We start from the raw sequence: 230,686 nt of genomic DNA, 5'->3' as shown, positions 1-230,686 counted from the left end.
GGCGCTCAGCAGGCCCTGGTTCAGCGCGAGCAGGCCGCGGGTCAGCAGCAGCTCCTCCTGCAGGCGGTCCGCGTCCGCGGTCCCCGGTCCCCCTACCGCGAGGTCACGCGAGTCCACCGCGGTCGCGGCGGCGCTCGAGGCCCGCAGCACGAGGCGCGACGGGCTCTTGGTGCGCTGCGGCACCGCCCTGCCGGCCAGCAGGTCGACCAGCACCTGCGCGGCCGCCCGGCCCTGCTCCCCCAGGGGCTGCACGCAGCTGCTCAGCGGCGGGTTCGCGCTGGCCGCGGCGGCCGTGTCGTCGAAGCCGACCACGGCGACGTCCTCGGGCACCCGCAGCCCCCGCACGCGCAGCGCGTCCATCGCGCCGACGGCCATCTCGTCGTTGGCGGCGAAGACGGCGTCCGGAGGGGCAGCGCCCTCCGCGGCGAGCCGGTCCAGCAGCGACGCGGTGCGGCGGTAGGCCACCTCGCGGGAGAAGTGCGCCCTCAGCACGCTCAGGGACCCCGCCGGCAGCCCGCGCGCGGCCAGCGCCGCGGCGAAGGCGTGCTCGCGCTCGTCGCTGTCGGGGTTGCCGCGCGGCCCGGCGAGCATCAGCACCCGGCGGCGGCCGAGGTCCAGGAGGTGGTGGGCCACCTCCGTGGCGCTGGCGGCGTTGTCGCACCCGACGTCGGGAGCGTCCCGGCCGGTGCCGCCCAGGGTCACCACCGGCAGGCCGGCCACCTGGCGCAGCACCTCCTCGACGCCGCTCTCCCCCGTCGCCGGGTCGACCAGTGCGGTCATGGCGACGGCGTCGAGGGTGCCCGCGCTCGCGAGGCGGTGCAGCCACGACGAGCTGTGCTCGACGGCGCCCTGGGGCAGCACGAGCAGGAGCAGCGAGCCGCCGTGGGCGTGCACGACCTCGGCCATGCCCGCGGCGACGGGCAGCACGTAGTCCTCGAGGCGGTTCACCACCAGCCCGATGCGCATCCGTCCCCTCCGTCGCGGCGTTGCGCTGGCATCGGCACCGCGGGCCCCCGCCTTGAGCCCGCTGCGGCGCCTGTCAGGACGAGTCGGTCAGCGCGCGGCCAGCGCACCCTTGAGGCTGTCGCGCAGCCGGCCGCTCGGCCCGCCCGGCGGGACGATGACCATCGCGCCACCGCTGGCCGCTGCGGCGGCCGCGCCGCTGAGCGCGTCGGCGAAGGACTCCCCGCTGGCCAGCCACAGCGCCGACGGCGGCGGGCCGGCCTCGAGCACGGCGGCGGCCGTCTCGTACCGGGTCGTCCCGGCCAGGCGCTGCACGCCACCGCCGGTGACCGCGGCCACCTGGCGCAGCACGTCGTCGGAGACCGCCACCGGGCCACCGAGGACGACGACGCGCGCCGGCCGCCACTGCGCCAGCTGCTCGACCGTGGTGGCCGGCAGGTAGCGCGAGGTGGTCAGCAGCAGCGGCGCGCCGCTGCGCCCCGCGGCGCCGGAGGCGCTGAGGGCGTCGGGGAAGGCCTGCCCGGAGGCGAGGAACACCGTGGTCGGCGGGGCGCCCGCGGAGGGGCCCGCCGCGAGCGCGCCGAGGGCCACCCCGCGCGCGGTGGCGTAGCGGTCCTCACCGGAGACGCGCTGCACCACCGCGCCCGTCGCCTGCCGCACCTGCTCCAGCGCCGCGTCGCTGACGGCCTTCGGCCCGCCGGTGACCGTGACCGTGCGCGGGCGCAGCCGCGCCAGCTCCGCGAGCACCGGCGCGGGCACGCCGTCCGGGCGCGTCAGCAGCACCGGGGCGGAGCTGCCCGCCGCGGCGGCGGCCGCCCCCAGGGCGTCGGCGAAGTCCGTGCCGGTGGCGAGGTAGGCGCGGTCCGCGCCGCCGGGGAACGCCCGCGCGGAGATCCGCGCGCTGGTCGCGTAGGCGTCGGCGCCGGTGAGCCGCTCCACCGGCAGGCCGCCCGCCAGCGACGCCAGCGCGGCGTCGCTGAACAGCTCCGGCCCGCCGACCGCCACGACCGACGTCGCCGTCCCCGGCCCCATCGGCGGCGTCGTCGGCGGCGTCGTGCCGGTGGCCGCGGTGCTCACGCGCAGCAGGCGGTCGGTGGTGCCGGCGGCGGCGGGGTTGCCCAGGCGCGAGGCGTTGGCCACGAGCGCCGAGCCCACCTGCGCCGGGGTGAGCGCGGGGTTGGCGCCGAGCAGCACCGCGGCCGCACCGGCGACCAGCGGTGAGGCCTGGGAGGTGCCGCTGACCACCACGCCGCTGGTGTCGCCGTCCGCGGCGGCGGTGAGGATGCGGTCACCCGGGGCGAGGACGTCCACGCAGGGCCCGCGGTTGGAGAAGCCGGCCAGGGCGTCCCCGGCGGTGGTCGCGCCCACGGTGATCACCGACGGCTCGCGGGCGGGGCTGACCCTGCACGCGTCACTGCCCTCGTTGCCGGCCGCGACCACCACGGTGATGCCGTCGGCCACCGCGGCGCGCACCGCGCGGTCGACGGCGTCCGAGCTCGGGCCGCCCATGCTGATGTTGAGCACCGCGGGCGCGCCGTCGGGGTGGTCGGCGACGGCCCACGCGACGGCGGCGACGATCGAGCTGCCCAGGGCGGAGCCGTCGCAGGCACCCACCCGCAGCGGCACGAGCGTCGCCTGCTGCGCGACGCCGACCTGCGTGCCCGCCAGCACCGCGGCCACGCCGGTGCCGTGGCCGTTGCAGTCGGCGGTGGTGCCGCTGCCGGAGAAGTCCGCGCCGGGGCGCACCCGCCCGGCGACGAGGACGTGGCTGGCGCGCAGGCCGGAGTCGACCACGTACGCCGTCACCCCGGCCCCCGCGCCCGGCGCCAGGTACTGCCCGTCGAGCGGCAGCGAGGGCTGGTCGAGGCGGTCCAGGTGCCACGGCAGCGGGACGGCGGCCGGCCTGAGGGCGCCGGCCGCCTGCGCGAACGGCTCGGCCACGGGGTGGAAGACGGCGTCGCGCTCCACCGACTCCGTGGCCTCCAGCGCCTCGAGCCGGTCGGCGCGGGCGCTGGTGGTGCGCACCACCACGGTGGAGGTCTCCTCGTGCACCGCGACGACGTCGCCCAGCCGGTCGGCCGCCGCTGCCGCCTGCGCGACGTCGGCGGGGTCGTCGACGACGACGACGACGAACGTCTCGGTCGGCGCAGGGTCCGCCCACGCCGCGCTCGGGGCCGCCAGGGCCACGAGCAGTGCTGCGGCGGGCAGGGCACGGGCGGCGCGAGGTGTCACACCGAGGCATCGACACCCGCAGCACCTGGCAGCAGGCGGCGCCGCCCGCTCCACCCATCAGGCCCACTCCCCGTGATCATGGGCTTCCGCCACCCCGTGCCAAGTGCGGCCAGACGGGTGACGGGCGCCGCCACGGGATTCCCCGCGCTGACCTGCGGACATCCGCCGCTCACAGCGCCGGCCTCGCCGTGCGGCAGTGCTCTGTCGCGCTCAACTGGATTCCTGTCGTCCCCGACACAGTGGGGGAGCCGTCCAGCAGCGGGCGGCTCCGAGCGCCGGAGGACTGATGAGCCAGCACCTCAGCACCACGCCCCGCACCGCTCCCCCGCACGCCCGCCGCCGCGAGCCGCAGCGCTGCGCCGGCCACACCCCCCGGCCTCGTTGGGGCGCCGTCGCGCTGCTGGTCGCCGGCTGCGGCCTGCTCGGCACGGGCGCCTTCGCCTCGTGGCAGGCCACCGCGTCCGCCAGCAGCGCCACCATGAGGGCCGCCACCGTGGGCGCCACGGTCGTCGGCGCCACCGGCGGCCAGCTCACCACCCCGGTCTCCGAGCTGCTGCCCGGTGACTGGCTGTACCGCTACGTCGACGTCACCAACACCAGCTCCGTCGCCGGGGCGTTCACCGGCTCGGTCTCCTCCACCGCCCTGGGCAGCGGGCTGACCGTGGCCGTCGACTCCTGCTCGGCGGACTGGAACCCGGCCACGGCCGCGTGCCCCGGCACGCAGAGCGCCCTGGCCTCGGGTCCCCTCACCTCGGCGCTGGCCGTGACGCACGGCTCGCTGGCGCCCGGGGCCGTGCAGCACGTCCGCTACAAGGTCACCGTCGACTCCTCGGCGCCCGCCTCGATGATGGGCACCAGCGGGGCTCTGACCATGGCCGTGGTCGCCGACCTGGTGGGCGGCCGTGACCGCACGACGGGCTGAGCGCGGTCCGCTCCGCCGCGCCGCGGCCGCCGCGCTCGCGGGGGTCGTGGCCGGGGGTGCCGTGGCGGCCTCCGCCACCCCGGCCACCGCCGGCTGGCGGGCGCGCGGCAGCGCCAGCACCGCTGCGCTCTCCCTGGCCACCCTCAGCAGCCGCCTCGACCTGCGGCCCACCAGCGGGCCGGTCACCCCCCAGGGCGACTCCTACAGCGCCGAGGCGCTGCTCGCCGCGGGCCCCGTCCACCTCGACGCCGTCAACACCTCCAGCGTGCCGGCGGTGGTGACCGTCAGCGTCACCACCGGTGGCCTGGCCAACCTCGTCCTCACCGTGCGCGGCTGCGACTCCCCGTGGACCGCGGCCGGGACCTGCGCCGCCGGTGAGACGAGCGTCTCGACGGCGCCCGTCGTCCTCGGCTCCACCAGCACCGCCACCGCCGTGGTGACCCTGCCACGAGACGGCAGGCGCCACCTGCGCGTGGGCAGCACGCTGACGGTCGGGGCAGGAGCGTCCGTCGTCGTGCGCACCAGCGCCGGGCGCACCGGCGCGCCGCGCGACAGGACCGGCGGATGACCGAGGCCGCGCGCTGGCGCCGGCGCCTGACCACCGGCGTCATCGTCGCCGGGCTCGTCGCCGTCGGGGCGCTGCAGCTGGCGGGCTGGCGCGCCGTGCCCGTGCTCTCCGGCTCGATGACGCCGTACGCCGCCGTCGGCGCGCTGGTGGTCACCGCGCCGGTGGCGCCGGCGGACCTGGCGGTGGGCGACGTCGTGGCCTTCGCCCCGCCAGCCCTCTACGCCCGCGGACGGCACCCCGTCCTGCACCGCGTCACCTCGCTGGAGCAGGTCGGCGGCTCGCTGGCGATGACCACCCGCGGTGACGCCAACCCCGAGGCCGACCCGTGGCGCATCGACCTCACCGGCGCACAGGTGAGCCGCGCGCTGGTGGTGCTCCCGCGGGCCGGCTGGCTGCTCATGGGCGGCCCGCTCCCGGCCGTGGCCCTGCTGCTGGGCGCGACCGCGCTGGTCCACGGCGCGGCTGCCGTGCGGAGGCGCCGGTGCCCGTGCACCCCCGCGGGACGCCGCGGCCGTCACGTCCTCGGACGACCCGTGCCAGCGGCCGGACCCGCCACCGCCCCGGCGCCCCCGACGCTCGACGTGAGGTCGGTCGAGCCGGCACGGGTGCGGCTGCCCGCCCCGCGCCGGCCCCACGCCGAGGAGCTGTCACCCCGCTCCCCGGACCGCCGGAGGCGGTGAACGGCGGCCTCAGCCCCTGACCGCTGCGCCGAAGGCGGTCGCCACCGACAGCGGCACGGCCTTCTGGCCACCGAACACCACGGTGGTGCTCGGCCGGCTGCTCGGGAGGGCCGCCAGCGCCTTCACGACTGCGGGGTCGAGCTCCCCGCCGTGGTTGAGCAGCAGCGGCCCGACCAGGGAGCCCATCGCCGTCGAGCCGACCAGGGCGTCTGGCCAGTCGGTGCCGGTCGCCAGGCCCACCACGTCGGTGCGCGCCCCGGCAGCGGTGTCGAGGGCCACGAAGCGCTCGGCCACCCGCCGCGCGGTGTCGTACCTGTCACTGCCGACGACGGCGGCGGCCGCTGCCGTGCGCCCGGCGTCTCCGCCTAGGCTCGCGGCGGCCTTCGCCGCGGCACCGCCCACGGGCACGGTGCGCGCGCCCGTGGGGTCCATGGCCTGCAGCAGCGCCCGGGTGGTGGCCGGCAGCTGCTCGTCCTTGGAGAGCACGATCAGCCCGCCGGTGCGCCGCGCGAGCGGGACGACCACCAGGGCGTCGGGGTAGTCGGCGCCGGTGACGAGGTAGATCGGGATGCCGGCGGAGGCGGTCATCTGGTCGGCCAAGCGCTGGGACAGCTCGGTCGCCGTCTCGTACCGGTCCTCCCCGCCGATGCGCTCGGTGCGGCCCGGGGCGATCTGCTCCAGCGCCGAGAAGACGGCGGGGCTGATGGCGTTCTCGCGCCCGGTCACCACGATGGAGCCGCCGGAGGCCAGCGAGCGCCGCACCTCGGCCTCCACGGCCGGGTCCAGCCTCTTGCCCGGCGTCAGGAGCAGCACGCCGCCCCTCTCGGCGGCGTACCGCGCGCCGCCCGCGGAGTCGGCGTAGGAGCTGGCCGAGGAGATCACCACCACCGGCACCGAGCCGGCCCGCGGGAACAGCTTCCGCGACGTGTCCACGGAGGTGGCCACGCGGTCCTCACCGGAGAAGCGGTGGGCCCCGGGGTCGGGCACGACGACGGTGCTGGGCACCTTCGGGCGCGCGGGCGTGGGCACGGACTGGGGCGTGAAGTCGCGGTCGCGCCCGTTGCCGCTGGCCGACCCCGACGACGCGCTGGGCACCGGCGTCGCGGAGCGCGAGGGCTCCCCGGTCGGCGCCGGAGCCGACGACGACGGCGAAGAGGACGACGACGACCCGCCGGTCGGCTCGCCGGTCGTCTCGCCCGTCGGCGACCCCGTCGGCTCGCCGGTCGGCGACCCCGTCGGCTCGCCGGTCGGCGACCCCGTCGGCTCGCCGGTCGGCGACTCGGACGGCTCGCCGGTCGGCGACCCCGTCGTCTCGCCCGGCGGCTCCTCGCTCGGGGCTGCACACCCGGGAGCGGCCGGGGCCGAGGCGCCCTGCGACGGCTCCGACGCCAGCTCCACCTCCTCGGCCAGCAGCTGCACCGGCCCCACGGGGCCGTCGCCGTCGGGACTGCTCGCGCCGTCGCCCTCCTCGGGGGTGGACGTTCCTCCCGAGTCCTCCAGCGGGATGCCGTAGACGGCGTTCGCAGCGGTGTCGGAGGCGAGGACGGTGAGCCCGTCACCGGCCAGGCCGCCGGGCTGCGACAGGTCGGCGGTGAGTCCGGTCCAGCGCAGCGGGTCGTCACCGAGCTCGGCCGTGACCAGCGCGTGCGTCGCGGCGTCGGCGGCCACCAGGTGGGTCGGTCCCTCCCGGGAGGCGACCGCCAGCGCGACCGGCTCGTCCAGGGCCGGGTCGTCGCTGGAGACGGTCCTGAGCTCGCGGGCCTCGTCGGGCGCCCCGTCGGTGATGACGTACACCTGGTGGTTGGCGGCGTCGGCCACGTACAGCTCGGGACGGGACTCGCCGCCCTCGGCGATCGCCAGCGCCGACGGCGCGGACAGTCCGGCGGTCAGGGCGTCCACGGTCTGCGACAGCTGCGGGCGGCCGTCGCCGCCGGGCGCGCAGCCGGTGCCCGCGACGACGAAGAGGCGCCCCGCCGTGCCGCCCAGCGCGAGCGGCTCGTCGGTGGTGCCGTCACCGTCACTGCCGCCGTCCCCGTCGCCGGCCGACCCACCGGTGGTCTGCTCGGTGAGCTCGTCCGACCCGGGCTCGGGGGTGTCAGCAGCCGGCGAGACGGGGTCCGCCGGGGTCGAGGTGGACTCCTCGTCGGTCGGGGTGGGGACGGCACCGTCCGCAGGTGCCTCCTCCGGCGGGGTCGTGCCGCTGGGGGTGGACGTGCCGGAGGTCTCCTGCGGGCTGGAGGACGACGAGGACGACGGCGGGGAGCCCGCACCGGGCTTGCCCGGCGCCTCGGGCTTGCCCGGCGCCTCGGGCTTGCCCGGCGCCTCGGGCTTGCCCGGCCCTGCGGGCGTCGGGTGGGCTGCGGGCGTGGCGGGGTCCGCGGGGGTCGCCGGCGTGGCCGACGTCCCAGCGCCTCCAGGCGAGGCGGGCTCCGCGGGGGTCGCGGGCCGTGCGCCGCCTGCCGGCCCCGCGGGCCCCACGCGCGCGGCCCGCAGCGGCACCGCGGAGGGGAGCTCGGGACCGGTGCGGTCGGCGACGTCGACCACGAGCACCTGGTGGGCGCCGGCGTCAGCGATGTACAGCTGCTCGCCGTCGCGGGTGACGGCGAGCGCGGTGGGGGTGTGCAGCGGCGTCTCGTCGGCCTTCGCGCCGTGCTGGGGCAGTCCCGGCTCGCCGGTGCCGGCCACGGTCGTGACGTCGCGGGAGGTCCTGTCGACCATGAAGACGCGGTGGGCGTCGGAGTCGGCGATGAAGACGTCGCCGGCTCGGTCGACGGCGACCGCCGTGGGTCGCTGCAGCCGGGGCTCCGTCCTCGACCCGAAGCACCAGTCCGGCTGCTCGGAGGGCGCCTCGGGGCCCGCCACGAGCACGCAGGTGCCGTCCCTGCTGGTGCGCAGCACGCGCTGGTGGCCGGTGTCGGCGACGTAGCGCACGCCCTGGTTCACCGCGACGCCGGTCGGTCCGTCGAGGAGGGGCGCGGCCAGGTCACCACCCCCGGCGTGGGCCTCTCCCCCGAGGAGCACCTGCAGCTGCCCCGCGGCGCCGCTCACCGGGTCGAGCCCGGCCCCGTCGTCAGGCCGGCAGCCGCTCAGCAGCGGCAGGGTCAGGGCCACGGTGAGAGCCAGAGCTCGTCGTCCGTGGAGGCGGGTGGTGCTGCTGCCGGCGGTGGCGCGCACGGGGGGCCTGCTCTCGTCGGGTGGTGCTCCGGTGGGACGGCCGGAGGAGCGCGCGAGGAGCGGCGCGGCCATCGGCTCGCACCCGACGCTAGGTCGCCGATCATGGTCGGCGTGGGAGGCGCGCTGGCGTGTCGATCACCACGACGGACGGGGAAGCTGCAGGTCAGAGGCCTGTGAGTACCATGAGTCACCTGTGACGGAAGGGGCGCCCGAGGCTCGTCACCTCGGGCCCTGCACCGCCAGACGGCAGTCCGGCCACCGGAGGGCGGCGCTCCGGGAGCGCGGCGGCCGCGACCCCACCGACGCCTCGTCCGCGACGGGCCCTCGCCCGTCCGGTGGCCCTTCAGGAGTTCACCCGCACGGCCGATGACTGTGTGGTGCTGACCCCTGCCTCCCGCCTGGCGCGCGCCGTCGCAGCCGCCGCGGTGACCGCGACGACGGCGGTGCTCTGCTGCGTGCCCGCAGCACCCGCCTCCGCAGCCCCGGCCTACGAGGTGGAGCCGATCAACGGCTGGACAGACGCCAGCGGCGTGGCCATCGCCGCGGACGGCAGCGCCTACGTCGTCGACAGCGGCGGCGAGGGGCAGCAGGGCAGCATCTTCGTGGTGGACGCCGAGGGCTCCATCTCCGACCTCGTGGTCGATGGCCTCGTCTCGCCGTCGGGGATCGCCGTCAGCGGAAGCACCCTCTACGTCGCCGACACCGGCAACCACCGCGTGGTGTCCTTGCGCACCGACGGCACCGGGCTGCGCCGGGTCGCCGGCCTGGAGGACGCGGTCGCCGGCGCCCCGTCGCCGGGCCGTGCTGACGCATCACCTCTGCGCAGCCCCAGCGGTGTCGCCGTGGACGCCCGGGGCGACCTCTACGTGGCGGACACCGGCAACAACCAGGTCGAGAAGATCACCACGAGCACCTCCACGCCGCAGCTGTCGGTCGTGGCGGGCACCGGCCTGCCCGCCGCGGAGGTGCCCGGCCCCGCCGTCGCGTCACCGCTGCGCGCTCCCGAGGAGGTGTCGGTGTCCGCGGCGGGAGACGTGCTGGTCGCCGACACGGGCAACCGGGCCGTCGCCCGCATCAGCGCCGGCACCCTCACCACCTCCCCGACCGGCGCGGTGACCCGTGCCGTGGCGGCCACCGGGACCGCGGGCGCCCTCACCGCCCGTGGCAGCGCCGTCGTCACCCTGGGCTCGCAGACGCCACTCGCGACGGCCGCCGGACCGGTGCAGGGCCTCGCCGTGGCACCCGACGGCACGATCTACGCCGCCGCCGGCAGCGAGGTGCTGGTGCTCGTCCCGTCCGAGGGCAGCCTCAGCGCGCCGCGCATCACCACCGCTCCTCCCACCCGCGCCGCCAAGGGGCAGCCGCTGACCATCCCCTTCGCCGCCACGGGCCTGCCCGCACCGCGCTGGTCCGTGCTCACCGGGACGGTCTCCGGCCTGAGCAGGGTCAGCATCGACGCCGCCACAGGCGTCCTCACGGCCACCGCCGGGACGGCGAGCACGGCCAGCGTCACGGTGCGCGCCGAGAACAGCCGGGGGCACGACGACCGCGTGGTGTCGCTGGCCCTGGGCTCGCCCCCGCCCGCGCCGTCGGCCGTGACGGCCACGGCCGGCCCGACCAGTGCGACCCTCACCTGGCTGGCGCCCTCGGGCGCGCCATCCCCCGACGAGGCAGTCACCGGCTGGGTGGTCACCCCGTCGCGCGGCGGTGCGGCCGCCACGCCCGTCACCGTCTCGGGCACGGCGACCTCCACCACCGTCACCGGCCTGGTCCCGGGGGTGGCCACCACCTTCACCGTGGCCGCCACCAACGCCTTCGGGACGGGTCCGGCCTCCACCGCGTCGGCTCCCGTGCTGCCGTGGGCCTCGATCGCCCAGCCCCCGACGGGGGTCACCCGCCTGGAGGGGGCCGGGCGCATCCAGACGGCCGTCCGCACCTCCCAGCAGCTCTTCCCCGCCAGCGGCAGCGCGCGGGCCGTCGTCCTGTCCTCATCGACCACCTACGCCGACGCGCTGGCCGGCGCCAGGCTGGCCTCGGCCGAGGGAGCTCCGCTGCTGCTCACCGAGGGCGGCGTCCTCAGCGCGTCGGTGGCGGCGGAGGTCAAGCGGGTCCTCGCCGTCCCGCCCGCGGCGAGCACCGGTAAGACCGGCTCGGGCACCACCACGTCCGGCAAGACCGGCACGACCAAGGGGCCGGCACCGAGCTCACCGGGCACCGTCTTCCTGCTGGGCGGCACCACCGCCCTGTCCGCCGACGTCGAGGCCGCGCTCAAGGCCCTCTCCCCGTCCATCACGGTCGTCCGCCTCAGGGGCACCGACAGGTACGCCACGGCGGTGGCGGTGGCGGCGCAGGTGGACGTCGACGCGCCCGTCGACGACGGGCCCATCTACGTCGCCAGCGGCACCAACTACCCCGACGGACTGGCGGTCTCGGCCCTCGCGGCGCGCACCGGCGGTGTCGTGCTGCTCTCCGAGGGAGGCAGGCTGCCCGCGGCCACCTCGGGCTACCTCAGCGCCCGCGACCCTGGCGGAGACCGGGTCGTGCCGGTGGGCGGTCCGGCCGCAGCGGCCGTGGGCGCTCGCGGTGCCGCGCGGGCCCTCGTCGGCGCCGACCGCTACGACACCGCCCGCCTCGTCGCCGCCCGCTTCACCGCGGGGGCGGGGCAGGCGCCCGTGCGCACGGTCGGGCTGGCCACGGGCGAGAACTGGCCCGACGCGCTGAGTGGCGCCGCCGCCATGGGCGGGCTGGGCGGCCCGCTGCTGCTGACTCCCACGTCAGCCCTCTCCCCCGCCGTGGGCGCCGCGGTGGCGTCCCTGCCCTCGCGGCCGGGCGCCGGGCTCGTCTTCGGCGGCACCTCGGTGGTGGCCGCCCCGGTGAGCAGCGGGTTCGCAGGACTGATGGGCGGCTGAGCCGCTCGGGGGCGCGGTCGAGTGGTGCTCGACACCCGTCCGGGTGGCGAGCCGGCGGGGCTCTCCAGGCGGGAGCGGTGGGTGCCGGTGGAGCGGTGAGCCGCCCACCGCGGCCTGCCCAGCTGGAGGAGCCCACCCGATGCGCCGACGGAGCCTGGCCCTGAGCGTCGTGCTGACCGCCACCCTGCTCGTGCCCGCGGCGAGCCCGGCCGCGCTGGCTGCCGAGCCGCCGTCCGCGCGCTCCCTGGACGACGTGCCGAGCACGCTGCTGCGCGGGGAGCTGCAGCTGGTGGCCGACGTCGAGCGCCCCGGGCCCGGCGAGCAGGAGCACGACCACGACGACGCCGGCGCGGTGCAGGCCAACCTGCTCGTGGGCGGGCTGGTGGTGCCGCTGGCGCCCAGCTCGGTCGACGGGGTCCCCCCGGGCTCGAGCCTCTTGGTCGAGGTCCCGGTCCCCGCCGAGGTGGTCACCGCCGTGGAGCAGGGCGACCCGGTGGCGGTCGAGGCAGACCCGGTGAGCGGTGAGGCCACCGCCGACACCCGCATCCCCGCAGCCGCCCTCGACGCCGCCACCGCCGTGCCGGCGCCGGCCGAGTCAGACATCGCAGCGGCCACCACCGTGGCGGCCGCCGCCGCCGCGGAGCCGGTGGCCAGCCAGGTCGTGACCGCCGAGGCGCCTGCCCCCGAGACGGCTCCGGCCGGGGTGGCGCACGCCCTCACCGTCGCCGTGGCCACGTGGCCCGGGCGGGCGGACGGCGGGTACACCGACTCCGTCATCGACCAGCAGATCCTCGCCACCTCGCAGTACTGGTCGCAGCAGACCGGCGGCGCGCTGGCCTTCGCCCGCAGCGGCGCGCCGGCGCGGTACACGACCGCCGTCACCTCGTGCGACTTCAACGCCCTCATGGCGGAGGCCGCGCGCAAGACCGGCTTCACCGCGGCGGCGGGCAAGCACCTGGTGCTCCTGCTGCCCAAGGCGGACTACACCGCGAAGGGCTGCTCCTACGGCCTCGGCACCGTCGGAAGCGGCACCAGCAGCGGCGGCATGCTCTACGCCAACGACAAGACCTGGACGGTGCTGGCCCACGAGCTCGGCCACAACCTCTCGCTCCTGCACGCCTCGGCGCTGAAGTGCTCCCCCCTGCGCCCCGACGCCGTGCAGCAGGGCTCTGCCTTCACCGGCTGCACCGTCCTGGAGTACGGCGACAGCACCAACGTCATGTCGGGCTCCGCGGGCGGCGGCACCGCCACCGGCAACCTCTCGGTGGTCGGCCTCGACCAGCTGGGGGTGCTCGGCGCCGACGCCTCGAAGGTCCTCACGGACAGCGGGACCACGACGTCGTCCCTCGCTCCCCTGTCCGCTCACACCGGGCTCCGCGCCCTCGTGGTCACCGACCCCCGCACCCGGGACGTCTACTACCTGGAGAACCGCCAGCCAGCGGGCCGCGACACCTACGGGTGGTCGGGCGGCGGCACGAGCAGCGTCACCTACGGCGTCCGCGTCCTGCGCCGCGTCGGTGCCGAGTCCGTGCTCGTCGACCCCACCCCGCACGCGCAGGCCGCCTGGTACACCTCCGAGGACACGGACAGGACCGTCGGCCCCGGCACCACGTGGACGAGCGCCGGCGGCGGGGTGCAGGTCCGCACCCAGGCAGCGGGGAGCTCCGGTGAGGTCAGCGTCAGCGTGTCGCTGGCCGCCGCGGACGACGCCCACTGGATCGACGAGGTCGCCGCGACCGCGATCACTGTCGACGCTGTCACGACGCCGCCGGTGGCGGGCACGCCCTTCACCCTCACGGGGACGGCGCGGACCATCGCCAAGACCGCGGCCAAGGGATCGATCACCGCTGGCTCCGGCGGGACGAGCCTCGCGACGGGCGAGGTCGGGGACGACGGCCGCTTCAGCCTCACCTGGACCCCGACCGGTGCCGGCGCCTCGACCGTCCTGCTCACGCAGGCGGCGGCCCCCGGTGAGCACCTCGGGGGGACGCTCACGGTCCCCCTCGCCACGTCCGCCGCGACGTCGTTGAAGACGCAGCTGGTCACGGTGCCGCTCGGCAAGGCCGCCGCGGTGGCCGTCACGGTCACCGGGTCGGACGGCGTGGCGGTGACGGGCGGGACCCTGACCGCGACCGTGCAGGGCGTGAAGCGCGGCTCGGTCAGCCCGTCAGCGGGCCGGGCCGCGCTGTCGCTGACCGGCCTCCCGGTCGGCACCCACTCCCTGGCGCTCTCCTACGCGCCGGTGACGGCGGCCAAGGGCAAGGTGCAGTACGCGCCGTCGACGGGCACCGCGACCGTGGTCGTCACGCCCCTGGCGTCCAGCCTCTCCGGCACCCTCGTCACCAAGGACGTCAGCGCCGCCGAGCAGGCGGTGGTCACGGTGGTGGTCAAGGCGAGCGGTGGGCCGACGCCGACCGGCACGGCCACCGTCAGCGAGGGCGACGTGGTGCTGGGCAGCGCTGCGCTGGTGGCCGGCAAGGCCGCGGTCACGCTGCCCAAGCTCCCCGCTGGGCCGCACGCGCTGACCCTCGGCTACGCGGGCGACTCCGGCACCGCCGCCTCGACCGCGGCGGGACCGGCGCTGGTCGTCGTCCCCAAGCCGGTCTCCACGATCAAGGCGACCGCGACCAAGGTGAGCGCTGGCGTGGCCAGCACGCTGACGATCACCGTCACCGCACCGGGCAGGCGCGAGGCGGCCGGCACGGTCACGGTCAGCGAAGGCGGTCAGGTCCTGGCCAGCGGCGACCCGGTCAAGGGCAAGCTCGTCCTCAAGCTGCCGCTCCTCGCCGCGGGCACCCACACCCTCGCCATCACCCAGGCCTCCGGCGAGACCGTGGACGGCGGTACCGCGTCGCTGGTCCTCGTCGTCGCCAAGGCGAAGCCGGTGGTGACCGGCGCCCTGGCGTCGACCACGGTCGCCGCCGGCCAGGGTGTCGAGCTGGCGGTCACGGCCACCTCGCCCGCTGGGACGCCGACCGGTGAGGTCCAGCTCAAGGAGGGGGCGACCGTCCTGGCGACCGCGACCCTCGGCGAGGGCGGGACGGCGACCCTGGCCGTGCCCGGCACCCTCAAGGTCGGCAAGCACACCCTGACGCTCGCCTACGCCGGCGACACCCAGTCGCTGGCGGCCACCGGCAAGGGCGGCGTCCTCACCGTGACGAAGGCGGTCTGAGCCCAGGAGCGAGAAGACGGCGCACGCACGACGCGGCGGCCGTGGTCCCCGGGAGCTGGAGCTCCCGGGGCCACGGCCGCCGCGCTGGTGCTGGTCCCGCGGATCAGCTCGCAGCGGTGAAGGTGACGGGCTCGAAGTCGACGCCGTGGACGTCCCACCCGTCGACCGTGTACTCCGTACCACCGGTGAGCGCACCGGTGGCGCTCCCGGCCCACGTGGTCGCGGTGTTGCCGCTCCCGGCCGCGGCCAGCTCGAGGACCACGACCCCCTCCGCGTCGAGCACCTTCACGTGGTTCAGGCCCGAGAGGCCCGTGCCCGTGAGCGTCACCGTGGTGGTGGTGATGGCCTCCTCGCCCTCACCCTCGACCGATGCGCTGCTCGTCGCCCCGCTGACCTTGGCCGAGGACGTCACCGTGAACTTCTTCTCGGAGACCACCTCGCCGCCCTTGGAGGCGGTGACCGTGTACTCACCGCTCATGAGCCCGTAGTCCTCACCCAGCGTGAGGGAGCGCGCCGTGGCGGAGTCACCGGTGAAGGCCGCACCACCGGCCTCGACGTCCATCCCGCTGGCGTTCTTGAGCGCGAACGTCAGCGTGTTGTCGAACTTGGTCCCCGTGACGGACACCTTCCGGGTGGCTGCGTCGTAGGAAGCACCGGAGATCGACGCGACCGTCGAGGACGCTCCGACGGTGACCTTCGACGTGAAGGTCGAGGCCGAGGCGTCCTTGGCGGTGATGGTGTACACGCCGTCCTTCGGGGCGGTCGTGAAGGCCTTCGAGACCACGCTCTTGCCATCGGTGCTCACGGTGAAGGTGGTCGCCACGGCGACGTTCGACGCGTCGACGACCTTCCAGGTGTTGAGGTTCTTGAGGTTCTCACCCGTGAGGGTGAACGTCTTCTTGGTCGCGTCGTAGCTGCCTTCCGCGTCGAGCTTCGAGTTGGTGACCGGAACCGTGTACTTGGCGGCACCACCGTCGGAGGTGATGTTCAGCAGCAGCGGAAGGACCTCAGCGGTCTGGGGCGGGACGTACACGGTGATCTGGGTGGCCGCGTCGTTCACGGTGTACCCGGTGGTCGGGTTCTCTCCGGTGGCAACAGCGAGGGTGGCGCTGCCGAGCTTGACCGAGGAGATGAAGTTGAGGTTGGTGCCGACCAGGGTCACCGTGCCGCCAGCCTTCTTGAGCTGCGTCGCGGAGCTCTCCGCGAAGCCCGTCAGGGTCGGCGCCTTGGCCTCCTTGACCGAGACCTTCACCTTCTCGGACGTGGCGTACGGAGTGGAGAGCACCAGGGTGCCGTCCCCCGCAGCCAGCTTGGCGGGGAGGGTGATGCCCAGCTTCAGGCCCTTGCCCTTGTCGTCCTTGCCGGTCGGCTGGGCGACCTTGACTGCCGTCTTGGTGCCGCTGGCGGAGGTGTAGGTGCCGCCGGTGACGTTCTGCAGGTCGGTGCCGGTGATGTTGAGCGTCGCGCCCTTCTGCGTGGAGACGACGTAGCCGTCCTCGCTCCACGTCGGCTTGGGGGTGGTGGCCGTGTAGCCGACGACGCCGGCGTCGACGGTGCCGCCCTTGGTGGTGACGACCACGTCCTGGTAGCCCGTCAGGCCCTTCGGGGCCACAGCGACGAGCTTCTTGCCGTCGTCGGAGGTGATGCTGGTGGCCGCCTTGCCGCCGACCAGCACCTTGACGGTCTTGGCGTCCCCGAGGAACTCCCCGTTGACGGTGATCGACCCACCGTCCTCGCTCGTCACCTTCTCGGCCGTGACGCCGCCTTCATCGGCGATGGTCGGAACTGCCGCGCCGAAGGTGAACGTCGGCGTCTTCGCACCGGGGGTGCCGGTGTCGGCACCGTCCTTCACGGTGATCGTCGCCTTGCCCGCGGCGAGGATCTTGGGGGTGACCACACGCACGACGCCCGTGGAGATCACCTCGACGTCGTCCTCGTCGACCACGGCCGTGGTGGGCGAGCCCTCCTTCGTGGTCGCCGCCACGGAGAAGGTGACGACGGGCTTGCTGAGCTCCGGCGCGTCGCCGTCCTCCTCACCCGGGGTGGATGTCGAGAGGTCCGTTCCCGACAGCGTGACGACGGTGCCGCCGGCCTGGCTGCCGGTGGCCACGGAGATCCGCGACAGCACCGGCAGCGAGGGGGCGTCGGCGGCGAAGGCGACGCTGCACAGGCTCGACAGGCCGAGGGTGATTCCGGTCGCGCCGGCGACAGCGGCGACGCGCAGCGCGAGGGTGCGCTTGGACATGGGTGCTCCTCGTTCAGGGCGGTGGGGTGGTGAGGCGGAGCGCGACGCCACCCGGTGGCTCCAGGTGGCTCGCGCTGACGAGCACGCGGTGCTGGGGACCGCGTCCCTCGTGCACCTGCCAGCGCGGCGCTCCGCCCGGCACCCAGAACGGTAGGAAGGGCGAAGGCCCCGCCACATCACCAATCCTGATGAAGACGCCGCCTCGGCTGCGGACGGTGTGCAGCGGCACGAGCCACGCCACGCGGGGATCGAGAGACCGTCCGGAGCGGGCCGTCAGGGCACCACGACGAAGGACTGCGTCCTGGCCATGATGAGCGGCGCACCCTCACCGTCGGGGGCGACCACTTCCGTCTGCGGCCAGTACCCGCCGGGGAACCCGAGCCACCCGTACTCCTGCTGCATGGTGCCCAGGCGCTCGCGGGAGTCGGGCCGGCCGGGCACCACCTCAGCGCCCAGGCCCATGAGCTGCTCGTAGCGCTGCTCACCCAGCGAGGCGACGTGCGTGGCCAACGGGTCGCTCGGCCAGGTGGCCACCCAGGTCCCCTCATCGGCGCCGAGGTCCGCCCCGGGCGCGAGCAGCGCCTCGCGCACGGCGAGGTGGTCGGGGTGCTCGTACTCCGCCGCGGCGCTGTCGCCGGTGCACGGGCGGTCGTGGCAGGTCCCGTCGTCGCCGGCGCGGTGGGTGCCGGCGTCCGGGGCGTCGTTGGAGTAGGTCGCGCCCAGCACCCGCAGCAGCGGCAGGTCCGGCAGCACGGCGCCGCGGGCGGCGAGCACCGAGGCGACGGCCCACCGCACCTCCTCGGGCGTGACGTCACCGTCGCCGGCGCTGACGGCCACGCGGGCGGAGCGCTGCCCCACCCAGGCCCGCGCCGTCGTCGCGGGGGGTGTGCCGGCGGGGTGGTCGACGGCGGGCTCGAGCCCGCCGGTGGCCGCGACGGGCAGCGCCTGCTCCGGGGGCGACTCGACGGGCTGGCCCGTGCCCTGCGCCCAGGAGCGCTCCAGGAAGCGCCCCCAGGAGTCCAGCCGGGCGTCGCGGCAGCTCTGGCTGCGCTTGCCGGACGGCGCCGGGGTCGGTGCGACCTCGCCGACCTGCGCCCACTGGTTGGCGGCGTACTCCCCCGGCTCGCAGTTGGCGGTGCCCTCACCGTCGGTCATGGTGAGGAAGACCGGGTAGGTGTCGGTCGACTCCGGCAGCGCCGCCCACGCCTCCAGCTCGTCGTCGGGGTGCGGGGTGACCACCAGCACGAGGCTCGTCGCCTGCACCTCCCCCGCCGTCGTGGCCGATGAGGACGACGACGACGGCGGCGCCGTCCGAGGGGCGCCCGCGGCTCCCGCGACGCCGCTGGTGCAGCCGCTCAGCGCCAGCGCGCCCACGAGCACGCCGGGTGCGAGCAGGGGCATCAGCAGGCGCGGGCGCACCCGGCCATGCTCACCAGCCCCGCGGGCGCGCGGGGCGGTTTGCCCGAAGAGCCCGTGGCCGCGGGGCGGTGTCCCTACCGTGGTGCGGTGAGCGCCGCTGTCGAGGAGCCGGCCCAGCCCGGCGAGGCGAGGACGCCCGAGCGGCGCACCGGGCAGCACCCTGCAGCCCCCGTCTCCGAGCGACGTGCGGCCCGGCTGTCAGGGCAGCGCCCCGGCCGGGTCGCCGGCGTCGACACCACCAGGGGCCTGCTGCTCATCGCCAGCGTCACCACCAGCAGCCTGCTGGTCCCGCCGGAGTGGTTCGACCACGCCCCGTGGATCGGCGTGCACCCGCTCGACCTCGTCTTCCCCGCCTTCGTGGTGCTCACCGGCGCCGGCCTGGGCTTCGCGCACAAGAACGGCGTGCGCGTGCCGCGCCTGGTCCGGCGGGTGCTCGTGCTCTTCGTGCTCGGTCTGCTCTACAACACCGCCGGTGACCTGGCGCAGGGCTACCCGTTCCGCCTGGAGACCGTGCGCGTGACCGGTGTGCTGCAGCTGTACGCGCTGCTGGTGCTGGTGATCGCCCTGCTGCACCTGGTGGTGCGCAGCTGTTGGGGGTGGCTGGCGGTGGCCATCGGCCTGGGCGCCGCGCACACGGCGCTGACGGCGCTGACCGCGGCCTCCTGCCCCGGCGGGCTGCTCACCCCGGAGTGCAACCCCTCCGCCGTGGTCGACGGGTTGCTCCCCGCCTCGCACCTGTACCAGCAGATGGGCGCCGGACACGACCCAGAGGGGCTCGTGGCGACCCTCGGCGCCTGCGCGACCGCCGCCGCCGGGACGGCCCTGGCCCACGCGCTCACCGCGGCACGCCGCACCTCCGACCGCCCCTCGCACGCGCTTCCGCGGCTGCTCATCATCGCGGGCGCTCTGGGCAGCGCTGCCCTCCTGGCCCACCTGCTCGTGCCGGACATGAAGCGGCTGTGGACGGCGCCGTTCGGGCTGGGCGTCGCCGCCGCCACGGTGGTCGTGGTCACCGTCGTGCACCTGGCGGTGGACGGTCGCTGGACCGCCGGCGCCGGGCCCGCCGCGGCCTGGGTGCGGGCGGCGCGGTGGCCGCTGGTCGCGCTGGGCCGCAACAGCCTGCTGGTCTACTTCGGCAGCCACGTCCTGGTGGACGTGCTGCGCGCCCGGCCGCTGCCCGACGTGCGAGGTGAGGCTGGTACGTGGGCGGAGCAGATCGGGCAGGCGACGTCTCTGCTCGGCGGCGTGCAGGTGGGGCTCACCCTGACGCTGCTGGCCGGATGGTGGGTGCTGGCGATGCTGATGCACCGCCGCGGCTGGTACGTCCGCGCCTGACGACCCGGGTCACCGCCGATAGAGCCGGCCGTCGGAGAGCCGCAGTAGCGCTCTCATTCCGTCATCACCTCTCTTCTGCGACCTCCCGGCGCTTGCCGTGGTCCTCACCACGGCGTGGTCGTGGTCGAGACGCCGTCATCATGCAGACGCCAGAGCAGCCGCCACACCGGCAGCCGGCAGACACCGCCGATCCGATGGTCCAGGGCCGCAGCACTAGGCCACAGGAAGTACCGGCTCGCGAGGTCCTTCAGGAAAACCTTCGCACAGGTCGACACGGTCCCTGCACCACTCACTGAGCGACCTGACCGAGGCCGTTCGGCAGCGCCCTTGTAGCGCCCAGGTGGCGGGTCGTTCTGCGATGACGAGGACACGCGTCGGCATCGCACGAGTGACCGCCTCGACGAGAGCCGAGACCATGCTGAACGCCCTGAAGGCCCCTACTCGGATGGCCCTCGCGACCTTCTTGACGGTAGGCGTCGCCATCCCGGTACAAGCTGCTGCGAGCAGTCCATGGCCCGAGTCGTCGGTGACGACAGCACTCAGCGGTGAGCTGGTCGTCGTCGAGCGCGCCAACATCCGCGATGGTGGTGCAGGGGGCGGGCACCAGGGCCACCAGCACGGGTCGCCCCCTCTGCCTCAGGAGGCGATGCTCGACGTGGACGGCACCTTGGTGCCGCTGGACCGATCGGTCCTCAACCGTGCCAGTGCCGGGGACACGGTCCGCGTCGTCGTCCCGGTTCCTAGCGAGATCATCCAGGCCGTCGGTGAGGGCAAGGCTGCTGCCGTCACCGTGGAGGGCCAGGACGCCGGTGCCGTGGAATCCATCCCGCTGATGACCTCCACCGCGCCGAGTGCTGCCCCGAGCACGGCCTTGAGTACCGTCCCGAGCGCCGCTGCGAGTGCTGCGGCCACCCAAGCCGCTCCGCCTGAGCTCACCCAGCTCGCTCAGGGCCGGGCCACCCCTTCGGCCGCCGAGACCAGCGCTGCGGTCACGACCGGCGCGTTCCAGGCCACCACCGGCGTCGCTGTCGAGACTGCCGCGGTGACGTCGAGCGCGGGAGCTGCAACGGCCGCGCCTGTCGAGCCCGCTCCCGGACCCAACGCTGAAACGGAAGTTCAGCCCACCAGGGTCCCTGCCGACCCTGGAGCCCCTGCTGCCGCCGAGGGCACGGTGGTCATCACCGCTGAGGACCTGGACGCCGCGCGTCAGCGCACCGCCGGTGAGGACTCTGACCTGTCAGCGGCGGTGGCCGCCGTCGCCGGTGCTGGCGCCGCGACCCTGAGCCCCTCCGCGACCCAGGTCGTCGCTGGCGCCCAGGTCGCTGCCGCTGCCACCACCCACCCCCTCACGATCGCGGTGGTCGGCTACAAGGGCACCACCGACGCCTCCTACACCGACGCTGCCGTGCGTGCCAACGTTGCTTCCGCCTCCTCCTACTGGAGCGGGCAGACCGCTGGGGCCATCGACTTCTCCACTGCTTCAATCACCCGCTACAACTCCACGATCGCCTGCTCGCCGTACTCCTACTCCTCTGCCTGGAACGAGGCGCGCACCCAGACCGGCTTCACCCCCGGCGCCAACAAGCACCTGGTGATCATCTACCCGCAGGCCGCCTACAACGACGGCTGCTCCTACGGCCTTGGCACCGTGGGCTCCTCCGTCGGCGGTGGAGGCTCGGTCTACGTGACCGACCTCAGCTGGTCGGTGCTGGCCCACGAACTCGGCCACAACATGTCCCTGCAGCACTCCAACTACCTGGCGTGCCTGCCGGACGTGATCCAGACCAGCACCGACCAGATGCCTGCCGGGTACACCAACGGCTACGCCTCCGGGTGCGGTGAGCAGGAGTACGGCGACGGCCTGGATGTGATGTCCTCCTCGGCCATGAACAAGGCCGCTGGCGCTTCCTCGGTGGCCCTTCGCCGCCTGGGCGTGCTGAGCACCAGTGACGGCACGGCTGCTGACCTGAGCAGCGCCGGGGTCTCCACCTACACCGTCACGCTCTGGGCACCCACGCCGGGCTGCGCTCGGTCAAGGTCACCGACCCCCGCAGCAACAACTCCTACTACATCGAGACCCGCGCCTACAACGGTCGCGACACCGCCGGGTACATGGGCGACGGCTCGAACATCCCCGGCAGCCCGTACTCCATGCAGTACGGCGTGCGAGTGCTGAAGGTCAGCCCCAACAAGGGCTCCCTGCTGCTGGACCCCACCCCCAGCAACGACCCCTGGGCCTACGACCTGGACCAGATCGTCAAGCCGGGCACTACCTGGTCCGCGCTGGGCGGCGGCGTGCAGGTGCGCACCTCCACCACCGCCTCCACGGCCTCCACCGGCCAGATGCAGGTGCTCATCTCGGTCGCCCCGACCGGCGCGTCCCACTGGGCCTCCAGCTCGGGTGCGGTGACGACGACGACCACGCTGAGCGCGCCGAGCTCGGCGCCCGTCGGCTCCAGCCTCACACTGAGCGGGACGGTGAGCGCCGCCACGGGCTCTACGGCCCCCACCGGAATGGTCAATCTGGCTGTGGGCTTCGCCAGCGCCACCGCCTCCCTGACTGCGGGCTCAGGCACCAGCTCGACCTTCAGCGCCACCTTCACTGCCCCTAGTGCAGGCACTCACTCCGCCAGCGCCACCTACGTCGGGACAGTTGACTACGCCGGGTCCAACGCGGGGAGCCCGATTACCACTACACCGGTGGTCGTGCCCAAGGCAGTGACGACCACCACGCTGGATGTCCTGCCCGCGCTCGTGGCCGGCCAGCCCGCCTCCATCACCGGCACGGTGACCGCGTCGGGCACCATGCCCACCGGCTCGGTGACAGTGAGCTTGGGTTCGTCCAAGGCCGCCGCCAACCTCAGCAACGGACGCTTCACCGTCTCTCTGACCCCTCCGGCGGCTGGCGCGGTCACGGTCCAGGCCGCCTACGGCGGGTCCACCGCCCTAGCGACCTCGAACACCAGTGCCAGCGCGACGGTGATGAGTCCGAGCTATGGCACCACCACCACGGTCATGGCGCCGGCGAGCACCACCGTCGGCACGAAGATCACGGTCACCGGGAGGGTGACCGCTGTGAGCGGCACACCCAAGGGGCGTGTGACCGTGACTGCAGGCTCAGCGACGGCCTCGGCCGACTTGAAGTCGGGGAGCTACAGCGTCGCGCTGACCCCGATCGCGGCAGGCGCCATGACCATGACCGCAACCTTCGCGCCTTCGGCGGCGCCCCACACCGCCAGCAGCGCACAGACGTCCATGACTGTCGCCCCGCGTCAGGTCAAAACGGTCACCACGGTGACGACGCCGAAGTTCGTCAGCGGCACAGCAAGCACAGTCACGGGTCGTGTCAGCGCTGCGGTCAGGGGCACCGTTCATATCCAGCTCGGTTCAGTCACGGTCACCGCCCCGGTCAGCAGCACCGGTAGCTATTCCGCGCAACTAACGCCGGGCGGGGTCGGCCCGCAACCCCTGACGGTCAGTTACAGCGGCGCGGACGCCGGGGCGGCTGTCTACTTAACCTCAGCAGTGTCCAAGAACGTGTCAGTGACTGCATCCACCCGCACCACGATCCAGCCGCTCCCTGCCGTTAGCGCGGCGAAGACGTTACTGACAGTCGAAGGCAGCGTGACTAGTGACGCCGGGCTCGTGTCGGGCACGGTGACCCTTACCAGCGGAGGAACCACTGCGCGTGCGGCGGTCAGTGAGGGCCGCTATCAGGGCTCGATTAAGCTCGATAGGTCGGGCGTTGTGACCGTTAGAGTGGCCTTTCTACCCGCTGATGGCTTCACTGGCAGCGCAGCGACCGCGACCACCACGGCGACCACCGCGCTGACGAGCGGCCGCTGAGTCACGCTGGTGTGGGAGATGTGCTCTGGGAGTACGACGCACGCGTATCGGGGACAGCACGACCGCCCGGGACCAATGTGGCTCATCGTAGATAAGAGTGCCAGACGAGCTGTCGCGTAGGACCCAGCACAGCAGAACGGACCGGGACCCGAAGGTCCCGGCCCGCTCAACTAGTTGCTCAATCCACGAACGCGACTTGCTGGAACTCAGAACTCCGAGTCGATGTCGACGTCGAGGCTCTTGGCGAGGTCCACCTTGTTGCCAGCCTGGTCCGCGAAGCCGTCCGAGAGGACGGTGATCTTGGCGGTCAGCTGTGCGCCGGCAGTGGCAGTGGTCGTGCTCGTCGTACCAGCAACCTGCTTCGGTGCGTCCGTCAGCGTGATGACGAGGACGTCGTCAACGGTCTCGTTCTTGTCGATTGCGGGAGACACGGAGGTGTCCTCCTCGTCGTCCAGAACAGCAGTGGCGTTCACGCCGATCTGGATCTCGAACGTCTGGCCGTCAGCGTCGACCACCCGCAGGCGACCGTCGGTGGCGAGGGCGTCCTTCATGTCCTCGCTGAACTCGAGGCGGATCTCGTCCCCAAAGTCCAGCGTCGTGGCGCCATCCAGAGGCTCGGTCGTGCCGTCCTCGTCTGCGTCGTTCACATTCTTGAACGTCGCGTCGGTGATGGTCGGAGCGGTGGTGTCCTTGTCACCGACCTGGACCGTGAAGGCGCCCAGCTTGGACCACTCGCTCTCCGCGCCGGTGCGGGAAACCGCCCGGACGTAGTAGACGTAGTCGCCGTTGTCGAGGTTCTCAGCCACGTACTCGGTGTCCGTGGCGCCAGCGGAGACTGCGGAGAAGCCCGTAACCGCCGTGTTGGCCGGCGTGGTCTCGGTGTCGTCCTCGTCCGCCTCGAAGATGCTGACCTCGTAGTCACCGATGAGGCCGTCGGCCGGGTTCGGTGCCGTCCAGGACAGCTTGGCGTCGTCAGCCTCAGAGGTCGACGTGCTGGCGTCGTAGTTGCCCACCTTGGCCGAAGGAGCGCTGGGCGCCTCCAGCTCGTCGCTGGTGACCTCGAAGTCGGACTTGTAGTCGCGGCTGTAGTCGGTGCCTTCGATGACGTCGCCCTTGCTGAGCGCCGCCTCGAACTGCGCCCCGCTCAGCGGCTTCGACGCCCCATCGACGTACGTGAAGGTGTCACCATCGGCGTAGTCGTAGCGCTTCGTGGTTCCATCGTTGTCAGTCGTGCCGGAGGCGTCCACGCCGACGAAGTAGTTCTTCTCCTTGTCGACGTAAAGCACGGTGACGTCGAAGGAACCATCCACGGCCTCGGTCGGAATCCAGCGGGTCGGCCCACCAACGCCGTGGGCCTCAGCAGCCCTCTTGTCGTTGTTGTTGGCCTTGGCAGGCTTCACCAGGTCCAGCGCGTTGTTGTCCGTGGAGTCGACGAAGACCACCGGGACAACATCATCGAAAGCAGTGCTGTCCAGGCTGAACTTGATGGTGCCACCCTGGGCCTCGACGTCCTCGACGAGCTGGACGTTTCCGGTCGTGGCACCGTTGACGACCTCGATGATGGCGTTTCCTGTGCCCAGGTCGTCGGCGCGGTTGTCCTTGTTGGCGTCCTTGAAGACCGCCACGCCGTCCTTGCCGATTGTGACGTTGTCAGCGGGCAGGAGAGCGATGGTGTACTTCGTGTCAGCCGACAGACCGGTGACCGTGAAGGTGCGCGAACCCTTGTTGGTCTCCCCAGCTGCGCTGGTGCTGACGTCCTTGGTCTCGCCACCCTCAGGCGCAACCTTGATGGACTGGTTCGACACCACGGTCTGAGCGGCCTTCTGAGCGGCCTCAACCTGGGCATCCGGCACGGCAGCCTTGCCACCGAAGACGAAGCCACGACCGGTCAGCTCGGAGGAGTGGTTCCTCAGGTAGGTCTCGGTCGCGTCCCAGCCCGCGAAGTGCAGGTTGAAGCCGGCCTTGCCGCCGAAGGCGGAGGCGACCAGGGAGTCAGCGCCGTTGTCGCGGCCGCCGCCCACCAGGATCGCGTGGTCCTTCTTGAAGCCCTCGGAAGTCTTGGCCCACTCGGCCACCAGGTTCGCGGTCACGGCGCGGTCAGCACCGGAGACGCGGGTGGTGATGGTCAGCTCCTTCTCCACACCCTCGGAGACGACGGCCTTGCCGCCGACGAGGATCTTGGTGTTGGCGCCGAGGTCACCGAGCTCCTTCTTGGAGGCCTCGGGCGCCTCGTCCTTCTTCACCAGGATGATCGGGTAGCCCTTGCCGTAGGCCACCGGGGAGACGGCCAGGGCGTCGGCGAAGGACTCGCCGGAGGCGACGAGCACCTTGGCGGGCTTCTTGCCGGCCAGCTTGGCGCCGGCCTCGGCGATCGCGGCGGCGGTCTCGTAGCGGTCCTTGCCGGACACGCGGTGGACGGTCTTGCCGTCGGCCTTGATGGCCTCCTCGACCGAGGTCGGGATCTTGGCGGTGCCGCCGACGAGCCAGACGTGCTTGGCGCCCAGGCGCTTGATCTCGTCCTGCGTCGCCTTGTCGGCGCCCTTCTCGTCGATGTAGAGGATCGGGGCGTTGGCCACGCCGGCCAGGTAGGAGGCGGTGAGGCCGTCGACGGTGGCGAAGCCGTTGACCAGGACGACGTTCTCGGTCTTGCCGGCGTCGGGGAAGGCGAGCTTGCTGGCCTCGATGGCGGTCGCGACGCGGTCAGCGCCGGCGACCCGGGTGTCGAACTTGAAGTTGGCGTCAGCAGAAGCGGCACCGGCGAGGGCGATAGCGCCACCACCGAGGCAGACCGCGAGAGCGAGCGTCCCCGCGGCGGTGCGCTTCGCCATGTTGCGAGCAGACATGTGAATGTCCTCCATGGAAATGAACGGAAGGGGACGCTGGTCCCCGGGTCAGGAGGACCCGGGGTTCCGGGTCTTCCAGATCCGCCGTCCGGCGGATCCGGACATTACGGACTGTGTTTCTTCCTCACCTCTCGGTGACGACATGGAAGAAGTTAGCCGCCCGCCTGCCCCGACTGTGGGATTTCCAAACATGGCGCGTGTCGGCGCGTCGCAGTGCGGCTCGAGAGGCCGCTGACCTGCGGTGACGCGGAACCACACCGTTGTGGTCCGCGCGTGTCGCGGCGGCGCCGCTGAGGTGGAGCGCGCCTCCCGGGAGCCGGAGGAAGCTCCCCCGATCGGCGTACGAGAACAGTGCCCTAGCGCGACACGCCACGGCGCGCGACACGCCCCAATCGACTCGCAGAACTTGTTGCGCCTCGCTCGTCACGCGAGTCACGGGAGGGCGGATATCGGCCGTTATCGGGACAAAGACGGACACAACGGCACGCGGAAGCTGTGGCTTTGCCCGGAACTGCCTGACTCGCGCCTCAGGCAACGACTCCCCAGCCCGTCAGGTGACGGTGGGTGACCGACCGTCACGCGACTCGAGCCGGCACAGGCCGCCGACCCACGGGCACGGCCGACACGCCGTGAGCCGCTGCAGGAGACGGCGACACGTGCCGATGACTCGTGCATGAGGCCTGAGCTGAGCGTCCGCACCGTCTTCGAGGGCTTCGAGACCGACGAGCACGTGCCCGCGCCCCGCCTCGCCGGCCTCCTGCGCCGCGTCCGCCTGCTGGTGTGGCCCCCGGCCTGCTCTCAGCCCCACCACTGAGGCGCCCGCTCCCCAGCCGCCTCAGCGCACGCCGTAGGCCGCAGCCGCCGTCGGCGCGGCCGCCGTCGTCGTCCTGAGGTCCTGCGGTGGCCTCAGCGGCGCGAGCCGCTGACCTCGAGCCGGCCCTCGCGGCGGTCGGCCATCCAGTCGGTCAGCTCCTTCTTCACCACCGGGGCCAGCAGGTACAGGGCCAGCACGTTGACGAAGGCGCACAGGAACAGGGCCGCGTCGGCGAAGTCGAGCACCGACGAGAGCGTGAGGATCGAGCCGAGCACGGTAAAGAAGAGGAAGACCACCTTGTAGATGAGCTCGGAGGTGCGGGAGCGCCCGAACAGGGTGGTCCACGCCTTGAGGCCGTAGTAGCTCCAGGTCACCAGGGTGGAGAAGGCGAACAGCGCGACCGCCACCGCCAGCAGCACCGGGAACCAACCGACCACCTCGGCGAAGGCGTCGGAGGTGAGCACCACGCCGTCGGCGCCGGTCTCCCCCGTGGCGGCGACCTCCTCGCGCGCGGCCAGCCAGGAGTCCGGCGCCGCGATGATGATGGTCAGCGCCGTCATGGTGCAGATGAGCACCGTGTCGACGAAGGGCTCCAGGGAGGCCACCAAGCCCTCGGTGACCGGGCGGCGCGTCTTGACGGTGGAGTGCGCGATGGCCGCCGAGCCCAGGCCCGCCTCGTTGGAGAACGCCGCGCGCTGCACGCCGATGATGAGCGCGCCCAGCGCGCCGCCGGCCACGCCCTCGGGGCTGAACGCGCCGGAGATGATCGAACCGACGGCGTCCGGCAGCGAGCCGAGGTTGACGCCGATCACGGCCAGGCAGCCGAGCACGTAGATGACGGCCATCGCCGGCACCAGGCGGCTGGTGACCCGCCCGATGGAGCGCATGCCGCCCAGGATCACCAGCGCCACGAGCACCGCGATGCCCACGCCGAGCATCAGCCCCGCCAGCGGGGTGCCCAGCGGGCCGTCGGCGCCGCCGGTGACGTTGCGCAGCTGCGCCACCGTCTGGTTGGTCTGGAACATGTTGCCGCCGGCCACGCCGAACAGCAGGATCGCCACCGCGTAGACGCCGGTCAGCGCCACCGACACCGGCCGCCCGAAGCGCGCGAAGGCCACCGGCAGGTAGCGGAACGGCCCGCCGGTGACGGTGCCGTCGGCGTGCTCCTCGCGGTACTTCACGCCCAGGGTGCACTCGACGAACTTCGTGGCCATGCCGAGCAGCCCCGCCATGATCATCCACAGGGTGGCGCCGGGACCGCCGAGGGTGACGGCCACGCCGACGCCGGCGATGTTGCCCAGCCCGACCGTGCCCGACAGCGCCGAGGTCAGCGCGTGGAAGTGCGGCACCTCCCCCGGGTCGTCGGGGTGGGAGTAGCGCCCGCGCACCAGCTGCAGCGCCGCCTTGACGCCGCGGGCCTGGATGAAGCCGAAGTACACGGTCATCGCGATGGCCGCGACCACCAGCCACAGGACGACGACGGGCACGCCCGTGCCGCCCGGCAGCGGCAGCTCCACGAACACCACCGTGGAGAGCGCCGTGCTGATCGGGGCGACGACGGCATTGACCGCGTCTTCGACCGCCGCGGCGGCTCCGGCTCCTGGGCCCTCGGCGCTCGTCATCGTCAGATGACAGCGGAGGTGGCGCGGTGCGGCAACCCCTCAGCGGCGATCCGCCCAGTCTCCATCGGCGCGGCTCCTCCGTCCTCGCGGAGAGGACCTTGGTCCTGACCTCCCGTCCGGGGGGGCGAGGGACTCAAGCGGGAGACACGCCCGGCCGATGCATCACGTGACCCTCCCCCTCTGAACCGCCTGGAGACCCCGTGGTCGCGCGTCTGGCCAACCTCAAGATCGCCCGCAAGCTCGCCCTCGGCTTCAGCGTGGTGTGCGCTCTGCTCATCGTCGTCAGCGCCGTCGGCGTCGTCCGCCTCGGACAGGCCCAGGCCGACCTGCAGCAGCTGGCGAGCAACGGCCTGGCGTCGGTGGACGCCGCCGACAAGACCGCCACCGCCTTCATGGCCGCCCGCTTCGACCTCGGCAACATCGCCCTGATGCCCGACGAGGCCGCGACCCAGGAGGCCGTCAGGGTCCTGGAGGAGGGCCAGCAGGAGCTCGACAGCCAGTGGCAGGCCTACCTGGAGACCAACCCGTCGGCCACCGCAGCGCAGCAGGCGGCATACACGGACGCCCTCGCCGAGTGGCGCAGCACCACCGACCGCCTCGTGCCGCTGGCGGAGGCCGGTGACGTCGCCGGCTTCGTGAGCCTGCGCGCCGAGATCGCCACCCCTCCGGCCAAGGCCGCCTCGGCCGCTCTGGAGGACATCGTCCAGGCGGAGAAGGACGCCGCCGACCAGATGGTCGCCGAGGGCGGGGCGACCCACCGCTCCTCCGTCGTCCTGCTCGTCGCGCTGACGGCCCTGGCGATCGGTGTCTCCGTGGTCATCGGCTTCGTGGTGGCGCGCTCGGTGACCGGGCCGCTGTCCAAGGTCATCACCGTCATGACCGACGTCGCTGCCGGCCGCCTGGACCGCCGCGTCAACCTCACCACGAAGGACGAGGTCGGTCAGCTGGCTGTGGCGGTGGACGCCACCGTGGCCTCCCTGAGCTCGGCGATGCGTGACATCGCCGCGGAGTCCCGCTCCCTGGCCACCGCCTCCTCAGCGCTGTCGTCCGTGGCCGCTCAGATCTCCGCCGGCGCCGAGGAAGCAGCAACCCAGACCCAGGTCGTCTCCGCCGCCTCCGAGCAGGTCTCCGCCTCCATCGCCACCGTCGCCGCCGCCGGCGAAGAGATGACCGCCGCCATCGCCCAGATCGCCACCGCCACCGCCGACGCCTCCGCCATGGCCACCAACGCCGTCACCTCCGCCGGCACCGCCGGCACCGCCATCGAGCGCCTGGGCACCTCCTCCCGCGAGATCGGCGACGTCGTCAAGCTCATCACCTCCATCGCCGAGCAGACCAACCTGCTCGCCCTGAACGCCACCATCGAAGCCGCCCGCGCCGGCGAGCTCGGCAAGGGCTTCGCCGTCGTCGCCGGGGAGGTCAAGGAGCTGGCCCGCCAGACCGCCCAGGCCACCGAGGACATCATCACCAAGGTCAACGCCACCCAGGCCGACACCGCCTCGGCCGCCTCCGCGGTCACCCAGATCAGTGACGTCATTGCCAAGATCGATGAGATCCAGGCCACCATCGCCGCCGCCGTCGAAGAGCAGTCCGCGACCACCTCGGAGATGGTCCGCAACGTCACCGAGATCTCCACCGGCTCCGCCCAGATCTCCTCCAACGTCTCCGACATCGCCCGCGGCACCGAGTCCAACCGCGAGGGCGCCACCCACACCGCCACCACCGCCGGCTCCCTGGCCACCTCCGCCGGCAAGCTGCAGGAACTCACCGGCCGCTTCACCGTCTGAGGCCCCAGCCTCCGCAGAACACCGCACGGGCCCACCGACTCAGAGCTCACCGATCCAGAGCCCACCAGCTCAGGCCCACCGGGCGGCGCACCAGCGCCGACCGGTGGGCCGTCGGTCGCCCACAGGTCCGCCTCCTGCAGCCATTCCACTGAGGTTGTCCACAGGCGCTGGAACGGTCGGGTACGGACCTTGCCTGCAGCTCTATCTTCGAACACGTGATCGATGCGTCGGTACCGGGCGGGTGCGCTCCCACGCACCCCGTCCTGTGCGCCCCGGCGCAGATCGCCGAGGCCGCCGACGCCCTGCTGGCGAGCACCGGGGCGTCGCTGTCGCTGGCCGAGCTGCAGGACGCCTACCTGGAGCTGCACGCCGCGGAGGCCGGGGTCGCCGCCGCCAAGCTGCACCTGACCCGCATGCTCGTCGAGCACGAGCGCCCCCACCGTCGCAAGGCGCCGGGCACCCAGACCAAGGCCTGGCTCGAGGGAGCGGTGCGCTTCGGGCGCGGAGCGGCCACCGCGGAGGTGAAAGCGGCACGCGCCACCGACCCGCACAGCGGCCCGCTGCGCGGGATGGGCGCTGCCCTCGCCGCGGGCGAGGTGACGCGGCAGCACGTCGACGTCGCCACGCGGCTGCTCCCCCGCCTGCCGCAGCGGGTGCTCGACGAGCGGCGCCAGGAGGTCGACGAGCACCTCCTCGACCATGCGCGCGACTTCTCACCCCGTGACGCCGAGACCCTCGCCAAGCACCTGCGCCGCGCCTTCGCCAAGGGCCCCGGTGACCCCGTCGACTGGTCCGAACCGCCGGCGGCGTCCTGGGACCGGCGCCAGGGCAGCTGGCACACCGACCACACCGGCATGACGCGGTTCCGCTTCGCCCTGCCGGAGGAGGAAGCGAAGCCGATCACCGCTGCCCTGTCCGCCTACGCCTCCCCCACGCGCAGCGGCTCCAGCGGGGACGACGGCGCGAGCGACGAAGCGGGCGGCGACGCGGCCGACAGCGCGGCCGACGGCACCCGTGCCCGCACGGATGACAGCCCTGAGACGCGCGGTGGCGACGACGTCGACCAGCGCTCCACCACGCAGCGCAACGCCGACGCCTTCATCGAGGTCGTCCGCCGCGGCCAGAGCGCCGCGCCCGACGGTGAGGTCGAGGTGGGGCGCCTGGTGGTCGTGGCCACGGAGGACCAGCTGGCCGGTGAGCCGGGCGCGGGCGGTGCGGTGTGCACCCACGACGCCGAGCCGCTCTCGACCACCGCGCTCGAGCGCCACGCGTGTGACGCCGTGGTCGACAGGGTCGTCCTCGACCGGCAGGGCGCCGTGGTGCGGATGGAGTCGATCGGGCGCCTGGCCAACCGGGCGCAGCGCCGGGCGCTCGCCGCGCGGGACGGAGGGTGCGCCTTCCCCCGCTGCAGCGCTCCAGCCACCTGGTGCGAAGCGCACCACATCGTCTTCTGGAGCCAGGGCGGCACCACGGACCTGCCCAACCTCGTCCTGCTGTGCTCACGGCACCACACCGAGGTGCACCTGGGCCACTGGACGATCACCGTGCGCAACGCGGTGCCGTGGTTTGTGCCGCCACCGTGGGTCGACAGGACTCAGACGCCCGTGCGCAACTCCCTGCACCGGCGCATCGCTGCCACGCGCGCCGTCGCGGCAGCGCTCGACCGACCACCCGACGCCACGGCGGCCTGACGAACCGCCCACCTGCCAGGCGGCGGCCACCGAGCCCAGGGGGCTCGAGGGCGCAGCGGCGCAACGCTGCGGCGGTGCGGGAGCGCCGCGGCCATGAGCGCGGCGGTTTGTCAGCGCAAACGGCGGGAGCGCACCGCGGTGAGGCGCGTCACATGGCGTATCTCGTCCGGGTGACATTTGTTGCGAAGACTAGACATGCGCCCGACCGGTCGCACACGATCGACCACGCCTCCACCGCTCGAGCCCAGTGGCGGTGGAGGCTCACTGGGCACACCGACGGCGCCCTCGGTGAAGACCGCGCCGACGTGCCGACTGCACGCCGGCCGTGCCGACGCGTCGCCTACGCCGACGTGCCACCCGCCTCGTCGGCGCCGACGTGCCGCCTTCTCAGCGCGGTGCGGGCACAGCGACTGCCGACGGCACAGGGGCCGGGTCGGGAAGTCCCGCCGCACGCCGGTCCCGGCGGGCTCGCTTACGGGCGAACATCGCCGCGTCAGCAGCACTGAGCAGCCGCTCGGCGCCCTCACTGCCCTCACCGGGCCGACTCAGCTCGGTGCCGACGCTGACGCCGACCCGGTGCTCGACCCCGTCGACCACCACCGGCTCGGCCACCACCGCCGCGATGCGGCGCGCCAGCGCCTCCGCCTGCGCGGCGTCGGCCACTCCGGGGCACACGAGCACGAACTCGTCGCCGCCCAGGCGCGCCACGACGTCCTGCGGGCGCACCGCGGCCGAGAGCCGACGTGCCACCTCGAGCAGCACGGCGTCGCCCGCGGCGTGCCCGTGGAGGTCGTTGACGGCCTTGAAGCCGTCGAGGTCGCAGTAGAGGACGGCGACCCGCCACGGCACGTGCCCGGCGTCGTCGTGAGCCTCCGACAGCGCCACCGTGAGGTGCTCCACCAGCAGGGCGCGGTTGGGCAGCCCGGTGAGCACGTCGTGGGTGGCCGCGGTGCGCAGCTGCGCCTCCAGGGCGCGCTGCGCGGTGACGTCGGCCATCGCAGCGACGGCTCCGAGCAGCCGACCACCGGCGTCGCGCACCTGTCGCGCCGACGCGCTGATGGTCCGCGGCAGAGCACCGGCGGGGCGGATGACGAACTCGGCGCCCACCACCTCGTCCTCGGTGAAGGCGCGCAGCAGCGGCACGCGGTGCGGCGCGAGCGGCGTGGTCCCGTCGAGCTCGAAGAGGGAGTAGGCCTGGGAGAGCTGCTCCGGCTCCACCGCGGCGTCGGCGTCCAGGCCGTGCCAGCGCCGGGAGGTGGTGTTGAAGACGGTCACGCGGCGGTCGGCGTCAGCGGCCACCACGCCCAGCGGCAGCGCCTCCAGCAGCGCCCTGTCGAAGGCGCGGGCTCGGGCCAGCTCCTCGGCGGCCTCGTGGGCCAGGCGCCCCTGGCGCCGCCGCTCCAGCAGGGAGGACGTCATGTCGGCCAGGTCCACCAGGCGCTCCAGCGGGTCGCCCTCGAGCGCCGGCCCGGCCTGCTCGTCCAGCGCGCACAGGGTGCCGACGGTGATCCCGTCGACCTGCAGCGGCGCCATGGCGTAGCGGCGCACCCGGCCCAGGCGGCCGTCCACCCAGGGCAGGTCGGCGAAGCGGGGGTCGGTGGCGCAGTCACCGGAGACGACCGGGCCACCCACCAGGGTCGCGCGGTGGCACAGCGAGTCCTCGCGCGAGACCGGCGGGAGCGCACCGCCCACCAGGGCCAGGGAGCACTGCTGGTCGGGCAGCAGCACGTTGACCACCGCCAGTTGGTACCCGGTCACCGCCGCAGCCACCCGTGCGGCCGCCGCGAGCTCGGCGTCCCCGCCGCCCTCCAGCAGGTCGCAGTCGGTGAGCACCTGCAGCTGGCGCTGGCGCAGGTCCTCCGGCTCGTGCAGCTCAGGCACGCTGCGACCTCCTCGCGATGACGGGACCACCCCGCGTCGCGGCGGCCCTCACCAGCGCATCGGCAGCCCCGGAGGCGTCCTTGACGCCGACGGCGGGCTCAGGCGAGGTCGCCCGGCTCGGCCACCGGCCGGGCTCAGACGCCGACGGGCGTCTTCGCCTCCGCGGCAGGAGCAGTGGGACCAGCGGGAGGCGCCGCAGCGGTGGGCCGGCGGCGCACCGCGATGACGCGCTGCAGCACCACGAACGCGAGGAGCACCGCACCGATGGCCACGCGCGTCCACCAGGAGTCCAGGCCCTCCCGGGCGTTGAGCACCTGGATGAGGCCGTAGACGAGCACCCCGGCGCCGGTGCCGAGCACGTAGCCGTACCCACCGGTCAGCAGCGTGCCGCCGATGACCACCGCGGCGATCGCGTCCAGCTCCATGCCGACGCCGGTGAGGTTGTAGCCGGACTTCGTGTACAGCGCGAAGAGGATCCCGGCGATCCCGGCGCAGGTGCCCGAGATGACGTACACCCACACCCGAGTGCGCTCGGCGCGCAGGCCCATGAGGGAGACCGCGTGGCCGCGGTCGGCGGCACCCAGGCCGTACACCGTGCGCCCGAAGCGGGTGTGGTGCAGCACCACGTACGCCACCGCGAGCACCGCCAGCGCGATGAGGATGCTGGCGTTGATGCGCCAGGAGGTGCGCCCCTCCCCGAACCTGATGGCCCAGGAGGCCAGGGCGGAGAACATCGGGTCGTCGATGGGCAGCGAGCGCGTGCCGATCACCGTGGCCGCCCCGCGCGCCAGGAACAGCACCGCGAGGCTGGCGATGAACGGCTGCACGTCGAAGTACTGCACGAGCACCCCGATCACCGTCCCGCACGCGGTGCCCACGAGCACCCCCACGAGGATCACGACGGGCGCCGGCCACCCGGCGATGAACAGCTGCGCCACCGTCAGGCCCACGAGCGCGACGACGGCGCCCACCGACAGGTCGATGCCCCCGGCGAGGATGACGAAGGTCATCCCCACCGCCAGCACCAGCAGGAAGGAGTTGTCGATGAGCAGGTTGGAGACCAGCTTCATCGAGATGAAGTCCTGCCGGGGCGTGCTGTAGCGGACCTGCCCCACCACGAGCAGCGCCACCAGCGTGGCGACCGTCCCCGCCACCGGCAGGTAGCGGGCGTCCAGGCGTCGGAGCCTCACGCCCCCACCTCCGTGACCTTCGAGCCGGATGACAGGGACGACGACGACGTGGGCTGCGGCGCCGCGGCGGCCTGCGGCCGGCCGGGGCCGCTGCGGACCGTGCCGCTGCGGACCGTGCGGCGGCGGGCCAGCCAGCCCCGCGCCCGCGGGGACGCCGCGACGCACAGGGCGATGAGCACCGCCGCCTTGAACAGGTTGGTGGTGGTCGAGGGCAGCTGGAAGATGATGACCGCCCGCTCGATGGTGGTGAGCAGCAGCGCCCCCACCACCAGGCCCGACAGGTAGAACCTGCCGCCGTCGAGCTTGGTGCCCCCCAGGACCACCACGACGATGGCGTTGAGCTCGAAGAACAGGCCGATGTTGTTGGCGTCGGCCGCCATGGTCGGGGCGCCGTAGATGATGCCGGCCAGCGCGGCCAGCACCCCGGCCAGCACGTAGACGGTCCAGGTGGTGCTGCGGGCGCGCACGCCGGACAGGCGCGCCGACTCCCGGTTGACGCCGATCGCCTCCAGCAGCACCCCCAGCGCGGTGCGCCGCACCACGACGGCGACGAGGGCGAAGACGAGGGCCCCGATGACCACCGCCTGCGGCAGCCCCAGCACCGACCCGGCGCCGAGGGCCTTGAACGGCGGGCTGGTGACGGTGGTGATCTGCCCCTCGGTGATGAGCATGGCGATGCCGCGCCCGGCCACCATGAGGATCATCGTGGCGATGAACGGCTGGACGCCCAGCAGCGTCACGAGCATCCCGTTGAAGGCGCCGACGGCGACCCCGAGCACCAGGCCCAGGGTGACGGCGGTGGCCACCGCGGCCGGCGCGCTGGGGTCGGCGGCGCCGTCGAGGTAGGTCAGGGAGACGGCCAGGGAGATGGCCATCACCGCACCCACCGACAGGTCGATGCCGCCGGTGGCGATCACCAGGCACATCCCGAGGGCCAGCAGCAGCGGCGTCACGGAGTTGCGCAGCAGGTCGATCGGCTGGCCGACCAGCGCGCCGCCGCGCACGGAGACGTCCAGGAAGCCGGGGCTGGCGACGGCGCACGCGACGAGCAGCACCACCAGCGCGGCGGTGGGCCAGAACAGGGCGTGGCCGGCGGCGCGCCGGCCCCAGCCGAGCGCCGTGCCGGTCGCGGCGCTCACGCGGCGCCCTCCCCCGCCGGAGCCGCGACGCTCGTCGAGGCCGTCTCCGCGGCGATCGCGGCCAGCACCGTGTCGGTGGTGACGCTCTCGTCGTTGACCACCTCGGCCACCTTCACGCGGTCTCGCATGACCACCACCCGCTGGGACAGGCGCAGCACCTCCTCGAGCTCGGAGGAGATGAACACCACCGACATGCCGCCGCGGGCCAGGTCGACCACGAGGCGCTGGATCTCCGCCTTGGCGCCCACGTCGATGCCGCGCGTCGGCTCGTCGAGGATGAGCAGGCGCGGGTCGGTGGCCAGCCAGCGCGCCAGCAGCACCTTCTGCTGGTTGCCGCCGGAGAGGTTCTTGATGAGGGCGTTCGGGTTCTTGGGGTTGATGTTGAGCGCCGTCGTGTACCGCTCGACCACCTCGTCCAGCTCCTTGGCCGGGATGGGCCGCCAGGCACCGCGGCGGGCCTGCAGCGCGAGCGCGATGTTCTCGCGCACGGTGAGGTCGCCGACGATGCCCTCCTTCTTGCGGTCCTCGGTGGAGTAGGCCAGGCCCTTCTGCAGCGCCGCCAGCGGTGTGGCCAGGCGCGCGGGGGCGCCGTCGACCTCCAGCGTGCCGACGTCGGGCCTGTCGGCCCCGCACAGCAGGCGGGCGGCCTCGGTGCGCCCGGAGCCGAGCAGCCCGGCCAGGCCCACGATCTCCCCGGCGTGCAGGTCGAGGTCGTAGGGCTGCACGGAGCCGGCGCGGCCGAGGCCGCGGGCGCTGACCAGCGGCCGCGCGGCGTCGTCGTGCAGGGGCACCGCGGCCTTGGCGGTCTCCTCCACGCCGGCCAGCTCGTCGCCCGAGCGCCCGATCATCAGGGAGATCAGCTCGCGGCGGGGCAGGTCGCGGGTGCGGCGCTCCTCCACCAGGCGGCCGTTGCGGAGCACGGTCATGCGGTCGGAGATCTCGTAGACCTGGTCCATGAAGTGGGAGACGAACAGGACGGCGACGCCGGCGTCGCGCAGCTGGCGCACCACCCGGAACAGCTCGGCCACCTCGGCGCGGTCCAGGCTGGAGGTCGGCTCGTCGAGGATGAGCACCTTGGCGTCGACCACCATCGCCCGGGCGATGGCCACCAGCTGCTGCACCGCGATGGTGTGGCTCTCCAGCGGCGAGCGCGGGTCGAGGTCGAGGCTGAGGCGCGCCAGCTGCTCGCGCGCGGCGCGGCGCGTGGCGCGCCAGTCGACGAAGGGCCCGCGGCGCACCTCGTGGCCGAGCATGACGTTCTCGGCCACCGAGAGGTTCGCGCAGAGGTTGACCTCCTGGTAGACGGTGGAGATCCCCGCGGCCTGGGCGGCGCCCGGGTCGCGCAGGTGCACCTCCTGCCCGTCCAGCAGCACCTGGCCGGCGTCGACGGCGTAGACGCCGGTGAGCGCCTTGATGAGGGTCGACTTCCCGGCGCCGTTCTCCCCCATGAGGGCGTGCACCTCACCGGGGAACAGGCGCAGGTCGACGCCGTCGAGGGCGCGCACGCCCGGGAACTCGATGGTGATGCCGCGCATCTGCACGACGGGCGGGGTGGCGGCGGTGCTGCTGACGGTGCTGCCCGGGGTGCCGGTGCTGCCGGGGGTGGTGCCTGCTGGGTGCGCCATGGGGGCCTTCCGTGGGATCCCGGGGCGGCACCGCGCTGTCCGCGGTGCCGCCCCGGGGGGAACGGGGGTCGGTGCCTGCCCGTCAGTACGGGCGGGCGTCGACCTCGGCCTGGGTGATGGTCTGGTCGAAGACCGCCTCCTCGACGACGGTCTCCTCCGGCACGTCCTCGCCGTTGGCGACCTTCGTGATCAGCTCGGCCAGCTGGTCGCCGAAGGCGGGGTTGCACTCCACGACGTAGTTGAACTTCTTGTCGACCAGGGCCTGCAGGCCGTCGCGGACGGCGTCGACGGAGACGATCTGGATGTCGGTGCCCGGCGTCTTACCGGCCGCCTCGATCGCCTCGATCGCCCCGAGGCCCATGTCGTCGTTGTGGGTGAAGATCATGGTCATGTCGGGGTAGGCCTGCAGCGCCGCCTCGGTGGCCGTGCGGCCCTCGGCGCGGGTGAAGTTGCCGCTGGCCTTGCCGATGACCTGGTCGCCGACGACCGCGTTGAAGCCCTCCTCGCGGTCGACCTGGGCGCCGGAGCCGAGGGTGCCCTGCAGCTCGAAGATCTTGGCGTCGGGCGCGTTCTCCTTGACCCACTCCCCGGCCTTGGTGCCCTCGGCCTTGAAGTCGGAGCCGATGTGGGTGACGTAGGGGTCTTCCACCGTGGTGTCGACGGTGCGGTCGACCAGGACGACGGGGATGCCGGCGTCCTTGATCTCCTGCAGCACGTCGTCCCAGCCGGTCTCGACCACCGGGGAGAAGGCGATGACGTCGACGTCCTGCGCCACGAAGTCGCGCAGGGCCTTGATCTGGTTCTCCTGCTTCTGCTGGGCGTCGACGAACGTGAGGTCGAAGCCGTTCTCAGCGGTGAGGTTGGCCTTCACCGACTCGGTGTTGGCGGTGCGCCAGCCGCTCTCGGCGCCGAGCTGGGAGTAGCCGACGCGGATGGCCCCGCCGTCGCCCGAGCCACCCCCCGCGCCCGAGCCGGAGCCGTCCCCGGCGTCGGCGCTGCCGCCGCAGGCGGCGAGGGACAGGGCCAGACCGGTGGCGGCGATCGCGGACATGAACGTCCGCCTGGATGCGTGGAACACTTGACTCCTCCTCGAGTGCGTCCATCGCCCGCCACGCGTGCATGCCGTGCTGCCGTGGTCGGGCGCTCAGTGCTCGGTGGAGCGGTCCGCGGGGCGTTGCAGCGCCCTGCGGACCGGCTCGCCCTCGACGACGAGGGCGGTGCTCCCCACCGGTGTCGCGGTGGTGCCGTCTCAACGGGAGCGACCCTCGCTCCCTGGGGCTCGAGTGTGAGCGTTCACATGTGAAGGTCACAACGCCCAGCAGGTCACGGATCGGTAACGCTCGCGGGGCGTGCCAGGCGCGTCAGGTGCGCGGGGGCGCCGTGCTGTCCCGCACCACCAGCTGCGGCTGGAGCTGCACGGAGTGCTCCGGCTCCTCCTCCGCGTGCTGGTCGGGCTCGCGGTCGCGCTCGATCATCCGCAGCACCACCTGGAGCGCGGTGCGGCCCAGCTCGGAGAACTCCTGGCGCACCGTGGTCAGCGGCGGCAGGAAGTGCGCGCTCTCGGGCACGTCGTCGAAGCCGACCACGCTGACGTCACCCGGCACGCTGCGCCCCCGCTCGGCCAGCGCGCGCACCACGCCCAGGGCCTGGGAGTCGTTGGCGGCGAAGACGGCGGTCACCTCCGGCACCCGCGCCAGCAGCTCACCGGCGCGGTGGCCGGAGTCGGCCGACCAGGCCCCCTCGAGCACGGGGGGCACCTCCCGGCCGGCGGCCTCGAGCACCTCCCGCCAGCCCTCCTCGCGCTGGTCGGCCTCGTACCAGCCGCGCGGCCCGCGCACGTGCCACACCGTGCGGTGGCCGAGGTCGAGCAGGTGCTGGGTGGCCAGGCGCGCCCCGGCGCGGTGGTCGACGGAGACCTCCACCGCGCCGTCGCCGCCGCTGCTCACGGCCACCACCGGCACGCCGAGCTGCGCACCGGCCAGCGCTTCGTAGGCCTCGCGCACCGGGGCGACCACCACCACGCCTGCGGCGTACTGGTCCACCAGGCGCGACAGGCCGTGCTGGACCGTGGCCACGTCCGGCTCCACGACGTGCTCCACCGCCAGGTGCACCCCGGCCTCCACCGCGGCCAGGCCCAGGGCGGCGGTGACCGAGGCCGGGCCGTACAGCGCCGAGCTCGGCGTCAGCACGCCGATGAGACCGCCGCGGCCGGTGGCCAGCGCCCGCGCCGCGGGGTTGCGGCGGTACCCGAGCTCGGAGATCGCCTCCAGCACCCGGGCGCGCGTGCCCACCGCCACCTTGGGCGCGGAGTTGAGCACCCGCGACACCGTCTGGATGGAGACGCCGGCCCGTGCGGCCACGTCGGTGATCGACGGGCCGCGGCCCGGCGACGGCGGTGTGGTGAGAGCGCTCACCGCCGCAGTGTGACCCGAGCGGGCCCCGGTGACCAGAGCCCCTGCGCCGCGGGCGCGTCCGCCGTCCGCGGGCCTGGGGCCCGGACCCGCGGGCCACGGGCCACGGGCCCCGGTCAGCGGAAGGCGGCGATGCCGGTGACGCGCTGGCCGATGACCAGGGTGTGCACCTCGTCGGTGCCCTCGTAGGTGCGCACGCTCTCCAGGTTGGAGGCGTGCCGCAGCGGGGAGTGCTCGAGGGTGACGCCGTTGCCGCCCAGCACCGTGCGCGCCTCCCGGCAGACCTCGATGGCCGTCCGGGTGTTGTCCAGCTTGCCCACGGAGATCTGGTGGGGCTGCAGGCGGCCGGCCTCCTTGAGGCGGCCCAGGTGCAGCGCCAGCAGCCAGCCCTTCTCGATGCCCACCACCATGTCGGCCAGCTTCTTCTGGGTGAGCTGGTAGCCGGCCAGCGGCCTGCCGAACTGCTCGCGGGCCAGCGAGCCGCGCAGCGCCGCGAGGTAGGAGTCGCGGGCGGCGCCCAGCACGCCCCAGACGATGCCGTAGCGCGCCTCGTTGAGGCAGGAGAACGGGCCGCGCAGGCCGAGCGCGCCGGGCAGCACCGCGTCGGCGGGCAGGCGGACCTCGTCGAGGACGACGTCGCACTGCACCGAGGCGCGCATCGACAGCTTGGGCGCGATCGGGGTGGCGCTGAAACCGGGCGAGCCGGTCGGCACGAGGAAGCCCCGGATGCCCTCCTCCGTGGCGGCCCAGACGACGGCGACGTCGGCGATGCTCGCCAGCCCGATCCAGCGCTTGGCGCCGGTGAGCACCCAGTCAGCGCGCTCACCGGGGCCGTCGCGGCGGGCGGTGGTGCGCATGCTGCCCGGGTCGGAGCCGGCGCTGGGCTCGGTCAGCCCGAAGCAGCCGACCAGGCGGCCCGCAGCCATGCCCGGCAGCCACTGCTCCTGCTGCTCGGGCGAGCCGTGCTTGGCGATGGCGCTCATCGCCAGCGACCCCTGCACGCTGACGGCGGTGCGCAGGCCGGAGTCGGCGGCCTCCAGCTCCAGGGCCGCCAGGCCGTACTCCACCGCCCCGCGCCCGGGGCACCCCGGCGCGGTGAGGTGCATGCCGAGCAGGCCCTCCTCGCCCAGGCGCGGCATGACCTCGCGGGGGAAGTGGCCGCGCTCGTACCAGTCGGCGACGTGCGGGCGCAGCTCGGCGTCCACGAAGGCGCGGACCCTGTCGCGGGTCGCGCGCTCGGTGTCGGTGAGCAGCCCGTCGAGGGCGAGCAGGTCGGTGTCGGGCAGGGCGGCGTCGTCGGCAGCGGTGCCCAGCGGAGCGCGGTCGGTGGCAGTGCTGGTGGTGGCGATCATCAGTCCTCCTGGTCGGGCGCGGGCGACGTCTCGGCGGGGTCGCGCACCCGGGCGCGCGGGGTGGGGTCACGCAGCCAGGCGCGCAGGGCGGCGTCGTGCTGGCCGAGCCGCGGCGGGGCGCTGCGCCGCTGCGGCACCTCGGGCACGAAGCGCAGGGGGCTGCGCACCGCCCGGCCGACCGCGCGCCCGTCGTCGTCGACGACGTCGACCACCGGGTCCAGGCCGAGGGCGGCGGCCAGCTGCAGGCCCTGCTCCACCGTGGCGACGCAGCCGGCCGGCACCCCGACCTCGGTCAGCTCCTCCGCCCAGCGCGCCGCCGAACCGGCGGCCAGGCGGGTCTCGAGCGCGTGGCGCAGCGCGGGCCGGTGCGAGACGCGGTCGGTGTTGGTGGCGAAGCGCGGGTCGTCGGCGAGCGCGGGCGCCCCGAGCACTTCGCACAGGCGGCGGAACATCGCGTCGGTGCCGCACGCCAGCGCCAGCGGGCCGTCGGCGCAGGCGAGCAGCTCGTACGGGGCGATCGAGGGGTGGGCGTCGCCCGCGCGGCGCGGGGCCGCGCCGGCGCCGAGGAGGCCCTGGACCTGGTTGACCAGCGCGGTCTGCAAGCTGGAGAGCAGGTTGACCTCCACGTGGCTGCCGCGGCCGGTGACCCCCCGGCGCACCAGGGCCGCGAGCGCGCCGAGGGCGGCGTCCTTGCCGCACAGCACGTCGACGACGGCGACGCCCACCTTCTGCGGGGCCCCGTCGGCCTCGCCGGTGATGTCCATGAGGCCGCCGACGGCCTGCACCACGAAGTCGTAGCCGGCCAGGTGCGCGCCGGCACCGGTGCCGAAGCCGCTGATGGAGACGGTGACCAGGCGCGGGTTGAGCTGCGCGAGCCGCTCCGGGCCCAGCCCGAGGGAGGGCAGGGAGCCGGGGCGGAAGTTCTCCACCAGGACGTCGGCGCGCCGGGCCAGCTCCACCGCGAGCGCGACGTCGGCGGGGTCGCGCAGGTCGAGCAGCAGCGACTCCTTGTTGCGGTTGACGCTCTCGAAGTACGTGGTGCCGGTCGCGCTGTGTGGCGGGCCCCAGCTGCGGGTCTCGTCGCCGCTGCCGGGGCGCTCGACCTTGATGACGCGGGCGCCGAGGTCGGCGAGGTGCATCGTGGCCAGCGGGCCCGCGAGGACGCGGGAGAAGTCGGCGACGAGCAGCCCGTCCAGGGGCGCGGCGGCCGTCGTCACGGGCTCGATCGTCGCCTGTGCGACTCCGGTTGACAAGGTCGTGCGCTTGTCAACCGCTGGCGCACAGAAGACCGCGGATCGTGGACAAGGCGCGGGCAGCCATCGGTGACCGACCCGTGTCAGCCGGGCTCACCAGCGTCGGGCCCGGGAGCGCCGGGCCCGGGAGCGCCGGGCTCCGCCGCGCCGGGCCCGGGGGCCGCCCCGCGGAGCACGCTGAGCACCGCCGCGGACGCCTCGTCGGCCCGGTGGACGCGCAGCAGCGAGGTGGTCAGCTGCACCCCGGCCAGCGCGGCGCAGCGCACACCGGGCACCGGCAGGCGGCCCACGCACTCGGGCACCAGGGCCACGGCGGTGCCCGCACCGACCAGCGCCAGCGCGGCGACGTAGTCGCGCACCGCCACGAGCTGCGGCGCGGGCAGGCCGCCGGCGGCCACCACGGCGGCGACCTCCTCGGCGGCGCCGTGCACCTCGGCGAACAGCGGCGCCGCGAAGCGCTCCCCCGCCAGCTCGCCGGCGGTCACCGCCGCCGAGCCGGCGGCCGGGTGGCGCTCGGGCAGCGCCACCACCACGGGCTCGGTGCGCACCACCTGCGCGTGCAGGCCCGCCGGCAGCTCGGGCCGGTGGCGCAGCAGGCCGACGTCGATGCGCCGCGCCAGCAGCGCCTCGAGCTGGTCCGGCGTCGACATCTCGGTGACCTCGACCTCCACCCGCGAGCCGGCCGCGGGGGCGGCGACCGTCTCGGCGAGCACCCCGGAGAACGCCGCCGAGGCCACGTACCCCACCCGCACCCGTCCCAGCAGACCCCGGCCGGCGGCGCGGCCGACCGCCACCGCGCGCTCGACGCCCTCCAGCACCGCCCGCGCCTCGGGCAGGAAGACCTCCCCCGCCGCGGTGAGCCGCGGGGTGCTGCGCCGCCCCCGCTCGAGCAGCCGGGCGCCCAGGTGCTCCTCCAGCGCCCGCACCTGGGCGCTGACCCCCGACGTCGTCGTCCCCAGCAGCGCTCCGGCGCGCCTGAAGTGCAGCTCCTGCGCCACCACCACGAAGGCCCGCAGCCACCGCAGGTCCACCGCGCCACCTCCGCCGAGCACCACCGAGCACCCTCCCCGCACCAGCGAGCAGCACCGGGCGCGACAGCGCCCGGGGCCCCGAGCGTGCCCGGAGGCACCGGCGGCGTCGAGGGCGGCGCCCAGGACACCCGTGCGGGCTGCTCCGTCCGAGCGACGGCGGGCCGTTGATCGCCCATACTTCCGGGGTGGACGGTCCCCCGGTCCCGGCGACGCCGCCGGACGCCCCGCCCGTCCAGGACCTCGCCACCACCCTGCTCGTCGTGGCCAGCGACGCCGCGCAGCTGGGCCTGTGGGAGTGGGACCTGCTCACCGACCGCCTCACGTGGGACGCGCGCAGCCGCGCCATGTACGGCCAGGACCGGATGCCGCTGAGCGGCTTCGTCCGCGACATCAACCGCACGATCCACCCCGACGACCAGCAGGCCGTCGCCGAGGCGCTGCAGCGGGCGATCGAGCGCAAGGGCACGCTGGAGACGGAGTTCCGCGTCGTCCACCCCGACGGCACCGAGCGGGTGCTCTACGCCCGCGGGCAGGCGCTGATCGACGCCGAGGGCCGCGTGGTGCGCATGGTCGGCACCAACTCCGACGCCACCGAGCTCCGTCAGGCGCAGCACCAGGCCGCGCAGGACTCGGCGCGGATGGCCCGCCTGGTCGACGTCGCCCGGGCCCTGGGCGACGCCGAGGACGAGCAGGACGTGCTGGGGGTGGTCAACGACGCCGCCACCGCCGTCTTCGGCGCCTCCTCCGCGGCGCTGGTGCTGCAGACCGGCCAGCCCGGCGCCCAGGCGCTGCGGACGCTGACGGCCGCCTACGACGAGGGGTTCAGCGCGGCCGTCGCCCACCTGCCCGCCGACACCCCGCTGCCCGCGGTGCACACCGCCACCACGGGCACCACGTGGTTCGTCACCGAGCGCGCCGAGGCGCCGCAGGCCTTCGCCGCCGGGCTGGGCGTGTGGGAGGCCTCCGGCACCGACGCCGTCGGCTGCGTCCCCCTCGTCTCCGACGCCGGGGTCTTCGGGTCCCTCTCGATCGGCTTCCCCCACCCCCAGCGGTGGCGCGAGGCGGACCGCCAGCTGCTCACCACCTTCGGGGCGCTGACCTCCCAGGCGCTGCGGCGGATCTGGGCGCGCTCCGCTGAGCTGACGGCGCTGCACGCGGCACGGCGCTCGGCCGCGCAGCAGACCGCGCTGGTGGCGCTGGCGCAGTCGCTGGAGCTGGCGCAGACCGAGGAGGAGGTCCTGGCCGTGGTCTCCGGCGGTGGCGTCAGCCTGCTCGGCGCCCGCGGCGCCGTGCTCTGCCTGGTGGCACCCGTGCCCGCCGACAGCGCCACGGGCGCGCGGCTGCGCGCCCTGGCCACGAGCTTCTCCGAGGGCACCGCGCGCACCGAGGTCGCCGAGCTCGGCGCCGACGTCCCGCTGCCCATGGTCGACACCGCCACCACCGGGCGCGCGCACTTCCTGGCGGACAGGGCGGCCGCCGAGGCCCTCTTCCCCGGCCGCGAGGACGCCGTGCGCGCCCTGCACGAGGCCAGCGGCACCCACGCCTCCGCGGCGGTGCCGCTGACCGACGGCGGCGCGGTGGTCGGCTCGCTGGCGGTCGCGCTGGAGGACGAGCACGCCTGGACCGCGGACGAGCGGGCGCTGCTGGCGGCGTTCACCGCGCTCACCGCCACGGCGCTGTCGCGCATCCACGCCCAGGAGGCCGAGCGCGCCGCCAGCGCCGCCGTGCGCCGCTTCTCCGAGACGCTGCAGCGCAGCCTGCTGACGCGGCCGCCGCAGCCCGACCACCTGCAGATCGCCGTGCGCTACCTGCCGGCCGCCGCCGAGGCGCAGGTGGGCGGTGACTGGTACGACGCGTTCATGGCCCGCGACGGCGCCACGAGCATCGTGGTCGGCGACGTCACCGGGCACGACCGCGAGGCCGCCGCGGCGATGGGCCAGATGCGCAACCTGCTGCGCGGCATCGCCCACGTCAGCGGCGCGGAGCCCGCGGAGGTGCTCAGCAGCCTGGACGCCGCGGTGCACGACCTCGAGGTCGGCGCGATGGCCACCGTGCTGCTCGCCAAGGTCGTGCAGACCCCGCCGATGGCCGAGCGCGGCGAGCGGCTGCTGCGCTGGTCCAACGCGGGCCACCCGCCCCCGCTGCTGCTGGGGCCAGACGGGCGGGCCCGCTACCTCGAGCGCGACCCCGAGCTGCTCATCGGGCTGGCCCCCGAGGCCGCGCGCCGGTCCCACGAGGTGCCGCTGGAGGCCGGAGCGACGCTGCTGGTCTTCAGCGACGGCCTGGTCGAGCGCCGCGGCGCCACCCTGACCACCGGGCTGGAGTGGCTGGCCCGCACGGTGGAGGAGCTGGCCGACCTGGGCGCGGAGGACCTCTGCGACGAGCTCCTGCGCCGGGTCGGCGAGCGGGTGGAGGACGACGTCGCCGTGGTCGCGCTGCGGGCGCACCCCACGGACCGGCCCCGGCCCGCCGAGGCGGGGCCGGAGCGCGTGCCGCTGGACGACTGAGCCCGGTCTACCGCTGACCACCTGCTGGCCAGCTGCTGGTCAGCCGCTGGTCAGCCCCGGAGCAGCCCGCGGCGCACCGCGGTGGCCGCCGACGGCGCCAGCGGCAGCCGCGGCACCAGCGTGGCACCGACGGCGTGGTAGAGGTCGGGCTTGCCCGGCCACACCGTGCCCGTGGGGCGGTTGCGCTCGTCGAGCTGGTGGTGCCAGGAGCCGTCCTCGTGGTCGAGGACGACGTCGGCGACGTGGTCCCACCACAGCGCGTACAGGTCGGCGTACCGCTGCTCCCCGGTGGCCAGCACGAGCGCGGCCGCGGCGGCGGTGGCCTCGGCGGGCACCCAGTGCATGCGGTCGCGCACCACGGGTGTGCCGGACCAGTCGGTGGTGTAGACGAAGCCGGGCCGCCCGTCGACGTCCCACCCGTCCTCGACCGCCCTGCCGAACAGCGCCCGCGAGGCCGCCACGAGGTCCACCGGCGGCTCCTCGCCGGCCGCCCGGGCGGCGGCGTCGGCGTGCAGCAGCAGCCGGGACCACTCCAGGCCGTGGCCGATCGTGGCGCCGTAGGGCTTGAAGGGGTCGGCCTTCTGGTCGGCGTGGAAGTCCAGGTCCCCGGTCCACCCGGAGGCGCCGTCGTCGTGGAAGTGCTCCGGCACCCGCCAGTCGTTGTCGCCCGACCAGCCCGCCACCGTGGCGGCGACGCGCAGCGCGCGCCCGCGCCAGGTGGCTGCTGCCCGCTCGTCGCCGAGGACGTCGGCCAGCACGTCGGCGGCCGCGAGGAACGCCTCCACGGAGTGCATGGCGCCGTTGATGCCGCGGTAGCGGTCGAGCACCTCGAAGGAGGTGTCCCAGGTGTCCACGGGCATGCCCGCCGCGTCGTCCCAGAAGCGCTGCTCGTAGACGGCGAGCGCCTCGGCGAACAGCTCGCGCGCGCCCGGGCGGCCGGCGGCCGTGGCGGAGGAGGCGGCCAGCACGATGAAGGCGTGGGCGTAGCAGGCCTTGCCCTCCGCCGGGGCGCCGGAGGCGTCGAGCTCGCCGAACCAGCCGCCGTGCGCGCTGTCGCGCAGCGGCGCCTCGCCCTCGGCGCCGCGCTCGGCGTCCCACAGCCCGGCGAGCGCCTCGTCGGCCAGGCTCCCGGAGCCGGGCACCCCGAGCAGGTGGCCGAGGGCGTACACGTGCGCCATGCGCGCGGTGATCCACGTGTGCACGCCGTGGGAGGGGTCGGGGTCGCCCTGCTCGTCGAGCCAGGCCGCTCCCCCGCCCTCGGCGGGGAAGAGCTGGCCGAAGGCGAGCAGGTCGCGGCAGTGCTCGTCGAGCCACGCGCGGTGCGTGGGCTGGCCGAGCCACCCGGGCAGCTGCCCAGCCGCAGCAGCGTCGGCGCCGGCCGCGGCCACGGGGACGGCGGCGCTCACGCGCCAGCCCGGGCGAAGCGCAGGGTCAGGATCTGGAAGGGGCGCAGGTCCACGCGGGTCACCCCCCGATCCTGGCCGACGCCCCCCGTCGCGGCCAGGCCGCGGGGCTCGCCCACCGGGCGCTCCAGGAGGTCGACCTCGGTGGCGCCGCCGTGCTCGAACCCGGCGACGACGTGCGCCGAGGCCCGCCCGCCGAGCGACTCGTAGAGGCGCACCACGACGTCGCCGCTGCGGTCCTCGGCGAGCTTGACCGCCTCGACCACCACGCCCTCGTGCCCGCCGGCCAGGCCGGCGACCGGCTCCACCACCACCACGGGGGCCGCCTGCGCGGCGTCCGCGGAGCCGGCGACCTCGCGCACCGGGAGGTTGGCGCGGTAGCCCTCGCGGACGGCGTCCGCGGTGCCCGCGCCCACCACGAGGCCGGCGCGCAGGCGGTGGGAGCCCTGGTCGGCGTCGGGATCGGGGTAGAGGGGGGCGCGCAGCAGCGACATCCGCACCGTGGTGGTGGTGCCGCCGTCCTCGCGGGTGGTGCGGCCCACGTCGTGGCCGTAGGTGGAGTCGTTGACGACGGCGGCGCCGTAGCCGGCCTCCCCCACGTGCACCCAGCGGTGGGCGCAGGTCTCGAAGCGGGCAGCGTCCCAGCTGGTGTTGGTGTGGGTGGGGCGCAGCACGTGCCCGAACTGGACCTCGCTGGCGGCTCGGTCGGCGTGCACGTCGACGGGGAAGGCGAGCTTGAGCATCTTCTGCCGCTCGTGCCACTCGACGTCGAGCTCCACACCCACCACGGTGCCGCCGGGCTCCAGGGTGATGAGCTGCTCCACGCGGGAGGAGCCGAAGCGGCGGACCACGCGCACGGCTGCGCGACCGGTGCCGCCCGCGGGGTCCTCGGCCACCTCGACGGACTCGGCGGCGGTCAGCTCGGTGGTGTGCCGCTGGTAGTGGACGTCGACGTCCCAGGCGTCCCACTGGGTGGGGGTGTCGCGGTGCAGCGTCAGCAGCGCCCCGCGCCCGCCGGGCGGCAGCACCTCGCGGCCCGCTCCGCCCTCGGCGGCCAGGTCGCGCACCGAGGCCAGCAGGCCGTCGGCGTCCACCACCACGCGGACGAGCCCGTTGTCGAGCACCACGCCCTCCCCGTCGCGCTCGACGACGACGCCGCGCGCGCCGTCCGCCGCACCGACGGCGAGACCCAGCGCGGGCGCCGCGGCCCGGGCGTGCGGCGCGGCGTTGAAGACCAGCCGCTCCTCCCCCTGCCCCGCGAGCGCGGTGAGCGACTCGGTGACGAGCTCCTCCAGCTCCTCCGCCAGCCGGGCGTAGTTCGCCTCGGCCTCGCGGTGCACCCAGGCGATCGAGCTGCCGGGGAGGATGTCGTGGAACTGCTGCAGCAGCACGGTCTGCCAGGCGGCCTCGAGCCGGTCGTACGGGTAGGGGTGCCCGGTCTGCACCGCGGCGGCGGTGGCCCACAGCTCGGCCTCGCGCAGCAGGTGCTCGCTGCGGCGGTTGCCGCGCTTCGTGCGCGCCTGGGAGGTGTAGGTGCCGCGGTGGAACTCCAGGTACATCTCCCCGCTCCACACCGGCGGCGCGGGGTACTCCTCCTGCGCGTCGCGGAAGAACTCGTGGGGGTCGCCCAGCTCCACCCGCGGGGAGCCCTCGAGGTCGCGGGCCCGGTGGGCGGCGGCGAGCATCTCGCGGGTGGGGCCGCCCCCGCCGTCGCCGTAGCCGAACAGCAGCATGGACGTGTTGGCGCGGCCCTTCTCGGCGTACTGGCGCTCCGCGCGCGCCAGGTCCTCCGCGGAGACCTCGGAGTTGTAGGTGTCCGCCGGCGGGAAGTGCGTGAAGATCCGGCTGCCGTCCAGGCCCTCCCACCAGAAGGTGTGGTGGGGGATGCGGTTGGTCTCGTTCCAGCTGGGCTTCTGCGTGAGGAACCAGCGGGCGCCGGCCAGCCGGGCGATCTGCGGCAGTGCGGCGCTGTAGCCGAAGGAGTCCGGCAGCCAGACGTCGAGGGGCTCCACGCCCAGCTCCTCGGCGAAGAACCGCTTGCCGGCCACGAACTGGCGGGCCAGGGCCTCCCCGCCGGGCAGGTTGGTGTCGGACTCCACCCACATGCCGCCGACCGGCACGAAGCGGCCCTCGGCGACGCGCTTCTTGATCCGCTCGAACAGCTCCGGCTGGGCGTCGCGCACCCAGGCGTACTGCTGCGCGGAGGAGCAGGCGAAGGTGAAGTCGTCGTCCTCCTCCATGAGGCTCAGGACGTTGGAGAAGGTGCGGGTGCACTTGCGGGCGGTCTCGCGGGTCGGCCACAGCCAGGCGGAGTCGATGTGGGCGTGCCCCACGGCGACAGCCCGGTGCGCGGTGGCGTCCGCGGGTGCCGCGAGCGCCGGGGCCAGGGCGGCGCGGCCAGCGGCAGCGGTGCCGGCCACGTCGTCGGGGTCGACGGCGTCGACCATGTCCTCCAGGGCGCGCAGCACGGCGGCGCGCCGGCTCGTGGTCGCGGGCAGCTCGGCCAGCAGCCCGCGCAGCGTCCACGCGTCGCGGGTGAGCTCGTAGACCTCCACGTCGAGCTCGACGAGGTCGGCCGCGCGCATCCGGTACACCGGGTCGGTGCCGGCGGTCGCGGTCGATCCCATGGGCGTCGGCTTGAAGGCCCAGTCGTCCCCGCCGGAGGCGCCGGAGACGTCGGGGTTGGAGGAGGCCTCCAGCAGCACGTCGACCTCTCCCCCGCCGGTGGTGACCTGCGCCAGCGGCAGGTAGCGGTTGCGGGGGTGCAGGCCCTTCACCACGGTGCCGTCGGGCCGGTACGCGGTCGCCTCGGCCTGGAAACCGGGCTGCACGGCCAGGTAGCCGAGGTCGACGTCGACCTCGACGCGCACCCCGGGGTCGTCCCCGAAGCCGGCTGGCACGGCGCCGGTGAGGCGGAACCAGGTCGTCCCCCACGGCTTGCCCCAGGGGGTGCCGGCCGGCCCGATGGTGAAGGGGGTGAACTCCTGCGCCGCGGCCTCGGCGAAGGGCACCGGCTCCCCGGGCGCCTCCCAGCGGGTGGTGGTGAGCCGGTGGCGGCGCCGGTGGAGGGCGGGGACGAGGCGCTCGCGGGTGAAGCGCTCGACCCGCATCTCCACGAGGCGGGAGTCGTCGTGCACGGTGGTGCCTTCCTGGGTCGGGGGAGGGTCTGGGGCGCGCGGGTCGCGGGCGTCAGCCCTTGACGCCGCCGGCGAGGGCGAAGGAGCCGCCCGCGACGCGCTGCACCAGCAGGTAGAGCACGAGGACGGGGACGGAGTACAGGACGCTGAACGCCGCCAGCTGGCCGTAGGCCACGGCGCCGTTGGTCCCGAAGAAGGTGTAGATGGACACCGCGGCGGGCTGGAACTCGGGGTTGAGCAGCAGCACGAACGGCACGAAGAAGTTCCCCCACGCCTGGGTGAACACGAAGATGAAGACCACCGCCAGGCCCTGGCGCATCAGCGGCACCACCACCCGCGCCAGCGCCTGCATCGCGCTGGCCCCGTCGACCCAGGCGGCCTCCTCCAGGGAGACCGGCACGCTGTCGACGAAGTTCTTCATCATCCAGATGGCCATGGGCAGGCTGGTCGCGACCAGGAACATCACCGTGCCGGGGATGGAGTCCAGCAGCCCGAGGGTCACGAACAGGGCGTACACCGGCACCATGACCGCGGTGATCGGCAGGCAGCTGCCGAAGAGGATGACGTAGAGGAAGGAGCGGTTGAAGCGCATCGCGTAGCGGCTGAGGGGGTAGGCGGCCAGGGTCGCGACCGCGACGGTGATGAGGGCCGTGCTGCCGGAGACGAGCACGGAGTTCCACAGCGGGCGCAGCGTCAGCTCCCAGGTGAGCACCTCGGAGTAGTTGCGCAGGGTGGGGCTGGTCGGCACCGAGACGCTCACCGTGGCGGAGGGGTTGACGCTGGAGAGCACCACCCACGCCAGCGGGACGAGGAACGCCAGCCCCACCACCACCAGGACGACGCCGTTGGCCAGGCGAACGCCGCGCCCGCGCGGCGAGGCCAGCCGCAGGGCGGCGGTGCTGCCGCCCGGGACCACCGGTACCGGGGGCTGCGGCGCGGGCATCGGGGTGGAGGGGGCGTGGGCGCTCATCAGTCGACCTCCGGCTTGAGGACCCGCACGTAGACGATGGCGAACACGGCGCCGACGGCGATGGTGACCACGGCGATGGCCGTGCCGTAGCCGACCTGGGCGAACTTGAAGGCCTGCTGGAAGGCCAGCACCGGGAGCGTGGAGCTGCTGGTGCCTGGGCCGCCGCCGGTCATCACCCAGATCAGCGTGAACACGCCGAGGGTCTGCAGCGTGGTCAGCATCATGTTGGTGGCGATCGCCCGGCGGACCATCGGGAGCGTGATGCGCACGAAGCGCTGCAGGCCGGTGGCGCCGTCGATCTGCGCCGACTCCATGATCTCGGGCGGCACCTCGGCCAGGGCCGCGTTGTAGACCATCATCGAGAAGGCGGTGCCGCGCCAGATGTTGGCGAGGATGACCGCGAACATCGGGAACGAGATGAGCCACGTGGTGCCGCCGAGGCCCGCCCAGCTGAAGCCGGCGCCCAGCAGCGCGTTCAGCGTGCCGTCGGTGGAGAAGAAGGCGTACAGGGCGAAGGCGGCGACGATCTCCGGCATCACCCAGGCGGTCACCACCAGGGCGCTGACCACCGAGCCCAGCCGTGCCGGGCCGTTGCGCAGCAGCAGCGCCACGGCCATGCCGAGCGCGTTCTGACCGATGACCGCGCTGGCGATGACGAAGAGCAGGGTCAGCCAGACCGACCGCCAGAAGTCAGCGCTGGAGAAGAGGCGCGCGTAGTTGTCGGCGCCCACGAAGTTCGGGTTCACCGCCCGGTAGCCGCTCAGCGCGGTATCGGTCAGCGAGCCGTAGAGGGCGTAGCCGATCGGGCCGGCGAGGAAGATCGCCATGAGGGCGATCGCCGGGACGAGCGGCAGCAGCCGCACCGCGGTCCGGCTCGCCTCCTGGCGCTGCCGGGCCGGCCGGGGGGCGGGCGAGGTGCCCGTCCCCCGGCGGGTCGTGCTGTCGACGACAGCGGAGTCCGACACGACGGCCTCGGTCAGCCCGCGGCCTGGGTGTTGTCCTCGCCGACGATCCCGACCAGGCCCTCGTCGTAGGCCTTGGCGGCGTCAGCGGGGCTGGTCCCGGTCACCACGGACTCGACGGCGGTCTGGATGTTGCCGGAGATCTGCGAGTAGTCCGGGGTGGCGGGGCGGAAGTTGGTCACCGGGACCAGGGAGGAGAAGAACTCGAAGGACGGGTTGTAGCTGGTGTAGGCCGGGTCGCTGGCGACGTCCTTGCGGACGGCGATCTGGCTGTTCTCGGTGTCGTACTTCAGCGCGTTCTCCTTGTTGAGCGCCACGCTGATGAAGTCGAAGGCGGCCTGCTTGTCGGGGGCGTTGGCCCCCACGCTCAGCAGCCAGCCACCGGACATGCTCGTGGCGCCGGGGGCCTGGCCGGTCTGCGTGGGCATCGGGGCGAAGCCCATCGTCTGCTCCCACTCGGGCCAGGCGTTGTCACCGCTGATCCACTGGCCGGGCAGCCAGGAGCCGTCGATCGCGATGGCGATCTCGCCCCCGGGGAGCCCCTCGGTGGACACCCGCGACCCCCACGTGGCGTCCAGCACCTGGTCCAGCTGCGGGCCCAGGCCCTCGCCGTAGACGGTCTGGTAGAAGGCCAGGGAGTCGGTGAAGCCCTGGGACCCGGTGACCCACTTCTTGCTGTCGGTGTCGTAGAGGGTGTCGCCGGTGCCGTACAGGAGCATCTCGAAGCCCTGCATCGAGGTCTGCTCGCCGCCCGCCTTGGAGGCGTAGATGTTGAGCGGGGTGACGCCGGGCACGGCCTGCTTGACGGTCCGGGCAGCGGCCAGGACGTCGTCCCACGTCTTCGGCTGCCAGTCCGTGGGCAGGCCGGCCTGCTGGAAGATCGTCTTGTTGAAGTAGATGGCGCGGGTGTCGGTGCCCATGGAGACGCCGTACTGCTTGCCGTCGTCGCCCAGGCCGGCCTGCTTGGCCGTCTCGTCGAACTGGGACCAGTCCTCCCAGCCGTCGAGGTACTCGTCGATGGGGGCCAGGTAGCCGGCGGCCGCGTCGGAGCGCACCTGGAAGCTGTCCTCGTAGATGACGTCGGGCGCGGTGCCGGCGCTGCGGTTCATCAGGGCGAGCTTGGTGAAGTACTGGTCCTGCTCGGCCTCGATCGGCATGAGCTCGACAGTCTTGCCCTCGTTGGCGGCCTCGTACTCGCCCTTGGCCTTCTTCAGCACCTCGTCGAGCTGGGTGAACTGGCTCGTGCGCTGGTAGGCGACGGTGATGGTGTTCTCGTCGCCGCCCGACCCGCCGGAGGAGCCGCAGCCGGCGAGCGCCAGCGTCGCGGTGAGGGCCATCGCGGCGATCGCCGACCCTCGCATGGTGCGCCTGTGGTGCATGGGTGGCCCCTTCGCTCACTCGTCGAGTCCCCGGTGACTCGCGCTGGGCCTTTTCTACATCAAATGGAGTTATGACTGTCAAGAGGTGCTGCGCGCTGCGGGGCAGACGTGACGAGACCGTGACCACGACCGACCGCGAGGTCGGTGGCGGACCGGGACCCGGCGGGGCGGCTCCCTCGACGCAGGCGGCCCCGGCGGGGCCCGCGCTCCTCCGTCGCGCCCCGGGGGACCTAGTGCTGGAGCAGCAGGGTCGCCGAGCGGGGGCTGAAGGCGTCCTCCAGCACCAAGCACCCCGCGCCCACGGCGGCCACGTCCGCACCCACCACCGTGCCCCGCACCTCCAGCGGGTGGATGTCCCTGGAGGCCACCGCCTCCCGCACCAGCGGTGGCACCACCTGCAGGAAGGTCCGCTCCAGCAGCGACCACGCCGGGCCTCCGAAGACGACCTGCTCCACGTCGAGCAGGTCCACGAGGTCGGCCGCGGCCTTGGCCGTCCGGCGGGCTGCGTCCGCCAGCAGCTCGCCGGCCACGGGATCGCCGCCGTCGGCGAGCTCGCAGACCTCGGCGAAGGCCGACGTCGTCGACGTCCGGCCCCCGGGGTCACCGCCGGCGTCGAGGGCCCAGCGGCCCAGCCCCAGCCGCTCGGCCTCGCTCACCAGGTGGGCCGGGGAGGTGGACTCGCCGAGGCACCCCGCCAGGCCGCAGGCGCACTCCGCTCCCCCGCGCGCTGTGACGAGGTGGCCGACCTCGCCGGAGTTGCCCGACGCCCCGCGGTAGACCTCCCCGCGCAGCACCAGCCCGGCGCCGATGCCCGTGCCCAGGTAGAAGAAGACGGCGCTGCCGGTGCCCCCCACGCCTCCCGCCCACATCTCGGCGACAGCGGCGGCGACCACGTCCTTGTCCAGCACCACCGGCAGCCCTGTCGAGGCGGCCAGCAGGTCGCGCACCGCCACCCGGTCCCACCCGGGCAGGTTGGGCGGGTGGACGACGGCGCCGGCCGCGCTGTCCACCGGGCCCGGGGCCGCCACACCCAGCCCCACGATCCGCTCGCGCTCGACCCCGGAGGCGCCGATGACGGCGTTGACGTCGTCGGCGACGTCCGCGAGCACCTGGCCGGGCCCGGCGCCGCGGCGCAGCGGCCGCTCCTGGCGCGCCACCACCCTGCCGAGCAGGTCGAGCAGGACGACGGTCACCACGGCCGGGTCCAGGTGCACGCCGATCGCGTAGCGCCCCTGCGGCTTCAGACGCAGCAGCGTGCGGGGCTTGCCGGGCCCACCCCCCTGCTTGCCGGCCTCCTCCACGAGGCCCTGCTCCAGCAGGCGGCGGCAGATGTTGGAGACCGTCTGCGCCGACAGGCCGGTGAGGACCGCGACCTCCACGCGCGACAGGCCGGCGGCGTGCCCGCGGATGGCCTCGAGCACCACGACCTGGTTGTAGTCACCCACGCGCGGGAGGTTGGAGCCGCGGCGGACGCCGTTCGCCGTCGTCCTGCCCGCGCTCACGCCGCACAGCGTCCCACGGCGGCGCCGAGCCGCCGCGAACGCCAGCGCAGCGGCCCCGCACGCCCGTACCGTCGTCGTCGTGCTGGTGGAGGACACCTGGGTGGTCGTGCCGCTCTTCGACGAGGCGGCCGTCGTCGGCGACGTGGTCGCCGGCCTGCGCCGCAGCTTCGCGCACGTCGTCTGCGTGGACGACGCCAGCCGCGACGGCTCCGGCGAGGTCGCCGAACGGGCCGGCGCGGTGGTGGTGCGCCACCCGGTCAACCTCGGTCAGGGCGCGGCCCTGCAGACCGGCATCGACTGGGCCCTGGCCGACCCCGGCACACGGTACGTGGTGACCTTCGACGCCGACGGCCAGCACCAGGTCGCCGACGCCGTGGCCATGGTGGAGCGCCTGCGCGCCGGGGAGGCCGACGTCGTCATCGGCAGCCGGTTCCTCGACCAGCGCACCAGGGTCGGTGCGCTGAAGCGGGCGGTGCTGCGCGCCGGCGTCGTCTACTCCAACGCCACCACCGGCGTGCGCATGACCGACGCCCACAACGGGCTGCGCGCCCTCACGCGCGCCGTGGCGGCCTCCCTGGACATCACCCAGAACCGCATGGCGCACGCCAGCGAGATCGTCGAGCAGGTCGGCCGCGGCGGGTGGCGCTGGGTGGAGCATCCGGTGGAGATCCTCTACACCGACTACTCGGTGAAGAAGGGCCAGTCGGTGCTGAACTCGGTCAACATCGTCACCGAGCTCATCTTCAAGTGACCCGACCCGTGGTCCCCGCGAGCCGGGGAGGGGGCCGGCGGGGTGTGCTGCCCGGCGCCCGACCGGGTGTCTCCGCGACTCCGCGTGTCGCGAAGTGCCACGCTGAGTGGCACCCGACGGGCACGATGGCGAGGTGGAGAGCGTGCTGATCAAGGCTCTGCTGATGGCGGGCATCGGCGTCGTCGCGCTGCTGTTCGTGCGCGGGCACTCCACCGCGCGCCACCAGGCGGTGCGCCGGGTGGCCGTGGTCGGGTTCGTCGGCCTGGCCATCGCGTCGCTGCTGTTCCCGCAGACGTGGCAGTCGGCGGCCAGCGTGCTCGGCGTCGGGCGCGGCACGGACCTGCTGCTCTACGCGACGATCCTCGCCTTCCTCGGCTTCATGGTCACGTCCTACCTGCGCACCCGCGACCTGCAGCGCCAGGTCACCGTGCTCAGCCGCCGCCTGGCGCTGGACGAGGCCGCCGCCCGCGCCGCCGCCCGGTCGGCCGCCCAGACCGCCGCCCAGACCGCGGGGGCCTCCGCTGCTGCGGAGCCTGCGCACGCCGCGGCGCACCTGCGCGCACTGCCGGCACCGCGCACCGTCACCGCCAGCTGACCGACCGCCCGACCGCCCGACCGCCCGCACCACCGACGCCGACGCCGAGCGGGCTGACGTCGCCGCCGGCGAACTCGGACGACAGGCCCCATGGGTGTGACCGGACGGTCACGCTGAAGGGGCCGGTCCTCCGAGCTCCCGGAACCCCGAGCCCCCGGAACGCCTAGCGCCCGGTCCTCCGAGCCCCAGGAACGCCGAGCCCCCGGAATGCCGAGCCCCCGGAACGCCGAGCCCCTGGGGGCGCCGCACACCCGGCGTCCGCACCGCGCACCACCACCGTCCGGTGGCTACCGTCGGGGCGTGGCCCACCGCAACGACCCCGCGGTCATCGCCCGCCTGCTGACCGCCCCGGGGCGCTGGGCCGTGGTGGGCCTCTCCCAGAACACCGCACGCGCCGCGCACCGCGTGGCCGCCGGGCTGCAGCAGATGGGGCACCCGATCGTGCCGGTGCACCCGCGCGCCGAGGAGGTGCACGGCGCCCGCGGGTACCGCACCCTCGCCGAGGTGCCCGGGCACATCGACGTGGTCGACGTCTTCGTCAACAGCCGCCGCGCGGGCGCCGTCGTCGACGACGCGATCGCCGTCGGCGCCGGTGCCGTGTGGCTGCAGCTGGGCGTGGTCGACGAGGCGGCCGCCGAGCGCGCGGCCGCCGCCGGTCTCGACGTCGTCATGGACACCTGCCCCCTCATCGAGGTCGGTCGGCTGCAGCGCTGACCGCGCCGAGCTCAGATCCCTCAGCGCGTTCTCAGCCGCAACGGCCCCCTGGAGACCTACCCTCGCCAGGTGGCAGAGGAACCGCGCTGGGGCCCGGCGACGACGTACCGCTCGTCGCCGTCCCTGCGCCGCGGCGCCCCGCGCCAGCGCACGGGCTCCTCACCCCAGCGCCCGGGCAGCGCCCAGCGGTCGCGCGGTGAGCGCGCCTACCGCGAGGACGGCGGCGGCCAGCCGCCGCGCCAGCCACCGCGCCGACCGTCACCTCCTCCTGCGCCGCGAGGCGGCGCACCGGGCCGCCGCCGCCACCCGGCGCGGACCGTCGTCGTCCTGCTCCTGCTCGCCCTGGTCGGCTACCCCCTGGCGCTCGGCGCCGTCGCGTACACGTCCGTGACGCGCGTCGGCGCGCTGCCGGACTCCGCCGTGGCGGCCACGCCGGGCCAGACGATCCTGCTGGTCGGCTCGGACAGCCGGGAGGGCCTGACCCGCGACCAGATGGTGGAGCTGTCCACCGGCACCGACGTCGAGGGCAAGCGCACGGACACGATCATGCTGCTGCACCGGCCCGCGGGCGGCGGGCCCACCGTGCTGCTGAGCCTGCCGCGGGACAGCTACGTCGACATCCCCGGGTACGAGCCCAACAAGATCAACGCCGCGTACGCCTTCGGCGGCCCGTCGCTGCTGGTGCAGACGGTCGAGGGCGCCACCGGCATCCACGTCGACGGGTACGTCGAGACCGGGCTGGGCGGCTTCGCCAACCTCGTCGACGCCGTCGGCGGCGTCGAGATGTGCCCCGAGAAGGCCATCAGGGACCCCAAGGCGGGGCTCGACATCCAGGCCGGCTGCCAGACCATGGGAGGCGCCACGGCGCTCGGGTACGCCCGCACCCGCGACTTCGACGCCAACGGGGACCTGGGCCGCGCCCAGCGCCAGCGGGCCATCATCGGCGCCGTCGCCCACGAGGCCGCCTCCCCCGCGGTGCTGCTCAACCCGCTGCGCTCCTTCCCGCTGGCCGCGGCCGGCGGCTCGGCGCTGTCGGTGGACGACGGCTTCGGGCCCGCCGACCTGTACGGCTTCGTCATGGGCGTGCGCGCCGTGGCCGGTGGGCAGGCGGTCTCGCTCAACGTGCCGATCGCCAGCGACAACCGGCGCACGAAGGCCGGACTGGTGGTCGACTGGGACGAGGAGGAGGCCGGTCGGGTCTTCCAGGCCATCAAGGACGACGACACCGAGTCGATCCGCGCCATCGCCGCCGCCGAGGCCACCGGCTCCACCACCAGCGCCACGTCCTGACGCATCGCCGCTGGCTGGTGGCGCAACTGCACCGATCTTGGCGATCCACCGGCCCAGGCCCCGCCGTGAGGCCACCGATCGCCAAGATCGGCATGCCACCGCCGCACCAGCCGACCGGCGCGTCGACCGGGGACGGACAGCTGCGCTGATCTTGGCGATCCACCGGCCCAGGCCCCGCCCTCAGGCCATCGATCGCCAAGATCGGCACGTCGCGCCCGAGCTGCGGGAGCGGCCACCTGTCGTCGTCATCGGCGGGATGAGCAGGACGACGACGAAGGGCCCCGCCGGCGGTGCGCCGGCGGGGCCCTTCGTCGTGGGCGGGGAGGATCAGGTGGTGCGCAGGTCGCCGTTGAGCCCCTGCGGGTAGAAGCCGCCGCCGGAGACGCCGGAGGCGCCGTTGAGGTAGACGATGTTCAGCACCTGCTGCGGGGTGCGGCTGAAGGCGATGGCGTCGCCGTCGGCCGGCACGATGTTGGCGCTGGCGCCGCCGTCGGGGGTGAGGCCCTGGTCCAGGTCGGTCGACCCGTCCACCGCGTCGCGCACGTCGGAGATCTTCTGGGCGATGCCCTGCACGTCGGTGCCCAGCTCGAACAGCGCCGACCTCACGATCCCCGCGTGGTAGGCCTCCACCGCGAGGATGCCGGCGGCCGCCTCGAGGTAGGTCTTGTTGGTGATGAGCGGGGCGGCGCCCTTGTAGGCGGTCACGCCGACGTCCTCGAAGATGAAGGCGCCGAGCAGGAAGTTGACGTCGTTGGCGAAGGGGTCGAAGGTCTCGCCCTGCTTGATGACGCCGGCTGCCACGGCAGCGGCGGTGAAGGACGCCTTGAGGTCGATCGCGGGGCGGGAGACCTTGGCGCCGCCGAGGGCAGAGCGGAGGAACGCGACGTGCGCGAGCTCGTCCTTGGCGATCTCCTCGGCGTACTGGCGCACGGCGCGGTCCTTGAACAGCACCTTGCGGCCGCCGGTGACGCCGCCCATCTTCCCGTTGCCGTCCGCCATCGACTGCGTGAGCCCGTGGCCGAAGGCGGCGTAGGAGTAGAACTCCGCCTCGAGGTACTCGAGGTTGAGCGCGAAGTTGAGCACCGTGGCGTCGCTGGGGGCGTCGGCGGCGTTCGCCGCGGTCGCGCCGGCGGTGCCGACGGCGGCCGCACCGAGCGCTCCCAGGCCGAGGAGGCCCGCGCCGCGGAGCATGGAGCGGCGGTCGTGCGCCGTCTCGCTGCTCCTGGTGATCATGTCGTTGACCAGTGCCTTGCCGAACATCGGTGTCTCCGTCTCGTCAGCGTGTCAGGGGGTCGGTGGCAGGGCGTGCGACGCGGCGCGTCACTGCGCGGCGTCGGTGGCCTGCTGGGCCGCCTTGTCGGACACGGCGCTCTTGCCGCCGAAGATGAAGCCCGGGCCCGTGAAGTCCACGGCGTGCTTCTTGAGGTAGTTCGCCGTGGGCGCGCCGATGTCGTCGGGCGTCCAGGTGTAGAGGATCGGGACGCCGTGGTACCCGGCCAGCGCCGAGGCGGACAGCGCGTCCACCGCGTTGACGTTGGCGCCGCCCACCAGCGCCGCACCGGCGTAGGTGAAGTCGGCGGTGGCCACCGAGTCCTCGGCCACGGCCACGGCGGTGCCCTGGCGGTCGTCACCGGCGAGGCGGCTGTTCGCGCCGAGGGCCTTGTAGGTGTCGTCGGAGACGACGGCCTTGCCGCCCACCACGGTGCGGTAGCTCACCCCGAGGGCGTCGAGGGCGCCCTTGGTGGCGTCCGGCACGCGGCCGGCCTCGGTCAGGAGGATCGGGGTGTTGTTGGCCCACGCCTGCGGCCCGACGGTCACGGCGTCGGCCAGCGAGGTGCCGGAGGTGATGTACACGCGCTCGGGGGCGAACTCCCCGGCGGTCGCCACGGCCGCTGCGGTGGCGTAGCGGTCGTCACCGCCGAAGCGCTTGACGGTGTAGTCACCGGCGATGGCCTTCTCCTGGTCCTTGGAGATGACGGCCGTGCCGCCCACCAGCCAGACGCGCGTGGCGCCGAGGCGCTTGATCTCGTCGCGGGTGGCCTGGGGCGCCGCGTCGGTGTCGGTGTAGAGGATCGGGGCGTTCTTCAGCCCGGCGAGGTAGGACGCCGAGAGGCCGTCCACCGTGCGGGAGAGGTTGACGAGGACGACGTCGTCGCTGCCGCCGTTCGGGTACAGCGCCTTCGAGGACTCGACGGCGGTCTCGACGCGCGTGGCGCCACCGGTGCGCTGGTCGAACTTCACACCGGTCGCGGCGGACGCCGTGGTGGCGCCCAGGCCGGCCACGGCGAGCGCGGCGAGCAGGGTGACGGCGGCGGCGCGGGTGCGCCGGCGCGGCGTCGACGGGGTGGAGCTGGTCACGAGGTGCCTCCTGGACGGGTCTGCTGGTCTGGTGGGGCTGACGACGGGGGACGTGGCTGCTCGGCGGGCCGGAGCCGCGCTGCTCAGGTGGTGGTCAGGCGCGCGTCGTCGTTGTTGGTGCCTTCGGGGAAGAACCCGCCCCTGGTGACGCCGGAGGCGGGGTTCAGGTAGGCGATGTTGTGGACCTGCTGCGGTGAGCGGCTGTAGGCGATCGCGTTGGCGTCGGCCGGCACGAGGTTGGCGCGGTACGCCCGCGGGTTGCCCGCCAGGACGCCCTGGTCGATGTCGTCCTTGCCGTCGAGGGAGTCGCGGGCGTCGGAGATCTTGTTGGTGATCAGCGCGACGTCGACGCCGAGCTTGTAGAGGGACCGGCGGACCAGGCCCGCGTGGTAGGCCTCGACGGACAGGATGCCCGCGGCCGCGCTGAGGTAGTCCTTGTTGCTGATGAGCGGGGCCCCGCCCTTGTAGGCGGTGACGCCGAGGTCCTCGAAGATGAAGGCTCCCAGCAGGAAGCTCACCTCGTCCTTGAAGGGGTCGAAGGACTCCCCCGCCTTGATGACGCCGGCCGCGGTGGCCGCGGCGGTGAAGGCGTCGGTGAAGTTGATGGACGGGCGCGCCACGGCGGCCTGGCCCAGCGCACCGCGGAGGAACTTCACGTGCGCGAGCTCGTCCGCGGCGATCTCCTTGGCGTACTTCGCCACGGTGCTGCCGGCCTTGAACGGCACCTGCGAGCCGCCCTTGACCCCGCCGAGCGCCTTGGTGCCGCTGGTGAGACTGTCGGGCAGGCCCTGGCCGGTGGTGGCGCGCAGGTAGTACTCCGCCTCGAGGTACTCCAGGTTGAGCGCGAAGTTGAGGATCGCGCCGTCGGAGATCGCCGCGTCGGCGGCATGGGCGTCCTGGGCGCCGACCGTCAGGGCGGTGACCGCCCCCACCGTGCCGAGGCCCGCGAGGCCGGCGGCGCGGAGGAAGTTGCGGCGGTCGGTGGCGTTCTCAGCGCTTCGGCTGATCATGTCGGCGACGAGCGGCTTCCCGAACACGGTGCCCTCTTCCTGCTGTCCGGGCAGCAGGCAGCGGCGTCCGCCGTCGACCCTGACCCGGTGGCTGTCCGGCGTCGCGGCTGTGTGGCGACGCCCCTCCCCGCAGCGGGGACGTCCGTGACGCTAGGTGCGCGGAGCGTGCCGATCAGGGACGCCGCGCGGCGCGTCGCCCACGACTTCCTCGTTCACGACCCGTCAGGGCCTGACCGTCAGGGCCACCCCTGACCTGCAGAGATGCTGCCGATCAGAGCGGTTCGGAGCCGACGGCCCCAGGGACTGCCCCCGTGCCGTCTCCACTCCGGCAGACGGGAGTGTCACTCACGGTGACGTCAGGACCTCCGCTGCTCCCGCAGCCGGGCGCCCTTGGCGCGGGCGACGTCGCGCAGCTCGTCCTGGAAGCCGGACATCGCCGCGCGCAGCCGCTCCGCCAGCTCGCCCTCCCCGGCGGCAAGCACGCGCACGGCCAGCAGGCCGGCGTTGCGCGCCCCGCCGATGCTCACCGTCGCCACCGGCACCCCGGCCGGCATCTGCACGATGGAGAGCAGGGAGTCCATCCCGTCGAGGTGCCTCAGCGGCACCGGGACGCCGATGACGGGCAGCGGCGTGACGGCGGCGAGCATGCCCGGCAGGTGCGCCGCGCCACCGGCGCCGGCGATGACCACCCGCAGCCCGCGCCCGGCGGCCTGCCGGCCGTAGGCGACCATCTCGGCGGGCATCCGGTGGGCCGAGACGACGTCGACCTCGTGCGGCACGCCGAACTCGGCCAGCGCCTCCGCGGCCGCACCCATCACCGGCCAGTCCGAGTCCGACCCCATGACGACGCCGACCAGCGGCCGGCCTGCGGTGCTCTGCGGCTCGCTCACGCGCGACACCCTGCCAGCCGGTGGCCGGGGCTGCGCACGCGGCGCCTCACAGCCTGCGGGGGTCCACCTCGACCCCGCCGATGTGGACGTCGACCTCCACCACGGCCTCCGCGCCCAGCGCCTGCGGGCCCAGCACCGCCTCGACGGCCTCGGCCGTGAGCCTGCGCACCTCGTCGGCCACGGCCAGCAGCGGCGTCCCGTACGCGGCCACCACCGACACGGCGACGCGCTCGAGGCGGTGCTCGTCGTCGGTGGCCAGGCGCACCGCCTCGGCCGAGGCGCCGGGCAGCGGGTCCAGCGCGCGGCGCACGGCGGTGACGAGCACCTCCGAGGCCACGGTGAAGTCCCCGGCGCCGTGCCGGCCGTGCACCGGCTCGGAGGGGCGGAAGGCGCGCAGCGCGCTGCGCAGCACGTCGCCGCGCACCTGCTCCCAGCCGCGGTCGGTGTGCTGCCGCATCGCAGCGGTGGCGGCCGCCAGGCGCTCGGCGCCCAGCGCGGACCCGCTCGGGGTCCCCTGCTGCTCCGTCATCGCCAGTCCTCCATCGCGACCTCGAGGGTTGCTCGCGCCCGCGCCAGGCGCCCCCGCACCACGTCCGGCGTGGCGGCGCTGACCTCCGCGATCTCCGCGTAGGACAGGCCCTCCACCTCCCGCAGCAGCCAGGTCGACCGCTGTCCCTCGGGCAGTCTGCCGAGTGCGGCGTCCAGCGCCCGCACGAAGTCGTCCATCTCGACGATGCGCGCCGGGTCCTGGCCGGTGTCCGCGGCCACGCGCGTGCGCAGCTGCTCGTCCTCCACCGGCCGGGGGGTGCGCCGCAGGTGCCGGCTCTGGTGGCGCCGGACGGCGTTGGTCACCAGCGTGAACAGCCAGGTCCGCACCGCGGCCCGCCCCTCCCAGCCGGGCAGCCCGCGCCAGGCGTCGGCGAAGGCGTCCTGCAGGCAGTCGGCGGTCTCGCTGGGGTCGTCCAGCATCCGCGAGGCGTAGCGGTGCAGGGCCGGGCCGTGCCGGTCGACGAGCTGGGCGAAGGCGTCGCGGTCCCCGACGCGGGCCCGGCGGGCGAGCACGTCGTCGTCGACGACGCCCTCCTCCGCCGCGCCGCCCGCCGCAGGGCGGTCGTCGTGCGTGGTGATGTCGGCTCCTGCGGGTCGGCGGCTCCGGGTTGAACCGTGCCTTCGAAGGAGATCACCGCCGTCCGGAGGAGGCAACCGGAACTCGTCGTGCGCGACTCGAAGGGCCGGGGCATGCTCTGCCTGAGACCGCAGTGATCTGTGACCCAGATCACACGGACAGGGCCGTGACGAAGTCGCCGCACCTGACTCTCACCTTGTGCACGGCGTTCGGGAGCACCCCTCCGGAGCGCCGGGACAGCAGACCCACGACCGCACGGCCACCGCGCCGACGAAGGAGAGGACGCCCCCCATGTCCCAGACCACCGACAAGACCAGCGCCGTCGTCACCTCGGCCAAGCCGGGCGCGCTGAGCAGCACCCAGGGCACCACCACCATCGCCGACACCGTCGTGTCCAAGATCGCCGGTATCGCCACCCGCGAGGTCAACGGCGTCTACGCCCTCGGCGGCGGCGCCTCCCGCGCCATCGGCGCCCTGCGCGAGCGCATCCCCGGCGCCACCACCAACCACGCCCAGGGCGTCTCGGTGGAGGTCGGGGAGAAGCAGGCCGCCGTCGACATCGACCTCATCGCCGAGTACGGCGTGGCCATCGCCGACCTGGCCGCCGGCGTGCGCCGCAACGTCATCGCCTCCGTCGAGCGCATGACCGGCCTGCAGGTCACCGAGGTCAACATCGACGTCAACGACGTCCACATCCCCTCCGAGGACGACGACGAGGCCGAGCCGGCCAAGCCGGCCCGCGTCCAGTGACGCCCTCCAGCGCCGCGGGGCCCGGCCGGCCCGGCCAGCCCGGCGCGACGCCGGCGCCCCCGGTGACCGGTGAGGTCCTCCGCACCCGTGAGGAGCCCGCCGTCGTCGAGGGACGGGTCCTGGAGCCCGCCGACGTCGTCGCCACCGCGGTGCTGGCCGTCCCCGGGGTGGCCGCCCTCCACGGCGGCCCCCTCGGCGGGGTCGCCACCTTCCTGCCCGGCCGCCGGGTGGCGGGGGTGGCCCTGCGCGAGGACGGCACGTCGGTGCACCTCGTGCTCGAGACGACCGCCGACGTCCGCGCCACGGCCGAGGCCGTGCACCGCGCGGTCGAGGCCCTCGGTCCCGCGGTGGCCCCGCCGCCGGTCCACGTCCACGTGGAGGACCTCGCGGCCCCGGCGCCCCGCGCCTGACCCGTCCTCGGGCGGGTCGCGGCCTGGACCCCGCGACCCGCCCGCCCCACCCGGCCACCGCGCCGTGGTCACCCCCAGACACGTTCGGAGGAACACCCGTGAACAGCTCGATCCCCGCCTCCTGGGCCGCTGCCCTGGCCGGCCTGCTCCTGGCCATCGCCGGAGTGGTCGGAGGCTTCCCCGGCTTCGTCTTCGCCCTCGTCCTCGGTGCCGTCGGCTGGCTCGTCGGCGCCCAGCTGGAGGGTCGCGTCGACGTCCTGTCAGCCCTCGGCCGCCGCGGACGGGGCTGAGATGACCACCGGCACCCTCCCCGCCAGCGGGGCCGGCGCGCCGTCCGGGTCGCTGGACGCGACCCCGGACCGAGCGCCCGACCAGGCGCTGGCCGAGCCCGGCGAGCGCGGGCACCTGCAGGTCGCCGAGCGCGTCGTGGTGGCCATCGCCCGCGCCGCGGCGCAGGAGGTCCCCGGCGTGGCCAGCCCCTCCCAGGTCAAGGGCTCCCCCGCGGGCGGGCTCAGCCTCGGGGGCGTCGGCGAGCAGCTCTCCAGCGCCGTCGGCCGCACCCTGCCGCGCGCCTCGGCCCAGGTCGCGGGCAGCCGCGCCCGCATCACGGTCGAGCTGGCCCTGCTGTGGCCCCACCCCGCGGCCGCCGTCGCCCAGCGCGTGCGCGAGCACGTCAGCGAGCGCCTGGCGCAGTACGCGGCGGTCTCCACCGACTCCGTCACCGTCACCGTCACCAGCGTCGTGCGCGACGCCCGGTCCACCACCAGGAGGGTCCAGTGACCGCCCAGACGCCGCCGCGGCAGAGCAGCGGCCCCCTGCGCCCCGCCGCGCTGCCCACCGGCGCCGGCAGGATCGGCTGGCTCGGTCCCGTGCTGGCCCTGCTGCTCATCGGGCTCGCGGTGCTGGCCGGGCAGGACGCCTGGACCCGACTGGTCAGCGGCGGGCAGAGCACCTGGCTCGGCGCGCTCCTGGCCGCCCCCGACGGCCTGGCGCCGGCCTCCTGGCTGGCCGCCCCCGCCGCCGTCGCCGTCGTCCTGGGCCTGCTCCTGGTCCTGGCCGCCTTCTCCCGGCGCACGCGCAAGGCCCTGGTCCTGCGCGGCGACCTCGGCGCGCACCTGACCACCCGCGACGTCGCCCGCCTCGCCGCCGGCGCGGCCCGGCAGGTCGACGGCGTCCTGGACGCCTCGGCCGTCGCCACCCGCCGCAAGGTGACCGTGCAGGCCACCACCACCGGCGACGCCGGCACGCGGGCGGCGCTGCAGGCCCAGGTCGAGCGGGCCCTGTCCGCCCTGACCCACGCCCCGCGCGTGAGCATCGACGCCAGCTCCGCTGACAAGGAGGCCTCCCGATGAGCCGCAAGGTCGCCGGGTTCGACCGGCTGGTCGTGTTCGTCCTCGGCCTGGTCCTCATCGCCGGCGGCGCCGCCGTCGGCGCCTGGGGGCTCGGCCTGCTCGACAGGGTCGGCATCACCGGCCCCCAGCAGGTCTCCACCCAGGCCGTGACCGACGCCACCGGAGCCTCCTGGTGGGGCTACGCCACCGCGGCCGCCGCCGTGGTGCTGGGCCTGCTCGGCCTGTGGTGGCTGCTCGCCCACGTCCCCCACCGCGGGGCCGACGCGCTGCGCCTGCCCGGCTCCTCCCCCGCCGGCACGCTCTGGCTGGACGGTGACGCCGCCGTCGCGGTGGCCGCCCAGGTCATCAGCGAGGTGCCCGGCGTCCGCTCGGCCTCCGGGAAGATGGTCTCCGAGCGCGGCCAGCTGATCGCCGAGCTCGACGTGACCGCCGACCCCGAGGTCGACCTGGTCGAGCTGGACCACGCCATGTCCACCGCCAGCGCCGACCTGGCGACCGTGCTGTCCCGCTCCGACGTCCGGGGCCGGGTGCACGTGCGGATCGCCCGCCGCTCCAAGGGCCTGGCGCGGGTCGCCTGACCCGCCCCGGCGCCCGGCGCCACCGCTGACCAGGGCCCCGCGCACGGCGCGGGGCCCTCGTCGTGTCACGGCGCGTAGGTCTGGACCCGCCCCGCGCCGCGACGGACCAGCGCCGCCAGGCGCGGGCGCAGCTCGGCCAGCACCGCCGGCACGTCGACCCCCAGGACCCGCCGGTCGCGCACCACGACGCGCCCGTCGACCAGGACGTGCCGCACGTCCCCGGGCCGCGCGGCGTGCACGAGCGTCGCGGCGAGGTCGTGGACCGGCAGCAGGTGCGGTGCCGACAGGTCCAGCAGGGCCACGTCGGCGCGGTGCCCCGGCGCGAGGCGTCCCACGGCCCCCCGCGTGGAGCCGGGGTCGGCCAGGTGCAGCGCCTGGGCGCTCTGCGCGGTCGCGTGGTGGAGCACCTGCCGGCTCGTCATCCACCGCGGGTCGCCCTCGCCCCCCAGCGACTTCTGCACCAGCGAGGTCACCTCCATGCTGGCCCACAGGTCGAGGTCGCCGTTGCTGGCGGCGCCGTCGGTCGCGAGCCCCACCGGCACCCCCGCGCGGCGCAGCGCCCTGATGGGCGTGGTGCCGTGCGCCGCCTTGAGGTAGAAGCGCGGGCTCGTGGCCACGCCCACCAGGCCGAGCTCGGCCGCTGCGGCCAGCAGCGGCAGGTCGGCCTCGACGACGCCGGTGGCGTGCGCCACGAGCAGCGGCACGTCGAGCAGTCCCGTGCGCTCCAGCACCTGCACCGGGGTCGCCCCGGTCCGCTCCAGGCTGGCCCGCGTCTGCTCCGCGGTCTCGGCGGCGTGCAGGTGCACCGGCAGGTCGTGCTCGCGGGCCAGGGCGGCGAAGGCCGCCAGGTCCGGCTCGGTCACCGTGTACGGCGCGTGCGGGGCCAGGCTGGTGGTGATGCGCCCGCCGGCGCCGCCGCTGCGGCGCAGCGCGAAGTCGAGCCCCCGCTCGCGCCCCGCCTCGCCGTCGGAGGAGAACGCCGCCCAGCCGAGGTCGGCGCGGATGCCGCTGGCCTGCACGGCGCGGGCGACGGCGTCCATGTGGAAGTAGTGGTCGGCGAAGGTGGTCGTCCCGCCCAGCAGCATCTCCGCGCAGGCGAGCAGCGCCCCCAGCTCCACGTCGCGCTCGGTGAGGTTGGACTCCACCGGCCAGATGCGCTCGTTGAACCACGTGTGCACGTCGACGTCCTCCGCCGCGCCGCGGAACAGCACCATCGCGGCGTGCGTGTGGCAGTTGACCAGGCCGGGGACGGCGAGCAGCCCGCGCCCGTCGAGCACCTCCGGCGGCGGCGCGCCCGCCGGGTCGGGCCGCTCGGCCGCCGGCCCCACGCGCGTGATGAGGCCGCCGCGGACCTCGACGTCGACGTCCTCGGCGAAGCCGATGCCGCCAGGGCCCTCGTCCCCGCCGAGCCCGTGCACGAGCGCGGTGCACCCCTGGACGCGCAGGTGGGGCGGCGCACCGGCCCACCGGCCGTCGGCCACCGGCACCTCCTCAGCCGTCAACGGTGCCGGTGATGTAGTCCGCCGCGTGCGCGGCGCGGGCGCGCACGGCCTCGAGGTCGTCCCCCCAGGCCGTGACGTGCCCGACCTTGCGGCCCGGGCGCACGTCCTTGCCGTACAGGTGCACCTTGACCGCGGGGTCGCGCGCCATGACGTGCAGGTGGGAGTGGAACAGGTCGGGGTAGTCACCGCCGAGGGCGTTGACCATCACCGTCCACCGGGCGCGCGGCGCCGTCGACCCCAGCGGCAGGTCGAGCACGGCGCGCAGGTGCTGCTCGAACTGGGAGGTCACCGACCCCTCGATGCTCCAGTGGCCGCTGTTGTGCGGCCGCATCGCCAGCTCGTTGACCAGGAAGCGCGGCGGCCCACCGTCCCCGGCCGGCACCTCGAAGCCCTCCACCGCCATGACGCCGGTGACGCCCAGCTCCCCGGCCAGGCGCAGCGCCAGCGCCGTCGCCTCGGCGGCCAGGTCGTCGTCCAGGCCGGGGGCGGGCGCGATGACCTCGCGGCACACCCCGCCCACCTGCACGGTCTCCACCACGGGCCACGCCGCGGCCTGCCCGGAGGGCGAGCGGGCGACCATGACGGCCAGCTCGCGGGTGGAGCGGACGGCCTCCTCGGCCAGCAGCGGCTCCCCCGCGGCCCGCTCCAGCCACGCCGCGGCGCCGTCGGGCGAGCCTGCGAAGAGCACGCCCTTGCCGTCGTAGCCGCCGCGCGGGGTCTTGAGCACCAGCGGCCACCCGGCGCGCTCGCCGAAGGCCCGCAGGTCCTGCGCGGAACGGACCTCCGCCCACGCGGGGCCCGGCACCCCCATCGCCTCCAGGCGGCGGCGCAGCAGCAGCTTGTCCTGGGCGTGCTCGAGCGCGTCGGGCCCGGGGCGCACGGCGACGCCCTCGGCCTCCAGCGCGCGCAGGTGCTCGGTGGGCACCTGCTCGTGGTCCAGGGTCAGCGCCGCCGCGCCGGCCGCGACGCGGCGCAGGGCCTCCAGGTCGTCAGGGCCGCCGAGGACGACGTCGGGCACCACCTGCGCCGCCGACTCGTCCGGGTCGGTGGCCAGCACGCGCAGCCGCACCCCGAGGCCCACGGCCGGCGGCGCGCTCATGCGCGCGAGCTGGCCGGCGCCGACGACGGCGAGCACGGGGAAGGTGGTCCGCGTGGCGCCGGCGGTGCCCGCGCGGGCGTCCCGGGCCTGGTCAGCGGGTCCGTCGGGGGGCGTGCCATCGGGCGAGGCGGTCACGGCTGCGAGGCTAGGGGGTCGGTCTCGGCGACGGTCACCCCGTGCGGCGCCTACGGTGGTGGGGTGGAGGTCCTGACCCGCTCGCGCGCGCTGGGCGCCCGCCTGTGGCGCGCGCACAGCCGCGAGGTCGGGGCCTTCGGCGTGGTGGGCGGCGTGGCGTTCGTCGTCGACGTCGGCCTGTTCAACCTGCTCCGCTTCGGCGGCGACGGGCTGCTGGCCGACCAGCCGCTCACCGCCAAGGTGGTCTCGGCGTCGGTGGCGACGGTCTTCGCCTGGGCCGGCAACCGGTGGTGGACCTTCCGCCACCGCAACCGCTCCGCCGCCCTGCGCGAGCTGGGGCTGTTCGTGGCGATGAACGCTGCCGCCCTGCTCATCGGCCTCGCGGTGCTCGCCACCAGCCACTACGTGCTCGGCCTGCGCGGGCCCCTGGCCGACAACACCGCCAACCTCGTGGGCATCGCGCTGGGCACCGCCTTCCGGTACGTGGCCTACCGGCTGTGGGTCTTCCGGCGCCCGCGCGAGGCCGGCGCCGCACCCGGATCCGCGCCGGGCCCAGCGCCGGGCCCAACGCCGGGCCCAGCGCCGGGGCCAGCGCCGGGCCCGGACCCCGTCCGCGCCTGACGGCCCGCGAGGTGGCCGATCCCCCATGATCACCGTGATCATGGGGGATCGGCCACCGCGTGCCGGTCAGGGGGCGGCGCGCAGGAACACCGCGAACGTCGCCGGGCACTGGCGCGCCAGCTCCAGCCGCCCGCCCTCGGCGGCCACGAGGTCGCGCGCCAGCGGCAGCCCGAGCCCCGTGCCCCGGCCGCCGCTGACGGCGCGCTCGAAGATCCGCCCGCCCAGCTCCGGCGGCACGCCCGGGCCCTCGTCGCCCACCTCGAGCACCACCCACTCCCCGCCCCGCTCGCTGCTGGCCCGCACGCGCACGCGCGTGGTGCCGCCGCCGTGCACGAGGCTGTTCTCCAGCAGCACCGCCAGCGCCTGGGCCAGGGGGCCGGCGCCCGCGACCACGCGCGCCCCCGGCGGGGGCGGCTCGACCACCAGCTCGCGGCGGGCGCGCTCGAAGGCGGGCCGCCACTCGGCGCGCTGCTGGGCCAGCACCGCGGCCAGCTCCAGCGGCGCGCGCGGGGCGCTGGCCTGCAGGCGGGCGCGCGCCAGCAGGTCGTCGACCACCCCCGACAGGCGCTCGACCTGCTCCAGCGCCACCCGCGCCTCGGCGGCGACGGCGGGCTCGCTGGTGGTGGCCAGCACCTCCTCCAGCCGCATCGACAGCGCGGTGAGCGGGGTGCGCAGCTGGTGGCTGGCGTCGGAGGCGAACTGCCGCTCCACCGCCAGGCGCGCCTGCAGCTCCCTCGCGCTGCGCACCAGCGCCTGCGCCACGGAGTCCACCTCCTCCACGCCGCTGGGCGGCGGGGTGGTGGGCACCTGGCCCGAGCCGAGCCGCTGGGCCCGCTCGGCGAGGTCCTCCAGGGGCCGCGCCAGGCGCCGGGCCTGCACCAGCCCGACGGCGGAGCCCGCGGCGACGGCGCCGGCGGCCAGGCCCGCCACGAGCACCACCAGCTGGGCGTCGGCGGCCCACAGCGCCCCGCGGGCGGCGGTCACGGTGACGGCCAGCCCGTCGGCGGTGCCCGCCCTGCCCACCACCGAGGAGCCCGTCGTGTCGGGCCCGGTGCGCACCGAGGTCCCGTCGGGCAGGTCCACCACCACGCTGGCCGGCCACCGGCCCTCGCGCTGGGTGTGCTGGTCGAGCAGCCGCTCGTCGACGGCGCCGCCGGTCGCCAGGCGGCTGCTGGCCGCTGCCAGCACCGCGTCGGCGCGCACCTGCACGCTGGTGCGCGCCTGCTCGGTCTGCAGCACCACCCCTGCCACGCACAGCGGCAGGCCCAGCAGCAGGACGGCGAGGACGACGGCGGCCATGGTGGCCGCCTGCACCCGGCGGTTCACCTCAGGTCCCCGCTGCCGCTGTCACGCCGGCTGCCACCGCGGGCCGCGCCGGCCTCAGTCCCGCTCGAAGCGGAAGCCGACGCCGCGCACGGTGGTGATGAACTGCGGGTCGCCGACGTCGTCGCCGAGCTTGCGGCGCAGCCAGGAGACGTGCATGTCGAGGGTCTTGGTGGAGCCGTACCACTCCGCGCCCCACACCTCCTCCATGATCAGCTGGCGGGGCACCACGGTGCCGGCCTCGCGCAGCAGCACCCGCAGCAGCTCGTACTCCTTGGCGGCCAGCGACAGCGGCACCTCCGTGCCGGGCTCCAGCGGGGTGCCGTCCTCCGCGGAGTCCCCCGGTCTGGCCGTCCTCCACGCGCGCCGCGAGGTGGGGTCGAGCCGGACCCCGCGGGCCGCCATCTGCAGCGCCTGGGCGTCGCCCCGGCGGAGCAGCGCCCGCACCCGGGCCAGCAGCTCGGCCAGGCGGAAGGGCTTGGAGACGTAGTCGTCAGCCCCGGCGTCGAGGCCCACGACGAGGTCCACCTCGTCGGAGCGGGCGGTGAGCACGAGCACCGGGACGGCGACGCCGTCGGCGCGCAGGCGCCGGGCGACGTCGAGACCGTCCATGTCGGGCAGGCCCAGGTCGAGCACCACGAGGTCGAGGGTGCGCCGCGTCGCGGCCAGGGCCCCGGCGCCGTCGCGCTGCACGTCCACCTCGTAGCCCTCGCGCGTGAGGGCGCGGGCCAGCGGCTCGGAGATGGCCGAGTCGTCCTCGACGAGCAGCACGCGCTTCACACCGGCCAGGGTATTGACCGCCGCCAAGGCGTCGCCCGCACGTCAGCGCACGTGGACGACGTCACCCGCCGAGACGGCCACCGGCGGCCCGTCCGGCGCAGCGTCCCCGCCGCCGGCGCCTCGCCCGTCCGGGCGCACGAGCAGCCGGCCGTCCCCGTCCAGGCCCTCGGCGGTCCCGCGCAGCCGCTCGCCGCCGGGCAGGTGCACCACCACCTCCCGGCCCAGGGTGGAGCAGGCCTCCGCCGCGCGGGCCGCGAGGCCGCTGGCCGCGACGTCCCCGCCGGCGGCCTCGAGGCGCTCCACCTCCGCCAGCAGCGACCTGACGAGGGCCCGCACGAGGACGTCGCGGTCGGTGGTGGCCGAGCCCTCCAGCCGCAGGGAGGTGGCGGTGACCAGCCCGCCGACGTCCAGCTCCTCGCGGGTGGACGTCGTGTTCAGCCCCACCCCGACGACGACGCCAGCGGGCCCGCCGCCCGGCAGCACCTCCACGAGGATCCCGCACAGCTTGCGGCCCTCCACCAGCACGTCGTTGGGCCACTTCACCTGCGCCGGCAGCCCCGCCACGTCGCGGACCACCCCCACCACCGCCACGCCCGCGAGCAGGGGCAGCCACCCCCACGCCCCCAGCGGCAGCTGCGGACGCAGCAGCAGCGACAGCGCCACCCCCGAGCGCGGCGGCGCCACCCACCCCCGGCCCAGGCGGCCCCGCCCGGAGGTCTGCGAGTCGGTGGTGAGCACCGCCGGCCCGGGCCAGGCGGCGGGGTCGGCGGCCGCGCGGGCGAGCAGGTCGGCGTTGGTGGAGCCGACCTCGGCCACCACCTCCAGGCGGGCCAGCGGACCCGCGGGGGCCAGCAGCGCCCGGCGCAGCGCGGTGGCCGCCAGCGGTGGCCGGTCGAGGTCGCTCCAGCGGCCCGGGGAGGTGCTCACCGCTCCATCCTCGCCGCCGCGGGCCCCGGTGCCCGGCCGGCCGCCGGCCGTCCGCCACTTCCGCGCCTGGCCCGACTGGCTCGACTGGCTCGACTGGTCCTCCCAGTCCTCCCGGCCCTGCCGGCCCTCCCGGATCGACTGGCCCGACTCGACCGCCTGGCCCGACTGGCCCGACTGGCCCGACTGGCCCTCCTGCCTGCTCGGAGGATCGGCCCCTTCAGCGTGACCACCTCGTCACGCTGAAGGGGCCGATCGCCCGAGGGCCCGGTGGGGCGCCCCTGGACTCACCAAGACGCCAGCCGGGTGCGAAGGCCCCGCGGTCCCCGGCCGGCCCCGCGGTCCCCGGCTGGCCCCGCGGGCGGGCACCGCGCGGGCGGGCGCCGCGCGGCTCCCCTAGCGTCCAGGGGTGCCCACCGCGCAGCAGCTGACCGACCCCATCGCCGAGCACGGGGAGGGCCCCGTGTGGGACGCCGACGGCGGGCGCCTGCTCGCCGTCGACCTGGAGCAGGGCGACCTGCTCGCCGTCACCCCGGGCGGGGAGTCCTCGAAGCACCACGTCGCGGATGCGCTCGCCTGCGTGCGACCGCGCCGGCAGGGCGGCTGGGTGGTGGCCGCCCGGCGCCGCTTCGCCCTGTTCTCCAGCGTCGACGACCTGCTCGCCGGCCGCGAGGAGCCGCGCATGCTCACCCCGCTGTGGGACGACCCCGACCTGCGCTTCAACGAGGGCGGGTGCGACCCGCAGGGCCGGTTCTTCTGCGGGTCGATGGCCTACGGCGGAAGCTCGAAGGCCGAGCAGCCGGTGGGCGTGCTCTGGCGCCTGGATCCCGACGGCAGCGCCCACCCCGCGCTCGAGGGCCTGACCATCCCCAACGGGCTCGGCTGGTCGCCCGACGGGCAGCGGGCCTACCACGTCGACTCGCCATCGGGTGAGGTCTCGCTGCTGCACGTCGAGCCGGGCACGGGCGAGGTGCTCGGCAGGGAGCCGTGGGTGCGCCTGGCCGACGTGCTCGGCGGGGAGGTGGGCGGCGTGCCCGACGGCCTGGTGGTCGACGCCGAGGGCGGCGTGTGGGTGGCGCTGAACGGTGCCGGCGCCGTCGTCCGGCTCGACGCGGACGGCGCCCTGAGCGAGCGCGTGGAGGTCGGCGTCCCCGGGGTCACCGCCTGCACCCTCGGCGGCACCGCGGCCGGGGACGACGGCACCGGGGACGACGGCGCCGGGCCCTCCGGGGGCGCGGTCCTGTACGTCACGACGTCCACGCAGGGGATCGACCTGGAGGCCCACCCGGCGTCGGGCTCGGTGTTCGCCCTGCCCGTCGCCGTGGCCGCACTCCCACCGCTGCGCTACGACGGCTGACGGCGGCCGACGGCGGACGGCGCTGGCCGACGCACGTCGGCCGCGCCGGGGGCGTGGCTACCCTCGCGGGGTGACCACGACCGACGGCGGCCCCTCGACCACCTCCGGGCCCGACCTGCGCACGACCGCGGGCAAGCTGGCGGACGCCCGCGCCCGCCGCGAGGCCACCCTGCAGCCCGGCTCGGCGCGCGCCGTGGAGCGCCAGCACGCCAAGGGCAAGCGCACCGCCCGCGAGCGCCTGGAGGCGCTGCTCGACGAGGGCAGCTTCGTGGAGGTGGGCGCGCACTCGCGCGCGCTGTTCGGCGACCCCGCCGCGGGGAGCACCGACCGGCCGCCGACGGACGGCGTGGTCGCCGGGCACGGCACGGTGGACGGGCGCCCCGTCGTCGTCTACTCCCAGGACTTCACCGTCTCCGGCGGCTCCCTCGGCGAGGTGCACGCCTCCAAGATCGTCAAGGTCATGGACCACGCGCTGCGCGTGGGCTGCCCGGTGATCGGCATCAACGACTCCGGCGGCGCCCGCATCCAGGAGGGCGTCTCCTCCCTGGCCGGGTACGGCGACATCTTCTGGCGCAACGTGCGCGGCTCCGGCGTCGTCCCCCAGGTCTCCCTGATCATGGGCCCGTGCGCCGGCGGCGCCGTGTACTCCCCCGCCATCACCGACGCCGTGGTGATGGTCGAGGGGACCTCGCACATGTTCGTCACCGGCCCGGACGTCATCCGCACCGTCACCGGTGAGGACGTCGCCATGGAGGAGCTCGGCGGCGCGCACACGCACAACGCCGTCTCCGGCGTGGCCCACCACATGGCGCCGAGCGAGGACGACGCCATCACCTGGGTCAAGGACTGGCTGGCGCACCTGCCCAGCAACAACCTGTCCGAGCCGCCCGTCTTCGCGCCGCTCGACGACACCGACCCGCTGCTGGTCACCGACGCCGACCTCGAGCTCGACGCGCTCGTGCCGGACTCCGCCAACGTCCCCTACGACGTGCACGAGGTCATCGCGCACGTCCTGGACGACGGGGAGCTGCTGGAGGTGCAGGACCTGTTCGCCCCCAACGTGGTGGTCGGGTTCGGGCGCGTGGAGGGGCACTCGGTCGGCGTCGTCGCCAACCAGCCCGCGCGGTTGGCGGGGACCCTGGACATCGACGCCTCCGAGAAGGCCGCGCGCTTCGTGCGGCTGTGCGACGCGTTCGGCGTCCCGGTCATCACGCTGGTGGACACCCCCGGGTTCCTGCCGGGCACCGAGCAGGAGTGGAACGGGATCATCCGCCGCGGCGCCAAGCTGCTGTACGCCTACGCCGAGGCCACCGTCCCCAAGATCACGGTGATCACGCGCAAGGCGTTCGGCGGGGCGTACATCGTCATGGGCTCCAAGCACCTCGGCGCCGACGTCAACCTCGCCTGGCCCACCGCGCAGATCGCGGTCATGGGCGCGCAGGGCGCCGTCGAGATCGTGCACCGGCGCACCCTGGGCGCCGCCGCCGAGCAGGGCCACGACGTCGCCGCCGTGCGCGCGGGGCTGGTGGAGGAGTACGAGGAGCGCCTGGCCAACCCCTACGTCGCGGCCGAGCGCGGCTACGTCGACGACGTCATCGAGCCCTCCCAGACCCGCGCCCACGTGGTGCGGGCGCTGCGGGCGCTGCGCACCAAGCGCGAGCAGCTGCCCGCCAAGAAGCACGGGAACATCCCGCTGTGAGCGTGCTCGGCCAGAGCGGTCCCGCCGAGGACGACGTCGTCAAGGTCGTCGCCGGCGGGCCGACCGAGGAGGAGGTCGTGGCGCTGGTGGCCGCGCTGGCGGCGGCGGCCTCGGTGCGCAGCGCGGCCGTCGAGCCCGACCCGGGCCCGGACCTGTGGGCCGACCGGGCCACGCTGCTGCGCGTGCCGCCCGCACCGGGCCCCGGCGCCTGGCGCGCCGCCGCCTGGCGCCGCTGACGCCCCACCCCGCTGGGCTCAGGGTGGCCCTGGTCCCGTGGGAGTGGACCGGGGCCACCCTGGGCCCACGAGGCTGACAGGGCGACGACGCCCGGACGGTCGGGCGGGACGGGAGCCCCGTGGACGGCCCGCGCCCGGCCACGGGAGGATCGGCGCGTGCCCCGCACCGCCCCCGCGCGCAGCCTGACGGCCGCCGTCCTCGCCCTGGTGTGCTCGCTGGCCTGCTCGGTGTGGCTGGCCGCGCCGGCGCTGGCCGAGCCGCCGCAGCGGCTCGACAGCGCGATCACCGACACCGCCGGCGTGCTCGACGAGGCCGCCGCCCAGCAGCAGCTGGAGGCCCTGCGCGACGCCGCCGGCATCGACCTGTTCGTCGTCTTCGTGGACAGTTTCGACGGCCAGGACGGCCCGGCGTGGGCGCGGGAGACCGCGCAGCGCAGCGGCCTGAGCGGCAGCGACGTGCTGCTCGCCGTCGCGGTGCAGGAGCGCTCCTTCGGCTACGAGGGCTTCGAGGGCGGCCGGCTGAGCCAGTCCCAGGTCGACGCCGTCATGACCGACGACGTCAGGCCGCGGCTCGCGGACAGCGACTGGGACGGCGCGGTGACGGCGGCGGTCAACGGCCTCGGCCGCGCCGCCGACGGCTCCGGCTCGGACGGCTCGGACGGCTCGGGCGGGAGCGGCTCGAGCGGCTCGGGCTTCCCCGTGGGCCTCGCGATCGTCGGGATCGTGCTGGTGCTCGGCCTGGGCCTGCTCGTGCTGAGCCTCATCGCCGGCGCCGCCCGCCGGCGCCGGCGCGCGGGCCGGTCCGGCGGCCCGGGCGGCAGCGGTGCACCCGGCGGCCCCCCGCAGGCGCCCCCCGTGCCGCTGCCCGAGCTGGAGCGGCAGGCGGCGGCCGCGGTGGTCGCCGCCGACGACGCCCTGGACGCCTCCGACGCCGAGCTCGGCTTCGCCCGCGCGGAGTTCGGGGACGCGGCGGTCGCCCCCTTCGTCGCCGCCGTCGAGAGGGCCCGCGCCGAGCTGGCGCAGGCCTTCGCCCTCCAGCGCCGCCTGGCCGACCCCTCCGGGTCCGGTGACGGCAGGCCGCTGGACGACGACGCCCGCCGCGCCCTGCTCACCCAGCAGCTGCAGCACGCCCGTGCCGCCGACGCCGCCCTGGACGAGCAGGCCGAGGCCTTCGAGCAGCTGCGCGACCTGCAGCGCCGCCTGCCCGAGCTGCTGCCCGCCCTGGAGGCCGACCGCGCCCGCCTCGCCGAGCGCCTGCCCGCCACCCGCCGCCAGCTGGCCGACCTGCGCTCGCGGTACGCGCCGTACGCCCTGTCCAGCGTCGAGGACGACGACGAGCAGGCCTCCCGGCTGCTCGACCTGGCCGGCCAGCAGCTGGCCACCGCCCGCGAGCGCCGCGCTGCTGGCGCCGAGGGCGAGGCGGCCGTGGCCGTGCAGGCGGTCCGCGACGCGCTGCGCCAGGCCGGGGAGCTCCTGGAGGCGGTGGACGTGCTCGGGCGCGACCTGCAGCAGTCGGTGGACGCGCTGCCGCGGGCGGTGGCCGAGCTGGAGGCCGACCTCGCCGAGGCGCGCGCGGTGCTGGGCTCGGGGGCCCGCGGCGCCGCCTCCGGCGACCTGGCCGGCGCCGTCGGGCGCGCCGAGCAGGCGACCTCCGCGGCCCGCGGCGAGGGCGCCCGCGACCCGCAGACCGCGCTGCGCCGCGTGCACGAGGCCGACGCCGCCCTCGACAGGGCGCTGGCCGGCGCCCGCGAGGAGGGGCAGCGCACCGCCCGCGCCCGCGCGCAGCTCGAGCAGGCGCTGCCCGCGGCCCGCGCAGAGGTCAAGGCCGCGCGGGCGCTGCTGCGCACCCGCCGCGGCGCCGTCGGCGGGCAGGCGCGGGCGCTGCTGGCGGGCGCGGAGGAGCAGCTGGCCACGGCCGAGCACCTCGCCGGGACGGACCCGGTGCGGGCCCTGGCGGCCGCGCAGCAGGCCGACGCCATGGCCGAGCGGGCCCAGCAGCGCGCCGACGACGACCTCGACTCCTGGTCGGGCTGGAGCAGCGGCGGCGGGTACCGCTCCGGGCAGCGCTACGGCAGCAGCGGCTCCTTCGAGGGCGCCGTCATCGGCGGCATCCTCGGCGGGATCCTGTCCGGCGGCGGAGGCGGGCGCAGCGGCGGCTTCGGCGGCAGCGGCAGCTGGGGCGGGGGCGGCGGCTTCGGCGGGGGCGGCGGCTTCGGCGGCGGTGGCGGGTCGTTCGGCGGCGGGGGGAGCTTCTGATGGTCACCGGTGCCCACGACTCCGGCGGGGTCGACGAGGCCCTGCTGCCCCTGCTGGCGCCCGGGGCGCAGCTGGAGCACCTGGTGGGCGGCTCCACCTGGACCGAGGGCCCGGTGTGGCTGCCGGACGAGGGCGACGGCGGCGTCGTGAGGTTCAGCGACATCCCGGGCGACCGGGTCCTGTTCTACGAGCCCGCCACCGGGGCCAGCGGCGTGCACCGCACCGGCGTGGAGCACACCAACGGGCGCACCCGCTGGCCGGGCGGCGGGGTGGTGCAGTGCTCCCACGGGCGGCGCCGGGTGGAGCTCGAGCGACCCGGGCCGGGCGGCGAGCCGGTGGTGACCGAGCTGGTCGGCTCCTGGCGCGGGCGGCGGCTGAACTCCCCCAACGACGTCGTCGTCGACGCGCGCGGGTCGGTGTGGTTCACCGACCCGACGTACGGGCTGTTCCAGCCCGGCGAGGGCCACCCGGGCGAGCGGGAGTACGGCGGCTGCCACGTCTTCCGGCTCGACCCCGACGGCGAGCTGGAGGCCGTGGCCACGGACCTCGAGCAGCCCAACGGGCTGGCGTTCTCCCCCGGCGAGGACCGCCTGTACGTGGCCGACACCGGGATGATCAGCGACCGCGCCGGCGACAGCGCCCACCACGTGCGCGCCTTCGACGTCGTCGTCGGTGACGACGGCCGGCGGCGCCTGACCGGCGGCGCCGTGCTGCACGTGTGCGAGCGGGGCGTCGTGGACGGGTTCCGCGTGGACACCGGAGGGCGCCTGTGGTGCTCCAGCGAGGACGCCGTGCTCGTGCTGGCCCCCAGCGGTGAGCTCATCGGGCGGGTCGCGGTGCCGGAGAAGGTCTCCAACTGCTGCTTCGGGCCGCGGAACGCCTCCGGGGGGCAGGACCTCTACGTCACCGCCTCGACGTCGCTGTACCGGATCGCCACGGCCGTGCGGGGCGCCGAGCCCCGCTGAGCCGGCGCGGGCGCAGCCGCAGGTGGCGGACGCCCATGATCACCGTGATCATGGGCGTCCGCCACCCCTGCGCGGCAGGAAGGCCGCGGGTCAGCGGCGCATGCCGCTGAGCAGCTCGACCACCTGGGCCTCGAGCTGGCGGGCGGTGTCGGACAGGCCGCGCACGCGCCCGGAGGTGGCGCTGTCGCCGCCGTCGACCGAGGTCGCCATGTCGGCGATGACCTCGCTCATCTGCGCGATGGTCTCGACCACCCGCGTGATGACGGCGACGGCGGAGCCGCTGGCGGCCTGCACGGCCTCGACCTGCTGCGTGACCTGCTCGGTGGCGCGCCCGGTCTGGTCGGCCAGGTCCTTGACCTCCGAGGCGACCACGGAGAAGCCCTTGCCGGCCTCCCCCGCGCGCGCCGCCTCGATGGTGGCGTTGAGCGCCAGCAGCCGGGTCTGGGAGGCGATGGAGTCGATGACGGCCACCACCTCGCGGATCTGGTCCGAGGAGGCGGACAGGTCCTCCATGGTGCGGCGGGCGACGTCCGCCTCGTCGGCGGCGTGCTGCGCCGAGGAGGTCGCCTGGGCCGCGGCGGCGCTGAGCACCTGCGTGGCGGCGCCGACCTCGCGGGTGGTGGAGACCGCGGAGGCCTCGAACTCCTCGGCCAGCGCCAGGCGGGCGGTGCCGGCGCTGGCGACCTCCTCCGCGGCGCGGCGGACGGCGTCACCGCCGCCGTTGATGGTGACCGCTGCCGTGCGGAAGGAGCCCGGCATGCCCCGCAGCAGGAAGCGGCGGTGGAAGCGGCCCTCGGCGGCGGCGGTCAGGGACGCGCTGGACTCGCGGACGAAGGCGTCCGTCACGTCCAGGGCGGCGTTGACCTCGTTGCGCAGCGCGGTGAGGTCGGTGGCGTCGGCGGCCCCGTCCAGGCCGGGGACGGAGCGCACGCGGGCCTCGAGGTCACCGGAGGCGACGGCGCGGCAGGTGCGGCGCACCTCGGCGAGCAGGGCGCGGTGGACGGCGAGCTCCTCGGCGGCCGTCGCGGCTGCCGCGCCGCGGCGGAAGACCGGGCTCACCGGGCACCCGCCAGCTGCGGCTCGAGGGACCACACGAACTCGTCGTAGGACCCGTGCGCGCTGGAGACCTCCTGCGCCAGCAGCGCGGCGCCCGCCGCGGTGGCGGCGCGGGCGCCGGAGTGCTTGGACTCCTCGGCCAGGACCCGGGCGTACAGCGGCTTGATGGCCGCCAGCGCCTGCGGGTGCGGGCTGCGGCGGTTGGAGTGGTAGCCCACCACCGCGCCGGAGGCGTCGAAGGACGGCGTGACGTGCGCGAGCACCCAGTAGTGCGCGCCGTCGGCGGCGAGGTTCACCACGTAGGCGAACAGCTCCTGGCGGGCCTGCACCGTGTCCCAGAGCAGCTTGAAGACCGCCCGGGGCATCTCCGGGTGGCGGATGATGTTGTGCGGCTGGCCGATCACCTGGCTCTCGGTGAACGCGCCGATGCGCAGGAAGGACTCGTTGGCGTAGGTGATGCGGCCCTGCAGGTCCGTCTTGCTCACGATGAGCTCGTCCGGTCCCAGCGTCCGCTCGACCCCTGAAGGACGTGGCATGCAGCAGTGATCGGCAGGTCGTGCCCGCGGCTGGAGCCCCCGCGGGGCAGGAGACCGCTGCGCGGCGCAGGTCGGGACCTTGGTCCCGAACCGGGCGCGGGCCCTGCCTGGCGGGGGTGCCACCGCGTCGGCCATGCTGGCGGCGTGGCCCGCCGCAGCCGCGGCAGGGCAGGCGCGAGGTGGGAGCTGGCATGGCGCAGCAGTCGCTGCTGGGACGGGTCGGGCAGCTGGTCAGGGCGAACATCAACGCCCTGATCGACCAGGCCGAGGACCCCCAGAAGATGCTCGACCAGATGGTCCGCGACTACACGCAGGCCATCCGCGAGGCCGAGCAGTCGGTGGCGCAGACCATCGGCGACCTGCGCCTCATGGAGGACGACCACGCCGAGGCCGTCGCCACGGCCAGGGAGTGGGGCGGCAAGGCGGCAGCCGCCAGCCGCAAGGCCGACTCCCTGCGCGGGGAGGGCAACGCCTCCGAGGCCGACAGGTTCGACCACCTCGCGCGGGTGGCCCTGCAGCGCCAGATCGACGCCGAGGGCCAGGCCAAGGGCTTCGAGCCGCAGATCGCCTCGCGCACCGAGGTGGTCGAGAAGCTCAAGACCGGCCTGGAGGGCATGCGCCGCAAGCTGGAGGAGCTGAGGGGCAAGCGGGACGAGCTGGTGGCGCGCTCCCGCATGGCCGCCGCGCAGTCGCAGGTGCACGACGCGGTCAAGGCCGTCGACCTCATGGACCCCACCAGCGAGGTCTCCCGCTTCGAGGAGAAGGTGCGCCGCGAGGAGGCGCGCGTGCGGGGGCAGGAGGAGCTGGCCGCCTCCAGCCTGGACGCGCAGTTCGAGGCGCTCGAGGCCGAGGGCGACGTCACCGAGGTCGAGCTGCGCCTGGCCGCGCTCAAGGGCGGCACCTCCACCGACTGACCACCACCCCTCGTCGCAACCGGGCGCCCGGTCGCGGTTCCCGGCTCCCGCGGACCGCAGCCGGGCGCTCGGCTGCGGTTCCGGGGGTGGGCTCAGGAGGCGGGCTCGGCCACCGCGGTGTCCGGGCCCTGGTCGCCGCAGCGCACCTGGCGCGCCGCAGCGACCTGCGGTCCCTCCGGGTTGATCCCCTGCAGCTCCGCCGGGGCGTCGGTGGGCCCGTTGCGCGCCTGGCGGCCGCCGTCGGACAGCTCGATGCGGGTGCGCCGGATGCCCGGCAGGTCACCCTCGGCGCCGCCGCCGGTGACGAGCAGCCCGTACAGGGCAAGGTCCGCGGCCGGGTCGGCACTGCCGGAGCCGTCGGCGGGCACGCACGCGACACCGCTGCCGTACCCGGTGAACCCCAGGTCGAAGGCGTACTGCTGCCCCTGGGCGTTCTGCGACGGCACCAGCTGGCACGCTCCTGCGCCGGTGCCTGCGCCGCTGCCGGTGACGACGGCGTACAGCGGCACCTGCCGGCCGTCGCTGAGGAGCACGACGCTCGTGGAGGCGTCCAGGCGCTGCCCGATCGCCGTCGTGCTCTGCGGTGAGGCCGAGCTGTAGGTGGTCGAGAACACCGCCCCGGACGCCGTGCGCACCCCCAGCCGCCGCTCCAGCGCGCCGCCGGAGGTGGTCGAGTCGGCCAGCCACAGCTCGTCGGCGCGGCCGTCGTGGTCGAGGTCGGCCGTGGGCGCCACCGCCGCGCCCGCCGGCACCTGCTCTCCGGTGGGCGCGCACCCCGCACCCGGCGCCCCGGGAGCGGACGACGGCGGAGCGCCCGCCGTCGTCGTGCCCTCCGCCGAGGACGCCGGTGCCGACGATGACGGCGATGACGACGGCGAGGGCGCCGAGGCGGCCGTCGGCGCCGCACCGGAGCAGGCGGCGAGCACGAAGGTCGAGGCGGCCAGCGCCGAGGCGCCGAGCACGCTGCGGGTGCGGGGAAGCTCCACCAGCCCGGTGTACACCCCGCGGCGGCGCCGCGTCGCGTCCGCCTAGCGTGGGGCGGTGACCGCGAGCACCGAGCGCACCCCCGGCGGCGACCAGCCGAGCCGCACCCCCTCCGCCGTCGACGCCTTCGCCGACAGGTACCTCACCGAGAGCGTGGAGCTCGACCCCGACATGCGGGTCTGGTACGGCCTGCCCGGGCGCACCGACGAGCCCACCGACGCCTCCCCCGAGGGGATCGGCGCCCGCGCCGAGCACGCGCGCCGCACGCTGAGGGCGCTGGAGGCGCTGGTCGCCGACCCGTCGGCGGAGCTGGACGCCACCGACGAGGTCACCGTCGCGGCCATGCGCGACAGGCTCGGCCTGGAGGTGGCCGTGCACGACGCCGGCCTCGACGTCGGCGTCCTCAACGTCATCGACTCCCCCGTGCAGGGCACCCAGGAGGTCTTCGACCTCATGCCCACCGACACCGCCGACCAGTGGGCCGCCATCGCCTCCCGCCTGGGCCGCACCGGCGACGTGCTGGGGCAGTACCGCGCCTCGCTGGCCGCGGCGCTCGCGGCCGGGCGGCCCCCGGCGCGCCGGCAGGTCGAGGCCGTGCTCGGGCAGGTCGACGGCTTCGTGGCCGACGACGGGCCCTTCGCCCGCCTCGCCGCCGGCGCCCGCCCGGACGGCGCCGACCCGTCGGCGGCGCTGGCCGCCGACCTCGCCGCCGGCGTGCGCGCCGCGCAGGAGGCGTACACCGACCTGGCGCGCCACCTGCGCGAGGACGTGCTGCCCGCGGCCCGCCAGGACGACGCCGTGGGCCGCGAGGACTACGCGCTGCTCAGCCGCCACCACGTGGGCGCCGCCCTCGACCTCGACGAGGCGTACGCCTGGGGCCTGGAGGAGGTCGCCCGCCTGGAGGCGGAGATGGCCGCCACCGCGCAGCGCATCTCCCCCGGGGCCAGCACGCGCGAGGCGATCGCCCTGCTGGAGGCCGACCCCGAGCGCCAGGTGGTGGGCACCGAGGCCCTGCAGGCGTGGATGCAGGAGCTGTCGGACAGGGCCATGGCCTCCCTGGCGGGCACCCACTTCGACGTCCCCGAGCCGGTGCGGCGCCTGGAGTGCCGCATCGCCCCGAGCTCCTCCGGCGTCATCTACTACACCCCGCCGACGGAGGACTTCTCCCGTCCCGGGCGCATGTGGTGGTCCGTGCCCCCGGGCGTGGAGCGCTTCGGCACCTGGCGCGAGCGCACCACCGTCTTCCACGAGGGGGTGCCCGGCCACCACCTGCAGATCGGGCAGACCATGTACCGGTCGGCCACGCTGAACCGCTGGCGCCGGATGATGTGCTTCACCTCCGGCCACGCCGAGGGGTGGGCGCTGTACGCCGAGCGCCTCATGTCCGACCTGGGCTGGCTGGAGGACCCGGCCGACCACCTCGGCATGCTCGACGGGTCGCTGTTCCGGGCGGCGCGCGTCGTCGTCGACATCGGCCTGCACCTGGGCCTGCAGGCCCCCGCGGAACTGGGCGGTGGGACCTGGGACGCCGAGAAGGTCTGGCGGTTCCTCTCCAGCCACACCTTCCAGGCCGAGGAGTTCCTGCGCTTCGAGCACCTGCGCTACCTGGGCTGGCCCGGGCAGGCGCCGGCGTACAAGCTCGGCGAGCGGGTGTGGCTGCAGCTGCGCGCCGAGGCCCAGCAGCGCGCCGCGGCGGCGGGCCGGGAGTTCGAGCTGGCGGCGTGGCACCGCCGCGCCCTCGACGTCGGCTCGGTCCCCCTCGACGTCCTGCGCCAGGCCCTCGCCGCCTGACCAGCCCGCGCCGACCCTCCTCCGTGATCATGGGCGTCCGCCACCTTCGAGGGTGGCGAACGCCCATGATCACGACGGGGAGGTGGTGGCCTCGGGGAACAGATCCGGCGGCGACGGTGCTGGGTCACAGGTGCGCGCTGACGGGGAGGCCTGGCAGGCCTGCGGGCGCCGGGGCGAGCAGCTGACCCGGCGCCTCCACGTCGACCTCCTGCGCACCGCGAGCGACGCCTGTCGCTGACCGACGGCCCGCAGCGGCCGCCCGTCACGCCCCCGTCGCCCGACCCGAAGGCTGCTCCCGTGTCCTCTGCTGCCCCCGCGCCCTCCGAGGCGCCCGAGCGCCCGCGCTCGTCGTCCCCGCTCTCCCGCCTGAGGCGCGTCCCGTTCGGCGCGCAGGTCATCGCCGGCCTCGTGCTCGGCGTCGTCCTCGGCCTGGTGGCCCGCCAGATGGGGCCCGTCGTCGACGGCGCGCCCGACAACTGGCTGGTCACCACCCTCGACACCATCGGCTCGACCTTCGTCACGCTGCTCGTGGCGCTCGTGCCGCCGCTGGTGCTGCTGGCGGTCATCACCTCCATCGCCAACCTGCGCCAGGTCGCCGGCGCCGCGCGCCTGGCCGGCCAGACCCTGCTGTGGTTCGCCATCACCGCCGCCGTCTCGGTCGCCATCGGCCTGACCATCGGCCTGGTCACCGACCCGGGCACCCGCTCGGGCGTCTCGGCCGACGCCGCCGCCGAGCCGAGCCGCACCGGCTCCTGGCTCGACTTCCTCCAGGGGGTCGTCCCCAGCAACTGGCTGGGCCTGGGCGCCAGCACCAGCACGACGACGACGGGGGCGGGCGCCGACCTGGCCGTCAGCTCCACCACGTCGCTGAGCTTCAACGTGCTGCAGCTCATCGTCATCGCGATCGCCGTCGGCGTCGCCGCCCTCAAGACCGGCGAGAGGGCGGAGCCCTTCCTCGCCTTCGCGCGCAGCGCCCTCGCCGTCGTCCAGACGGTGCTGTGGTGGGTCATCCGGCTGGCGCCGCTCGGCACCGTCGGACTGCTCGGCCGCGCCGTGGCCACCTACGGCTGGGACGCGCTGAGCCCGCTGGGCGTCTTCGTCGTCGACGTCTACGTCGGCCTGGCGCTGGTGCTGTTCGTGCTCTACCCGGTGCTGCTCAAGGCCCACGGCCTGGGGGTGCGCCGCTTCTTCGCGGGCGCGTGGCCGGCGATCTCGCTGGCCTTCGTCTCCCGCTCCTCGGTGGGCACCATGCCCGTCACCGAGCGCGTCACCGAGCGCAACCTCGGCGTGCCCCGCGCGTACACGAGCTTCGCGGTGCCGCTCGGCGCGACCACCAAGATGGACGGCTGCGCCGCCATCTACCCGGCCATCGCCGCGATCTTCGTGGCGGGCTTCTTCGGCGTGGACCTGTCCTGGACCGACTACCTGCTCATCGCCTTCGTCTCCGTGGTCGGCTCGGCCGCGACGGCGGGCCTGACGGGCGCCACCGTGATGCTCACGCTGACGCTGTCGACCCTCGGGCTGCCGCTGGCGGGCGTGGGCCTGCTGCTGGCCATCGACCCGATCCTCGACATGGGCCGCACCGCGGTGAACGTCGCCGGCCAGGCGCTGGTGCCGACCATCGTCGCCAAGCGCGAGGGCATCCTCGACCGCGAGCGCTACGACGGCCGCACCCTGCCGACCTTCCTGTCCGAGGGCGAGGAGCGCGCCGCCGAGCAGCGCGCCGCGCAGGGCACCGACGACGCCCTCGTGGGCGCCGGCTCGGGCGGCTCCCCCGCCGCCCGCGGCTGACAGCACCGCCCGTCCGGGAGACTGCGGCCCCGTGAGCACCACCCCCGAGGTCGTCATCGAGCCCGCGCCGCCGACCGCCCCCGAGGCGGCGGCGGCGCGCGCTGCCTTCGCCGCCGACGTCTCCGCCGCCATGGGCACCACCTGGCAGCTCGCGGCCGACGCCGACCGCGACCTGGTCGGCCCCGCGGGCGCCTTCTGGCTGGCGCGGCGCACGGACGGGGAGGTGGTCGGCTGCGTCGGCGCCCGCGCCGTCGACCTCGCCGACGGGCCCGCCGTGGAGGTCAAGCGGCTGTGGGTCTCGGCCGCCGCGCGGGGCCTGGGCCTGGGCGCGCGGCTCCTCGCCGCGGTGGAGGACTGGGCGCGGGACCGCGGCGCCACCCGGCTGGTGCTCGACACCCGCTCCGAGCTCGAGGCGGCCACCCGCCTCTACCGCCGCAGCGGCTGGGCGGAGGTGCCGGCGTACAACGACAACGCCGACGCCCAGCTGTGGTTCTCCAAGAGGGTGGGCTGACCGCCCGCGACGCCCGTCAGGGGCTCGGGCGATGTGCTCCGGCTCGGCCAGCGCCGCCCGCTCGGCTAGCGTCCCCGCACGTGACTGCTGCTGCCGGGGGCGCCGGGCGCCCCGTGCTCCTGCTCGCCTCCGCCTCCCCCGCCCGCGCCGCCACGCTGCGCGCCGCGGGCGTGGAGCCGCTGGTGCTGGTCTCCGGCGTCGACGAGCCGGCTGTCGTGGAGCGCTACGGCGTCACCGACCCCCAGGACGTCGCCCTCGTGCTGGCCAAGGCCAAGGCCGAGGACGTCGCCGCGCGCTGGGAGGAGGCCGACGGCGCCCCCGACGGCGGGGTCCTCGTGGTCGGGTGCGACTCGGTGCTGGAGCTGGACGGGCAGGCGTTCGGCAAGCCCGCCGACGCCGCGCAGGCCCTGGAGCGCTGGAAGGGCATGCGCGGGCGCAGCGGCGTCCTGCACACCGGCCACTGGCTCGTCGACGCCCGCGAGGACGACGACGGCCCGGTCACCGGGGCCACGCTCGGCGCCGTCGCCTCGACCACCGTGCACTTCGCGGACGTCACCGACGCCGAGCTGGAGGCCTACGTGGCCACCGGGGAGCCGCTGGCGGTGGCCGGCGCCTTCACCCTCGACGGCCTGGGCGGCGCGTTCGTGCGCGGGGTCGAGGGGGACCCGCACACCGTCGTCGGCATCGGGCTGCCGCTGCTGCGCGAGCTGCTCGGCGAGGTCGGCGTCCGCTGGACCGACCTGTGGGCGCTCCGCCCCTGACACCCGGTTGCGGCAGGGGGCGGGTGGGTAGGGGGCGCGCATGTCGTCAGCGACCCACGCACCCTCCGGCCTGAAGGTCGGCTACAAGCTCGCCACCGAGGCCTTCGACCCCAAGGAGGTCGTCCGCCAGGCGGTGGCCGCCGAGCAGGCGGGCTTCGACTTCGTCGAGATGAGCGACCACTACCACCCGTGGCTGGAGAGCCAGGGGCACTCCGGCTTCACCTTCGCGATGCTCGCGAACATCGCCGCCAGGACCGAGCGGATCGGCCTGGTCACCGGCGTGACGTGCCCGTCCTACCGGTACCACCCGGCGATCGTGGCGCAGGCCGCGGCCACGCTGCAGATCCTGTCCGACGGGCGCTTCACCCTCGGCGTCGGCGCGGGTGAGCGCCTCAACGAGCACGTCGTCGGCGAGCCCGCCTTCCGCGGCGTGCACGAGCGCCACGAGCGCTTCCGCGAGGCGCTGGAGATCATCCGCCTGCTGTGGCAGGGCGGCTACCAGTCCTACTCCGGCAAGCACCTGCAGCTGGAGGACGCCCGCGTCTTCGACCTGCCCGAGCAGCTGCCGGTCATCGCGGTCGCCGGCTCCGGCCCGGCCTCGGCGAAGCTGGCCGCCGACCTCGGCGACGGCCTGTTCGGCACCGAGCCGGACGGCGACTTCGTCAGCGCCTGGAAGGGCGACGGCGGCTCCGGGCCCGTGTACGGCGAGGTGCCGCTGGCCTGGGCGAAGACCGAGGACGAGGCGGTCGAGGCGGTGCTGGAGAAGAGCCGCTGGGCGCTGACCGGCTGGAAGGTCATGGCCGAGCTGCCCAACCCCGTCAACTTCGACGCCGCGTCGGCCTTCGTCACCAAGGCCGACGTCGCCGGGCAGTTCGCGTGCGGACCGGACCTGGCCAAGCACGTCGCCAACGGCCAGCAGTTCGTCGACGCCGGCTACGACCACCTCGTGGCGCAGAACGCCGGTCCGGACCCCGACGGCTTCCTGGAGTTCGCGTCCTCCGAGCTGATCCCGGCGTTCCGGGCGCTCACCCCGTCGTCGTCCTCCTGACCCTCGCCGCCCCCGCGTGATCATGGGCGCTGGCCACCCTGGCGGGGTCAGAGCAGGGGCAGGGAGACCGTCGCGAAGGAGTGCGCGGGCAGGTCGACCACCAGCACGCCGTCCTCGACGCGGGCGCCGTCGAAGGCGCGCGGGGCCACGGCGTCGATGTGCTCGGGGGTGTTGTGCGCCTGCAGCGCGTCAGCGGTGAGCAGCCGGGCGGTCGGCTCGCCCACGGAGGCGCCCCGCAGGTCCAGGCGCACCGTCACGGGCGCGTCCGCGTCGAGGTTCGTCAGCGACACGAGCGCAGCGCCGTCCTTGGTGCTGGCCGAGACCGACACCGTGGTGAGCTCGACGTCGCTGCGGTCCAGCGCGTGCCCGCCGATGCCGACCACGCCCGGCACGGTGCGCGTCGGCGCGGCGCCGCGCAGGTGCACCGCCAGGTGCGCTGCGTCCTGGTGGCCCTTGTTCATCTCGAACACGTGGTAGCTGGGGGTCAGCACCAGCGCACCCGACTCCTCGTCGGTGAGGATCATCGCCTGCAGCACGTTGACGGTCTGCGCGATGTTGGCCATGACCAGCCGGTCGGCGTGGCGGTGGAAGCCGTCGAAGTGCACCGAGGCGACCAGCGCGTCGCGCAGCGCGTTCTGCTGGTAGAGGAAGCCGGGGTTGGTGCCCGGCTCGACGTCGAACCATGTGCCCCACTCGTCGAGCACCAGGCCGACGCGCTTCTCCGGGTCGTAGGCGTCCATGACCTTCGCGTGCCCGGCCAGCACGGACTCGACGCGCTGGGCCTGCGCCATGGTCGCGTAGTACTCGTCGACGTCGAACTGCGTCGCGCTGCCCTTGTGGTCCCAGGGCCCGGGCACGGTGTAGCAGTGGAAGGAGATCGCCTGGAAGCTCGAGTTGCCGTGGCCGAGCACCTCGCCGTCGCCCAGGGCGCGGCCAAGGGCCTTCATGAGGACCTCGGTCCAGCGGTAGTCGGCGTTCGTGGCGCCGGCGGCGATCCGGTAGAGCTTGTTGTCGCCCATGTCGCGGCTGTAGGTGGCGAACTGGCGGGCCAGGTCGGCGTAGGCCTCGGCGCTCATGTTGCCGCCGCAGCCCCACGGCTCGTTGCCCAGGCCCCAGTAGGTGACCTTCCACGGCTCGTCGCGGCCGTTGGCGCGGCGCAGCGCGGCCATGGGCGAGTCGTCGGCGCGAGTGAGGTACTGCACCCAGTCGCTGGTCTCGGCGACGGTGCCGGAGCCGACGTTGGCGCTGATGTACGGCTCGGTGCCCAGCAGCTCGCACAGGTGCATGAACTCGTGGGTGCCGAAGGAGTTGTCCTCCACGACGTCGCCCCAGTGGCTGTTGACCATGCGCGGGCGCTGCTCGCGCGGGCCGATGCCGTCCTTCCAGTGGTAGTCGTCCGCGAAGCAGCCGCCCGGCCAGCGCAGGTTGGGGATGTCCAGGGCGCGCAGCGCCTCCACCACGTCCAGGCGGATGCCGCCCTCGTGGGGGACGTCGGAGCCCTCGCCCACGTAGAAGCCGCCGTAGATGCAGCGGCCCAGGTGCTCGGAGAAGTGGCCGTACACGTGGCGGCTGATGGTGTGGCCCGGGAGGTCGAGGTCGACGACGCCCTCGACGGTGGTGGGGGCGGACGCGCTGGCGGCGGGGGTGGTGCTCACGGGGCTCCTCGGTGCAGCGTTGCGGACCAGGGTGGTTTATCGATACAACCAACAGCGGTGCGACCCTGTCAAGGCGCGCCCCGGGGCCGCGGGAGAGGGTGCAGCAGATGACCACGATGCGCGACGTCGCCGCCGAGGCGGGCGTCTCCCCCATGACGGTCTCCAACGTCCTGGCCGGGCGCCCGAACGTCAGCGAGGAGACGCGCCGCCGGGTCCTGGACGTCGTCGAGCGCACCGGCTACCGGGTCAACACCGCCGCGCAGAGCCTGCGGCGCGGGCGCACGAGCATCGTGGGGCTGGCGGTCCCGGAGGTGGACAGCCACTACTTCGGCCTGCTCGCGGCCCGGCTGATCGCGCGCCTGGCGCCCGAGGGGCTGCGCGTGGTGGTCGAGCAGACCGGCGCCAGCCGCGAGGGTGAGCTGGCCGCCATCACCGCCTCGCGCGTCAACGCCTACGACGGGCTGGTCCTGTCCGCGGTCGGGCTGGACCCCGACGACGTGCTGTCCATGGCGGGCGACCTGCCCGTCGTCGTGCTCGGCGAGCGCCAGGACGTCACCCGCTTCGACCACGTCGAGATGGCCAACACCGAGGGCGCGGCCGCCGCCACCCGCCTGCTGCTGCAGCAGGGGTGCCGCCGCCTCGTGGCGCTCGGCATGCCCGGCCTCGACGCCCTCGGGGCGCTCGACGACGCCGCGCGCACGCACGGCCCCGGCCACCACGGGGACGCCTTCCGGCTGAGGGCCCTGGGCGTGCGCGAGGCCGTCGGCGCCGTCCCCGGCGCCCTGGCCCTGGCCGTGCAGGGGGCGCGCAGCACGCCGGCCACCGGCGCGCAGCTGGTGGGCGAGGCGCTGCGGCGGCTGCCCGACCTCGACGGGCTCGTCTGCGCCACCGACAGCCTGGCCATCGGCGCGCTGCGGGGCCTGGCCGACGCGGGCCGGCGCGTGCCGGACGACGTCCTGGTGGTCGGCTTCGACGACGTCACCGACGCCGCCTACACCGTGCCGTCGCTGACCAGCGTCTCCCCCGGGCACGACGTCATGGTCGAGCAGACGGCCCGGCTGCTGCTGCGCCGCATCGCCGACCGCGGCGCTCCGCCGGAGCGCTTCGTCAGCCCCTTCACCGTGGTCGAGCGGGAGTCCACGCGCCGTCCCTGACCTGCCACCAGGTGTCGGAACCCAGGCAGGAGGTGTCGGAACCGGGACTGGGTTCCGACACCTCGCGGCAGGGTTCCGACACCTCCCGGCAGCCCATCAACCCTGAGGTGGCTCAACCTATCGGTAGCAGAACTATCGACAGCAGCGCTACCGATGCCCTACCGTCACGCCCGTGCGCATCTCCGAGCTCGCCGAGCGCAGCGGCACAGCACCAGCCACGATCAAGTTCTACGTCCGGGAGGGGCTGCTCCCCCCGGCGGACAAGACCGGGTACAACCAGGTCTCCTACGGCGAGGAGCACGTGCGCCGCCTGCACCTCGTGCGGGCCCTCGTCGAGGTCGGGGGTCTGCCGATCGCCCGGGTGCGCGCCGTCGTCGCTGCCGTCGACGACCCCGGGGCCAGCCTCACCGAGGTGATGGGCGCGGCCCAGCACGCCCTCCCGGGGCGGGAGGCGGCGTCGCCGCCGTCCCCGGCGTCGGTGGCCGCCGTCCAGGAGGTGGTGGCAGCCCAGGGCTGGGTGGTCGAGGACGGCAACCCCGGCCTGGCCCAGGCGGCCGCCGTGCTGGACGGCTGGGCGGCCATCGACCGCAAGGACCTCTTCGACGGCCTGCCCGCCTACGCCCGCGCCGCTGAGCTCATCGCCCGCGCCGACCTGGCCCTGGTCTGGCCCGACGCGGCCGACCGCGACCGCAGCGCGGAGACGGTCGTGGTGGGCACCCTGCTCGGCGACGCCCTCGTCGCGGGGCTGCGCCGCATCGCCCAGGAGCACGTGGCGCACTCCACCCGCCCCACCGCCAGCACCACCACCCCGCCGACCCCGTCCGAGGAGCCGTCATGACCGCCTCCGCCCTGCGCCGCTCCCCCCTCGTCTGGCTGTCCGCCGCGATGCTCGTCCTCGCGGTGCCCACCGCCGTCCTCGCCGTGCTGGACCCCTCGCAGGTCACCGGCGCCGGCCGGTGGGTCAAGCCGCTGAAGTTCGAGCTCTCGGTCGCCCTCTACGCGGTGACCCTCGCGTGGCTGGTGACGCGCCTGCGCCGGGGCCGGCGCCTGGCCGGCGCGCTGGGGACGGTCGCCGCGGCGCTGCTGCTCGTCGAGATGGTCGTCATCGTCGGCGCGGCGGCGCTGGGGACGACGAGCCACTTCAACGTCTCCACCCCCGCCCACGCGGCCGCCTTCGCCGTCATGGGCGTGAGCATCGCGGCGGTGTGGCTCATCACCGCGGTCGTCGGCGCGCTGCTGTGGCGCAGCCCCTCCGGCGACGCCGCCTTCGACCTCGGGGTGCGCGCCGGCGTGGTCATCGCCCTGGCCGGCATGGCCGTCGCCTTCCTCATGACCTCCCCCACCGCCGGGCAGCTGGCCGACTTCCGCGGCGTCGCCGGCGCGCACACCGTGGGCGCCGCCGACGGCGGGCCCGGACTGCCCCTGCTGGGCTGGAGCACCGTGGCCGGCGACCTGCGCGTGCCCCACTTCGTGGGCATGCACGCGCTGCAGGGGCTGCCCCTGCTCGTGCTGGCGCTCACCCTGGCCGCCGGGCGCTGGCCCGCGGCGGCCGCGCTGCTGACCCCGCCCGTCCGGGTGCGGCTGGTGTCCCTGGTCAGCGCCGGCTGGGCCGCCGCGCTGGGCCTGCTGACCTGGCAAGCGCTCGCCGGCCAGTCCGTGGTGGCTCCCGCCGGTGCCGTGCTGGCCGCCGGGACCGCGACGGCCGCGGGGCTCGTCGCGGCCGCCGCCGTCGTCCTGGTGCGGGCCCGCCGCGCGGCGGAGCACCGGGCCGCGGGCGACCCGGCGGTGCCCGCCGCGGCCGCTCCCTGAGCCGCCCGCGGCGCGCTAGCCCTTGACGGCGCCGGCGGTCATGCCCGCGACGATCTGCCGGTTGAAGAACACGTACATCACCAGCGGCGGGATGGTGATGAGCAGGATGTTCATGAAGAGCAGGTTGAAGCTGGTGTTGAACTGGCTCTGGAAGTTGAACAGCGTCAGCTGCACCGTGGCGTTCTGCTCACCGGGCAGGAAGTACAGGGGGTTGGCGAAGTCGTTGAAGACGGCCACCGACTGCACCACCACGACCGTGACCATGACCGAGCGCAGCAGCGGCAGGACCACCCGGAAGAACAGGCGCAGAGGCCCGGCGCCGTCGATGATGGCCGCCTCGTCCAGCTCGCGCGGGATCGAGGAGATGAACGCGCGGAACAGCAGGATCGAGAACGACAGCCCGAAGGCCACCTCGACGAGGATGAGCCCGGGCAGCGTGCCGAACAGGCCGATGCCCTGCAGCACCCAGATGGTGGGCACCACGGCCGGCGGCACGATGAGCCCCGCCAGCACGAGGAAGTTGATGAGCCCGGTCCACCGCGTCACGCGGCGCTGCAGCACGAAGGCCACCATCGCGCCGAGCAGGACCATCACGGTCACGGAGGCCACCGTGAGCACCGTGCTGTTGATGAAGGCGATGATGAGGATGAAGTCGCGCGCCCGCAGCACCTCCAGGAAGTTCTCCACGAACTGCGGCTGCTCGGGCCAGGAGAACCGCAGGCGGGAGGCGTCGGTGGCGTCCTTGCCGGCCTGCAGCACGATGAAGGCGAAGGGCACGAGGAAGACGACGACGCTGGCGAGGATCGCGAGGACCCCGACCCACCAGCGCTGCGCGGTGCGCATCACAGCGCCACCTCCTTCTTGGCCAGCCAGCGGGTCAGCGGGACGACGATCGCGGTGACGACGACGAAGAGCACGACGTTGCCCGCGGTGGACAGGCCGTAGAAGCCGGCCTGGTACTGCTTGTAGATGACCGACGCGATGACGTCGGAGGTGAAGCCCGGCCCGCCGCGCGTCATGGCCCAGATGAGGTCGAAGGAGCGCAGCCCCCCGATCAGGCTGAGGGTGACGACGGTGGAGGTCGCGGGCCACGACAGCGGCAGCGTGATGTTGCGGAACCGCTGCCAGGCGGAGGCGCCGTCGACGGCGGCAGCCTCGGTGTACTCCTGCGGGATCGAGACGATGCCTGCGATGTAGATGACGGTGGCCAGCCCGACGCCCTTCCAGACGTCGACCAGCGCGACCGACAGCAGGGCGATCTGCGGGTCGGTCAGCCACCCCGGCCCGGTCAGGCCCACGAGGCCGATGACCTCGTTGATGAGGCCGCGGGTCGGGTTCATCAGCGCGGTGAAGGTGATGCCCACGCCGATGGTGGAGACGAGCACCGGGAAGAACACCACCGAGCGCAGGTACCCGCGCCCGACGATCTGGCTGGTGAGCAGCACCCCGAGGGCCATGCCGAGCACCACCTTGAGGCCGGAGGTCACCACGCCGTAGATGAGCGTGTTGGTGAAGCCCTTGACGAGGGCGGGCTCGCGGAAGAACTGCACGAAGTTGCCGAGCCCGATGAACTCCGAGCTGGTGAAGTTCCAGCGGGTGAGGCTGAAGTAGAAGGAGGCGAACGTCGGCAGCAGGAAGATGCCGATGTAGATGACCGCCGCGGGCAGGTAGAACCAGCTCGGGTAGGGGCTGCCGCGGCGACCGCGGCGCGTCGTCCGCGCTGTGGGCCTCGGGGCCGGGGGCACCGGCGGGAGCGCCGTCGTGGTGCTGGCCACAGCTCCTCCTGGGGTCGTGGAGTTCGGGGCTGGCGGGGGGCCGCCCCGACCCGCGCGGTGCGGGCCGGGGCGGGTGGGGGTGGCTGTCACCAGCCCGGGAGGCCGAGCTGCTGGGCCTGCTTCTCGACGTCCTGGTCGTACAGCGCCGCGCCCTCGGCGGCAGTGCTGATGCCCGAGCCGACCTGGACGGTGATCTGCTCCAGGGCCGGGCCCTTCACCGGGGAGAGGAACTCCAGCGCCGGGCTCTGCTTGTCGCCGTCGAAGTAGGCGCTGACGTCCTTGGTCAGCTGCGGGACGTCGGTGGGCAGGGTGCACTCGGTGATCGGGTAGGGACCGGTCGGCGTGTTCGCCTCGCTCTGGACGTCGCACGCCTGCGGCGTGGTCATGAAGTCGAGGAACTCCTTGACCGCGTCGAGCTTGGCGCCGGTGGTGCTGCTCGGGACGTACAGGCCGTTGGCGGCCCAGGACGTGAGGCCGTTGGTGGCCGCGTCGTCGCCGGGGAGGGCGAAGAAGCCGACGTCGTCGATGTTGTCCGGCGCCGCGGTCTGGAGGCCCGCGACCACGGCGGAGAGCATCGGGTACTGGGCCCCCGTGCCCTCGGCCACCATGCGCAGGCCGTCGGCGTTGGTCGCGGAGGCGAAGTCCTCGTTCATGAGGCCGAGGTCGTGCACCTGCTGCTGGTGCTCGAAGCCCTTGATGGCGACCGGGTCGGTGGCGAACTTGACCCTGTTGGCCGTGAAGTCGTCGGCCCAGGTCGGCTCGGCGGCGGCCACGTTGTGGAAGTCGCCGAGGACGAACAGCTGCGAGGTCCACGTGTCGCCGTAGGTCTGGATGATGGGCGCGACGTCCTTGCCCGAGTCCTTGATCTTCTGGCTGTTGTCGATGAACTGCTGCCAGGTGGTCGGGACCTGCAGCCCCAGCTCCTGGTAGACGGGGATGTTGTAGAGGACGCCGCCGCCGAAGCTCGTGCCGAACGGCACCCCGTACAGGTCACCGCCCGCTGAGACGTTGGGCTTCCACGCCTCGTCGATGCGGGAGGCGAAGTCCTCGTCGGTGAGCGGGGTGAGGTTCTTGGTGGGGTCGATCTGCTGGAAGAGCGAGCCGGAGTTGTACAGGAAGACGTCGGCCATGGTCCCGGTCGACAGGCGCGTCTTGATGAGGTTGTCCCCGTCGCCGCCGCCCGGGCGGGTCTCCACCGAGATGCTGATGTCGGGGTGGTCGGCCTCGAAGGCGTCGACGAGGGCCTGGGCGACGTCGGCCGTGCCGGCGCCGTTGTCGACGAGGAAGGTGATGGCGGTCGAGCCGCCCTCCCCGTCGCCGGAGGAGGAGCCGAGCGAGCCGGCGCTGCAGCCGGTGAGCACGAGCGGGGCGGCCACCAGGGCCGCGAGCAGGCGGGAGCGGTGCACCTTCACGAGGTCTCCTCGTCGAGACGGGCGACAGCGGGAGGCTTCCCGCCGTCGTCAATGAATCGTTTCAGTGCGGGGAACGTACGCTCACCGCCACGGCGTCGTCAAGCAGTTCCGCGTAACGGATCAGCACGCCGCGGGCGGATGCGTCCCCGGCGCTCCCGGCGCTCCCACCGCGGAGCGCGCGGTCAGCTGCTCCGGTCAGTGGTCGCGCGGGACGCGCGGGTCGACTCGCGGACGACGAGCTCCGGGGTGAACTGGACGTGGCGGACCGGACCCACCACCCCTTCGTCGTCGGAGCCCTCGACGACGTCGAGCAGCAGCTCCACCGCAGTCCGGCCGAGGAGCTCGCGCGGCTGGCGCACCGACGTGAGCGGCACAGCTGCGGTGCCGGCGTAGCCGATGTCGTCGTAGCCGACCAGCGCCAGCTCCTCCGGGACGCGCACCCCGCGGCGCACGCACTCGTTGAGCACGCCCAGCGCCAGGAGGTCGTTGGCGCAGAAGACCGCCGTCGGCCGCCGTGCGGGGTCGGGCCAGCGGTCGAACAGGGCGGCCGCGGCGGCGCTGCCGGCGCGCACCGACATGTCGTCGCTCGGCACCACCTCGACCCGGGCGCCCCCCAGCGCAGCGGCGCGAAGCCCGGAGAGCCTGTCGCGCACCTGCCCCAGGTGGTCGGGCCCCCCGACGAAGGCGATGACGCGGTGCCCGCGCTCCAGGAGGTGCTCCCCCGCCATCTGCCCGCCGCGCACGTCGTCGACCGCCACCGAGGGGGTGGTGGCCCACTCGGCGACCCTGTCCACCAGCACCACCGGTGTCCCGCGGCGCTCGAGCTCCTCGGCTGCGGCGTTCCCGCTGTCGCGCACCGGGGAGAGCAGGACGCCCATGACGCGCTGCGCCTCCAGGCGCGCCAGGTGGCGCGCCTCCCGCTCAGCCCTGCCGCCGCTGTTGGAGACGACGACGAGGGCGCCGACGGCCTCTGCGGCCTCCTCGGCCCCGGCGATGACGTCGGCGAAGAAGGGGTTGGCGACGTCGAGCACGACGAGCGCGATGGTGCGCGAGGACCCTGCGCGCAGCTGGCGGGCCGACTCGTTGCGCACGTAGCCGAGCCGCTCGACCGCCGCCTCGACGAGCGCGCGCTTGGCGGGGCTGACGCTGTCGGGGCGGTTGAGGACGTTGCTCACGGTGCCGACGGACACGCCGGCCTCGCGCGCGACGTCCTTGATGCCCACGACCACGACGGCACGCTAGCCGCCCCCGGGGTGACCGAGGCGCTCCGTGCCGCCGGGCGGACGACCCTGGGGGCGTTGACGCGGCCCGGACGGCGCGGCTAGCGTGGCTGAATCGTTTCACCGACGTGATGGGAGCTCTCCCGTGTCACACCTGCGCGACGAGGCGCTGGCAGCCCTGGCCCAGCAGACCATCGAGCTCCCCAGCTGGGCGTTCGGCAACTCCGGCACCCGCTTCAAGGTGTTCTCCACGCCCGGCGTCCCCCGAGACCCCTTCGAGAAGGTCAGCGACGCGGCGCAGGTGCACCGCCACACCGGCGCCGCTCCCCGCGTCAGCCTGCACATCCCGTGGGACCTCGTCGACGACTACGGCAAGCTCGCCGCCCACGCCGCCGACGAGGGCGTCACCATCGGGGCCATCAACTCCAACGTCTTCCAGGACGACGACTACCGGCTCGGCTCCCTCACCAACGCCGACCCCCGGGTCCGCGCCAAGGCCGTCGCGCACCACGTGGCGTGCATCGACGTCATGCGCCAGACCGGCTCCAAGGACCTCAAGATCTGGCTGGCGGACGGCCTGAACTACCCCGGCCAGGACGACCTTCGCGCCCGCCAGGACCGCCTGGCGGAGTCCCTCCGGCTGGTCTACGCCGAGCTGGACGCCGACATGCGCCTGCTCCTGGAGTACAAGTTCTTCGAGCCCGCCTTCTACGCCACCGACGTGCCCGACTGGGGCACGTCGCTGCTGCACTGCCTGGCCCTGGGCGAGCGCGCCGCCGTCGTCCTCGACACCGGCCACCACGCGCCCGGCACCAACATCGAGTTCATCGTCGTGCAGCTGCTGCGAGCCGGCCGCCTGGGCGCCTTCGACTTCAACAGCCGCTTCTACGCCGACGACGACCTCATCGTCGGCGCCGCCGACCCCTTCCAGCTGTTCCGCATCATGAGCGAGATCGTGGCCGCCGACGCGCTGCGCCCGGACTCCGGCGTGAACTTCATGCTCGACCAGTGCCACAACATCGAGCCGAAGGTCCCCGGCCAGATCCGGTCCGTGATGAACGTCCAGGAGGCCACCGCGAAGGCGCTGCTGGTCGACAGGGAGGCGCTCGCCGCCGCACAGGCCGACGGTGACGTGCTCGGCGCCAACGGCGTGCTCATGGACGCCTACAACACCGACGTGCGCGGCCTGCTCGCCGACCTGCGCGAGAGCCGCGGGCTGCCGCGCGACCCCTACGCCGCCTTCGCCGCCACCGGCTACCTGGAGCGCATCGCCGCTGAGCGCATCGGCGGGGCGCAGGCCAGCTGGGGGGCCTGAGCTGGCCCGGCCCGGCGGTGCCGCGGCGCTGCCACCGGGGCGCGCGTGGCGGCGGGCGGCGCCTCCTGGTCGGTCGGCGACCTCGACGACGCCTCCGGCCGCGCCTGCCTCGAGGCCGCCCTGGACGCCGGCGTGCAGGTGGTCGACACGGCCGGCGCCTACACCCGGGCGGACTCCGCCCACCACAACGAGGAGCTGGTCGCCGACGTCCTCGCCCGCCGGTACGGCACCGCGTCGCTCGGCGACGCCGCCGACCCGTCCCACGGGGGCCGCCCCGTGGTGGTCACCAAGGTGGGCCACCACCGCACGGGGGCCGCCAGCTGGGACGTCGACGCCCGCCCCGAGGTGCTGCACCGGGACGTGCGCGGCTCGCTGCGGGCGCTGCGCGCCGAGGCGCTCGACGTGTGCCTGCTGCACTGGCCGGACCCGGCCGTGCCGCTCGAGGAGAGCGTGGGCGCGCTGGCCGACGCCCAGCGCGAGGGCCTGGTGCGGGCGGTGGGCGTCTCGAACGCCACCGCCGAGCAGCTGGACGCCCTGCTCGGCGCCCCGGGGGCTGACGGCGCTGCCGTCGCCGTCCTGCAGACCCGCCTGTCGGCCCTCGAGGCCGCGCCGGCCCCCGGGACGCAGGCCCTGCTGGCACTGTGCGAGCGGGCCGGCGTCCAGGTCATGGGCTACGCCCCCTTCGGCGGTCCGGGTCGGCTGTGGCGGGCCCTGGCCGCCCGGGGAGGCGACGCCGGAGCGGCCGAGCCCTCCCCCCTGGCGGAGCTGGCGCGCGCGTGGGGCTGCTCCGCGCACCAGCTGCTGCTGGCCTGGCTGCTCCAGGCCCACCCCCGCCTCACGGCGGTGGTCGGCAGCACCCGACCCGCGTCCGCACGCGAGGCCGCCGCGGCGGGCGCACCGGACCACCCCCTCGCCCACCTCACCGCGGGGCAGCACCGCGACCTCTCGGCAGCCGTGGCCGAGCTCCACGCCCGCACCGCCACCACCCAGGGCAGCGCGCCCTCCGACTCCTCCGAGGACCACCGATGAACCCCACCGCCGCCGCGCTGGTCGCCCGCTCCCACCGGCTGGGGGCGGACCCGGCGAACACCAACTACGCCGGCGGCAACACCTCCGCCAAGGGCACCGCCACCGACCCGGTCACCGGGGCCGACGTCGACCTGCTGTGGGTCAAGGGCTCCGGCGGGGACCTCGGCACCCTCACCGAGGCCGGCCTGGCGGTGCTGCGGCTGGACCGGGTGCGCGCCCTGCGCGGGGTCTACCCGGGCGTGGAGCGCGAGGACGCCATGGTCGCCGCCTTCGACCACTGCCTGTTCGGCAAGGGCGGCGCCGCGCCGTCGATCGACACCGCCATGCACGCCCTGGTCGAGGCCGCCCACGTGGACCACCTGCACCCCGACGCCGGCATCGCCATCGCCACCGCCGCCGACGGCGAGGCGCTGACGAAGGAGGTCTTCGGAGACCGGGTGGTGTGGGTGCCGTGGCGGCGCCCCGGCTTCCAGCTGGGGCTGGACATCGCCACCGTCAAGGATGCCCACCCCGACGCGGTCGGGTGCATCCTCGGCGGGCACGGCATCACCGCCTGGGGCGAGACCTCCGAGGAGGCCGAGGCGAACTCCCTGTGGATCATCTCCACGGCCCAGGCGCACATCGACGCCAGGACCGCCGAGCTCGCCGGCCAGGGGCGCCACCCGTTCGGCGCCGAGCGAGAGGGCTTCGAGGCGCTGCCCGAGGCCGAGCGCCGCGCCCGCGCCGCCGCCCTGGCCCCCACGATCCGCGGGCTCGCCTCCCACGACCACCCCGTCGTCGGCCACTACTCCGACGACCCGCGGGTGCTCGACCTCCTGGCGCGCGAGGCCCTCCCCCGCCTGGCAGAGCTGGGCACGTCCTGCCCGGACCACTTCCTGCGCACCAAGGTCAAGCCGATGGTCCTGGACCTGCCGGCCACCGCGACGGTCGAGGAGTCCGTCGCACGGCTGCGCGAGCTCCACGCCGCCTACCGCGAGGACTACCGGGCCTACTACGAGCGCCACGCCACCACCGACGGGCCCGGCGCCAGCCCGGCCATGAGGGGCGCCGACCCAGCCGTCGTCCTCGTGCCCGGGGTGGGGATGTTCTCCTTCGGCAAGGACAAGCAGACCGCCCGTGTGGCCGGGGAGTTCTACCTCAACGCCGTCAACGTCATGCGCGGCGCCGAAGCCGTCTCCACCTACTCCCCCATCGACGAGGCGGAGAAGTTCCGCATCGAGTACTGGGCCCTGGAGGAGGCCAAGCTCGCCCGCCTGCCGGAGCCGAAGTCGCACGCGACCCGCATCGCCCTGGTCACCGGTGCGGCTTCCGGGATCGGCAAGGCCATCGCCACCCGCCTGGCCTGCGAGGGCGCCTGCGTCGTCATCGCCGACCTCGACGCGGACAAGGCCCAGGCGACCGCGGAGGAGGTCGCCGCCCACGTCGGGGCCAGGGTGAGCAGCGACGTCGCCATCGGCGTCGCGGCGGACGTCACCGACGAGGACGCCGTCGCCGCGGCCGTCGAGGCGACGGTCCTGGCGTTCGGGGGGATCGACCTCGTGGTCAACAACGCCGGGCTGTCCCTGTCCAAGCCGCTGCTGGAGACCACCGCCGCCGACTGGGACGTGCAGCACGACGTGATGGCCAAGGGCTCCTTCCTGGTCTCCAAGGCCGCCGCGAAGCCGCTCATCGAGCAGGGCCTGGGCGGCGACGTGGTGTACATCTCGAGCAAGAACTCCGTCTTCGCCGGGCCGAACAACATCGCCTACTCCGCCACCAAGGCCGACCAGGCCCACCAGGTGCGCCTCCTGGCGGTGGAGCTGGGTGAGCACGGGGTGAAGGTCAACGGCATCAACCCCGACGGGGTGGTGCGCGGCTCGGGCATCTTCGCGGCCGGGTGGGGCGCCAACCGCGCCAAGACCTACGGCATCGAGGAGCAGGACCTCGGGAAGTTCTACGCCCAGCGCACCATCCTCAAGCGCGAGGTGCTGCCCGAGGACGTCGCCAGCGCCGTCGCGGCGATCACCGGCCCGGACTTCAGCCACACCACCGGCCTGCACGTGCCCGTCGACGCCGGCGTCGCCGCCGCCTTCCTGCGATGAGCCGGCGGTGAGCCTGCACGCAGCGGTGGACCTGGGGGCCTCCAGCGGCCGCGTCATGCTCGGTGAGGTGGCCCCCGGCCACCTCGCCCTGGTCGAGGCGGCGCGCTTCCGCAACGGCGGCGTCGAGGTGCCGACCGGGGCCGGTGTGCTGGACACCGCCATCCACTGGGACGTGCTCGGCCTGTGGCAGGACGCCCTCGCCGGGCTGCGCCGCGCCGGCGAGCTGGCGGCGCAGCTGCCCGGTGGGCGCGCGGGGACCGTCGAGACGGTCGGCGTGGACACCTGGGCGGTGGACTACGCGCTGCTCGCCCCCGACGGGTCCCTGCTGGGCGACCCGCGCTCCTACCGCGACGGGCGCACCACCGGCCTCATGGAGGCGCTCGACGCCCGCATCGCCCCCGAGCGCCTCTACGCGCGCAACGGCCTGCAGCGCCTGCCCTTCACCACGCTCTACCAGCTGCTGGCCGAGGCCCGCGGTCCGCACCTGGACCGGGCGAGCACGCTGCTGCTGCTGCCCGACCTGCTCGGGTACTGGCTGTCCGGCCACGTGGGCGCGGAGTCGACCAACGCCTCCACCACGGGCCTGGCCGACGTGCGCAGCGGCCGCTGGGCGCCGGACCTCGTGGCCCTCGCCGGGATCGACCCCGGCCTGCTGCCGCCCGTGCACGACGCGGGCCGCGTCCTCGGCGGGCTGCGCCCGGCGGTGGCCGCCGCCACCGGGCTGGACGAGGCGCAGCTCGTCGCCGTCGGCAGCCACGACACCGCCTCGGCCGTCGTCGCCGTGCCCGCCACCACCGAGCGGTTCGCCTACATCGCCTGCGGCACCTGGGGGCTGGTCGGCGTGGAGCTGCCCGAGCCGGTGACCACGCCGGAGAGCCTGGCCGCCGGCTTCACCAACGAGCGCGGCGTGGACGGGCGCGTCAGGTACCTTCACAACGTCATGGGCCTGTGGGTGCTGCAGGGCTGCCTGGCCGACTGGCGCCTCGGCGCCGCCGCGCTGCCCGGCCTGCTCGAGGCCGCGGCCGCCGAGCGCGGCGGGGTGGTGGTCGACGTCGACGCCCCGGCGTTCCTCGCCCCGCCCGGCGCCGACCGCCCCATGGTCGCGCGCGTCCAGGAGGCCGCCCGCGCCAGCAGGCAGCAGGTGCCGGAGTCCCGGCCCGCCGTCGTGAGGTGCGTGCTCGACAGCCTGGCCGCGGCCTTCGCCCGCGCCGTGGACGACGCCGCGCGCCTGTCCGGGCGGGCCGTCGACGTGGTGCACCTGGTCGGCGGCGGAGCCCGCAACGCCCTGCTGTGCCAGCTCACCGCCGACGCCTGCCGCCGCCCCGTCCTCGCCGGCCCCGTGGAGGCGACCGCGCTCGGCAGCGTGCTCGTGCAGGCGCGGTCGGTGGGGACGCTGTCGGGCGAGCTCGAGGACCTGCGCGCGCTCGTGGCCGACACGCACGAGCTCGTCCGCCACGACCCCCGCTGACCCGGCGCGAGGGCGGCGACGGGTTGGCGGGAAGGCGCACGAGGGCCAGGCTGAGCGGATGAGCACGCGGCGCCACTGGGTCCCGGTCCGCTCGGAGCTGGTGTGGGAGGTGCTGTGCGACGCGTGGAACTACCCGGTGTTCGTGGTCGGCGCCGCCCACATGCGCGCCGTCGAGGGTGACTGGCCCACCGCCGGCGCGGTCCTGCACCACTCCTTCGGCGCGTGGCCGCTGATGCAGCGGGGCACCACGACCCTCGACGCCGTGGTGCCCGGGGAGCGCCTGGAGCTGACGGCGAGGGGGTGGCCGCTGGGCGAGGCCCGGGTGGTCATCTCCCTGCTCGGCAGGGGTGACGGCACGGTGGTCACGATCGAGGAGGACGCCGTCGCCGGCCCCGGCCGGTGGGTGCCCCGCCCCCTGCGCGCGGCCGTCATCGGGCTGCGCAACAAGGAGGTGCTCGCACGCCTGGAGGACCTGGCGGTCGGCCGTCTCGACGCCCCTCCTGACGCTGAGCGGGCAGCCGGCGAGGCGTCGGAGACCGCCGGCTGACGCCTCGCCGACCCCTCCTGCCGCTCAGGACGACGAGGCGGCGACCTCCTCCAGGGCCCGCTCCACGGCCTGCAGCAGCGGGGTCCCCGCCGGGACGCTGCCGGGCGCGGACGCCGAGAGCGCCATGGCGCGCACGCTGCGCTCCAGCAGCGGCGCGATCCGCCGGGCCGCCTCGCCGTCGTCCTCCCCCACCCCGGCGCCCACGAGGGCCGGGGCCACCGCGTCCCACGCGCGGGCGTCGTCGAGGAGGTCGCGCACCGAGGAGTCCAGCCCCACGGGCGCGCTCACCGCGCCCAGCGCCGCGGCGAGCGGCAGGGAGAAGGCGTGCTCGCCGCTGCCGGTCCGGACCGGGGCGCTGCCGTCGGGCAGGTGGACGAGGGCGCGGGCGCCGGGGGGCACGACGACGTGGAGGTGCCAGGTCCCTCCCTCGACGCGCCAGGCGACCTCGGCCCGGCCGTAGGGGGTGTCGTGCCAGGCCGACGCGCGGGTCAGGCCCCCGCCGGGGCGCGGGGCCACGACGAGCTCGCGGTAGCCCGCCGAGCCCGGGTCCGCCGCCGGGTCCGCCGCCGGCGCGAGCCCTGCGAGGGTGCGGTGCATCCAGTCGGCCACGGCGCCGAGGGCGTAGTGGTTGAACGACGTCATCTCGCCGGGGTTGATGGTGCCGTCGGGCAGCATCGAGTCCCAGCGCTCCCACACCGTGGTCGCGCCCATCGTCACCGGGTAGAGCCAGCTGGGCACCCGCCGCTGCAGGAGCAGGCGGTGCGCCACCTCGACGTGACCGGTCAGGGTCAGCGCGTCGGTGACCAGGGGGGTCCCGACGAAGCCGGTGCTGATCCTGAAGCCGGAGGTGCGGACGAGGTCGGCCAGTCGGTCGCCGGCGTGCTGGCGGGCGCTGGGCGGCAGCAGGTCCCAGCAGATGGCCACCGCGTACACGGTCGGGCAGTCCGACAGCACCCGCCCGGCACCGGTGACGTACTCGGCGACGAAGGCCTCGCGGACGCGCTGCGCGACGCCCGACCAGTGGGCGGCGTCGTCGTCGCGGCCCAGCACCCGCGCGGTCCGCGCCAGCAGGTCCGCACCGCGGGCGAGGTGGGCGGTGGCGATGACGTCGGGGTCGGCCTGCGCGGCGGCCGCGTCGTCGGGGGGCGCGGTCGGGTCGAGCCAGTCGCCGAACTGGAACCCGCCCGACCACAGCAGGTCCTCACCGGCCTCCCGCAGGAGCCGCTCCACCCAGGCCACCATGCTGGGCCACTGCCGGGCGAGCACCCCGGTGTCGCCCGTGCGCTCGAAGACCACCCAGGGGACGACGACTCCCGCGTCGCCCCAGGCCGCTGCCGGCACCGGTGCGCCGTCGGAGCCGAAGACGCCGGGCCCGGACAGGACGTCGGGGACGACGAACGGCACCGCGCCGTCCACCTGCTCGGCGGCGACGTCCTTGAGCCAGCTGGTCCAGAAGCCGCCCGAGCGGGTGAGGAAGGAGGCGGTGGGGCTGAACACCTGCGCGTCCCCCGTCCACCCGAGGCGCTCGTCGCGCTGCGGGCAGTCCGTGGGGACGTCGACGGCGTTGCCCTGCCATCCGCGCAGCACGTTGGCGTGCAGCTGGCCGAGCAGCGGCTCGGAGCAGGAGAAGCCGCCGGCCGGCTCCAGGTCGGAGGTGATGACGACGCCCTCGACGTCGTCGGCGGTGAGCCGGGCGACCCACGCCGGGCCGGAGACCTCCGCGTAGCGGAAGCCGTGGAAGGTGAAGCGCGGCTCGAGGACCTGCTCGCCGGTGCCGCCGTCCCGCGCGGCGCCGGCCAGGTCGTAGGTGTCGGTGGCCCTCGCGGTGCGCAGCGGGCGCACCCCGAGCGCTCCGTGCTCGAGCACCTCGGCCTGCCGCACGACGACGCGGTCGCCCTCCTGGGCGCCCAGCTGCGGGCGGACCCGCACGCGCAGGTGCCCGACGACGTTCTCGCCGAGGTCGACGCGCACCGTCGTCTGACCCGGCTCGGCGCCGGTGCCCGGCGCGTCGAGCACCCGGACGCCGGTGGGGCGGACGGTGCGCACGGCGCGCACGGGAGCCGAGTCGGCGGCGACCAGCTCGGCCGCCGGCAGGGGGAGCTCGGTGACCGGCGCCCAGGTGGAGTCGTCGAAGCCGGGTCGCAGCCAGGAGCTGTCGCGCAGGCGCTGGTCGACGTGCTCGCCGTCGTAGAGGTCGTCCTCGAGCACCTCGCCGGGGCTGGTGCGCCAGCTGCCGTCGGTGACGACGCGCTCGACGGCGCCGTCGGCGTAGGTGAGCTCGAGCTGGGCGAGCAGGGCGCGCTGCGTGCCGTACAGCGCGCGGCGCCCGCCCCAGGCGAGGCGGCCGCGCCACCAGCCGTTGCCGAGCAGGGCCCCGACCGCGTTCTCGCCCTCGACGAGCAGGCCGGTGACGTCGTGGGTGCGGTAGCGCAGGCGGGCCCGGTAGGCCGTCCACCCCGGCGCAAGCAGCTCGTCGCCGACGCGGCGTCCGTTGACGTGGGCCTCGACCAGGCCCAGGGCCGTCAGGTGCAGCCGCGCGCGGACCAGGCCGGCGCGGACGGTGAAGGCGCGGCGCACCCGCGGCGCGGGCGAGGGCACCGGCGCCCCGGGCTCCCCGGCGGGGTCTGCGGTGACCGGGACCGCGCTCCAGTCCTCGCGGTGCAGCAGGCCGGCCTCGACGGGCTCGGGCGCGGACCACGGCGAGGTCGCGCCGTCGGCGCCCGTGGTGCGGACCTGCACCAGCACCCGCTGGCGGCTGGCCAGCGGCGCGAAGGGCCACGGCACGAGCACCTGGTCGGGCGACTCGACCGGGTCGGCGGTGGCGGTGGCGGCACCCCGGTCGTCGACGAGGCGCAGCTCGTAGCGGGCCTGGACCCAGTCGCGGGGGCCGGGTGCCACCTGCCAGGACAGCCGTGGGGAGGCCTCACCGGTGCCGAGCGCCTCGCCGGGCCGCTGGTGCTCCACCCGCAGGGCGAGCACGCGGGGTGCCTTCGCCCGGGGGGCCACGGCCTGCGGGGCCCCGGCCTGCAGGGCGCTGGGCCCAGGGGTGGTCGCTGCCTGGTCCGTCGTCATCGACGCGCCTCACCGTCTCGCTTTGGAACGTTTCATTCGGACCCTACGGCGAGCGGGCCACCCGTGTCGACCCCGGGCGGCCGTGCGCGCCCCGGGGCGGCACGAGGCGGCACTCCCGGTCCCCGCGGGTGCCTCCGCTCCGGCACGAGACGTCGGGGTCCCGGCAGGCGGTGTCGGAACCCCGGCGCGGTGTGCCGGAAGCACGTCGCAGTTCCGACACGCCGCGGCAGGGTTCCGACACCTCGCGGCAGGGGCGGGTCTCCCGGGCCGCGGGCAGCACCAGTCGGGCGCCTCGGCCGACTCCTCGCCGACGACGGCAGGGGCCGCGGATCAGGTCGGGCGGCCCGGGGACGGGAGCGCCGCGTGCAGCGCGGTCACCACGGGCATGTCGGCCGGCAGCCAGGCCACCCCGCCCACCCAGTCCTCCACGTCGAGCCAGCGCAGCGCGTCGTGGTCCTCCAGCGGCCGGGGCCGCCCGGCCTCCACCTGCGCCCACCACACCCGCATGACGCCCACGCCGGGCAGCGGCCACACGCCCTCGCCGGCGTACAGCCCGCCGGTGCCCTCGCCGGCGTGCGGCACCAGCTCCGCCCCGAGGCGCACCGCGACGCCCAGCTCCTCGCGCAGCTCGCGGCGCAGCGCGTCGGTCGGCGCCTCGCCCGGCTCGACCTTGCCGCCCGGCAGCTCCCAGCCCCCGGCCAGCGCCGACGGCCGGCTCCGGCGGGCCGCCAGCAGCCGGCGGGGCGCCGCCAGGTCGTCGACCAGCGCGGCGCCCACCACCAGCAGCGGAGCGCTCGTCAGGCCGCCTCGACCGGCAGGGACGTGCGGCCCCCGGGGTGCCCGACGTCGGTGGAGGCGAAGTGGCAGGCGACCTGGTGGCCGGGCCCACCGCCCTCCTTCTCCACCAGCGGGGGCTCGGTGGTCGCGCAGACCTCCTGCGCCTTCCAGCACCGGGTGCGGAACCGGCAGCCCGACGGCGGGTCGAGCGGCGAGGGCACGTCGCCCTCGAGCACGATCCGCTCCTTCGCCGCCGTGCGCGCCACCTCGGGGTCCGCCGACGGCGCCGCCGACAGCAGCGCCTGCGTGTAGGGGTGCATCGGGCGGTCGTAGATGTCGTCCTTGGGACCGATCTCGACGATCTTGCCGAGGTACATCACCGCTACGCGGTCGGAGATGTGGCGGACCACCGACAGGTCGTGGGCGATGAACATGTAGGCGATGCCCAGCTCGGCCTGCAGGTCCTCCAGCAGGTTGACGATGCCGGCCTGCACCGACACGTCCAGCGCGGAGACCGGCTCGTCCAGGACGAGCAGCTTGGGCCCCAGGGCGAGCGCGCGGGCGATGCCGATGCGCTGGCGCTGACCGCCGGAGAACTCGTGCGGGTAGCGGTTGCCGTGCTCCGGCGAGAGGCCCACCAGCTGCAGCAGCTCGCGCACGCGCTCCTTGCGCGCCGCCTTGTCGGGCAGCGTGCCGTGGATGACCAGCGGCTCGCCGATGATGTCGTTGACCGGCAGCCGGGGGTTGAGCGAGGCGTACGGGTCCTGGAAGACGATCTGCAGGTCGCGCCGGACCGGCCGCAGGTCCTTCTCGGGCAGGCCGATGAGCTCCTTGCCGTCGAAGCGGACCGAGCCCGACGTCGGCGTGTGCAGCTGCAGCAGCGCCCGGCCCGTCGTCGACTTCCCGCACCCGGACTCCCCCACGACGCCGAGGGTCTCCCCGGCGTCGAGGCTGAAGCTCACCCCGGAGACGGCCTGGACGTGGTTGACCACGCGCTGGATGACGCCTCCGCCGCGGACGGGGAAGTTCATGACCAGGTCGCGGACGTCGAGCAGGTGCGCGTCGCGCTCGGCGTCGGTGGGGCGGACCGGGTCCTGGGCGGTGTGGAGCTGGCTCACGAGCTGACCTCGCTCTCGGCGCGGAAGAAGCGGGTGGCGTCCTCGGCCGCCAGCAGCTCGTCGCTGTGGTGGCACGCCGCGAGGTGGTCGCCCGAGACGAACGGCAGCGCGCGGCCGGCGGCGGGGACGCCGCCCGCGGGGACGCCGGCGGCGGAGGCGCCGGCGGCGGAGGCGCCGCGGTGGACCAGGTCGGGCTCGGCGGCCCGGCAGTCCTCGCGCACCAGCGGGCAGCGCGGCCCGAAGGGGCACCCGCGGGGCAGGGAGATCAGCGACGGCGGCGCGCCGGCGATCGGCCGCAGGCGCTCCCCGGCGTGGCTGCCCTCCGCCGAGGGCGTGGAGCCGAGCAGCCCCGCGGTGTAGGGCATCAGCGGGCGGGAGAAGACCTCCCGCGTGCTCCCGACCTCCACCGGCGTGCCGGCGTACATGACGAGCACCCTGTCGGCGACCTGCGCGATGACGCCCAGGTCGTGGGTGATGAAGACGATCGCGGCGCCGACGGCGTCCTTGACGGACATGAGCGTGTCGAGCACCTGCGCCTGCACCGTCACGTCCAGGGCGGTGGTCGGCTCGTCCGCGATGACGACGTCGGGGTCGTTGATGATCGCCATGGCGATCATCGCCCGCTGCCGCATGCCGCCGGAGAACTCGTGCGGGTAGGCGCGCAGCCGGGCCTCGGCCTGGGGGATGCCGACGAGGTCCAGCATCTCCTTGGCGCGCTTCATCGCGACCTTCTGCGGGACGGCGCTGTGGGAGCGCACCGCCTCGGCCAGCTGGTCGCCGACGGTGAAGACCGGGTTCATCGCGGTCATCGGGTCCTGGAAGATCATGCTGACCCGCCGGCCCCGCAGCCCGCGCTGCTGGCGGGCGCTCATGGAGAGCACGTCGTCGCCGCGGAAGAGGATGCGGCCGGTGATCTTCGCGCTGCGCGGCAGCAGCCCCATGACCGCCATCGAGGACACGGACTTGCCCGACCCGGACTCCCCCACGATGCCGAGCACCTCGCGGGGGGCGACGGCGTAGGACATGCCGCGCACCGCGCGCACCACGCCGTCCTCGGTGGGGAAGGAGACGCTCAGGTCCTGCACCTGCAGCACCGGCTGCTCGGCCTGGCCGTGGCCCCCCGACGCTGCTGCACCGTGCTCCCGCTCGCCCGCGGCGTGCGCCCCGGAAGCCTGCCCCGGCTGCTGGGCGGCGCTCACGAGCGCACCCGTGCCTGGCGCGGGTCGAAGGCGTCGCGCAGGCCGTCGCCGATGAAGTTGACCGACAGGGCGATCAGCACGATGAACAGGCCGGGCCACCAGAACAGCCACGGCCTGGTGGTGAAGGCCGCTTCGTAGTTGCTGATGAGCAGGCCGAGGGAGGTCTCCGGCGGCCGGACTCCGAGGCCGAGGTAGCTCAAGGCGCTCTCCACGAGGATCGCGACGGCGATGGTCAGCGTGGCGGACACGATGATGACGCCGAGGCTGTTGGGCAGGATGTGCTTGAAGATGATGCGCGTGCTGGAGGCGCCCATCGCGCGCGCGGCCTCGACGAACTCCTTCTCGCGCAGCGAGAGGAAGCTGCCCCGCACGAGGCGGGCCAGCGAGGTCCACAGGATGACGCCGAGCACGGCACCGAACAGGAAGATCGGCAGCGCGCCGAAGCGGCGGCCGAGGACGGCACCGATGACGATCACCGGGATGGTGATGAAGACGTCGGTCACGCGCATGAGCAGCGCGTCGACCCAGCCGCGGTAGTAGCCGGCCAGGGCCCCCACCAGGGTGCCGATGACCGTGGCGACCACGCCGACGACGAACGCGATGATCAGCGACCGCTGCGCGCCGCGCATGGTGAGGGCGAAGTAGTCGATGCCGATGTTGTCCTGGCCGAAGGGGTGGTCGCCCCAGGCCAGGCCGTCACCGTCGAGCCACGGCACGAGGTCGAGCGTGGGCCGGCCACCGCCGACGATCGGGTTGGGCTGGGTGTAGCTGTACCCCCACCAGCCGGGGATCCCGGCGAACCCGATGGAGGTGAAGGCCAGCACGACGACGAAGAGCAGCACCGCCATGCCGCCCAGCGCCCCGCGGTGGCGCAGGAAGCGGCGGCGGACCAGCTGCCCCTGGGACAGCGCGACGACGGAGAGGCCGGAGGCGTCGCCCGCGTCGCCGCCGGCGCCGGGACCGCCGGGCTCGCCGGCGGTGGTGCGGGGGTCGGTCGTGGTCATGAGAGGCGGATCCTCGGGTCGAGGTAGGCGTAGACCAGGTCGGCCACGATGTTGAGCACGAGCACCGCCGCGGCGGCGACGACGAAGAAGGCCATCACCGGCGGCGGGTCGACGGTGTAGACGCCCTCGATGAACAGCGAGCCCATGCCGCGCCACCCGAAGATGCGCTCGGTGATGACGGCGCCGCCGACGACGGCGGCGAAGTCGAGGGCCACCAGCGTCGTGACGGGGATCAGCGCGTTGCGGAAGGCGTGGCGCATGATCACCGTGCGCTCGGTCAGGCCCTTGGCGCGCGCGGTGCGCACGAAGTCCTGGTTCATCGTCTCGAGCATGCTCGAGCGCGTGTAGCGCGTGTACTGGGCGAAGGAGATGAGCACCAGCGTGACGCTCGGCAGCACCAGGTGGGTGAGCGTGTCGAGGGTGGTCTCCCAGAGGGTGCCGCTGAAGTTCGGCGTGTTGGAGCCGATGGTCGCGATCGGGCGTCCCAGCGAGGAGGTCACGTAGCCGGGCCAGGCGTACATGAGCCAGTCGACGAAGCTCAGCAGCGCCACCACGGCGGCGGAGAGCACCGCCGCCCGCGCCGCCCGGCTCCTGTCGATGCCGCCGATGCCCGCCCCCACGCCGCCGGCCACCACGAGGGTCAGCGCGAACAGGCCCAGCAGCAGCGGCCACGTCGGGTCTCCCAGGACCCCGACCGTGGCGACGTAGATGATGATCCCCACGACGGCGCCGGCGAGCGAGGCGATGAGCACGCGGCGGGCGGCCAGGCCGGAGACGAGGGCGGTGACGCCGACCGCGGCCGCCAGGCCGAGCAGCGCGACGCCGACGGGGCCCAGGGCGGGGCGCGCGAGGAAGCCGGTCTGGGAGACCACCAGCAGGACGGCCGCGACGACGACGGCGCCCGCGGCGAAGGCCGCGCTGCGCCGCGCCCAGGACCTGCCGCCGACGAGGCTGACGGCGAAGAGGCCGCCGAGCAGGGCCAGCACCAGCAGGACCGGCAGCGGCACCACGGGGTCGCCCAGCCAGTCGTTGAACGCGATGGCGCCGAACTGCTTGAGCAGCACCGCAGCCCAGAAGATGGGCAGGGAGTAGAAGACGAACGAGAAGAACGTGATCGTGTAGTCGAAGCTGGAGTACTGGCGCAGCGCCGAGACGATGCCCACGGCCACGCCCGTGACGATGGCGAGCACGGTGGCCAGGAGGACCAGCCGCAGGGTGCTGCCCAGCGCCAGGCCGAGCAGCGGGCCGACGGCCTGCCCGGTGCGGGTCACGCCGAGGGTCCCCTGGCCCCACAGGAAGCTGACGAAGCCCCCGAGCCAGTCGAAGTAGCGCAGCACGACGGGCGTGTCCAGCTGCATGATCTCGGTGCGCGAGGCGATGCGCGCCGCGCGGTCACCGGGGTCGGTGATGCCGTACAGGTCCTCCAGGGGGTCGCCGGCGTTGGCGACCAGGAGGTACATGAGGAAGGTGGCGACGAAGAAGACGCCGACCGAGATCAGCAGGCGCCTCAGCACGAAAGCGACCACGGGTGGGGTACCCCTTTGCGGACGAGGGTCCGGACGAGCAGGCTGGCCGTCTCCCCCGCAGGTGCGCCTCAGCCGTGCGGGGCGCACGCGAGCGTGCGCCCCGCCGACCAAGGTTGCTCCTCACCCCGACGGCGCGTCGAGGCGGGGGTGGCAGCGCCCGTCCTGAGGACGGGACCGGCCGCGGGCCGTGCCCCGCCGAGGGGGCCGGCCCGCGGCGCGGGTCACGACTGCTGGGCCACCGCCCAGGTGTCGTCGTTCCACGTCTGCTGGCTCTGCGCGGGCTGGAAGGACGGGCCCGTCACGTTGGTGCTGTTGGCCTGCAGGCCCGGGAAGGTGAAGACCGGGATGGTCGCCACGTCGTCCCACAGGATCTTCTCGATCTGCGCGATCGTCTCGTCCTGCTGCGCCGTGTCGGTCTGCGTCAGCAGGGTGGCGGTCAGCTGGTCGACCTGCGGGTTGGAGTACTTGCCGTTGTTGTTGCCGCCGCCGGTGACGTAGGTCGAGGCGGAGGAGGAGACCAGCGGCGAGCCCGACCACGCGAAGAGGGCGACGTCGAAGTTGCCGGCGGCCAGGCCGTTGCCGAAGAAGTCCTCCTGGCCGGCGTCCTGGATGTTGAAGCCGGCCTGGTCGCAGGAGGCCTTGATCAGGGCGACGGCGTCGGTGCGGCGCTGGTTCGGGGTCTGGTAGCCGATGCGCACGGTGGTGCCGGCTGCGCCCTTGGAGTCCAGGATCTGCTTGGCCTCAGCGATGTTCGGCTGGTCGTACTGGCCGGTGTAGGAGGCCTGCACGACCTGGTCGTAGCCCTCCTGGAAGGCCAGCTTGAAGCGGGCGTTGAGGACGGTGGCGTTCTCGTTGACCGGCTTGATGAGGTTGTCGACGATCTGCTGGCGCGGCACGCACAGCGCGAAGGCGCGGCGCAGGTCGGCGTCGGCCATGACCCCGGCGAAGTTCGGGTCGAGGTGCTCGAAGGTGTACTCGTCGGCCTGGTCGATCTTGACCGAGTCACCGATGGCCTGCAGCTGGGCCAGGATGTCCTGCGCCGGCTGCGGGCGCGCCACCTGGATCTCGCCGTTGGCCAGGGCCTGCGCCTGGGCGGTGGCGTCGATGAAGCGGATGACGATGGTCCCGGTCTTGGCCGGGGTGCCCCAGTACTCCTCGTTCGCGGTCAGCGTGATCGACTGACCGGCCTGCCAGGAGTCGATCTTGTAGGGGCCCGAGGACAGCCAGTTGTCGGCGTCCACGGTGCCCGGGGTGCCGATGAAGCCCGTGTTGTAGAAGTCCGCCAGCGCCGCGACCTGCTCGGCGTTGTTGCTCGTGAGCGCGCCGATGAGGTCGTCCACGCCCGCCTGCTGGGCGACGATGTGCGCCGGCATGATCGAGCCGGCACCGAACATGCCGGCCCAGTCGGCGAAGGGCTGGGCGTAGGTGATCGTCGCCTGCTTGTCACCGGCGGCGCACTCGGGGGTGTTCATGTCCTCGTAGCCGGTGGTGCCGGCCGAGGAGAAGCCCGAGAGCGGGTTGCCGTCCTCGTCGGTCTCGGTCGAGGTGAACTTCCCGGAGTTGGCGGCCCAGGTGAGCATGAGGTCGTCGCAGTCGATCGGCTCGCCGTCGGACCACGCGGCGTCGTCCGCGAACGTGTACTGGATGGTGAGCGGGTCCTCGCTGGTCTGCTCCACGGTGCCGAACTCGGCGTCGTCCTCGATGCCGCCGTCCGGGCCGAAGTCCCAGAAGCCGCCCAGCACGTTGTTCAGCACGACGGTGTTCTGCACCGCGTTCTGGTCGGCGGTGTTGTTGTTGTAGGAGTTGAACTCCTGCTCGTGGGCCACGGTGATGGTGGCGTTGCTGGTCCCCGAGGAGCTGTCACCGCCTCCGGATCCGGAGCCGCCGGAACCGCCGCGGTCGGCGGAGCAGCCGGAGATGACGAGTGCTCCGCCGACCAGGAGGGTCAGCGCAGCGGTTGTTCTGCGGGTGGTGATCACGCGGGGAGGACCCTTCGTCGGGCGTCTCGGCTCGGGCTCGCGGCAGGTCGTGCCACCCGGCCCGTTTGGACGGCTCACTCCACCCCGCGGCTCGCCCTCCTGGCAAGCCGGGTGGCAGCGCCGGAGGACTGCCGTTACCGATTCGCAACCGTGCGGCCACCCGCGCCGCACAGCCCGTTCACAGGTTGATCACCCTCGGTGGGCCGCCCCGGCGCGCGTTCCACCGGCGGCGGCCGCCTCCCGCCGGGTGCGCCGGCGGGCCCGCAGCAGCTCCACCGCCACCGGCAGCACCGAGACGAGCACGATGAGGATGAGGATGACCTCGATGTTGTCCCGCACGAAGGCGATCCCGCCCAGCAGGTAGCCCAGCGTGGTCACGCCGGCCCCCCACAGCACGCCCCCGGCGACGTTCCAGCCCACGAAGTGGCGGTAGTCCATGCGCCCGACGCCGGCGACGACGGGCACGAAGGTCCGCACCACGGGCACGAAGCGCGCCAGCAGCACCGCCCGGCCCCCGTACCTGTCGAAGAAGGCGTAGGCGTCCTCGACGTAGCGGGGCTTGAAGAACCGGGCGTCCTGGCGGCGGAAGACCGCGGGCCCCAGGCGGCGGCCGATGAGGTAGCCGCACTGGTCCCCCAGCACCGCCGCCAGCGGCACGAGCACCAGCGCCAGCCACAGCGGCACCTGCAGCACACCGGTGGCGATGAGCAGGCCGCCGGTGAAGAGCAGGGAGTCACCGGGCAGGAAGAAGCCCACGAGCAGGCCGGACTCGACGAAGACGATCGCCAGGATGCCGATGAAGCCCAGGGTCCGGATCAGCGTGTCGGGGTCCAGGAAGGAGGGGCCGAGCGCGAGGATCGGGGTCACGCCCGCCAGGCTAGGCGCCAGCGGAGGCCACCGGAGCCCCTTCGCGCCCGCCCGCAGCGCGACGGGGCGGCGACAGGGCGGCGCCGGCCCGTGCCGGGCGGCGCCACGGCCGTGTCCGCGCCGTCCCCCGTGTCCGGCGGTGCGGACTTCGGGAGGATCTGCGATTCCCCGGACGGTGACCGATCGATCACCTAGCGTCGTCGCCGTGTCCCGTACCGCTCGGCACCGCGCACCGGTGCGCCCCCTCGTCGACGTCAGCGCCGTGACCCGCGCCGTGGTCACCACCGGAGCGCTGGCCGCCGTCCCCGTCGTCGCCACCGCAGGTGCCGCGGCCGCGAGCGCCCCGGCGCTCTCGCACGCCGGCACCCCGGCCGCCAAGGCGGCCAGCACCCTGTCGGTGGCCGCCTCACCGGTCACCGCCAACGGGACGCTCGGCGGTGGCTCGGTGACCGTGCGCGCCGGCGACACGGTCTCCAAGATCGCCCGCGCGGCGGGCCTGAGCACGCAGGCGGTGCTGAGCGCCAACGGCCTGTCGTGGAGCTCGACCATCTACCCCGGCCAGGTGCTGGCCCTGCCCGGCGGCGCCGCGGCCCCGGCTGCTGCCCCGGCCCCGGCTGCTGCCCCGGCCCCCGCCGCTGCGCCGGCGCCGGCGCCGGAGACCAGCGCCGGGGAGACCGCCGTCGCGGAGGCCAAGAAGCACGTCGGCCTGGCCTACCGGTTCGGCGGGACGAGCCCGACCAGCGGCTTCGACTGCTCCGGGCTGGTGCAGTACGCCTACTCCAAGGTCGGGGTGGCGCTGCCGCGCACGTCAGCGGCCATGCGGGCCGCGGGGTACGCGGTCTCCGAGCCGCGCGTGGGCGACCTGGTGCTCTTCAAGAACTACGGCCACGTCGCCCTCTACGCGGGCGACGGCAAGATCATCGACTCGCCGCGCACCGGCGAGAGCGTCTCGGTCCGCCCGCTGTGGACCGACGACGTGCAGTTCCGCCGCGTCGCCTGAGCCAGGTCGCACGCCCCACCGGGGCGGCCGCCCTGGTGGGGCGTGCGACCTGGCGAGGGCGGGCAGGGCGGCGAGGGCGGGTGGGGCGGCTAGAACCGGAACGCCGCGACCTCGCGGCGCAGCGACGCGGCGCGCCCCGCGAGGTCGTCCACCGCTGACCGCGCCGCGCCCAGGGCCCGGCTGGTCTGCTCGGCCGCACCCGCCATGGTGCTGGCGCTGGTCGCGATGAGCTCGGCGCCGTCGGCCGCACCGCCGGCCGAGCGCGACATCTGCTGCGTGGTGGCGGTCTGCTCCTCCACCGCCGCGGCGATGGCGCCCTGGTGGGCCGAGATGGCGTCGATGACCTCACCGATGTCGGCGATGGCCCTGACCGCCCGCTCGGCGCCGTGCTGGATGGCCTGCACGCGCCGGGCGACGTCCTCGGTGGCCGACGCCGTCTCGCGGGCCAGCTCCTTGACCTCGGCGGCGACCACGGCGAAGCCCTTGCCGGCCTCCCCGGCGCGGGCGGCCTCGATGGTGGCGTTCAGGGCCAGCAGGTTGGTCTGCTCGGCGATCGAGCTGATCACCTTGACGACGTCGCCGATCTCCCGGCTCGCACCGCCCAGGCCGCTGACGGTCTCGGTCGCGGCGGCCGCGGCCTGCACGGCCGTGGCGGCCACGCGGGAGGCGTCGTCGGTGGAGCGCGCGATCCCCTGGATCGCCTCCCCCACCCGCGCGGTGCCGGCCGCGACGTCCTGCACCCCCGCGGAGACGCCCACGACGGCGTCGGCCACCGACCGCGACTGCGCACTGGTCTCCTCCGAGGAGGTGGCCAGCGCGGCGGTGGTGCCGCGCAGTTGCTCCGAGGAGCCGGCGACGGCGTCGGACTGCGACACCACCGCCGACAGCACCCCGCGCAGCGAGGCGAGGGCGCTGTCCAGGGCGGCGGCCGTGACGCCCAGCTCGTCGGCGCGGCGCAGGCCCGTCGAGCGGGTCAGGTCGCCGTCGGCGAGGGCGGTCACCACCTCGGTCAGCCTGCCCAGCGGCCGCGTCACCGACCGGGTGACCGCGAGGCCGAGCGCGACGAGCACGGCCACGGAGGCCAGGCCCGCTGCCAGCAGCGAGACGACGGCCCGGCGGAGCTGGTCGGCGACGTCCGAGGCCGCCGCCGCGGCCCGCTCGTGGACGGCGTCCCCCACGCCCGGCAGGGAGTCCTCCAGGGTGGCGAAGGCCTGCTGGAAGGTGCCGAAGCCGGCCAGGGCGGCCTGCGGGTCGGCCAGGGCGACCGAGGAGGCGTCGGCGGCGGCGGCGAGGTAGGCGTCCACGTCGGGCTGCACCAGCTCCAGCGCGGCGTCGACGTCGGGGCCCAGCCCGGCGGCCGCCACGGCGTCGAGGTGCGCCGTCAGGGTGCTGGAGTGCTCGGCCAGCTCGTCGGCAGCGGCCCGGCGCTCGCCGGGCTCGGCGGTGACGACCATGCGGAGCAGGTCGCTGCGCACGGCGTCGTGCATCATGTCGGCCCCGAGCGCGTCCTGGGTCGCGCGGTCAGCGCTCGCCATCGCCTCGACCTGGTCGCTGACCCTGGACAGGGCCGCCAGGGAGGAGCCGCCCACCGCCGCGGTGCCCACCGCGGCGACGGCCACGAGCGCCGTCAGCCGGGTGCCGAGCCGCAGGTCCGCCCACCTGGTCCCCACCGCGTCCGCCTCCTCGAGCTCGGGCGCCCTCTGCACCCGTCCCCCCGGTCATCGGGCGCGCGGCGGGCGCCCTTGAGCGCCAGCGGTCGGGGCCCGGGCGCCGGCCGCGGCGCGCTGGGGCGAGCGGTCCGCCCGGGTCAGGCCGGGACGCCGGCGCGGTGCGCGGTGGGCCGCCTCCCGTCGTGCCCGTCCGCCAGGGCCCGCACCGTCCACCCCGGGCCCAGCACGCCCGGGTCGTGGGTGACCAGGAGCACCGAGCGCGGCTCCCGGTGGACCCGCCGGACCACCTCGAGGGCCAGGGGCCGGTCGAGGTGGGCCGTCGGCTCGTCGAGCAGGAGCACGCGCGAGGGCGCGAGCAGGGCCCGGGCCAGACCGACCCGCGCCCGCTCCCCCGCCGACAGGCGCTCGCCGGACTCCCCCACCCAGCCGTGCAGCCCGACGGCGCTCACCAGGTCCCCGAGCCCGACGTCGTGGAGGACCTCCTCCAGCAGCGCCTCGTCGGCGTCCGGGCGGGCGATCCTGAGGTTGCCCGCGAGCGTCCCGCCGAGCACCTGCGCCTGCTGCGGCGACCAGGTGACGGCGGCGCGGACGTCGGCGAGGGCCAGCTCGCGCAGGTCGGCGCCGCCCAGCAGGACCCTCCCGGCGCCCGGGTCCACCGTCCGCGCCGCCAGCGCCAGGACGGTGCTCTTGCCGGCGCCGCTGGGGCCGACCAGCGCGACGTGCTCGCCCTCGGCCACGTGCAGGTCGAAGCCCTCCAGCACCGCTCGCCCGGCACCGGGGTGGCGCACCCCCACACCGACCAGCCGCAGGTCGGCCCGCAGCGGCAGCGCCCGGGGGGCGGGCGGGTCGCTGACCGCCGGCGTGAGCGCGGCGAGCGCCTCGACGCGGCGGGCGGCGGCCTGCACGCCCGCCGAGACCGCCCACGCAGCGCCGAGGCCGCCCACGGCCTCGAAGGAGCCCACCACGCCCAGCGCAGCCGCGGCGAGGAGCACCGGCTCGGTGGTCCCGCGGGCCACCGCGGTCCCCACGAGGACGAGGGCCGCGAGGAGCCCGAGCCCGGGGACGGCCTCGCGCCAGAAGGCCGCGGCGGCCGCGGTCCGCGCCGCGTCGCGCTCGGCGCGCTCCTGGCGCTCGCCGGCGGCGTCCAGCGCGAGCAGCGCGCTCCGGCCGCCGTCGCCGCCGAGGTGGTCGGCCAGCCCGCGCACCACGTCGAGGAGGTCGGCGCCGGAGGCGGCGTCGGCCGCTGCCGCCTCCACCGCCGGGCGCCGGCCGCGCCAGCGCGCCCAGGCCGGCAGCGCGACCCCGAGGAGCACGAGCAGGACCGCCAGCACGACGGCCAGCGGCGCGGACACGACGGCGACCAGCGCCACCGCCGCGCTGCTCGCGAGGACGGCGACGGCCGTGGGGGCGACCAGGCGCACGAAGACGTCCTGCAGGTCGTCGACGTCGGCGCGGACCCTGGCCAGCAGCTCCCCGCCGCGCGCGCCCGCCAGCGCCGCCGGGGCCAGCGGCACGAGGCGCTCCAGCACGCGGGCGCGCACCGCCACCACGAGCCGCAGCGACAGGTCGTGCGAGACCAGCCGCTCCGCGTAGCGCAGCGCTGCGCGGGAGATGCCGAACAGCCTCACGCTGGTGATGAGGGGCAGGAGCACGAACAGCGACGACGGCTGCAGCGAGGCCGCGGTGATGAGGGCCCCGGAGGTGGCCAGCAGGGCCGCCCCCACCAGGACCGTCCCGGTGCCCGCGGCCACCGCGAGCGCGGCGCGGCCGCGGGGGACGGCGCCCAGCACCCACCTCACGGGGCCGCCCGGCGCGCGGAGGGGCCGGCGGGTGCGGTCTCCACGACGCGGCCGCCCACCAGGTGCACCACGCGGTCGTGCAGGCCCAGCGGCGCCGACCGGTGGGTGATGGTCAGCACCGTGCGGCCGGCGGCGAGCTCGTCCAGCGCGGCGAGCACCTCGGACTCGGTGCGCCCGTCGAGCTGGGAGGTGGGCTCGTCCAGGACGACCACCGCGGCGTCCTTGGCGAACGCCCGGGCCAGCGCGATCCGCAGCCGCTCCCCGCCGGAGAGGCGGGCGCCGTCCTCGCCCAGCGGGGTGGCGACGCCCTGCGGGAGCGCGGCCACCACGTCCCAGACGCGCGCGCGCCGCAGCGCGGCCTCCACCTCGGCGTCGCTGGCGCCCGGGGCCCCGAGCCTGACGTTCTCCGCCACCGGACCGGGGAGCAGCCAGGGGCGCTCGGGCACCAGGGCCACACGGTCGCGCCACGCGCCGGGGTCGAGGCCGGCCAGGGGGACGCCGTCCACGAGCACCTGCCCGCGGTCGGGCTGGGCGAAGCCCAGGAGCAGGTGCACCAGGGTGGACTTGCCCGCTCCGCTGGGCCCGACCAGCGCCGTGCGCGAACCCGGGGGCAGGTCGAGGTCGACCCCGCGCAGGACCTCCCTGCCGTCGCGGGCCAGGCGCACCCCGTGCAGGCGCAGGTGCGGCGTCCCCGTCCCCACGGCACCGGTTCCCGCTGCGGCCGCGGGGGCGTCGAGGAGGGCGAAGACGCGCTCGGCGGCCGGGCGCCCCTCCATCGCGGCGTGGTGGTCGGCGCCCAGGGAGCGCAGGGGCGCGTAGAACTCCGGGACCAGCAGCAGCACGAGCAGGGCCCGCTCGAAGCCGAGGTCGCCCTCGAAGACGCGCACGCCCACCGTCACCGCCGCCAGCGCGGTGCTCAGGGTGGCGCCGAACTCCAGCACGAAGCCGGACAGGAACGCGGTGCGCAGCACCTTCATCGTCGCCGCGCGGTGGGCCTCCCCCACCTCGGCCACCCACTGCGCGCTGCCGCGCGCGCGGCCGTGGGCGACCAGGGTGGGCAGCACGCGCACGGTGTCGACGAGCAGGGCGCCCAGCTGGCCCAGGGCGGCCCACTGCTGGCGGGAGGCGACCGAGGCGCGCGTGCCGACCAGCCACAGGAAGAACACCACCAGCGGCCCGGTGACCACGAGCAGCAGTCCCGTCAGCGGGTCGAGCACGAGCACCGCGAGGGCGAGGAGCACCGGGACCACGGCCGCCCACACCGAGCCGGGGACGGCGCGGGCGAGGTAGGCGTCCAGCTTCGACACCCCGGAGGTCGCCGTCGTGACCAGCTCCCCGGCCCGCTCGGCGGCCATGAGGTCCGGTCCGCGGCGCAGCAGCGCGCGGGCCAGGTCGAGCCGCACGGCTCGCCGGACGGCGGAGGACGCCCGGGCAGCGGCCCGGTCGCGCCCGGCCGCGAGGGCGGCGCGGGTCCCCCAGGCCGCCGCGGCGACGGCGAGGGGGACGACCAGGGAGGCCGGGGCGGCGCCGCGGGAGACCACGGCCGCCACGAAGGCGGCCACCGCCCACCACTGCACGACGGCGAGGGCGGCGGAGCCCACCGCCAGCGCCGCGACGAGCGGCACCAGCCCCCGGGCGCCGGGCAGCGCGAGCAGCCGACGCGCGGGCGAGGCGGGGCGCTCGGCCTGCGCCGTCATCAGTACCCGGTGTCCAGGGCGCCCTCGTCGGGCCTGACCCGCTCGCGGAACACCCGGTAGTTCCAGATCTGGTAGCCGACGATGAGCGGCAGGAAGATCGCGCCGACCCAGGTCATGAGGTAGAGGGTGTAGGGCTGGCTCGCGGACCCCTGCAGCGTCAGCGAGGACGAGGCCGCCAGGGTCGAGGGCAGCACCTCGTCGCGGGTGAACAGGGCCAGGAACACCGTGACGGTGGCGAAGACGATGGTCAGCCCGCTCATCACGAAGGCCATGACGTCACGCCGCTGCACCAGCGCCCACCAGATGCTCGCCAGGGTCGCGAAGGCTGCGACGGGGAACAGCCAGGGCAGCACCCCGAAGCTCTCGAAGAGCCCCTCGGTGACGTAGCCCATGGTCACGAAGGCGAGGATCGCCACCGTGGCCAGAGCGCCCCACCGCAGGGCGGCGGTGCGCGCGCGGGCGTGCAGGGGGCTGCCGGTGTCCAGGCGCAGCAGCAGGAAGTTCGCGCCGTGGAGCATGAACAGCAGCAGCGTGGTGACGCCGCCGACCAGCGAGAACGGCGTGAACAGGAAGCCGATGCCGGGCTCCACCCGCCCGTCGGGCGTGATCGGCAGGCCCTCGATGAGCTTGGCCATGACGACGCCCCACAGGAAGGAGGGCACGACGCTGCCGCCGAAGGACACCCAGTCCCAGGTGCTGCGCCAGCGCTGGTGGCGCACCTGGTTGCGGTACTCGAAGGACACCCCCCGCAGGAGGAGGCACAGCAGCACGACGACGAAGAGGGGGTACATGCCGTCGAAGACCGCCCCGTACCAGACCGGGAAGGTGGAGAGCATGACGCCGGCGGCCGCGATGACCCACACCTCGTTGCCGTCCCAGAAGGGGCCGATGGTGCCCGTCAGCGCGCGCTCCTCGGCCTCGCTCCTGGCCAGACCGGGTCGCAGGACGTCGACCCCGAAGTCGAAGCCCTCCAGGAAGAAGTACAGCGTGAAGGTCAGGGCGATGAGCCAGAACCAGAGCACCGCGAGGTCCACCGCTCAGCCCCTCCGGTCGTAGCCCTGGAAGCCGTCGCTGGCGCCGGTGGCGTAGTCCGGGGCGGGGGCGGCGACGATCTGGACGTCGGGCTTGCGGTGGACGCCCGCCCGCGCCGTCTTGGTCAGCAGGAAGACGTCGAGGCCGATGAGCCCCAGGTAGACCACCCACAGCCCGACGAGGCCCGCCAGCACCTCCCCCGCGGTGTTGTTGCTGATGCCCTCCTCCGTGGTGAGCAGCCCGTAGACCATGAACGGCTGGCGGCCCATCTCCGTGGTGATCCACCCGGTGAAGTTGGCGATCCACGGGACGGGGATGAGCCACACCAGCGGCCGCAGGTACCAGCGCGTGGAGTCCAGGCCCCCTCGTCGTCGCCACCACAGGAACAGGCCGGCGAAGGCGGTCACCAGCAGCAGGACGCCCAGCCCCACCATGATCCGGAACGACCAGTACACCCAGGCGACCGGCGGGATGTAGTCGCGGCCCTCGCCGTAGCGCTCCTGGTACTCCTCGTTGAGGGAGTTCATGCCGCGGTAGCTCGCCGTGAGGTTGTTCTCGGCCAGGATCGAGCCCACGTAGGGGATCTCCAGGCTCCAGGGGTTCTCCCGGGCGTCCTCGTCGATGTCCGCGACGGCCGACCACGGGGCCGGGGAGCCGGAGTCCTCCCACTGCGCCTCCATGGCGGCGAACTTCATCGGCTGGTCCTGGCGGGCGTACTGGGCGGCCGCGTGGCCGCTGGCCGCGGAGAACACCGTGCCGACGGCGGCGAAGACCAGGGCGATGCGCAGGGAGCGGGAGAAGACGGAGGTGTCCTGGCCCCGCAGCAGGTGCCAGGCGCTGATGCCGAGCACGAAGAAGCCCGCCACGGTCCACGCGCTGCCCTGCACGTGCAGGGAGTACAGGACCGCCTTGGGGCTGAAGACGATGGCGCTGAAGTCGGTGAGGACGGCGACGCCGTAGCGCAGCGCGTACCCGGTGGGGTGCTGCATCCACGCGTTGGCCAGCACGATCCAGAACATCGAGATCTGCGTGCCCACGGCGACCAGCCAGATGCTGCCCAGGCGCACCCAGCGGGGCAGGCGGTCCTTGCCGAACCACCACAGCGCGATGAAGGTGCTCTCCAGGAAGAAGGCCATGAGCACCTCGAGGGCCAGCGGGACCCCGAAGATGTTGCCCACGAAGGCGGAGTACTGGCTCCAGTTCATCCCGAACTGGAACTCCTGCACGATCCCCGTCACCACGCCGACGGCGAAGTTGATGAGGAACAGGTGCCCGAAGAAGTTGGTGAGGTCGTAGTAGGCCGCGCGGCGCCGCGAGCTGAAGAAGGCGACCGTCTCCATGACGGCGATGAGGAAGGCCAGGCCGACCGTCAGGGACACGAAGAAGAAGTGGAAGATGCTCGTCGTCGCGAACTGGAAGCGCGACAGGTCGACGACGTCCATGGCGGGGACCAGCCTCCGGCGGTCGGGCGTGGTGGCCTGCACGGCGGTCCCTGCCCGCTGGCTCGACGCCGGACCCGGCCGCGCCCACACTCACACGGCACCGCAGCGGCGGCCCGTCGATCAGCGGTGCGGGCTCGCTGAGGCGCCGGCGCCCCGCGGGACGCGGCTACACGTTGAAGCGGAACTCCACGACGTCGCCGTCGGCCATGACGTACTCCTTGCCCTCGATGCGGGCCTTGCCGCTCTTGCGGGCCTCGGCCACCGATCCGGCCTCCACGAGGTCGGAGAAGCCGATGACCTCGGCCTTGATGAAGCCCTTCTGGAAGTCGGTGTGGATGACGCCGGCGGCCTCCGGGGCGGTGGCGCCGCGGCGGATGGTCCAGGCGCGCGACTCCTTGGGGCCTGCCGTGAGGTAGGTCTGCAGCCCGAGGGTCTCGAAGCCGGCGCGGGCGAGGATGTCCAGCCCGGGCTCGGTCTGCCCGACGCTGGCCAGCAGCTCGGCGGCCTCGTCGTCGTCGAGCTCGGCCAGGTCGGCCTCGAGCTGGGCGTCGAGGAAGACGGCCTGCGCGGGGGCCACGAGGGCTGCCAGCTCGGAGCGGCGGGCCTCGTCGACCAGGCCGGCCTCGTCGACGTTGAAGACGAACAGGAACGGCTTGGTGGTGAGCAGGCCCAGGGTGCGCAGCTGCTCGACGTCCACGCCCGCGGCCGCGGCGCCGGCGTACAGGGTGGTGCCGGTGTCCAGGACGCCCTGGGCGGCGACCGCCGCGGCGAGCACCGCGGGGTCGGTCTTCTTGCCCTTGACCTCCTTCTCCAGGCGCGGCACGGCGCGCTCGAGGGTCTGCAGGTCGGCGAGCACCAGCTCGGTGGCGATGGTCTCGACGTCGGCCTTCGGGTCCACCTTGCCGTCGACGTGGACGACGTCGGGGTCGGCGAAGGCGCGGACCACCTGGCAGATGGCGTCGGCCTCGCGGATGTTGGCGAGGAACTTGTTGCCCAGCCCCTCCCCCTCGGAGGCGCCGCGCACGATGCCGGCGATGTCCACGAAGGTCACGGTGGCGGGCACGGTCCGCTCGCTGTGGAAGACCTCGGCGAGGCGGTCCAGGCGCGGGTCGTTCAGCGGGACGACGCCGGTGTTCGGCTCGATGGTCGCGAAGGGGTAGTTGGCCGCCAGCACCGAGTTCTTCGTGAGGGCGTTGAAGAGGGTGGACTTGCCGACGTTGGGCAGGCCGACGATGCCGATGGTGAGCGCCACGGGCAGGTGAGCCTACGCGAGCGCCGGGCCGCGCCCCGACCGAGCGGCGGCGGACCAGGCGCGGCGACGCGCCGGGGGCGGCCGTTCGGGCTCCGGCTGTCGCAGGTGCGTGGCACCGTCGGGCCCGTGGACGCGCTCTCGCTGCTCGTGGTGCTGCTGGCCCTGGTCGCCGGGGCGGCCGTCGGCGCCGCCGGGGCGTGGCAGGTGGTGACCTCGCGGGAGCGGCTGGCCTCCGCCCAGGTCGCGGCCGAGCGCGACCTGCTGGCCGCGCGGGTGGCCTCCCTGGAGGGGCAGCTGGCCGCCGAGCACGAGGAGGAGCGCGAGCTCGCGGCAGTCCTGGCGCCGGTGAGCAGCTCGGTCGCGCGCATCGAGCGGCAGGTGCAGCAGCTGGAGCGCGAGCGCGCCGAGCAGTACGGGCGCCTCGGCGCCCAGCTGCAGCAGGTGGCGGCCTCCGGGGAGGCGCTGCGCCACCAGACGGAGTCGCTGGCCGGTGCGCTGCGCTCCCCCAACGTGCGCGGCGCGTGGGGCGAGGTGCAGCTGCGCCGGGTGGTGGAGCACGCCGGGATGCTCGAGCGCGTCGACTTCGACGTGCAGGCCGTCGGGGTCAACGGCGACGGCGAAGCCGTGCGGCCCGACGCCGTGGTGCACCTGCCGGGCGGCAAGCACGTGGTGGTCGACGCCAAGGCCCCGCTGGCGGCGTTCCTGGCGGCCCGCGACGGGCTGGCCCCGGGGGCGGCGCTGGGCGAGCGGCGCGCCGCGGCCGCCGCCACCGAGCACGCCCGCGCGCTGCGCGGCCACGTCGAGGCGCTCGCCGGCAAGCAGTACTGGACGGCCTTCCAGCCGGCGCCGGAGATCGTCGTCTGCTTCGTGCCCGGCGAGGCCTTCCTGGCCTCGGCCTGCGAGGCCGACCCCGCCCTCCTCGAGCACGCGATGGCGCGCAAGGTGGTGCTGGCCACGCCCACCACGCTGCTGGCGCTGCTGCGGACCGTGGCCATCACCTGGCAGCAGGCGGCGCTGTCCGACGGCGCGCGCGAGCTGTTCACCATCGGCAGGGAGCTGCACGGCCGCCTGGCCACCCTCGGGGAGCACACCGGCAAGCTGGGCCGGACGCTGGCGCGCGCCGTGGAGGACTACAACAAGGTGGTCGGGACCCTGGAGACCCGCGTGCTGGTCTCGGCGCGCCGGATGGGCTCCCTCGACCTGACCGACGTGGTCGTGCCCGACGTCCCCGTGGTCGAGGCGCTGCCGCGCCCCCTCACCGCCCCGGAGCTGGTGGTGCCGCTGGCTCCCCACGAGCCGCGCCAGCAGGAGCCCGTGACCGACCTCACGGGCTGGTCCCTGCACGCCCAGCGCAGCCAGTGACCCCACGGGCGCTCGCGGATCACTAGGGTCTCCAGCGTGCCGGAGCGCTACCTCCCGATCGAGGAGCACGGGATCATCGGTGACCTGCGCACCACGGCGCTGGTCGGCACCGACGGCACCGTCGACTGGTACTGCCCGGCCCGCTTCGACGCGCCGTCGCTGTTCGCCTCGCTGCTCGACGCCGAGCGCGGCGGCTCCTTCCGCCTCAGCGCGCGGACCGCCTCGCGCCCCAAGCAGCTGTACCTGCCGGACACGAACGTCCTGCTGACCCGCTTCCTGGGCAAGGACGCCGTCGGCGAGGTCATCGACTTCATGGTCCCCGAGACGTCCAGCGTGGCCTCGCCGCGCGACCTGCTGGTGCGCCGCGCGCGGGCGGTGCGCGGGCGGGCGCTCTTCACGCTGGACTGCTCCCCCGCCTTCGACTACGGCAGGGCCCGCCACGAGGTGCGCCTGGTCGAGGGCGTCGGCGCCGTCTTCACCTCCCCCGCCGGCAGGTTCGTGCTGCGCGTGCGCCCCCCGGTGCAGCTGCGGCTGACCGAGGGCGGGCAGGGCGGTCCCGGCGTGGTCGCGGAGTTCGCCCTGGAGGACGGCGAGCAGGTCGACGTCGTCCTCGAGTGGCGCGGGGAGGTGCGCCCCCTGGCCGACGGGGAGGTCGACGAGCTCTTCGACACCACCAGCGACTACTGGCAGCGCTGGTCGGCGCAGTCGCGCTACCGCGGGCGCTGGCGCGAGGTGGTGCAGCGCTCGGCGCTCACGCTGAAGCTGCTCGTCTACCACCCCACCGGCGCGCTGGTGGCGGCTCCCACGACGTCCCTGCCCGAGGCGCTCGGCGGAGCGCGCAACTGGGACTACCGCTACGCCTGGCTGCGCGACGCCGCCTTCACCACCTACGGGCTCATGCGCCTGGGGTACCTGGAGGAGGCCTCGGCCTTCATGGACTGGGTCCAGCGGCGGTGCGAGGCCGCCGACGCCGAGCGCGACATCATGATCATGTACGCGGTCGACGGCAGCGAGCACATCCCCGAGCAGGTGCTCGACCACCTCGAGGGCTACCGCGGCTCGCGGCCGGTGCGCATCGGCAACAACGCCGTCGGCCAGCGCCAGCTCGACGTGTACGGCGAGCTCATGGACTCCGTGTACCTCTACAACCGCGAGGTGCCGATCTCCTGGGACCTGTGGAGCACCCTCTCGCGCCGCCTCGACTGGCTGGCGGCCAACTGGGACACCCCCGACGAGGGCGTGTGGGAGGTCCGCGGTCCGCGGCAGCGGTTCACCTACTCGGCGCTCATGACCTGGGTCGCCTACGACCGCGCGGTGCGGCTGGCCCGCTCGCGCGGGCTGCCGGCGCCCACGGAGCGGTGGCGGCGCCTGGGCGCCAAGGCCTACCGGTTCGTGCAGGAGTCGTGCTGGGACCCGGACATGGGCGCCTACGCGATGTACCCGGGCAGCCGCACGCTCGACGCGTCGCTGCTGGTCATGCCGCTGGTGAAGTTCTCGGGCCCGACCGACCCGCGCTTCCTGTCCACGCTGGACCGGATCAGCGACACCCTGGTCGCCGACAGCCTGGTCTCCCGCTACGCCATCGACGGCCACGACGGCCTCGACGACGACGAGGGCACCTTCAACCTCTGCTCGTTCTGGTACGTCGAGGCCCTCACCCGGGCCGGTCGGCTGCGCGAGGCGCGGCTGACCTTCGACAAGATGCTCACCTACGCCAACCACCTGGGGCTGTACGCCGAGGAGATCGGCCCCTCCGGTGAGGCGCTGGGCAACTTCCCGCAGGCGTTCACGCACCTGGCGCTCATCAGCGCCGCCGTCAACCTCGACCGCGCGCTCGGCGGCTGACCCCGCCCCTCCTCCTCGACGATCAAGGACCTGCGCGCCACCTCCCCGCCACATCTCCGCGACGATCACGGGCTTGCGCGTCACCACGCCCGGCGCTTGATGCGTGGCTCCATGCTCAGCAGCTCCCCCACCGCGCGTTCGACCCTCATGTCCCACCCCAGCACGTCGCCCTTGCGCACGGACCAGACCGTCCAGCCGTAGTCGCGTCGGAGCCTCTCGCGGCGGTCGTCGTCGTGCTCGACGTCGTCGTCCTCCGTGTGGTGCTCCTCCCCGTCGAACTCGATCGCGCGGCGCACCTCCCGCCAGCCCATGTCGAGCCGCAGCGCGCCGGGGCGCTCCTCCGGCACCCAGATCTGCGGCTCAGGGCGCGGGAAGCCGGCGTCGACGATGCGCAGCCGCGTCCACGACTCCCCGTACGACTCCGTCTCCGGCTCGCACAGCTCGAGCGTCCGCTTGCCGCGCCCCATCCAGCGCTGCCGCTCGGGCCACTCCTCGTAGCGCTCTCGCAGGGACGCGGGGTCGATGAGGCCGGCGTGCGCCATGGCGTCGACCACCGCGAGCCCCATGTGCGGCGCGAGGAACCTCGCCACGTCGAGGGCGGTCCGGCCCACCCCGGTGACGGGAACGCCGTGGACGACGGTGGTGTCACGGGGTGGAAGGCGGTCGAGGTGGGTGACCAGGCCCCGGCGCTCGGGCACCAGCAGTCCGGAGCGAGGATCGACGACGCACTCCAGCGCCAGCGGTGCCCTGCGCTCGTGCGGCGCGCGGGGGTCGAAGCCGTGCAGCCAGGCGGCGACACCGCGGGTGGCCACGGCCCCCTCCGGCATGGCCAGACCGAGCACGGCGACGCGGACGGCGTCCTCCTCGGCCGTCCTGGTGTCGGCGTAGACACCGGTGACGGGCTCCTGCAGCAGTCCCGCGCGGAGGTACCGGTCGACCGTGCGCTGGCTGACGCCGGTGCCGGAGAGGTCTCGGCGGGTGAAGGGCTGGAGGGGTTCGCGGGGCAGCATCCGTCGCCGAGGCACCTGCGCAGGGTGCTGCCGCAGGCGATCACCGCGCTCGGACGACCGACCGGACTGTGGACGACCGCGAGGTGGTGGCGCGGAGATCCATGATCGTCACGCTGATGTGGCGCTCAGGTCCATGAACGTGGCCGGGTGGTGGCGTCCAGGCGCGTGATCGTCGCGGAGGGGGGTCAGCGGGCCCCGTAGGCGCGGACGGCGGCGCGGACGGCGGTCAGGGCCGCCTCGTCGACGCGGTCGGGCGCAGCACCCGCGGGTCCGCTGGAGAGGCCGAGGCGGGACGCCACCACGTCCGCGGGCACGTCGGCCGGCGCGCACCCCCGGTGGGCGGCCTCCTCGCGCAGCACCGCCCACACCCCCACGACGGCCTCGCGCGCCCGCTCGTGGGAGGCCTCGGGCACGGCCTCGCGCACCACCGGCACCAGCCAGTCGGCGTCGAACGTGCCGACCGGCGGCCCGAAGACCCGCTCCCCGGAGACCCAGTCGCCGCCCAGGGGACCAGCACCCTCAGCAGGCACGGCGGTCAGCTGGTGGAGCAGGACGACGACGCCGCGGGCCGGCCGGAGCCGCCCTTCGGGGTCAGCCCGAGGTTGGTGCGCAGCTCGCGCGGCAGCGAGAAGACGAGGTCCTCGGTGGCGGTGCGGACCTCCTCGGGCTCGCCGTAGCCGCGCTCGGCGAGGGAGCGCAGCACGTCGTCGACCAGGACCTCCGGCACGGAGGCCCCCGAGGTCACGCCCACGACGTCGACGCCCTCGAACCACTCGTCGCGCAGCTCGGCGGCGGAGTCGACCCGGTAGGAGGACGTGGCGCCGTTCTGCAGCGCGACCTCGACGAGGCGCACGGAGTTGGAGGAGTTGGCCGAGCCGACGACGATGACGAGCTCGGCGCGCGCCGCCACCTTCTTCACCGCCACCTGGCGGTTCTGGGTGGCGTAGCAGATGTCGTCCGAGGGCGGGTCGGCCAGCTGCGGGAACTTCTCGCGCAGGCGGCGGACGGTGTCCATCGTCTCGTCGACGCTGAGCGTGGTCTGCGACAGCCAGACGACCTTGGAGGGGTCGGGCACCTCGACGGCGTCGACCGACTCCGGGCCGTCGACGAGGGTCACGTGGTCGGGCGCCTCCCCGGCGGTCCCCTCGACCTCCTCGTGGCCCTCGTGACCGACCAGGAGGATCGAGTAGCCGTCGCGGGCGAAGCGCACGGCCTCGCGGTGCACCTTGGTGACCAGCGGGCAGGTGGCGTCCAGGGTCTGCAGCGACCGCGCGGCCGCGGCCTCGCGCACGGCCGGGGACACCCCGTGGGCGGAGAACACGACGCGCGCGCCCTCGGGCACCTCGTCGGTCTCGTCCACGAAGACGGCGCCGCGGCGGCTGAGCACCTCCACGACGTGCTTGTTGTGGACGATCTCCTTGCGCACGTAGACCGGGGCGCCGTAGTGCTCCAGCGCCTTCTCCACCGTCTCGACGGCCCTGTCGACCCCGGCGCAGTAGCCGCGCGGGGCCGCGAGCAGCACCTGCTTGCGGCGCGGGGGGCCGTCGGCGGCTGCGGCGCCGTCCACAGGGGCGGCGTTCGTCTCCAGCGCTGTCACCCCCCCATCGTAAGGTCGCAGCGTGGTGGAAGCCGGAGCGCCGACGGCCGAGCGGGGGGCCGGCCAGCAGGCGTCCCCCGCGCCGCAGGCGCTGCCGCCGACCGCCGCCCAGACCAGCGCGGAGCACCCGTGGCCGGTCCGGCTGCTCACCATGAAGATCAGCGACTACGTCGCGAAGATGCCGCAGGTCTGGGTGGAGGGGCAGGTCGTCCAGGCCACCCGCCGCCCGGGGACGACGACGGCGTACCTCACCCTGCGCGACACCGACGTCGACATGTCCCTGCCGGTGAGCGCCCACGTGCGCCTGCTCGACGCGCTGCCCGGCGGCCTGGCCGAGGGCGCCCGCGTGGTGGTGCGGGCCAGCCCGGAGTTCTGGACCAAGCGCGGCGTGCTGCAGCTGCAGGCCACCGACATCCGCCCCGTCGGCGTGGGCGAGCTGCTGGCCCGCATCGAGCACCTCAAGCGCGTGCTGGCCTCCGAGGGCCTGCTCGACGAGCACCGCAAGAAGCCGCTGCCGTTCCTGCCCCGCTGCGTGGGTCTGGTGTGCGGGCGCGCGAGCGCCGCCGAGCGCGACGTGGTGCGCACCGCCAGCGACCGCTGGCCCGGCGTCCGCTTCGAGGTCCGCCAGGTGGCGGTGCAGGGCACCGGGGCGGTCTCGGAGGTCAGCGCCGCCGTCGCCGAGCTCGACGATCACCCCGACGTCGACGTCATCGTCGTCGCCCGCGGCGGCGGGTCCCTGGAGGACCTGCTGCCCTTCAGCAACGAGGCGCTGTGCCGGGCGGTGTCGGCCTGCCGCACGCCGGTGGTCAGCGCGATCGGGCACGAGGTCGACCACGTGCTGCTCGACCTCGTCGCCGACGTGCGCGCCTCCACCCCCACCGACGCCGGGCGGCGCGTGGTGCCCGCGGTGGCCGAGGAGCTGGCGGGGCTCGAGGCCGCCCGCGGCCGGCTGCGGCGCACGGTGCTGCGGCTGGTCGACACCGAGGCCACCCACCTGGCGCAGCTGCGCTCCCGGCCGGTGCTGGCCGACCCCCGCGCCCTGCTCGCCGAGCCCACCCGCACGGTGGCCGAGGCGCGCGAGCGCGGGCGCCGGGCCCTGGAGGGGCGGCTGCGCGAGCAGGCCGGGGTGCTCGCGGGCCTGGCCGCGAGCGTGCGGGCGCTCAGCCCGGCCGCCGTGCTGGATCGCGGCTACGCCGTGCTGCAGACCGACGAGGGGCACGTGGTGCGCTCCCCCGAGGACGCCCCGACCGGGGAGTGGCTGCGCGCCCGGCTGGCGCGCGGGTCGATCGTCGTCGAGGTGGTCGACTCAGAGGACGAAGACGAGGACGACGACGAGGGCTTCGGAGAGGACGACGATGGCTGACGCACCGGCGATGGCCGAGGAGGTCGCGCAGCTCGGCTACGAGCAGGCGCGCGACCAGCTGGTGGAGGTGGTGCGCCGCCTCGAGACCGGCGGCGCGAGCCTGGAGGAGTCGCTGCGCCTGTGGGAGCGCGGCGAGGCGCTGGCCACCCGGTGCCAGCAGTGGCTCGACGGCGCCCGCGAGCGCCTGGAGGCGGCCCGCTCGCAGGCCTGAGCCTCAGCCCGAGGCCGTGGCGGTGCTGGCGGCAGCTCCCGCGGGTGCGTCGGCCGGGGAGCCGGCACCGCCGTCCGCGGGTGCGCCGGCGGCGTCGACGGCGTCGACGGCCGCCTGGGCGAGGGTCTGCAGGGCCGCGTCGTCCCCGCGGCTGGTGACGGCCAGGGCGGGGCCGCCACCCGCGGGGCTCCCGGCGCGGGGTGCGGCGCCCGGGTCGCTGACCAGGGTCGTGCCGCCGGTGTCGGCGTTGGTCCACACCTGCCAGGTCCGCCCGGCCACCTCCCGCACGCCGTCGGCGACGGCGGCTGCACCGGCCACGCCCTCCACCCACCCGGGGGTGGAGGCCGCGGTGGCGCTGATGCCCCCGTAGGCGCCGGCCGGGTCGAGGTAGCCGACGTGGAAGGTCGGCAGGCCCTCGGCGGCGTCCGGCCCGAAGCGGGTGGTCGAGGCCCTCCACCCCTGCGGCAGCGAGGGCACCCCGATGGCGACCCCGCCCGCGGTGGCCTGCGCCGCCGTGGTGGCGACGTCGGCGGGAGGCCGCTGGTCGCCCTGGGGGCGGGCGGTGAGGAAGAAGACCACGAGAACCATCGCCAGCACGGCGAGCACCGTGCGGAGCATGTCCCCGGAGGTCTCGAAGCCGCGCGGGCGCCCGCCCCGGCCGGGCGCGGCCGGGGGCGGCGACGGCGCGGGGCCGGGTGCTGCCGCGGGCTGGCTCACCCCACCATGCTCGCACTCGGGCGCGCCGGGCACGGCCGGCGCTGGCGCTACAGTCCGCTCCCAGCGCCGGTGTCCCGCGCGCTGGGAGGAGGTCAGCCGTGAGCTCGGTGCTCGTGATCGGCGAGGCGCTGGTCGACGTCGTCCACGCCGCGGACGGAGGGGTGCGCGAGCACCCCGGCGGCAGCCCGATGAACGTGGCCATCGGCCTGTCGCGCCTGGGCCGGCCGACGCAGCTGCTGGCCCGCCTCGGCGACGACGAGCGCGGCCGGACCGTGCTGGCCCACCTGCGCGCCTCGGGCGTCGAGGTGGTCGAGGGCACCGTGCAGCCCGGCGCGACGTCCACCGCGAAGGCGCAGCTGGCCGCCGACGGCTCGGCCAGCTACGTGTTCGACCTCACGTGGGAGCTGCCCGAGGGTCCCGCCCTCGACGCGGCGCTGCCCGCGGCGCCGGTGGCGGTGCACACCGGCTCCATCGGCTCCTGGTTCGAGCCGGGCGCCGCAGCGGTCAGCCGCCTGGTGCAGCGCTACCGCGCCACCGCCACCACCACCTTCGACCCCAACCTGCGCCCGGACCTCATGGGCGACCCCTCGCTGGTGCGCGAGCGCATCGACGCCCTCGTGGAGCACTGCGACGTGGTCAAGCTCTCCGACGAGGACGCCGACTGGCTGCAGCCCGACGGCGACCACGAGGCGATGCTCGCCTCCTGGCTCGAGCGCGGCGCCTCCCTCGCCGTCCTGACCCGCGGCTCGCAGGGCCTGGTGGCGCTGGCCCGCAGCGGCCGCGCCGAGGTGCGCGCCCCGCGGACGCAGGTGGCCGACACCGTCGGCGCCGGCGACTCGGTGATGGCGGCGCTGGTCGACGGCCTCGCCGAGCACGACCTGCTGGGCGCCGACCGCCGGGAGGCGCTGGGCGCCATCGGGCGCGACGACGTGCAGACCCTGCTCGCCCACGCCGCGCGGGTGGCGGCGATCACGGTGTCCCGTCCCGGCGCGGACCCGCCCTGGCGCCGCGAGCTGCTGGGCGTCTGAGGCACCCGGCAGCGCCAGGGGGAGCCGGGGGGGGGGGAGCCGGGGGGAGCCCGTCGACCGCGGCGGCCCACCTGCGGCATCATGCGGCCGTGCCCGTGCTGCCGCCCTCCGTGCGCCCCGACAGCCCGCCGCCCTCCCCCGGGCGGCCCTCGACCCCGGCCCAGGCGTGGGCCGCCCTCGCCGAGGGCAACGAGCGCTTCGCGGTGGAGCGCAGCGCCGGCGCGGGCAGCGCCTCGCGCCGCGCCGAGCTGGTCACCGAGCAGCGCCCGTTCGCCCTCGTCGTCGGCTGCTCGGACTCCCGCGTGCCGGCGGAGTTCGTCTTCGACGCCGACCTGGGCGACCTGTTCGTGGTCCGCACCGCCGGGCACGTCGTGGACGCCGCGGTCCTGGGCTCGGTGGAGTACGGGGTGGAGGTGCTGGGCGTCCCGCTCGTCGTCGTCCTCGGCCACGAGCGCTGCGGCGCCGTGGCAGCAGCCCTCGACGCCCTCGACGGCGGGTCCGTGCCCGGTGGGTACGTGCGCGACATCGTCGAGCGCGTCGCCCCGAGCATCCTCGTGGCCCGCCAAGGACGTGCCCGTGACGAGGACCCGGCCGCGGAGGCCACCATCGTCGGCGCCTCCCACGTGCGCGCCACCGCGAGCCTGCTGCGCGAGCGCTCCGCGGTGCTGTCGCGGGCTGTGGGCGAGGGCCGCGCCGCGGTGGTGGGCGCCGCCTACGAGCTGGCCACCGGCCGCGTGACGCTGCTCGAGGGCGCCGACGCCGTCAGCGCCTGAGCCGTCCGTGAGCACCCCCGGCCCGGTCTGGACCGAGCTGGGCCGCGCCGACGGCACCAGTGGGGAGGTGGTGCTGCGCCGGCGCGCCACCGGCGGGGGTGGAGCGCTGGTGGAGCTGGTGGTCGGCGGGGTCCTCGTCATGGACGACGGCGACGCGTCCACCGAGCGCCTGCTGGCGCGAGCCGCCCTCGACGCCCTCGCCGCGGACGGCCACCGCGGCGGCGCGGGCTGGCGCGTGCTCGTCGGCGGCCTGGGGCTGGGCTTCACCCTGGTCGAGGTGCTCACCGACCCCCGCGTGGGCGAGGCCGTGGTCGTCGAGCTGGAGCCGAGCGTCGTGGGCTGGGTGCGCGCCGGGCTGGTCCCCGCCACCGCCGGCGCCCTGCGGGACCCGCGCGCCCGCGCGGTGGTCGCCGACGTCGTCGTCGCGCTGCGCGAGGCGGCGCCGGGCTCGCTGGACGCGGTGCTCCTCGACGTCGACAACGGCCCCGGCTTCCTCGTGGCCCCCGCCAACGCCCGCCTCTACGACGACGGCGGGCTGGCCGCCGCCGCGGCGGCGCTGGCGCCGGGCGGGGTGCTGGCCGTGTGGTGCTCCCACGACCCCGCGCAGCTGGCCGGGGCCGCCCGCGCCGCCGAGGCGCTCACCGCCGTCCGGGTGCTGCGGCAGGTCGTGGAGCGCGAGGGCCGGGCGCTGGAGTACTGGCTGCTGCTGGCCCGCCGCCGCGGGAGCCGCTGACGCAGGCGCCGCGGGCTCTGCGACGATCGGGCCATGGCTGAGGCGACGGGCCCGACGGTGGGCGCAGCAGACGGCGCGGAGTACCGCATCGAGCGCGACACGATGGGTGAGGTCCGCGTGCCCGCGGCCGCCCTGTGGCGCGCGCAGACGCAGCGGGCCGTGGAGAACTTCCCCATCAGCGGCACCCCGCTGGAGCGCAGCCACATCGAGGCGCTCGCGCGCGTGAAGAAGGCCGCCGCGCTGGCCAACGCCGAGCTGGGGGTGCTGCCGCAGCCGGTGGCCGACGCCATCGCCGCGGCCGCCGAGGAGGTCGCCACCGGCGCCCACGACGACCAGTTCCCCGTCGACGTGTTCCAGACCGGGTCGGGCACGAGCTCCAACATGAACGCCAACGAGGTCATCGCCACCCTCGCCAGCCGCTCCCTGGGCGAGGCGGTGCACCCGAACGACCACGTCAACGCCTCCCAGTCCAGCAACGACGTCTTCCCGACCTCGGTGCACGTGGCGGCGACCTCCGCCGTCGTCAACGACCTCGTGCCGGCGCTGGAGCAGCTCGCCGCCTCCCTGGAGGCCAAGGCCGCCGAGTTCGCGGAGGTGGTCAAGTCCGGGCGCACGCACCTCATGGACGCCACGCCGGTGACGCTGGGCCAGGAGTTCGGCGGCTACGCCGCGGCGGTCCGCTACGGGGTCGAGCGCCTGCACGCCGTGCTCCCCCGCGTGGCCGAGGTGCCGCTGGGCGGCACCGCGGTGGGCACGGGCATCAACACCCCCGCCGGCTTCCCGCAGCGCGTCATCGAGCTGCTCGCCGCCGACACCGGGCTGCCGCTGACCGAGGCCCGCGACCACTTCGAGGCGCAGTCCGCGCGCGACGGCCTGGTGGAGCTGTCCGGCCAGCTCAAGACCATCGCGGTCAGCCTCACCAAGGTCAACAACGACCTGCGCTGGATGGGCTCGGGGCCCAACACCGGCCTGGGCGAGCTGCGCATCCCCGACCTGCAGCCGGGGTCCTCGATCATGCCGGGCAAGGTGAACCCGGTCATCAACGAGGCCGTGCTCATGGTGTGCGCCCGCGTCATCGGCAACGACGCCACCGTCGCCTGGGCCGGCGCGTCCGGCGCCTTCGAGCTCAACGTGCAGATCCCCGTCATGGCCCTGGGCGTGCTGGAGAGCACCCGCCTGCTGGCCAACGGGTCCCGGGTGCTGGCCACCAAGGTCGTCGACGGCCTGGAGGCCGACGTCGAGCAGGCCCGCCACTACGCCGAGGCCTCGCCCTCGATCGTCACCCCGCTCAACCGCGTCATCGGCTACGAGGCCGCCGCGAAGGTGGCCAAGCACGCCGTGGCGAAGGGCGTCACGGTGCGCCAGGCCGTGCTCGACCTCGGCTTCGTGGAGCGCGGTGAGGTCACCGAGGCCCAGCTGGACACCGCGCTCGACGTCATGGCGATGACGCGACCGCCCTCCAGGGGCTGACGCGCGCAGGGGCCGGCGGGCCGCCCGCCGGCCGCCGGTGCCTGTCCGGTCTGCTCAGGCGGGGGCCCAGATGCTGACCCAGTCCACCTGGACGTGGCCCGCGGCGGTGGCCGGCGGCCTGCCGCCGTCGGTCTCGGTCTGCAGCACCCAGTGCATGGGGACCCGGGGGGAGGTGCTGGTGCGCCCGACCTCGCGCCCGTCCAGCAGGAAGGTCGTGCCGGACGCCGTCCACTCGACGGTCGCGGTGTGCCAGGAGGAGTAGCCGGCGCCGGTGTCGACGGCCAGGCAGTTGCGCGACGGCTCGCCGGGGCAGTGCACGAACCCGGAGATCGTCCCCGTCAGGGGACCCTCGGGGAAGTCGACCTCGCCGTCGGCCCAGACGTCGGAGTCCGGCCACAGCAGCCAGGCGGTCTTGTAGCCCGGCACGGGGTCGGCGCGGAAGCGCACGGAGTAGCGGCCGTGGAGCTGGCCCCCCCAGCGCCCGCCGACCAGCGGCACCGGCGCGGCCACCAGCGGCACCCCGCCCTCGGTGCGCAGGTGCACGTCCAGCACCCCGCCCGACACCGACACCGTGCGGGCCTCGGAGTAGCGCCCGGCGCGCGAGGTGTCCGCCGCGCCCTCGTAGCCGGTCCACCGGGAGCCGTAGACCTCGGCGAAGCGTCCCAGGGGGGCGTCGGCGGCGAAGTCGTCGAGGAAGACCTGGCGCCAGCCGGGCAGGTCCCCGACCGGGGCCGCGGAGGCGCTGCCGCCCACCGCGGCGGCCACGGGCGCCGCGGCGGCCACGGGCGCCGGGGCGGCCACGGGCGCCGGGGCGGGCCGGGAGGACGGCGCCGGGGCGGGCCGGGAGGACGGCGCCACCGCAGTGGACGGCGCCGGAGCAGCGGAGGACGTCCCGGCACCGGAGGGCACCACGAGACCCGACGACGGCACAGCGCCGGACGAGGCCGCGGCACTGGACGACGTCACGCCGCCCGACGACGGAGCGAGGAGCGGGGGCGCCACCGGGCTCGCCGCGGACGTCGGCGCGACCCGGTCGGCTGCGGCGCGCGCTCGTCGCTGGGCCTGCGCGGCCGCGGAGCGCCACCGGGCCTGGTGGCTGTGAGCGGCCCGGGGCAGCCGGCTGCCCGCCTGCTCCTCGTCCGCGGCCGGCGCCGCGGGGCTGCCGGCCCCTGCACCGCTGCCGGGGTCGCCGCCGGGGTCGCTCACGAGCGCGGTGACCTCGCCGGCCTCCGCCCTCGAGGGCTCGCCGGAGGGAGCGACGGCCCAGGCCGCGGTGACGGCTGCGGCTGCCGCGCACAGCAGGGCGGTGGTGCGCAGCACGGGTGGCGCGGGCACAGCGGGGCTCCCGTCGTGGGCGACCTGACGGGGCCCACTCTGCCGTGACGGGGTGGCGCTGTACCCGTTTTGGGCAGTTCCGCCGGTGCGCGCTGCCCGGGGCCGCGTGCACCGGCCGGACGCCCGTCCTCAGGCGGGGGAGACCGGGCCGCCCACCGCGCGCAGGGGGACAGGGGTGGTCCCCCTGCGGCGCGCGGACCGCGGTGCCGGTAGCGCGGACGTCGCCGCGGCTGCCGGGCGCAGGGGGGCGCCGAGCCACGTGCAGGCCACGCCGGCGAGGTTCATCCCCCCGCCGAAGGCCAGCAGCAGCACGCGCTCCCCCGGCCGCAGGGCGCCGCTGCGCCGTGCGGCGTCGAGCGTCACGGGCACCGAGGCGCTCCCGGTGTTGCCGAGCTCCTCCACGGTCGTGTGCATCCGGGCGCGCGGCAGGCCCAGGGAGCCCGCCAGGGCCGCGAGCATGACGCCGTTGCCCTGGTGGGGCACCACGTGGTCCACCGAGGACGGCTCCCACCCCGCCCCGGCCAGCACCTCGCCGACCAGCCCCGGCACGTGCTCCTCGACGAACTCGCGCACGCCGCGCCCGTCCATGCGGAACCAGTGCTCGCCGGCGGCCAGCGTCTGGGCGCTGGCAGGCCGGCGGCTGCCGCCCGCGGGGACGCTGATCAGCTCCGAGCGGCTGCCCACGCCGTGCAGCACCGCCCGTCCGAGCTCCTGGCCGGCCGGGACCGCGCCGAGCACCACCGCACCCGCGCCGTCCCCGAACAGCACCGCGGTCCGGCGGTCGGAGGGGTCCAGGATGCGGGAGTAGACGTCGGCGCCCACGACCAGCGCCGGCCGGCCGTCACCCGCTGCGACCAGGAGCGACCGCGCCACCTCCAGCGCGTACACGAAGCCGCTGCACACCGCGTTGACGTCGAAGGCCGCGGCTCCGTCGGCGCCGAGCGCCTGCTGCACCAGGCTGGCCGTCGGCGGCTGCGGGGAGTCCGGTGTCGAGGTGGACACCACGACGACGGCGAGGTCCGCGGCGAGCACGCCGGCGTCCTCCAGCGCCCGCCGGGCCGCCTCCACGGCGAGGTCGGAGGTGGCCTGCCCGGGCAGGGCGTGGCGGCGCTCGCGGATCAGCGTCTTGCGCTCGATCCAGTCCGCGTCCACACCGGCCGCTGCGGCCACGGGGGCGTTGGGCACCACGACCGGGGGCAGGTAGGAGCCGGTGCCGATGATCCCCACGGCACCCGCCGTGAGGGTCCGGTGCTCGGCCGGTGAGGTGCTCATGCGCTGCGCACCCCGCTGTCGACGACCGCCGGGCCCCGGTGGCCGGCGCGCTCCAGGACGGCAACGGGGTCGCTGGTCGCCAGGCGCAGGACCTCCTCGAGCAGGCCCGGGTCGTACACCGAGGCGTGGAAGGACAACGACAGGTTCAGGTGGCCGCGGCAGTCGGTGAAGGACGCCGTGACCCCCTCCGCGGGGGCGGGGGTGGACACCGAGGTGGCGACCGCCCGCTCGGCGGGACCGGCCCAGGGCAGGTGCTCCAGCAGGGGGTGGACCATGGCCGTCACCGCCACCACCGGCCGGGGCCGTGCGGGCACCAGCTCGCGTGAGGCGCCGCCGTCGCGGTCCCCTCGCAGCGCCGCCGCGGCGGCCGGTGGCACCAGCTGCCTCGCGGCGCCCAGCGCCATCGCGCTCAGCGGGCGCGCACCGTCCACAGCACCGCGCAGGGCAGCTGTCAGCTGCCGCACGTCCCAGGGCTCCCCCGCCGGCAGCTGGAGCCCGGCGACGAAGTTGCCGTGCACGACCGAGCCGGCCGGGGTGTAGCGCCGCGCGTCGACCAGGACGGTGGGCGGCCCCTGCGGGGTCAGCCCCACCGCGCGCAGCGCCTCTCCCACCAGCACGGTCTGGACGGCGACGGTGGAGGTGCCTGCTCCCTGCGCGCGGCGCCAGGCCGTCAGCTCCGCGACGCGGTCGGCGTCCATGACGGCGTGCACCACCGCCGTGTCCGGACGCAGCGGCCGCCGGGGCGGCTCGCCGCCGCCCGCGGTGACGGCCGGCTCCGCAGCCGCGGGGCGCCCCGCTCGGACCGCGGCCAGGGTCGCCAGCACCCGGCCCGGGTGGCGGGCGTAGTGGTGGGCCAGGGTCCGCAGCAGGGGTGCCGTCGTGGCGGGCTCCTGCGTCCACGCGGGCGCCATCCCCGTGCGCGCCACCTCCAGCAGCGCCGGGGGCAGGGCGAGCATCAGGGCGCCGTCACCGGCCGCGTGGCTGATGATCAGGGCGAGGTGCTGACCGGCCACCACGAACCTGACAGGCACCTCGTCGGTGCGGTGGGCCTCCAGCGACCGGGCGAAGGCGGGCAGCCCCACCTCTTCGGGACCCGGGCCGTCGTGCACGACGAGCGCGGCCCGGCTCGCCGGCCCGCCGGCTGCGGGCTGCCGCGGGACCCACCGGGTGCGTCCGGCGCCCAGCGCGTGGCCGAGGCGCGAGGCCGGGAAGGCGTCGGCGAGCACGGCAGCCGCCGCCGCCAGGTCGTCGGCCGGGGGCAGGTGCAGCGGCCCGAGCAGGATGCTCGTGCGCGTGCCGCTCCACAGCCTGTCGCGCGCCCCGAGGCGCTGGCTGCCGCTGCGTGCTGGGGTGTGGGCCACTGGAGCTCCTCGCGGTCGTCGGGGGTGCTGCGCGGTGGTGCGGGGTCAGTGGTGCGGGGTCGGTGAGGCGGTGGACCCGGTCATCCGCCGTCGGGGTACCAGACGGCCACCCAGTCGACCTGGACGGTGGCGTCGCGAGCGGGGTCGTACCCCTGGCTGACGTAGCCCTGCAGCACCAGGTGCATCGGGTCGACCGGCACGTCGGTCGACGTCATGAGGCGCACGCCGTCCAGGGAGTACGTCACCGAGCGCTCGGTCCACTCCAGGGTGGCGACGTGCCACTCCTCCCAGGGGGCCGTGGACTCCGCCGAGGCGCAGTGGGCCTGCGGGTCCCCGGGGCAGTGGTGGTAGGCCCGCACGCCCCCGTCCAGGGCGCCCTCGGCGAAGTCGAGCTCCCCCTGGGCCCAGACGTTGGAGTCCGGCCACACCAGGAAGGCGGCGTTGTAGCCGTGCGCGGGCCCAGCGCTGGCGCGGAATCGCACCGAGTACCTCCCGCCCACGTGGCCGCCCCAGCGGCCGTCGACCAGGGGGACCAGCCCGGAGACCCGCGGCACGCCGTCCTGGGTGTGCCAGCGCATCTGCAGGGCACCGCCGGAGACCGACAGCAGGTCGTCGCTGTAGGCCCCCACCCCGAAGGTGTCGGGGAACCCGTCGTAGGCGTGCCAGCGGTCCCCGTAGCCGCTGGAGGTGAAGGCCCCCTCGGCGACGTCGTCGTCGAAGCCGTCCGTGAACACCTGCCGCCAGCCGGGCAGGTCCCCCGCGGGCAGGGCCGCGGACGCTGCGGCCGCGGAGTCCCGCGAGCTCGCACGGACTCCCGAGGTGGACCTGGTGTGCACCGCCGCGGTCCAGGCGGTGGCGGTCGGGGCCCCGCCCGCGCCGTCGGCGGGCTCGCCGGCGGAGCCGCCGGGCTGGGCTGCGGCCGTGGGACCCCGCCCCGGGAGCCCGGTCCCCGTCGGAGCGGCCGAGGCGGCGGCGGTGGAGGTCGCGCTGGAGCTCGGGGCCGCGGCGCCGTCGGCGGGGCCGGCCCCGCCGGGCCCGGCGACCAGCAGCGCACCGGCGCCGAGGACGACGAGGACCGAGGCGGCGACCGCCACCGAGCGTCCGCCGCGCACAGCAGCGCGTGCAGGACGGTGACCGCCCCGCACGCGCTGCTCCCGCTCCATGGCCACCCTCCTGCATCGGCGCGAGCTGCTGGCGACCGCAGCGACGGCTGGGCCGAGCGGGTGACGGGCCCCGCGCCCGGGTCGGGCCGTGGTCAGGCGGCGGTCAGCTCTGCGGCGGCGCCGGCCTCGGAGGCCTGGCGCTGCACCGGGATCTGCAGCGCGGTGCCGCCCTGGGCCGCCCGGCGGGCGCGGCTGGCGCGGCGGCGCTCGTCCAGGATGGTGCCGAGCACCCGGAAGCCGTCGCGGAAGGTGTTGAGGTTGCTGGTGCCGTAGCGGCGCTCGAACTCGAAGCTCGGCACCTCGGCGATCTTCTTGCCGGCGACGGCGACCCGGACGTTGATCATGGTCTCGATCTCGAAGCCGTCGCCCCACTGGGCCTGGGTGGTGCCGTGGGCGGTGGGCAGCGCGAAGGCGGCGACGCAGTCGCGGCGGAAGGCGTTGTAGCCGTAGCACAGGTCGCTGTAGTGCGAGCGGAAGAGGAGGTTGGTGAGGGTGTTCAGGCCCCAGTTGCCGGCCCTGCGCAGCCGCGTGATGTCGTCGCTGCCGCCGCCGGCGGCGAAGCGGGAGCCCTTGGCGTAGTCGGCTCCGCCGTCGAGGGCGGCGGTGAAGTCGGCGATCTCGGCGGGGTCCATCGAGCCGTCAGCATCGATCATCACGATGTAGTCGCCGGTGGCGGCCTCGAACCCGGCGGCCAGGGCGTTGCCCTTGCCCTTGCGGGTCTGGCGCACCACCCGGCAGTCGGGGCGGACGGCCAGGGCGGCCTCCACGGTCCCGTCGACGCTGTTGGCGTCGACCAGGACGACCTCGGTCACGATCTCGGGGAGGCGCTCCAGCACCCAGCCGACGTTGCGGGCCTCGTTCTTCGTCGGGATGACGACGGTGACGGTGGCGACGGTGCTGGTCATCATGGGCTCCTCGGACTCGCGGGCGTGCCTCGGGGCCCGGTTTCGCCACTCGCTCCCCCGGTCCGCACGCGGCGACCAATCCGCGGACCGGGATCTTCGCATCTCCCGGCGGCCGTGTCGGCCGCTGTGGAGAACACTGTCAGTGACGAGAACCGGTGACAATCAGTCACTACGGTGATCACCCATTGAGAGCAGAGAGTCATCTTCCTTCGAGCTGCCGTGACGCTGGGGCACTTCCAGCCCGCGGGGAGGCCCCTCCCGCCCGGGGGTCGCTCGCTCTGCGTGCGCGCCGGGCCGCCGCGGGAGCCGCAGATCCGCGCCGCGGCGGGTCGGCGGTGCGTAGGGTCGCCGGGGTGCGGATCGTGGTGGACGCCCTCGAGCCCAGCCGGCTGGGCGGCATCGAGGTGACGCTGCTGGAGGACGTCCGAGGGCTCGCCGCGCGGGGTCACGACGTGCACGTGGTGCACGGCCCGTGCCGCTACCGGCCCGCACCCGGGGACCTGCACGCTCCCCTCGCGGAGGCGGGTGCCCAGCTGCACGGCCCGGTGCGCGTCGCCTGGGAGCCCCGCCGCACCCCGGCCGACCTCGCCGCCTACCGCGAGAGCGCGCAGCTGCTGCGCCGGCTGCGCCCCGACGTGCTGTGGGTCCAGCGCTTCGAGCACCTCGCGTGGGCCCACGCGGCGCGCGCGCTCACGCGCACCCCGCTGGTGTGCCACCTGCACCACGCCCCGATGTACCGCCGCCCGGTCCAGCGGGTGCTGGCCACCGGCGTGCGCCGCCACCTCGCCGTGTCGGACTTCACGCGCCGGCAGTGGGTGGAGGCCGGTCTGCCCGGCGAGCGCGTCGGGGTGCTCCGCAACGCCGTGCCGGCGGACACCTACGTGCCCGGCGGAGAGCAGGAGTCCGTGGCCGCGCGGCAGCGCCTGGGGCTGCCGCCCGGCGCCCGGGTGGCGCTGCTGTACGGGATGCTCGTGGAGGGCAAGGGGGCCGGCGTGGTGGCCCGGGCCTGGCCCCTCGTGGAGGCGGCGGACCCCGCGGCGCACCTGCTGGTCGCCGGGGACGTCCCGCAGGGCCACCCCGACGGCGGCCTGGGCGACGTCCTCGACGCGGCGGTCGCGGCCGGTCGCGCGACGCGGCTGGGGCCCCAGGACGACGTCGTCCCGCTCCTGCACGCCGCCGACGTCGTGCTCTTCCCCACCCTGCTGCCGGAGTCGTTCGGCAGGGTGGCGCTCGAGGCGGTGAGCACCGGCAGGCCGGTCGTGGCCGCCCGCAGCGGCGCGCTCCCGGAGGTGCTCGCGGGGGCGGGCGAAGACCTGCTGGTGCCTGCGGGCGACCACGCGGCGCTCGCCGCCTCCGCGCTGCGGCTCCTGCGCTGGCGCGAGGAGGACCCCGGCCTCGGCGCCCGGATGCTGTCCGTGGCCGCGGGCTTCGACGCCGGGCGGCGCATGGACGTGCTGGAGGCCGAGCTCGAGCGCCAGGCGGCGTCGGCCTGACCCCCCGGGGTCAGCTGCTGGAGACCCGGACCTCCGACAGCCCGGCGTTGCGGGTGGTGGCGCTCACGGCGGTGATCGTCACCCGGACCGAGGTGGTCGAGCGCGCGGGGAAGGTCACCGTCGTGCCGCTGCCGTCGTCCGCCAGCGCGGGCACGCTGACCTGCGACCCGTCGGAGAACGTCAGCACCGCCGCGGTGGCGCGGTCGTCGGTGTTGGGCCTGTCGTGCAGCACCACCCGCCCGACCACGACCGGCGCCGACCAGCGCAGGGAGAGCCACGTCCCGGCGGTCCCGCCGGTGCTGGCCCACTCGGTGGTGTGGTCGCCGGGGTAGCCCCCGGCGATCCCGTCGACGGCCTTGGCGGCCACCTGGGAGGTGGCGGGGTTCTCCGAGCTCGCGGTCGCCGTCGCCGTCCGCGACAGGTCGACCGGCGTGGGCGGCGAGCTCGAGGTCGCCGTGGGCGTGGGCGTCGCCGTGGCCGTGGCCGTGGCCGTGGCCGTAGCGGTGGCCGTGGGCGTCGCCGTGGGCGTCGCCGTCGCCGTCCACGCCTGCAGCTCGGCGAGCCCGGCGTTGAGGGTGGTCGGGCTCACCGACGTCACCGCCAGCCGCAGCGAGGTGGTGCTCCGCGCCGGCAGGGCCACCGGCGTGGCGGCCCCCGCGTCGTCGAGGGCGGGGACCGCGACGGACGTGCCGTCGGACAGGGTCAGGGTCGCGCCGGTCACGCGGTCGGAGGTGTTGGGCCGGTCGAAGAGCACGGCGCTGCCCAGCACCACCGGTGAGGGCCACGTCAGCGTCAGGGTGGCTCCTGCCCTCTGCCCCTGGGAGGCCCACTCCACGGTGTGGTCCCCGGGGTACCCGCCGACGACGCCGTCCACGGCCTTCCCGGCCGTCTGGCCCGTGGCGGTGTTCTGGGTGGAGGCCGTCACCGCCGCGGTGCGGGCGACGTTGGTGCTGGTCGTCGTGGTGGCGGTCGGGCTGGCGGTCGGGCTGGCGGTCGGGGTGGCGGTCGGGGGCGCGGCGGGGGCGGTGGAGGTGCCGGACCGGTGCTGGCGCGCCGTCCACCCCGCCTCCGGCCTGCCGGCGCACGCCGCGTCGCTGCCGCACATCTGGTCGTCGAAGCGCGCGTAGGCGTACAGGGCCGCCCTCTTGTCCGCCACCTGCGCCGCGGTGAGGTTCGCGGGCAGGCTGTTGACCGGGTAGCCGTAGTAGCCGACCACCGGCGCCCGGCTGCCCACCGCGTCGCGCGCCATGACGGCGACCCTGGCGATGGCGTGGTGGTCGGGGTGGTCGCCGTCGTCGGCGTGGGAGAAGTCCTGGGTGCGGACCACCGCGGGTCCCTGCGCCCGCACCACGGCTCCGACGGTGTCGACCAGCGAGGCGAGCGTGTACGTCGCGGCGGGGCTGTCAGCGGTGCTGAGGGAGGGCAGCGTCCCCTCCAGCAGCTGCGGGAGGGCGCCGCCGTAGCGGGGGAACCCCTGCCCGTCGAGCCCGCCGTCGGGCAGGCGGAGGAAGACCAGCGACAGGTTGCGGTCCGACAGGTGGGCCGTGGCCACGGTGGTGCCCGCGAGCACGGTGGTCGAGGTGCTCCAGGTCCCCGTCGAGCCGCTGGTGCGCGTCCACGCCGCGCGCACCCCCGCCTCGCGGCTGCGGGGGTAGCTGGTGTCGCGTCCGGCGTCGCCGGAGGTGGCGTAGACCACGGTGGTGCACGCGCCGGCGGCCAGGTCGCCGCCCAGGTCGGGGCTGAGGAACAGGACGTCGTCGTCGGGGTGGGCGACGACGGCGACGGTGCCGCCCGTGCAGCCGGCGGCCTGGGCGGGCGGGGCGCTGGCCACGCTGCCCGTCAGGGCCGTGACCGCGACGAGCGCGGTGGCTGCGAGGAGCCCGAACAGCGCCTCGTGGGACCTCTTCGCCCGCGTCCGCTCCGCCACGGCTCCTCCTCGCATCCCGCTCCCCTGCACGTCACGCAACGCAACCACAGGCAGTCACCGTGAGTGAAGCCTGACGAGCCCACGCCACCCGATCGCTACTCACCGCTACCGCTCCGGGAGCGTGGTCACGGCGTCCGCGGGACCCCGGACGTGGCGCGGCGGGCGGTGGTGACGGCGCGCCACAACCAAGCCAGGCACACCAGGGAGGCAGCCGTGCGGACGGCGATCCACAGCGCGTCCTGCGGGAGGCCGACGGACGCCAGCGCCGCTGCCGAGGCGACCAGGGCCAGCGCCCACGTGCCCACCGGCGTCGGGGGCAGGACCACCTCCGGCGGCAGCAGCAGCCGCTGCACCAGCGCCTGCACCGCGAAGGCGGCGGCCGTGGCGGCGGCTGCCCCGGCCAGGCCCCACACGGGCACCACGGCGAGGTTCAGCCCCGTGTTGACCAGCGCCGCCGACGCGGCCGCCACGGCCAGCGGCCGGCTGCGCCGCACCGTGATGAGGGCGCGGCCGGTGGCCACCCCCGCGATGACCGGGAGGCCGGAGAGCACCACCAGGGCCACCACGAGGAGCAGCCCCTCGGGGCGGAAGCTGCTGGGCGCCAGCACCCGCAGCGCCAGGGGGGCGGCGAGCACCACCCCCAGCACCGTCGGGGCGAACATCCTCAGCAGGCCGTCGCGGCTCGCGCTGACCAGCGCCCAGCGCTGCCGGGTGTCGCGCACGTCGGCGATGCGCGCCGCCCACGCCTGCCCGAGCATCACCACGAGGGTCACGGCGAGGAAGCCGACGGTGTAGGCCACCTGGTAGCGGCCCGCCTCGGCGGGCCCGAGGAGCCGCTGGACGACCAGCCGGTCGCCGGCGTTCAGGACGAAGACCGAGACCCCGCTGGCCATGAGCGGCAGTCCCATGGCCACCGACCGGCGCACGAGCTGCGCCTGGAGCGCGCCGCGGAAGGCCGGGCGCACGCAGGCCAGGCCCACCGCGAGCGCCAGCACCTGGCCGGCGACGACGCCCCAGGCGTAGGCCTCCACGCTGCGCTGCACCAGCAGGACCGCGCCCAGTCCGAGCACCTGGCTGCCCACGGAGGCCGTGGTGCTGGCGGCGGCGAAGGCGGCGAGCCTGTCCTGGGCGTTGAGCAGGGCCAGGACGAGGGCGGTGGCGGCGGCGGGCGCCGTCCAGAGCACCGTGGCCAGCACCAGCGGCGTGAGCCCCCCGAAGCCGAGCGCCGGGGCCCACAGCGGCGCGGTGAGGCCGCTCACCAGCGCGGAGGCGCCGGCCAGCACCAGCCCGAGGCCGAGAAGGCGCCGGGCGCCGCGGTCGTGGCCGTCCTCGGCGCGCTGGACGACGAGCACCTGGTCCAGGCCCGCCGTGGACAGCACGGCCAGCACCTGGTGCAGGGCGAGGGCGCTGGCCATGAGGCCCAGCCCCGTGGGCCCCAGGAGGTGGGCCAGGGCCGGGGAGACCAGCGCCGCGGTCACCAGCGGCAGCGCGGAGACCCCGGCGTACAGCGCCCCGCGCCCGAACAGGGCCGGGTCCGCGACCTCCTGCGGCCCCCCCTGCGCCGGCGGTGCTGCCGGACCGGCCGCCTGCAGCTGGTCGGCCGTCGCGCTCACGAGACGGCCGCCAGCAGCCGCACCGCCGTGGCGACGACGGCGACGGCCGCGGCGGCGCCCAGGGCCAGGGTGAGGGGTCCCGGCCACGCGGTGCCCCCGGTGCTCGGCACGCGCTCCTCGCGGAGCACGGACGTGATCACGACCAGGACGGCGGCGACCACCAGGGCCACCACGGAGACGAGCGTGGGGTCCGCGCTCACCGCAGCACCTCCGGGACGTCGGCGCGGCGCAGGACGACGACCTGGGGGTCGTCGACCGCGAGGACGTACTCCCCCGAGGCGAGCAGCCCGCGCTGCACCGCGTCGAGCCACCCGGGCGCGCGTCCGTCGGCGTACACGCCCTGGGCCTGCTGCGTCGGGGTGAGCAGCAGGTAGTCGGGCGCCTCGCGCAGCACGCAACCGGTGGGGTCGGCGGAGCAGCCGTCCCCGGCGGCGGCGAGGCCGACGTCGACCTCGCCGGTCAGGCTGCGGGCGGTGAGCAGGTAGGGGGCGTTGCCCAGGGCGGCCACCCACGCCCCGGCCGGCACCGAGCGGACGAGGTCGTCGGCGACGGCCAGCTCCCGCGACCCGGTCCGCTCGAAGGAGGCGTTCAGGCCGCGCGACGTCGTGGCGCCCACCCCGGCGAGCACCACGCCGAGGACCACCACCGCCGCGGTCAGGGGGCTGCGGCGGCGGCTGGCCCCGCTGCGGCGGGCGCCCGTCGCGCCGCCCGCGCGGCGCTCGACCCGCGAGCCTCCCGCGGGCAGCACCGCAGCGGGAGCCGCGCCCGGCGCGGCCGCGTCCTGCGAGCGGGGAGCGCGTGCGGTGGCGCGGGCGCGGAGCGCCACGACCAGGCGCACGAGCGCCTCCGCCGCCAGCGGCGCCAGCAGGGGCGTCGCGAGCAGGAAGCAGCGGATCACGACCTCGCCGCCGTAGCTCTGCACCGCGACCAGGCCGAAGGGCAGCACCGCGAGCGCGCCGACGAGCAGCGCACCGCGGCGGCCGCGCCGCGACCACCAGCCCAGCAGGGCCACCAGCGCCAGGGCCGCGGAGGTGGCCAGCCGCACGCCCTGGCCGAGCTGGTGCAGGGGCACCTGCCCGACGCGCTCCGCGACGCCGCCCTGCACCGCCGACCCGACCTGGCCGAGCTCGTCCAGCAGGGAGGCCAGGTGGCCGGCCCAGAAGCCGGAGGCCCCGAAGCTGAACCACGCGGTGAAGGCCAGGCCGGCCACCAGCCACAGGCTCCGGAAGCGCGTCGCGCCCAGGGCGGTGACCACCGCGAGGGCGCCGACGGCGACCAGCGGGGTCAGCTGGTGGGTGACCACCAGGGCTGCCAGGAGCACCACGAGGAGGGCCTCGGTGCCCCACACCGCGGCCACCGGGGTGCCCGGGGGCACCGCCGGCGTGCTGCGCCAGGCCCGTGCCAGGGCCGCGAGCCGCTGGCGCGCGGTGCCCCGCACGGGGGCCGGGGCCTGCGCCCTCCACCACCACAGGACCGTGGCGAGCAGCGTCGTCAGCCACAGCACGGCGACCGCCTGGGGGGCGAAGTAGTCCTGCTGGTACCAGTCGGTGAGGACCACCAGGAACAGCGCCAGCCAGGAGGTCACCGCCCGTCCGGTGACGGCGCGGGCGATGACGAACAGCGGGGCGAGGGCGAGCACGTCGAGCACGACAGGTGCCGGCGCGAGCAGCACCGTGGCGTCGGGGAGCCCGGCGACGGCGACGACGTGCGAGGTCGCCGCGAAGAAGCCGGCCCAGCTCATCCGGGCGTCGAACGGCGGCGGCAGGACGCCGGTGGCGCTGATGAGGTCGGCGAAGCCGCGGTGCACCCAGGCCGTCGGTGTGGAGACCTCACCGGTGGCGGCGCTGACCAGGGAGGTCTGCGCCACGACGAGGACGAGGAGCGCGGGGAGCAGCACCACCGGGTCGGGGCGGCGGCGCAGCAGGCCGCTCGCCGCTGCCGCACCGGTCAGCGCGAAGCAGGCGACCAGCGGCCAGCCGACCGCCTGCACCAGCCCGAGGTCACCCACGGCGGAGACGTCCAGCGTCCGCGCCTGCCAGGCGAACAGGCCGGCGGCCACCGCGCTCGCCGCGATGCCGCCGGTGCGCCGGCGGTCCCACCGCTGGCCGAGCACGAGCGCCCCGCGCGGCCGGCCGGAGGTGCGCGTCCAGGCCGCGAGCACCAGCAGCAGGGAGGCGAGGACCACCAGCGACTCGCTGGTGCGCGGCGCCCAGGCGCCGGCCAGCAGGCTGCCGAGGGAGACCAGGACCGTGACCGCCAGGGAGGTGCTGGTGGCCAGGGCGGCGCCCAGGGCGCGGCTGGGCGGCCTGAGCAGCACCACCAGGGGGGTGCCCGGCAGGCACAGGGCCGCGAGCACCGCGACGGTGGCGCGCACCGGCGCGGGCAGCAGGGCGTCGAGGGCCGCGGGGGCGCCCCCGGCGGCCGACCACGCGACCAGCCCCGTCGCCGCGCACAGGAGCACCGTGGCGACGAGCAGGGCGCGCTCGGGCGGCCCGGCCGCAGCCCCGCGGCGCCCCGCCGGGCGCCCGTGCCGCGCGAGGTGGGCGAGCGGAGACCGGGCGCCCGGAGCGCCGGTGCCGGCGGTGCCGTCGACGCGGGCGGGGCCGGGCGGCGGGGCCTGCCGGGTCGGCGAGGCCAGCCTCACGGCAGCAGCGCCGCGCCGGCGGCGGCGTCCCGGGCCCGGGCGCCCTCGCCCTCCCGCACGGCCGGACCACGCGCCGCGCCGGCGGCGGCGCGGCGCTGGACCGCCGTGCGGCGGCTGCGCAAGTAGCACCAGGGGCCCTGCAGGTAGCCGACGAGCTCGTGGCCGACCAGGGCCAGGGGCATCTCGGCGGGCTTCTTGGCGTTCTTGGTCGAGCTCGGGGCGAGCAGCGTCCACACGCCGCGGGGGACGCAGCGCAGCACGTCGCGGGCGGGGCGCCCCCCCGACAGGACGATCTTGGTGAGGACGGCCGCCATGCCGATCCCGTAGCCGCGCATCTGCGCGCGCAGGGCCTCGTAGGTGTCCCGGTGGAAGTGCCGCACGACCGCCGCGGGGGCGTAGACGGCCACGTGCCCGGCGAGCAGGACCCGCCGGAAGACGTCCAGGTCCTCCCCTCCCTGGGCGGGGCTGCCGGCGCCGAGGGCCTCGTCGAAGCCGCCGAGGGCGCGCAGGGCGGCGGTGCGGAAGACCATGTTGTTGCCGCTGCCGACCTCCCCGGCCGTGTAGGGGAAGAACCCCGACCGGGTTCCCGGGCGCCCCAGGCGCTCGGGCACGACGACGCCGTCGACGGCCCAGGTGGTCTGCACGGAGCCCTTGTCGAAGATGCCCGCCTCCTCGAACCACGCCTGCTCCTGGGTCGCCACCTCCGCGGCGAGCACCCTCCCGGTGACCAGGGCGACCGCCTCGTCGGTGTCCAGCGCCAGCACGGCGAGGAGCTCCTCCAGCCAGGTGGGGTCCGGCACCGCGTCGTCGTCGGTGTAGGCCACCAGCGACGCACGGGCCGCGGCGAGCCCGCGGTTGCGCGCCGCCGACAGGCCCCGCACCGGCTCGGGGAGGACCCGCAGCCGGGGGTCGGTCAGGACGGCGGCCAGCTCGGGGTGGGCGGCGGGGTCGAGCAGCTCCGTGACGCGCCCGGACGCCGGGTCGTTGTCGACGACGACCAGCTCGAGCTGGCGGTGCGTCTGGCCCAGCACCGCTGCCACGGTGCCGAGCAGGCGCGGGTCGCGGCCCAGGGTGCAGACCACGACCGTGACCTCCTCGGTCCCGGCGCCGGCCTGCTCCGGGGACCGGGAGGGCCGGGGGACGGCGACGCCGGCCGTCGCCGGGGCGGGCGCGGACGGCGGGGCCGCCCGGCGCAGGCGGCCGAGCGCGAAGCCCGCCGCGGTGACCGCCAGGCCGGCGAGCAGCACCCCGGCGCGCGCGGCGCCCGCGGCGTCGCCGCGGCCCGTGGCGAGCACCTCGCGGGCCAGGGCCCGCGGCACGACCCGGGTGGCGAAGCTCCGCTCACTCGCCAGGGCGGCCTGGGGGCCGGCGGCGCGGGCGACCAGCGCCTTGGACCTGCCCTCGTGCCAGCAGCGCGAGAAGAGGTAGCGCAGGCGCTGGCGAGCGGCGGGCACGGTGTGGTCGACGGCGAAGGCGGTGGTGCGCGGGGTGCGGGCGCCGGGCAGGGCGCTGCGCACGCGGATGCCCATGAGCGTCTCCTCGCAGCCCACCGGCAGGGTGCCGACCCGGCCCAGCTCGGTGGAGAACCCGCCCGCGGCGAGCAGCGCGTCGCGCCGCACGGCCATGCAGGCGCCGATGGGGTTGCGCACGTCGCGGCCGTCGGCGGGCAGGCCGGTGTAGTCGCAGCCCACCACCCAGCCGAGCTCCCCGGGGAACCACCGCGGCGCCCGGCCCCCCTCCCAGGCGGGGTGGACGGCGCCGGCGACGACGGCGACGGCAGGGTCGGCGGCCGCGGCGCGCAGCGCCGCTAGCCACCCCGGCCGCGGCAGCGCGTCGTCGTCGAGGAAGACCAGCAGCTCCGCCGAGGTGGCGGCGGCGCCGGTGTTGCGCGCCCCGGACAGCCCACGCGGCCCGGTGCTGTCCACGACGAGCACGCCGGCGGGCGCCGCCGCGCGCAGTGCGCGCGACAGCTCCGGGGCGTGGTCGACGACGAGCACCACCTCGTCGTCCGGGCCGTCGCACTGGCGCCGGGCCTCGGCCAGCGCGGCCAGCACCGAGGCGGTGCGCTGCTCCGTGTAGGCGCAGACGACCACGGCCACGGCGGGGGCGGGCTGCGTCGCGTCAGGGGTGGCGGCCACGGCGGGACTCCTCGGGTGGTCGAGGAGGCTGCGCCGGCGGAAGGGCCGGACGGGGTCAGCCGCCCCTCCCCCGAAGATGCGGCACCGGCGGGCGCGACTGGAGCGCGAAAGGGTGACCGCGCGGTCACCCAGCGCGTCAACGACCCGATCGGCCCACTCTCAGGAGCACCCCGCGCAGCAGGCGCACGACCTTGCCGGACTCCCGCGCGTAGCCGTCGAGGCGGCGGTCCTGGAACCGTCCGCACTCGCACAGGCCGCAGTCCGCCCCTCGCCGGTAGTGCTCGTGCGCCAGCCTCTGGTGCCCGCACCGGGCGCAGGGCGTCGAGCCGCGGTTCTCGCTCACCGGGCAGAACGTACCGCGCCGGCGCGCTGGGCCGGCGCTGCGACGCGGGGGCCCCGGGGTCCGGGCGGCGTCAGTACCAGTCGGTGGCCTGGCTGTGGGCCCACGCCCGGCACGGCGTGCCGTAGACCGCTGCGATGTAGTCGACCCCCCAGGCCACCTGGACGCGCGGGTCCTCGCGCCAGCCCTCGCCGTGGGAGGCCATCTTCTCCCCCGGCAGCGACTGCGGGATGCCGTAGGCGCTGGAGGTGGGGTTGTCCGCCCACCACTTCCAGCCGGACTCCTTGGTCCACAGCCTGTCGAGGCAGGCGAACTGCTCCGCGCCCCACCCGCGCGCGGCCACCAGCGGCGCCGCCACGGCCCGCGGGTCGGCCTGCGCCGCCGCCAGCTCGGCGGCCGCGGCCTCGGCGGCGCGCTGGTCCTGCGCGCTCTGGACGGCGGCGCGGGCCTGCGCGGCGGAGACGCCCGCGGCGCGCTGGTGGGCCGCCGTGTCGACGTCGTCGGCGGCCTGCTGCACCTGCAGCTCGGCCACGCGCTGCTGGGCGCGGGCGACGGCGTCGTCGCCGGCGGTCGGCGCGCCCTGCCCGGAGGTGGGCCCCGCGGGGTCCTCGGAGGGGCCCCCGGCGGTCGGGTCGGCCGCGGAGAGGCGGTCCTGGCTGCGGCTGGCGGACCCACCGCGCTCGCTGACCAGCTCGGCCTGCAGCGCCACGACCTCCGGGGAGGCGGCGGCCGCCTGCTGCTGCGCGGCGGCCGCTCCCTCCACCGGGACCGAGCCGGCGGCGCGCCACACCTGCGCCACCCGCTGCGCGGTCGTCTCGCGGGCCGCGGCCTGGGTGGCCTCGGTCTTGGCGGGGCCGACCAGGGAGGCGCCCGTCGCGGTGAGCACGACGGCTCCGGCGGCCGCCGCACCGGCTGCCAGGCGCAGCGGGGACGGCGTCGCGCGACGGGCCGCGACGGCGCGGTGGGCAGCACGACGACGACGGGGGTGGAGCACTCAGGACCTTCCGGGCGGCGCACCTCGCACGCGGCGCGCAGGAGTGCCCCGGGTGGTCCGCTGGGACCCGGGGGAAGGGCGGGCCTGGTGCGAGGACGCGAGGCCGTGCGCTCAGCACCTGCGCGGCGGCAGGGTGGACGTCCGACGGACCCGGAGCTCTGTCGGGCTCCGACAGTGCCATCCGGGAGCCGGGTCTGTCCAGGATCGCCCGGGTTGGCCCGTCCGGGCTACCGTCTCCGCCACGCAGGGTGGCGGGACGGCGCCCGAGCGTGGTGGAGCCGTCAGACGTCGAGGACGTCCATCATCTCCGTGACCAGCGCCGCCACCGGCGAGCGCTCGGAGCGGGTGAGGGTGACGTGCCCGAACAGCGGGTGCCCCTTGAGCGCCTCGATGACGGCGGCCACGCCGTCGTGCCTGCCCACCCGCAGGTTGTCGCGCTGGGCGACGTCGTGGGTGAGGACCACGCGAGAGTTCTGGCCGATGCGCGAGAGCACGGTGAGCAGCACGTTGCGCTCCAGGGACTGCGCCTCGTCGACCACCACGAAGGCGTCGTGCAGGCTGCGCCCCCGGATGTGGGTCAGCGGCAGGACCTCCAGCAGCCCGCGCGCCATGACCTCCTCGACCACGGCGGGGCTGACCAGCGCGCCGAGGGTGTCGAAGACGGCCTGGGCCCAGGGGTTCATCTTCTCGGCCTCGGAGCCGGGCAGGTAGCCCAGCTCCTGGCCGCCCACGGCGTACAGGGGCCGGAAGACCATGACCTTGCGGTGCTGGCGGCGCTCCATGACCGCCTCCAGGCCGGCGCACAGCGCCAGCGCGGACTTGCCGGTGCCGGCGCGCCCGCCCAGGGAGACGATGCCCACCGAGGGGTCCAGGAGCAGGTCGACGGCGATCCGCTGCTCGGCGCTGCGGCCGTGCACCCCGAAGACCTCGCGGTCGCCCTTGACCAGGCGCACCTGCTTGTCAGCGCCGACCCGGCCCAGCGCCGACCCGCGCGGGGAGAGCAGCACCAGCCCGGTGTGGCAGGGCAGCCCGCGCGCCGGCTCGAGGTCGAGCACGCCGTCGTCGTAGAGCTCCTGCACCTGCTCGGTGGTGGCGTCGAGCTCCACCACGCCGGTCCAGCCGGTGTCGACGGGCCCGGAGGCCACGTACTCCTCGGCGTCCAGGCCCACGGCGGAGGCCTTGACGCGCATCGGGAGGTCCTTGCTGACCACGGTGACGCTGCGGCCCTCGTGCGCGAGGTTGGCGGCCACCGCGAGGATCCGGCTGTCGGCGTCCCCGAGGCGGAAGCCGTCGGGCAGGCCGGCGGGGTCGGTGTGGTTCAGCTCGACGACCAGGCTGCCGCCGTCCTCGCCCACGGGCACGGGCGCGTCCAGGCGGCCGTGCCGAACGCGCAGGTCGTCCAGCAGGCGCAGCGCGGCGCGGGCGAAGTAGCCCAGCTCGGCGTGGTGCCGCTTGCCCTCCAGCTCGGTGATGACGACCACCGGCAGGACGACCTCGTGCTCGGCGAAGCGCAGCAGCGCGCGCGGGTCGGCGAGCAGGACGGAGGTGTCGAGCACGAAGGTGCGCACCCTCGGCGCCGGGGCGGGCGCCGGTGAGGGGTCGGGCTGCTGGACGGCCGAGGCGTCGCTCACGGGCACGACGCTAGCCCCGCATCCCGCGGGCGCGCGGGAGGACGACGACGAACGCCCGCACGGGCGTCCCCCGCCCGGCCCCCGCTCAGCTGCCGTAGCGGCGCTCGCGCTGCTCGTAGGAGCGCAGGGCGCGCAGGAAGTCGACCCTGCGGAAGTCGGGCCAGTAGGCCTCGCAGAAGTAGAACTCGCTGTGGGCGCTCTGCCACAGCAGGAACCCCGAGAGCCGCTGCTCCCCGGAGGTCCGGATGACCAGGTCGGGGTCGGGCTGGCCGGCGGTGTAGAGGTGCTCGGCGATGTGCTCGACGTCGAGCACCTCCACCAGCTCCTCCAGGGAGGTGCCGCGGCTGGCGTGCTCGGCGAGCAGCGAGCGCACGGCGTCGGCGATCTCGCGCCGACCGCCGTAGCCGACGGCCACGTTGACGTGCAGGCCGGTGTGCCCGCCGGTGTCGCGGGCGGCGTCTTCCAGCACGCAGCGCGTGCTCGGCGGGAGGAGGTCGAGGGCCCCCACCGGGTGCACCCGCCAGCGGCCGTCGCGGGCGAGGCGGTCGACGGTGTCCTCGATGATGGCCAGCAGCGGCTCCAGCTCGGCGGGGGGCCGGGTGAGGTTGTCGGTGGAGAGCATCCACAGCGTCACCACCTGGACGCCGACCTGCTCGCACCACTCGGTGAGCTCCAGCACCTTGTCGGCGCCGGCCTGGTGCCCCGAGCGGGAGTCGAAGCCCGCCTCGCGCGCCCAGCGGCGGTTGCCGTCGAGGATCACCGCGACGTGCTGGGGCGCGCGGGTGCGGCCGACAGAGGCCGCGAGGCGGCGCTCGTAGCCGCGCTCGAGCACCGCGCGCACCGGTGCGCGCAGGCGCCGGAGGCGGGGGGCCACCCAGCTCCTGGCGCGCTGCACCCGGACGAGCGCGCGCGAGCCCACCCCGCCGTCCGCTGCGACCACGACCGCCTCCCGTCCTGCCCGTGGCGAGCCTAGGCGGTGCTCAACCCAGCACCGCTGCAGCCCTGGCGGCGGTGAAGCCGTGCCCGGTGGCGGAGTTGGTGCACACCATGCCGTCCCTCGTGCTGGTGCACGTCAGCGGCTCCATGACGATCGAGGAGCCGTACTCCAGCGGTGGGGCGCCCCCGTCGGCGACCGCGTCACCGACGCACAGGTGCTGGGCCTCGCCACCGCCCACGCCGACGCTGCCGAAGCCGTCCTCACCGCCGCCCCACCTGCCCTCGCAGCCGCCCTTCGGCTCCGGCACCGACCAGCTCGTCTCGCCCAGGTCGCAGCGGGCGTACGGCGTGGAGCCCTGCACCGGCGCCAGGTAGCAGGAGATGTTGCCGGTCGGGGAGGTGAAGGTGGTCATCGAGGTCACCACCGTGGTGCTCGGGGTGCCGCCGGGGGTGGCGGCCCCGGTCTCGGCGGGCGGCGCCGGCGAGGGGGCGGCCGCCGGGGCCGCTGGGGCCGCGGCGCTGCTGGCGGGCGCGGCACCCGCTTCCTGCGCTTCGCCGCTGCACCCGGCCAGCAGCGCCGCGCCCGCCAGCAGGGCCGTGGCGGCCAGCGCACCGCGCAGGGCGCTGGCTCGCGGCCGGTCGGGGACGGTGGGACGGGTGGGGCGGCTCACCGCTCCATCGTGGGGCGACCGGGCGCGCGCCACGGCGGAACCGGGCATCTCGCCCGGCCGCGCTCAGGCGCAGGTGCGCAGCGCCAGCCCCGGCAGCACGCGGTCGGGGTCGGGCCCCACCGCGTCGGAGTTCTCGGCGTACACGGCGCGCCAGCGGGCGTCGACGTCGGCGTCGCTCGCCCCGGGCCCCAGCTGGGCCGCGGCCAGCGACCACAGGGAGTCACCGGTGGCGACCACCACCTGGCACGCGGAGCCCTCGGTCGCCGCCGGCAGCTGCGAGGGCGAGACCGACGACTGCTGCGGGGCCCCGCTCGGCGGAGCGGGGGCGGGGCTGGCGGGGGCGGAGCTGGCGGGCGCTGGGCTGGACGGCGCGAGGCTGGACGGCGCCGAGCTGGCGGGCGCCGAGCTGGCGGGCGCCGAGCTGGACGGCGCAGCCGTCGTCGCCGGAGGCGGCGCGGTGGGTGAGGGCGCCCCCTGCGGCGCCGCGCCGGTGCTGGCCGGAGGCCGCCCGGCCCCGGCGGCAGCACCGGCGGCGTCGTCGGCCCGCGCCAGCACGAGCACCACCAGGGCGGGGGCCGCCGAGACCGCTGCCAGGCCCACCAGCGCCGCGAGCGGCACGAGCGCCCTGCGGCCGCGCTTCGCGGTCGCGGAGGGGGCCCCGGAGGCGGGGACGCTGACGAGCACCTGCGGCGGGGAGGGGGGGCGCAGCGCGGCGTGGCTGGCCAGCACCACGGCGGCGAGCAGGCCCACGACGGCCAGGAGACCCGTCAGGCGCAGCGCCAGCAGCCACCCGCCGGCCAGCGCGTCGGCGCGCCAGGCGACCAGCGCCACGAGCGCCAGCAGCGCCACCGCCGACCCGCCGGCGACGCGCCAGGCCCGTGAGTCCACGCCACCTCCGAGCTCCTCCCGGGCGGCTCGGAGCCGCCGGGCGGTCGGCACGGCGCCGACCGCCCGTCACTCTAGGTGCGGGGCAGGTCCGAGGTGCCGGGTTCGTCCCGGTCCGCCGCGGGCTCGCGGCGTCGCCCGTCGGGGCGGTCGACGGGCACCTCCCCCGGTGGCACCTCGCGGGCCTCGCCCTGCACGACGTCGTGCCCGGGGGTCAGCCCGGCACCCCCGCTGCCGGCGCCGCCGCGCTGCGGAGGGTCCAGGGACCTGTCGCGCAGCTGCTCCTGGCGCGCCCGCTCGGCCGACTCCTCGAGCACCGCGCGGTGGCGGATCCGGCGCATGCGGTGGACGAGGTTGACGATCAGCAGGATGGAGACGACCACGACGGCCGCCGTGGCCAGGAAGCCGATGACCCCCGGGGTGACGGTGTCCGGGTCGAGCTCGCGGGGTCCGTCCGGCACGGGGTTGGGGCCCAGCCCGCCGGCCAGCACCGTCCCGCCCGCCAGCACCGTCCCGGCGAGCAGCGCGGTCCCGCTGAGCACGCTCACGCCGCGCTGCCGGCTGCCAGGTGCTCGCGGACGCCGGTGAACAGGTCGTCCTCGACCTCGCCGTCGGCGAGCGGGGGCAGGGCGACGCGCGAGCGGGCCAGCTCGAAGTCCTCCGTGGGCCACAGCCGGGCCTCCAGGTCGCGCCCGGCGGCGAACCAGAACCCGTCGGGGTCGATCTGGGTGGCGTGCGCCAGCAGGGCGGCGTCGCGCTGGGCGAAGAAGTCGGCCACCGGCACCCGCGTGGTGACGGGGCGCTCCTCGCGCTCCTCCCAGCGCTTCATCCACTCGGTGTAGGGCGACTCCCCGCGCTCGCGCAGCAGGTGCTCGTGGATCGCCGTGATCCGGCCGCGGGACATCGTGTTGTAGTAGAGCTTCAGCGGGGTCCACGGCTCGCCCTCACCGGGGTAGGCCGAGGCGTCGCCCGCGGCGTCGAAGGCCGCCACCGAGACCCTGTGGCACATGATGTGGTCGGGGTGGGGGTAGCCGCCGTTCTCGTCGTACGTCGTCATGACGTGCGGCCTGAAGCGGCGGACCACGCGGACGAGCGCCTCGGCGGCCACGTGCACCGGCTCCAGGGCGAAGCAGCCCTCCGGCAGCGGCGGCAGCGGGTCCCCCTCGGGCAGGCCCGAGTCGACGAAGCCGAGCCACTCGTGCTGCACGCCGAGGGCGGCGGCGGCCGCGGCCATCTCCTCACGCCGGACCTGGGAGATGTCGCGCAGCACGCGGGGGTCGTCGGCGAGCCGGGGGTTGAGGATCGAGCCGCGCTCCCCGCCGGTGCAGCTGACCACCAGCACCTCGACGCCCTCGGCGACGTACCGGGCGCAGGTGGCGGCGCCCTTGCTCGACTCGTCGTCGGGGTGGGCGTGGACGGCCATGAGCCGCAGCGGCTCGGCGGGGCGGGGCAGGGGACTGCTCACGGGAGGGGACCTCCGGGCGGGTGGGTGGGGGACAATCATCGCGCACGCCCGTCCAGGCCCAGGAGCAGCACCGCGTGAGCAGCGCCCAGCAGTCCGCCCCGACCCCGCCGGTCCGTCCCGCCGGGCGGTACGGGGACCGAGGTCCCGTGCGCCGGCGGGTGCGGCTGGTGGTCTCGGTGGCGCTGGGCCTGGCGCTGGCGGCGTGGGCGGTCTGGGCCGGGCTGGGCAGCGCCTCCGGCCACGTGCAGGCCGACGAGCAGAGCTACCAGGTGGTCGACGACTCCACGGTCGTCGTGGTCTTCAGCGTGGCCAAGCCCGCCGAGGCGGAGGTGGTGTGCCGCGTGCAGGCGCTCAGCTCCACCTCGGCCGTGGTGGGGCTGCAGGAGGTGCCGGTCACCGCCGGTGACGGAGCGTCCAGCGTCCACCGGGTCACCGTCAGGACCCAGCAGCGGGCGGTCACGGGCGTGGTGGACGCTTGCCGGCCCGCCTGACCGGCGGCTGAGCGGTCGACCGAGCGGCCGACCGGCGGGCCCGCCGGTGGGCGGGCCCGACAGCGCACCGCTGGTAGCCTCGACGTTTCCGCGCTCCACGCCGGCCAGCGTCGTCCTGGTGGAGCACACCCCTGGGACCGACCGAGGAGGACCGGTGTCCGACACCACGCCCGCCACCACCTGGCTGACGCAGGAGGCGCACGACCGCCTCCAGGCCGAGCTCGCCCACCTGACCGGGCCGGGCCGGCTCGAGATCACCCAGCGCATCGACGCCGCCCGCCAGGAGGGCGACCTCAAGGAGAACGGCGGCTACCACGCCGCCAAGGACGAGCAGGGCAAGATGGAGGCCCGCATCCGCCAGCTCGAGCAGCTGCTGCGCGAGGCCCAGGTCGGCCAGGCGCCGGCCGCCGCCAGCGGGGTGGTCGCCCCCGGCACCGTGGTCTCCGCCACCGTCAACGGCAGCATGAAGATGCGCTTCCTGCTGGGCAGCCGCGAGGCCGTGGGCACCACCGACCTGGACGTGTACAGCGAGCGCTCGCCCATCGGCTCGGCGGTGCTGGGCAAGAAGAAGGGCGACACCGCCAGCTACACCGCTCCCAACGGCAAGGAGCTGTCCGTCGTCGTCGACGACGTCGAGGCCTACGCCGGCTGACTCCTGCGCCCCGCGAGCAGGCGCCCCGCCCCACCGGGCGGGGCGCCTGCTCGCGTCAGCGGGCGGCCGACCGCTTGAACTGCCGCGTGGCCAGGGGCAGGAACACCGCCACCAGCAGCAGCGACCAGCCCAGGGTGTAGAGCACCGGGTGCTGCAGCGACCAGGCGGTGCTGGTGTCGTTGAGGGAGGGGTTGCCGAACAGGTCGCGGCTGGCCTGCGTCACCGCGGAGACCGGGTTCCAGTCGGCGATGGTGCGCAGCACGGCGGGGAACCCCTGCGTGGGCACGAAGGTGTTGGCGATGAAGGTCAGCGGGAAGATCACGATGAAGCTGACGTTGTTGAAGACCTCGGGGCTGCGCACGAGGAGGCCCACGAGCGCCATCACCCAGGAGCACGCGTAGGCGAACAGCAGCAGGACGGCGAAGCCCGCGATCGCCTCCAGCGGGGAGGTGGTGATCCGCCAGCCCACGGCCAGGCCCGTCGCGGTCATGATGATGACGACCAGCACGTTGGTCACCACGTCGGAGGTGGTGCGTCCGACGAGCACCGCCGAGGGGGCGATGGGCAGCGAGCGGAACCTGTCGATGATCCCCTTCTGCATGTCGTCGGCCAGGCCGCTGCCGGTCACCGTGGCACCGAAGATCACCGTCTGGGCGAAGATGCCCGGCACCAGGAAGCTGGCGTAGCTGGTGCCCTCGGGCACGGGGATGGCGCTGCCGAAGACGTAGACGAACAGCAGGATGAACATGATCGGGGAGATGAGCGTGCCGACCAGCAGGTCTGGCACGCGCCGCACCTTGATGAGGTTGCGCTGGGCGATGGTCGCCCCGTCTCCCACGGCTGACAGCCAGGTGCTCACGCCCGGACCTCCTGCGGCTCGTCGGTGGTGTCGGAGGAGTCGGTGCGCCGCCCGGTGAGGGTGAGGAAGACGTCGTCCATGGTGGGGCGCCGCGTGCCGGCGTCGGTGAGGTGCACGCCCTCGGCCTCCAGGCGCGCGAGCAGCCGCACCAGCACGGCGGCGCCGCCCTCCACGGGAGCCGTCAGGCGGCGGGTGTGCTGCTCGACCTCGACGGGGCCGACGGCGACCTCGGCCAGCAGGGAGCGGACCGCCTCCACGTGGGCGGCCTGGTCGACCACGAGCTCGATGCGCTCGCCGCCGACCTGCGCCTTCAGCTGGTCGGACGTGCCGCGCGCGATGGCCCGGCCGTGGTCGATGACCACGATGTCGTCGGCCAGGAGGTCGGCCTCCTCCAGGTACTGCGTGGTGAGGACGACGGTGGTGCCGCCGCGGACCATGCCCTGCAGCAGCTCCCACATGTCGGCGCGGCTGCGGGGGTCCAGGCCCGTGGTCGGCTCGTCGAGGAAGAGCACCGGGGGGTCGTTCACCAGCGCCCCGGCCAGGTCCAGGCGGCGGCGCATGCCGCCGGAGTAGCCCTTGACCGGCCTGTCGGCGGCGTCGGTGAGGCTGAAGAGCTCGAGCAGCTCGCGCGCCCGCTGGGAGGCCCGGGCGGCGCCGAGGTGGTACAGCTGCCCGACCATCCGGAGGTTCTCGAAGCCGGTGAGGTACTCGTCGACGGCGGCGTACTGGCCCGAGACGCCGATGCGCCGCCTCACCTCCTGCGGGTCGCGCAGCACGTCGACCCCCGCCACGCGCGCCTCCCCCGCGTCGGGGACCAGGAGCGTGGTGAGGATGCGCACGGTGGTCGTCTTGCCGGCCCCGTTGGGGCCGAGCAGGCCGAGCACGGTGCCCTCGGGCACCTCCAGGTCGACCCCGTCCAGGGCGCGGGTCACCCCGCTGCCCCGGCCCGCCCTGCCGTAGGTCTTCACCAGTCCCCTGGCCCTCACCGCCAGCCCCTGGCCGGCGGTCGCCGTCATGCTGCGCTCCGCGTCACGAGCGGCACGGTAGGGCCCGGCACCGACAGCGGTCGTCCCCGACGCACCTGTTCAGCCGACGTGCACCTCGTAGCCGGCGCGGCGCAGCGCCGCGACCACGCCCTCGGCGTGCGCCGGTCCCTGGGTCTGCAGGCGCAGGTCCACCTCGACCTCGTCGACGGCGGCCCGCTCCGAGGTGCGCCCGTGGCCCACGTCGATGACGTCGGCGCCCACCTCGGCCACGAGCGCGAGCAGGGCGGCCAGCGCCCCGGGCCGGTCGGGCACCCGGCGCACGGACAGCGTGAGGAAGCGCCCGGCGGCGGCCATGCCGTGGCGGATCACGCGCATGAGCAGCAGCGGGTCGACGTTGCCGCCGGAGACGACCACGCCCACGGGCGGCTCGTAGGCCGTCGGGTCGGCCATGAGCGCCGCCACGCCCACCGCTCCCCCGGGCTCGACCACGAGCTTGGCGCGCTCGAGCAGGAGCAGCAGGGCGCGGGAGACGTCCTCCTCGCTGACGGTGACGACGTCAGAGGGCGCCAGCAGGGTGCTCACCACCGAGAAGGGCACGTCCCCGGGCCTGGCGACGGCGATGCCGTCGGCCATGGTCGACATGCGCTCCAGCGCCACCGGGCGCCCGGCCGCCAGCGAGCCGGGCCACGCGGCGGCCTGCGCGGCCTGGACCCCGACCACGCGGACGCCCGGCGCCGCGTGCGCCAGCGCCGCCGCCACGCCGGCCAGCAGCCCGCCGCCGCCCAGGCAGACGAGCACCGTGCGCAGGCCCGCCACCTGCTCGGCGAGCTCCAGGCCCACCGTGCCCTGCCCGGCCACCACGTCGGGGTGGTCGAAGGGGTGCACCAGCACCGCCCCGGTCCGCTCCACGTGCTCGCGGGCGGCCACGAGCGCCTCGTCGACGGTCGCGCCGGCCAGCTGCACGCGAGCGCCGTAGCGGCCGGTGGCCTCCAGCTTGGGCAGCGAGGCCCCCACGGGCATGAACACGGTGGCGGGGGCGCCCAGCTCGCGCGCGGCGATGGCGACGCCCTGCGCGTGGTTGCCGGCGCTCGCCGCGACCAGGCCGCGGCGCCGCTCGGCCTCGGACAGCCGCGCCGCCCGCACGTAGGCGCCGCGGACCTTGAAGGACCCGCCGCGCTGGAGGTTCTCGCACTTGAGGTGCACCGGGCCGCCGACGAGGTCGGACAGGGCGCGGCTGCGCACCACGGGGGTGAGGCGCGCGACGCCGTCCAGCAGCGGGCGGGCCGCCAGCACGTCGTCGCCGCCCACCGGCGGCACCGCGGTCACTGCGGCGCGCCCTCCCCCGCGCGGGCGTCCAGCCGCCCGGAGGCGGGCGCGGAGCCCTCCTCGCGGGCCCGCCGGGCGGCGGCCTCGTCGGCGTCGCGCCGCTGCTCGTCGGACGTGGTGCCGTCGTCCTGCCCCTCGTCGTCGCCGGCCTCGTCGTCGCCCTCGTCGTGGAAGTGCTGGACCAGGCCCTTCGGCAGTGCGGCGTCACCGCGCACGAGGTAGGTGACCACGGTGTTGGTCACGGCGATGACCGGCACGGCGAAGAGCACCCCGGGGATGCCCGCCAGGGTGGCGCCGGCGGTGATGGCCACGAAGACCGCCAGCGGGTGCACCGCCACGGCCTTGCCCAGCAGGATCGGCTGCAGCACGTGGCTCTCCAGCTGCTGCACCGCCAGCACCACGGCGAGCATGCCGAGGGCCACCGCCGGGCCCTGCGCGACGAGGCCGACCAGCACCGCCACGGCGCCGGTGACCACCGCGCCGACGATGGGCACGAAGGCGCCCAGGAAGACCAGCACGGCCAGCGGCACCGCGAGCGGGATGCCGAGGAAGAAGGCGCCCAGGCCGATGCCGATCGCGTCGACGGCCGCGACGACGATCGTCGCCCGCACGTACGAGGTCAGCGTGACCCAGCCGCGGTGCATGGCCTCGTCGAAGGGGCGCTCGGCGGGGCCGGGGAGCAGGCGCACCAGCCACGACCAGACCCGGCGCCCGTCCCAGGTGAGGAAGATGGTGAAGAACAGCACGAGGAAGGAGCCGGTGAGCAGGGTGGCGGCCGTGCCGCCCACGGCCACCGCACCGCTGACGATCGAGTCGCTGTTGTCCTGCAGGGCCTGCCGGGCCTGGGTGATGTAGTCGTTGACCTGCCCGTTCGACAGGCCCAGCGGCCCGTCGGACAGCCACGTCTGCAGCGTGGAGATGCCCTGCGACGCCTGGTCGGCGAGGTCGTCGAAGCCGTAGACGATCTGCGTGACCACCAGCGTGAATAGCCCGACGATGAGGGCGATCCCCAGCAGCATGCTCACCAGCGTGGCCAGCACGCGCGGCCACCCGTGGCGGTCCAGGAAGTCGACGGTGGGCACCAGGAGCGCGACGAACAGCAGCGCGACGAACAGCGAGACCGTGAGCTCGGAGAAGTAGGCGAGCACCCGGCCGAGGCCGTACAGGACGGCGGCGACCAGCGCGAGGCGCCAGGCCCAGGCGGCCGCCACCCGCACCGGGAACGGGACGGCGTCGGCAGCCGTGCGCTCCGCGCGCGGGGTGCGGGTCAGTCGGCTCTGGGTGGGCACGCCCGCCAGTGTGGCCGCGCGCTCAGCCGAGTGCGCGGTCGAGGTCCCCGACGAGGTCGTCGAGGTCCTCCAGGCCCACCGAGAGGCGCACGAGGTCGTCGGGGACCTCCAGCGCGGAGCCGGCCACCGAGGCGTGGGTCATCGCCGCCGGGTGCTCGATGAGGGACTCCACGCCGCCCAGGGACTCGGCGAGGGTGAACACCCGGGCGCGCTCGCACACCTGCAGCGCCTTCTCGCGCGAGCCGACGCGGAAGCTGACCATGCCGCCGCCGCGGCGCATCTGCTTCGCCGCGACGTCGTGGCCGGGGTGGCCCTCCAGCCCGGGGTGCAGGACCTGGGTGACGGCCGGGTGCTCGGACAGCCACGCCGCCACGGCCGCGGCGGAGTCGCAGTGGCGCTCCATGCGCACCGCGAGGGTCTTCAGCCCGCGCAGCACGAGCCAGGCGTCGAAGGCGCCGGCGACGGCGCCCATGGCGTTCTGGTGGAAGCCGACGGCCTCGGCGACGGCGTCGAGGTGCTCGCCGTGGCCGACCACGAGGGCGCCGCCGACGACGTCGGAGTGGCCGCCGCAGTACTTCGTGGTCGAGTGGACGACGACGTCGGCGCCGAGCGCCAGGGGCTGCTGCAGGTAGGGGGTGGCGAAGGTGTTGTCGACGGCGAGCAGCGCGCCGGCCTCGTGGGCGACGGCGGCGAGCGCGCCGATGTCGCCGACGGTGAGCAGCGGGTTGGTGGGCGTCTCGGCCCACACGAGCTTGGTGCGCCCGGGCCGGACGGCGGCGGCCACGGCGTCGGCGTCGGAGATGTCGGCGGGGGTGTGCTCCACGCCCCAGCGGCCCAGCACGCGGGCGATGAGCCGGTAGGTGCCGCCGTAGGCGTCGTCGGGGACGACGACGTGGTCGCCCGGGGCGAGCACGGCGCGCAGCAGGGTGTCCTCGGCGGCCAGGCCGGAGGCGAAGGCGTAGGCCGAGCGCCCGCCCTCCAGGGAGGCCAGGCACTCCTGCAGGGCGTCGCGGGTGGGGCTGGCCGAGCGGGAGTACTCGTAGCCCGAGCGCAGGCCGCCGACGCCGTCCTGCTTGTACGTGGTGGACACGCTGATCGACGGGATCACCGCACCGGTGCGCGGGTCGGGCTCGGAGCCCGCGTGGATGGCCCGGGTGGAGAAGCCCGCGCCGGACCAGTCCGCGGGGGCGGTGCTGCCGGGGACGCCGTGGCTGCCGGGGACGTGCTGCTCGCTCACGCGGTCGAGGCTACGGCCCCGGGCGGACGGGCCCGCGCCGTCGTCGTCCTCGTGCTCCTGCGCGGGATGGATCGCGTGCGACGGGGCGTTGAGCACAGGAGAACCCGAGCCTCAGGAGGAAGCGCATGGCCCTGTTCGGCAGCTCGCTGAAGTCCCGCATGGTGACCCGCGAGGAGGCGCTGCCCGGCCGCGACGTCCGCCCCTACCCCGTCCCGACCCACCACGCCGTGCTCGGCACGCCGCTGGAGGGTCCGTGGCCCGAGGGCACGCAGGTGCTCTACGTGGCGATGGGCTGCTTCTGGGGCGCCGAGCGCACGTTCTGGCGCCAGCCGGGCGTGGTGACCACCTCGGTGGGCTACACGGGCGGCTTCACGCCCAACCCCTGGTACGAGGAGACCGTGACCGGGCGCACCGGCCACACCGAGGCCGTGATGGTGGCCTACGACCCGTCGCAGACCTCGGCGGAGGCGCTGCTCAAGGTGTTCTGGGAGTCGCACGACCCCTCGCAGGTGAACCGGCAGGGCAACGACGTCGGCACCACGTACCGCTCGGCGGTCTACTGGACCACCGAGGAGCAGCGCGAGGCCGTGGAGCGCACGAAGGCCGCCTTCGAGCCGAGGCTGCGCGCCGCGGGCTTCGGCCCGGTCGCCACCGAGCTGCGCTCCTTCGAGGACGCCGGCCCGTACTACCTCGCCGAGGACTACCACCAGCAGTACCTGCACAAGGTGCCGAACGGCTACTGCGGCCTGGGCGGCACGGGCGTGTCCTGCCCTGTGGGCGTCGTCGGCGCCTGACCGCCTCCCCTCGTCGGGTGCAGGGTGGCCCCGGTCTCGTGGGACGAGACCGGGGCCACCCTGCACCCACCACGACTTAGACCAGCTCCCCCCAGGGCGGCACGCTGGCGCCCGTGACCTCGCACCCGCACGACCCACCCCCGGCGGCGCAGCCCGGGCACGACGTCGCCTGGTGGGATGCGAAGCACCGCGACCGCCCGGTCCACGACGGCGTGGACCCCTCGGTGCGCGCCGCGTGCCTGCCGCTCGCGCCGGGCCGGGCGGTCGACCTGGCGTGCGGGACCGGGCGCCACGCGCGGTGGCTGGCGCGGCGCGGCTGGGAGGTGGTCGGCATCGACTCCTCACCCGGCGGGCTGGAGGTGGCGGCGCGCGCCGCGCGGGCGCAGGGGCTGGCGGGGCGCTGCCGCTGGGTGGCCGCCGACGCTCGCGCGTGGCAGCCGAAGGGGCAGGTCGCGCTCGTCGTGGTGGCGTTCGTGGCGCTCCCCCGGCTGGTCGAGCGCACGGCGCGGTGGCTGGCGCCGGGCGGGCGCGTCGTCGTCGTCGGGCACGCCCTCGGCAACGCCGTGCGCGACGTCGGCGGCCCGCGCGACCCGCGGCTGCTCCACGACGTGGCGGCGCTGCGCGAGGGCGCGCGAGCGGCGGGCCTGCGGGTGCGCGTGGCGGCGGAGGTGGAGCGCCCGGTGGTCGGGGACGACGGCGGGCGCCGGGTCCAGCTCGACGCGGTGCTCGTGGCCGACAGGTCCTGAGCCGTCCGGCGCCCGGAGACGACGGAGGCCGGAGACGACGGAGGCCGGAGACGACGGAGGCCCTGCACCTCAGCGGGTGCAGGGCCTGGAGCGCGCGTCGGGTCCGGCGGCCTCGGGGCCGCCGGCCGGGCTCAGCGGTTGACCGAGGCCGGGGGGACGGAGGGCAGCACGACGCCCCAGCCGTCGTGGCTGCGGGGGGCCGGGCGGGCGCCGTAGCCGTCAGCGTCGATGACGCGGGCGAGGGCGTAGACGGCGCCGAGGGCGAGGAGGGACAGGGTCAGGGTCAGCAGGAGGACCGTCATGCATCAATGATCGGGCATTATTGGACTGAAGGCACCAGGCCAATCTAGAAACAGTGGCCTGAACTGCTCCGTTCGTGTCTGCGGTGGCCTCTAGACGCCCCCGTGAGTGACCTGCGCCACTTCCACGACCAGGCCAATCGTGGGACAGTGGCCTGGTGACGACGAGCACCGGGCCGATCAGCACCGTCGGGCAGGCCGGCAGCACCTCCGCCGCGCGCCTGGCCGAGCTCATCGGCGCCGGCACCCTGCACCCGCCGATGTACGCCAGCCTGGCCAGCGGCATCCAGGGCCTGGTCAGCGACGGCCGCCTGGGGGTGGGGGTGCGCCTGCCCGCCGAGCGCGACCTCGCCGCCGCCCTCGGCGTCAGCCGCGTCACCGTCTCAGCCGCCTACGGCCGCCTGCGGGAGGCCGGCTGGGCCGACGCCCGCCAGGGCTCGGGCACGTGGACCCAGCTGCCCGCGACCAGCGGCGTCGTCGCCGCCTGGGTGCCCGGCAGTGCGCGGGAGGGGGTGCTCGACCTGTCCTACGCCGCCCCGCCCGGCCCGCCGGAGGTCGCCGAGGCGTACGCCCAGGCGCTCACCGAGCTGCCCCGCCACCTCGGCGGCCACGGCTACACCCCCCTCGGCCTGGGCGAGCTGCGCGCCCGTGTCGCCGACCGGTACACCGCCCGGGGCCTGCCCACCACCCCCGAGCAGGTGCTGGTCACCTGCGGCGCCGGCGGTGCCGTCAGCGCGGCGCTGCGCGCCGTCCTGGGCGCCGGGGACCGCCTCGTGGTGGAGCACCCGGTGTGGCCCAACGCCCTCGACGTCGCCCGCGAGCTGCGGGCCCGCCTCGTCCCCGTGCCCCGCGACCTCGCCTCGGGCCCCGCCTTCGTCACCGCGGCCCACCGGGCGGCGCGCCAGACCTCCGCCCGGGCCCTGTACGTCTGCCCGGACTTCTCCAACCCCACCGGGGCCACCCTGTCCGAGGGCGACCGGCGCTCGCTGCTGGTCTCCATGCAGCAGCAGGAGGTGGCCGTGGTCGCCGACGAGGCCCTCGCCGACCTGGCGCTGGACGGGCAGGCGCCGCCGCCGCCCCTGGCCGCCTCCGGCAGGCCGGGCGCGGTGCTGAGCGCCGGCTCGATCAGCAAGGCCGTGTGGGCGGGGGTGAGGGTCGGGTGGCTGCGCGCCGAGCCCGACGTCGTCGCCCGCGCCGCCGCGGCGGCCTCCCGCGACCACGGGTCCTTCTCCCTGGTCGACCAGCTCGCCGCCTGCGCCCTGCTCGACGTCTACGACGGCGTCGCGGCCCGGCGCCGCGTGCAGCTGCGCACCCAGCGCGACGCGCTCGTGGCGGCCCTGCGCGAGCACCTGCCCGACTGGGAGGTGCCGGTGCCGCCGGGCGGGCAGTCCCTGTGGGTCCACCTGCCGCCGGGCACGTCGTCCTCGGTGCTGGTCGACACCGCCGAGCAGCTGGGCCTGCGGCTGGCCACCGGCTCCCGCTTCGGCGCGGGCCACGCCTTCGACGACAGGCTGCGGCTGCCCTTCACCGCCCCGGTGGCGGACCTGCAGCGCGCCGTGGAGCTGCTGGTCGAGGCCAGCAGCGCCAGCGCCGGGCGGTCCCCCGCCGCGCCCCGCCGCCACCTGGTCTGACCTGCACCGACAGTGGCACGACGGCGACGGCGGCGTTAGCGTCCGCGCCGTGAGCACCTCCGAGGCCGCTGGCACCACGGCCTTCGTCGACGCCGTCCGCGCCGCCTACGCCACCTCCGGTGCGGCGGTGCACCTCGGCGCGCTCGTCGTCGACGGCGCCGCGCACCCCGAGGCGCCGGTCCAGCTGCCGCTGTCCGTGCTCAACCGGCACGGCCTCGTGGCCGGCGCCACCGGCACCGGCAAGACCAAGACGCTGCAGCTGGTCGCCGAGCAGCTCAGCGCGCACGGGGTCCCGACCTTCCTCACCGACGTCAAGGGCGACCTGTCCGGCATCGCCCTGCCCGGCCAGGCCTCCGACCGGGTGACGTCGCGCGCCGCCGACGTCGGCCAGCGGTGGACGCCCGCCGGCTGCCCCACCGAGCTGCTCGCCCTGGGCGGCATCGGCACCGGCGTGCCCGTGCGCGCGACCATCACGAGCTTCGGGCCGGCCCTGCTGGCCCGTGTGCTCGACCTGTCGGAGGTGCAGTCCTCCTCCCTGGCGCTGGTGTTCCACTGGGCCGACCGGGCCGGCCTGCCGCTGCTCGACCTGGCCGACCTGCGCGCCGTCATCAGCCACCTCGTCTCCGCCGAGGGGAAGGCGGACCTGGAGGGCCTGGGCGGGCTGAGCAAGCAGACCGCCGGGGTGCTCCTGCGCGAGCTGCTCGCCTTCGCCGACGGCGGAGCCGACGCCTTCTTCGGCGAGCCGGAGCTGGACGTCCACGACCTGCTGCGCACCGTCCCCGCCGAGGACGGGACCGGCGGCGGCGAGCGCGGCGTCGTCTCCTGCCTGGAGCTGCCCGCCGTGCAGGGCCGCCCGGCGCTGTTCTCCACCTTCCTGCTGTGGCTGCTCGCCGAGCTCTTCGAGGAGCTGCCCGAGGTCGGGGACCTCGAGAAGCCGCGGCTCGTCTTCTTCTTCGACGAGGCGCACCTGCTCTTCACCGGCGCCAGCAAGGACTTCGTCGCCCAGGTCGCGCAGACCGTGCGGCTGGTGCGCTCCAAGGGCGTCGGCGTGGTCTTCGTGACGCAGAGCCCCACCGACCTGCCCCGGGAGGTGCTCGCGCAGCTCGGCTCCCGGGTGCAGCACGCGCTGCGCGCCTTCACCCCCGAGGACGCCAAGGCGCTGCGCGCCACCGCCTCGACGTACCCCAGGAGCGACCACTACGACGTGGAAGGGCTGCTCACCAGCGTCGGCACCGGTGAGGCCGTGGTCACGGTGCTGTCGGAGAGCGGCGTGCCGACGCCGGTGGCGTGGACGCGGCTGCGCGCCCCGCAGTCGCTCATGGCGCCGGCGCCGCAGGCCGAGCAGCAGCGCATCGTGGCCGCGTCACCGCTGCAGGCGGAGTACGGCACGCCGATCGACAGGGACTCCGCCTACGAGCGCCTCACCCGCAAGACCGCGGCGCCGCCGCGCGCGGCCGGGCAGCAGCGGGAGCCTTCGCCGTCGTCCCCCGAGCCCTCCCGGGTCCCGTCCCGGCGGAGGGCCGAGCCGGAGGAGCGCTCCGTGGTGGAACAGGTGCTCGGCTCCTCGGCGTTCCGCAGCTTCGCGCGGTCGGCGGCGTCGTCGCTGGGCCGCGAGATCACCCGCAGCATCTTCGGCGTCCGCCGGCGCTAGGCCCCTCCCTCAGCCGCAACCAGGCGCTCGGCTGCGGTTCCCACCCCCGCCGGAACCGCAGCCGGGCGCCCGGCTGCGGTCCGGGGAGGGGCGTCAGCGGCGGCGGGCGAGGAAGGCGAGCAGGTCGGCGCGGGTGACCACGCCGGCGGGCTTGCCGTCCACGGCGACGAGCACCGCGCGGGCGCTGCGCAGCTTCTCGCGCAGGTCGCCGATCGGCTCCCCGGCGCCGACCAGCGGCAGCGGGGCCGCCATGTGCTTGCTCACCGCGTCGGACAGCGACGCCGCTCCGGAGAACACCGCCTCCAGCAGGCCCTCCTCGGTGACCGAGCCGGACACCTCCCCGGCCATGACCGGCGGCTCAGCGCCCACCACGGGCATCTGGGAGACCTGGTACTCGCGCAGGATCTCGATGGCGTCGTGCACGGTCTCGGTGGGGTGGGTGTGCACGAGGTCGGGCAGGCGCCCGGACTTGCCGCGCAGCACGTCCCCGGCCGTGGCCCCGCCCACGGCGGCGGTGCCGGGCGCGTCGACGTCGAAGCCGTAGGAGCGCATCCACGCGTCGTTGAAGATCTTGCCGAGGTAGCCGCGGCCGGAGTCGGGCAGGAGGACGACGACGACGGCGTCGGCCGGCAGGTCCTTCGCGACGCGCAGCGCGCCCACCACGGCCATGCCGCACGAGCCGCCCACGAGCAGGCCCTCCTCGCGGGCCAGGCGCCGGGTCATGGCGAACGCCTCGGCGTCGGAGACGGCGACCACCTCGTCGGGCACCGACGGGTCGTAGGCCGGGGGCCACATGTCCTCCCCGACGCCCTCGACGAGGTAGGGGCGGCCGGTGCCGCCGGAGTAGACCGAGCCCTCGGGGTCCACGCCGACCACGCGGACGGGGCGGGCCGCGCCGTCCTCGGCGAGGCGGTCGCGGCTGGCGTCCTTGAGGTAGCGGCCGGTGCCGGTGATGGTGCCGCCGGTGCCGACGCCCGCCACGAAGTGGGTGATGCGGCCGTCGGTGTCCTTCCAGATCTCCGGGCCGGTGGAGGCGTAGTGGCTGGCCGGGCCCTCGGGGTTGGCGTACTGGTTGGGCTTCCAGCCGCCGGGGGTCTCCCGGGCCAGGCGGTCGGAGACCGAGTAGTAGCTCTCGGGGCTCTCGGGGGCCACGGCGGTGGGGCACACCACCACCTCGGCGCCGTAGGCCCTGAGCACGTCGCGCTTCTCCACGCCCACCTTGTCGGGGCACACGAAGATGCAGCGGTAGCCCTTGCGCTGGGCCACCAGGGCCAGGCCGACGCCGGTGTTGCCGCTGGTGGGCTCCACGATGGTGCCGCCGGGCTGCAGCTCACCGGAGCGCTCGGCGGCCTCGATCATCCGCTCGGCGATGCGGTCCTTCACCGAGCCGCCGGGGTTGAGGTACTCCACCTTCGCCAGCACCGTGGCGGCGATCCCCTCGGTGACGCGGCCCAGCTTGACCAGCGGGGTGCCGCCGATCAGGTCGACGATGCTCTCGGCGTACTGCACGCCCAGCATCCTCCCACCCGCCGGGTGGCCGTTCCCCCACGATCACCGTGATCATGGGGGATCGGCCATCCGGGGAGGCGCTCAGAGCGCGCGGCGCAGGGCCTCCAGGCGGTCGGCGGCGCGCACGAGGGCGGCGTCGTCGCCGGTCGCGGCGGCGGCGGTGAGCAGGTCGCGGCCCAGGACGGCCAGCTGGTCGCCCAGCGCCCTGTCGGCGAGCGCCGGCACGGACCGCGGCTCGCGGCCCTCGGCCGCCGCCGCGGCGTCCGCGAGCTCCTGCAGCGCGGGGCGCACGAGCTCGGCCGGAGCGGGCCGGCCCTCGCCGGCGGACCTGGACAGACGGGACGGGCCGAGCGCCGCCAGGCGGGTCAGGACCCGCCCGAGCTCGCGCTCGGCCCGTTCGTGCGGTGAGGTCACCGCGCCATGCTGTCAGTGCCGCTGGCGGCTACCGGTCAGTCGCCCGCCATGGAGCGGATGATCGACAGGATGCGCAGCATCTCGATGTACAGCCACACCAGCGTCACGGTCAGGCCGAACGCGGCGGTCCAGGCGTAGCGCGCCGGGATGCCGTTCTTCACGCCGGTCTCGATGAAGTCGAAGTCGAGCACGAGCGAGAGCGAGGCGAGCACCGCGCCGACCGCGCCGACGACGAGCCCGAGGCCGCCGGACCACAGGCCGAGGCCCTGGCCGAACATGGCGAAGACGAAGTTGATGAGGCAGAACACCGCGTAGCCCAGCACCGCGCCGATGAGGATGCGGCGGAACTTGGGCGTGGCCCGCACGGCGCCGCTGCGGTACAGCACGAGCATCACGGCGAAGACCGCGACGGTCGCGATGACCGCCTGCAGCGAGACGCTGCTGCCACCGAGGTACTGCGTGTCGATGAAGCGGCTCAGGCCGCCGATGAACAGGCCCTGCAGCGCGGCGTAGGCCAGGATCAGCGCCGGGCTGGGCTCGCGCTTGAAGGAGTTGACCAGGCCCAGCACCAGGCCGCCCAGCATGCCGACGATCATCAGCAGCGGGTTGCCGAGCAGGTAGCTCACGCCACCGACCACGACGACGGTGCCCAGCGTCATGCCGGACCGCATGATGACGTCGTCGTAGGTCATCCGGCCGGTCTCGGCGGGGCCCGCCGACGGCGCGGAGTACATCTCCTCCAGCGACGGCTGGCCGTACGAGGCGGTGCCCGCACGGCCGCGCGGGGCGGCGTCGAAGCCCGCGTACCCACCGCGCTTGAACTGCGGCGCGTTGCGCAGCGCCGGGTTGTTGCTCTCCATGCGCGTCCTTCCGAGGACAGGGACCGGCGAGCGCCGGTCTCCTGCGTCCATGGTAATGGATTGGTAAAGGAGCGCGCGCAGCGGCTCGCCCAGCCGGTGGACGCCGTCGAGGTGCCCCCGGCGGGGTTCGAACCCGCACTGCGGCGCTTTTAAGGCGCCTGCCTCTGCCGGTTGGGCTACGGGGGCGGAGCGGGACGACGGCGGGGCCGGTGCGCGCGCACCGGCCCCGCCGTCGTCGTCCTGCTCAGCCCTTGCTGGGGGCCGGGTCGCCGGCCGGCCGCGGGGCCGGCGGCTTGGCGCCGGCGGCCACGAACTCCTCGCGCGGGCGCGCCTGGCGGCCGATGGCCACCATGTCGCGGGTGACGCCCATGCCCGAGGCCGCCCACCCGAGGGCGATGCGGATCTTCCGGTCGAGGGTGGGCATCGCGTAGAGGTGGTAGGCGCGGTGCATGACCCACGCCGGGAAGCCCTTGACCTTCAGGCCGAAGGTGTTGGCCACGCCCTTGCCGATGCCGAAGGAGGCCACGGTGCCGATGTACTTGTGGCGGTACTCGGTCAGGCCCTCCCCGCGCAGCGTGGCGACGAGGTTGGCGGCCAGCACCTTGGCCTCGCGCACGGCGTGCTGGGCGTTGGGCGGGCAGAACTGGCCCGGCTCCTTGGTGAGGTCGGGCACCGCGCAGGCGTCCCCGGCGCCCCAGGCGCCCTCGACCACGCCGTCCTCCCCGGCCACGCGCAGGTCGGCGCGGACGGTCAGGCGGCCCAGCTTGTCCAGCGGCAGCCCGGTGTGGGCCAGGACGGGGTTGGACTTGATGCCCGCGGTCCACACGACGGTGTCGGTGTCGAACTCGGTGCCGTCGGAGAGCACGGCGTGCCCGCCCTCGATGGACTTCAGCTGCGTGTCCAGGCGGATGTCGATCCCGCGCTCGCGCAGCTGGTGCAGCGACCACAGGCCCATCTCGGGGCCGACCTCGGGCAGGATCCGCCCGAGCGCCTCGACCACCATGAAGTGGATCTCGTCCTGGCGGATGCCCGAGTGCTCCTTGACCGCGGCGCGGACCAGGTCCTCCAGCTCGGCCATCGCCTCGATGCCGGCGTAGCCGCCCCCGACGAAGACGAAGGTCAGCGCGCGGCGCTTGGCGGCCGGGTCCGTCATGACCGCGGCGGCGTCCAGGCGGTCCAGGATGTGGTCGCGGCAGGCGGTGGCCTCCTCGACGGACTTGAAGCCGATCGCCTGCTCCATGAGCCCGGGGATCGGGAAGACGCGGGAGACGGCGCCCAGGCCGACGACGACCTGGTCGTAGGAGATCTCGACCTGCTCGCCCTCCTGCGGCTGGACGAAGGCGACCTTGCGGGCCGGGTCCATGCCGGTGACGGTGCCGGTGACCACGTCGGCGCCCTTGAGCGCCTGGCGCAGGGAGACCACCACGTGGCGGGACTCGATGGAGCCCCCGGCCACCTCGGGCAGGAACGGCGCGTACGTCATGTAGGGGCGCGGGTCGACGACGACGACCTGCGCCTCGCCGGGCTTGAGCTGCTTGAGCAGGTGGCGCGCCGTCAGCAGGCCCACGAACCCTCCGCCGAGCAGGAGGATCCGGGGGCGTCCGGCCGCGGCGGGCACGGGGGACTCCAGGGTGGAGGGGGCGGTCATGCGGTCAAATCTAGGGAACGTCCGGGCACGACTGGTAACGGGGCCGCCCGACTCCGCCGTCAGGAGGCACCCGCCCGGGTGCTCAGGAGATCATCCACGCCCGTCGCGTCGCGCGCGACCCGACTGCTCCGGCAGCCCGGCCAGCCGCGCCGCCAGCCCGACGGCGTCGTCGAGCATCGCCTCGGTGAGCCGGCCGGTGGAGGTGTTCTGCTGGCTGACGTGGTAGCTGCCGACCAGCTGGACGTCGCCCCGCCCGCCGTCGTCGTGGCCCGCCGGGAGCGCCAGGCTCGCGCGGGCGCCGTGGCCGAAGCGGGGCGCCGGCCGCGGCACCGCCCACCCCAGCCGGCGCGCGCTGGCCAGGGAGGCGTCCCAGGCGATGCCGCCGAGCGCCAGCAGCACCCGCGGACGCACGAGCTGGACCTCCCTGTCGAGCCAGGGCGCGCAGGCGGCGCGCTCCTCACCGGTGGGGAGGTTGTCGGGCGGGGCGCAGCGGACTGCGGCGGCGATGCGGACGCCGGTGAGGTGCTGGCCGTCGCCGGCGTGGTCGCTGCGCTCCTGCGCCGCCAGGCCCGCGCGGTGCAGCGCGGCGAAGATCCAGTCACCGGAGGAGTCACCGGTGAAGACGCGCCCCGTGCGGTTGCCGCCGTGGGCCGCGGGCGCCAGCCCCACCACGAGCAGCGGTGCGTGCGGGTCTCCCCACCCGGCGATCGGGCGGCCCCAGTAGGGCTGGCCCAGGTAGGCGCGGCGCGCGGTCGCTGCGACCTGCTCGCGCCAGGCGACCAGGCGCGGGCAGGCCCGGCAGACCGAGACCCGCGCGTCGAGCTGGTCCGGGGTCCGCGAGGACGCCGCGGCGCGCACCACGCCCGCTGGCGTGCGCGTGACGCGGGTGCCCGGCTCCGCCGGGTCCTCCGGCCAGCCGCTGCCCGGCTCGACCGGTGAGCGGTGCAGCGCACCCGTCACCGGGTGCGGCAGGAGCTCCGGGCGCTGGGGCGGCAGCGGCCGCCTGGGACGTCCGGGGGTGACCACCGACCGACCCTCGCACCCCGCCCGCGGTGCCGCACGGGCGCCCGGGGTGGGCCGCGCTCCGACGGCACGAAGCGGTGGGGACCGCTGCGGCTACGGGGCGGGCGCCGAGGGCGAGGCGGCCGCAGCCTCGGCCGACGTCGCGGTACCGGCACCGACCAGGGGCGGCAGCGTCTGCTCCGGCAGCGGCGGCGTGGTCGGCGACGCACCCGCGGCACCCGCCTGCGCCCGCAGCGGGTAGGCGTTCCAGCGCAGCGCGCCGTCCACCGACACGGACGGCACCAGGGGTGCCGCCTCGCCACCGGACCGGTCGGCGCCGCCGCCCGTCGACGTGACGAGCGGACGGCCCTGGTCGTCGAGCAGCTGCACGCCGGTCAGGGGCTGGCCCTGCGCGTCGTAGGGGTAGATGTTCGTGACCACCTGCCCGTCCGACCAGACGCCCTGCGACACCTCCGGCGAGGCGTCGGAGGTGGTGGAGCTGGGGTACACGTAGACCTCCCTCGGCCCGGCCGCCACGACGGCGAGGGCGAACGGCAGGACGAGGACGGCGAGCACGTTCCCCGCCACGAGCAGCTGGCGCTGCCAGTGCTCGGTCCACCTGCGGCGCCCCACCTCCAGGCTGGCCGCGGCGGCGCCCACCACCAGCAGGAGCGCCAGCAGGCCCTGTGCACCGAGCACCGAGCCCAGCACCCAGCCGCCGACGGCGCCGCGCAGCACCCACCACCCGGGGCGCAGCTGCACCCCGCGCTCGACGGCGCCGGGCCACCACGGCCGGGCGCGCAGGAAGGCGACCGCGCGCCGGCGGTCCTCGCGGAGGCCCTCGACCGTCCGCTCCCGCAGGCCCGAACGCGCCCGAGCGGACGCCGCCCCGGCGGTGCGGTCCGCCAGCCCAGCGGACGAGCGCAGCTCGTCGGCGTAGGAGCGGGGGCTGCCGAGCCGGTCGCGCAGCGGGGTGGCGGACTCCGCGGCGAGCTCGGCGAGGTCGGCCTCCAGGCCGCCGGTGAGCTCCTCGAGCACGTCGGCGGGCAGGTCCGCGAGCTCGGTGCGGACCTCGGCGCAGTAGCCGCGGGCCTCCTCGGCCGCGGGGCCCAGGCCGGGAGCGGACAGGGGCGCGGTGGTGCTCATCGGGGCTCTCCCTGGGGTGCGAGCAGGTGGTCGACGGTCTCGCTGAACGCGCGCCAGCTCTTGCGCTGCGCCTCGAGCAGCTCCCGGCCGCGGGGGTTGATGCCGTAGTACTTGCGGTGCGGCCCCTCCTCCGAGGGCACCACGTAGCTGCTCAGCGCGCCGGCGGCGTACAGGCGCCGCAGTGTGCCGTAGACGGAGGCGTCGCCGACGTCCTCCAGACCGGCGCCGCGGAGGCGCCGCACGACGTCGTAGCCGTAGCCGTCGTCGTCCTCGACCACGGCGAGCACAGCCGCGTCGAGCACCCCCTTGAGGAGCTGCGTGGTGTCCACGCACCGCACACTACTGCGCGAACCGCAGTACCTTCCAGAGCGCCACACCGGCGACCCGCGCGCCCGGGGCCCGGGGCCCGGGGCCCGGGTCAGTACAGGAAGATCGGGAACCACTCCCGGGTGTGGGCGTGCACGAGCACCATGAACAGGATCGCGTCGAAGGTCAGGTGCACCGCGACGACGTAGCTGAGCGACCGCGTCACCGCGAACGTCAGGCCCTGGATGAGCGCGAAGGGGAAGACCAGCAGCGGCCCCCACTCGCGGAACCCCAGCTCGTAGAGGAACGCCGTGAACAGCACCGCCTGCAGCAGGTTGGCCAGCCACACGGGGTGGTGGCGCCGCAGCAGCGTGAACACCGTGCAGATGAAGAAGAGCTCGTCCCAGATGCCGAGCGCGTTCGTGCCCAGGAACAGCCGGCCCAGCTCGTCCGGGGTGCGCGCCGCGGGCCAGTTCTCGTAGACCCCGGACGAGACCAGGTAGAACGGCAGCGCGGTCCACCCCAGGACGACGACGGCCGCCAGCCACCACCACTCGAAGCGGTTCCACCGTCGCCCCGTGGCCACGGGGAAGGTGATGGCGTGGTCGCCGAACGCCCACCGCGACAGGGCGTACGGCACGCCGACCGCCGCGACCATCGCCGCGCCCATCGTGGTCATGTGCGCCCACGAGATGTCGGTGGTGACCGGCACCAGGCTCATGACGCACAGGCCCGTGGCCGCCAGCAGGTGGTCACGGCCGTAGGAGGAGCGCTCCTGGCGCCCCACCAGTGCCGCCAGCACCACCCCCAGGACCAGCACCGCCCAGCCCTCCGGGCGCACCTCCAGGGCGAACAGCAGCACACCGGAGCCGGCGAGCACCGCCGAGGGCACCAGCCGCAGCGCACCACCGGGGCGCGCCGGGTCCGGCGCAGCCTCCCCCGCCCGCCCGGCCCGCCCGCCGTGCCCGGCGGCCGGCGCCGCGGCGCTCACGGGACCACCCCGCCCGTGCCGCCGGCCGCCGCGGCGGCGCGGCGGGCCAGGGCCAGCGCCGTGCCGTCGAGGATGTCGTGCTCGCTGGCCAGCACCTGCGTGATGCCCGTCGCGGCGGCCACCCGCGCCACCACCTCCCGCCAGACCAGCGCGCCCGCGCCGATGACGTCGACCCGGCCCGGGTGCATGAAGGGCAGCGCGGCGCGCTGCTCGCGCGGCATCGCGACCAGGTCGTCGCACGCGGCCAGCACCTCGGCCACGGGCAGCGCCGAGCGGTGGATGCGCCCGGGCAGGTAGGAGGGCAGCCGCTGCGCGTGCGCGGCGATGGTGGTGACGGTGCCCGCGACGCCGACCAGGGTCCGCGCGCGCTCCAGCGGGACCTCGGCCGCCGCCACGTCCAGGGCGGCGCGCACGTCGGCCACCAGCGCGTCGACCTGCGCGGGCGTCGGCGGGTCGGACAGGGCGTGGCGCTCGTGCAGGCGCACGCACCCGACGTCCACGGACCGCGCAGCGATGACGTCGCGGTCGCCGAGCACCAGCTCGGTCGACCCGCCGCCGAGGTCGCAGACGAGGTGCGGGCCGGGGTGCTCCCCGTGCAGCTCCCCGGTCGCGCCGAGGAAGCTCAGCGACGCCTCCTCCGCACCCGTGATGACCTCCGGCGGCACGCCCAGCAGCGCGCGCACCCCCTCGACGAGCAGGTGGGCGTTGCGGGCGTCGCGGCTGGCCGAGGTCGCCACGAACCTCACGTGGTCGGCGTCCAGCGGCACGCCGTGCTCCAGCAGCGCCTCCCGCACGCGCGCGGTCTCCGCGAGCGTCCGCTCCAGCGCCTCGGGCGCGAGCTCGCCCGTGCGGTCCACGCCCTGGCCGAGCCGCACCACCTCCATGGTCCGCAGCACGTCGACCAGCCGGGTCGGGTGGGACGCTGCGCCGTCGACCGCCACGTCGACCGCCACGTCGGCCACCAGCAGGCGCAGCGAGTTGGTGCCGCAGTCGATCGCGGCCACGCGGACCGGGGTCTCTTCCACGCGCGCCATCCTCCCGGACCCGCCCTAGCCTCGAGCACGTGAGCACCTCCCCGGTCCGGCGCAGCGGCAGCAGGACCCACGACGACGGCGACCTCGACGTCGTCGTCGTCGGAGCCGGGCCCAACGGCCTGTCCGCGGCGGTGGTCCTGGCCAGCGCGGGCCTGCGGGTGCAGGTCCACGAGCAGGCCGAGCAGGCCGGCGGCGGCGCGCGGACCGTGGAGAACACCCTGCCGGGCTTCCGGCACGACCACTGCTCCATCGCCCACCCCGCGGGCGCGGTGAGCCCGTTCTTCGACGCCTTCGACCTGGGCGCCTCGGGCGTGGAGTGGCTGCAGCCCGCCGTCCCCTTCGCCCACCCCCTCGACGGCGGCCGCGCGGGGGTGGCCCACCGCGACCTCGAGCGCACCGCCGAGGGGCTCGGCCGCGACGGCGCGGCGTGGCGCTCGCTGCTGGGCCCGCTGGTGGAGCGCACCCGCGAGGTGGTCTCCCTGACGCAGTCCGACCTGCGCACCTTCCCCGGCGTGCCGCGCACCCCCGCCGGCGTGGGCGCCACCGCCGCCACCGCGGTGCGCCTGGGCCTGCGGGCGCTGGAGCAGGGCAGCCCGCTGTGGGACGTGCGGTTCCGCACCGAGGAGGCGCCGGCCCTGCTCACCGGCGCCGCGGCGCACAACATCGGCGACCCGCGAGACCTGTCCTCGGCCGGCGCGGGGTTCTACCTGGCCGCGATGGCCCACGCCGGCGGGTGGCCGGTGGTCCGCGGTGGCAGCCAGTCGCTGGCCGACGCGCTGGTCGCCGAGCTGGAGCGCCTGGGCGGCTCCGTGGTGCTCGGCCACCGCGTGCACGACCTGGCCGAGCTGCCACGGGCGCGGGCGCTGCTGCTGGACCTCACGCCCAGCGGCCTGCTCGACGTCGCCGGCGACCGGCTGCCGCCCTCGGTGGCGGCGCAGCTGCGGCGCTACCGGTACGGCGGCGCGGTCTGCAAGGTCGACTACGCGCTGTCGGGGCCGGTGCCGTGGACGGCGCCCGGGCTGGCCGAGGCGGGCACGCTGCACCTGGGCGGCACCCGCGCGGAGGTGCGCGCCGCCGAGCGCGAGGTGCGCGCGGGGCGCCACCCGCGCCGGCCGTTCTGCATCGTCGTGCAGCCGGGCGTGGTCGACCCGACCCGCGCACCCGCCGGCGGGCACACCCTGTGGACCTACGCCCACGCCCCGCACGGCTCGCGGCGCGACCTGGAGCCGGAGGTCACCGCGCAGGTCGAGAGGTTCGCGCCGGGCTTCCGCGACCTGGTGCTGGCCAGCACGAGCACGACGGCCGCCGAGCTCGGCGCGGAGAACCCCAGCATCCCCGGCGGCGACGTGGCGGCGGGCGCCGTCACGCCGTGGCAGCTGGTGATGAGGCCGCTGCCGCGCTGGGACCCCTACCGGGTGCCGGGGCTGGAGGGCACCTACCTGTGCGGCGCCGCCACGCCCCCCGGCCCCGCGGTGCACGGCATGAACGGGGTGCACACCGCGCGGCGGGTGCTGCGGCAGCGCTTCGACGACCGGCGCGACCCCCTGGAGCTCGTCCGCGCCGCCCGCGCCACCGCCCCCCGTCCGTGATCATGGGCGATCGGCCACCGAGGTGGTCGATCGCCCATGATCACGGGGAGCGGGTCGCGGCGGCGGCGGTCACCTCGGCGGCGGCGGTGGGCAGCAGCACCCGCGCGCTCGTCCCGGTGCCGGGCGCGGAGGCGATGAGCAGCTGACCGCCGTGGTGCTCCACCAGCGAGCGCGCGATGGCCAGCCCCAGCCCGGCCCCGGGCACCGCGAGCGCGGTGGCGTTGCTGGCGCGGAAGAACCGGGTGAACAGGCCTCCCTGCTCGGCCAGGGGGATGCCGATGCCGGTGTCGGCCACCTCCACGACGCACCGCTCCCCCTCGCGGCCGGCGCTGATCCGCACCCCGCCGCCGGCGGGGGTGAACTTCACCGCGTTGGAGACCAGCCCCGCCAGGGCCCGGCGCAGGGAGGCCGCGTCGCCGTGCACGGACAGCGCGCCCAGCAGCTCGGCGTCGAGGTCGACGTCCACCTCCAGGCGCACCCCGGAGGCGTCCGCGGCGCTGCGGTGGTGGTCGGCCACCTCGCGCACCAGCTCCCCCACCCCGACCCGCTCGTGCACGCCGCGGGGTGCGCCGTCCTCGATGTGGGACAGGGCGAGCAGGTCCTCGATGAGCACCCGCAGCCGCACCGTGTTGCGCTCGACCACCGCCAGCATCCTGTCGACGCCGTCGCCGAGGTCGCCCGCGCCGCCCTCGCGCAGCATCTCCACGTACCCGGCGATGCTCGTCAGCGGGGTGCGCAGCTCGTGGGACACGGTGGCCAGGAAGGTCGACTTGCGCACGTCCAGCTCGCGCAGCTGCTCCACCAGCGCCTCGGCGCCCTGCAGCAGCCGGGCCACCACCACGGCGCGCCCCAGGTCGGAGGCCACCGAGCGCAGCAGGGCCACCTCCTCCTCGGCCCAGTCGCGCGGCCCGCCGTGGGTGATGACCGTCAGCGCCCCGACGGCCGCCTCGCCGGCGCCCACGGGCACGAGCAGCACCGCGGTGGCCCCGGTGCGCTCGGCGAAGTCGACGACGGCGGGGTCGGCGGTGCCGCTGGCGACCAGGGCGGGAAGGTCGGGCACGGCGAAGTGGCCGTCGGCCTCCCACACCCGCTGCAGCCACGCGGGCAGCGCCGCGGCGGCCCCGGCGGCCTCCTCGGCCACCGCCGGCACCCCCGGGCGGGCCCAGTCGCCCTGCAGCCGCGCCTCGGCCGGCCCCTGCGGGTGCTCGCCGCCCACGCCCCAGGGCGTGGCGGGGTCGGCGTCGACGAGGCGGACGCGCGCGCGGTCGACGCCCAGGCCCTCGCCGAGGACGCGCAGCGCCTCGGCCAGGGAGGTCCGGGGGTCGACGGGGTCGCGGGCCAGCCGGCCGGCCTCGCTGGCCAGGTGCCGCAGCTGCGCGGAGCGCTCGGCCGCGGCGCGGGCGCGGTCGCCCTCGTCGGCCAGCGCGTTGACCCAGCGTGCGACGGCCCGCACCTCGGCGGGGCCGCGCTCCGCGTCGGCGCGACGGGCGTGCTCCCCGGAAGTGAGCGCGCCGAGCACGTCGGCGACGTCGGCCAGCGGCGCGACCAGCCCGCGCCGCACGCGCGCAGCCAGCAGCAGGGTCACGGCGAGCGCGCCGGCCAGGACCAGCCCGACGACGGTCAGGGAGGTGTCGCGCAGCGCCGCCTGCTGCTCGCGCAGGCGCGCCTGCTCGGCGGCGGCGGCCTCCACCAGCACCTGGTGGGCGGCCAGCAGCTCCTCGCGCGCCCGGAGCGGGGCCTGCGCGGCCGAGGGCCCGCCCGCGCCGGGGGTCCGCAGACCGGCGAGGGCCTGCAGCTCGCGCTCCACGGCCCCGTGCTCGGCGGGCGTGGAGGCCAGCGCGCGCAGCCGCTCGGCGAGCGCGTCGGCCTGCTCGGGCGCCCCGCCCCCGCGGGACGGCGCCGCCACCACCAGGGCGGTGCTCGTGCGTGTGAGGTCGTCCAGCCGCGCGGCGGCCGCGTGGTGCGCGTCGCCCAGCAGCAGGGAGGCGGCGCCGGCTCCCGCGAGCAGCAGCAGCAGCGCCACGAGCAGCGCCAGCCAGGTCCGCAGCCCCGCGGCGAGCGGCTGGGCCCCCCTCACCGCTGCGCCCCCGCCAGCGCGGGGGCGGTCTCGGGCAGCTGCAGCACACCGGGGCGCCCGCCCTCGCCGCCGGCCAGGCCCTGGCGGTCCATGGCGCCCCACACCTGCTGGTGCCCGCGCAGCAGCGACCACAGGCCCTGCACGCGCCACAGCGCGGTGAGCTGGCGGTGACCGACGTTCTCCAGCACCGCGGCGGCCAGGCCGCGCGCCAGGTCCCGCCAGCGCTGGGAGCGGTGGAAGGACAGCTCCTCCACCAGCAGCGCGGCCACGGTGACCATGACGGCGTACCCGTAGCAGAGCACCATGAGCAGCAGCGCGGCCTTCCAGGGCAGCAGGCCGAAGGCCACGGCCAGCGGGGTGAGCACGACGCCGACCAGCTCGATGACCGGGGCGACCAGCTCGAAGAGCACGTAGTAGGGCAGGGCGAGCAGGCCGATGCGCCCGTAGCGGGGGTTGCCGACCATCGCGCGGTGGCGCCACAGCGACTCGGCGAGGCCGCGCTGCCAGCGGCGGCGCTGGCGGGCCAGCACCGCCCGGGTGGCGGGCACCTCGGTCCAGCTGGCCGGCTCGGGCACGAAGACGACGCGGTGCTCGCGCCCGGCCTCGCGCATGTGGCGGTGCAGGCGCAGGGTCAGCTCCAGGTCCTCCCCGATGCAGGTCGGGTCCAGACCGCCCAGCTCGACCAGGACGTCGCGCCGGTACATCCCGAACGCCCCGGACACCAGGATGAGGGAGGCCAGCCGCGACCAGCCCGCGCGGCCCACGCAGAAGGCGCGCAGGTACTCCACCACCTGGAAGCGGGCCGTCCAGCCCCGGGGCATGCGGACGTCGGCCACGCGGCCGCCGACCAGGGTCGAGCCGTTGACGGCGCGCACCGCGCCCCCGGTGGCCACGACCCGCTCGGGGTCGTCGGCGAAGGGGCGCGACACCGTGAGCAGCGCGTCGGGGTCGAGCACGGAGTCGGCGTCGGTGATGCAGACGAGCTCGTGGCGCGCGGCGTCGATGCCCGCGTTGACGGCGTCGGCGCGCCCGCCGTTGTCCTTGCGGACCACCACCAGCGGGGTGCGCCCACCGCGGGGCACGTGGACGCTGCGGACGGCGCCGCGCACCGGCACCTCCCCGGGCAGCCGGCGCGGCACCTCGACCAGGTCGAACTCCTCGCGCAGCAGCGCGAAGGTGGCGTCGGTGGAGCCGTCGTCGACGACGACGACCTCGTGGCGCGGGTGGCGCAGCGCGAGCATCGCGCTCACCGACACCACCACGGAGGCCTCCTCGTCGAAGGCGGGCACGACCACCGAGACCGACTGCGCCATCGGGGAGGCGCTGGCGTCCTCGACGCCGCGGAACCCCTGGCGCCGCAGGTAGCGGCCCATGTCGGCGCCCGCCAGGCCGATGAGCGCCAGGTAGCTGGTGTTGATGGCCAGCACGTACAGCAGCACGGGCAGCGCGAGCACCTGGACGAGCACCACGACGGTGCCGCGGGTGGTGCCCAGCAGCACCTCGGGGTGCAGCGCGTCGAGCAGCCCGCTCACGCGCCGGCCCCCACGAGCTGCCCGCCGGCGGCCCCGGCCGCCTCCGGGGGCGGCAGCACCCCGGCGGCCACGGCGCACGCCACCACCTCGTGGGCACGGGCCACCGCGCCCGGCGCCCCGCTGCGCTGGGAGGCGACCTGCACCAGCACCTGCACGCCGGGCGCACCGAGGGCGAGCAGCGCGCCGGCCGCGGCGTCGGCCAGACGGGCGTCGGCGTCGTCCAGCAGGCCCCACAGGCACCGCAGCGCCGCGGGGTCGCCCACCTCCCCCAGGGCCGCGACGGCCGCCCGCCGCACCGCCGGGGCGCTGGCGGGGCCGGTGGCCGCCCGCAGGGCCGAGACCGCCGAGGGCGTGCCCAGGCGACCCAGCGCCGTGGCGGCGCGGGCCCTCACCACGTCGGAGCCGTCGCGCAGCACGACCTCCTCCAGGTCGCGCGAGGCCTCGACGGCCCCCAGCCGGCCGAGCACCTCGGCGGCGGTGAGCCGCTGCAGGGCGGCCGGTGCGCGCAGCGCGGCCCTCAGCGCTGCCGCGGCGGGCGCCCCCACCAGCAGCAGGGAGCGCGCCACCACCTCCGGCGGCGCGGCGGGCCGGTCCCCCGCCAGGGCCGCCAGCAGCGCCCGCGCGGCCAGGGCGGGAGCCGCGCCGGCAGCCTCGACGGCGCCGCGACCGTCGACGTCCTCGGCCCGACCGCCCAGCAGGCCGACCGCGCCGGGGGCGCCGGCGCGGCCGAGCGCGCGCGCGGCCACCAGCCGCACCTCGGCGTCGCCGTCCTGCAGCAGCGCCGCGAGCTCGGGCACGGCCGGCGCGTAGCAGGCTGCGCCCAGCAGCTCGGCGGCCGTGGCGCGCCGCACCGCGCTGCGCGCGTGCAGCCTGCGGCGCTCGCGGGTGATGACGCCGCGCACGGCGAGCAGCTCCACCAGCAGCCGCTGGCCGTCGCCGCGCACCTTGCCGAGCACCGCCAGCACCGCGGGCTCGACGGTCCGCCACGCCGCGGCGTCCAGCGCGGTCAGGGCGTCGGCCGCCGCGGCGGCCTCCTCCCCCTCCCCCACGGCGACCTCCAGCAGCAGCGGGCGCAGCGGCTCGGCGACGGCGCGGCGCCGGGCCTCCCGCTGCGCGCGCAGCGCGCGGGCCACCACGATCGCGACGGCCAGCGCCAGCACGAGCGCACCGACCACGGCGAGCCCCAGCACGACGACGGCGAGGAACGTCACGGCCGCGCCCGGCCCAGCACCGCCTGCACGCGGCTGACCAGCTCGCGGGGGCTGAAGGGCTTGACCACGTAGTCGTCGGCCCCGGCCGCGAAGCCGCTGGCGACGTCCTGGTCCTGCGCACGCGCCGTCAGCATGATCACCGGGAGGTCGGCGGTCTCGGAGCGGCGGCGCAGCTCGGCGCACACGTCCAGCCCCGACAGCCCCGGCATCATGAGGTCGAGCACCACGATGTCCACGCCACCGGCCCGGGCGGCCTCCAGCGCCGCGGCGCCGTCGGGCGCCGAGCGCACGTCGTACCCGGCCTGCGCGAGCTTGAAGGCGACGAGCTCGCGGATGTCGAGGTCGTCGTCGGCGACGAGGACGGTGGTCATGCTGCCTCCGGGTGCAGGGCCTGCTCGGGCGCTGTGGGCGCGTCTGGTGCGGCATCGGCACCCCGCGCCCGGCCCTTGAGCCGATCGGGTGACCAGCGCTGCGGCGCGCCGCCGCACCGGACCGGCAGGCCGGCGCGACACTCCCAGCACGGCCCCGTGCCCCGAGCGGCTCAAGGCCGGCGCCCTGCGCGCCGACGCACGGGAGGACGGCCGCGCCCGCGGCCGGCGGCAGGGCCGCCCACCGACGTCGGCAGGAGGAGCGCGTGCCCAGCACCCCGGCCGACCCGGCCGACCGGGGCACCGCCCCGCCGGCCCCCCTCGCCCTCCCCGCTCCCCGCCCCGGCGGCCCCGTCCCGCCGGAGCCCCCCCACCCCCACGCCGCGCTGCTGCGCCGGGTGCGCGCCGCGACCGGCTGGCCCTGGGCGTCCCTGGAGCTGGCCGAGCACCTCCTGCCCACCTCGCTGGGCCGGCTCGCCGCCGACAGCGGCCGCGCCGAGCACCTCGCCGACGCCGCCGACGACGAGCGCCTGACCGCCAACCCGTGGGTCGACGGGCGCATCGCGCGCACCCGCGCGCTGGCGGCCCTGCCCGTCACCGCCCCCGGCGGCCAGCTGCTGGCCGTGCTCGTCGCCCGGGACCACCAGCCCCACCCCGCCGACTCCGCGCGCGAGGCCGCCCTGGCCGACCTCGCCGACCTCGCCGCCGGCTCGGTGCTGGCCGACCGCCAGGCGCGCGCCCTGGGCGGCCTGGCCGCCGCCGTGGCCGCCGCCGACCAGCGCGTCGCGCTGGCGCAGGCCGGGCTCGCCGACCGCCACGACCTGCTCGAGGCCGTCCTCGACACCGCCGACGTAGGCGTCATCGCCCTGGACGCCAGCGGGCGCGTCAGCGTGCTCAGCCCGCTCGTGCGCACCTGGGCGGGCCTGCCCGGCCACCTCGACGCGCCCGCGGCCGCGCGCGCCGCCACCACCGCCCTGTGCGCCGACGCCGCCGGGACCGTCCTGTCCGCCGTGCGCGGTCCGCTGCTGGCCGCGCTCGCGGCGGGCGGGCAGGCCGAGGCGGAGGTCGTCTTCGCCAGCGCGACCGGCGCGGTGGTCACCTGCGTCTGCCGCACCCGGGCGCTGACCGGTGCCGACGGCGCCCGCGCGGGCGCGGTCGCCTCCCTGACCGACGTCAGCGCCGAGCGGGCGGCCCGCGCCGAGCTCGAGCGCTCCAACGCCGAGCTCGAGGCCTTCGCCGGGATCGCCGCGCACGACCTGCGCTCCCCGCTCACGGTGGTCGACGGCTACCTGGAGGTGCTCGAGGACGACGCCGCTGCCCGCGGTGACGCTCGGGCCGCCGGCTGGGCCGGCACGGCGCGCCGCAGCGCGGGACGGATGGCCTCGCTGCTCGGGGCCCTGCTGGCCTACGCCACCGCCGGCGCCCCGGGGCAGGCGCCGCGGCAGCCAGTGCCGCTGCGGCCGCTGCTGGAGGCGGTGCTGGCGGACCTGCAGGTGCCCGCGGGCGCCACCGTCACCCTCCCCCGGGACGCGGCAGTGGTCCTGGGCGACCCCGTCCAGCTGCACCAGCTGCTGAGCAACCTGGTGGGCAACGCCCTGAAGTTCACCCGCCCCGGGACGCCGGCCGCGGTGACCTGCAGCGTGCGCGAGCTGCCGGGCGGGTGCGAGCTCCTCGTCGCCGACCACGGCCCGGGGGTGCCCGCCGGGCAGCGCCAGGCCGTGTTCCGGGCCTTCGAGCGGGGCGCCCACCGCTCCGGGACGGCGACCGGCGCCGGGGCGCAGGTGGTGGGCCACGGGCTGGGGCTGGCCACCGCGCAGCGGATCGTCGCCCGCCACGGCGGGCGCATCAGCCTGGACGAGACGCCCGGCGGCGGCCTGACGGTGCGGGTCCTGCTCCCCCGCCCCTGACACCCGCCAGCGCGTGCCTGGCCCGTCAGTCCGGCCAGACCCCTCAGTCCGGCCGGGTCCTCAGGCGCAGGGTCCCTCGGCCCACCACTCGCCGAGCGCCTCGCGCACCTCGTCCCCGAGCGGGTTGGTGCCCGGACCGGCCGCCAGCGCGTGCCCGAGCAGCGCGTGCAGGCACTTCACCCGGGTGGGCATGCCCCCGGCCGACACCCCGGCGATCTCGGGGACCTCCCCCAGCTCCGCCTCCAGGCGCCCGCGGCGCTGCAGGTAGTCGGCGTGGGCGGCGCGGTAGGAGGCCGCCAGCTCCTCGTCCTCCTCCAGGCGCGCCGACATCTCGCGCATGAGGCCGGAGGCCTCCAGGGTCCCCACCAGCGAGGCCGCCCGCGGGCAGGTGAGGTAGAAGGTCGTGGGGAACGGCGTGCCGTCCTCCAGGCGGGGTGCGGTGGCCACGACGTCGGGCCGCCCGCACGGGCAGCGGTGGGCCGTGCTGGCCGCCCCGCGCGGCGGGCGCCCGAGCTGGCGGTGCACCGCCCCGCGGTCCTCCTCCGACAGCCCTCCGTGCTCCCGCCCGCTCACGGTGCCGCCGGGGAGGTGGCCGGGTCCGCCGCGGGCGCGATGTCGGCGGGCGTCACCTCGGGGGTGGGCGTGGCCGACCCCTCCAGGCCCAGGCCCGAGCGCACGCGCTCGAGCAGCGACGTGGGGCTCGGCGCTGCGGTGGCGGTCGGGGACGTCCCACCGGCACCGGACGGCACCGGGGTGGGGGCGCCCAGCACGGCGTACCCGGTCTCCCCGGGCAGCACGTAGCCGAAGCGGGCGCGCGCCTGCGTCGCGGCGTAGGCGGGGTCGTCCCAGCGCGCCGCCTGGGCCTGCAGCTCGGCCACGCGCTGCTCGCGGGCGCTGATGTCCTGCCTCAGGGCGCTCAGCTGGGACTGCTGCGCCGCGTAGGTGCGCACGGGGCCGAGCAGCGAGGTGGCCGCCACCAGCCCCACGGCCAGCAGCGCCACCCCGCGGGCGGTCAGGCCGCGGACCCGTCCCGGGGTCTCGGGGTCGGTGCTGCGCGGGCGGGCGGCCGGCGCGGGGCGGCTGCTGACCGGCTCGCCGGGAGCGCGTCCGGGCCGGCGGCGCAGCCGGACGCCCGGGCGGCTGCCGGCGGTCGCGCTCCTGGAGGAGGGTCTCGCGGGGGGCACGGGCGCCAGTGTCGCAGCCGCGGTGGCGTGCTCGCGGCACGTCGGGCCCGCCCGGCCGCGGGACGGCGGGGCCCCCGGGCGCGCGGTGCGCTCCCGGGGGCCCCGTGGCACCGCGAGGTGCCGCTGCCTCAGGCGCTGAAGCGCGGGAAGGCACCGCGCCCGGCGTAGCGGGCGGCGTCGTCCAGCTCCTCCTCGATGCGGAGCAGCTGGTTGTACTTGGCGACGCGCTCGGAGCGGGCCGGGGCGCCGGTCTTGATCTGGCCGCAGTCGGTGGCGACGGCCAGGTCGGCGATGGTGGTGTCCTCGGTCTCCCCCGAGCGGTGGCTCATCATGCAGCGGTAGCCGCTGCGGTGGGCCAGGGCGACGGCGTCGAGGGTCTCGGTGAGGGTGCCGATCTGGTTCACCTTCACCAGCAGCGCGTTGGCCGCGCCGCTCTCGATGCCGCGCTGCAGGCGCGCCGGGTTGGTGACGAAGAGGTCGTCGCCCACCAGCTGGACGCGGGAGCCCAGGGCGGAGGTGATGGCCGTCCAGCCCTCCCAGTCGGACTCGTCGAGGGGGTCCTCGATGGACACCAGCGGGTAGTCCTGCACGAGCTTCGAGTAGAACTCGACCATCTGCTCGCTGGTGCGGCCCTGCTTCTCGAAGGTGTAGGTGCCGCCCTCGTGGAACTCCGTGGCCGCGACGTCCAGCGCGAGCGCCACGTCGGTGCCCAGCGACAGGCCCGTGGCCTCGACGGCCTGGGCGATGAGGTCGAGCGCGGCGGCGGTGCCCGGCAGGTCGGGGGCGAAGCCGCCCTCGTCGCCCAGGCCGGTGGGCAGGCCCTGCTTCTTGAGCACGGACTTCAGGGAGGCGTAGACCTCCGCGCCCTGGCGCAGCGCCTCGCGGAAGGTGGGCGCGCCGATCGGCGCGATCATGAACTCCTGGACGTCGACGCCGGTGGTGGCGTGCGCGCCGCCGTTGATGATGTTCATCATCGGCACCGGCAGGGTGTGGGCGTTGGGGCCGCCGACGTAGCGGAACAGCGGCAGGGAGGCCGACTCGGCGGCCGCGCGGGCCACGGCGAGGGACACTCCGAGGATCGCGTTGGCACCCAGGGCGCCCTTGTTGTCCGTGCCGTCCAGATCGATCATCGCCTGGTCGAGCAGGCGCTGCTCGGAGGCCTCGAAGCCGACGACCTCCGGGCCGATGGTGTCCAGGACGGCGGAGACCGCGCCCTCGACGCCCTTGCCGCCGTAGCGGCTGCCGCCGTCGCGCTTCTCGACGGCCTCGAACGCGCCGGTCGAGGCGCCCGAGGGCACCGCGGCGCGGCCGATCGTCCCGTCGTCGAGGGCGACCTCGACCTCGACGGTGGGGTTGCCTCGCGAGTCGAGGATCTCGCGGGCGCCGACGGCCTCGATGCTGGCCACGGGCGTGCCTCCTGGAGTGGTGGGACGTGCTGCGCTCAGCGCACCGGTCAGCCCGACCCTAGCCGGACGGGCGACCTCCGATCGGGGTGCATCCCGCGCTGAGGGTTCTGCCCCCGTGGACGACCCTGCACACTTCTGGTCAGGCTCGTACCCGTCAGCCCACAGGAGGCCCCATGAGCACGCCCACCGCCGAGTCCCTCGAGGCCCAGCGCCGAGGCGCCGTCTTCGTCGCCGAGCGCCCCTGGGGCCAGTTCCAGCAGTTCGTGCTGAACCAGACGTGCACGGTGAAGATCATCACCGTCGAGCCCGGGCACCGGCTCTCCCTGCAGAAGCACGGTGAGCGCGACGAGATGTGGCAGGTGCTCGACGTGCCGCTCGACGTGCAGGTCGGTGACCGGCAGTGGACCGCACAGGTCGGGGAGATCGTCTACACCCCGGCCGGCTCGCTGCACCGCCTGGGCAACTCCGGCGACAGGACCGGGCGCATCCTCGAGGTGGCCTTCGGCCGCTTCGACGAGGGCGACATCGAGCGCCTCCACGACGACTACACCCGCCCCGGGGCCTGAGCGCCCTTCCTCGCGACGAGAGCGCCCCGCCACCCTGGAGGGTGGCGGGGCGCTCTCGTCGGCCGCAGGGCGGCTCAGGAGCCGGGGTGGCGGAACAGGGCGCCCACCGTGCGCAGCAGGATCTTGGCGTCCAGCCACAGCGACCAGTTCTCGATGTAGTGGTTGTCCAGCATGATCCGCTCAGAGATCGAGGTGTCCCCGCGCAGCCCGTGCACCGCCGCCAGACCCGTCAGCCCCGCCGGCACCCGGTGGCGCCCGGTGTAGCGGGGGATGTGGGAGGAGAACTCGTCCACGAAGTGGGGCCGCTCGGGGCGCGGACCCACGATGGACATGTCCCCGCGCAGCACGTTCCAGATCTGCGGCAGCTCGTCCAGCGACGTCACCCGCAGCACCTTGCCCACCGGGCCGACGCGCTTGTCGTTGCTGATGTTCCACTGCGTCTGCTGCTCGGCGTCGTTGACCGGCTTCATCGAGCGGAACTTCAGCATCGTGAAGGGCCGCCCGTCCAGGCCAACCCGGACCTGCTTGAACAGCACCCCCGGGCCGCCCTCGAGGCGCACCGCCACAGCGATCGCCGCCATCACCGGCGCGCTCAGCACCAGCAGCGCACCGGAGAAGGCGATGTCGAAGGCGCGCTTGACCTTCCACGCCGGAGTGCGGAACGCCGCGCGGCGCACCCGCACCAGAGGCATCCCGTGCACCTGCTCCATGTCCCCGTGCACGTGCTGCAGCTCGAACAGGCGCGGGACGAAGAAGAACTCGCACTCCAGCCGGTCGCACGTGCGCAAGACCTCCACCAGGTCGGCCTCGCGCACCGAGGAGAAGGCGACCACGACGACGTTGATGCGCTGCTCCTCGATGACGACCGCCAGGTCGTCCACGCTGCCCAGCCAGGTCACGCCCATGGTCTTGTCGGTGTGGATCGGGAACGGGTCCAGCACCGCCACCGGCAGCAGACCGGCCTCGGGGTGGTCGTGCAGGCGGTCCAGCAGCGCCGCCCCCACCGTGCCCGCGCCCAGCACCAGCGTGCGGTGGGCGATGATCCGCCTGCGGCGGGCGTAGCGCACCACCGCCAGCGCCAGCGCCCGGAAGACGATGATGCACACCGCGAAGGCCACCGCGCGGCGGAAGACGTCCAGCGCCAGCACGTCCGGCCAGCGCAACTTGACCACCACCAGGGTGAGCACGAAGCCGGAGGAGCAGGCCACCAGGATCCCCGGCAGCTGGTCCAGCACCGAGGCCGTCAGGTGGGACTGGTACAGCCGCTGCGCCGCCAGGGACAGCGCCACCATGACCGCCATGGTGACCTCGAGGGTGTCCCCGTGGTAGCTCAGCAGCCACGACAGCGCCCACGCGGCCACGTCGGCCAGCACCAGGCAGGTCGTCATGGAGGCCCAGCGCCCGGCTCCGCGGGACCGGGAGCGCTCGGGACGGGGGGTGCGTGCGCCCTGCTGCGCCAGATCAGCGGCGTCCAGCCGTCCCGGAGTCACGGTGCAACACCCCTCACGTCGTCCCCGCTCTGCCCGGGCGATCCTGCCCATTCTGCGCAACCGAGTCCAGTCCGTCCCCCCGCTCCGCCCCAAGAGCCACCCTGGCGGAGCACACCGCGCCGGGCGCCGGCCCCTCGACCGGGTCGGCGTACGCCCGCGGGCGGAGCGGTCGCCGCCGCGCTCAGCGGTCCGACGGGGACGTCGCCGCGGTGCGGGCCGGCCGGTCCGGGAGGGTGCTGGGAGCCCCGGGTGCTCCCGGGGCGCCCGGCGCCTGCGGAGCCGGACGGGGCGCCGGTCCGGTGGCGACCGGGGTGGCGGAGCCGCCGGAGCTGCCGGAACCGCGGAGCACCGCGCGGCGGCGCTGGGTGACCACGGCGCCGTCGACGGTGCGGTCGGCCACGCCCAGGCGGTCGGCCATGGCCGTCCACGCCTGCGTGACCTCGTCCTGGGAGTCCTCCGAGGAGACGACGACCACGAGGGAGGCGCAGTCGCGGACGACGGCGTACGTCGCAGCGCTCTGGGCGATGGCGCGGCCGTGCAGCAGCACGACGTCGTGGGACCGCCCGAGGGCCGCGAGCACCGCGGCGAGGTCGCCGCCGCGCGTGAGCCGGGCCGACAGGCGGGCGGCGTGGCCGACCACGCGCCCGCCGGCGTCGACGAGCCTGCCGACGACCGCGAGGTGGCCCGGGTCGACGTCACCGGCCCCGGTCAGCGCCGGCGGGGCGGTGGCCACGCCCAGGCGCGACAGCAGCGGCGCCGGGTCCTCGTCGATGCTCACCGCGACGACCGTGCTGCCCTGTCGGGCGGCCGCGGTGGCCAGGGCCACGACGACGTCCGCCGACCCGCTCCCGGGCCGCAGGTCGCTGACGAGGACCGGTCCGGGGACCCGCTCGGAGGACAGGAACTGCAGCGCCAGCAGCGGGGCCGTGGCGGCGTCCACGTCGACCGCGGGGGCGGCGCCGCGGGACCCGCCGACCTGCAGGGACCCGAGCACCGGGACGCCGGACTCGCGCAGCAGGGCGCGGGTGTCCAGGGGCCGCGAGCCGCGGCGCCACAGCACGACGCCCGCGGCGACCAGCGCGCCGACGACGGCCGCGATGAGCCCGTCGCGCAGCGGCACCGGGGAGGAGGGGGCCGCCGGCGGCACGGCCTCGTCGACGAGCTCGACGCCGTCCCCGTACTGCCCCTCGCGCGTGCTGATGTCGGCCAGCGCCTGCCCCTGCTGCGCGCGCGCGTCGTCGTTCACGGCGGCCTGCTGCGTCACGGCGTTGCGGGCCGCGGTGGCGGCGTCCTGCACGCGGGCGGCGCTGTACGCCTGGTAGGCGGCCACCACGGCGTTGGCCTCCGCGGCGGCCTCCGCGGCGGTGGAGCCGGTCGCCGTCACGGTGATGATCGACCCGTCCGAGGAAGCCCGCAGGTCCAGGTCCTCCGCGAGGTCCGTCGCGGGCACCCCGGCGGCGGGCGAGGCCGCCTCCAGCAGCGTCGCGCTGCGCATGAGCGCCATCTGGTCGGCGACCCACCCCGCGGGGTTGGGGTTCTGGTACTGCCCGAGCGCGTCGAACGGCTGCGTGGAGGAGAGGATGACGGTGGAGGTCGCCTCGTACTTCTCCGCCTGCGCCAGGCTCGCGTAGTAGCCCAGCAGGCCCAGGACGACGGCAGCGGCGGCGATCACGACCTTCCCCCGCCAGAGGGCGGAGAGCACCAGCGAGCGTTGGGGCTGGTCGAGCGCTCGGCTGTCCATTCGGGGCACACCTCTTCCTGTCGGCACCACGTTCATGGTGGCACGCGGAACCGGGGGCCAGGCCCGCTCAGGGGCCCCACCAGCACCTTTCGGCCCAAGCGCACCCCCCGGCCGGGTGAGGGCCCTCAGCTCGAGAAGATCGAGCGGAAGACCTGCGCCGACTCGGGGAACCCCGTCATGAGGCGGTGGGTGCCCTGGTCGTCGTGCTCGAAGTACGCGTGGTAGCCGACGCCGTTGGACGGGTCCGCCATGAACTCGGCCATCTTCTCGACGTACCAGGGGTTCTCCCCGCCTCCGGTGCCGTCGGTCTTGTCCCACAGCCCCCACTCCGGCAGCGACAGCGGCTTGCCGTGCTCGCCGGCGAAGGTGGCCCAGAACGCGAGGCCGCGCTGACCTCCGTAGATGGCCTGCTCCCAGGCCCTCTCGTGCAGCCGCTGGTCCAGCTCGGGGCTGGCGCCGTCCGGGACGGGGTACACGCCCCCGGCGACGTCGTAGGCGTCGACGCCGACGAAGTCGACCACGTCGTCGCCGGGGTAGTAGTCGACCGGGTCGCCGATCGGGCTCGGCCCGTTGTTGACGTTCCAGTCGATCGCGAAGCGCTGGCCCTCGACGGAGCGCAGAGCGCCCACGATCCTGCGGAAGTAGGCGATCCAGGCCTGCGGGTCGTCGCTGGCCCAGCGGCTCCCGGCGATGTTGAACTCCCAGCCGACTCGCAGGACGGCGTCCTCCTGCCCCTCCTCGACGAGGGCCTGCCCGAACTGCCGGAAGACGTCGTCGTACTCCCCGCCGGCCCCCTCCTCGATGGTGGCCGACTCGTCGTCCACGGGGAGCATCGGCAGCCCGACGGACAGTCGCTGGGGTGCGCCGCGCCAGCTCTCGAGCAGGTAGCGGGGGTCCGCGATGTGGTCCCAGGTGTCCCGGGCGCCAAAGACGACGGCGACGTCCACGGCCCGACCGAGCCACTGGGCGTACGCCTCGGTCTCCGAGGGGCTGTTGTCGCGGAAGACGCCGAGGGTCACAGCGGCGGCCCGGGAGGCGTCCAGCGAGGGCTCCGCCTCGGGCGCGGGGCTGCTGGGGCTCGCGGGAGCGGGCTGCACCGGCTCCTCGCCCCGGTCCCGCAGGACCAGGGCCGCCCCGCCGCCCGCGGCGACGATGCCGACGACGGCACCCGCGGCGGCGAGCACCGCGCGCCGCCGGGGCCGGGGCTCGCCGGGAGCGGCGCGGCGGCCCGTGCCGCCGCCGTCCCCACCTGCGTGCGCGGTCTCCTCGGTGGGTCGAGCGGGAACCGTCATGGATGCAGCTCCTCCTCCGGTGTCGGTCGGCACCGGGTCGGCGCGCGGTGCGTCCGAGCATCGCTCACGAGCGGTCGGGGACCCTGGATGGAGACCCAACCTTCCATCAGCGTCAATCTTACGGTCGCACCGACACCACCTGATCGGACGACGTCGGTCGATCGGGCGGCAGGTGACGGGGCGTGACGCGGCCCTCGCGGCGAGTTGAGCCGTTTTGCTCCGGCGGCCCGGGCCGCTCGGCCACAGTGGGGGCACCAGGGCGGCAGAGTCCCACGACCTGCAGCCCGGTCGGCGGCGACACGCCGTGGTGCCTCCCAGAGACCACGGACCTCCGCCGGCCCGCCGGCGCCTCCACGGCGCCGGACGGCCCGTGGAGGCGGACGCAGCTGCCGCACCACCGGGGCCTTCCCCCTGCCTGCCCGGGAGACAGCGATGCCGACCGCCCAGCCGCCCCACCACGACGACGACGCCCCCGGCGCGCGACGGCGCGACGTCCGCCCGACCCGGCCGTCCCGCCCGACGCGGACCACGCGCTCCGCGCGGCCGGCCCGCTCGGGCCGCCCGGCGCTGTCGACCCGCACGGTGCTGGTCCCCCTCAGCGCTGCGGCCGTCGCGGCGGTCGCCGTCACCCTCACCCTCGCCCCGCACGGCAGCACCGCGGTCACGCCCTCGCCCGGGCGCGGTGGAGACGCCTCGGTCGCGGGCAGCCGCATGGTCGACGGCGGCGGTGGCGCCGAGGCCGACAGCGCCGGTGTGGTGCGGCTGTCGGGTGAGGACCGCGTGGCGACCGCCGTGGAGGTCGCGCAGGACCGCTTCCCCGACGGTGCGCAGGCCGCCGTCGTCGCGACCGACGACGACTTCGCCGACGCCCTCGCCGGCACCGCGCTCGCGAAGCTGCACGAGGCGCCGCTGCTGCTCAACCCCCGCGACGAGCTGGACCCGCGCGTGGCCGACGAGCTGAGCGGCGCGCTGCCGGAGGGCAGCACCGTCTACGTGCTCGGCGGGCGCGAGGCGCTGTCCGAGGAGGTCAGCGACCGCATCATCGACCTGGGCTACGTGGTGAGCCGCTTCGCGGGGCCCGACCGCTACGCCACCGCCGCCGCGGTGGCCGGCGAGGTGCTGCGCGGCACGGGCGCGCCGTGCCAGCTCGTGGTCGCGACGGGCACCGACTTCCCCGACGGCGCGAGCGCCGCCGGGTTCGTCTCCCCCGAGCGCCCCCTGGTCTACTCCCACGGCGACGACTGGCCCGGCGCCACCCAGCAGGCCCTGGCCCGGTGCGCCGAGGGCGGCAGCGCGTCCCTGACCGCGGTGGGCGGCCAGGCCGTCGAGGCCGTCAGCGGCGTGGAGGGCAGCGGCGAGCAGACCGAGGTGGTGGCCGTGCAGGGCCACGACCGCTACGACACCTCCTCGCGCCTGGCCGCCCTGACGACCGGCGGCGCGGCGCCCGCACCCGCGGACACCGCTGCCGGCGCCGGCTCGGTGCAGGGGTCGCGCGCGGTGGGCGCCACGACCACCGGCGACCACGGCGACCACGGCGACCACGGCGACCACGGCGACCACGGCGACCGCGGCGACCACGGCGACGAGGGCAGCGCCCACGAGGGCGGCACCGACGACGGCGGCGACGCCGCGGGGGCCCGCGCCGGCTTCGCCGAGCGCGCCCAGCAGGCCGCACAGGAGACCTCGGCCGACGACCCGGCCGACGACCCGGCCGACGACCCGGCCGACGACCCGGCCGCGGGAGCCGCGGAGGAGGCGGGCTCCGCCCCCGCACCGGCGACGGCGCGCGTGGTCCTGGCCAGCGGCGAGGACTACACCGACGCCCTGGTCGGCGGCACCTACGGCGGCCCGGTCCTGCTCACGCCCCCGGACGCCCTGCCCGCCTCGGTGGCGCAGGCGCTGGCGGCGATGGGCACCTCCGCTGGCGAGCTGCTGGTCATCGGCGGCCCGGCCGCGGTCAGCCCGCAGGTGGCGGCCCAGGCGCAGGCGGCCCTGCGCGGGGAGCTGCCGGAGCCGGCGGCCAGCAGCGCGCCCCCGGCGTCCGAGAGCGCCCCGGCGCCGAGCACCCCCGCGCCGGGCACCCCCGCGCCGAGCGACACCGGGGCCAGCGCCGCGGCGCCCGAGGCCTCGGCCGCCGCGCCGCGCACCCCCACCAGCAGCGCCCAGCGCAGCGGCGTGCCCAACGTCTCGGGCCTGCCCTGGAACAGCGGGGTCTACATCCCCGGCTCCAAGGCCTCCAACCAGGACGCGTTCGCCGCGTGGCGCGGCACCCCCAACGACGTCGTCGTGGACTGGGCGGCCCGCTCGAACTGGAACGACATCGTCAACCCCTCCTGGCTGTACGACGCCTGGAAGGGCACGAAGATGACCAAGGTCTTCGGGATCGCCATGATCCCGGAGGACGGCAGCGGCTCGATCAGCGCGTGCGCCTCCGGCGCCTACGACGACAAGTGGCGCCAGTTCGGCTCGAACATCGCCAAGGCGGGGATCGCCGACACCACGATCATCAGGCTCGGGTGGGAGTTCAACGGCGACTGGTACGTGTGGGCCGCCAAGGACCCCGTGGCGTGGGCGGCGTGCTGGCGCAAGATCCACACCGCCGCGGAGTCGACGGCCCCCGGGCTGCGCTGGGACTGGAACCCCAACCGCGGCAAGGGGCAGGCGCTGGCCGACCCGACCAAGGCCTACCCGGGTGACGCCTACGTCGACGTCATCGGTGTGGACAGCTACGACGGCTACCCCGCCGCGAAGGACCAGGCCGGGTGGGACAAGCACTACGGGGGCGAGTTCGGGCTGAAGTTCTGGAAGGACTTCGCCGTCGCCCACGGCAAGGGGTTCTCCGTGCCGGAGTGGGGCGTCTACCCGGGCACCGCCTGGGCCGGCAACAACGGCGGCGACAACGCCTTCTACATCCAGAAGATGAACGCCTTCTTCAAGGAGGCCGCGCCGGTGCTGGCCTACGAGGCCTACTTCAACGAGAGCGCGAGCTACTACGCCGGCTCCCTGTTCGGCCCGGAGCAGAACCCCAGGGCCGCCGCGGCCTACCGGCAGATGTGGTGAGCTCCGTCACCTGATCGGTGGACGCGAGGTGCGCCCGCCCGCCGCCTGACGGGTGGCGGGCGGGCGCACCCGGGTCGAGCGGTTGGGGACCGGCGGGGCGGGCGGGGATGATGCCGGGGTGATGACCGACGCCTCAGCGGGGGCCGCGCCGCCCCGGCCGACGACAGCCGGCTGGGTGCTGGCAGCGCTCGTCGTCGTCCTGCTCCTCACGCAGCGGGTGGTGCTGCCCTTCGGCGGCGAGCGGGGAGTCGCGCTCTCCCTGCTGCTGCAGTACCTGGCCGTCGTCCCGCTGCTGCTGGTCGGCGCGATGAGGGCCGACAGGCTGCGCGGCGAGCTCTACGCCCTCGCCGTGCTCGGCGTGCTCGTGGCCACGTGGGTGGTGACCGCCACCGGCCACGCCGCCTCCACCACGTCGCTGGGGCTCCTGCTCGCCCTGTACCTGCCCTGGCTGTTCCGCAGCCGGGACACCTCCGGCGCCGACGCCCGGCTGGTGGGGCTGGCCTTCGTGAGGACCATGGCGGTGGTCGCCGCGCTGGGGGTGCTCCAGCTGCTCACCCAGCTCGCGGGTGTGTGGACCTTCAGGGACTACCTCCGCGACGTGCTGCCTGCGGACTGGGTGGCCTCGAGCTTCAACTTCGCCAACCCCCTGGAGTACGGCTCGGCCGTCGTCAAGGGCAACGGGTTCGTCATGCTCGAGCCCTCCTTCCTCTCCCAGTTCTGCGCGCTCGCCGTCGGGGTGGCCCTGCTCCTGCGCATGCGCCTGTGGTGGGTGCTCGTGCTGCTGCTGGGGCTCGCCTCCGCCGTCTCGGGCACCGGCATCCTGCTGCTGGTCGCCATCGGCCTGCTCGTGGTCGCCCGGTCCCCGCAGCTGCTGCGCCCGAGCTTCCTCGTGACCGGCGCCCTCGTCGTCGTCGCCGTGGCCCTGTCCCCGATCGCCACGCTGATCACCGACCGGGCCGGCGAGACCTCCGAGCAGGGCAGCAGCGGCTACCTGAGGTTCGTGCAGCCCTACACCGAGGTGGCGCGCGGCCTGGCGGCCGACCCCGCGCGCTACTGGATGGGCGCCGGCAGCGGGTCCTCCGACAGGCTCCTGATCTCCGACCAGGCGGGCCAGGTGGGCGAGGCCGTCGTCTACACGATCGCCCCCAAGCTCGTCTTCGAGTACGGGCTGCCGGCCGCGAGCCTCTTCGTGCTCTTCCTCGTCATGGCCCTGCTCGACCGCACGCCGTGGCCGGTGGTGCCCGGGGCCGCCTTCGTCATGATCTTCTTCCTGTCCGGCAGCCTGCTGCAGCCGCAGACCACGGTGCTGGCCTGGCTGCTCACGGGAGCCCTGGGCAGCGCGCCGGTGCTGGCCTCGCGCCGCCGGGGCGAGCCGCCAGGCCCCGGCGGCGGGTCCCCCGCCCGCCCGCGCGAGCTCCTCGTCGGCGCGGGCGCGGGAGGTCGCGCGTGAACCCGCAGGCGCAGGGCGCCGCTGCCACCGGCGCCGGGACTCCCGGCAGGCCCACCACCGAGCTCGTGGTCGTCACCTACCGCAGCCGCGCCCGGCTCGCCGAGCTGCTCGCGGGCCTGCCCGCCGACCTGCCCGTCGTCGTCGTCGACAACTCCGACACCGACGACGGCAGCGAGGAGCTGGTCTCCGCGCGCCCGGGCGGGCGCTACCTGCGCGGCGGCGGGGTGGGGTACGCGCGCGCGGCCAACGCCGGCGCCCGCGCCTCGCAGGCCGACGTGCTCGTCTTCGCCAACCCCGACCTGCGACCGTCGGGAGAGCAGGTCCGCCAGCTCGTCGACGACGTCGCCTCCGACCCCGGCACGGCGTCCAGCGCCGCCCTCCTGGTCGACGCGGACGGCCGCGCCGAGATCGGCGCGGGCGGGTGGGAGCCCTCGCCGCTGCGGGGTCTGGTCCACGCCGCAGGCCTGCACAAGCTGCTGCCGCGGTCGGGGCTGTACGCCACGCCGCGCGTCGGGGAGCCGCTGGCCGTGGACTGGACCTGCGGAGGGCTGATGGCCGTGCGCCGCGAGGTCTTCTGGCGCCTGGGCGGCTTCGCCGAGGAGTTCTACGTCTACGGCGAGGACGTCGCCTTCGGCGCGGCCGTCCGCGCGGCCGGCCTGCGCCAGCGCCTGCGCACCGACGTGGCCGTGCGCGGCTCCAGCGGTGGCTCGGGAGCGCCGTCCCTGGAGATGCTGCGGCTGAGGGGGGCCTCCTTCCGCCACTACGCGCTGACGCGCAGCGGCGCGGTGCGGGGGGCGCTCACCACCGCGGTCGTGGCGGCCGGGTACGCGGGTCGGGCGCTGGCCCACCTGGCCGCCCGGGACCGGGCGGAGGCGGCCGTCGACGCCGCCTGGGTGCGGGGCGCCCTCACCGGGCGCGCCACGGTCGCGGGCCGGGCCGTCATGGCGCCCGGCCGCGGCAGCCTCGTCGGCGGGAGCTGACCGGGCGGCTGCCCGACCAGCTGACCGGTCAGCCCGCCCGGCGGGCTACAGCCCGTCGGCCAGGGCGTCGGCCAGCGGAGCGGTGACGGCCTCCCAGGACCAGGTGGCGCGCACCGCCTCCCGGGCCACCAGCCCCTCGGCCTGCGCAGCCCCGGGGCCCGCCAGCCGCGTCGCGACGGCGTCGGCCAGCGCCTCGGGGGTCTCCGCCAGGACCACACCCCGGCCCACCAGGTCCTCCAGCCCCTCCGCGCCCAGGGCGGTGCTGACCACGGGCCGGGCGTGGGCCAGCGCCTCGACGATCTTCAGCCGCGAGCCGCCGCCGGTGAGCAGGGGCGACACGGCCGTCGCGGCAGCGGCGTAGTGAGGGGCCACGCTGGGGACGTCCGCGTGCACCTCGACGCCGTCGCGCCCGTGCGCCGCGCGCAGCCGCGGCGCCGGCGAGCGGCCCACCACCGCCAGCCGCGCCCGCGGCACGCGGGCGCGCACCAGCGGCCAGACCCGCTCGAGCAGGTAGGAGACCGCCTCGACGTTCGGCTCCCAGTCGAGCGCGCCCACGAAGACGGCCGTCGGGTCGGCAGGGACCGGCGCGACGGCAGCGGGCACCTGGGTGCCGTTGGGGACCACGACGGCGCCGGGCACGCCGAGCTGCGCCAGCCGCTCGACGTCCTGGGGGGTGCAGCAGGTGACCAGCGGCACCCGGGCGGCGCGGCGCTCCCACGCGGCCGTGCGCGCCGACTCCACCGGCGCCGCGAGCCGCCGCAGCAGGGACCCGCCGCTGGACAGGCGCTGGCGGAGCAGGTCGCTCTCGACGTTCTGGAAGTCGATCGACGTCACGGGCATCCCGCGCGGCACGTTGACGAGCACCTGGGGCGAGTCGACGTGGAGGTGGACCGACCGGCCCCGCCACCGCCGCAGCTCGGCCTCGAGGCGGGGGTGGGACCAGCGCCCGACGGCGAGCGACCCGGCCTTGAGCGCGCCCGGCAGCGGCGAGCGCCGCTGGACGCCCAGCACCGTCCCGGGCAGCTCGCGCACGCGCCCGTCGAGGGGCTCGTCGCTGAAGCCGAGCACGCGGACCTCGGGCTCGCTGCCCGGGCCGCCGGCGGCCTCCGCGTGCGCGCGGGCCGCGCGCTCGAAGGCGCGCGCCAGCTCCAGGGTGCGGATCCGCCCGCCGCTGTTGGCCGGCACCGGGAGCTCCTTGGCCAGGTAGAGCAGGGGACGGGGAGCCGTCGGCGTCCGGTGGGGCATCGTCGGGGCCTCCTGGGTGTTCACGCGGGCAGGGTCGAGGGGGTGCGCGCCGCCGCGGAGGCCCGCAGGGCCCGCGCGACCATGTAGACGGACAGCGAGCTCCCGACCACCTGCGCGGCGAAGAAGCCCCAGGCGCCGCCGACGGCGCCCCCGGCCCAGGCGCCGGCCGCGCCGCAGACGAGCATGAGGGGCCCCTGGACGTAGGAGGCCGTGAGCAGCAGGTCGGCCCGCGAGAGCCCCTTGAGGCAGATCGAGGGGCCCATGCTCAGGCCCACCGCCACGAGCAGCGCCCCCGCCGGCAGGACGACGCCCCGCGCGCTGTCCCAGGTCTCGCCGAGCAGCGCCTCACCGACGGCGGGGGGCAGCGCGAGCAGCACGCCCGTGACGATCGCCGCCGCCGCCATGCACAGCGCCGAGAGGGTCGTGCAGAAGCGGACCATGCCGCGCTGGTCGCCCGCGGCGACCTGCCGGGCCGCCACCGGCAGCGCGAACGAGCTCAGCGCGGAGAAGAAGGTCTGCATGGGGCCGAGGAGGGTCTGCGCGGCGCGCAGGGCGCCCGTCGCGGCGAGCCCGGCGATGGCCCCGAGGATGAACGTGGCCAGGTTGATCGCGCCCATGTTGAGCAGGAACTCCAGCGAGAGCCGACCGCCCTGGGAGGTGTGGGTGCGCATCCAGGCGAGCGCGCTGCGCACCCGCGGCAGGCCCCCGACCCGGCGCCACCCCCAGGTCGAGGCGAGCAGCGCACCGGCTCCCCACGCGCAGATCAGGGAGAAGACGCCGGCGCTGCCGGTGAGGTGCAGCACCCCGGCGATGGCGAAGACGCCGGCCGCCCACAGCACGTCGCCGACGGCGGCGTCGCGCGGCCGGCCGGCGGTGAAGAACGCCTGGCGCCAGGCGTCCTGCAGCAGCAGGCAGGGCAGCGCCAGGCCGAGCGCGAGCAGCGCCGACCCGAGCGGCTCAGGCGCGACCAGGGCGCTGACCAGGCCCAGGACGGTGGCGAGCAGGCCGGCGGCCACGGAGGCGCCGGCGCTCTCCAGGGAGGCGACCCGGCGCGCCTCGGGGTCGCCGGCGCTGTGAGCGACCAGCAGGGGCGTGGTCACCCCGGCCCTGACGATGCCGATGACGAAGGAGAAGACGGCGAAGGCGATGCCGAAGGCCCCGAACTCCTCCACGCCCACGCTGCGGGCCAGGAGCACGGTGAAGCCGAAGTTGGTGAGGCTGGACACCGCCTGGCTGGCGAACGTCCAGACGACCAGGTGCCGCCTGCTCGGCAGCGGTGCGCCGCCTGCGGCCCGGTCTTCCACGGTGCTCGACAGTACCGGCCGTTCCGGGTGCTCACCCGCGCCGCGGGCCCCCGGCTCACCGGTCAGCGGTCGCCCCGGCCCCGAGGGCACCCGTCCGGCCGGGTGCCGCCGGCAGGCCGGGCAGGCCCGCCAGCACCTGCGCCCAGCGCCGGGCGGAGGCGGCCGGGGAGAACACCGCCTCGGCGTGGGCGCGGCCCCCGCGGGCGAGCTGGTCGCGCAGCGCGTCGTCCTCGAGGACCTCCAGGACGGCGGCCGCCAGGGAGCGGGCGTCGGCGCCGCCGCACCGCAGCCCGGCGGGCAGCCCGGTGCCGTCGAAGGCCTGGGGCGTGCCCACCACGGGCAGCCCCAGGGCGAGCGCGTCGAGCACCTTGAGCTTGACGCCCCCCGGGTCGAGCAGCGGGGCCACCATGGCGCGCCGGGTCAGGGCGGCGGGCAGGTCGTCCACGTACCCGTCCAGGACGAGGTCGGGACCTGACAGCTCCGCGCGCAGCTGCTCGGGGCAGTGGCCGACCAGGTGCAGCGGCGGCACCGGCCTGCCTGCAGCGGCGCGGCGCAGCTCGGGCACGACCGCGTCGCGCCAGAAGCGGACGGCCTCGGCGTTGGGCGGGTAGTCGAGCCCGCCCAGGAAGACCAGGCCCTCCCCGGCGGGCAGGGCCGACGGCGGCACCTGCACGGTCGGGGGCAGCCAGCTCACGGGGCGCTGGCACCGCTCGGACAGGGCGCTCGCCTCCTCCGGGGAGACCAGGCTGACCGCGGCGGCGGTCCTGACGACGGCCTCCTCGCGAGCGGACGCGCGCCGGGCCTCCCCGTCGAGCACGGCCAGCGCCGCGCGCTCGGCGAGGGGGCGCAGGCCGGCCGGGACGCGCTCGGCGGCGATGCCCAGCACCGAGGAGCGCGCAGCGCCGCCCGGGGTGCCCCGCGCGGCGCGCAGCGCCTGGCGGCGCCGTCGGTAGCGCTCGCCCAGCAGGTCGTCCAGGTCGACGACGACCGGGACGCCCGGCACGCGGTCCGCGGCGCTGGACAGCCGCAGCCCGTCGGCGACGACGACGTGGCAGCCCGAGACGGCCGCGGCGACCTCGCGGCGGACCCGGGGGTCGACGTAGAGGCTCTCGTTGAGCGTCGAGGGCCTGCCCGTGCGCCGCTGCCACCAGCGGCCCAGCGGGCCCGGCGCCAGCGCCCCGGCGGCGGACAGCGCCACCGACACCAGGCCGGGGGCCCGCACGTGGACGGTCTCGAAGCGCTCGCTCCAGGGCGTCGGCGCCGGCGGGCGCTCGGACACCACGACGACGCGCACCCGGTGCCCGAGCGCCTCGAGGGCCACCAGGTGGCTGCGCAGCACCGACACGCGGCCGGTGGCGCGGCCCCCGACGTCGCGGGTGCACAGCACGGCCACGCCCAGGGGGGCGGGAGCGGGGAGGTCGTGGGCTGCCACCACCTCAGCATCGCAGCCGGGCGCCGGAGCGCAGGTCGGCCTGCGTGGGCCAGCCGGGTGAGCCGCCACCCGGCCGGATGCACCCGGTCCTCGGCCAGCGGGTCCGCGGTCGCCGCATCGGTATCGTGACTGGGCGTGCCACCCGGGCCGGCCCTCCCGCCCACGAGCGGGTCCGCCGAGGCCGGCCCCACCGATGTGAAGGAGCACGCATGAAGGTCCTGGTCACCGGAACCGAGGGGTACCTGGGGTGCCTGCTGGCCCCCCTCCTCGTCGAGGACGGGCACGACGTGACGGGCCTGGACACGGGCTACTACAAGCACGGCTGGCTGTACAACGGCGTGACGAGCACCGTCGCGACGATCGCCAAGGACATCCGCGAGGTGCAGGTCGAGGACCTGCGCGGCTTCGACGCGGTGGTCCACATGGCCGAGCTGAGCAACGACCCCCTGGGAGACCTCCTGGGCGAGGTCACCTACGAGGTGAACCACAAGGGCTCGGTGCGCCTGGCGACGGTGGCCAAGGAGGCCGGCGTCTCCCGCTTCGTCTACATGTCGAGCTGCTCGGTGTACGGCGTGGCCGAGGGCACCGTCGACGAGACCAGCCCGGTCAACCCGCAGACGGCGTACGCGATCTGCAAGGCCCGCGTCGAGCGCGACGTCGCCCCGCTGGCCGACGAGGCCTTCGCCCCGACGTTCCTGCGCAACGCGACCGCCTTCGGGGCGAGCCCGCGCATGCGCTTCGACATCGTGCTCAACAACCTCGCCGGGCTGGCCTGGACCACCGGGAAGATCGCCATGAACAGCGACGGCACCCCGTGGCGCCCGCTGGTGCACGGGCTCGACATCGCCCAGGCGATCCGCTGCGTGCTCACGGCGCCGGTCGAGGCCGTGCGCGGCGAGGTGCTCAACGTGGGCTCGAAGGAGCAGAACTACCAGGTGCGCGACATCGCCGAGAAGGTCGCCGCCGCCTTCCCGGGCTGCGAGCTGAGCTTCGGCCCGCCCAGCGCCGACAACCGCTCGTACAAGGTGAACTTCGACAAGATCAAGAAGGTCCTGCCGGAGTTCGAGTGCCAGTGGGACGCCGCCCGCGGCGCCCAGCAGCTGCACGACGTCTTCGAGGCCATCCAGCTGGACGAGGCCACGTTCACGGGCCGCGGCCACACCCGCCTCAAGCAGCTGGAGCACCTCCTCTCGACCGGGCAGATCGACGCAGAGCTGTTCTGGACCAGCAAGTGAGGATCGAGACCACCCCCATCGCAGGGGTGGCGATCGTCAGGATCGATCCGCACACCGACGAGCGCGGCTTCTTCGCCCGCTCGTTCGACAAGGAGGCGTTCGCCGAGGCCGGGCTCGACACCGAGCTCGTGCAGGCGAACATCTCCTACAACCGGCGCGCCGGCACCCTGCGCGGCATGCACTACCAGCTGCCCGTGGCCCCCGAGGCCAAGCTGGTGCGCTGCACCCGCGGCGCGCTGCTCGACCAGATCGTCGACGTGCGCCCGGAGTCCCCCACCTACCTGCAGCACGTGTCCGTGGAGCTCACCGCGGACAACCACGTGGCGCTGTACGTGCCGCCGATGTTCGCCCACGGGTTCATCACCCTGGTCGACGACACCGAGGCCACCTACAACGTCTCCGCGCCCTACACCCCGGGCGTGGAGCGAGGTCTGCGCCACGACGACCCCGACCTCGGCCTGACCTGGCCGCTGCCGGTGGCCGTCATCTCCGACAAGGACGCCTCCTGGCCCCTGCTGGCCGAGAGCGGCGGGAAGGCACCCTCGTGATCATCACTGACAGCGCCCTGGCGAAGCGGCAGCGCGAGGGCCGGCCCATCCGGGTCGGCATGGTCGGCGCGGGCTTCCAGGGGCGCGGTCTGGCCAACCAGATCATCAACAGCACCCCGGGCATGGAGCTGGTGGCGGTCGCCAACCGCACCGAGGCCAAGGGCCTGCGCGCCTACGAGGAGGCCGGGGTCGCCGCCAAGGTCGTCGACTCGCGCGCCCAGCTGGAGCGCAGCATCCGCGAGGGCGTCCCCGCCGTCGTCGCCGACGCCCTCGAGCTGGTGGCGGCCGACGGCGTCGACTGCGTCGTGGACGTGACCGGCGCCGTCGAGCACGGCGCGCGGGTGACGATGGCGGCCCTGGAGGCCGGCACGCCCGTCGTGACGATGAACGCCGAGCTGGACGCGACCGTCGGCCCCGAGATCGCCCGCCGCTTCGCCGCGGCCGGCGTGATGTTCACCGGCGCCGACGGCGACCAGCCCGGCGTGGAGGTCAACCTGCTGCGCTTCGTGCGCGGCATCGGCCTGACCCCCCTGGTGGCGGGCAACATCAAGGGCCTGCAGGACCCCTACCGCACCCCCACCACCCAGCAGGCCTTCGCCGAGAAGTGGGGCCAGGACCCCTGGATGGTCACGAGCTTCGCCGACGGCACGAAGATCTCCTTCGAGCAGGCGATCGTGGCCAACGCGTGGGGCATGACCGTGCCGAGGCGCGGGATGAACGGCTGGGACCACCACGGCCACGTCGACGAGCTGACCTCCCGCTACGACGTGGAGGAGCTGAAGGCCAAGGGCGGGGTCGTCGACTACGTCGTCGGCTCCAAGCCGGGTCCCGGCGTCTACGTGCTGGCCACGCACGACGACCCGAAGCAGCAGCACTACCTCAACCTCTACAAGCTGGGCGAGGGACCGCTGTACTCCTTCTACACGCCCTACCACCTGTGCCACTTCGAGGTGCCCACCACCGTGGTCCGCGCCGTCGACTTCGACGACGCCGCGCTCGTGGCCGCCGGTGACCTCAAGGTCGAGGTGCTCACCACCGCCAAGACCGACCTGGCGGCCGGCACCACCATCGACGGCCTCGGCGGCTACCACGTGTACGGCCAGGCCGAGGACGCCACCACCGCCCGCGAGCAGCACCTGCTGCCGCTCGGGCTCGCGCCCGGCTGCACGCTGAGGGTGGACGTCCCGAAGGACGCCGTGATCACGTACGACATGGTCGAGGTGCCGTCGGGGCGCCTGGTGGACGAGCTGCGCGCCGCGCAGGACGCCCGGCTGCAGCCGGTCTCCGCCGGCCGACCGTCCTGACGACCGGTCGAGAGGGGGGGCCTCGATGACGTCGCTGATCTCTGTGGTGGTGGCCGCGCTGGACGTGGAGGACGTCCTGCCGCGCCAGCTGGACGCGCTCGCCGCCCAGCGCGACCCCGGCCCGTGGGAGCTCGTCGTGGCCGACAACGGCTCGCGCGACGGGACCCGCGCGGTGGTCGACGCCTTCGCCGCCGCGCACCCCGAGCTCGACGTCCGCCTCGTCGACGCCAGCGCCCGGCGCGGCGCGGGCAGCGCCCGCAACGCCGGGGTCGAGCGCTCCCGCGGCGAGGTGGTCGCCTTCTGCGACGCCGACGACGTCGTCTCCCCCGGCTGGCTGGCCGCGTTGCGCGCGGGCCTGGCGGTGCACGACGTCGTGGCCGGCAGCTACTCCAGCGCCGGCCTCAACCCGGAGTGGCTGCGCCGCTCCCGGCCGGTGTCGCAGACGAGCGGGCTGCAGCCCGGGCCGTGCTCGCCGTGGCTGCCCCACGCCGGCGCCGGCAACCTCGCCCTGGGGCGGGGGCTGTTCGCCTCGGTCGGCGGGTTCGACCCGGACTGCCTGTACCTGGAGGACACCGACCTGTGCTGGCGGCTGCAGCTGCTGGCGGGTGCGCGGCTGGGCTTCTGGCCCGACGCCGCGGTGACCATGCAGCTGCGCGGGACGCTGCGGGGGTCGGTCCGCCAGGGGGCCACCTACGGCGCGGCCACCGCGTGGCTGCAGGCGCGCTACGCGCGGGTCCCCCCGGTGACCCCGGCGCCGGGGGCCGTGGAGGGGCGGGTCCACGACCGCCCGTGGTGGCTCCCGGACGGGGCCGACCGCGGCAGCCTCGGCTTCCTCCTCTGGCAGCTGGGCTGGCGCATGGGGTTCGCGGTGCGCCGGCTGCAGCTGCGCTCACCGCGGCGCCGCCCGGCGCCGCTGGTCCTGCCCACCTCCTCCTCCTCCCGGTGAGCGAGCGCAGCCGGCCGCGCCGCCGCCTCGTCCGCCGCCGCCAGCTGGGGGGCTTCGAGGCGGGCGGGCTGCCCGGCCCCTCCCGCGCGGGCCTGCTCGCCGGCGCCGCCGCGGGCTGGGCCGGCAGCCTGCACGCCGTGGACCCGCTGCCCGCCGAACCACCCCTGGTGGCCCTGACGTGGGACGACGGTCCCCACCCCGAGCACACCCCGCTGGTGCTGGACGCGCTGGCAGCAGCCGGCGCCCGCGCGACGTTCTTCGTGCTCGCGCTGGCCGCCGAGGCCCACCCCCACCTGGTGCGGCGCATGCTCGACGAGGGCCACGAGGTGGCCCTGCACGGGGTCGACCACGAGCGGCTCACGCTGCTGTCCGACCGCCGCGCGCTGGCCCGCGTGAGGGAGGGGCGCGACCGCCTCGCCGCGGTCACCGGCCAGGCCCCCCGCTGGTTCCGGCCCGCCTTCGGCGCGCACACGGTGCCCCTGGCCGCGGGGGTGCGGGCCCTGGGCCTGGTGCCGGTGCTGTGGTCGGCCTGGGGCCGGGACTGGGAGGACGACGACGCGGACGCCGCGGCCGACCGCGCCCTGGCCGCCGTCCACCCGGGCGCCGTCGTCCTGCTGCACGACGCCTACGGGGAGGCCCTCACCCGTCCCCAGGACCCCGGGCCGGACCTGGACCGCGGGCGGGTGGCCCGCCGCGTGCTGGGGGGCCTGGCCGCCACCGGCACCCGCTGCACCACGGTCGCGGAGCTCGTGGACGGACGCACCGCCGTGCTCTCGGCGGGGGCCCCGCAGCTGGTCTCCCTGCGCACCCGCGCGTGAGCCCGGCGCCCGCGGTGCGCTCCGCGGCTCGCCAGCTGCTCGGTCGCGCCGGGTGGAACGTCGCCGACCAGGTCCTCGTCAGCGCCACCAACCTGGTGCTGTCCTCGATGGTGGCCCTGGCGCTGACGCGCGAGGGCTTCGGCGCCTTCGCCGTGGCCTTCACCGTGTACTCGCTCATGATCGGCGGCGGTCGCGCGCTGGTGGCCCAGCCGCTCGTGGTGCGCCACACCGCCGACGGCACCGGGTTCCGGGAGGCCGCGCAGGCGGCCACCGGGGCCTCGGCCCTGCTGGGCCTGGCCTCCGGGCTGGTGGCGGTGGTGGTCGGGCTGACCCTCGAGGGCGACGTCGGGCCGGCGCTGGTGGCCATCGGGCTGCTGCTCCCCGGGCTGCTGCTGCAGGACATGTGGCGGCTCGTGTTCATCGCCCAGGGGCTGCCGGCGCGCGCCTTCGTCGTCGACGCGGTGTGGGCCGGTGGCCAGCTCGCCGCCGTGGCGGTGGTGCGGGCGATCGGCACGGCCACCGCCACCAGCCTGCTCGCCGCGTGGGGCCTGTCGGCACTGGTGGCGGCCCTGGTCGGGGGGTGGCGGTTCCGCGGGCACCCGCGGGTCACCGCCAGCGCGCGCTGGCTGGCCTCCCACCGCGACCTGCTCGGCTACTACGTCGCCGGGTTCCTCACCGTGCAGGGCGCCAACCAGGTGGCGCTGCTGCTCATCGCCGGCGTCGGCAGCCCCGCTGACAACGGCGCGCTGCGCGCGGCGCAGGTGGTGCTCGGGCCCCTCAACCTCCTGACGTACGCCCTGTCGGCGTTCGCCATGCCGGAGGTCGCCCGGCGGCGCCTCTCGGGGCGGCCTGCGCTGCTCGCCGGCGCGGCCATGTCCGCGGTGCTGGTCACGGCGACGCTGCTGTACGGCGCACTGGCGCTGCTCGTGCCGGACGCCTGGGGCGAGGCGGTGCTCGGGGAGAGCTGGGAGACCGGGCGCGAGGTCCTGCTGCCCTCGCTGGTCGGCGTGCTCGCGATCGCAGCCGGCTTCGGGGCGAGCACACTGCTGCTGTCGCTCGGGTACGCGCGGCAGGCCTTCTGGGCGACCTCGCTGCTGGCGCCGGGACTGGTCGGCCTCGGCGTGGGCGGGCTGGTGCTGGGAGGCGCTCCCGGTGCCGCTCTGGGGCTCTCGCTGGCCCAGGTGGTCGTGGCGCCCGTGCAGTGGGTCCTGGTCGTGGTGCTCGTGCGCCGCGGGGCGACGGGCCGGGGAGGACGGCGGTGAGGGACGGCACGGGCGGGGTCCCCCGCGTGCTGGTGGTGCTCGACCACCTGCGGCTCAACGGCGCCAACCAGCTCGCCGTGCAGGTCGCCTCCCGGTGGGCCGCTGACGGGGCCGCGCTGGCGGTCCTGACCGAGGTGCCCCCCGCCGAGGCGCTCCGCACGCCCCCGGCGCTCCGCGTGGTGCACCTGGCACGCAGCGGGCGGTCCCTGCGCGCGGCGCTGCCCGGGGCGCTGTGGAGGCTGTGGCGGCTGGCGCGCCGCGCCGACGTCCTGCTCACCGGCTCCGAGGTCGGCCCGGGGGTGCTCGTGGCCCGGGTGGTCAGCCTCCTGGCGCGCCGGCCCCTGGTCACCACCGTCCACGCCGACCTCGACGCCGCCACCGCCGAGTGGGTGCCTCGCCCGGTGGCCCCCCTGCTGCGCTGGGCCCACCGCACCGCTGACGCGGCGCTGTGCGTCGCCCCCGGGCTGGTGGCGGCCGTCGTCGCCAACGGGCTGCCGGCCGGCCGGGTCCACGTGGTCCGCAACGGCATCGACCTGGACGCGGTGCGCGCCGCCGGCGCGGCTCCCGCCCCCCTGGTGACCGGCCCCGGCCCCACGCTCGTGGCCACCGGGCGCATCGCGCACCAGAAGGGGTACGACCTCCTGGTGCGCGCCCACGCGCAGGTGGTGCGCGAGCACCCGCACCGCGTGGTGGTGCTCAACGACGGGCCGGACCGCGCAGCGGTGGAGGCCCTGGCCGCCCAGCTCGGCGTCACCGGCACCTTCCTCGTGCTGGGGCCCCTGCCCGCGCTGCCCGCGGTCGCGCGGGCCGACGCCTTCGTGCTGCCCTCCCGGCACGAGGGCCTGCCCCTGGCGCTGCTGGAGGCGATGGCGCTGGGCGCGCCCTGCATCGCGGCGGCCTCCTCCGACGGCGTGGTCGACGCCCTCGACGGCGGCCGCTGCGGCGCGCTGGTCCCGGTGGAGGACGTCGGGGCGCTGGCGGCGGCGATCAGCGCTCACCTGCAGGACCCGCGCGACCTGCAGGCCCGGGCCCGGGCCGCCGTGGAGCGCTCGGAGGAGTACGGGCTGGGCGCCATGGCGGACGGCTGGGCGCGCGTGGTGCGCGCTGCGGCCCGCTCCCGCGGGACCCGAGCGACCGGCGGGGCCGAGAGGACCGGGGGGACCGGGGAGACCGGGGGCACCGCCGCGTGAGAACGGGTGACGTGCCGGCGGTGCGCTGCGGGACCGGCGCGCGGGTGCCGATGCCCCTCGTGTGGACCTGCAGCGCGTCTCCCGCCGATCCCTGCTGACCGCGGCCGCAGCCCTGGGGGCGGCGGCCGCGCTCGGGCCGTCCGCGGCGGCGGCGCCGCGCGGGACCCTCCGGCGCCGCGCCGGCCAGGACCCCCGCTCCGAGCTGGTCGCCCTGCGCGGCAGCCGGTCCGGCCTGCCCTGGACCAGCGGCGCCTTCACCGCTCACGACCGGGGCGCCCTGGCGGCCTTCGAAGCCGGCCGTGGCCGGCCGCTGGACGCGTGCGCCGTCTTCACCAGCCGCGAGTCCGCGAGGGCGGGCCTGAACACCTGGTGGCTCGACGCCGCGCGACCGGTCACCGACGACGGCGGCTGGCTGCTGCTGGCGGTGCCCCTGTGGAACGACGACCAGGACCTGCGCAGCGACACCGCGTCGTTCTTCACCGGCGTCGGGGCGGCGCTCGCCTCCGCGGGGACGGCCCGGCGCACCCTCGTGCGGCTCGGCTGGGAGATGAACCTGCCGTCCTGGCGGCACCGCGTGACGCCGGCGAACAGGACCGCCTGGACCGCCGCCTTCCGCTCCGCCGTCGCGCACCTGCGCGCGGCGGCGCCGGGCGTCAGCGTGGTCTTCAACCCCAACGAGGGCGGTGACCAGACCGGCGTGCCGATGGCGTCGCTGGCCCTCGACCTGCTGGACAGCTACGAGTTCGTCGGTCCTGACCACTACAACTGGTACCCCGTGGTCAACGACGCCGCGACGTGGGAGTCCGTCTACCGCCGGCCCGGCGGCCTGCGGCAGTGGGAGCGCTTCGCGGCCGAGCACGGGAAGGGCTACGCGGTGCCCGAGTGGGGCGGCTACCCCGGTGCAGCGGCGGGCCGCGGCTCCGACGGCGCCTACTACGCCTCCCGCATGGTCGACAGGTTCCGCCAGGTCTCCGCCTCCGGCACCTCCGTCGTCGAGGCGTACTTCAACGAGCCCGCGCCCTACATCGCCAACGCCCTGTGGTCCCCCACGCAGATGCCGGCCCTGGCGCGGGCCTACCGGGCGGCGCTCGGCTGAGCCCGCCCGGGCTCCGCCCGCGGCCCGCGAGCGGGGTCCAGCCCGCCCCGCAGGGCGTCGGACACCGCCCGCGCGTTGCCCCGCAGCCTCTGGAGCCGCCACGGCCGCTCCGCCCCCCGCAGACCGGCGGCGTTGGCCACCAGGGCCCGCACCACGCCGGTCAGCGCCTCGCCCGCGGGCACGACCCCCGTGCGGCGCAGGTGCACCGGGTGGGCCACCTGGGCGTAGCCCAGCGGCTCCTGGCGCGCGGGCTCGTGGACGTGCGCGCCCCGGACCACCAGCGCCGGACCGGCGGCGTGCACCACGGAGCCGTGGCGCGAGGCCCGTCGGGCGAAGTCGACGCCCTCCAGCCAGGAGCCCGCCGCCAGCGCCTCGTCGAAGCGCTCGGGCAGCGGGGCGCCCTCGGGCGAGACCAGCCGCACGGCGAAGGCGCTGGGGTACACCTCCCGGGCGGGCCGCCAGGGGGGCTGCAGGGCGTCGGTGCGCTCGGCCGACAGCGCGGCCCGCGCCTCGTCGAGGCCGACCTCGCGGCCCGTCGCGGGGCCGTCCAGGAGCACCCGGCCCGTCAGCGCGACGACGCCGGGGTGGGCCCGCAGGAAGGCGAGCAGCTGCTCGAGGTGGTCGTGGCGGAGCAGGACGTCGTCGTCGAGGAACACCGCGGTGCGGGCTCCCGGCACCGCGGCGAGGGCCGCGTTGCGCCGGGCCGCGGCGCTGGCGCCGGTCACGACGAGGGCGCCCTCGGGCAGCTGCGCGCCCGGGCCGGGCGCGGTCCCCGGCGCCGCGGTGACGACGAGCCGGTGCGGCACCGACTGCGCCTGCACGCCCTCCAGCGCGTCGGCGAGCAGGCGCCCGTCCCCGGAGGCCATCACGACGACGGCGACGTCCGGACCGGTCAGGGAGGGCTCGGCCACCCTCCCATCCTGTCAGCCGCGCGCGCCGCCGAAGAAGGAGCGCACGCCGTCGACGACGCGGTCGATCGTCGCCGGGTCCATGTAGGGGTGCAGCGGCAGGGTGAGCACCTGGCTGGTGGCCAGGTCCGTCACGGGCAGCGGGCCGCGGCGCGAGCCGGAGTAGAAGCTGAACTCGTGGGCTCCCAGGAAGTGGATGCCCGAGCCGATGCCGCGCGCCTTGAGGTGGGCGATGAGGTCGGTGCGGCGTGAGCCGTCGCGCAGGCGGATGACGTAGATGTAGGGGGCCACGCCCTCCCAGTCGGTGTCGAACAGCTGCAGGTGGCCGGCCTCGGCGAGGTCGGCGAACGCGGCGTCGTACGCCTGGCAGTAGCTGCGGCGGTTGGCGATGAACTCGTCCACCAGGGCCAGCTGGGCCAGCCCGATGGAGGCGGGCACCGAGCCGAGGTGGCAGCGGAAGCCCTGGCGCACCACGTCGAACTCCCAGTTGCGCTGGTTCTTGTAGCGCGCGTCGGTGTCGGCGTCGATGCCGAGGTGGCGCAGCTCGTGCAGGGTCTGCACGTCGGCGGGGTCGCGGGTGACGATCGCCCCGCCCTCGAGGGTGGTGATCGTCTTCACCGGCCCGAAGCTGAAGCAGGTGATGTCGCCGAAGGAACCGACCGGGCGGCCGTCCGACACCGACCCGAAGGCGTGCGCGGCGTCCTCGATGACGCGCAGCCCGTGCTCGTCGGCGATCTCGAGCAGCTCGTCGAGCTGGCAGGGCAGGCCGAGGTAGTCGACGGCGAGGACCGCCTTCGTGTTCTCGGTGATGGCCTCGCGGACGCGCTGCGGGTCCAGGCACAGGCGCCGGTCCTCGACGTCGGCGAAGACCACCGAGGCGCCGGTGCGGCTCATGGCCTGGTGCCCGGCGACGTAGGTGAACGAGGGCGCGATGACCTCGTCGCCCGGGCCCAGGCCGACGAGCTGCCCGGCCAGGTGCAGCGCCTCGGTGCAGGAGTTGGTGGACACGGCGCGGCGGCCGCTCCGGCCGAGGTGGAGGAAGGACTCCAGGCCCACCTCGAAGTCCTGGCTGAGCTTGCCCATGCCGAGCCAGCCCACCTCGAGGGCCGAGCGGGCGGCCTCCTGGACCTCGGCGCCGAGGTAGGGGCGGTAGACCGGGACCGGCTCGTCGGGGCCCAGCGCGGGGTGGCGCAGGTCGTCCAGGGTGGCCACCCCGAGACCGGAGGGCGCGTCCTGGTCGGCGCCCAGGGTCTCGTCGAGGCTGCTGTCCAGGCTGGTGTCGGTGCTCATCGGTGTCCCTCTCCCCCTGCGCAGGTCTCCCGCTCCGCGTCGCCGAAGGTAGACGCTGCAGGTGGGACGGCGAAGCGCCTGTGGCCCACGTGACGCCCCCGGGGCCCGCACACCCCCCGTTCGGGTGATGCGCGAGCCGATGCGGCGCGTCCGGCACGCGGTCGAGCCCACCGTCCGGGGGTCACTAGGGTGGGTCGCGATCTCTGCTGGGGGCCCCGGAGCCCGCTGACACCGGGAGGACGCGTGGGACTCCGCCCTGGACGGCGCACGCGGTCCGCGTGGCGCGCGGCCACCGCCGTCACCGCAGCCCTGGCCGCCCTCGTCGGCACGGCGGCCGTGACCGCCCCGGCCGCCGCGGCCCCCGCACCCGCGGCGGCCACGGCGCCGTCCTGGCCGAGCGGCGTCTGGCTGCCCTCCCACGGCGTCGAGGACCACGAGGCCTTCGCGCGCTGGCGGGGGCGCCCCCTGCAGGTCGTCGTGGACGCCACCGACCGGCGCACGTGGGCGGACGCCACCCAGCCCCGCTGGCTCCTGGAGAAGTGGGCGGCCAGCACCGTGCCCACCGTCGTCATCAGCGTCGCCATGGTCCCCGACGAGCCCACCGCCACGCTGGCCACCTGCGCCGCCGGCACCGACGACGCCCACTGGGCCCGGTTCGGGCAGGAGGTCGCCGCCTCGGGGCTGGCCGACCGGCTGGTGCTGCGCCTGGGGTGGGAGCTCAACGGCGACTGGCAGAAGTGGTCCGCGCACGACCCCGCCGCCTTCGTCGCCTGCTGGCACCGCGTCCACGACGCCGTCGAGGCCGCAGCACCCGCCGTCCGCTGGGACTGGAACGTCAACCGCGGCGTGGGGCAGGGGCTGCCGGACGGTCGCGAGGCCTACCCGGGCGACGCCTACGTGGACGTCATCAGCGTCGACTCCTACGACGTCTTCCCCGCGGTGGTGGACGAGGCGACGTGGCAGGAGCACTACGCCGGGCCCTACGGGCTGCGGTTCTGGGCGGACTTCGCCGCGTCGCGCGGCAAGCGCTTCGGGGTCCCGGAGTGGGGCCTGTACCCCGGCCCCGGCAACACCGGCCCCAACGCCGGCGACAACCCCTTCTTCATCGCCAAGATGCACGGCTTCTTCGCCGAGGTCGCGCCGGACCTGGCGTACGAGGCGTACTTCAGCGAGGACATGGACTACTCGCGGTCCTCGATCTGGGGGCCGGACCTCAACCCCCGCGCCGCCAGCGCGTACGCCTCGCTCTTCGCCTCCTCCTGAGGAGTCCGGCTGCGGCCGCCGAGCGCGGCCGAGCCGCGCTCGGCGCCCTCGCGCTCACGCGTGCCGCAGCGCCGGCTCCGCCGGGTCCAGGTCGACGACGACCCCGCGGGGCGTCACCGCGGTGCGCAGCACCAGCAGGACCGCCCGCAGCGCGAGCAGCGCCCCGACCATCTCCAGCCCCTCCTCGAGGGCGTTGAGCAGCACGTACGCGGTGCTCTGCACCACCTCCGGGCCGCCGTCGGCCGAGGGGCGGGACAGGCCGGAGGACGCCGTCTCCACCACCAGGGCGCCCAGCAGGTAGACCAGCCCGGCCACGACCAGCCGCCGGCGCAGCCGGGGGGCCATCCGCCGCGCCACCAGGAGGAGCACCGCGCCCACGGCGACCGCGACGAGGGCGCCCGGGACGACCCACGAGAAGCGGAGCCCGGCGTCCACCCCCAGGAGGTCGGCCAGCAGCGCCAGCTGCTCGTGCAGCGAGGCCAGCTCATCCACCGACAGCAGGGCGGCGACCGCCGCGGGGACGGCGAGCGGCCAGGCGAGTGCGCCGCGTGCCCGCGAGAGGGTCGCGCCCAGCGCGAGGCCGACGGCGGTCGCCGCCAGGAGCGCGGCGGAGAAGTAGGTGGGCAGGTTGCCCTCCGCGTCGAGGTCCACCAGGCGGGCGGCCTCGTCCAGCCAGGCGTGGGGCATGGACGGGTCACCGGCGACGGCGTCGACGGCGAGCCTGACCGCCGGCCCCAGCACCACGAAGGCGGCGAGCAGCACCGCCAGCGGGCGCACGGCCCTGGCGGGGGACGCCCAGACCTCCGGGTGGACCGCGGGGCCGTGCCCGCGGCTGCCGCCCGGCTGCGGCGTGCTGCCGGCAGCCGTCCTCGCGCTCGTCCTGATCCGTGGTGCCATCCTCGGCGCCCCCTCGCTCGGCAGGGGCGCCGTCCTGCGCCCGACCCAGCGCCCATGGTGGCCTCGAGGAGACGCGGAGGTGAACAGCAGACGTCTCCAGAGCGGCCCAGCGCTCGCGACGGGCGCCGTCCGAGGGGCCGCGCGAGCCGTGCGTCACCACCGCTCGACCGGGAGTCGCCGCCGCACCAGCCGCCGCCGGCGCCCTCAGCCGGCGCTGGAGAGCACGGTCAGCCGGCGCTGGCCAGCACCGGCTGCTCGGCGGGCAGCACCGCGTCGAGCAGGGCCGTGGCCCACTCCAGCACCGCCCGGTCGCGCAGCGGCTGCCCGCCCACGCGGGCCGTCATCGGCTGCGGCACGAGGATGGTGCGCAGCGCGGGCTTGACGAGGGTGCCGGGGTAGAGCCGCTTGAGCCGCAGCTCGGCGCTCTCCCGCAGCTCCACCGGGGCGAACCTGACGTTCCGGCCCTGCAGCGACACCTCGCTGACGCCCGACGCCCGGGCCCGCACCCGGAAGCGGGCCACCGCCAGCAGGTTCTCCACCTGCTCGGTCGGCTCGCCGTAGCGGTCGACCAGCTCGGCGCGCACGGCGGCGACGTCGTCGTCGGAGGTGGCCGCCGCGAGCTTGCGGTAGGCCTCCAGGCGCAGCCGCTCGTGGGGCACGTAGTCGTGCGGGAGCAGGCCGTCGACCGGGAGCTCGATCTTGGCCTCGGGCAGGCCCTCCTCCTTCGGGCCGTCGCGGAACTCCGCCACGGCCTCGCCGACCAGGCGCACGTACAGGTCGAAGCCCACCCCGGCGATGTGCCCGGACTGCTCCCCGCCCAGCAGGTTGCCCGCGCCGCGGATCTCGAGGTCCTTCATGGCCACCTGCATGCCCGCGCCGAGGTCGGTGTGGGAGGCGATGGTCGCGAGCCTGTCGTGCGCGGTCTCCGTGAGCGGCTTCTCCCCCGGGTACATGAAGTAGGCGTAGGCGCGCTCGCGCCCGCGTCCGACGCGGCCGCGCAGCTGGTGCAGCTGGCTCAGGCCCAGCAGGTCGGCCCGCTCGAGGATCAGCGTGTTGGCGTTGGAGATGTCCAGGCCCGTCTCGACGATGGTGGTGCAGACCAGGACGTCGAAGCGCTTCTCCCAGAAGTCGACGATGACCTCCTCCAGGCGGTGCTCGGGCATCTTGCCGTGCGCGGTGGCGATGCGGGCCTCGGGAACCAGCTCGGCCAGGCGCGCGGCGGCCCTGTCGATCGACTCGACCTTGTTGTGCACGTAGAAGACCTGGCCCTCGCGCAGCAGCTCGCGCCGGATGGCCGCGGCGACCTGCTTCTCCTCGTAGGGGCCCACGTAGGTGAGCACCGGGTGCCGCTCCTCGGGCGGGGTGGCCAGCGTGGACATCTCGCGGATGCCGGTGACGGCCATCTCCAGGGTGCGCGGGATGGGTGTGGCGCTCATCGCGAGCACGTCGACGTTGGTGCGCAGCGTCTTGAGCAGCTCCTTGTGCTCCACGCCGAAGCGCTGCTCCTCGTCGATGATCACCAGGCCGAGGTCCTTGGCGCGGTACTCCCCGCCGAGGAGGCGGTGGGTGCCGATGACCACGTCGACGGTGCCGTCGGCCAGGCCGGCCTTGACCGCCTCGGACTCCTTGGGCGTGACGAAGCGCGACAGCGCCCGCACGGTGACGGGGAAGGGCGCGAAGCGCTCGGCGAAGGTCTCCAGGTGCTGCTGCACCAGCAGCGTGGTCGGCACGAGCACCATGACCTGCTTGCCGTCCTGCACGGCCTTGAAGGCGGCGCGCACGGCGATCTCGGTCTTGCCGTAGCCGACGTCGCCGCAGATGAGGCGGTCCATGGGCACGACGCGCTCCATGTCGGCCTTGACCTCGTCGATCGTGACCAGCTGGTCGGGCGTCTCCACGAAGGGGAAGGCGTCCTCCAGCTCGCGCTGCCAGGGGGTGTCGGCGGCGAAGGCGTGGCCGCGGGTGGCCATGCGGGCGCTGTAGAGCTTGATGAGGTCCCCGGCGATCTCCTTGACCGCCTTGCGGGCCCTCCCCTTGGTCTTGGCCCAGTCGGCGCCGCCCATCTTGTTCAGCGCCGGGGCCTCGCCGCCCACGTACCGCGTGACCTGGTCGAGGGTGTCGGTGGGCACGAACAGCCGGTCACCGGGCTGGCCCCGCTTGGAGGGCGCGTACTCGATGACGAGGTACTCCCGGGTGGCGCCCTGCAGGGTGCGCTGCACCATCTCCACGTACCGGCCGACGCCGTGCTGCTCGTGCACCACGAAGTCGCCGGTCTTGAGCTGCAGCGGGTCGACGGCGTTGCGGCGCTGGCGCGAGGGCATGCGCCGGGCGTCCTTGGCCGACATCGGGCCCGAGGTGCCGAGCACGTCGGCCTCGGTGAGCAGCGCCAGCTTCAGCTGCGGGGCGACGAACCCGTGGCCCAGGTGGGCGGTGGTGACCCTCACCACGCTCGGCTCGGGGACGTCGTCGACCTCCTCGGCGCGCGCGGCCGGCACGTCGGCGTCGCGCAGCACCTCGGCGAGGCGGTCCGCCGAGCCGTGCCCGGCGGCGGTGGCCACCAGGCGCCACCCGTCGCTGACCAGGGCGCGCAGGTCGGCCAGGGCCCGCGGCACGTCACCGGCGTACCCCTCGACCTCGCGCGCGCCGACCGTGACCACCACGGCGCTGTCGCTGGCGTCGAAGCTCGCTGCTCCTGACAGCTCCTCGTCGGCGGTGAAGGAGCTCAGCGACCACCACGGCCGGCCGGTGGTCAGCGCGTGCGCGCGCGTGGCGGCGAAGGTGGTGTAGCTGGCGCGGTCGAGCCCGAGGTCGACGGGCACCTGCCCGCCGGAGGCGGCGTTGGCCCACGCCGCGGCGAGGAACTCCTCGGAGGTGGCCACGAGGTCGTGCGCGCGGCTGCGGACCCGCTCGGGGTCGAGCACGACGACGTGCGTGCCGGGCGGCAGCACGTCGAGCAGCGGCTGCATGCCGTCGACCAGGGCCGGCGCGAGGGACTCCATGCCCTCCACCGCGATGCCGCCGGCGATCTTGTCGAGCATCTCGGCGGCACCCGGGAGCTGCTCCTTGAGCGCGGCGGCGCGGCGCCTCACCTCGTCGGTGAGCAGCAGCTCGCGGCACGGCGGCGCCCACAGGCCCTCGGGCACCACCTCCAGCGAGCGCTGGTCGGCCACGGAGAAGGCGCGGACCTCGTCGACCTCGTCGCCGAAGAGCTCGACCCGCAGCGGGTGGTCTGCCGTGGGCGGGAAGACGTCGAGGATGCCGCCGCGCACGGCCACGTCACCGCGTCGCTCGACCATCTCGGTGCGCGTGTAGGCGGCCGCGGCCAGGTCGGCCACCACCTGCTCGAGGTCGACGACGTCACCGGCGCGCAGCTGCACCGGGCGCAGGTCGCCCAGGCCGCTCACCAGCGGCTGGAGGACGGCCCGCACGGGGGCCACCACGACCTTCACGGGTCCGTCCTCGGCGCCCAGCTCACCGGGGTGGGCCAGGCGGCGCAGGACGGCGAGGCGGCGGCCCACGGTGTCCGAGCGGGGCGAGAGGCGCTCGTGCGGCAGCGTCTCCCAGCTGGGGAACTCCACCACCGACGTCGGCTCGAGGTAGCAGCGCAGCGCGGCGGCGAGGTCCTCGCACTGGCGGCCGGTCGCGGTCACCGCCAGCACCGTGCGTCCCGCGCCGCCGGCCTCCGGGGCGCTGGCGAGCGCGGCCAGCAGGGCGGGACGGGCACCGGGAGGGGCGGCGGCCTCGAGGAGGGGGACGTCGCCGGAGCGGGCGTTCGCGACGGCGAGGGAGAACCCGCGGTCGGGCAGCAGGGCGGAGACGATCCCAGTCAGCGGCACGAGCACCCAGGGTAGGTCGCCGCACCGACAGGTGCCGTCCCGCGCCGGGCCGGCGGCGCCGCGTTCGCCGAGGGCGAGCAGACGGCGCCCGCCGGTCAGGCCGGGGCGAGGCCCGCGGCGGTCCCGCCCGTGACCTCCGGGCCCTGCGGGGACGGGCAGGGCAGCGGCGGCAGCGAGCCCGGCAGGGCGCGCGCCCCCTCCGGCACGGGCGCCGGTGCGGGCGGCGTGGCGCCCGTGAGCAGGTCGGCGGCCTTCTCGGCCAGCACCACGACCGGGGCGTAGCTGTTGCCGTTGGGCAGCAGCGGGATGGCGGAGGCGTCCACCACGCGCAGGCCGGCCACGCCGTGCACCTGCAGCGTGGCCGGGTCGAGCACGGCGGCGTCGTCCACGCCCATGCGCGCCGTCGACGTCGGGTGCAGCCCCGTGCGGGCGGTGCGCTGCACGAAGGCCAGCAGCTCGGCGTCCGTCACGACGTGCGCGCCGGGGACCACCTCACCGCCGTCGTAGGGCGCGAAGGCGGGCTGGGAGAGCAGCTCGCGCACGGTCCGCAGCACCCGCACCCACGCCTGCCGGTCGCCCTCGGTGGAGAGGTAGCCGTTGCGGATGAGCGGCGCCGCGGCGGGGTCCGCGCAGCGCAGGGTCACGCTGCCCCGGGAGGTGACCCGCCCGGGGTAGGCGTAGAGCTGGTACCCGTCGCCCTCGACCGCGGGCATGCCGGCCACGGGCCACACCAGGCTGGAGAAGAACACCGTGGCCTCGGGGACCAGCTGCTCGGGGCTGGTGCGCAGGAAGCCGCCGGCCTCGATGTGCGTGCTCGCCCCGGGGCCCGAGCCGAGCGCCAGCCACTGCGCCGCCGCGGCCAGCAGGTGGGGCCTGTGCTTGAGGCGGGCCGTGCTCACCGGCCGGCTGCACCGGTGCTGCACGAAGGCGCCGAGGTGGTCCTGCAGGTCGCGCCCCACGCCGGGCAGGTCGTGCACCACCTCGACGCCGGCGGCGGCCAGCTCCTCGCGCGGGCCGATGCCCGACAGCAGCAGCAGCTTGGGCGTCTCGAAGGCGCCGGCGGCCAGCACCACCTCACCGGCGCGCACCTCCTGCTCCGGGCCGGGCGCACCGCCAGCGGGGTCCAGGTCCCGGTAGCGCACGCCGACCGCGCGCCCGCCCTCCACGAGCACGCGGGTCACCAGCGTGCTCGTGCGCACCCGCAGCGCGGACCGGCCGGCGCGCGAACGCCGGTGCGGGGTGAGGTAGGCGTCGGCCGCCGTCACCCGCCGGCCGCGGTGCTGGGCCTTCTCGAAGCGGCCGACGCCGTCCTGGACGTCGTTGGGGTCGCTGGCCACCGGGTGCCCGGCCTGGCGGGCGGCCTCGAAGAAGGCCTCGTGCAGGGGGCTGTCCGCCGGGTCGGGGGTGAGCACGTGCGCGCCGGTGAGCCCGCGGCTGGTGCCCGCGGCCGGGGCGAGCGCCGCCTCGGCGCGCTGGAAGTAGGGCAGCAGGTGGGCGTAGTCCCAGCCCGGCTCACCGGTGAGGGCCGCCCAGCCGTCGTAGTCGGCGGCGTGCCCGCGCTGGTAGAGCATCCCGTTGATGGCGCTCGAGCCGCCCAGCACCCTGCCGCGCGGGTGGCTGATCCTGCGGCGCAAGAGCCAGGGCTCCTCCTCGCCGGTGTACCTCCAGTCGTAGCGGGGGTCCCCGACCGCGCGGTACATGCCCAGCGGCATCCGCAGCTCGACGTCCCAGGGGCGCACCGGCGCGCCGGCCTCGAGCACCAGCACCGACCCGGCGCCGCGCTCCACGGCCCGCCCGGCCACCACGCTGCCCGCCGAGCCGCCGCCGACGACGACGACGTCGACGTCGACAGGCCTCGTCGACCTCCCTGGGCCGCGGGCGTCCCGCCGCGCTCGCGGGGCAGCCTCTGCGTGGCCGTGCACCGGCCACCTCCTCGTCCGGGTCAGCTCGTTCCTGGTGCCTCAGCGCTGCGAGCGGCCCCCCGGCGCCCTCCACCCTGACGGTAGCCCTGCGTGACGCCCGTGGACGGGCGACGCGCGGTCTGCCGCCAGCACACCACCCGAACGGGGCCGACTCCACCATGGCCGGTGAATGGCCTGGTCAAGGATCGGTCAAGCCTCGGTCAAGGCGCGGTCACGCCTGGCTGCGGGCCCAGGCAGGCGGACGGCCGGGCCGGGCCGGTCGCCGGTGCGGAGGGTGGTCGCGACCGGCCTCCGGGGACGCAGCGTCACCGCCGTCAGGCGCGCCCCGCGACCGGGTGCACGAGGTCGGGGGTGACCTCGGCGACGCTGGCCGCGCCCGCGAGCGCCATGACGTGGGCCAGGTCGGAGACCACCTCGGCCAGGCACTCCCGCGCCGCCTGGGCGCCGCCGGCGGCCAGCGCCCACAGCACGGGCCGGCCGATCAGCACGCCGTCGGCGCCGAGCGCCAGGGCCGTGAGCACGTCGGTGCCGGTGCGCACGCCGCCGTCGACCAGCACCACCGGGGCGTGCCCCGAGGGCAGCGGACCCGCTGTGCGGGTGTGCTCGCGCACGGCGGCGGCCACCTCGGGCAGCGCCAGCGCGCTGGGGACCGAGCGGTCCAGCTGGCGCCCGCCGTGGTTGGAGACCACCACGCCCGCGGCGCCGGCCTGCAGGCACGCGACCGCGTCGTCGCCGCGCAGCACCCCCTTGACCAGCACCGGCAGCCCGGAGACCTCCGCCAGCCAGGCGATGGTGCCCAGGTCGGTGGTCGGGTCCTGCTCGGCGGCGGCGCGCTGGTCGGCCACGGCCAGCTCCGCTCCCCCGGCCGCCACCCGCTCGGCGAAGTGCGGCGCGAGGTTGACCAGGAAGTGGTCGTCGGGGACGGAGAGCCGGGTGCCGGAGACGCGCCGCTTGCGGCCCACGTAGGGGGTGTCGCCGGTGAGCACCAGGGCGCCGGCGCCGGCCGCCACCGCGCGGCGCACCAGCGCCTCGGTCAGGGAGCGGTCCTTCATGACGTAGACCTGGAACCACCAGGGCGCGCCGTGCTCGGCGGCCGCAGCGGCGACCTCCTCCAGCGAGCGCGAGGAGCGGGTCGACAGGCCCAGCAGGCCGCCGCCCGCGCCGGCGGCCGCGGCAGTGGCCAGCTCGCCGTCGTCGGTGGCGAGGGCGTGGAAGGCCATGGGGGCGATGCCCACGGGGTGCGCCAGGCGCTGGCCGAGCAGGGTGGTGGCGGTGCTCACCGCGCCGACGTCCCGCAGCACCCGCGGGCGCAGCCGGTAGCTGCTCCACGCCTGCGCGCCCTCGCGACGGGTGACCTCGTCCCCGGCGCCGGCGTCGTAGTAGTCCAGGACCTCCGGCGGCAGCGCGGCGGCGGCCGCCTCGCGCTGGGCGCGGAGCAGGGGAAGGCCCCCCGGCGCTGGCGCCGAGGGGCCCTGGGGTGCGGTGGGCACCGGGCTCAGTCCTCCCAGATCTTCCACTCGGCCCGGCCGGCGTCCCACAGGCCGTTGAGCTCCTTCCAGTCGCGGAAGGTGTCCATGCCCAGCCAGTAGCCCTCGTGCTTGTAGACGCCCAGCTCACCGTCGCGGGCCAGGCGGCCCAGGGGGGCGTGCTCGAGCATCTCCTCGGTGCGGTCGGCGTCGAGGTAGCCCTCCACGAAGGAGCGCTCGAAGAAGAAGAAGCCGCCGTTGACGTAGTCGGTCTGGGTGGTGGGCTTCTCGTTGAACTCCTTCACGGAGTCGCCCTCGACCTGCATCTCGCCGTAGCGGCCGCTGGGGTGGACCCCGGTCAGGGTGCCGGTCGCCCCGGAGGCCACGTGCTGGGCGAGCGCTGCGGTGACGTCCACCGAGCCGATGCCGTCACCGTAGGTGAGCGCGAAGCGGGGGGCGTCGAGGTACTTCGCGGCGCGGGCGATGCGGGCGCCGGTGGCCGTGGTCAGCCCCGTCTCGACGAAGGTGATCTCCCAGTCCTCGTCGGAGGTGTCGGTGTGGAACTCCAGCGGCTTGGCGCCGTTGGTGTGCAGCGTGAGGTCGGAGGAGCGCACGCGGCTGTCCAGGAAGTAGGACTTGATCATGTCGCCCTTGTAGCCCAGGCAGAGCACGAAGCGGCGGAAGCCGTGGGCGGAGTAGAGCTTCATGATGTGCCACAAGATGGGTCGGCCGCCGACGTCGACCAGGCCCTTGGGCAGCTGCTCGCTGGCCTCGCGCAGCCGCGTGCCCATGCCCCCGCACAGGATCACCACGGGGATTTCGGCGGGCTGCGCGCTGTGCTGCGCTGCCCCGTCGCTGCTGGCTGCGGTCATGGGGAAGTCCTCCTGGAGGGCCTGCGGTGCGATCCCGGCCACTGTAGGAGGGCCGGCGACTGGTCACTCACAGCGATGGACCCGACCGGGCGACGCCCGGTCGGGTCCAGGTGGCGGCCCGCTGCGCCGTGGCGCCGCGGGTCTCAGACGTTGTAGGTGCTGCCCTGGTCGTCCACGACGGCGTCGGCGTCGTCGAACCAGTGGCCGTCGTGGCCGAGGTAGCGGAAGTGCACGGCCGAGCCCTTGGGCACGGTGACGGTGGCCGAGCGGCTGCCGTTGGAGCGCTTCTTCATCACGTGGGCGAAGGGGCTCCAGTCGTTGAAGTTGCCCACGACCGAGACGGGCTCGGCGTACTCCTCCGCGGACAGCGAGAACGTCACCTTGACGTCCTCGGACCCCTTGGTCGTCTTGGTGGTGATCGTCACTGTCGGTCTCCTCGACGCTTCGCTGGCCGCCTCCGATCAGGTGGCGCTGTGGCGCACCGTACCGGAGCGCGACACGCCGCTTCCACCTGCGCGGTCGCTCCCAGCACTTGACTGGCGCGGCACCGGCGCGCTCCGCGCCGGGGACGCCGAGCGCGGCCTGGCGCTCACCGCGGGCCGTGGAAGCGCTGCTGGGCGGCCTCGAGCCCGTCGGTGATGACCGCCTCGACGGCGTCAGCGGCGTCGGACAGCAGGAAGGGCAGCTCCTTGCGCTCGGCGGTGGAGAAGCCGCGCAGCACGAAGTCGGCGGGGTCCATCCGTCCGGGCGGTCTGCCGATGCCCACGCGCACGCGCACGTAGTCCTTGGTCGCCAGGGCCTTGCTGATGTCGCGCAGCCCGTTGTGGCCGCCCTCGCCGCCGCCGCGCTTGAGGCGCACGACGCCGGCGTCGACGTCGAGCTCGTCGTGGACGGCGATGACGCGCCGCGGGTCCACGCCGTAGAAGCGGGCCAGGCCGGCGGTGGGACCGCCGGACTCGTTCATCCACGAGGTGGGCTTGGCCAGCACCACCCGCTGGCTGTCGGGGCCGGGCGGGCCCAGGCGCACCTCCGCCACGGCCGCCCGGTGCTTGGACGCCTTGAAGCCGGTGCGCTGGCGGGAGGCGAGCTCGTCGAGCACCATCGCGCCCACCGTGTGGCGGTCGGCGGCGTGCTCGGGGCCGGGGTTGCCCAGGCCCACGACGAGCCAGGGGCCGGGGGGGGGGGGGGGGGGGGGGCCCCCCCCCCCCCCCCCCCCGGGGGGGGGGGGGGGGGGCCCCCCCCCCCCCCCCCCCCCCCCCCCCCCCCCCCC

Annotated in this window: 186 protein-coding genes, 1 tRNA gene and 1 pseudogene (1 of these 188 cut by a window edge); 75 read left to right on the top strand and 113 right to left on the bottom strand. The window is 75.6% G+C overall.

Annotated features, from left to right (window positions below; genetic code table 11):
• Positions 1–966, bottom strand: the 5' portion of a protein-coding gene (locus ACUN9U_RS00940; RefSeq protein ID WP_445483041.1) for a diguanylate cyclase. Its footprint begins 990 nt before the window's first position; only the first 966 of its 1,956 coding nucleotides appear in the window; it begins with the start codon at positions 964–966; its stop codon lies off the left edge, out of view.
• A gap of 87 nt (positions 967–1,053) precedes the next feature.
• On the bottom strand, positions 1,054–3,195 hold the full coding sequence (locus ACUN9U_RS00935; protein WP_445483040.1) for a cell wall-binding repeat-containing protein: 2,142 nt from the start codon (positions 3,193–3,195) through the stop codon (positions 1,054–1,056).
• Between the two features lie 286 nt (positions 3,196–3,481).
• On the opposite strand from ACUN9U_RS00935, the gene ACUN9U_RS00930 reads away from it, so the two are divergent.
• From ACUN9U_RS00930 to ACUN9U_RS00920, 3 genes are read left to right on the top strand one after another with little or no spacing between them, the layout of a single operon-like run.
• A complete protein-coding gene (locus ACUN9U_RS00930; protein ID WP_445483039.1) occupies positions 3,482–4,117 on the top strand; it encodes a hypothetical protein in 636 nt (211 codons plus the stop codon).
• Between the two features lie 46 nt (positions 4,118–4,163).
• Positions 4,164–4,685 carry a hypothetical protein gene (locus tag ACUN9U_RS00925; protein ID WP_445483038.1) on the top strand — a complete coding sequence of 174 codons (522 nt, stop codon included), beginning with the start codon at positions 4,164–4,166 and terminating at the stop codon, positions 4,683–4,685.
• Positions 4,682–5,365, top strand: coding sequence for a signal peptidase I (locus ACUN9U_RS00920; RefSeq protein ID WP_445483037.1), 684 nt, complete (start codon positions 4,682–4,684; stop codon positions 5,363–5,365). Before ACUN9U_RS00925 ends, ACUN9U_RS00920 begins: the two co-directional genes overlap by 4 nt.
• Before the next feature lie 9 nt (positions 5,366–5,374).
• Here ACUN9U_RS00920 and ACUN9U_RS00915 read toward each other — a convergent pair whose 3' ends face one another.
• Positions 5,375–8,539: a cell wall-binding repeat-containing protein gene (locus ACUN9U_RS00915; protein ID WP_445483036.1), complete on the bottom strand. Its 3,165-nt coding sequence runs from the start codon at positions 8,537–8,539 to the stop codon at positions 5,375–5,377.
• A 374-nt stretch (positions 8,540–8,913) separates the two neighbouring features.
• Between ACUN9U_RS00915 and ACUN9U_RS00910 the strand changes: the two genes are divergently transcribed.
• The gene (locus ACUN9U_RS00910; protein ID WP_445483035.1) at positions 8,914–11,448 is read left to right on the top strand and encodes a cell wall-binding repeat-containing protein; all 2,535 of its coding nucleotides are present in this window, start codon (positions 8,914–8,916) and stop codon (positions 11,446–11,448) included.
• A 139-nt stretch (positions 11,449–11,587) separates the two neighbouring features.
• Positions 11,588–14,620: an Ig-like domain repeat protein gene (locus ACUN9U_RS00905; protein WP_445483034.1), complete on the top strand. Its 3,033-nt coding sequence runs from the start codon at positions 11,588–11,590 to the stop codon at positions 14,618–14,620.
• A 103-nt stretch (positions 14,621–14,723) separates the two neighbouring features.
• Here ACUN9U_RS00905 and ACUN9U_RS00900 read toward each other — a convergent pair whose 3' ends face one another.
• Positions 14,724–16,865 (bottom strand): IPT/TIG domain-containing protein, encoded by a 2,142-nt coding sequence (locus tag ACUN9U_RS00900; protein ID WP_445483033.1) that lies wholly within the window; start codon positions 16,863–16,865, stop codon positions 14,724–14,726.
• A 273-nt stretch (positions 16,866–17,138) separates the two neighbouring features.
• The gene (locus ACUN9U_RS00895; RefSeq protein ID WP_445483032.1) at positions 17,139–18,284 is read right to left on the bottom strand and encodes a hypothetical protein; all 1,146 of its coding nucleotides are present in this window, start codon (positions 18,282–18,284) and stop codon (positions 17,139–17,141) included.
• 87 nt (positions 18,285–18,371) lie between these two features.
• Between ACUN9U_RS00895 and ACUN9U_RS00890 the strand changes: the two genes are divergently transcribed.
• The 3 genes from ACUN9U_RS00890 to ACUN9U_RS00880 all read left to right on the top strand — a co-directional run bounded on the left by ACUN9U_RS00890 (position 18,372) and on the right by ACUN9U_RS00880 (position 23,465).
• Positions 18,372–19,619: a heparan-alpha-glucosaminide N-acetyltransferase domain-containing protein gene (locus ACUN9U_RS00890; RefSeq protein ID WP_445483031.1), complete on the top strand. Its 1,248-nt coding sequence runs from the start codon at positions 18,372–18,374 to the stop codon at positions 19,617–19,619.
• A 1,171-nt stretch (positions 19,620–20,790) separates the two neighbouring features.
• Positions 20,791–21,795: a hypothetical protein gene (locus ACUN9U_RS00885; RefSeq protein WP_445483030.1), complete on the top strand. Its 1,005-nt coding sequence runs from the start codon at positions 20,791–20,793 to the stop codon at positions 21,793–21,795.
• Positions 21,732–23,465 carry a hypothetical protein gene (locus ACUN9U_RS00880; RefSeq protein WP_445483029.1) on the top strand — a complete coding sequence of 578 codons (1,734 nt, stop codon included), beginning with the start codon at positions 21,732–21,734 and terminating at the stop codon, positions 23,463–23,465. The genes ACUN9U_RS00885 and ACUN9U_RS00880 overlap by 64 nt, the downstream gene beginning before the upstream one ends.
• A 206-nt stretch (positions 23,466–23,671) precedes the next feature.
• Here ACUN9U_RS00880 and ACUN9U_RS00875 read toward each other — a convergent pair whose 3' ends face one another.
• Positions 23,672–26,293: a cell wall-binding repeat-containing protein gene (locus tag ACUN9U_RS00875; RefSeq protein WP_445483028.1), complete on the bottom strand. Its 2,622-nt coding sequence runs from the start codon at positions 26,291–26,293 to the stop codon at positions 23,672–23,674.
• 688 nt (positions 26,294–26,981) lie between these two features.
• On the opposite strand from ACUN9U_RS00875, the gene ACUN9U_RS00870 reads away from it, so the two are divergent.
• Positions 26,982–27,122, top strand: a complete 141-nt coding sequence (locus ACUN9U_RS00870; protein ID WP_445483027.1) for a hypothetical protein — start codon at positions 26,982–26,984, stop codon at positions 27,120–27,122.
• Positions 27,123–27,214: 92 nt separating this feature from the next.
• Here the strand turns inward: ACUN9U_RS00870 and ACUN9U_RS00865 are convergent, their stop codons facing one another.
• Positions 27,215–28,744, bottom strand: a complete 1,530-nt coding sequence (locus ACUN9U_RS00865; protein WP_445483026.1) for an alanine/glycine:cation symporter family protein — start codon at positions 28,742–28,744, stop codon at positions 27,215–27,217.
• Between the two features lie 200 nt (positions 28,745–28,944).
• Between ACUN9U_RS00865 and ACUN9U_RS00860 the strand changes: the two genes are divergently transcribed.
• Entirely contained in the window at positions 28,945–30,531 is a 1,587-nt protein-coding gene (locus ACUN9U_RS00860; RefSeq protein ID WP_445483025.1) for a methyl-accepting chemotaxis protein, read from the top strand.
• Between the two features lie 215 nt (positions 30,532–30,746).
• Positions 30,747–32,222 carry a DUF222 domain-containing protein gene (locus ACUN9U_RS00855; RefSeq protein ID WP_445483024.1) on the top strand — a complete coding sequence of 492 codons (1,476 nt, stop codon included), beginning with the start codon at positions 30,747–30,749 and terminating at the stop codon, positions 32,220–32,222.
• Between the two features lie 387 nt (positions 32,223–32,609).
• Here ACUN9U_RS00855 and ACUN9U_RS00850 read toward each other — a convergent pair whose 3' ends face one another.
• The 9 genes from ACUN9U_RS00850 to ACUN9U_RS00810 all read right to left on the bottom strand — a co-directional run bounded on the left by ACUN9U_RS00850 (position 32,610) and on the right by ACUN9U_RS00810 (position 44,128).
• Positions 32,610–34,103 (bottom strand): diguanylate cyclase domain-containing protein, encoded by a 1,494-nt coding sequence (locus ACUN9U_RS00850; RefSeq protein ID WP_445483023.1) that lies wholly within the window; start codon positions 34,101–34,103, stop codon positions 32,610–32,612.
• 134 nt (positions 34,104–34,237) lie between these two features.
• A complete protein-coding gene (locus ACUN9U_RS00845; RefSeq protein ID WP_445483022.1) occupies positions 34,238–35,293 on the bottom strand; it encodes an ABC transporter permease subunit in 1,056 nt (351 codons plus the stop codon).
• Positions 35,290–36,432 (bottom strand): ABC transporter permease, encoded by a 1,143-nt coding sequence (locus ACUN9U_RS00840; protein ID WP_445483021.1) that lies wholly within the window; start codon positions 36,430–36,432, stop codon positions 35,290–35,292. The genes ACUN9U_RS00845 and ACUN9U_RS00840 overlap by 4 nt, the downstream gene beginning before the upstream one ends.
• Positions 36,429–37,967 (bottom strand): sugar ABC transporter ATP-binding protein, encoded by a 1,539-nt coding sequence (locus tag ACUN9U_RS00835; RefSeq protein ID WP_445483203.1) that lies wholly within the window; start codon positions 37,965–37,967, stop codon positions 36,429–36,431. Before ACUN9U_RS00835 ends, ACUN9U_RS00840 begins: the two co-directional genes overlap by 4 nt.
• 172 nt (positions 37,968–38,139) lie before the next feature.
• Positions 38,140–39,108, bottom strand: a complete 969-nt coding sequence (locus ACUN9U_RS00830) for an ABC transporter substrate-binding protein (RefSeq protein WP_445483020.1) — start codon at positions 39,106–39,108, stop codon at positions 38,140–38,142.
• A gap of 310 nt (positions 39,109–39,418) precedes the next feature.
• Entirely contained in the window at positions 39,419–40,471 is a 1,053-nt protein-coding gene (locus ACUN9U_RS00825) for a LacI family DNA-binding transcriptional regulator (RefSeq protein WP_445483019.1), read from the bottom strand.
• 113 nt (positions 40,472–40,584) lie between these two features.
• The gene (locus tag ACUN9U_RS00820) at positions 40,585–41,820 is read right to left on the bottom strand and encodes an acyl-CoA dehydrogenase family protein (RefSeq protein WP_445483018.1); all 1,236 of its coding nucleotides are present in this window, start codon (positions 41,818–41,820) and stop codon (positions 40,585–40,587) included.
• The gene (locus ACUN9U_RS00815) at positions 41,820–43,046 is read right to left on the bottom strand and encodes a CaiB/BaiF CoA transferase family protein (RefSeq protein ID WP_445483202.1); all 1,227 of its coding nucleotides are present in this window, start codon (positions 43,044–43,046) and stop codon (positions 41,820–41,822) included. The genes ACUN9U_RS00820 and ACUN9U_RS00815 overlap by 1 nt, the downstream gene beginning before the upstream one ends.
• A gap of 110 nt (positions 43,047–43,156) precedes the next feature.
• A complete protein-coding gene (locus ACUN9U_RS00810) occupies positions 43,157–44,128 on the bottom strand; it encodes a LysR substrate-binding domain-containing protein (RefSeq protein WP_445483017.1) in 972 nt (323 codons plus the stop codon).
• Between the two features lie 161 nt (positions 44,129–44,289).
• Here ACUN9U_RS00810 and ACUN9U_RS00805 point away from each other — a divergent pair, with 161 nt between their 5' ends.
• Positions 44,290–46,611: a SpoIIE family protein phosphatase gene (locus ACUN9U_RS00805; protein ID WP_445483016.1), complete on the top strand. Its 2,322-nt coding sequence runs from the start codon at positions 44,290–44,292 to the stop codon at positions 46,609–46,611.
• A gap of 50 nt (positions 46,612–46,661) precedes the next feature.
• On the opposite strand, the gene ACUN9U_RS00800 is transcribed toward ACUN9U_RS00805, so the two are convergent.
• From ACUN9U_RS00800 to ACUN9U_RS00775, 6 genes are all read right to left on the bottom strand, one after another.
• Complete coding sequence (locus ACUN9U_RS00800; RefSeq protein ID WP_445483201.1) at positions 46,662–47,960, bottom strand: AGE family epimerase/isomerase; 1,299 nt, start codon at positions 47,958–47,960, stop codon at positions 46,662–46,664.
• 53 nt (positions 47,961–48,013) lie between these two features.
• On the bottom strand, positions 48,014–51,151 hold the full coding sequence (locus ACUN9U_RS00795) for an alpha-mannosidase (RefSeq protein ID WP_445483015.1): 3,138 nt from the start codon (positions 51,149–51,151) through the stop codon (positions 48,014–48,016).
• Positions 51,152–51,203: 52 nt separating this feature from the next.
• Entirely contained in the window at positions 51,204–52,094 is an 891-nt protein-coding gene (locus tag ACUN9U_RS00790) for a carbohydrate ABC transporter permease (RefSeq protein WP_445483200.1), read from the bottom strand.
• 26 nt (positions 52,095–52,120) lie between these two features.
• Positions 52,121–53,086, bottom strand: coding sequence for a carbohydrate ABC transporter permease (locus ACUN9U_RS00785; RefSeq protein WP_445483014.1), 966 nt, complete (start codon positions 53,084–53,086; stop codon positions 52,121–52,123).
• An 11-nt stretch (positions 53,087–53,097) separates the two neighbouring features.
• The gene (locus ACUN9U_RS00780) at positions 53,098–54,462 is read right to left on the bottom strand and encodes an extracellular solute-binding protein (RefSeq protein WP_445483013.1); all 1,365 of its coding nucleotides are present in this window, start codon (positions 54,460–54,462) and stop codon (positions 53,098–53,100) included.
• A 230-nt stretch (positions 54,463–54,692) separates the two neighbouring features.
• The gene (locus tag ACUN9U_RS00775) at positions 54,693–55,964 is read right to left on the bottom strand and encodes an ROK family transcriptional regulator (protein WP_445483012.1); all 1,272 of its coding nucleotides are present in this window, start codon (positions 55,962–55,964) and stop codon (positions 54,693–54,695) included.
• Between the two features lie 85 nt (positions 55,965–56,049).
• Here ACUN9U_RS00775 and ACUN9U_RS00770 point away from each other — a divergent pair, with 85 nt between their 5' ends.
• The 4 genes from ACUN9U_RS00770 (at position 56,050) to ACUN9U_RS00755 (ending at position 59,314) form a co-directional block, all read left to right on the top strand.
• Complete coding sequence (locus tag ACUN9U_RS00770) at positions 56,050–56,715, top strand: glycosyltransferase family 2 protein (RefSeq protein ID WP_445483199.1); 666 nt, start codon at positions 56,050–56,052, stop codon at positions 56,713–56,715.
• A gap of 133 nt (positions 56,716–56,848) precedes the next feature.
• Positions 56,849–57,310 carry a DUF2304 domain-containing protein gene (locus ACUN9U_RS00765; protein ID WP_445483011.1) on the top strand — a complete coding sequence of 154 codons (462 nt, stop codon included), beginning with the start codon at positions 56,849–56,851 and terminating at the stop codon, positions 57,308–57,310.
• Positions 57,311–57,610: 300 nt separating this feature from the next.
• Entirely contained in the window at positions 57,611–58,024 is a 414-nt protein-coding gene (locus ACUN9U_RS00760; RefSeq protein WP_445483010.1) for a CoA-binding protein, read from the top strand.
• Between the two features lie 69 nt (positions 58,025–58,093).
• The gene (locus ACUN9U_RS00755) at positions 58,094–59,314 is read left to right on the top strand and encodes an LCP family protein (RefSeq protein ID WP_445483009.1); all 1,221 of its coding nucleotides are present in this window, start codon (positions 58,094–58,096) and stop codon (positions 59,312–59,314) included.
• A 327-nt stretch (positions 59,315–59,641) separates the two neighbouring features.
• Here ACUN9U_RS00755 and ACUN9U_RS00750 read toward each other — a convergent pair whose 3' ends face one another.
• The 6 genes from ACUN9U_RS00750 to ACUN9U_RS00725 form a co-directional block, all read right to left on the bottom strand.
• Positions 59,642–60,574, bottom strand: a complete 933-nt coding sequence (locus tag ACUN9U_RS00750; RefSeq protein WP_445483008.1) for a ferritin-like domain-containing protein — start codon at positions 60,572–60,574, stop codon at positions 59,642–59,644.
• Between the two features lie 60 nt (positions 60,575–60,634).
• Positions 60,635–61,672, bottom strand: coding sequence for a cell wall-binding repeat-containing protein (locus ACUN9U_RS00745; RefSeq protein WP_445483007.1), 1,038 nt, complete (start codon positions 61,670–61,672; stop codon positions 60,635–60,637).
• A gap of 83 nt (positions 61,673–61,755) precedes the next feature.
• Positions 61,756–62,709 carry a ferritin-like domain-containing protein gene (locus ACUN9U_RS00740; RefSeq protein WP_445483006.1) on the bottom strand — a complete coding sequence of 318 codons (954 nt, stop codon included), beginning with the start codon at positions 62,707–62,709 and terminating at the stop codon, positions 61,756–61,758.
• Between the two features lie 329 nt (positions 62,710–63,038).
• Positions 63,039–63,524, bottom strand: coding sequence for a 5-(carboxyamino)imidazole ribonucleotide mutase (gene purE, locus ACUN9U_RS00735; protein WP_445483198.1), 486 nt, complete (start codon positions 63,522–63,524; stop codon positions 63,039–63,041).
• A gap of 94 nt (positions 63,525–63,618) precedes the next feature.
• Positions 63,619–64,101 carry a hypothetical protein gene (locus ACUN9U_RS00730; RefSeq protein WP_445483005.1) on the bottom strand — a complete coding sequence of 161 codons (483 nt, stop codon included), beginning with the start codon at positions 64,099–64,101 and terminating at the stop codon, positions 63,619–63,621.
• Positions 64,098–64,634 carry an RNA polymerase sigma factor gene (locus tag ACUN9U_RS00725; RefSeq protein WP_445483004.1) on the bottom strand — a complete coding sequence of 179 codons (537 nt, stop codon included), beginning with the start codon at positions 64,632–64,634 and terminating at the stop codon, positions 64,098–64,100. The genes ACUN9U_RS00730 and ACUN9U_RS00725 overlap by 4 nt, the downstream gene beginning before the upstream one ends.
• 355 nt (positions 64,635–64,989) lie before the next feature.
• On the opposite strand from ACUN9U_RS00725, the gene ACUN9U_RS00720 reads away from it, so the two are divergent.
• From ACUN9U_RS00720 to ACUN9U_RS00695, 6 genes are all read left to right on the top strand, one after another.
• Positions 64,990–65,448, top strand: coding sequence for an Asp23/Gls24 family envelope stress response protein (locus ACUN9U_RS00720; RefSeq protein ID WP_445483003.1), 459 nt, complete (start codon positions 64,990–64,992; stop codon positions 65,446–65,448).
• A gap of 62 nt (positions 65,449–65,510) precedes the next feature.
• Positions 65,511–65,858, top strand: coding sequence for a hypothetical protein (locus ACUN9U_RS00715; RefSeq protein ID WP_445483002.1), 348 nt, complete (start codon positions 65,511–65,513; stop codon positions 65,856–65,858).
• Positions 65,859–65,956: 98 nt separating this feature from the next.
• Positions 65,957–66,148, top strand: a complete 192-nt coding sequence (locus tag ACUN9U_RS00710; protein ID WP_445483001.1) for a DUF2273 domain-containing protein — start codon at positions 65,957–65,959, stop codon at positions 66,146–66,148.
• 1 nt (position 66,149) lies between these two features.
• A complete protein-coding gene (locus ACUN9U_RS00705; RefSeq protein WP_445483000.1) occupies positions 66,150–66,638 on the top strand; it encodes an Asp23/Gls24 family envelope stress response protein in 489 nt (162 codons plus the stop codon).
• On the top strand, positions 66,635–67,210 hold the full coding sequence (locus tag ACUN9U_RS00700; protein ID WP_445482999.1) for a DUF6286 domain-containing protein: 576 nt from the start codon (positions 66,635–66,637) through the stop codon (positions 67,208–67,210). Before ACUN9U_RS00705 ends, ACUN9U_RS00700 begins: the two co-directional genes overlap by 4 nt.
• On the top strand, positions 67,207–67,788 hold the full coding sequence (locus ACUN9U_RS00695; protein ID WP_445482998.1) for a hypothetical protein: 582 nt from the start codon (positions 67,207–67,209) through the stop codon (positions 67,786–67,788). The genes ACUN9U_RS00700 and ACUN9U_RS00695 overlap by 4 nt, the downstream gene beginning before the upstream one ends.
• A gap of 65 nt (positions 67,789–67,853) precedes the next feature.
• On the opposite strand, the gene ACUN9U_RS00690 is transcribed toward ACUN9U_RS00695, so the two are convergent.
• Positions 67,854–69,269 (bottom strand): amidohydrolase, encoded by a 1,416-nt coding sequence (locus tag ACUN9U_RS00690; RefSeq protein ID WP_445482997.1) that lies wholly within the window; start codon positions 69,267–69,269, stop codon positions 67,854–67,856.
• Between the two features lie 10 nt (positions 69,270–69,279).
• Positions 69,280–70,524 (bottom strand): 5-(carboxyamino)imidazole ribonucleotide synthase, encoded by a 1,245-nt coding sequence (locus tag ACUN9U_RS00685; protein ID WP_445482996.1) that lies wholly within the window; start codon positions 70,522–70,524, stop codon positions 69,280–69,282.
• A 63-nt stretch (positions 70,525–70,587) separates the two neighbouring features.
• Between ACUN9U_RS00685 and ACUN9U_RS00680 the strand changes: the two genes are divergently transcribed.
• Positions 70,588–71,145, top strand: coding sequence for a GtrA family protein (locus tag ACUN9U_RS00680; protein WP_445482995.1), 558 nt, complete (start codon positions 70,588–70,590; stop codon positions 71,143–71,145).
• A 66-nt stretch (positions 71,146–71,211) separates the two neighbouring features.
• Here the strand turns inward: ACUN9U_RS00680 and ACUN9U_RS00675 are convergent, their stop codons facing one another.
• From ACUN9U_RS00675 to ACUN9U_RS00665, 3 genes are all read right to left on the bottom strand, one after another.
• Positions 71,212–72,444, bottom strand: coding sequence for a HAMP domain-containing sensor histidine kinase (locus tag ACUN9U_RS00675; protein WP_445482994.1), 1,233 nt, complete (start codon positions 72,442–72,444; stop codon positions 71,212–71,214).
• Between the two features lie 81 nt (positions 72,445–72,525).
• Complete coding sequence (locus tag ACUN9U_RS00670; protein ID WP_445482993.1) at positions 72,526–73,248, bottom strand: response regulator transcription factor; 723 nt, start codon at positions 73,246–73,248, stop codon at positions 72,526–72,528.
• 42 nt (positions 73,249–73,290) lie between these two features.
• Entirely contained in the window at positions 73,291–74,175 is an 885-nt protein-coding gene (locus ACUN9U_RS00665; RefSeq protein WP_445482992.1) for a biotin--[acetyl-CoA-carboxylase] ligase, read from the bottom strand.
• Positions 74,176–74,581: 406 nt separating this feature from the next.
• On the opposite strand from ACUN9U_RS00665, the gene ACUN9U_RS00660 reads away from it, so the two are divergent.
• The 5 genes from ACUN9U_RS00660 to ACUN9U_RS00640 all read left to right on the top strand — a co-directional run bounded on the left by ACUN9U_RS00660 (position 74,582) and on the right by ACUN9U_RS00640 (position 80,685).
• On the top strand, positions 74,582–75,529 hold the full coding sequence (locus tag ACUN9U_RS00660) for an SMP-30/gluconolactonase/LRE family protein (RefSeq protein ID WP_445482991.1): 948 nt from the start codon (positions 74,582–74,584) through the stop codon (positions 75,527–75,529).
• A 70-nt stretch (positions 75,530–75,599) separates the two neighbouring features.
• The gene (locus ACUN9U_RS00655) at positions 75,600–77,228 is read left to right on the top strand and encodes an acyl-CoA carboxylase subunit beta (RefSeq protein ID WP_445482990.1); all 1,629 of its coding nucleotides are present in this window, start codon (positions 75,600–75,602) and stop codon (positions 77,226–77,228) included.
• A complete protein-coding gene (locus ACUN9U_RS00650; protein ID WP_445482989.1) occupies positions 77,225–77,464 on the top strand; it encodes an acyl-CoA carboxylase epsilon subunit in 240 nt (79 codons plus the stop codon). The genes ACUN9U_RS00655 and ACUN9U_RS00650 overlap by 4 nt, the downstream gene beginning before the upstream one ends.
• Positions 77,465–77,620: 156 nt before the next feature.
• Positions 77,621–79,720, top strand: a complete 2,100-nt coding sequence (locus ACUN9U_RS00645) for a TPM domain-containing protein (RefSeq protein ID WP_445482988.1) — start codon at positions 77,621–77,623, stop codon at positions 79,718–79,720.
• Positions 79,720–80,685, top strand: a complete 966-nt coding sequence (locus ACUN9U_RS00640) for an SMP-30/gluconolactonase/LRE family protein (protein WP_445482986.1) — start codon at positions 79,720–79,722, stop codon at positions 80,683–80,685. The genes ACUN9U_RS00645 and ACUN9U_RS00640 overlap by 1 nt, the downstream gene beginning before the upstream one ends.
• 90 nt (positions 80,686–80,775) lie before the next feature.
• On the opposite strand, the gene ACUN9U_RS00635 is transcribed toward ACUN9U_RS00640, so the two are convergent.
• Both ACUN9U_RS00635 and ACUN9U_RS00630 read right to left on the bottom strand, forming a co-directional pair.
• Positions 80,776–81,744: a methyl-accepting chemotaxis protein gene (locus ACUN9U_RS00635; RefSeq protein WP_445482985.1), complete on the bottom strand. Its 969-nt coding sequence runs from the start codon at positions 81,742–81,744 to the stop codon at positions 80,776–80,778.
• Positions 81,741–82,277 (bottom strand): PAS domain-containing protein, encoded by a 537-nt coding sequence (locus ACUN9U_RS00630; RefSeq protein ID WP_445482984.1) that lies wholly within the window; start codon positions 82,275–82,277, stop codon positions 81,741–81,743. The genes ACUN9U_RS00635 and ACUN9U_RS00630 overlap by 4 nt, the downstream gene beginning before the upstream one ends.
• A gap of 191 nt (positions 82,278–82,468) precedes the next feature.
• On the opposite strand from ACUN9U_RS00630, the gene ACUN9U_RS00625 reads away from it, so the two are divergent.
• Positions 82,469–83,191: a PspA/IM30 family protein gene (locus ACUN9U_RS00625; RefSeq protein ID WP_445482983.1), complete on the top strand. Its 723-nt coding sequence runs from the start codon at positions 82,469–82,471 to the stop codon at positions 83,189–83,191.
• 92 nt (positions 83,192–83,283) lie between these two features.
• Here the strand turns inward: ACUN9U_RS00625 and ACUN9U_RS00620 are convergent, their stop codons facing one another.
• Positions 83,284–83,925, bottom strand: a complete 642-nt coding sequence (locus tag ACUN9U_RS00620; RefSeq protein ID WP_445482982.1) for a hypothetical protein — start codon at positions 83,923–83,925, stop codon at positions 83,284–83,286.
• On the opposite strand from ACUN9U_RS00620, the gene ACUN9U_RS00615 reads away from it, so the two are divergent.
• From ACUN9U_RS00615 to ACUN9U_RS00590, 6 genes are all read left to right on the top strand, one after another.
• Positions 83,915–84,223: a hypothetical protein gene (locus ACUN9U_RS00615; RefSeq protein WP_445482981.1), complete on the top strand. Its 309-nt coding sequence runs from the start codon at positions 83,915–83,917 to the stop codon at positions 84,221–84,223. The genes ACUN9U_RS00620 and ACUN9U_RS00615 overlap by 11 nt on opposite strands.
• A 9-nt stretch (positions 84,224–84,232) precedes the next feature.
• Positions 84,233–85,966, top strand: a complete 1,734-nt coding sequence (locus ACUN9U_RS00610) for a DUF885 domain-containing protein (RefSeq protein WP_445482980.1) — start codon at positions 84,233–84,235, stop codon at positions 85,964–85,966.
• Positions 85,967–86,410: 444 nt separating this feature from the next.
• Entirely contained in the window at positions 86,411–87,757 is a 1,347-nt protein-coding gene (locus ACUN9U_RS00605) for a dicarboxylate/amino acid:cation symporter (protein ID WP_445483197.1), read from the top strand.
• Between the two features lie 31 nt (positions 87,758–87,788).
• Positions 87,789–88,268, top strand: coding sequence for a GNAT family N-acetyltransferase (locus ACUN9U_RS00600; protein WP_445482979.1), 480 nt, complete (start codon positions 87,789–87,791; stop codon positions 88,266–88,268).
• Positions 88,269–88,348: 80 nt separating this feature from the next.
• Positions 88,349–89,029, top strand: coding sequence for a Maf family protein (locus ACUN9U_RS00595; protein ID WP_445482978.1), 681 nt, complete (start codon positions 88,349–88,351; stop codon positions 89,027–89,029).
• A gap of 70 nt (positions 89,030–89,099) precedes the next feature.
• Positions 89,100–90,077: a TIGR03557 family F420-dependent LLM class oxidoreductase gene (locus tag ACUN9U_RS00590; protein ID WP_445483196.1), complete on the top strand. Its 978-nt coding sequence runs from the start codon at positions 89,100–89,102 to the stop codon at positions 90,075–90,077.
• A 47-nt stretch (positions 90,078–90,124) separates the two neighbouring features.
• On the opposite strand, the gene ACUN9U_RS00585 is transcribed toward ACUN9U_RS00590, so the two are convergent.
• Entirely contained in the window at positions 90,125–91,732 is a 1,608-nt protein-coding gene (locus tag ACUN9U_RS00585; protein WP_445482977.1) for an alpha-N-arabinofuranosidase, read from the bottom strand.
• 107 nt (positions 91,733–91,839) lie between these two features.
• Between ACUN9U_RS00585 and ACUN9U_RS00580 the strand changes: the two genes are divergently transcribed.
• From ACUN9U_RS00580 to ACUN9U_RS00570, 3 genes are all read left to right on the top strand, one after another.
• Entirely contained in the window at positions 91,840–92,886 is a 1,047-nt protein-coding gene (locus ACUN9U_RS00580; protein WP_445482976.1) for a LacI family DNA-binding transcriptional regulator, read from the top strand.
• Between the two features lie 172 nt (positions 92,887–93,058).
• The gene (locus ACUN9U_RS00575; RefSeq protein WP_445482975.1) at positions 93,059–93,724 is read left to right on the top strand and encodes a MerR family transcriptional regulator; all 666 of its coding nucleotides are present in this window, start codon (positions 93,059–93,061) and stop codon (positions 93,722–93,724) included.
• Positions 93,721–94,695: a hypothetical protein gene (locus ACUN9U_RS00570; RefSeq protein WP_445482974.1), complete on the top strand. Its 975-nt coding sequence runs from the start codon at positions 93,721–93,723 to the stop codon at positions 94,693–94,695. The genes ACUN9U_RS00575 and ACUN9U_RS00570 overlap by 4 nt, the downstream gene beginning before the upstream one ends.
• A 15-nt stretch (positions 94,696–94,710) precedes the next feature.
• Here the strand turns inward: ACUN9U_RS00570 and ACUN9U_RS00565 are convergent, their stop codons facing one another.
• The 4 genes from ACUN9U_RS00565 to ACUN9U_RS00550 form a co-directional block, all read right to left on the bottom strand.
• The gene (locus ACUN9U_RS00565; RefSeq protein WP_445483195.1) at positions 94,711–95,538 is read right to left on the bottom strand and encodes a carbohydrate ABC transporter permease; all 828 of its coding nucleotides are present in this window, start codon (positions 95,536–95,538) and stop codon (positions 94,711–94,713) included.
• The gene (locus ACUN9U_RS00560) at positions 95,538–96,470 is read right to left on the bottom strand and encodes a carbohydrate ABC transporter permease (RefSeq protein WP_445482973.1); all 933 of its coding nucleotides are present in this window, start codon (positions 96,468–96,470) and stop codon (positions 95,538–95,540) included. Before ACUN9U_RS00560 ends, ACUN9U_RS00565 begins: the two co-directional genes overlap by 1 nt.
• Before the next feature lie 86 nt (positions 96,471–96,556).
• The gene (locus ACUN9U_RS00555) at positions 96,557–97,882 is read right to left on the bottom strand and encodes an ABC transporter substrate-binding protein (protein WP_445482972.1); all 1,326 of its coding nucleotides are present in this window, start codon (positions 97,880–97,882) and stop codon (positions 96,557–96,559) included.
• Between the two features lie 182 nt (positions 97,883–98,064).
• Entirely contained in the window at positions 98,065–99,111 is a 1,047-nt protein-coding gene (locus ACUN9U_RS00550; RefSeq protein ID WP_445482971.1) for a LacI family DNA-binding transcriptional regulator, read from the bottom strand.
• A 136-nt stretch (positions 99,112–99,247) separates the two neighbouring features.
• Here ACUN9U_RS00550 and rhaI point away from each other — a divergent pair, with 136 nt between their 5' ends.
• From rhaI to ACUN9U_RS00525, 5 genes are read left to right on the top strand one after another with little or no spacing between them, the layout of a single operon-like run.
• The gene (rhaI, locus tag ACUN9U_RS00545; protein ID WP_445482970.1) at positions 99,248–100,417 is read left to right on the top strand and encodes an L-rhamnose isomerase; all 1,170 of its coding nucleotides are present in this window, start codon (positions 99,248–99,250) and stop codon (positions 100,415–100,417) included.
• Positions 100,418–100,462: 45 nt separating this feature from the next.
• A complete protein-coding gene (locus tag ACUN9U_RS00540) occupies positions 100,463–101,446 on the top strand; it encodes an aldo/keto reductase (RefSeq protein WP_445482969.1) in 984 nt (327 codons plus the stop codon).
• Complete coding sequence (locus ACUN9U_RS00535; protein ID WP_445482968.1) at positions 101,443–103,527, top strand: bifunctional aldolase/short-chain dehydrogenase; 2,085 nt, start codon at positions 101,443–101,445, stop codon at positions 103,525–103,527. The genes ACUN9U_RS00540 and ACUN9U_RS00535 overlap by 4 nt, the downstream gene beginning before the upstream one ends.
• Positions 103,528–103,534: 7 nt before the next feature.
• Positions 103,535–104,995 carry a rhamnulokinase gene (locus ACUN9U_RS00530; RefSeq protein WP_445482967.1) on the top strand — a complete coding sequence of 487 codons (1,461 nt, stop codon included), beginning with the start codon at positions 103,535–103,537 and terminating at the stop codon, positions 104,993–104,995.
• Between the two features lie 58 nt (positions 104,996–105,053).
• Positions 105,054–105,542, top strand: coding sequence for an SRPBCC family protein (locus ACUN9U_RS00525; protein WP_445482966.1), 489 nt, complete (start codon positions 105,054–105,056; stop codon positions 105,540–105,542).
• A 24-nt stretch (positions 105,543–105,566) separates the two neighbouring features.
• On the opposite strand, the gene ACUN9U_RS00520 is transcribed toward ACUN9U_RS00525, so the two are convergent.
• The 8 genes from ACUN9U_RS00520 to ACUN9U_RS00485 all read right to left on the bottom strand — a co-directional run bounded on the left by ACUN9U_RS00520 (position 105,567) and on the right by ACUN9U_RS00485 (position 117,084).
• Positions 105,567–108,614: a family 78 glycoside hydrolase catalytic domain gene (locus tag ACUN9U_RS00520; protein ID WP_445482965.1), complete on the bottom strand. Its 3,048-nt coding sequence runs from the start codon at positions 108,612–108,614 to the stop codon at positions 105,567–105,569.
• 330 nt (positions 108,615–108,944) lie between these two features.
• Positions 108,945–109,394 (bottom strand): NUDIX domain-containing protein, encoded by a 450-nt coding sequence (locus ACUN9U_RS00515; protein ID WP_445482964.1) that lies wholly within the window; start codon positions 109,392–109,394, stop codon positions 108,945–108,947.
• A gap of 17 nt (positions 109,395–109,411) precedes the next feature.
• Complete coding sequence (locus ACUN9U_RS00510) at positions 109,412–110,509, bottom strand: ABC transporter ATP-binding protein (protein ID WP_445482963.1); 1,098 nt, start codon at positions 110,507–110,509, stop codon at positions 109,412–109,414.
• The gene (locus ACUN9U_RS00505; protein ID WP_445482962.1) at positions 110,506–111,708 is read right to left on the bottom strand and encodes an ABC transporter ATP-binding protein; all 1,203 of its coding nucleotides are present in this window, start codon (positions 111,706–111,708) and stop codon (positions 110,506–110,508) included. The genes ACUN9U_RS00510 and ACUN9U_RS00505 overlap by 4 nt, the downstream gene beginning before the upstream one ends.
• The gene (locus ACUN9U_RS00500; protein WP_445482961.1) at positions 111,705–112,712 is read right to left on the bottom strand and encodes an ABC transporter permease; all 1,008 of its coding nucleotides are present in this window, start codon (positions 112,710–112,712) and stop codon (positions 111,705–111,707) included. Before ACUN9U_RS00500 ends, ACUN9U_RS00505 begins: the two co-directional genes overlap by 4 nt.
• A complete protein-coding gene (locus ACUN9U_RS00495; RefSeq protein WP_445482960.1) occupies positions 112,709–114,238 on the bottom strand; it encodes an ABC transporter permease in 1,530 nt (509 codons plus the stop codon). The genes ACUN9U_RS00500 and ACUN9U_RS00495 overlap by 4 nt, the downstream gene beginning before the upstream one ends.
• Before the next feature lie 221 nt (positions 114,239–114,459).
• Positions 114,460–116,217, bottom strand: a complete 1,758-nt coding sequence (locus ACUN9U_RS00490) for an ABC transporter family substrate-binding protein (RefSeq protein ID WP_445482959.1) — start codon at positions 116,215–116,217, stop codon at positions 114,460–114,462.
• Positions 116,218–116,406: 189 nt separating this feature from the next.
• Positions 116,407–117,084 carry a DedA family protein gene (locus ACUN9U_RS00485; protein WP_445482958.1) on the bottom strand — a complete coding sequence of 226 codons (678 nt, stop codon included), beginning with the start codon at positions 117,082–117,084 and terminating at the stop codon, positions 116,407–116,409.
• 205 nt (positions 117,085–117,289) lie between these two features.
• Between ACUN9U_RS00485 and ACUN9U_RS00480 the strand changes: the two genes are divergently transcribed.
• Complete coding sequence (locus ACUN9U_RS00480) at positions 117,290–118,084, top strand: C40 family peptidase (protein WP_445482957.1); 795 nt, start codon at positions 117,290–117,292, stop codon at positions 118,082–118,084.
• Between the two features lie 89 nt (positions 118,085–118,173).
• Here ACUN9U_RS00480 and ACUN9U_RS00475 read toward each other — a convergent pair whose 3' ends face one another.
• The 6 genes from ACUN9U_RS00475 to ychF form a co-directional block, all read right to left on the bottom strand.
• Positions 118,174–119,754: a methyl-accepting chemotaxis protein gene (locus tag ACUN9U_RS00475; RefSeq protein ID WP_445482956.1), complete on the bottom strand. Its 1,581-nt coding sequence runs from the start codon at positions 119,752–119,754 to the stop codon at positions 118,174–118,176.
• Between the two features lie 137 nt (positions 119,755–119,891).
• Positions 119,892–121,553: a thiol reductant ABC exporter subunit CydC gene (gene cydC, locus ACUN9U_RS00470; RefSeq protein ID WP_445482955.1), complete on the bottom strand. Its 1,662-nt coding sequence runs from the start codon at positions 121,551–121,553 to the stop codon at positions 119,892–119,894.
• Positions 121,550–123,250, bottom strand: a complete 1,701-nt coding sequence (gene cydD / locus ACUN9U_RS00465) for a thiol reductant ABC exporter subunit CydD (protein WP_445482954.1) — start codon at positions 123,248–123,250, stop codon at positions 121,550–121,552. Before cydD ends, cydC begins: the two co-directional genes overlap by 4 nt.
• Positions 123,250–124,284: a cytochrome d ubiquinol oxidase subunit II gene (gene cydB, locus ACUN9U_RS00460; RefSeq protein ID WP_445482953.1), complete on the bottom strand. Its 1,035-nt coding sequence runs from the start codon at positions 124,282–124,284 to the stop codon at positions 123,250–123,252. The genes cydD and cydB overlap by 1 nt, the downstream gene beginning before the upstream one ends.
• Positions 124,285–124,287: 3 nt before the next feature.
• Positions 124,288–125,766, bottom strand: a complete 1,479-nt coding sequence (locus ACUN9U_RS00455) for a cytochrome ubiquinol oxidase subunit I (protein WP_445482952.1) — start codon at positions 125,764–125,766, stop codon at positions 124,288–124,290.
• Positions 125,767–125,890: 124 nt separating this feature from the next.
• Positions 125,891–126,976, bottom strand: a complete 1,086-nt coding sequence (gene ychF, locus ACUN9U_RS00450; RefSeq protein ID WP_445482951.1) for a redox-regulated ATPase YchF — start codon at positions 126,974–126,976, stop codon at positions 125,891–125,893.
• 126 nt (positions 126,977–127,102) lie between these two features.
• On the opposite strand from ychF, the gene rmuC reads away from it, so the two are divergent.
• Both rmuC and ACUN9U_RS00440 read left to right on the top strand, forming a co-directional pair.
• Positions 127,103–128,338, top strand: a complete 1,236-nt coding sequence (rmuC, locus tag ACUN9U_RS00445) for a DNA recombination protein RmuC (RefSeq protein WP_445482950.1) — start codon at positions 127,103–127,105, stop codon at positions 128,336–128,338.
• A 36-nt stretch (positions 128,339–128,374) separates the two neighbouring features.
• Positions 128,375–130,183: a glycoside hydrolase family 15 protein gene (locus ACUN9U_RS00440; protein ID WP_445482949.1), complete on the top strand. Its 1,809-nt coding sequence runs from the start codon at positions 128,375–128,377 to the stop codon at positions 130,181–130,183.
• 80 nt (positions 130,184–130,263) lie between these two features.
• Here the strand turns inward: ACUN9U_RS00440 and ACUN9U_RS00435 are convergent, their stop codons facing one another.
• The 3 genes from ACUN9U_RS00435 to ACUN9U_RS00425 form a co-directional block, all read right to left on the bottom strand.
• Positions 130,264–131,208, bottom strand: coding sequence for a type IV toxin-antitoxin system AbiEi family antitoxin (locus tag ACUN9U_RS00435; protein WP_445482948.1), 945 nt, complete (start codon positions 131,206–131,208; stop codon positions 130,264–130,266).
• A gap of 170 nt (positions 131,209–131,378) precedes the next feature.
• Positions 131,379–131,723 carry a hypothetical protein gene (locus tag ACUN9U_RS00430; protein WP_445482947.1) on the bottom strand — a complete coding sequence of 115 codons (345 nt, stop codon included), beginning with the start codon at positions 131,721–131,723 and terminating at the stop codon, positions 131,379–131,381.
• Between the two features lie 5 nt (positions 131,724–131,728).
• Positions 131,729–132,790: a 4-hydroxy-3-methylbut-2-enyl diphosphate reductase gene (locus tag ACUN9U_RS00425; RefSeq protein WP_445482946.1), complete on the bottom strand. Its 1,062-nt coding sequence runs from the start codon at positions 132,788–132,790 to the stop codon at positions 131,729–131,731.
• 22 nt (positions 132,791–132,812) lie between these two features.
• Here ACUN9U_RS00425 and xseA point away from each other — a divergent pair, with 22 nt between their 5' ends.
• Both xseA and ACUN9U_RS00415 read left to right on the top strand, forming a co-directional pair.
• On the top strand, positions 132,813–134,153 hold the full coding sequence (xseA, locus tag ACUN9U_RS00420; protein ID WP_445482945.1) for an exodeoxyribonuclease VII large subunit: 1,341 nt from the start codon (positions 132,813–132,815) through the stop codon (positions 134,151–134,153).
• A complete protein-coding gene (locus tag ACUN9U_RS00415) occupies positions 134,146–134,364 on the top strand; it encodes an exodeoxyribonuclease VII small subunit (protein WP_445482944.1) in 219 nt (72 codons plus the stop codon). Before xseA ends, ACUN9U_RS00415 begins: the two co-directional genes overlap by 8 nt.
• A gap of 3 nt (positions 134,365–134,367) precedes the next feature.
• On the opposite strand, the gene ACUN9U_RS00410 is transcribed toward ACUN9U_RS00415, so the two are convergent.
• Complete coding sequence (locus ACUN9U_RS00410) at positions 134,368–135,081, bottom strand: DUF4245 family protein (protein ID WP_445482943.1); 714 nt, start codon at positions 135,079–135,081, stop codon at positions 134,368–134,370.
• Positions 135,082–135,179: 98 nt separating this feature from the next.
• On the opposite strand from ACUN9U_RS00410, the gene ACUN9U_RS00405 reads away from it, so the two are divergent.
• From ACUN9U_RS00405 to ACUN9U_RS00390, 4 genes are all read left to right on the top strand, one after another.
• Positions 135,180–136,109: a carbohydrate kinase family protein gene (locus ACUN9U_RS00405; protein WP_445482942.1), complete on the top strand. Its 930-nt coding sequence runs from the start codon at positions 135,180–135,182 to the stop codon at positions 136,107–136,109.
• 95 nt (positions 136,110–136,204) lie between these two features.
• Positions 136,205–136,882: a carbonic anhydrase gene (locus tag ACUN9U_RS00400; RefSeq protein ID WP_445483194.1), complete on the top strand. Its 678-nt coding sequence runs from the start codon at positions 136,205–136,207 to the stop codon at positions 136,880–136,882.
• Positions 136,883–136,889: 7 nt separating this feature from the next.
• Positions 136,890–137,615, top strand: coding sequence for a spermine/spermidine synthase domain-containing protein (locus ACUN9U_RS00395; RefSeq protein ID WP_445482941.1), 726 nt, complete (start codon positions 136,890–136,892; stop codon positions 137,613–137,615).
• A gap of 33 nt (positions 137,616–137,648) precedes the next feature.
• A complete protein-coding gene (locus ACUN9U_RS00390; protein ID WP_445482940.1) occupies positions 137,649–139,085 on the top strand; it encodes a class II fumarate hydratase in 1,437 nt (478 codons plus the stop codon).
• Positions 139,086–139,139: 54 nt separating this feature from the next.
• On the opposite strand, the gene ACUN9U_RS00385 is transcribed toward ACUN9U_RS00390, so the two are convergent.
• The 5 genes from ACUN9U_RS00385 to ACUN9U_RS00365 form a co-directional block, all read right to left on the bottom strand.
• Positions 139,140–140,420, bottom strand: coding sequence for a glycoside hydrolase family 16 protein (locus ACUN9U_RS00385; protein ID WP_445482939.1), 1,281 nt, complete (start codon positions 140,418–140,420; stop codon positions 139,140–139,142).
• A 129-nt stretch (positions 140,421–140,549) separates the two neighbouring features.
• A complete protein-coding gene (locus tag ACUN9U_RS00380; RefSeq protein ID WP_445482938.1) occupies positions 140,550–141,692 on the bottom strand; it encodes a 3-oxoacyl-ACP synthase III family protein in 1,143 nt (380 codons plus the stop codon).
• Positions 141,689–143,053: a hypothetical protein gene (locus ACUN9U_RS00375; protein WP_445482937.1), complete on the bottom strand. Its 1,365-nt coding sequence runs from the start codon at positions 143,051–143,053 to the stop codon at positions 141,689–141,691. Before ACUN9U_RS00375 ends, ACUN9U_RS00380 begins: the two co-directional genes overlap by 4 nt.
• An 80-nt stretch (positions 143,054–143,133) precedes the next feature.
• Positions 143,134–144,216, bottom strand: coding sequence for a glycoside hydrolase family 16 protein (locus tag ACUN9U_RS00370; RefSeq protein WP_445482936.1), 1,083 nt, complete (start codon positions 144,214–144,216; stop codon positions 143,134–143,136).
• A gap of 92 nt (positions 144,217–144,308) precedes the next feature.
• Positions 144,309–145,121 carry a glycosyltransferase family 2 protein gene (locus ACUN9U_RS00365; RefSeq protein WP_445482935.1) on the bottom strand — a complete coding sequence of 271 codons (813 nt, stop codon included), beginning with the start codon at positions 145,119–145,121 and terminating at the stop codon, positions 144,309–144,311.
• A gap of 353 nt (positions 145,122–145,474) precedes the next feature.
• On the opposite strand from ACUN9U_RS00365, the gene ACUN9U_RS00360 reads away from it, so the two are divergent.
• On the top strand, positions 145,475–146,614 hold the full coding sequence (locus tag ACUN9U_RS00360) for a glycosyltransferase family 4 protein (RefSeq protein WP_445482934.1): 1,140 nt from the start codon (positions 145,475–145,477) through the stop codon (positions 146,612–146,614).
• Between the two features lie 10 nt (positions 146,615–146,624).
• On the opposite strand, the gene ACUN9U_RS00355 is transcribed toward ACUN9U_RS00360, so the two are convergent.
• The 9 genes from ACUN9U_RS00355 to ACUN9U_RS00315 all read right to left on the bottom strand — a co-directional run bounded on the left by ACUN9U_RS00355 (position 146,625) and on the right by ACUN9U_RS00315 (position 159,508).
• Entirely contained in the window at positions 146,625–148,541 is a 1,917-nt protein-coding gene (locus tag ACUN9U_RS00355; RefSeq protein WP_445482933.1) for a DUF7402 domain-containing protein, read from the bottom strand.
• A gap of 125 nt (positions 148,542–148,666) precedes the next feature.
• Positions 148,667–150,154 (bottom strand): lipopolysaccharide biosynthesis protein, encoded by a 1,488-nt coding sequence (locus ACUN9U_RS00350; protein ID WP_445482932.1) that lies wholly within the window; start codon positions 150,152–150,154, stop codon positions 148,667–148,669.
• A complete protein-coding gene (locus ACUN9U_RS00345; RefSeq protein ID WP_445482931.1) occupies positions 150,151–150,354 on the bottom strand; it encodes a hypothetical protein in 204 nt (67 codons plus the stop codon). Before ACUN9U_RS00345 ends, ACUN9U_RS00350 begins: the two co-directional genes overlap by 4 nt.
• Complete coding sequence (locus ACUN9U_RS00340; RefSeq protein ID WP_445482930.1) at positions 150,351–152,798, bottom strand: hypothetical protein; 2,448 nt, start codon at positions 152,796–152,798, stop codon at positions 150,351–150,353. The genes ACUN9U_RS00345 and ACUN9U_RS00340 overlap by 4 nt, the downstream gene beginning before the upstream one ends.
• A complete protein-coding gene (locus ACUN9U_RS00335) occupies positions 152,795–154,936 on the bottom strand; it encodes a glycosyltransferase family 2 protein (RefSeq protein ID WP_445482929.1) in 2,142 nt (713 codons plus the stop codon). The genes ACUN9U_RS00340 and ACUN9U_RS00335 overlap by 4 nt, the downstream gene beginning before the upstream one ends.
• Before the next feature lie 413 nt (positions 154,937–155,349).
• On the bottom strand, positions 155,350–156,270 hold the full coding sequence (locus ACUN9U_RS00330; protein ID WP_445482928.1) for a hypothetical protein: 921 nt from the start codon (positions 156,268–156,270) through the stop codon (positions 155,350–155,352).
• A 281-nt stretch (positions 156,271–156,551) separates the two neighbouring features.
• Positions 156,552–157,838, bottom strand: a complete 1,287-nt coding sequence (locus ACUN9U_RS00325; RefSeq protein ID WP_445483193.1) for a PhoH family protein — start codon at positions 157,836–157,838, stop codon at positions 156,552–156,554.
• Between the two features lie 148 nt (positions 157,839–157,986).
• Positions 157,987–158,742, bottom strand: coding sequence for an isoprenyl transferase (locus ACUN9U_RS00320; protein WP_445483192.1), 756 nt, complete (start codon positions 158,740–158,742; stop codon positions 157,987–157,989).
• A 139-nt stretch (positions 158,743–158,881) separates the two neighbouring features.
• Positions 158,882–159,508 (bottom strand): DUF6636 domain-containing protein, encoded by a 627-nt coding sequence (locus tag ACUN9U_RS00315; protein ID WP_445482927.1) that lies wholly within the window; start codon positions 159,506–159,508, stop codon positions 158,882–158,884.
• Here ACUN9U_RS00315 and ACUN9U_RS00310 point away from each other — a divergent pair.
• A pseudogene (locus tag ACUN9U_RS00310) lies at positions 159,435–159,893 on the top strand (hypothetical protein); the annotation flags it as partial. The gene ACUN9U_RS00315 and the pseudogene ACUN9U_RS00310 overlap by 74 nt on opposite strands.
• A gap of 574 nt (positions 159,894–160,467) precedes the next feature.
• On the opposite strand, the gene ACUN9U_RS00305 reads toward ACUN9U_RS00310, so the two are convergent.
• Positions 160,468–160,941, bottom strand: coding sequence for a hypothetical protein (locus ACUN9U_RS00305; RefSeq protein WP_445482926.1), 474 nt, complete (start codon positions 160,939–160,941; stop codon positions 160,468–160,470).
• Positions 160,938–161,816: a mycothiol conjugate amidase Mca gene (mca, locus tag ACUN9U_RS00300; protein WP_445483191.1), complete on the bottom strand. Its 879-nt coding sequence runs from the start codon at positions 161,814–161,816 to the stop codon at positions 160,938–160,940. The genes ACUN9U_RS00305 and mca overlap by 4 nt, the downstream gene beginning before the upstream one ends.
• Positions 161,817–161,932: 116 nt before the next feature.
• Here mca and ACUN9U_RS00295 point away from each other — a divergent pair, with 116 nt between their 5' ends.
• Positions 161,933–162,349, top strand: coding sequence for a DUF4307 domain-containing protein (locus tag ACUN9U_RS00295; RefSeq protein WP_445482925.1), 417 nt, complete (start codon positions 161,933–161,935; stop codon positions 162,347–162,349).
• Positions 162,350–162,503: 154 nt separating this feature from the next.
• Complete coding sequence (gene greA / locus ACUN9U_RS00290; protein ID WP_445482924.1) at positions 162,504–163,001, top strand: transcription elongation factor GreA; 498 nt, start codon at positions 162,504–162,506, stop codon at positions 162,999–163,001.
• A gap of 55 nt (positions 163,002–163,056) precedes the next feature.
• On the opposite strand, the gene ACUN9U_RS00285 is transcribed toward greA, so the two are convergent.
• From ACUN9U_RS00285 to ACUN9U_RS00265, 5 genes are all read right to left on the bottom strand, one after another.
• Positions 163,057–163,860 (bottom strand): ABC transporter permease, encoded by an 804-nt coding sequence (locus tag ACUN9U_RS00285; RefSeq protein WP_445482923.1) that lies wholly within the window; start codon positions 163,858–163,860, stop codon positions 163,057–163,059.
• Positions 163,857–164,876: an ATP-binding cassette domain-containing protein gene (locus tag ACUN9U_RS00280; protein WP_445482922.1), complete on the bottom strand. Its 1,020-nt coding sequence runs from the start codon at positions 164,874–164,876 to the stop codon at positions 163,857–163,859. Before ACUN9U_RS00280 ends, ACUN9U_RS00285 begins: the two co-directional genes overlap by 4 nt.
• Positions 164,877–164,945: 69 nt before the next feature.
• The gene (ilvA, locus tag ACUN9U_RS00275; protein WP_445482921.1) at positions 164,946–166,172 is read right to left on the bottom strand and encodes a threonine ammonia-lyase; all 1,227 of its coding nucleotides are present in this window, start codon (positions 166,170–166,172) and stop codon (positions 164,946–164,948) included.
• On the bottom strand, positions 166,169–167,461 hold the full coding sequence (locus ACUN9U_RS00270; protein ID WP_445482920.1) for an AI-2E family transporter: 1,293 nt from the start codon (positions 167,459–167,461) through the stop codon (positions 166,169–166,171). Before ACUN9U_RS00270 ends, ilvA begins: the two co-directional genes overlap by 4 nt.
• Positions 167,462–167,483: 22 nt before the next feature.
• Positions 167,484–168,698 (bottom strand): cystathionine gamma-synthase, encoded by a 1,215-nt coding sequence (locus ACUN9U_RS00265; protein ID WP_445482919.1) that lies wholly within the window; start codon positions 168,696–168,698, stop codon positions 167,484–167,486.
• A gap of 125 nt (positions 168,699–168,823) precedes the next feature.
• Here ACUN9U_RS00265 and msrA point away from each other — a divergent pair, with 125 nt between their 5' ends.
• Both msrA and ACUN9U_RS00255 read left to right on the top strand, forming a co-directional pair.
• Positions 168,824–169,492 carry a peptide-methionine (S)-S-oxide reductase MsrA gene (gene msrA, locus ACUN9U_RS00260; RefSeq protein ID WP_445482918.1) on the top strand — a complete coding sequence of 223 codons (669 nt, stop codon included), beginning with the start codon at positions 168,824–168,826 and terminating at the stop codon, positions 169,490–169,492.
• Between the two features lie 113 nt (positions 169,493–169,605).
• Positions 169,606–170,238: an SAM-dependent methyltransferase gene (locus ACUN9U_RS00255; protein WP_445482917.1), complete on the top strand. Its 633-nt coding sequence runs from the start codon at positions 169,606–169,608 to the stop codon at positions 170,236–170,238.
• Positions 170,239–170,369: 131 nt separating this feature from the next.
• Here ACUN9U_RS00255 and ACUN9U_RS00250 read toward each other — a convergent pair whose 3' ends face one another.
• Positions 170,370–170,540, bottom strand: coding sequence for a hypothetical protein (locus ACUN9U_RS00250; protein ID WP_445482916.1), 171 nt, complete (start codon positions 170,538–170,540; stop codon positions 170,370–170,372).
• 155 nt (positions 170,541–170,695) lie between these two features.
• Here ACUN9U_RS00250 and yczR point away from each other — a divergent pair, with 155 nt between their 5' ends.
• Together yczR and ACUN9U_RS00240 are read left to right on the top strand one after the other, a co-directional pair.
• On the top strand, positions 170,696–172,168 hold the full coding sequence (gene yczR / locus ACUN9U_RS00245; RefSeq protein WP_445482915.1) for a MocR-like transcription factor YczR: 1,473 nt from the start codon (positions 170,696–170,698) through the stop codon (positions 172,166–172,168).
• A gap of 49 nt (positions 172,169–172,217) precedes the next feature.
• Positions 172,218–173,819: a helicase HerA-like domain-containing protein gene (locus ACUN9U_RS00240; RefSeq protein ID WP_445482914.1), complete on the top strand. Its 1,602-nt coding sequence runs from the start codon at positions 172,218–172,220 to the stop codon at positions 173,817–173,819.
• A 93-nt stretch (positions 173,820–173,912) separates the two neighbouring features.
• On the opposite strand, the gene ACUN9U_RS00235 is transcribed toward ACUN9U_RS00240, so the two are convergent.
• From ACUN9U_RS00235 to ACUN9U_RS00190, 10 genes are all read right to left on the bottom strand, one after another.
• The gene (locus ACUN9U_RS00235; protein WP_445482913.1) at positions 173,913–175,328 is read right to left on the bottom strand and encodes a cystathionine beta-synthase; all 1,416 of its coding nucleotides are present in this window, start codon (positions 175,326–175,328) and stop codon (positions 173,913–173,915) included.
• Positions 175,329–175,409: 81 nt separating this feature from the next.
• Complete coding sequence (locus ACUN9U_RS00230; RefSeq protein ID WP_445482912.1) at positions 175,410–175,742, bottom strand: hypothetical protein; 333 nt, start codon at positions 175,740–175,742, stop codon at positions 175,410–175,412.
• Positions 175,743–175,777: 35 nt separating this feature from the next.
• A complete protein-coding gene (locus ACUN9U_RS00225; protein ID WP_445482911.1) occupies positions 175,778–176,602 on the bottom strand; it encodes a Bax inhibitor-1/YccA family protein in 825 nt (274 codons plus the stop codon).
• A gap of 112 nt (positions 176,603–176,714) precedes the next feature.
• A tRNA-Leu gene (locus ACUN9U_RS00220) sits at positions 176,715–176,788 on the bottom strand.
• 58 nt (positions 176,789–176,846) lie between these two features.
• Positions 176,847–178,250, bottom strand: coding sequence for an NAD(P)/FAD-dependent oxidoreductase (locus ACUN9U_RS00215; protein WP_445482910.1), 1,404 nt, complete (start codon positions 178,248–178,250; stop codon positions 176,847–176,849).
• A 90-nt stretch (positions 178,251–178,340) separates the two neighbouring features.
• Positions 178,341–179,276, bottom strand: coding sequence for a uracil-DNA glycosylase (locus tag ACUN9U_RS00210; protein ID WP_445482909.1), 936 nt, complete (start codon positions 179,274–179,276; stop codon positions 178,341–178,343).
• Positions 179,277–179,366: 90 nt separating this feature from the next.
• Positions 179,367–180,398 (bottom strand): hypothetical protein, encoded by a 1,032-nt coding sequence (locus ACUN9U_RS00205; RefSeq protein WP_445482908.1) that lies wholly within the window; start codon positions 180,396–180,398, stop codon positions 179,367–179,369.
• Positions 180,395–180,727: a PadR family transcriptional regulator gene (locus ACUN9U_RS00200; RefSeq protein WP_445482907.1), complete on the bottom strand. Its 333-nt coding sequence runs from the start codon at positions 180,725–180,727 to the stop codon at positions 180,395–180,397. The genes ACUN9U_RS00205 and ACUN9U_RS00200 overlap by 4 nt, the downstream gene beginning before the upstream one ends.
• An 89-nt stretch (positions 180,728–180,816) precedes the next feature.
• Positions 180,817–181,695: a CPBP family glutamic-type intramembrane protease gene (locus ACUN9U_RS00195; protein WP_445482906.1), complete on the bottom strand. Its 879-nt coding sequence runs from the start codon at positions 181,693–181,695 to the stop codon at positions 180,817–180,819.
• Positions 181,692–182,720, bottom strand: a complete 1,029-nt coding sequence (locus ACUN9U_RS00190) for a Ppx/GppA phosphatase family protein (protein WP_445482905.1) — start codon at positions 182,718–182,720, stop codon at positions 181,692–181,694. Before ACUN9U_RS00190 ends, ACUN9U_RS00195 begins: the two co-directional genes overlap by 4 nt.
• A 38-nt stretch (positions 182,721–182,758) precedes the next feature.
• On the opposite strand from ACUN9U_RS00190, the gene ACUN9U_RS00185 reads away from it, so the two are divergent.
• Complete coding sequence (locus ACUN9U_RS00185) at positions 182,759–184,318, top strand: phytoene desaturase family protein (protein WP_445482904.1); 1,560 nt, start codon at positions 182,759–182,761, stop codon at positions 184,316–184,318.
• A gap of 40 nt (positions 184,319–184,358) precedes the next feature.
• Here the strand turns inward: ACUN9U_RS00185 and ACUN9U_RS00180 are convergent, their stop codons facing one another.
• From ACUN9U_RS00180 to ACUN9U_RS00165, 4 genes are read right to left on the bottom strand one after another with little or no spacing between them, the layout of a single operon-like run.
• A complete protein-coding gene (locus ACUN9U_RS00180) occupies positions 184,359–186,395 on the bottom strand; it encodes an ATP-binding protein (protein WP_445482903.1) in 2,037 nt (678 codons plus the stop codon).
• Positions 186,392–187,927 (bottom strand): glycosyltransferase family 2 protein, encoded by a 1,536-nt coding sequence (locus ACUN9U_RS00175; RefSeq protein WP_445482902.1) that lies wholly within the window; start codon positions 187,925–187,927, stop codon positions 186,392–186,394. Before ACUN9U_RS00175 ends, ACUN9U_RS00180 begins: the two co-directional genes overlap by 4 nt.
• Entirely contained in the window at positions 187,924–189,138 is a 1,215-nt protein-coding gene (locus ACUN9U_RS00170) for a HEAT repeat domain-containing protein (RefSeq protein ID WP_445482901.1), read from the bottom strand. The genes ACUN9U_RS00175 and ACUN9U_RS00170 overlap by 4 nt, the downstream gene beginning before the upstream one ends.
• Entirely contained in the window at positions 189,135–189,509 is a 375-nt protein-coding gene (locus ACUN9U_RS00165; protein ID WP_445482900.1) for a response regulator, read from the bottom strand. Before ACUN9U_RS00165 ends, ACUN9U_RS00170 begins: the two co-directional genes overlap by 4 nt.
• A 263-nt stretch (positions 189,510–189,772) precedes the next feature.
• On the opposite strand from ACUN9U_RS00165, the gene ACUN9U_RS00160 reads away from it, so the two are divergent.
• Positions 189,773–191,413 carry a sensor histidine kinase gene (locus ACUN9U_RS00160; RefSeq protein WP_445482899.1) on the top strand — a complete coding sequence of 547 codons (1,641 nt, stop codon included), beginning with the start codon at positions 189,773–189,775 and terminating at the stop codon, positions 191,411–191,413.
• A gap of 60 nt (positions 191,414–191,473) precedes the next feature.
• Here the strand turns inward: ACUN9U_RS00160 and ACUN9U_RS00155 are convergent, their stop codons facing one another.
• The 3 genes from ACUN9U_RS00155 to eno all read right to left on the bottom strand — a co-directional run bounded on the left by ACUN9U_RS00155 (position 191,474) and on the right by eno (position 194,003).
• Complete coding sequence (locus ACUN9U_RS00155; protein ID WP_445482898.1) at positions 191,474–191,986, bottom strand: DUF501 domain-containing protein; 513 nt, start codon at positions 191,984–191,986, stop codon at positions 191,474–191,476.
• Positions 191,983–192,597, bottom strand: coding sequence for an FtsB family cell division protein (locus ACUN9U_RS00150; RefSeq protein WP_445482897.1), 615 nt, complete (start codon positions 192,595–192,597; stop codon positions 191,983–191,985). Before ACUN9U_RS00150 ends, ACUN9U_RS00155 begins: the two co-directional genes overlap by 4 nt.
• A 128-nt stretch (positions 192,598–192,725) precedes the next feature.
• Positions 192,726–194,003, bottom strand: coding sequence for a phosphopyruvate hydratase (gene eno, locus ACUN9U_RS00145; RefSeq protein ID WP_445482896.1), 1,278 nt, complete (start codon positions 194,001–194,003; stop codon positions 192,726–192,728).
• A gap of 173 nt (positions 194,004–194,176) precedes the next feature.
• Here eno and ACUN9U_RS00140 point away from each other — a divergent pair, with 173 nt between their 5' ends.
• A complete protein-coding gene (locus ACUN9U_RS00140) occupies positions 194,177–194,569 on the top strand; it encodes a phosphomannose isomerase type II C-terminal cupin domain (protein ID WP_445482895.1) in 393 nt (130 codons plus the stop codon).
• Positions 194,570–194,643: 74 nt separating this feature from the next.
• On the opposite strand, the gene ACUN9U_RS00135 is transcribed toward ACUN9U_RS00140, so the two are convergent.
• From ACUN9U_RS00135 to ACUN9U_RS00125, 3 genes are all read right to left on the bottom strand, one after another.
• Positions 194,644–195,957, bottom strand: a complete 1,314-nt coding sequence (locus ACUN9U_RS00135; protein ID WP_445482894.1) for a sugar transferase — start codon at positions 195,955–195,957, stop codon at positions 194,644–194,646.
• A 283-nt stretch (positions 195,958–196,240) separates the two neighbouring features.
• Complete coding sequence (locus ACUN9U_RS00130) at positions 196,241–197,761, bottom strand: hypothetical protein (protein WP_445482893.1); 1,521 nt, start codon at positions 197,759–197,761, stop codon at positions 196,241–196,243.
• Positions 197,762–197,925: 164 nt separating this feature from the next.
• A complete protein-coding gene (locus ACUN9U_RS00125) occupies positions 197,926–199,092 on the bottom strand; it encodes a hypothetical protein (RefSeq protein ID WP_445482892.1) in 1,167 nt (388 codons plus the stop codon).
• A 432-nt stretch (positions 199,093–199,524) separates the two neighbouring features.
• Between ACUN9U_RS00125 and ACUN9U_RS00120 the strand changes: the two genes are divergently transcribed.
• From ACUN9U_RS00120 to ACUN9U_RS00110, 3 genes are all read left to right on the top strand, one after another.
• Positions 199,525–202,152, top strand: a complete 2,628-nt coding sequence (locus ACUN9U_RS00120; RefSeq protein ID WP_445482891.1) for a cell wall-binding repeat-containing protein — start codon at positions 199,525–199,527, stop codon at positions 202,150–202,152.
• 121 nt (positions 202,153–202,273) lie between these two features.
• Positions 202,274–203,602, top strand: a complete 1,329-nt coding sequence (locus ACUN9U_RS00115) for a hypothetical protein (protein ID WP_445482890.1) — start codon at positions 202,274–202,276, stop codon at positions 203,600–203,602.
• Entirely contained in the window at positions 203,599–204,582 is a 984-nt protein-coding gene (locus ACUN9U_RS00110; protein WP_445482889.1) for a glycosyltransferase, read from the top strand. Before ACUN9U_RS00115 ends, ACUN9U_RS00110 begins: the two co-directional genes overlap by 4 nt.
• Before the next feature lie 45 nt (positions 204,583–204,627).
• On the opposite strand, the gene ACUN9U_RS00105 is transcribed toward ACUN9U_RS00110, so the two are convergent.
• From ACUN9U_RS00105 to ACUN9U_RS00095, 3 genes are read right to left on the bottom strand one after another with little or no spacing between them, the layout of a single operon-like run.
• A complete protein-coding gene (locus ACUN9U_RS00105; RefSeq protein WP_445482888.1) occupies positions 204,628–205,851 on the bottom strand; it encodes a glycosyltransferase in 1,224 nt (407 codons plus the stop codon).
• Positions 205,848–207,131, bottom strand: coding sequence for an oligosaccharide flippase family protein (locus ACUN9U_RS00100; protein WP_445482887.1), 1,284 nt, complete (start codon positions 207,129–207,131; stop codon positions 205,848–205,850). The genes ACUN9U_RS00105 and ACUN9U_RS00100 overlap by 4 nt, the downstream gene beginning before the upstream one ends.
• 55 nt (positions 207,132–207,186) lie before the next feature.
• Positions 207,187–208,563, bottom strand: a complete 1,377-nt coding sequence (locus ACUN9U_RS00095) for a glycosyltransferase (protein WP_445482886.1) — start codon at positions 208,561–208,563, stop codon at positions 207,187–207,189.
• A 209-nt stretch (positions 208,564–208,772) separates the two neighbouring features.
• On the opposite strand from ACUN9U_RS00095, the gene ACUN9U_RS00090 reads away from it, so the two are divergent.
• The 8 genes from ACUN9U_RS00090 (at position 208,773) to ACUN9U_RS00055 (ending at position 216,962) form a co-directional block, all read left to right on the top strand.
• Positions 208,773–209,798, top strand: a complete 1,026-nt coding sequence (locus ACUN9U_RS00090; RefSeq protein ID WP_445482885.1) for an NAD-dependent epimerase/dehydratase family protein — start codon at positions 208,773–208,775, stop codon at positions 209,796–209,798.
• A complete protein-coding gene (gene rfbC / locus ACUN9U_RS00085) occupies positions 209,795–210,346 on the top strand; it encodes a dTDP-4-dehydrorhamnose 3,5-epimerase (protein WP_445482884.1) in 552 nt (183 codons plus the stop codon). The genes ACUN9U_RS00090 and rfbC overlap by 4 nt, the downstream gene beginning before the upstream one ends.
• On the top strand, positions 210,343–211,650 hold the full coding sequence (locus ACUN9U_RS00080) for an NAD(P)H-dependent oxidoreductase (protein ID WP_445482883.1): 1,308 nt from the start codon (positions 210,343–210,345) through the stop codon (positions 211,648–211,650). Before rfbC ends, ACUN9U_RS00080 begins: the two co-directional genes overlap by 4 nt.
• Before the next feature lie 25 nt (positions 211,651–211,675).
• Positions 211,676–212,596, top strand: a complete 921-nt coding sequence (locus ACUN9U_RS00075; RefSeq protein ID WP_445482882.1) for a glycosyltransferase family 2 protein — start codon at positions 211,676–211,678, stop codon at positions 212,594–212,596.
• Positions 212,593–213,414 (top strand): polysaccharide deacetylase family protein, encoded by an 822-nt coding sequence (locus ACUN9U_RS00070; RefSeq protein ID WP_445482881.1) that lies wholly within the window; start codon positions 212,593–212,595, stop codon positions 213,412–213,414. Before ACUN9U_RS00075 ends, ACUN9U_RS00070 begins: the two co-directional genes overlap by 4 nt.
• The gene (locus tag ACUN9U_RS00065; RefSeq protein ID WP_445482880.1) at positions 213,411–214,676 is read left to right on the top strand and encodes a hypothetical protein; all 1,266 of its coding nucleotides are present in this window, start codon (positions 213,411–213,413) and stop codon (positions 214,674–214,676) included. The genes ACUN9U_RS00070 and ACUN9U_RS00065 overlap by 4 nt, the downstream gene beginning before the upstream one ends.
• Positions 214,673–215,866, top strand: coding sequence for a glycosyltransferase (locus tag ACUN9U_RS00060; RefSeq protein WP_445482879.1), 1,194 nt, complete (start codon positions 214,673–214,675; stop codon positions 215,864–215,866). Before ACUN9U_RS00065 ends, ACUN9U_RS00060 begins: the two co-directional genes overlap by 4 nt.
• Before the next feature lie 61 nt (positions 215,867–215,927).
• Positions 215,928–216,962: a hypothetical protein gene (locus ACUN9U_RS00055; protein WP_445482878.1), complete on the top strand. Its 1,035-nt coding sequence runs from the start codon at positions 215,928–215,930 to the stop codon at positions 216,960–216,962.
• On the opposite strand, the gene ACUN9U_RS00050 is transcribed toward ACUN9U_RS00055, so the two are convergent.
• Entirely contained in the window at positions 216,941–217,873 is a 933-nt protein-coding gene (locus ACUN9U_RS00050) for a glycosyltransferase family A protein (RefSeq protein ID WP_445482877.1), read from the bottom strand. The genes ACUN9U_RS00055 and ACUN9U_RS00050 overlap by 22 nt on opposite strands.
• Before the next feature lie 12 nt (positions 217,874–217,885).
• Entirely contained in the window at positions 217,886–219,160 is a 1,275-nt protein-coding gene (locus ACUN9U_RS00045; RefSeq protein WP_445482876.1) for a DegT/DnrJ/EryC1/StrS family aminotransferase, read from the bottom strand.
• 243 nt (positions 219,161–219,403) lie between these two features.
• Between ACUN9U_RS00045 and ACUN9U_RS00040 the strand changes: the two genes are divergently transcribed.
• Complete coding sequence (locus ACUN9U_RS00040) at positions 219,404–220,423, top strand: glycoside hydrolase family 26 protein (protein WP_445482875.1); 1,020 nt, start codon at positions 219,404–219,406, stop codon at positions 220,421–220,423.
• A 54-nt stretch (positions 220,424–220,477) separates the two neighbouring features.
• Here the strand turns inward: ACUN9U_RS00040 and ACUN9U_RS00035 are convergent, their stop codons facing one another.
• From ACUN9U_RS00035 to pth, 7 genes are all read right to left on the bottom strand, one after another.
• Positions 220,478–221,320: a hypothetical protein gene (locus ACUN9U_RS00035; protein WP_445482874.1), complete on the bottom strand. Its 843-nt coding sequence runs from the start codon at positions 221,318–221,320 to the stop codon at positions 220,478–220,480.
• 227 nt (positions 221,321–221,547) lie between these two features.
• Positions 221,548–225,156 carry a transcription-repair coupling factor gene (gene mfd / locus ACUN9U_RS00030; protein ID WP_445482873.1) on the bottom strand — a complete coding sequence of 1,203 codons (3,609 nt, stop codon included), beginning with the start codon at positions 225,154–225,156 and terminating at the stop codon, positions 221,548–221,550.
• A 95-nt stretch (positions 225,157–225,251) separates the two neighbouring features.
• Positions 225,252–227,078, bottom strand: coding sequence for a GMC family oxidoreductase N-terminal domain-containing protein (locus ACUN9U_RS00025; protein WP_445482872.1), 1,827 nt, complete (start codon positions 227,076–227,078; stop codon positions 225,252–225,254).
• Between the two features lie 314 nt (positions 227,079–227,392).
• Positions 227,393–228,568: an alpha-hydroxy acid oxidase gene (locus tag ACUN9U_RS00020; RefSeq protein WP_445482871.1), complete on the bottom strand. Its 1,176-nt coding sequence runs from the start codon at positions 228,566–228,568 to the stop codon at positions 227,393–227,395.
• A gap of 5 nt (positions 228,569–228,573) precedes the next feature.
• A complete protein-coding gene (locus ACUN9U_RS00015; protein WP_445482870.1) occupies positions 228,574–229,416 on the bottom strand; it encodes a sugar phosphate nucleotidyltransferase in 843 nt (280 codons plus the stop codon).
• A gap of 143 nt (positions 229,417–229,559) precedes the next feature.
• Positions 229,560–229,841 (bottom strand): isoamylase early set domain-containing protein, encoded by a 282-nt coding sequence (locus ACUN9U_RS00010; RefSeq protein WP_445482869.1) that lies wholly within the window; start codon positions 229,839–229,841, stop codon positions 229,560–229,562.
• A 164-nt stretch (positions 229,842–230,005) separates the two neighbouring features.
• Positions 230,006–230,575: an aminoacyl-tRNA hydrolase gene (gene pth / locus ACUN9U_RS00005; RefSeq protein WP_445482868.1), complete on the bottom strand. Its 570-nt coding sequence runs from the start codon at positions 230,573–230,575 to the stop codon at positions 230,006–230,008.
• Positions 230,576–230,686 lie beyond the last annotated feature (111 nt).

The organism is Quadrisphaera sp. KR29 (genome assembly GCF_052644995.1).
Note: the sequence above shows the minus strand (reverse complement) of the source record. Positions and strands in the feature narration are given on the sequence as shown.

Excerpts from the sequence above, each read along its gene's own strand:
- ACUN9U_RS00930 (WP_445483039.1), top strand. The coding sequence starts at position 3,482 with ATGAGCCAGCACCTCAGCACCACGCCCCGCACCGCTCCCCCGCACGCC.
- ACUN9U_RS00920 (WP_445483037.1), top strand. The coding sequence starts at position 4,682 with ATGACCGAGGCCGCGCGCTGGCGCCGGCGCCTGACCACCGGCGTCATC.
- ACUN9U_RS00905 (WP_445483034.1), top strand. The coding sequence starts at position 11,588 with ATGCGCCGACGGAGCCTGGCCCTGAGCGTCGTGCTGACCGCCACCCTG.
- ACUN9U_RS00900 (WP_445483033.1), bottom strand. The coding sequence starts at position 16,865 with ATGTCCAAGCGCACCCTCGCGCTGCGCGTCGCCGCTGTCGCCGGCGCG.
- ACUN9U_RS00880 (WP_445483029.1), top strand. The coding sequence starts at position 21,732 with ATGGGCGACGGCTCGAACATCCCCGGCAGCCCGTACTCCATGCAGTAC.
- ACUN9U_RS00875 (WP_445483028.1), bottom strand. The coding sequence starts at position 26,293 with ATGGCGAAGCGCACCGCCGCGGGGACGCTCGCTCTCGCGGTCTGCCTC.
- ACUN9U_RS00870 (WP_445483027.1), top strand. The coding sequence starts at position 26,982 with ATGAGGCCTGAGCTGAGCGTCCGCACCGTCTTCGAGGGCTTCGAGACC.
- ACUN9U_RS00865 (WP_445483026.1), bottom strand. The coding sequence starts at position 28,744 with ATGACGAGCGCCGAGGGCCCAGGAGCCGGAGCCGCCGCGGCGGTCGAA.
- ACUN9U_RS00835 (WP_445483203.1), bottom strand. The coding sequence starts at position 37,967 with ATGCGCGGCATCACCATCGAGTTCCCGGGCGTGCGCGCCCTCGACGGC.
- ACUN9U_RS00830 (WP_445483020.1), bottom strand. The coding sequence starts at position 39,108 with ATGTCCGCGATCGCCGCCACCGGTCTGGCCCTGTCCCTCGCCGCCTGC.
- ACUN9U_RS00820 (WP_445483018.1), bottom strand. The coding sequence starts at position 41,820 with ATGATCGCCACCACCAGCACTGCCACCGACCGCGCTCCGCTGGGCACC.
- ACUN9U_RS00790 (WP_445483200.1), bottom strand. The coding sequence starts at position 52,094 with ATGCCCGCGCCGCAGCCCCCGGTACCGGTGGTCCCGGGCGGCAGCACC.
- ACUN9U_RS00780 (WP_445483013.1), bottom strand. The coding sequence starts at position 54,462 with ATGCACCACAGGCGCACCATGCGAGGGTCGGCGATCGCCGCGATGGCC.
- ACUN9U_RS00750 (WP_445483008.1), bottom strand. The coding sequence starts at position 60,574 with ATGTTCGGCAAGGCACTGGTCAACGACATGATCACCAGGAGCAGCGAG.
- purE (WP_445483198.1), bottom strand. The coding sequence starts at position 63,524 with ATGGGGTCGGACTCGGACTGGCCGGTGATGGGTGCGGCCGCGGAGGCG.
- ACUN9U_RS00730 (WP_445483005.1), bottom strand. The coding sequence starts at position 64,101 with ATGACGGAGCAGCAGGGGACCCCGAGCGGGTCCGCGCTGGGCGCCGAG.
- ACUN9U_RS00720 (WP_445483003.1), top strand. The coding sequence starts at position 64,990 with ATGTCCCAGACCACCGACAAGACCAGCGCCGTCGTCACCTCGGCCAAG.
- ACUN9U_RS00705 (WP_445483000.1), top strand. The coding sequence starts at position 66,150 with ATGACCACCGGCACCCTCCCCGCCAGCGGGGCCGGCGCGCCGTCCGGG.
- ACUN9U_RS00695 (WP_445482998.1), top strand. The coding sequence starts at position 67,207 with ATGAGCCGCAAGGTCGCCGGGTTCGACCGGCTGGTCGTGTTCGTCCTC.
- ACUN9U_RS00675 (WP_445482994.1), bottom strand. The coding sequence starts at position 72,444 with ATGGCCGCCGTCGTCCTCGCCGTCCTGCTGCTGGGCCTGCCGCTGTGC.
- ACUN9U_RS00640 (WP_445482986.1), top strand. The coding sequence starts at position 79,720 with ATGGTCACCGGTGCCCACGACTCCGGCGGGGTCGACGAGGCCCTGCTG.
- ACUN9U_RS00630 (WP_445482984.1), bottom strand. The coding sequence starts at position 82,277 with ATGCCACGTCCTTCAGGGGTCGAGCGGACGCTGGGACCGGACGAGCTC.
- ACUN9U_RS00625 (WP_445482983.1), top strand. The coding sequence starts at position 82,469 with ATGGCGCAGCAGTCGCTGCTGGGACGGGTCGGGCAGCTGGTCAGGGCG.
- ACUN9U_RS00605 (WP_445483197.1), top strand. The coding sequence starts at position 86,411 with ATGGGGCCCGTCGTCGACGGCGCGCCCGACAACTGGCTGGTCACCACC.
- ACUN9U_RS00580 (WP_445482976.1), top strand. The coding sequence starts at position 91,840 with ATGACCACGATGCGCGACGTCGCCGCCGAGGCGGGCGTCTCCCCCATG.
- ACUN9U_RS00570 (WP_445482974.1), top strand. The coding sequence starts at position 93,721 with ATGACCGCCTCCGCCCTGCGCCGCTCCCCCCTCGTCTGGCTGTCCGCC.
- ACUN9U_RS00565 (WP_445483195.1), bottom strand. The coding sequence starts at position 95,538 with ATGCGCACCGCGCAGCGCTGGTGGGTCGGGGTCCTCGCGATCCTCGCC.
- ACUN9U_RS00535 (WP_445482968.1), top strand. The coding sequence starts at position 101,443 with ATGAACCCCACCGCCGCCGCGCTGGTCGCCCGCTCCCACCGGCTGGGG.
- ACUN9U_RS00525 (WP_445482966.1), top strand. The coding sequence starts at position 105,054 with ATGAGCACGCGGCGCCACTGGGTCCCGGTCCGCTCGGAGCTGGTGTGG.
- ACUN9U_RS00520 (WP_445482965.1), bottom strand. The coding sequence starts at position 108,614 with ATGACGACGGACCAGGCAGCGACCACCCCTGGGCCCAGCGCCCTGCAG.
- ACUN9U_RS00500 (WP_445482961.1), bottom strand. The coding sequence starts at position 112,712 with ATGACCACGACCGACCCCCGCACCACCGCCGGCGAGCCCGGCGGTCCC.
- cydD (WP_445482954.1), bottom strand. The coding sequence starts at position 123,250 with ATGACGGCGCAGGCCGAGCGCCCCGCCTCGCCCGCGCGTCGGCTGCTC.
- ACUN9U_RS00415 (WP_445482944.1), top strand. The coding sequence starts at position 134,146 with ATGGCTGACGCACCGGCGATGGCCGAGGAGGTCGCGCAGCTCGGCTAC.
- ACUN9U_RS00390 (WP_445482940.1), top strand. The coding sequence starts at position 137,649 with ATGGCTGAGGCGACGGGCCCGACGGTGGGCGCAGCAGACGGCGCGGAG.
- ACUN9U_RS00380 (WP_445482938.1), bottom strand. The coding sequence starts at position 141,692 with ATGAGCACCTCACCGGCCGAGCACCGGACCCTCACGGCGGGTGCCGTG.
- ACUN9U_RS00370 (WP_445482936.1), bottom strand. The coding sequence starts at position 144,216 with ATGGAGCGGGAGCAGCGCGTGCGGGGCGGTCACCGTCCTGCACGCGCT.
- ACUN9U_RS00365 (WP_445482935.1), bottom strand. The coding sequence starts at position 145,121 with ATGACCAGCACCGTCGCCACCGTCACCGTCGTCATCCCGACGAAGAAC.
- mca (WP_445483191.1), bottom strand. The coding sequence starts at position 161,816 with ATGGCCGTCCACGCCCACCCCGACGACGAGTCGAGCAAGGGCGCCGCC.
- ACUN9U_RS00280 (WP_445482922.1), bottom strand. The coding sequence starts at position 164,876 with ATGACGGCGACCGCCGGCCAGGGGCTGGCGGTGAGGGCCAGGGGACTG.
- msrA (WP_445482918.1), top strand. The coding sequence starts at position 168,824 with ATGGCCCTGTTCGGCAGCTCGCTGAAGTCCCGCATGGTGACCCGCGAG.
- ACUN9U_RS00250 (WP_445482916.1), bottom strand. The coding sequence starts at position 170,540 with ATGACGGTCCTCCTGCTGACCCTGACCCTGTCCCTCCTCGCCCTCGGC.
- ACUN9U_RS00225 (WP_445482911.1), bottom strand. The coding sequence starts at position 176,602 with ATGGAGAGCAACAACCCGGCGCTGCGCAACGCGCCGCAGTTCAAGCGC.
- ACUN9U_RS00215 (WP_445482910.1), bottom strand. The coding sequence starts at position 178,250 with ATGACCGCCCCCTCCACCCTGGAGTCCCCCGTGCCCGCCGCGGCCGGA.
- ACUN9U_RS00205 (WP_445482908.1), bottom strand. The coding sequence starts at position 180,398 with ATGAGCACCACCGCGCCCCTGTCCGCTCCCGGCCTGGGCCCCGCGGCC.
- ACUN9U_RS00165 (WP_445482900.1), bottom strand. The coding sequence starts at position 189,509 with ATGACCACCGTCCTCGTCGCCGACGACGACCTCGACATCCGCGAGCTC.
- ACUN9U_RS00140 (WP_445482895.1), top strand. The coding sequence starts at position 194,177 with ATGAGCACGCCCACCGCCGAGTCCCTCGAGGCCCAGCGCCGAGGCGCC.
- ACUN9U_RS00135 (WP_445482894.1), bottom strand. The coding sequence starts at position 195,957 with ATGACGACCTGCCTGGTGCTGGCCGACGTGGCCGCGTGGGCGCTGTCG.
- ACUN9U_RS00125 (WP_445482892.1), bottom strand. The coding sequence starts at position 199,092 with ATGACGGTTCCCGCTCGACCCACCGAGGAGACCGCGCACGCAGGTGGG.
- ACUN9U_RS00120 (WP_445482891.1), top strand. The coding sequence starts at position 199,525 with ATGCCGACCGCCCAGCCGCCCCACCACGACGACGACGCCCCCGGCGCG.
- ACUN9U_RS00115 (WP_445482890.1), top strand. The coding sequence starts at position 202,274 with ATGACCGACGCCTCAGCGGGGGCCGCGCCGCCCCGGCCGACGACAGCC.
- ACUN9U_RS00090 (WP_445482885.1), top strand. The coding sequence starts at position 208,773 with ATGAAGGTCCTGGTCACCGGAACCGAGGGGTACCTGGGGTGCCTGCTG.
- ACUN9U_RS00075 (WP_445482882.1), top strand. The coding sequence starts at position 211,676 with ATGACGTCGCTGATCTCTGTGGTGGTGGCCGCGCTGGACGTGGAGGAC.
- ACUN9U_RS00045 (WP_445482876.1), bottom strand. The coding sequence starts at position 219,160 with ATGAGCACCGACACCAGCCTGGACAGCAGCCTCGACGAGACCCTGGGC.
- ACUN9U_RS00035 (WP_445482874.1), bottom strand. The coding sequence starts at position 221,320 with ATGGCACCACGGATCAGGACGAGCGCGAGGACGGCTGCCGGCAGCACG.
- ACUN9U_RS00015 (WP_445482870.1), bottom strand. The coding sequence starts at position 229,416 with ATGACCGCAGCCAGCAGCGACGGGGCAGCGCAGCACAGCGCGCAGCCC.